This is a genomic window from Cupriavidus sp. GW823-FHT07A04 (assembly GCF_058794615.1).
Window position 1 is genome coordinate 165,343 of sequence record NZ_JBXAHA010000009.1, and the last position, 177,025, is coordinate 342,367.

Annotated in this window: 165 protein-coding genes and 8 tRNA genes; 46 read left to right on the forward strand and 127 right to left on the reverse strand. The window is 65.3% G+C overall.

Features of this window, described 5'->3' with window-relative positions; translation table 11 throughout:
• Positions 1-151: 151 nt before the first annotated feature.
• Both ftsH and AC1Q7Q_RS17315 read right to left on the reverse strand, forming a co-directional pair.
• Complete coding sequence (ftsH, locus tag AC1Q7Q_RS17310) at positions 152-2,035, reverse strand: ATP-dependent zinc metalloprotease FtsH (protein ID WP_492373894.1); 1,884 nt, start codon at positions 2,033-2,035, stop codon at positions 152-154.
• 104 nt (positions 2,036-2,139) lie between these two features.
• Entirely contained in the window at positions 2,140-2,805 is a 666-nt protein-coding gene (locus tag AC1Q7Q_RS17315; RefSeq protein WP_043347605.1) for an RlmE family RNA methyltransferase, read from the reverse strand.
• Between the two features lie 195 nt (positions 2,806-3,000).
• Between AC1Q7Q_RS17315 and AC1Q7Q_RS17320 the strand changes: the two genes are divergently transcribed.
• On the forward strand, positions 3,001-3,498 hold the full coding sequence (locus AC1Q7Q_RS17320; protein ID WP_043347609.1) for a YhbY family RNA-binding protein: 498 nt from the start codon (positions 3,001-3,003) through the stop codon (positions 3,496-3,498).
• Positions 3,499-3,575: 77 nt separating this feature from the next.
• On the opposite strand, the gene AC1Q7Q_RS17325 is transcribed toward AC1Q7Q_RS17320, so the two are convergent.
• The 15 genes from AC1Q7Q_RS17325 to gloB form a co-directional block, all read right to left on the reverse strand.
• Complete coding sequence (locus AC1Q7Q_RS17325) at positions 3,576-4,079, reverse strand: DUF4149 domain-containing protein (RefSeq protein WP_492373895.1); 504 nt, start codon at positions 4,077-4,079, stop codon at positions 3,576-3,578.
• Positions 4,080-4,089: 10 nt separating this feature from the next.
• Positions 4,090-4,563, reverse strand: coding sequence for a transcription elongation factor GreA (gene greA, locus AC1Q7Q_RS17330; RefSeq protein ID WP_043352072.1), 474 nt, complete (start codon positions 4,561-4,563; stop codon positions 4,090-4,092).
• A gap of 224 nt (positions 4,564-4,787) precedes the next feature.
• Positions 4,788-8,036, reverse strand: coding sequence for a carbamoyl-phosphate synthase large subunit (gene carB, locus AC1Q7Q_RS17335; RefSeq protein ID WP_492373896.1), 3,249 nt, complete (start codon positions 8,034-8,036; stop codon positions 4,788-4,790).
• A 65-nt stretch (positions 8,037-8,101) separates the two neighbouring features.
• Positions 8,102-8,782, reverse strand: coding sequence for a leucine efflux protein LeuE (gene leuE / locus AC1Q7Q_RS17340; protein ID WP_492373897.1), 681 nt, complete (start codon positions 8,780-8,782; stop codon positions 8,102-8,104).
• 56 nt (positions 8,783-8,838) lie between these two features.
• Complete coding sequence (gene carA, locus AC1Q7Q_RS17345) at positions 8,839-9,975, reverse strand: glutamine-hydrolyzing carbamoyl-phosphate synthase small subunit (protein ID WP_043347616.1); 1,137 nt, start codon at positions 9,973-9,975, stop codon at positions 8,839-8,841.
• A 357-nt stretch (positions 9,976-10,332) separates the two neighbouring features.
• Positions 10,333-10,743, reverse strand: a complete 411-nt coding sequence (locus AC1Q7Q_RS17350) for a RidA family protein (RefSeq protein WP_459371339.1) — start codon at positions 10,741-10,743, stop codon at positions 10,333-10,335.
• A 76-nt stretch (positions 10,744-10,819) separates the two neighbouring features.
• Complete coding sequence (locus tag AC1Q7Q_RS17355; protein WP_492373898.1) at positions 10,820-11,278, reverse strand: acyl-CoA thioesterase; 459 nt, start codon at positions 11,276-11,278, stop codon at positions 10,820-10,822.
• Complete coding sequence (locus AC1Q7Q_RS17360) at positions 11,275-12,948, reverse strand: AMP-binding protein (RefSeq protein ID WP_492373899.1); 1,674 nt, start codon at positions 12,946-12,948, stop codon at positions 11,275-11,277. Before AC1Q7Q_RS17360 ends, AC1Q7Q_RS17355 begins: the two co-directional genes overlap by 4 nt.
• Before the next feature lie 54 nt (positions 12,949-13,002).
• Entirely contained in the window at positions 13,003-14,166 is a 1,164-nt protein-coding gene (locus AC1Q7Q_RS17365) for an acyl-CoA dehydrogenase family protein (RefSeq protein WP_492373900.1), read from the reverse strand.
• 15 nt (positions 14,167-14,181) lie between these two features.
• Entirely contained in the window at positions 14,182-15,033 is an 852-nt protein-coding gene (locus tag AC1Q7Q_RS17370) for an enoyl-CoA hydratase family protein (protein WP_492373901.1), read from the reverse strand.
• 52 nt (positions 15,034-15,085) lie between these two features.
• Positions 15,086-15,886 carry an SDR family NAD(P)-dependent oxidoreductase gene (locus AC1Q7Q_RS17375; protein ID WP_174423353.1) on the reverse strand — a complete coding sequence of 267 codons (801 nt, stop codon included), beginning with the start codon at positions 15,884-15,886 and terminating at the stop codon, positions 15,086-15,088.
• Positions 15,887-15,888: 2 nt separating this feature from the next.
• Positions 15,889-18,288 (reverse strand): bifunctional salicylyl-CoA 5-hydroxylase/oxidoreductase, encoded by a 2,400-nt coding sequence (locus AC1Q7Q_RS17380; RefSeq protein WP_492373902.1) that lies wholly within the window; start codon positions 18,286-18,288, stop codon positions 15,889-15,891.
• A 199-nt stretch (positions 18,289-18,487) separates the two neighbouring features.
• Positions 18,488-20,380 carry a propionate--CoA ligase gene (locus tag AC1Q7Q_RS17385; protein ID WP_492373903.1) on the reverse strand — a complete coding sequence of 631 codons (1,893 nt, stop codon included), beginning with the start codon at positions 20,378-20,380 and terminating at the stop codon, positions 18,488-18,490.
• 250 nt (positions 20,381-20,630) lie between these two features.
• Entirely contained in the window at positions 20,631-22,316 is a 1,686-nt protein-coding gene (locus AC1Q7Q_RS17390; RefSeq protein ID WP_492387190.1) for a transglycosylase SLT domain-containing protein, read from the reverse strand.
• A gap of 202 nt (positions 22,317-22,518) precedes the next feature.
• On the reverse strand, positions 22,519-23,322 hold the full coding sequence (gene gloB / locus AC1Q7Q_RS17395; protein ID WP_492373905.1) for a hydroxyacylglutathione hydrolase: 804 nt from the start codon (positions 23,320-23,322) through the stop codon (positions 22,519-22,521).
• A 10-nt stretch (positions 23,323-23,332) separates the two neighbouring features.
• Here gloB and AC1Q7Q_RS17400 point away from each other — a divergent pair, with 10 nt between their 5' ends.
• The 4 genes from AC1Q7Q_RS17400 to AC1Q7Q_RS17415 all read left to right on the forward strand — a co-directional run bounded on the left by AC1Q7Q_RS17400 (position 23,333) and on the right by AC1Q7Q_RS17415 (position 25,673).
• On the forward strand, positions 23,333-24,124 hold the full coding sequence (locus AC1Q7Q_RS17400; RefSeq protein WP_459371350.1) for a class I SAM-dependent methyltransferase: 792 nt from the start codon (positions 23,333-23,335) through the stop codon (positions 24,122-24,124).
• Between the two features lie 107 nt (positions 24,125-24,231).
• Entirely contained in the window at positions 24,232-24,669 is a 438-nt protein-coding gene (rnhA, locus tag AC1Q7Q_RS17405) for a ribonuclease HI (RefSeq protein ID WP_150983353.1), read from the forward strand.
• A 74-nt stretch (positions 24,670-24,743) separates the two neighbouring features.
• The gene (dnaQ, locus tag AC1Q7Q_RS17410; RefSeq protein WP_492375980.1) at positions 24,744-25,466 is read left to right on the forward strand and encodes a DNA polymerase III subunit epsilon; all 723 of its coding nucleotides are present in this window, start codon (positions 24,744-24,746) and stop codon (positions 25,464-25,466) included.
• 132 nt (positions 25,467-25,598) lie between these two features.
• A tRNA-Val gene (locus AC1Q7Q_RS17415) sits at positions 25,599-25,673 on the forward strand.
• A gap of 168 nt (positions 25,674-25,841) precedes the next feature.
• Here the strand turns inward: AC1Q7Q_RS17415 and AC1Q7Q_RS17420 are convergent.
• The 8 genes from AC1Q7Q_RS17420 to AC1Q7Q_RS17455 all read right to left on the reverse strand — a co-directional run bounded on the left by AC1Q7Q_RS17420 (position 25,842) and on the right by AC1Q7Q_RS17455 (position 33,689).
• On the reverse strand, positions 25,842-26,435 hold the full coding sequence (locus AC1Q7Q_RS17420; RefSeq protein WP_492375979.1) for a ParB-like protein: 594 nt from the start codon (positions 26,433-26,435) through the stop codon (positions 25,842-25,844).
• A gap of 304 nt (positions 26,436-26,739) precedes the next feature.
• Positions 26,740-27,069: a hypothetical protein gene (locus tag AC1Q7Q_RS17425; protein ID WP_492375978.1), complete on the reverse strand. Its 330-nt coding sequence runs from the start codon at positions 27,067-27,069 to the stop codon at positions 26,740-26,742.
• Between the two features lie 146 nt (positions 27,070-27,215).
• On the reverse strand, positions 27,216-28,037 hold the full coding sequence (locus AC1Q7Q_RS17430; RefSeq protein WP_459371356.1) for an IclR family transcriptional regulator: 822 nt from the start codon (positions 28,035-28,037) through the stop codon (positions 27,216-27,218).
• A gap of 184 nt (positions 28,038-28,221) precedes the next feature.
• Positions 28,222-29,007, reverse strand: a complete 786-nt coding sequence (locus tag AC1Q7Q_RS17435; RefSeq protein WP_492375977.1) for an SRPBCC family protein — start codon at positions 29,005-29,007, stop codon at positions 28,222-28,224.
• Positions 28,997-29,473 (reverse strand): (2Fe-2S)-binding protein, encoded by a 477-nt coding sequence (locus AC1Q7Q_RS17440; protein WP_150983239.1) that lies wholly within the window; start codon positions 29,471-29,473, stop codon positions 28,997-28,999. The genes AC1Q7Q_RS17435 and AC1Q7Q_RS17440 overlap by 11 nt, the downstream gene beginning before the upstream one ends.
• A gap of 9 nt (positions 29,474-29,482) precedes the next feature.
• The gene (locus AC1Q7Q_RS17445) at positions 29,483-30,349 is read right to left on the reverse strand and encodes an FAD binding domain-containing protein (protein WP_492375976.1); all 867 of its coding nucleotides are present in this window, start codon (positions 30,347-30,349) and stop codon (positions 29,483-29,485) included.
• Positions 30,342-32,636, reverse strand: coding sequence for a xanthine dehydrogenase family protein molybdopterin-binding subunit (locus tag AC1Q7Q_RS17450; protein ID WP_492375975.1), 2,295 nt, complete (start codon positions 32,634-32,636; stop codon positions 30,342-30,344). Before AC1Q7Q_RS17450 ends, AC1Q7Q_RS17445 begins: the two co-directional genes overlap by 8 nt.
• A 72-nt stretch (positions 32,637-32,708) precedes the next feature.
• Positions 32,709-33,689 (reverse strand): Bug family tripartite tricarboxylate transporter substrate binding protein, encoded by a 981-nt coding sequence (locus AC1Q7Q_RS17455; RefSeq protein ID WP_492375974.1) that lies wholly within the window; start codon positions 33,687-33,689, stop codon positions 32,709-32,711.
• Between the two features lie 373 nt (positions 33,690-34,062).
• On the opposite strand from AC1Q7Q_RS17455, the gene AC1Q7Q_RS17460 reads away from it, so the two are divergent.
• Positions 34,063-34,581, forward strand: coding sequence for a MarR family winged helix-turn-helix transcriptional regulator (locus AC1Q7Q_RS17460; RefSeq protein ID WP_492375973.1), 519 nt, complete (start codon positions 34,063-34,065; stop codon positions 34,579-34,581).
• Positions 34,582-34,650: 69 nt separating this feature from the next.
• On the opposite strand, the gene AC1Q7Q_RS17465 is transcribed toward AC1Q7Q_RS17460, so the two are convergent.
• From AC1Q7Q_RS17465 to AC1Q7Q_RS17525, 13 genes are all read right to left on the reverse strand, one after another.
• A complete protein-coding gene (locus AC1Q7Q_RS17465; protein ID WP_492375981.1) occupies positions 34,651-35,946 on the reverse strand; it encodes an MFS transporter in 1,296 nt (431 codons plus the stop codon).
• A 288-nt stretch (positions 35,947-36,234) separates the two neighbouring features.
• Positions 36,235-37,191 (reverse strand): PDR/VanB family oxidoreductase, encoded by a 957-nt coding sequence (locus AC1Q7Q_RS17470; protein ID WP_492375972.1) that lies wholly within the window; start codon positions 37,189-37,191, stop codon positions 36,235-36,237.
• A 92-nt stretch (positions 37,192-37,283) separates the two neighbouring features.
• A complete protein-coding gene (locus AC1Q7Q_RS17475) occupies positions 37,284-38,273 on the reverse strand; it encodes a VOC family protein (RefSeq protein WP_174423386.1) in 990 nt (329 codons plus the stop codon).
• A gap of 51 nt (positions 38,274-38,324) precedes the next feature.
• On the reverse strand, positions 38,325-39,797 hold the full coding sequence (locus tag AC1Q7Q_RS17480; protein ID WP_416049127.1) for an aldehyde dehydrogenase: 1,473 nt from the start codon (positions 39,795-39,797) through the stop codon (positions 38,325-38,327).
• A 22-nt stretch (positions 39,798-39,819) separates the two neighbouring features.
• Positions 39,820-40,626, reverse strand: a complete 807-nt coding sequence (locus AC1Q7Q_RS17485; RefSeq protein WP_492375971.1) for an aspartate dehydrogenase — start codon at positions 40,624-40,626, stop codon at positions 39,820-39,822.
• A gap of 12 nt (positions 40,627-40,638) precedes the next feature.
• Positions 40,639-42,360: a thiamine pyrophosphate-binding protein gene (locus tag AC1Q7Q_RS17490; RefSeq protein WP_492375970.1), complete on the reverse strand. Its 1,722-nt coding sequence runs from the start codon at positions 42,358-42,360 to the stop codon at positions 40,639-40,641.
• Complete coding sequence (locus AC1Q7Q_RS17495) at positions 42,353-43,156, reverse strand: SDR family oxidoreductase (protein ID WP_492375969.1); 804 nt, start codon at positions 43,154-43,156, stop codon at positions 42,353-42,355. The genes AC1Q7Q_RS17490 and AC1Q7Q_RS17495 overlap by 8 nt, the downstream gene beginning before the upstream one ends.
• A 5-nt stretch (positions 43,157-43,161) precedes the next feature.
• On the reverse strand, positions 43,162-43,992 hold the full coding sequence (locus tag AC1Q7Q_RS17500) for an IclR family transcriptional regulator (protein ID WP_174423390.1): 831 nt from the start codon (positions 43,990-43,992) through the stop codon (positions 43,162-43,164).
• A gap of 68 nt (positions 43,993-44,060) precedes the next feature.
• Positions 44,061-44,597: a cupin domain-containing protein gene (locus tag AC1Q7Q_RS17505; protein WP_006157660.1), complete on the reverse strand. Its 537-nt coding sequence runs from the start codon at positions 44,595-44,597 to the stop codon at positions 44,061-44,063.
• A gap of 16 nt (positions 44,598-44,613) precedes the next feature.
• The gene (locus tag AC1Q7Q_RS17510; RefSeq protein ID WP_492375968.1) at positions 44,614-45,384 is read right to left on the reverse strand and encodes an SDR family oxidoreductase; all 771 of its coding nucleotides are present in this window, start codon (positions 45,382-45,384) and stop codon (positions 44,614-44,616) included.
• Positions 45,377-46,432, reverse strand: coding sequence for a Rieske 2Fe-2S domain-containing protein (locus tag AC1Q7Q_RS17515; protein ID WP_492375967.1), 1,056 nt, complete (start codon positions 46,430-46,432; stop codon positions 45,377-45,379). Before AC1Q7Q_RS17515 ends, AC1Q7Q_RS17510 begins: the two co-directional genes overlap by 8 nt.
• Before the next feature lie 111 nt (positions 46,433-46,543).
• Positions 46,544-46,849, reverse strand: a complete 306-nt coding sequence (locus AC1Q7Q_RS17520; protein WP_174423394.1) for a recombinase-like helix-turn-helix domain-containing protein — start codon at positions 46,847-46,849, stop codon at positions 46,544-46,546.
• Positions 46,850-47,083: 234 nt separating this feature from the next.
• The gene (locus AC1Q7Q_RS17525) at positions 47,084-47,971 is read right to left on the reverse strand and encodes an alpha/beta fold hydrolase (protein ID WP_492375966.1); all 888 of its coding nucleotides are present in this window, start codon (positions 47,969-47,971) and stop codon (positions 47,084-47,086) included.
• A gap of 488 nt (positions 47,972-48,459) precedes the next feature.
• Between AC1Q7Q_RS17525 and AC1Q7Q_RS17530 the strand changes: the two genes are divergently transcribed.
• Both AC1Q7Q_RS17530 and AC1Q7Q_RS17535 read left to right on the forward strand, forming a co-directional pair.
• Positions 48,460-49,557, forward strand: a complete 1,098-nt coding sequence (locus tag AC1Q7Q_RS17530; RefSeq protein WP_492375965.1) for a porin — start codon at positions 48,460-48,462, stop codon at positions 49,555-49,557.
• A gap of 89 nt (positions 49,558-49,646) precedes the next feature.
• Positions 49,647-50,627 (forward strand): Bug family tripartite tricarboxylate transporter substrate binding protein, encoded by a 981-nt coding sequence (locus AC1Q7Q_RS17535; protein WP_492375964.1) that lies wholly within the window; start codon positions 49,647-49,649, stop codon positions 50,625-50,627.
• Positions 50,628-50,711: 84 nt separating this feature from the next.
• On the opposite strand, the gene AC1Q7Q_RS17540 is transcribed toward AC1Q7Q_RS17535, so the two are convergent.
• The 5 genes from AC1Q7Q_RS17540 to AC1Q7Q_RS17560 all read right to left on the reverse strand — a co-directional run bounded on the left by AC1Q7Q_RS17540 (position 50,712) and on the right by AC1Q7Q_RS17560 (position 55,938).
• Positions 50,712-51,833, reverse strand: coding sequence for an NADH:flavin oxidoreductase/NADH oxidase (locus tag AC1Q7Q_RS17540; RefSeq protein ID WP_492387191.1), 1,122 nt, complete (start codon positions 51,831-51,833; stop codon positions 50,712-50,714).
• Between the two features lie 92 nt (positions 51,834-51,925).
• Entirely contained in the window at positions 51,926-53,161 is a 1,236-nt protein-coding gene (locus AC1Q7Q_RS17545; protein ID WP_492376113.1) for a YbfB/YjiJ family MFS transporter, read from the reverse strand.
• A 49-nt stretch (positions 53,162-53,210) separates the two neighbouring features.
• Positions 53,211-53,825: a TetR/AcrR family transcriptional regulator gene (locus AC1Q7Q_RS17550; protein ID WP_492376112.1), complete on the reverse strand. Its 615-nt coding sequence runs from the start codon at positions 53,823-53,825 to the stop codon at positions 53,211-53,213.
• Positions 53,826-54,077: 252 nt separating this feature from the next.
• A complete protein-coding gene (waaC, locus tag AC1Q7Q_RS17555; RefSeq protein ID WP_492376111.1) occupies positions 54,078-55,076 on the reverse strand; it encodes a lipopolysaccharide heptosyltransferase I in 999 nt (332 codons plus the stop codon).
• 256 nt (positions 55,077-55,332) lie between these two features.
• Complete coding sequence (locus AC1Q7Q_RS17560) at positions 55,333-55,938, reverse strand: cysteine hydrolase family protein (protein WP_492376116.1); 606 nt, start codon at positions 55,936-55,938, stop codon at positions 55,333-55,335.
• 139 nt (positions 55,939-56,077) lie between these two features.
• Between AC1Q7Q_RS17560 and AC1Q7Q_RS17565 the strand changes: the two genes are divergently transcribed.
• On the forward strand, positions 56,078-56,950 hold the full coding sequence (locus AC1Q7Q_RS17565; RefSeq protein ID WP_492376110.1) for a LysR family transcriptional regulator: 873 nt from the start codon (positions 56,078-56,080) through the stop codon (positions 56,948-56,950).
• Positions 56,951-57,078: 128 nt separating this feature from the next.
• Positions 57,079-58,473, forward strand: coding sequence for an APC family permease (locus AC1Q7Q_RS17570; RefSeq protein ID WP_492376109.1), 1,395 nt, complete (start codon positions 57,079-57,081; stop codon positions 58,471-58,473).
• A 16-nt stretch (positions 58,474-58,489) separates the two neighbouring features.
• Here the strand turns inward: AC1Q7Q_RS17570 and AC1Q7Q_RS17575 are convergent, their stop codons facing one another.
• The 8 genes from AC1Q7Q_RS17575 to AC1Q7Q_RS17610 form a co-directional block, all read right to left on the reverse strand.
• The gene (locus tag AC1Q7Q_RS17575; protein ID WP_492376108.1) at positions 58,490-59,056 is read right to left on the reverse strand and encodes a TetR/AcrR family transcriptional regulator; all 567 of its coding nucleotides are present in this window, start codon (positions 59,054-59,056) and stop codon (positions 58,490-58,492) included.
• Between the two features lie 136 nt (positions 59,057-59,192).
• The gene (locus tag AC1Q7Q_RS17580; protein ID WP_492376107.1) at positions 59,193-59,669 is read right to left on the reverse strand and encodes a copper resistance protein CopQ; all 477 of its coding nucleotides are present in this window, start codon (positions 59,667-59,669) and stop codon (positions 59,193-59,195) included.
• 336 nt (positions 59,670-60,005) lie between these two features.
• Positions 60,006-61,736, reverse strand: coding sequence for an ABC transporter substrate-binding protein (locus tag AC1Q7Q_RS17585; RefSeq protein ID WP_492376115.1), 1,731 nt, complete (start codon positions 61,734-61,736; stop codon positions 60,006-60,008).
• Positions 61,737-61,883: 147 nt separating this feature from the next.
• Positions 61,884-62,192 carry a DUF2160 domain-containing protein gene (locus AC1Q7Q_RS17590; RefSeq protein WP_459371386.1) on the reverse strand — a complete coding sequence of 103 codons (309 nt, stop codon included), beginning with the start codon at positions 62,190-62,192 and terminating at the stop codon, positions 61,884-61,886.
• A gap of 12 nt (positions 62,193-62,204) precedes the next feature.
• Entirely contained in the window at positions 62,205-63,038 is an 834-nt protein-coding gene (locus tag AC1Q7Q_RS17595) for a carbohydrate ABC transporter permease (protein ID WP_492376106.1), read from the reverse strand.
• Entirely contained in the window at positions 63,031-63,924 is an 894-nt protein-coding gene (locus tag AC1Q7Q_RS17600) for a carbohydrate ABC transporter permease (protein WP_492376105.1), read from the reverse strand. The genes AC1Q7Q_RS17595 and AC1Q7Q_RS17600 overlap by 8 nt, the downstream gene beginning before the upstream one ends.
• The gene (locus AC1Q7Q_RS17605; protein ID WP_492376104.1) at positions 63,921-65,027 is read right to left on the reverse strand and encodes an ABC transporter ATP-binding protein; all 1,107 of its coding nucleotides are present in this window, start codon (positions 65,025-65,027) and stop codon (positions 63,921-63,923) included. Before AC1Q7Q_RS17605 ends, AC1Q7Q_RS17600 begins: the two co-directional genes overlap by 4 nt.
• Position 65,028: 1 nt before the next feature.
• Positions 65,029-66,129 (reverse strand): ABC transporter ATP-binding protein, encoded by a 1,101-nt coding sequence (locus tag AC1Q7Q_RS17610; protein WP_492376103.1) that lies wholly within the window; start codon positions 66,127-66,129, stop codon positions 65,029-65,031.
• A 156-nt stretch (positions 66,130-66,285) separates the two neighbouring features.
• Between AC1Q7Q_RS17610 and AC1Q7Q_RS17615 the strand changes: the two genes are divergently transcribed.
• On the forward strand, positions 66,286-67,053 hold the full coding sequence (locus AC1Q7Q_RS17615) for a DeoR/GlpR family DNA-binding transcription regulator (RefSeq protein WP_150983211.1): 768 nt from the start codon (positions 66,286-66,288) through the stop codon (positions 67,051-67,053).
• A 127-nt stretch (positions 67,054-67,180) separates the two neighbouring features.
• Here AC1Q7Q_RS17615 and purU read toward each other — a convergent pair whose 3' ends face one another.
• Positions 67,181-68,047: a formyltetrahydrofolate deformylase gene (gene purU / locus AC1Q7Q_RS17620; RefSeq protein WP_043347737.1), complete on the reverse strand. Its 867-nt coding sequence runs from the start codon at positions 68,045-68,047 to the stop codon at positions 67,181-67,183.
• Between the two features lie 29 nt (positions 68,048-68,076).
• Positions 68,077-68,943 carry an NUDIX hydrolase gene (locus AC1Q7Q_RS17625; protein ID WP_492376102.1) on the reverse strand — a complete coding sequence of 289 codons (867 nt, stop codon included), beginning with the start codon at positions 68,941-68,943 and terminating at the stop codon, positions 68,077-68,079.
• A gap of 102 nt (positions 68,944-69,045) precedes the next feature.
• Here AC1Q7Q_RS17625 and glpK point away from each other — a divergent pair, with 102 nt between their 5' ends.
• From glpK to AC1Q7Q_RS17645, 4 genes are all read left to right on the forward strand, one after another.
• Positions 69,046-70,608 carry a glycerol kinase GlpK gene (glpK, locus tag AC1Q7Q_RS17630; protein ID WP_492376101.1) on the forward strand — a complete coding sequence of 521 codons (1,563 nt, stop codon included), beginning with the start codon at positions 69,046-69,048 and terminating at the stop codon, positions 70,606-70,608.
• Between the two features lie 111 nt (positions 70,609-70,719).
• The gene (locus AC1Q7Q_RS17635) at positions 70,720-72,324 is read left to right on the forward strand and encodes a glycerol-3-phosphate dehydrogenase/oxidase (protein ID WP_492376100.1); all 1,605 of its coding nucleotides are present in this window, start codon (positions 70,720-70,722) and stop codon (positions 72,322-72,324) included.
• 123 nt (positions 72,325-72,447) lie between these two features.
• On the forward strand, positions 72,448-72,822 hold the full coding sequence (locus AC1Q7Q_RS17640) for an MliC family protein (protein ID WP_492376099.1): 375 nt from the start codon (positions 72,448-72,450) through the stop codon (positions 72,820-72,822).
• Positions 72,823-72,920: 98 nt separating this feature from the next.
• The gene (locus AC1Q7Q_RS17645) at positions 72,921-73,307 is read left to right on the forward strand and encodes a hypothetical protein (protein WP_043347745.1); all 387 of its coding nucleotides are present in this window, start codon (positions 72,921-72,923) and stop codon (positions 73,305-73,307) included.
• A gap of 518 nt (positions 73,308-73,825) precedes the next feature.
• On the opposite strand, the gene AC1Q7Q_RS17650 is transcribed toward AC1Q7Q_RS17645, so the two are convergent.
• Both AC1Q7Q_RS17650 and AC1Q7Q_RS17655 read right to left on the reverse strand, forming a co-directional pair.
• Entirely contained in the window at positions 73,826-74,110 is a 285-nt protein-coding gene (locus AC1Q7Q_RS17650) for a hypothetical protein (protein ID WP_043347749.1), read from the reverse strand.
• Between the two features lie 128 nt (positions 74,111-74,238).
• Positions 74,239-74,466 (reverse strand): hypothetical protein, encoded by a 228-nt coding sequence (locus AC1Q7Q_RS17655; RefSeq protein ID WP_150983206.1) that lies wholly within the window; start codon positions 74,464-74,466, stop codon positions 74,239-74,241.
• A gap of 202 nt (positions 74,467-74,668) precedes the next feature.
• Between AC1Q7Q_RS17655 and AC1Q7Q_RS17660 the strand changes: the two genes are divergently transcribed.
• On the forward strand, positions 74,669-75,940 hold the full coding sequence (locus AC1Q7Q_RS17660) for a serine hydrolase domain-containing protein (protein WP_492387192.1): 1,272 nt from the start codon (positions 74,669-74,671) through the stop codon (positions 75,938-75,940).
• A 108-nt stretch (positions 75,941-76,048) separates the two neighbouring features.
• Here AC1Q7Q_RS17660 and AC1Q7Q_RS17665 read toward each other — a convergent pair whose 3' ends face one another.
• The 6 genes from AC1Q7Q_RS17665 to AC1Q7Q_RS17690 form a co-directional block, all read right to left on the reverse strand.
• Positions 76,049-76,333: a hypothetical protein gene (locus AC1Q7Q_RS17665; RefSeq protein WP_043347757.1), complete on the reverse strand. Its 285-nt coding sequence runs from the start codon at positions 76,331-76,333 to the stop codon at positions 76,049-76,051.
• Positions 76,334-76,450: 117 nt separating this feature from the next.
• Positions 76,451-76,672 (reverse strand): hypothetical protein, encoded by a 222-nt coding sequence (locus AC1Q7Q_RS17670; protein WP_253927639.1) that lies wholly within the window; start codon positions 76,670-76,672, stop codon positions 76,451-76,453.
• An 89-nt stretch (positions 76,673-76,761) separates the two neighbouring features.
• Positions 76,762-76,965, reverse strand: coding sequence for a hypothetical protein (locus AC1Q7Q_RS17675; protein WP_043347764.1), 204 nt, complete (start codon positions 76,963-76,965; stop codon positions 76,762-76,764).
• 82 nt (positions 76,966-77,047) lie between these two features.
• Entirely contained in the window at positions 77,048-78,289 is a 1,242-nt protein-coding gene (locus AC1Q7Q_RS17680; RefSeq protein ID WP_492376231.1) for a CaiB/BaiF CoA transferase family protein, read from the reverse strand.
• 54 nt (positions 78,290-78,343) lie between these two features.
• The gene (locus AC1Q7Q_RS17685; RefSeq protein ID WP_492376232.1) at positions 78,344-79,321 is read right to left on the reverse strand and encodes a Bug family tripartite tricarboxylate transporter substrate binding protein; all 978 of its coding nucleotides are present in this window, start codon (positions 79,319-79,321) and stop codon (positions 78,344-78,346) included.
• A gap of 65 nt (positions 79,322-79,386) precedes the next feature.
• Positions 79,387-80,544 carry an acyl-CoA dehydrogenase family protein gene (locus AC1Q7Q_RS17690; protein ID WP_416049155.1) on the reverse strand — a complete coding sequence of 386 codons (1,158 nt, stop codon included), beginning with the start codon at positions 80,542-80,544 and terminating at the stop codon, positions 79,387-79,389.
• A gap of 227 nt (positions 80,545-80,771) precedes the next feature.
• Between AC1Q7Q_RS17690 and AC1Q7Q_RS17695 the strand changes: the two genes are divergently transcribed.
• The gene (locus AC1Q7Q_RS17695) at positions 80,772-81,554 is read left to right on the forward strand and encodes an IclR family transcriptional regulator (protein WP_492376233.1); all 783 of its coding nucleotides are present in this window, start codon (positions 80,772-80,774) and stop codon (positions 81,552-81,554) included.
• Positions 81,554-82,378, forward strand: coding sequence for an IclR family transcriptional regulator (locus AC1Q7Q_RS17700; protein ID WP_492376234.1), 825 nt, complete (start codon positions 81,554-81,556; stop codon positions 82,376-82,378). The genes AC1Q7Q_RS17695 and AC1Q7Q_RS17700 overlap by 1 nt, the downstream gene beginning before the upstream one ends.
• Before the next feature lie 21 nt (positions 82,379-82,399).
• Here AC1Q7Q_RS17700 and AC1Q7Q_RS17705 read toward each other — a convergent pair whose 3' ends face one another.
• The 4 genes from AC1Q7Q_RS17705 to acs form a co-directional block, all read right to left on the reverse strand.
• Positions 82,400-82,780, reverse strand: a complete 381-nt coding sequence (locus AC1Q7Q_RS17705; RefSeq protein ID WP_492376235.1) for a DUF5594 family protein — start codon at positions 82,778-82,780, stop codon at positions 82,400-82,402.
• 501 nt (positions 82,781-83,281) lie between these two features.
• A tRNA-Ser gene (locus AC1Q7Q_RS17710) sits at positions 83,282-83,371 on the reverse strand.
• Between the two features lie 62 nt (positions 83,372-83,433).
• Positions 83,434-85,485 carry a VC_2705 family sodium/solute symporter gene (locus AC1Q7Q_RS17715; RefSeq protein ID WP_492376236.1) on the reverse strand — a complete coding sequence of 684 codons (2,052 nt, stop codon included), beginning with the start codon at positions 85,483-85,485 and terminating at the stop codon, positions 83,434-83,436.
• 101 nt (positions 85,486-85,586) lie between these two features.
• Positions 85,587-87,569, reverse strand: a complete 1,983-nt coding sequence (gene acs / locus AC1Q7Q_RS17720) for an acetate--CoA ligase (protein ID WP_492376237.1) — start codon at positions 87,567-87,569, stop codon at positions 85,587-85,589.
• A 356-nt stretch (positions 87,570-87,925) separates the two neighbouring features.
• Here acs and AC1Q7Q_RS17725 point away from each other — a divergent pair, with 356 nt between their 5' ends.
• Positions 87,926-88,861 carry a DMT family transporter gene (locus AC1Q7Q_RS17725; protein ID WP_492376238.1) on the forward strand — a complete coding sequence of 312 codons (936 nt, stop codon included), beginning with the start codon at positions 87,926-87,928 and terminating at the stop codon, positions 88,859-88,861.
• Between the two features lie 81 nt (positions 88,862-88,942).
• On the opposite strand, the gene AC1Q7Q_RS17730 is transcribed toward AC1Q7Q_RS17725, so the two are convergent.
• The 3 genes from AC1Q7Q_RS17730 to AC1Q7Q_RS17740 all read right to left on the reverse strand — a co-directional run bounded on the left by AC1Q7Q_RS17730 (position 88,943) and on the right by AC1Q7Q_RS17740 (position 91,834).
• Entirely contained in the window at positions 88,943-90,208 is a 1,266-nt protein-coding gene (locus AC1Q7Q_RS17730) for a sensor histidine kinase (RefSeq protein WP_492376239.1), read from the reverse strand.
• Positions 90,205-90,939: a response regulator gene (locus AC1Q7Q_RS17735; RefSeq protein WP_492376240.1), complete on the reverse strand. Its 735-nt coding sequence runs from the start codon at positions 90,937-90,939 to the stop codon at positions 90,205-90,207. The genes AC1Q7Q_RS17730 and AC1Q7Q_RS17735 overlap by 4 nt, the downstream gene beginning before the upstream one ends.
• Before the next feature lie 82 nt (positions 90,940-91,021).
• Entirely contained in the window at positions 91,022-91,834 is an 813-nt protein-coding gene (locus tag AC1Q7Q_RS17740; protein WP_492376241.1) for a hypothetical protein, read from the reverse strand.
• A 285-nt stretch (positions 91,835-92,119) separates the two neighbouring features.
• On the opposite strand from AC1Q7Q_RS17740, the gene AC1Q7Q_RS17745 reads away from it, so the two are divergent.
• Together AC1Q7Q_RS17745 and murI are read left to right on the forward strand one after the other, a co-directional pair.
• Complete coding sequence (locus tag AC1Q7Q_RS17745) at positions 92,120-93,643, forward strand: fumarate hydratase (RefSeq protein WP_492376242.1); 1,524 nt, start codon at positions 92,120-92,122, stop codon at positions 93,641-93,643.
• A gap of 96 nt (positions 93,644-93,739) precedes the next feature.
• A complete protein-coding gene (murI, locus tag AC1Q7Q_RS17750; RefSeq protein ID WP_492376243.1) occupies positions 93,740-94,552 on the forward strand; it encodes a glutamate racemase in 813 nt (270 codons plus the stop codon).
• Positions 94,553-94,573: 21 nt separating this feature from the next.
• On the opposite strand, the gene AC1Q7Q_RS17755 is transcribed toward murI, so the two are convergent.
• Positions 94,574-96,874, reverse strand: a complete 2,301-nt coding sequence (locus AC1Q7Q_RS17755; RefSeq protein ID WP_492376244.1) for an AAA family ATPase — start codon at positions 96,872-96,874, stop codon at positions 94,574-94,576.
• 448 nt (positions 96,875-97,322) lie between these two features.
• Between AC1Q7Q_RS17755 and AC1Q7Q_RS17760 the strand changes: the two genes are divergently transcribed.
• The 4 genes from AC1Q7Q_RS17760 (at position 97,323) to AC1Q7Q_RS17775 (ending at position 99,739) form a co-directional block, all read left to right on the forward strand.
• Complete coding sequence (locus AC1Q7Q_RS17760) at positions 97,323-97,979, forward strand: energy transducer TonB (protein ID WP_150983191.1); 657 nt, start codon at positions 97,323-97,325, stop codon at positions 97,977-97,979.
• Positions 97,980-98,008: 29 nt separating this feature from the next.
• Entirely contained in the window at positions 98,009-98,746 is a 738-nt protein-coding gene (locus tag AC1Q7Q_RS17765) for a MotA/TolQ/ExbB proton channel family protein (RefSeq protein ID WP_150983190.1), read from the forward strand.
• A 29-nt stretch (positions 98,747-98,775) separates the two neighbouring features.
• The gene (locus AC1Q7Q_RS17770; RefSeq protein ID WP_174425105.1) at positions 98,776-99,189 is read left to right on the forward strand and encodes an ExbD/TolR family protein; all 414 of its coding nucleotides are present in this window, start codon (positions 98,776-98,778) and stop codon (positions 99,187-99,189) included.
• Between the two features lie 217 nt (positions 99,190-99,406).
• Positions 99,407-99,739: a hemin uptake protein HemP gene (locus tag AC1Q7Q_RS17775; protein ID WP_492376822.1), complete on the forward strand. Its 333-nt coding sequence runs from the start codon at positions 99,407-99,409 to the stop codon at positions 99,737-99,739.
• A 248-nt stretch (positions 99,740-99,987) separates the two neighbouring features.
• Here AC1Q7Q_RS17775 and AC1Q7Q_RS17780 read toward each other — a convergent pair whose 3' ends face one another.
• The 3 genes from AC1Q7Q_RS17780 to AC1Q7Q_RS17790 all read right to left on the reverse strand — a co-directional run bounded on the left by AC1Q7Q_RS17780 (position 99,988) and on the right by AC1Q7Q_RS17790 (position 101,458).
• Positions 99,988-100,395, reverse strand: coding sequence for a heme-binding protein (locus AC1Q7Q_RS17780; RefSeq protein ID WP_006158644.1), 408 nt, complete (start codon positions 100,393-100,395; stop codon positions 99,988-99,990).
• A gap of 196 nt (positions 100,396-100,591) precedes the next feature.
• The gene (locus AC1Q7Q_RS17785; RefSeq protein ID WP_492376823.1) at positions 100,592-100,849 is read right to left on the reverse strand and encodes a hypothetical protein; all 258 of its coding nucleotides are present in this window, start codon (positions 100,847-100,849) and stop codon (positions 100,592-100,594) included.
• Between the two features lie 282 nt (positions 100,850-101,131).
• Positions 101,132-101,458, reverse strand: a complete 327-nt coding sequence (locus AC1Q7Q_RS17790; protein ID WP_492376824.1) for a hypothetical protein — start codon at positions 101,456-101,458, stop codon at positions 101,132-101,134.
• Between the two features lie 208 nt (positions 101,459-101,666).
• Between AC1Q7Q_RS17790 and AC1Q7Q_RS17795 the strand changes: the two genes are divergently transcribed.
• A tRNA-Leu gene (locus tag AC1Q7Q_RS17795) sits at positions 101,667-101,753 on the forward strand.
• Positions 101,754-101,803: 50 nt separating this feature from the next.
• On the opposite strand, the gene AC1Q7Q_RS17800 is transcribed toward AC1Q7Q_RS17795, so the two are convergent.
• The gene (locus AC1Q7Q_RS17800) at positions 101,804-102,907 is read right to left on the reverse strand and encodes a YeiH family protein (RefSeq protein WP_492374581.1); all 1,104 of its coding nucleotides are present in this window, start codon (positions 102,905-102,907) and stop codon (positions 101,804-101,806) included.
• Positions 102,908-103,031: 124 nt separating this feature from the next.
• Between AC1Q7Q_RS17800 and AC1Q7Q_RS17805 the strand changes: the two genes are divergently transcribed.
• Positions 103,032-103,937, forward strand: coding sequence for a LysR family transcriptional regulator (locus tag AC1Q7Q_RS17805; RefSeq protein ID WP_492374582.1), 906 nt, complete (start codon positions 103,032-103,034; stop codon positions 103,935-103,937).
• A 27-nt stretch (positions 103,938-103,964) separates the two neighbouring features.
• Here the strand turns inward: AC1Q7Q_RS17805 and AC1Q7Q_RS17810 are convergent, their stop codons facing one another.
• The 7 genes from AC1Q7Q_RS17810 to uvrC all read right to left on the reverse strand — a co-directional run bounded on the left by AC1Q7Q_RS17810 (position 103,965) and on the right by uvrC (position 110,983).
• The gene (locus AC1Q7Q_RS17810) at positions 103,965-105,203 is read right to left on the reverse strand and encodes a cation:proton antiporter domain-containing protein (RefSeq protein ID WP_492374583.1); all 1,239 of its coding nucleotides are present in this window, start codon (positions 105,201-105,203) and stop codon (positions 103,965-103,967) included.
• Positions 105,204-105,589: 386 nt separating this feature from the next.
• On the reverse strand, positions 105,590-107,134 hold the full coding sequence (locus AC1Q7Q_RS17815; RefSeq protein ID WP_492374584.1) for a methyl-accepting chemotaxis protein: 1,545 nt from the start codon (positions 107,132-107,134) through the stop codon (positions 105,590-105,592).
• Positions 107,135-107,571: 437 nt separating this feature from the next.
• Positions 107,572-107,645, reverse strand: a tRNA-Cys gene (locus tag AC1Q7Q_RS17820).
• A gap of 104 nt (positions 107,646-107,749) precedes the next feature.
• Positions 107,750-107,825: transfer RNA gene (locus tag AC1Q7Q_RS17825), tRNA-Gly, on the reverse strand.
• Between the two features lie 79 nt (positions 107,826-107,904).
• Positions 107,905-107,980 (reverse strand) — tRNA-Gly (locus tag AC1Q7Q_RS17830).
• A 167-nt stretch (positions 107,981-108,147) separates the two neighbouring features.
• A complete protein-coding gene (pgsA, locus tag AC1Q7Q_RS17835; RefSeq protein WP_043347835.1) occupies positions 108,148-108,750 on the reverse strand; it encodes a CDP-diacylglycerol--glycerol-3-phosphate 3-phosphatidyltransferase in 603 nt (200 codons plus the stop codon).
• Positions 108,751-108,853: 103 nt separating this feature from the next.
• The gene (gene uvrC / locus AC1Q7Q_RS17840) at positions 108,854-110,983 is read right to left on the reverse strand and encodes an excinuclease ABC subunit UvrC (protein ID WP_492374585.1); all 2,130 of its coding nucleotides are present in this window, start codon (positions 110,981-110,983) and stop codon (positions 108,854-108,856) included.
• A gap of 112 nt (positions 110,984-111,095) precedes the next feature.
• Here uvrC and earP point away from each other — a divergent pair, with 112 nt between their 5' ends.
• Both earP and efp read left to right on the forward strand, forming a co-directional pair.
• A complete protein-coding gene (gene earP / locus AC1Q7Q_RS17845) occupies positions 111,096-112,298 on the forward strand; it encodes an elongation factor P maturation arginine rhamnosyltransferase EarP (RefSeq protein ID WP_492374586.1) in 1,203 nt (400 codons plus the stop codon).
• Positions 112,299-112,424: 126 nt separating this feature from the next.
• Entirely contained in the window at positions 112,425-112,985 is a 561-nt protein-coding gene (efp, locus tag AC1Q7Q_RS17850) for an elongation factor P (RefSeq protein WP_043347839.1), read from the forward strand.
• A 110-nt stretch (positions 112,986-113,095) separates the two neighbouring features.
• Here efp and nagZ read toward each other — a convergent pair whose 3' ends face one another.
• From nagZ to AC1Q7Q_RS17965, 23 genes are all read right to left on the reverse strand, one after another.
• The gene (gene nagZ, locus AC1Q7Q_RS17855; protein WP_492374587.1) at positions 113,096-114,145 is read right to left on the reverse strand and encodes a beta-N-acetylhexosaminidase; all 1,050 of its coding nucleotides are present in this window, start codon (positions 114,143-114,145) and stop codon (positions 113,096-113,098) included.
• Positions 114,142-114,585, reverse strand: a complete 444-nt coding sequence (acpS, locus tag AC1Q7Q_RS17860) for a holo-ACP synthase (RefSeq protein WP_492374588.1) — start codon at positions 114,583-114,585, stop codon at positions 114,142-114,144. The genes nagZ and acpS overlap by 4 nt, the downstream gene beginning before the upstream one ends.
• Entirely contained in the window at positions 114,582-115,364 is a 783-nt protein-coding gene (pdxJ, locus tag AC1Q7Q_RS17865) for a pyridoxine 5'-phosphate synthase (protein ID WP_492374589.1), read from the reverse strand. The genes acpS and pdxJ overlap by 4 nt, the downstream gene beginning before the upstream one ends.
• A 30-nt stretch (positions 115,365-115,394) precedes the next feature.
• Positions 115,395-116,273 (reverse strand): DNA repair protein RecO, encoded by an 879-nt coding sequence (gene recO, locus AC1Q7Q_RS17870; protein WP_416049174.1) that lies wholly within the window; start codon positions 116,271-116,273, stop codon positions 115,395-115,397.
• The gene (gene era / locus AC1Q7Q_RS17875; protein WP_174425095.1) at positions 116,266-117,201 is read right to left on the reverse strand and encodes a GTPase Era; all 936 of its coding nucleotides are present in this window, start codon (positions 117,199-117,201) and stop codon (positions 116,266-116,268) included. Before era ends, recO begins: the two co-directional genes overlap by 8 nt.
• The gene (gene rnc, locus AC1Q7Q_RS17880) at positions 117,198-117,968 is read right to left on the reverse strand and encodes a ribonuclease III (protein ID WP_020205117.1); all 771 of its coding nucleotides are present in this window, start codon (positions 117,966-117,968) and stop codon (positions 117,198-117,200) included. The genes era and rnc overlap by 4 nt, the downstream gene beginning before the upstream one ends.
• Position 117,969: 1 nt before the next feature.
• Entirely contained in the window at positions 117,970-118,437 is a 468-nt protein-coding gene (locus AC1Q7Q_RS17885; protein WP_492374590.1) for a DUF4845 domain-containing protein, read from the reverse strand.
• 51 nt (positions 118,438-118,488) lie between these two features.
• Complete coding sequence (gene lepB, locus AC1Q7Q_RS17890; protein ID WP_174425133.1) at positions 118,489-119,388, reverse strand: signal peptidase I; 900 nt, start codon at positions 119,386-119,388, stop codon at positions 118,489-118,491.
• Between the two features lie 87 nt (positions 119,389-119,475).
• Positions 119,476-121,269 (reverse strand): translation elongation factor 4, encoded by a 1,794-nt coding sequence (gene lepA, locus AC1Q7Q_RS17895; RefSeq protein ID WP_150983163.1) that lies wholly within the window; start codon positions 121,267-121,269, stop codon positions 119,476-119,478.
• A gap of 240 nt (positions 121,270-121,509) precedes the next feature.
• Complete coding sequence (locus tag AC1Q7Q_RS17900) at positions 121,510-121,815, reverse strand: glutaredoxin family protein (RefSeq protein ID WP_492374591.1); 306 nt, start codon at positions 121,813-121,815, stop codon at positions 121,510-121,512.
• A 14-nt stretch (positions 121,816-121,829) separates the two neighbouring features.
• Positions 121,830-123,320: a DegQ family serine endoprotease gene (locus AC1Q7Q_RS17905; protein ID WP_492374611.1), complete on the reverse strand. Its 1,491-nt coding sequence runs from the start codon at positions 123,318-123,320 to the stop codon at positions 121,830-121,832.
• Between the two features lie 112 nt (positions 123,321-123,432).
• Positions 123,433-124,506, reverse strand: coding sequence for a MucB/RseB C-terminal domain-containing protein (locus AC1Q7Q_RS17910; RefSeq protein ID WP_492374592.1), 1,074 nt, complete (start codon positions 124,504-124,506; stop codon positions 123,433-123,435).
• Between the two features lie 8 nt (positions 124,507-124,514).
• Positions 124,515-125,144, reverse strand: a complete 630-nt coding sequence (locus AC1Q7Q_RS17915) for a sigma-E factor negative regulatory protein (protein ID WP_150983159.1) — start codon at positions 125,142-125,144, stop codon at positions 124,515-124,517.
• A gap of 134 nt (positions 125,145-125,278) precedes the next feature.
• The gene (rpoE, locus tag AC1Q7Q_RS17920; protein WP_006158605.1) at positions 125,279-125,878 is read right to left on the reverse strand and encodes an RNA polymerase sigma factor RpoE; all 600 of its coding nucleotides are present in this window, start codon (positions 125,876-125,878) and stop codon (positions 125,279-125,281) included.
• A 129-nt stretch (positions 125,879-126,007) separates the two neighbouring features.
• On the reverse strand, positions 126,008-126,475 hold the full coding sequence (locus tag AC1Q7Q_RS17925) for a hypothetical protein (RefSeq protein ID WP_492374593.1): 468 nt from the start codon (positions 126,473-126,475) through the stop codon (positions 126,008-126,010).
• A 49-nt stretch (positions 126,476-126,524) separates the two neighbouring features.
• Positions 126,525-127,757 (reverse strand): beta-ketoacyl-ACP synthase II, encoded by a 1,233-nt coding sequence (gene fabF, locus AC1Q7Q_RS17930; RefSeq protein WP_492374594.1) that lies wholly within the window; start codon positions 127,755-127,757, stop codon positions 126,525-126,527.
• Between the two features lie 199 nt (positions 127,758-127,956).
• Complete coding sequence (acpP, locus tag AC1Q7Q_RS17935) at positions 127,957-128,196, reverse strand: acyl carrier protein (protein ID WP_009522116.1); 240 nt, start codon at positions 128,194-128,196, stop codon at positions 127,957-127,959.
• 170 nt (positions 128,197-128,366) lie between these two features.
• A complete protein-coding gene (fabG, locus tag AC1Q7Q_RS17940) occupies positions 128,367-129,116 on the reverse strand; it encodes a 3-oxoacyl-ACP reductase FabG (protein ID WP_043347885.1) in 750 nt (249 codons plus the stop codon).
• Positions 129,117-129,131: 15 nt separating this feature from the next.
• Positions 129,132-130,067, reverse strand: a complete 936-nt coding sequence (gene fabD / locus AC1Q7Q_RS17945; protein ID WP_492374595.1) for an ACP S-malonyltransferase — start codon at positions 130,065-130,067, stop codon at positions 129,132-129,134.
• A gap of 72 nt (positions 130,068-130,139) precedes the next feature.
• Positions 130,140-131,120 (reverse strand): beta-ketoacyl-ACP synthase III, encoded by a 981-nt coding sequence (locus AC1Q7Q_RS17950; RefSeq protein WP_150983156.1) that lies wholly within the window; start codon positions 131,118-131,120, stop codon positions 130,140-130,142.
• A gap of 59 nt (positions 131,121-131,179) precedes the next feature.
• Entirely contained in the window at positions 131,180-132,256 is a 1,077-nt protein-coding gene (plsX, locus tag AC1Q7Q_RS17955; protein WP_492374596.1) for a phosphate acyltransferase PlsX, read from the reverse strand.
• A gap of 323 nt (positions 132,257-132,579) precedes the next feature.
• A complete protein-coding gene (gene rpmF, locus AC1Q7Q_RS17960) occupies positions 132,580-132,759 on the reverse strand; it encodes a 50S ribosomal protein L32 (protein WP_006158597.1) in 180 nt (59 codons plus the stop codon).
• Between the two features lie 119 nt (positions 132,760-132,878).
• A complete protein-coding gene (locus AC1Q7Q_RS17965) occupies positions 132,879-133,475 on the reverse strand; it encodes a DUF177 domain-containing protein (RefSeq protein WP_492374597.1) in 597 nt (198 codons plus the stop codon).
• Between the two features lie 249 nt (positions 133,476-133,724).
• On the opposite strand from AC1Q7Q_RS17965, the gene AC1Q7Q_RS17970 reads away from it, so the two are divergent.
• Positions 133,725-134,324, forward strand: a complete 600-nt coding sequence (locus AC1Q7Q_RS17970; protein ID WP_492374598.1) for a Maf-like protein — start codon at positions 133,725-133,727, stop codon at positions 134,322-134,324.
• 51 nt (positions 134,325-134,375) lie between these two features.
• The gene (locus AC1Q7Q_RS17975) at positions 134,376-135,107 is read left to right on the forward strand and encodes an SAM-dependent methyltransferase (protein WP_492374599.1); all 732 of its coding nucleotides are present in this window, start codon (positions 134,376-134,378) and stop codon (positions 135,105-135,107) included.
• A gap of 81 nt (positions 135,108-135,188) precedes the next feature.
• Here AC1Q7Q_RS17975 and AC1Q7Q_RS17980 read toward each other — a convergent pair whose 3' ends face one another.
• The 4 genes from AC1Q7Q_RS17980 to AC1Q7Q_RS17995 form a co-directional block, all read right to left on the reverse strand.
• A complete protein-coding gene (locus AC1Q7Q_RS17980) occupies positions 135,189-136,358 on the reverse strand; it encodes a S49 family peptidase (RefSeq protein WP_492374600.1) in 1,170 nt (389 codons plus the stop codon).
• Positions 136,359-136,420: 62 nt separating this feature from the next.
• Positions 136,421-136,813 (reverse strand): Rieske (2Fe-2S) protein, encoded by a 393-nt coding sequence (locus AC1Q7Q_RS17985; RefSeq protein ID WP_492374601.1) that lies wholly within the window; start codon positions 136,811-136,813, stop codon positions 136,421-136,423.
• Positions 136,806-137,465, reverse strand: a complete 660-nt coding sequence (locus AC1Q7Q_RS17990; RefSeq protein WP_492374602.1) for an HAD-IA family hydrolase — start codon at positions 137,463-137,465, stop codon at positions 136,806-136,808. Before AC1Q7Q_RS17990 ends, AC1Q7Q_RS17985 begins: the two co-directional genes overlap by 8 nt.
• Positions 137,466-137,484: 19 nt before the next feature.
• The gene (locus AC1Q7Q_RS17995; RefSeq protein WP_150983149.1) at positions 137,485-138,486 is read right to left on the reverse strand and encodes an RluA family pseudouridine synthase; all 1,002 of its coding nucleotides are present in this window, start codon (positions 138,484-138,486) and stop codon (positions 137,485-137,487) included.
• Between the two features lie 768 nt (positions 138,487-139,254).
• Between AC1Q7Q_RS17995 and AC1Q7Q_RS18000 the strand changes: the two genes are divergently transcribed.
• From AC1Q7Q_RS18000 to AC1Q7Q_RS18020, 5 genes are all read left to right on the forward strand, one after another.
• Positions 139,255-142,392, forward strand: coding sequence for an Rne/Rng family ribonuclease (locus tag AC1Q7Q_RS18000; protein ID WP_492374603.1), 3,138 nt, complete (start codon positions 139,255-139,257; stop codon positions 142,390-142,392).
• Positions 142,393-142,619: 227 nt separating this feature from the next.
• Complete coding sequence (gene moaA, locus AC1Q7Q_RS18005) at positions 142,620-143,744, forward strand: GTP 3',8-cyclase MoaA (RefSeq protein ID WP_492374604.1); 1,125 nt, start codon at positions 142,620-142,622, stop codon at positions 143,742-143,744.
• Positions 143,745-143,790: 46 nt separating this feature from the next.
• Entirely contained in the window at positions 143,791-144,390 is a 600-nt protein-coding gene (gene mobA / locus AC1Q7Q_RS18010; RefSeq protein WP_183034275.1) for a molybdenum cofactor guanylyltransferase MobA, read from the forward strand.
• 35 nt (positions 144,391-144,425) lie between these two features.
• On the forward strand, positions 144,426-145,703 hold the full coding sequence (gene moeA / locus AC1Q7Q_RS18015; protein ID WP_492374605.1) for a molybdopterin molybdotransferase MoeA: 1,278 nt from the start codon (positions 144,426-144,428) through the stop codon (positions 145,701-145,703).
• 183 nt (positions 145,704-145,886) lie between these two features.
• On the forward strand, positions 145,887-146,153 hold the full coding sequence (locus tag AC1Q7Q_RS18020; protein WP_006158586.1) for a hypothetical protein: 267 nt from the start codon (positions 145,887-145,889) through the stop codon (positions 146,151-146,153).
• A gap of 72 nt (positions 146,154-146,225) precedes the next feature.
• Here AC1Q7Q_RS18020 and AC1Q7Q_RS18025 read toward each other — a convergent pair whose 3' ends face one another.
• The 6 genes from AC1Q7Q_RS18025 to AC1Q7Q_RS18050 form a co-directional block, all read right to left on the reverse strand.
• Positions 146,226-147,695: a DNA recombination protein RmuC gene (locus tag AC1Q7Q_RS18025; protein ID WP_492374606.1), complete on the reverse strand. Its 1,470-nt coding sequence runs from the start codon at positions 147,693-147,695 to the stop codon at positions 146,226-146,228.
• 32 nt (positions 147,696-147,727) lie between these two features.
• On the reverse strand, positions 147,728-148,726 hold the full coding sequence (locus AC1Q7Q_RS18030; RefSeq protein ID WP_492374607.1) for a 2-hydroxyacid dehydrogenase: 999 nt from the start codon (positions 148,724-148,726) through the stop codon (positions 147,728-147,730).
• Positions 148,727-148,734: 8 nt separating this feature from the next.
• A complete protein-coding gene (locus AC1Q7Q_RS18035; protein ID WP_492374608.1) occupies positions 148,735-150,177 on the reverse strand; it encodes a sodium:proton antiporter in 1,443 nt (480 codons plus the stop codon).
• 177 nt (positions 150,178-150,354) lie between these two features.
• Complete coding sequence (locus AC1Q7Q_RS18040) at positions 150,355-151,041, reverse strand: LutC/YkgG family protein (RefSeq protein WP_492374609.1); 687 nt, start codon at positions 151,039-151,041, stop codon at positions 150,355-150,357.
• A 91-nt stretch (positions 151,042-151,132) separates the two neighbouring features.
• On the reverse strand, positions 151,133-152,311 hold the full coding sequence (gene pncB / locus AC1Q7Q_RS18045) for a nicotinate phosphoribosyltransferase (RefSeq protein ID WP_150983141.1): 1,179 nt from the start codon (positions 152,309-152,311) through the stop codon (positions 151,133-151,135).
• 89 nt (positions 152,312-152,400) lie between these two features.
• A complete protein-coding gene (locus AC1Q7Q_RS18050) occupies positions 152,401-152,934 on the reverse strand; it encodes a hypothetical protein (protein WP_492374610.1) in 534 nt (177 codons plus the stop codon).
• 353 nt (positions 152,935-153,287) lie between these two features.
• Between AC1Q7Q_RS18050 and fdxA the strand changes: the two genes are divergently transcribed.
• The 3 genes from fdxA (at position 153,288) to AC1Q7Q_RS18065 (ending at position 155,103) form a co-directional block, all read left to right on the forward strand.
• Positions 153,288-153,611 (forward strand): ferredoxin FdxA, encoded by a 324-nt coding sequence (gene fdxA / locus AC1Q7Q_RS18055; RefSeq protein WP_043347955.1) that lies wholly within the window; start codon positions 153,288-153,290, stop codon positions 153,609-153,611.
• 98 nt (positions 153,612-153,709) lie between these two features.
• Positions 153,710-154,819, forward strand: a complete 1,110-nt coding sequence (locus AC1Q7Q_RS18060; protein ID WP_150983139.1) for an NAD(P)/FAD-dependent oxidoreductase — start codon at positions 153,710-153,712, stop codon at positions 154,817-154,819.
• A 208-nt stretch (positions 154,820-155,027) separates the two neighbouring features.
• Positions 155,028-155,103, forward strand: a tRNA-Asn gene (locus AC1Q7Q_RS18065).
• 154 nt (positions 155,104-155,257) lie between these two features.
• Here the strand turns inward: AC1Q7Q_RS18065 and AC1Q7Q_RS18070 are convergent.
• The 6 genes from AC1Q7Q_RS18070 to AC1Q7Q_RS18095 all read right to left on the reverse strand — a co-directional run bounded on the left by AC1Q7Q_RS18070 (position 155,258) and on the right by AC1Q7Q_RS18095 (position 163,426).
• Complete coding sequence (locus AC1Q7Q_RS18070; protein ID WP_492387193.1) at positions 155,258-156,184, reverse strand: tripartite tricarboxylate transporter substrate binding protein; 927 nt, start codon at positions 156,182-156,184, stop codon at positions 155,258-155,260.
• A 216-nt stretch (positions 156,185-156,400) separates the two neighbouring features.
• Positions 156,401-156,682, reverse strand: coding sequence for a hypothetical protein (locus tag AC1Q7Q_RS18075; RefSeq protein WP_492376256.1), 282 nt, complete (start codon positions 156,680-156,682; stop codon positions 156,401-156,403).
• A gap of 75 nt (positions 156,683-156,757) precedes the next feature.
• A complete protein-coding gene (gene fusA / locus AC1Q7Q_RS18080) occupies positions 156,758-158,866 on the reverse strand; it encodes an elongation factor G (protein ID WP_416049202.1) in 2,109 nt (702 codons plus the stop codon).
• Between the two features lie 201 nt (positions 158,867-159,067).
• Positions 159,068-161,485: a penicillin acylase family protein gene (locus AC1Q7Q_RS18085; RefSeq protein WP_492376257.1), complete on the reverse strand. Its 2,418-nt coding sequence runs from the start codon at positions 161,483-161,485 to the stop codon at positions 159,068-159,070.
• Positions 161,467-162,663, reverse strand: a complete 1,197-nt coding sequence (locus AC1Q7Q_RS18090) for an SDR family oxidoreductase (RefSeq protein ID WP_492376258.1) — start codon at positions 162,661-162,663, stop codon at positions 161,467-161,469. Before AC1Q7Q_RS18090 ends, AC1Q7Q_RS18085 begins: the two co-directional genes overlap by 19 nt.
• A gap of 10 nt (positions 162,664-162,673) precedes the next feature.
• Entirely contained in the window at positions 162,674-163,426 is a 753-nt protein-coding gene (locus AC1Q7Q_RS18095) for a MipA/OmpV family protein (protein ID WP_492376259.1), read from the reverse strand.
• Between the two features lie 237 nt (positions 163,427-163,663).
• Here AC1Q7Q_RS18095 and AC1Q7Q_RS18100 point away from each other — a divergent pair, with 237 nt between their 5' ends.
• A complete protein-coding gene (locus tag AC1Q7Q_RS18100; RefSeq protein ID WP_150983133.1) occupies positions 163,664-164,398 on the forward strand; it encodes a response regulator in 735 nt (244 codons plus the stop codon).
• Entirely contained in the window at positions 164,399-165,727 is a 1,329-nt protein-coding gene (locus tag AC1Q7Q_RS18105) for an ATP-binding protein (RefSeq protein WP_492376260.1), read from the forward strand.
• Positions 165,728-165,927: 200 nt separating this feature from the next.
• On the opposite strand, the gene AC1Q7Q_RS18110 is transcribed toward AC1Q7Q_RS18105, so the two are convergent.
• Positions 165,928-166,003 (reverse strand) — tRNA-Met (locus AC1Q7Q_RS18110).
• A 129-nt stretch (positions 166,004-166,132) separates the two neighbouring features.
• Here AC1Q7Q_RS18110 and AC1Q7Q_RS18115 point away from each other — a divergent pair.
• Both AC1Q7Q_RS18115 and rpsU read left to right on the forward strand, forming a co-directional pair.
• Positions 166,133-166,330 (forward strand): cold-shock protein, encoded by a 198-nt coding sequence (locus AC1Q7Q_RS18115; protein ID WP_006158572.1) that lies wholly within the window; start codon positions 166,133-166,135, stop codon positions 166,328-166,330.
• 34 nt (positions 166,331-166,364) lie between these two features.
• Positions 166,365-166,577, forward strand: coding sequence for a 30S ribosomal protein S21 (gene rpsU / locus AC1Q7Q_RS18120; protein WP_006158571.1), 213 nt, complete (start codon positions 166,365-166,367; stop codon positions 166,575-166,577).
• A 391-nt stretch (positions 166,578-166,968) separates the two neighbouring features.
• Here rpsU and AC1Q7Q_RS18125 read toward each other — a convergent pair whose 3' ends face one another.
• Both AC1Q7Q_RS18125 and AC1Q7Q_RS18130 read right to left on the reverse strand, forming a co-directional pair.
• Positions 166,969-167,586 (reverse strand): LysE family translocator, encoded by a 618-nt coding sequence (locus AC1Q7Q_RS18125; RefSeq protein WP_174425066.1) that lies wholly within the window; start codon positions 167,584-167,586, stop codon positions 166,969-166,971.
• A gap of 97 nt (positions 167,587-167,683) precedes the next feature.
• Positions 167,684-168,217, reverse strand: a complete 534-nt coding sequence (locus tag AC1Q7Q_RS18130; RefSeq protein WP_174425065.1) for a PaaI family thioesterase — start codon at positions 168,215-168,217, stop codon at positions 167,684-167,686.
• A 202-nt stretch (positions 168,218-168,419) separates the two neighbouring features.
• On the opposite strand from AC1Q7Q_RS18130, the gene nodI reads away from it, so the two are divergent.
• The 3 genes from nodI to AC1Q7Q_RS18145 all read left to right on the forward strand — a co-directional run bounded on the left by nodI (position 168,420) and on the right by AC1Q7Q_RS18145 (position 170,761).
• Positions 168,420-169,331: a nodulation factor ABC transporter ATP-binding protein NodI gene (nodI, locus tag AC1Q7Q_RS18135; RefSeq protein WP_492376261.1), complete on the forward strand. Its 912-nt coding sequence runs from the start codon at positions 168,420-168,422 to the stop codon at positions 169,329-169,331.
• Positions 169,332-169,355: 24 nt separating this feature from the next.
• Entirely contained in the window at positions 169,356-170,216 is an 861-nt protein-coding gene (locus tag AC1Q7Q_RS18140) for an ABC transporter permease (RefSeq protein WP_492376262.1), read from the forward strand.
• Positions 170,217-170,530: 314 nt separating this feature from the next.
• A complete protein-coding gene (locus tag AC1Q7Q_RS18145) occupies positions 170,531-170,761 on the forward strand; it encodes a hypothetical protein (RefSeq protein ID WP_174425061.1) in 231 nt (76 codons plus the stop codon).
• Positions 170,762-170,790: 29 nt separating this feature from the next.
• Here AC1Q7Q_RS18145 and AC1Q7Q_RS18150 read toward each other — a convergent pair whose 3' ends face one another.
• From AC1Q7Q_RS18150 to folC, 5 genes are all read right to left on the reverse strand, one after another.
• Positions 170,791-171,999 (reverse strand): O-succinylhomoserine sulfhydrylase, encoded by a 1,209-nt coding sequence (locus tag AC1Q7Q_RS18150; protein WP_492376263.1) that lies wholly within the window; start codon positions 171,997-171,999, stop codon positions 170,791-170,793.
• A gap of 424 nt (positions 172,000-172,423) precedes the next feature.
• Positions 172,424-173,959, reverse strand: a complete 1,536-nt coding sequence (gene purF, locus AC1Q7Q_RS18155; protein WP_492376264.1) for an amidophosphoribosyltransferase — start codon at positions 173,957-173,959, stop codon at positions 172,424-172,426.
• A gap of 98 nt (positions 173,960-174,057) precedes the next feature.
• The gene (locus AC1Q7Q_RS18160; RefSeq protein ID WP_183034345.1) at positions 174,058-174,555 is read right to left on the reverse strand and encodes a CvpA family protein; all 498 of its coding nucleotides are present in this window, start codon (positions 174,553-174,555) and stop codon (positions 174,058-174,060) included.
• Between the two features lie 78 nt (positions 174,556-174,633).
• Entirely contained in the window at positions 174,634-175,377 is a 744-nt protein-coding gene (locus AC1Q7Q_RS18165) for an SPOR domain-containing protein (protein WP_150983122.1), read from the reverse strand.
• Between the two features lie 110 nt (positions 175,378-175,487).
• Positions 175,488-176,798, reverse strand: a complete 1,311-nt coding sequence (folC, locus tag AC1Q7Q_RS18170; protein WP_492376265.1) for a bifunctional tetrahydrofolate synthase/dihydrofolate synthase — start codon at positions 176,796-176,798, stop codon at positions 175,488-175,490.
• Positions 176,799-177,025 lie beyond the last annotated feature (227 nt).

A 177,025-nucleotide genomic window follows, 5' to 3' on the forward strand; every position in this document is an offset into this window, starting at 1 on the left:
ACCGCAGCGCGACGTACGCGCCTGCAATGAAAAAGCCGGCGCACAAGGCGCCGGCTTCAGGCTTGGTGAACGACCGCTACAACCACGACAACCGCGCCGGCGCGATCCGGATTACCGGAACGCCGACGACACTATCGTGCCGGCCATCCGCTCAGGCCGTGGCCGGAGCGTTGGTCTGGGCCACCGGCGAGCCGCCCGACGGCGTGTTGCCACCACCGTTCTGGCTGGACGCGCCACGCGGCGGCCGCGGCGGCTTGCCCGCCATGATGTCGTTGACCTGGTCCGCATCGATGGTTTCCCATTCCATGAGGGCCGCAGTCATGGCTTCGACCTTGTCGCGGTTTTCTTCGAGCAGGCGCTTGGCCAGGCCATATTGCTCGTCGACGATGCGGCGGATTTCCGCATCGACCTTGACCTGGGTAGCTTCCGACACCGTCTTGGACGACATCTTGCCGAACATGCCATCTTGCTCGGTATCCACGTACACCATGGTGCCCAGGGTGTCGCTCATGCCGAAGCGGGTGACCATGTCGCGAGCCGTCTTGGTGGCGCGCTCGAAGTCATTGGAAGCACCGGTGCTCATGGCGTTGAGGAAGACCTCTTCCGCCGCGCGGCCGCCAAACAGGATGGCGATCTCGTCAAGCATGTTGTCCTTGTACTTCGAGTACTTGTCGTGCTCCGGCAGCTGCCAGGTCACGCCCAGTGCCCAGCCGCGCGGCATGATGGTGACCTTGTGCACCGGATCCGCCTTGGGCAGCAGCTTGGCCACCACCGCATGGCCGGACTCGTGGTACGCGGTAGCGCGGCGTTCTTCTTCGCGCATGACCGTGGACTTGCGTTCCGGGCCCATGTAGATCTTGTCCTTGGCGTCCTCGAAGTCCTGCATGTCGACCACGCGCTTGCTGCGGCGGGCGGCGAACAGTGCGGCTTCGTTGACCAGGTTGGCCAGGTCAGCGCCGGAGAAGCCCGGGGTACCACGTGCAATCACCGAGGCGTCGACGTCGTTGCCGATCGGCACCTTGCGCATGTGGACCTTGAGGATCTGCTCGCGGCCGCGGATGTCGGGCAGGCCGACATACACCTGGCGGTCGAAACGGCCCGGGCGCAGCAGCGCCTTGTCCAGGACGTCCGAACGGTTGGTCGCGGCGATCACGATCACGCCCGAGTTGGCCTCGAAACCGTCCATCTCGACCAGCATCTGGTTGAGGGTCTGCTCGCGCTCGTCGTTGCCGCCGCCCATGCCGGCGCCACGGTGACGGCCAACCGCATCGATTTCATCGATGAAGACGATGCAGGGAGCCTGCTTCTTGGCATTCTCGAACATGTCGCGGACACGGGCCGCGCCCACACCGACGAACATTTCAACGAAGTCCGAGCCGGAGATGCTGAAGAACGGCACCTTGGCTTCGCCGGCGATGGCACGCGCCAGCAGCGTCTTGCCGGTGCCCGGAGGGCCGACCAGCAGCACGCCGCGCGGGATACGGCCGCCCAGCTTCTGGAATTTCTGCGGATCCTTGAGGAAGTCCACCAGTTCGATCACTTCTTCCTTGGATTCATCGCAACCGGCGACGTCCTGGAAAGTGACTGCATTCTGGTTTTCATCGATCAGGCGCGCGCGCGACTTGCCAAAGGAGAAGGCACCGCCTTTCCCGCCGCCCTGCATCTGCCGCATCATGTAGAACCAGAACACGATGATCAGCAGGGTGGGCCCGAGGTAATACAGGGCCTGCACCAGCATGTTGGGCTCGTCGTCTGCCTTGCCGGTGACCTGGACGCCGAACTTCATCAGGTCGCCAACCATCCAGATGTCGCCCGGCGAAATGATGGTGTACTTTTGCCCTTCCTTGGGCGTCACCACCAGATTGCGGCCTTGCACGTCAACCCGGCCCACCTTGCCGGCCTTGGCATCATCCATGAACTGCGAATAGGTGACGCCTTCCTGCGTGCGGGGCTTGTCGAACTGCTTGAAGACGGTAAACAACACCAGCGCGATCACGAGCCAGATTGCCGCCTTTTGAAACAGGTTGTTATTCAAGGCCAAACTCCTTTACGAACGCCTTGCCAACGGGATAGCTGCATTGTAATGCAGCGCCCGGCGTCGGGGTAAAAAGCAAATTCATCGAAGCGATAGGCACCGCTTCACCCCGCCGACTTGAGGAAACGCCCAAGAATGAAGGTCTCGGAAGACTTATCGCGTGACGCCTTGGGCTTGCGTTTCGCGACCACCTTGAACTGGCGCTTGAACTTCTCCACGATCTGGCTGTAACCGCTGCCATGGAAACACTTTACCAGCAATGAGCCCTCCGGCTTCAGATGGGCCTGGGCAAATTCCAGCGCCAGGTCACATAAGTAATCGATACGGGCCGCATCGGCAAAGGCTACACCGGACAAATTGGGGGCCATGTCCGACAAAACAAGATCAATCTTCGCGCCGCCGGACGCTTGCAGCACGATTTCCTCCAATTGGCGAAATACGTCCTCCTCGCGGAAGTCACCCTGGATAAATGTGACGTCGGCGACAGCCTCCATCGGCAACAGGTCGATGGCAATTACCGCGCCGTCGATGCCGCCGTCCTTGGCGCGCGAAGACGCCGCCAGCTTGTTGCGGGCGTACTGGCTCCAGCTGCCGGGGGCCGCGCCGAGGTCGACAATGACCTGGCCGGGGCGGATCAGCTTGTCCTGCTCGTCGATCTCCTTCAGCTTATACGCTGCGCGGGCCCGATAGCCCTCGCGCTGCGCCAATTTGACGTAGGGATCGTTGATATGGTCGTGCAACCACGCCTGATTGAATTTGTTCTTGGCCATTCCGGATACATCTGTATGGAGAAAAACGCCGCCGGCCCGCGGCCGCCCGTGCGTTTTTCACTCGTTTTGCTGTTTTTGCAGCCTGACCGCGCCAGTTTGACGGATAATACGCGCCGATTCGCTTTTTCGGCACTTCGGTGCCTTGGTTTGCGCACCACTTGCGCGCCCATTTGCGCCCTCGCCTGCGCTTTACTTATGCCCGCTCTTCAACTTATTCCCGCCCAGCGTTCAGAACTCCGCTCCCGTGCCCATGGCCTCAATCCGGTCGTGATGATCGGCGGCGAGGGTCTGACGCGTCCAGTCCTGGCCGAAATCGACCGTAGCCTGGCCTCTCACGACCTGATCAAGATCCGCGTATTCGGCGACGACCGCGAAAGCCGCATCGCCATGTACGAAACCATCTGCGAAGATCTGGACGCCGCTCCGATCCAGCATATCGGCAAGCTGCTGGTGGTATGGCGCCCGGGCCCGGCCGTCCTGAAGGAAAATCGTCCGCAGGAACTGGGCCGCCTGGCCCCGCGGGGCGGCGCCGCCCCGCGCACTGTCACGGTCAAGAAGCCTAGCGCCGCGCCCAATCGGCGCCCCAAGCGCTCGCAAGTGACGGTGCTGGGCAATGAACGCGTCACCGCCGGCGGCAACGTCAAGCGCGCGCGCGTCCGCCCGACCAGCCAGAAGAAGAAAGCGCTCGACTAATGTCGAAGCCATGCCAGCGCGCCCGCCTGGGCCGCTGGCATGGCAAGGGACGGCCACCTGGGCTCGCCCCTTCGGTCTCACTCGCCAGCCGAGCGCGGCGCCGCTGCGCGCCACACGGTGACCAGCGCTAGCAAGCTGTGCACCAGGTAGAACACGCTGGACACCCCATGCAGCATGCCGAATTGCCCCTTATAGGGCGAGTCGGACACGCCCACGCCAAGCGCCGTCGCCTTCTCCTTCAGGTTTTCCATGAAGGGCTGGATACCGAAATACCCCGCCAGCACGCACAGCAGCATGCCCAGCACAAGCCAGCGCAGGCCGCGATAGCGTCCCGCGCCACGGCGGATCATCAGGTTGCACAGCGCCAGCTGCAGCACACCGACCACCACACCGAGGATGGCCTCGGTCCGGAACAGCTGCCCGGCGATCAAGCCTGCCGTCTCGCGGCTGGGCAGCACGGAAAACAACGTCGGGGCCACCATGTAGCCCACTGTCCACAGACTGCCGGCCCAGACCACGGTCAGCAGGAGGAAGATCCGATGCGGCAGCGGCGGCAGGCTCGAATAAGAGGAAGAGAACACGCAGCCTCGTTCAGACGTAGCGAACCGTGATGACTTCGTATTCGCGCTCGCCGCCAGGGGCCAGCACGATCGCCACATCGCCCTCGAACTTGCCGATCAGCGCACGCGCGATCGGCGAGCTGACGGAAATCTTGCCGCTATCCAGGTCGGCCTCGTCGTCGCCGACGATCTGGTAGCTCACGGGCTTGCCCGATTCCAGGTCTTCGAGGTCGACGGTAGCGCCAAACACGATCCGGCCGTCGGTATCGAGCTGGGTCGGGTCGATGACCTGCGCCGCCGACAGCTTGGACTCCACCTCGATGATCCGGCCTTCGATAAAGGCCTGCTTTTCCTTGGCGGCGTCGTACTCGGCGTTCTCGGAGAGGTCGCCTTGCGCACGCGCTTCGGAAATGGCGTTGATCACGGCGGGACGTTCGACGGCCTTCAGGCGCTGCAGTTCCTCTTTCAGCAGCTCGGCACCGCGCTTGGTAATCGGAATGCTCATGTCTTCGTTCAACAAAAAAATGAGCCGCAGCGGAGCAGGAACCATGCGCCGGCATCACTGCCCGGGGCACTTCCGCTCAACCGCGGCTTTGAGGTTGTCAGGTTGTATCGACGGTTAGATCGACGAAATTGCTGTTAGTTTAGGCCAAGACGGCCGCCCGCAGCAACTGCGGGCGGCCCGGAGGCCTTCAGCCGTCCACTCTACCGTCTATCGGTCTTCGCGCTTCAGGCCAGCGAGGCGTGCAGGCTTTGCAGGTCATAGACCTCCAGGCTCTGCATGTGCTTGAGGCCCTCCACCGCGGCGCGCGCGCCGGCGATGGTGGTGTAGTAAGGCACCCGGCTGGCCAGCGCCGAGATACGAATCGAGCGCGAGTCGGCGATGGCGGTACGGGTTTCGTCCACGGTGGTGAACACCAGTGCCAGCTCGCCGTTCTTGAGCATGTCGACGATGTGCGGACGGCCGTCCTTCACCTTGTTGACCACGCGCACCGGGATGCCGGCGGCTTCGATGGCCGACGCGGTGCCGCGGGTGGCGACAATCGGGTAACCCATGTCGTGCAGCATGCGCGCCACGCCAACCGCGTGCGGCTTGTCGCTGTCCTTGACGGTCAGCAACACGGTGCCCTTCTCCGGCAGGCGCGAGCCCGCGGCCAGCTGGCTCTTGAAGAGGGCTTCGCCGAAGGTCTTGCCCACGCCCATCACCTCGCCGGTGGAGCGCATCTCTGGTCCGAGCACCGGGTCGACGCCGGGGAACTTGTTGAAGGGGAACACCGCTTCCTTGACGCTGAAGTACGGGGGCACCACTTCATCGAACACGCCTTGCGAGTCGAGCGTCTGGCCCGCCATGCAGCGCGCGGCGATCTTGGCCAGCGACAGGCCGGTGGCCTTGGACACATAAGGCACGGTACGCGAGGCGCGCGGGTTCACTTCCAGCACGTAGACGATATCCTCGCCATTGACTTGCTGGATGGCGAACTGCACGTTCATCAGGCCGATCACATTGAGGGCCTTGGCCATCGCCGCGGTCTGGCGCTTGAGCTCGTCCACGGTGGCTTGCGCCAGCGAGTACGGGGGCAGCGAGCAGGCGGAGTCGCCCGAGTGCACGCCGGCTTGCTCGATATGCTCCATCACGCCGCCGATAAACACGCGCTGGCCGTCGCACAGGGCATCGACGTCGCACTCGATGGCGTCGTTCAGGAAGCGGTCCAGCAGCACCGGGGAGTCATGCGAGACCTTGACGGCCTCGCGCATGTAGCGCTCCAGGTCGCGCGGCTCATGCACGATTTCCATCGCGCGGCCGCCCAGCACGTACGACGGGCGCACCACCAGCGGATAGCCGATCTCGGTGGCCAGGCGCAGCGCTTCGTCCTCGGCACGGGCGGTGCGGTTGGGCGGCTGGCGCAGGCCCAGTTCATGCAGCAGCTTCTGGAAACGCTCGCGGTCTTCGGCGGCATCGATCATGTCGGGGCTGGTGCCGATGATGGGCACGCCGTTGGCTTCCAGGTCCAGCGCCAGCTTCAGCGGGGTCTGGCCGCCATATTGCACGATCACGCCGACGGGCTTTTCGCGGTCGACGATTTCCAGCACGTCTTCGAGCGTCAGCGGCTCGAAGTAGAGGCGGTCCGAGGTGTCGTAGTCGGTCGACACGGTTTCCGGGTTGCAGTTGACCATGATGGTCTCGTACCCGTCTTCGCGCAGCGCCAGCGCGGCGTGCACGCAGCAGTAGTCGAACTCGATGCCCTGGCCGATCCGGTTCGGGCCGCCGCCCAGCACCATGATCTTTCGATTGGTGGTGGGGTCGGCTTCGCACTCGCCGTGTTCGGCTTCATACGTGCCGTACATGTAGGCGGTGTTGGTGGCGAACTCGGCGGCGCAGGTGTCCACGCGCTTGTACACCGGGCGCACGCCGGCGGCATGGCGCGCAGCGCGCACGGCTGCAGGCTCGGCGCCCATCAGCTTGGCCAGGCGGCGGTCCGAGAACCCCTTCTGCTTCAGGTGACGCAGCTCGGCGGCCGACAGGCTGTCCAGCTTGCGTGCCTTGACCAGGGTCTCGGTCTTGACGATGTCTTCGATCTGGGCAAGGAACCACGGGTCGATGTCGGTCTCGGCGTGCACTTCTTCCAGCGACATGCCGATACGGAAGGCGTCGCCCACGTACCAGATGCGGTCCGGGCCGGCTTCGCCGATTTCTTCGACGATCTCGTCGCGGTCGGTGGACTTGTCATCCAGGCCGTCCACGCCCACTTCCAGGCCGCGCAGGGCCTTCTGGAAAGATTCCTGGAAGGTACGGCCCATGGCCATCACTTCACCCACGGACTTCATCTGCGTGGTCAGGTGGCTGTCGGCCTGCGGGAATTTCTCGAACGCGAAACGCGGCACCTTGGTGACCACGTAGTCGATCGACGGCTCGAACGAGGCCGGGGTCGCGCCGCCGGTGATCTCGTTCTTCAGCTCGTCCAGCGTGTAGCCCACCGCCAGCTTGGCGGCAACCTTGGCGATCGGGAAGCCGGTGGCCTTGGAGGCCAGCGCCGACGAACGCGATACGCGCGGGTTCATCTCAATCACGATCATGCGGCCATCGGCCGGGTTGATCGAGAACTGCACGTTGGAGCCGCCGGTATCGACGCCGATCTCGCGCAGCACCGCCAGCGAGGCGTTACGCAGGATCTGGTATTCCTTGTCGGTCAGGGTCTGGGCGGGCGCCACCGTGATGGAGTCGCCGGTGTGGATGCCCATCGGGTCCAGGTTCTCGATCGAGCAGATGATGATGCAGTTGTCCTTTTTGTCGCGGACCACTTCCATCTCATACTCTTTCCAGCCCAGCAGCGACTCTTCGATCAGCAGTTCGCGGGTCGGCGAGAGATCCAGGCCGCGCTTGCAGATTTCCTCGAATTCTTCGCGGTTGTAGGCAATGCCGCCGCCGGAGCCGCCCAGCGTGAAGGACGGTCGGATCACGATCGGGTAGCCGCCGGTCGCGGTTTCCTTGGCGATCTGCGTCTGCACGGCCAGCGCTTCTTCCATCGAGTGGGCGATGCCGGACTTGGCCGAGCCCAGGCCGATCTTGGTCATCGCTTCCTTGAACTTCTGGCGGTCCTCGGCCTTGTCGATGGCTTCCGGCGACGCGCCGATCAACTCGACGTTGTACTTTGCCAGCACGCCATGGCGATGCAGGTCCAGCGCGCAGTTCAGCGCGGTCTGGCCGCCCATGGTCGGCAGGATGGCGTCGGGACGCTCTTTTTCAATGATGCGCTCGACCACTTCCCAGGTAATCGGCTCAATGTAGGTCACATCGGCCGTGTTGGGATCGGTCATGATCGTGGCCGGGTTCGAATTCACCAGCACGACCTTGAAACCTTCCTCGCGCAGCGCCTTGCAGGCCTGGGCGCCGGAATAGTCGAACTCGCACGCCTGCCCGATGATGATGGGGCCGGCGCCGATGATCAGGATGCTCTTTATGTCTGTGCGCTTTGGCATTGCACGCTCTCATTATTGGCCGGCCCGCACCATCGCGCGGGCCGCACCGGATATCAGGATTCGATTCAGTTCAGGGTGGCCGTCGCCAGCTTGGCGCCGAAGCCGATGAACATGGCGCCTACCCCGCTCGCCATGCCCGCCGACAGGCGTCGTCGGCGGCGAAATGCTTCGGCCAGCCTGGCGCCCACGAAGATGATCGCGGTCAGGTAGGCGAAGCTGCACAACTGGCACACCAGCCCCAGCGCGACAAACGACAGCGCCGGGTAGCCGAACTGCGGATCGACGAACTGGATGAAGAAGGAGATGAAGAACAGGATGGCCTTGGGGTTGAGCAGGCTCACCACCAGTGCCTTGCGGAACGGGCTGACCGCGCGGTCCACAGGCGTTTGAACCTGCGCCGCCGTCCCGCCATCGCTGCCACGGCTCAACCATGCGCGCACGGCACCGCGCAGCATCTGGAAACCGATCCAGCCCAGATAAGCGGCACCGATGGTCTTCACCACGTAGAACAAGGCGGGGCTGGCCTTGAGCAGCGAGGCCACGCCCGCCGCCGACAGCACCATCAGGATGGCGTCCCCCAGGAACACCCCGCAGGCACCCTTGTAGCCTTCGCGCACGCCGCGTTGCGCCGCAACGGATAGCACATACATCGAGTTCGGCCCCGGCAGCAGCACGATAAAGATCGTGCCGAGCACAAAGGTCCAGAAATCGGTAATGCCCAGCGCGGTATGCATGAAGGCGTTCATCGGGTCGTCCTGCGGTCTGCTTGTCTACGTAACGTCTCGTCTTGGCTTGAACGTGCTTACTGGCGTGCGTCCGCCATCATCTTGGTGAAGCGGTCGAACAGGTAAGCCACGTCGTGCGGGCCCGGCGAGGCTTCCGGGTGGCCCTGGAAGCAGAATGCCGGCTTGTCGGTCAGCGCGAAGCCCTGCAGCGAGCCGTCGAACAGCGACACGTGGGTGGCGCGCACGTTGGCGGGCAGGGTGTCGGCGTCCACCGCAAAACCGTGGTTCTGCGAGGTGATCACCACGCGGCCGTCGTCGAGGTCCTTCACCGGATGGTTCGCGCCATGGTGGCCGAACTTCATCTTCAGCGTCTTGGCGCCGGCGGCCAGGGCCATGATCTGGTGGCCCAGGCAGATGCCGAACGTCGGGATGCCGCGGGCGATGAACTCACGGGTGGCACGGATCGCGTAGTCGCAGGGCTCGGGATCACCTGGGCCGTTCGACAGGAACACGCCATCCGGGTTGAGCGCCAGGGCATCTTCCGCGCTGGCTTGCGCCGGCAGCACGGTCACCTTGCAGCCGCGTGCGGCCAGCATGCGCAGGATGTTGAACTTCACACCGTAGTCAAAGGCCACCACGTGGAAACGCGGCGACTCCAGCTTGCCGTAGCCCTGGCCCAGCACCCATTCGGTCTGGTTCCACTCGTACGGTTCCTTGACCGACACCACCTTGGCCAGGTCCATGCCGGCCAGGCCGGGGAAGGAACGCGCCAGGTCGATGGCCTTTTGCACATTGTCCTCGCCAGCGAGGATGCAGCCGTTCTGCGCACCCTTCTCGCGCAGGATACGGGTCAGCTTGCGGGTATCGATGCCGGCAATCGCCACCACCTTTTCCTGCTTCAGGTAATGGCCGAGGGAATGTTCCTTGCGGAAGTTGGAGGCCAGGAGCGGCAGATCCTTGATGATCAGGCCGGCGGCATGGACTTTCGTGGCTTCGACATCCTCAGTATTGACCCCGACATTGCCGATATGCGGATACGTCAACGTGACGATCTGCCGGGAATAGCTGGGGTCGGTGAGGATTTCCTGGTAACCGGTCAGCGCGGTGTTGAACACCACTTCGCCGATGGTATGGCCGGAAGCGCCAATGGAATAGCCACGAAAGACCGTGCCGTCTGCAAGCGCGAGAATGGCGGACGGAAAAGACGGTAACACGGGTAGGCTCCTGCTGGATTCACCCCGTGACCGACCTGCTCAACGCCTCTTGCCCCGTTTGTCCGGCGGGGCGACAGGCAGCGCGCGGATTGTCGATTTCGTCGACTGGGCGCGATGCTTGTCGCCGGGGCCGTTCGCTCGGTGCTCGATACGCCACATAAAACAATGCGGCGGAGCCAGGGCGAAATGGGGGCGGCGGAAGGTGGAATTCGGTAGGCGCTAGGGTGAGGGGTTCTGAAAGCGAAACTTTTGGATTATACCCCGCGCCACCCATTTTCTCAAGTTATCAAGGACTTGCGGACGCCTCCACCCTCCTCAACGGGCCCGGCAGCCCGGCGGCATGCCGGGCCGATGGCGTCATTCGCCGGCCGGCACCACCGCTGTCACCTCGATCTCCACCTTGGCGCGCGCCTCCACCAGATCGGCCACTTCCACCGCCGTCATGGCCGGAAAATGACGCCCGATGGTGGCGCGGTAGTGCTCGCCGATGGCGCGGTAGGCCGCCACATATTCCACCTTGTCCTTCACATACCAGGTCATGCGCACGATGTGCTCCGGACGCGCGCCGCCCGCCGCCAGCACCGCCACGATATTGCGCAGCGCCTGGCCAACCTGCTCGGCGAAGTCATCGGTCTCGAACTCGCACAGGCCGTTCCAGCCGATCTGTCCGCCGACGAAGAGCAGGCGGCTGCCCACCTGCATTTCGGTCATGGTGCCGTTCGAGTAGCCGCGTGGCGCGGCCCAGTCTGGTGGCTGGAGAATCTTCATGGTCGGTTTTCCGTAAGGTAAGAAGTGATCAGGATCTAGGATTGGGATCTTGTTTTTTTGTTTGGCCGGCTTCGCCCTACGCCCCGGACGGGTACATCGGTGCGGCCGCCGGGGCATCGGGCGCCAGGAAGCGCTCCATGGCCGAGCGGACTTCCGGCGGCAGCGCGCGCGACGTCATCTGCGCGGTATCCACGCATACCAGCCGCTGCGCGATCTCCACCCGCACGTCCCCTGCCGGCCCGACAAAGCGCACCCGCAACGAAAAGCTGCTGCGACCCAGCTGCGTCACGCGCAGCTCCCGCGTCAACAATTCGCCCAGGCGACTGGGCGCGACAAAGCGGGTGGACAATTCCGCCGTCGGCACGCCGGCCCGCCCTGCGCCATGCATTTCGGCGAAGGACCAGCCGAGCGCGTCGCGGAACCAGTCCTCGACCAAGTCGTTGAGCATCTCGAAGTAGCGCGGGAAGAACACGATGCCGGCAGCATCGCAATCCTTGAAGCGCACCCGCGCGCTGTTGCTGAAGAACGCGTTCACGGCTGCCTCGCACCCTCCGGTGCCCCGCCCTGCTCGGCCATCTGCCGCAGGCGGAAACGCTGCAGCTTGCCGGTCTCGGTGCGCGGCAGCGCATCGACAAAAATCACCTTGCGCGGATACTTGTACGGTGCGATCTCGGCCTTGACGTAGGACTGCAGTGCCGCGCAAGTCTCGTCGCTTGCCGCCACGCCCGGGCGCAGCACCACATAGGCAGCAACAATCTGGCCGCGCTCGGGGTCGGGCATGCCGACCACGCCACACTCGGCCACCGCCTCGTGGCGCATCAGCGCGCTCTCCACTTCAGGCCCGGCGATGTTGTAGCCAGCCGAGACGATCATGTCGTCGGAGCGTGCCTGGTAGTAGTAATAGCCGTCAGCATCCGCCTTGAAGGTATCGCCCGGCAGGTTCCAGCCGTCCTTTACATAGTTGGCCTGGCGCGGGTCGTCCAGGTAGCGGCATCCGGTGGGGCCGCGCACCGCCAGCTTGCCAACCGTGCCATGCGGCACGGGTTGCATCTGCTCGTCGACGATCTGCGCGATATAGCCGGGCACCACCTTGCCGATGGCACCGGGCCGCACGTCCGCGCCCGCGCTGGAAATAAAGATATGCATCATCTCGGTGCCGCCGATGCCGTCGGTCATCTCGATGCCCGTGGCCGCCTTCCAGCTCTGGCGCGTGGCGTCCGGCAGCGCCTCGCCTGCCGACACGCTCTTCTGCAGGCTGGACAGATCGTAGCCCGGTGCCAGCGCTGCCATCTGCCGATAGAAGGTCGGCGCGGTGAACACGATGGTGGCGCGCCAGGCCTGGATCAGCGCCAGCAGGCTTTCGGGCGTGAGCCGTTCGGCCAGCACGGTGGAAGCCCCGACCCGCAGCGGGAAGCACAGGATGCCGCCAAGGCCAAACGTAAAGGCCAGCGGCGGCGTGCCGCAGAAGATATCGTCCGGGCCGGGCTTGAGGACGTGACGCGGAAACAGGTCGCACATCGCGATCACGTCACGATGGAAATGCACCGTGCCCTTGGGCTGCCCCGTAGTGCCGCTGGTGAAGGCAATCAGGCAGATATCATCGGCCGCGGTATCGCAGGCTTCGAAGCGCTCGGGCTTGTTCGCCATCGCGGCTTCTACCGAACCGGCGCCGCTGCCGTTGAAGTACAGCGCCTGGGTCAGGCTCGGGCAATGGTGCTCGCCGCCTGGCTTGAGATTGGCCTCCAGCTCCTCGCGCAGGCGTTCGTCGCACAGCGCGGCGCTGACTGCCGCACGGTCGATCACCTGCTTGAGCTCCTTCGCGCGCAGCAGCGGCATGGTCGGCACTGCGATCAGGCCCGCCTTGACCACGGCCAGCCAGCACGCCGCCATCATCAGGTTGTTTGGGCCGCGCAGCAGTACCCGATTGCCCGGCACCAGCTTCATGTCGCCGGTCAGCACATGGGCAATGCGATTCGATAGCGCAGCCAGTTCGGCATAGCTGACGGTACGGTGCGCACCGTCTTGCTCGTAGCGGATTGCCACGCGCTCGCCGCGCCCCTCGCGCACGTGGCGCTCGACCAGTTCGAGCGCGCAGTTCATGCGCTCCGGATACCGGGTATCGGCGTTGAACAGGAACGCCGGCCACTGCTGCGGGGGCGGCAAGCGGTCCAGTGCATAGGTATCGAGGTGGGCTGTGCTCGCCATGGTTGTCTCCGCTTCCTTCATTCTGGTGATGCTGGTAAGGGTGGTGCGTTCTCGCTAAGCGCGGTGCTGCGCCAGCGTTTCGCGCGCGATGATCAGCTTCTGCACTTCGGTGGCGCCCTCGTAGATCCGCAAGGAACGGATCTCCCGATACAGGCTTTCCACGCGCGTGCCGACCTTGACGCCAAGGCCACCGAACATCTGCACCGCGCGATCAATCACCTGTTGCGCGTTCTCGGTGGCGACCATCTTGGCCATGGCAGCTTCGCGCGTGGTGCGCACGCCGGCCACATCGCGCAGCCACGCGGCGCGGTAGGTCAGCAGCGCCGCCGAATCGATGGCGGTGGCCATGTCGCCGATGGCGGCCTGCGTCAGTTGCAGGTCCGCCAGCATGCCGCCGAACATCGGCCGCGCGGTGGCACGGGCCAGCGCTTCGTCGAGCGCGGCGCGGCCAAAACCCAGCGAGGCGGCAGCCACCGACGCGCGGAAGATGTCCAGCGTCATCATGGCCACCTTGAAGCCCTGCCCTGCCTCGCCAAGCCTTGCGGTGACGGGCACCCGGCAGTTCTCGAAACGCAGCGTGGCAAGCGGGTGCGGCGCCATCACGTCGATGCGCTCGGCGATGGTCAGGCCGGGGGTGTGCGCATCCACGACAAAGGCGGAGATGCCGCGCGCACCCGGCGCCTCGCCGGTGCGGGCAAAGACGCAATAGAAGTCGGCGATGCCGCCGTTGGAGATCCAGGTCTTGACGCCATCGAGCACGTAGTGATCGCCATCCAGCACAGCACGGCATTGCATCGCGGCGACATCGGAACCGGCATCGGGTTCGGACAACGCGAACGCGGCAATCGCCTCGCCGCGCGCCACGCGCGGCAGGTAGCGTTCGCGCATGGCGTCGCTGCCGGCCAGCGTGATCGCGCCGCTGCCCAGGCCTTGCATGGCGAAGGCGAAGTCGGCCAGGCCATCATGGCGGGCCAGCGTTTCGCGCAGCAGGCACAGCGAGCGCGAGTCGAGCGTGTCGAGCGCGCCGCCGTAGGCGGCTGGCACGCAGTAGCGCAGCCAGCCGGCCGCGCCGAGCTGGCGCACCAGCGCTCGGCAGGCGGCATCGGTGTCGCTGTGGTCGACCTTGAGCGAGGCCGTGGCCCACGCATCGAGCCGTTGCTCTAGTTCACGGTGCGCGTCGTCGAAGAACGGCAGGCAGAGATAACCTTTGTCGGACATGGCTTGCTATTCCTTTCAGTCGCCTTCGAACACCGGGCGCGTCTTGGCCACGAACGCGTCGTAGGCGCGGCGGAAATCCCGGGTCTGCATGCAGATGGCCTGCGCCTCGGCCTCGGCCTCGATGGCTTCGTCCAGGCCCATATTCCATTCCTGGTGCAGCAGCTTCTTGGTCACGCCGTGGGCGAACGTCGGGCCAGCCGCAATCTGCGCGGCCAGTGCCTGCGCCTCGGCGAGCACAGCGTCCGGCGCATGCAGCGCATTGAAGAAGCCCCACTGCAGCCCTTCCGCCGCGGTCATCGCGCGACCGGTGTAAAGCAGCTCGCTCGCACGGCCCTGCCCGATCACGCGCGGCAGCAGCGAGCAGGCGCCCATATCGGCGCCGGCCAGCCCGACCCGCACGAACAGGAAAGCGGTCTTGGCCTGCGCCGTGCCCAGACGCATGTCCGAGGCCAGCGCCATCATCGCGCCGGCGCCAGCGCAGATGCCGTCGACGGCGCTGACGATGGGCTGCGGGCAAGCCCGCATGGCCTTGATCAGGTCGCCGGTCATGCGCGTGAATTCCAGCAGCTCCGGCATGGTCATGCGCGTGAGCGGGCCAATGATCTCGTGCACGTCGCCGCCGGAGCAGAAGTTGCCGCCGGCGCCGGTGATGACCACCGCCTTGATATCGGTGGCGTAGCACAGGCCGCGGAACAGGTCGCGCAGCTCGGCGTAGGAATCGAACGTGAGCGGGTTCTTGCGCTCGGGGCGGTTCAGCGTCACAGTGCCGACCTTGCCGTCGGCCGAGACCGACCACAGGAAGTGCCGCGGCTGGTAGCCGGCGAAGCTGCGCTTGTGGTGGCGCATGTCCAGTGCTATCTCACTCATCTCGTTTCTCGCTTGTTCGTTCTGATTCTGGTTGGCTTGCATGCGTTGGCGATCAACCCGCCATGACTTCGCCGCCGGCCACGGCGATCGACTGCCCGGTAATCGCGCTGGCCGATGGCTGGCACAGCCACGCCACGGCGTCCGCGACTTCGTCGGGCTGCACCAGCCGCCCCTGCGGATTGCCCTTGGCCAGTTCGGCGCGGGCCTGCGCCTCGGTACGGCCGGTCTTGCGCACGATGTTGGCGACCGCGTCGCGCACGATGTCGGTTTCCGTATAGCCGGGGCAGACCGCATTGACGGTGACACCACTGCTCGCCGTTTCCAGCGCCAGCGCGCGGGTCAGGCCAATCACGCCGTGCTTGGCCGCGCAATAGGCGCTCACATAACCATAGCCAACCAGCCCGGCCGTGCTGGCCACATTGATGATGCGGCCCCAGCCGTTGGCGAGCATGTGCGGCAGCGCGGCCTGCGTGCAGAGAAAGGTGCCGGTGAGGTTGACCTCGAGCATGGATTGCCATAGCGCAAGATCGGTCTTGCCGAACGGCGCGCTGCGCGCCTGGCCGGCATTGTTGATCAGCAGGTCGATGGGCCCGGCCTTGCCGGCGGCGTCGGCAAAGGCCGCTGCCACGCTGTCGGCCTGCGAAATATCCGCCGCCACAGTGCAAAGCATGGCGGGCGACACGACCGCCTCGGCCAGCGTATCGGCGGTGGCCGCCAGCGTAGCCGCGTCGCGGCCCAGCAGGGTTACGCTAGCGCCGTGCGAGAGCAGGCGGCGCGCGATGGCAGCGCCGATGCCGCGCCCGCCGCCCGTGACCAGCGCGTGCCGGCCCTGCAGGGAAAGATGCGCATTCATGCTCAGTGATCCTCCGGCTGGCGGGCTTGCTGGGCTTGACGGGCTAGTTGTGCCGCTCGCTCCAGATTGGTCTCGAGCTGGCGCTTGCCGGCCTGGTATTGCTTGGGCCAGGCCAGGTCGCGATGCCCCAGCCGCGCCGCCTCGTGAATGGTCCACGCGGGATCGGCCAGGTGCGGACGGGCAATCGCGCACAGGTCCGCGCGGCCGGCGGCGATGATGCTGTCGACGTGATCCGCCTCGAAGATCGCGCCAACAGCGATGGTGGCGATGCCGGCTTCGTTGCGGATGCGGTCGGCAAACGGCGTCTGGTACATGCGGCCGTACACCGGTGCCTGGTCCGGGCTCACCTGCCCGGACGAGCAGTCGATCATGTCGGCGCCCGCGGCCTTGAAGGCGCGCGCAATCTCGATCGCGTCGTCGGGCGTGATCCCGCCTTCGACCCAGTCGTGGGCCGAGATCCGCACGGACATCGGGCGCTCCTGCGGCCATACGGCACGCACGGCGGCAAAGACTTCCAGCGGGTAGCGCAGCCGCGCTTGCAGCGAGCCGCCGTATTCGTCGCTGCGCTGATTGGTCAGCGGCGAGATGAAGCTGGAGAGCAGGTAGCCGTGGGCGCAGTGCAGTTCCAGCCAGTCGAACCCGGCTTGGGCAGCGCGCCGCGCGCTGGCCACGAAATCGTCGCGCACGGCGTCCATATCGGCGCGGCTCATCTCGCGCGGCACTTGCGAGATGCCCGGCATATACGGCAGCGGCGAAGCCGACAGCACCGGCCAGTTGCCTTCGGCGAGCGGATAGTCCATCTGCTCCCAGCCGAGTTGCGTGGAGCCCTTGCGCCCGGCGTGGCCGATCTGCATGGCGATACGTGCGTCGCTGTTGGCATGCACGAAATCGACAATGCGGCGCCAGGCATCGCGCTGCTCATCGTTCCACAAGCCCGGGCAGCCCGGGGTGATGCGCGCATCCGGCGAGGTGCAGGTCATTTCCGCCACCACCATGCCCGCGCCGCCGAGCGCGCGCGCGCCCAGGTGCGTCAGGTGGAAGTCGCCCGGCACGCCGTCCTCGCAGGAGTACATGGCCATCGGCGACACCACCACGCGGTTCTTCAAGGTGACATTGCGCACGCGGTACGGCGTGAACATCGGCGGCACGGCGCGAGCCTCGGCCGCCTGCCCGGTGCTGGTGGCCTTGGCGACGTTGGCAGCCGCCTGCCCCGCCAGCCAGCGCTCGAAACCCTCGACGTAGCCGGGGTCTCGCACACGCAGGTTCTCGTGCGAGATGCGCTGCGAGCGCGTCAGCAGCGAATAGGCGAACTGCTCCGGCGCCAAGCCCGCGTAGCGCTCGACATTTTCGAACCACTCGGTGGAGTTGCGCGCGGCATTCTGGATCTTGAGCACTTCTACGCTGCGGGTGGCCTGGTAGCGCTCCAGCGCCTGCGGCAGCACGTCGGCGCCGCCCGCGCCGGCGTCGCGGATATTGTTGGCCAGGTCGATGGCGTCTTCCAGCGCCAGCTTGGTGCCGGAGCCGATCGAGAAATGCGCGGTATGCGCGGCGTCGCCCATCAGCACCACCGGCACGCGGCGGCCATCGGCCAGCGTGTTCCAGCGCACCCAGGTGCCGCAGATCACGCGGGGGAAACGAATCCAGTTGGCGGAGCCGCGCAGGTGCGTGGCGTTGCTGATCAGCGCATTGCCATCGAGGTAGCGGGCGAACAGCCGTTCGCAATAGGCCACCCCCTCCTCCTGGCTCATCTGCTCGATGCCGGCGGCACGCCACACATCTTCGGGCGCTTCGACAATAAACGTCGACGTGTTGTCGTCGAAGCGGTAGGCATGGGCCTGGAACCAGCCGTGCTCGGTTTTTTCAAAGGCGAAGGTGAAGGCGTCAAACAGCTTGCGCGTGCCGAGCCAGACAAAGCGGCACAGCCGGGTATCGATATCGGGCTGAAAGGTCTCTGCATAGCGCCCGCGCACGCGGCTGTTGATGCCATCGGCGGCAATCACGAGGTCGGCCTGGTATTGCCGCGCCAGTTCCTGGTCGTCCGTCACGTCGGTCTCGAACACCAGGTGCACGCCGAGCGCCTCGCAACGCGCCTGCAGGATGTTGAGCAAGCGCTTGCGGCCGATGCCGATAAAGCCATGCCCGCCGGAGCGCAGGGTGCGCCCGCCGATATGGATATCGATATCGTCCCAGTGGTTGAACGCCGCGTTGATCTGCTCCGCGCTGACCGGATCGGCCTGCTTGAGGTTGTCCATGGTGGCATCGGAGAACACCACGCCCCAGCCAAAGGTGTCATAGGGCCGGTTGCGCTCCACCACGTAGACCTCGTTGGAAGGGTCCCGCAGCTTCATCAGCAAGCCGAAGTACAGGCCCGAGGGGCCACCGCCGATACAGAGCACTCGCATTTTTTCGTCTCCTGCGTGCCGGCGTGGCCCCTGGGATTCTGAGTTCCAGGAGAGCCGTGCGGCACATGCGATGCGCGGGGAGCGCATCTAGATCATGCTTAAATATTTGATACTTAAAATATTAGTCGGCATGCGGCCCCCTGGCAAGGACAATCTTTTGCGCAGTGCAGCGCCCGTCGGAAGGCGGGCGCCCCTGCCTTCAGCCTTGCATCGCCGTGTGCAACTGCGCGAGTGCGGTGGGATCCTCAATCGTGGTCAGGTCGCCCGGGTCACGCCCTTCCGCCACCGCTTGCATGGCGCGGCGCAGCAGCTTGCCGGAACGCGTCTTGGGCAGCGCATTGACGAAGAACACGCGTGCCGGGCGCGCCACTGCCCCCAGTTGCTGGTCCACCGTCTTCATCACATCGGCCTCCAGCGCCAGCCGGTCTGGCTGGGTGGCGGTACGGCCCGCATCGCGCACGATCACAAAGGCCATCGCCACCTGGCCCTTGAGCGCATCGTGCACACCCACCACCGCCACCTCGGCCACTGCCGGGTGCGACGAAATGCTCTCCTCGATCTCGCGCGTGCCAAGACGGTGGCCCGCCACGTTGATCACATCGTCGGTACGCCCGAGGATAAAGATATAACCATCCTCGTCCTGCACACCCCAGTCGAACGTGGAATAGCAGCGCCGTCCCGGCACGCCGGACCAATACGTCTTGACGAAGCGTTCGTCGTCGCCCCATACCGTGGTCATGCAGCCCGGCGGCAGCGGCCCGTCGATGGCGACCACGCCCTTTTGCCCCGGCGGGCATTCGGCCCCGGTGGCCTCGTCGACGATCTTCAGGTCGTAGCCGTACACCGGCACGCCCGGAGAGCCGAGCTTGGCCGGCAGCGGGTCAAGGCCGCGCTGGATCGCGATGATCGGCCAGCCCGTCTCGGTCTGCCAGTAGTTGTCCACCACCGGCTTGCCGATGCCCTGCTGGATCCAGCTCGCGGTGGGCTCATCCAACGGCTCGCCGGCCAGGAACAGCAGGCGCAGGCTGGACAGGTCGTAGCGCGTGAGCCAGGCCGGGTCCTGCTTCTTCAGCACGCGAATGGCGGTGGGCGCGCTGAACATGATGTTCACGCGGTACTGCTCCACCAGTTGCCACAGGATGCCGCCGTCCGGGCGGATCGGCGTGCCTTCGTACATGATCGTGGCCATGCCCGCCAGCAGCGGCCCGTAGACGATGTAGCTGTGCCCCACCACCCAGCCGATATCGGAACTGGAGAACATGGTGTCGCCAGCCTTGCCACAGAAGATGTACTCCATCGAGGCCGCCAGCGCGACCGCGTAGCCGCCCGTATCGCGCTGCACGCCCTTGGGCTTGCCGGTGGTGCCGGACGTGTAAAGCACGTAGGACGGCTCGCTCGATTCGAGCCATACGCACGGCACGCGCGCCGTGCCAACGCGCTCGCGCCAGGCGCCATAGTCTTCATCGCGGCCAGGCGTGAGCGCCATCGGGGAAAGCTGGCGATCCACCAGCAGCACGCGCTCCGGCTTGTGCGTGGCCAGTTTCACCGCCTCGTCCAGCAACGGCTTGTAGGGCACTACCTTGCCGGCGCGCGAGCCGGCATCCGCACTGACGATCACGCGCGGCTGCGCATCGTCGATGCGCGCGGCCAGGCTCACCGAGGCAAAGCCGCCGAACACGACGGAATGAATGGCGCCAATGCGCGCGCAGGCCAGCATGGCAAACGCGGCCTCGGGAATCATCGGCATGTAGATCAGCACGCGGTCGCCCTTTACCACACCCAGCTGCTGCAGGATTGCGGCCATGCGGTTGACCTCGTCGTGCAATTCGGCATAGCTGTAGGTGCGGTGCAGGCCGGTTTCAGTCGATACGTAGATCAGCGCGGCCTGGTCCGCGCGCTCGGCCAGATGACGATCGACGGCGTTATGGCAAAGATTGGTGCGGCCACCGACGAACCACCGGGTGAATGGCGGGCAGCTGTCGTCCAGCACGGTGTCGAACGGGGTTTCCCAGTCGATGCGGCGAGCCTGTTCAGCCCAGAAGCCTTCGGGGTCGCTCAGCGAGCGGGCGTGCAAGGCACGGGTAGCCGTCATGGCTTGTCTCCTCCGCTTGGATGCGGGTTATTGGTTTGTTTGTGGGGTTGTTTGTTGGTTTATTGATTTGCTGTCGCTAGTTTGCCACCACCGGGGCGGCATGGCGCCTGGCATGCCGTGGCCGAACCGAGCCACTGGTTCCCGCAGTCTGCGCATGCCGCCTTACGCAAGGCTTACCCACAATGCGCCGCACCAGGCAAAAGGGCGTGCCATTGGCACGCCCTTGATCTGGCTCAAACCCACTACCGCTTTAGCGCGCGTGCGCCTTGGTCTTCGCCGGCCCCGCCGCTGATTTGCTGGCCGCCTTGGCACTGGCCGGCTTGGCGCTGGCCTTGGCTGCCGAAACGGTCGGCGCAGGCTTGGCCGATGACCTTGCCGTGGCCGCGGCGCCCTTGCGCGGCGCGGCCTCGACCGTCACGCGCTGGCGCGGCGCGGCGCGCCCCTTGGCCGTTCCCCGCGCCGGCTCGGCCCGCACCGGGACCAGCGCGGTAGCGGTGGGAGCCGGCTCGGGCGCGCTGACGAAGCGGGAGCGCGCCGGCACCATCAGCACCAGGCTCTGCCCCGCCACCAGCTTGGTGCCGGAGAGCTTGTTCCAGGACTGCACCTGGCCAGCCGACACGCCATAGCGATGCGCAAGCGTTGCCACCGTATCGCGCCGCCCGGCCCGCACCACCACGCGGCGTGCGTCCGGCACGTCTGGCTCCATGGCCATCGTGGCGCTTTCAGCCAGCGTGGCGCTGATGTCCTGGTTGTGATCCTCGGAGCGCGGCACCACCACCGTGGAGCCGGCCTTCAGCCGCATGCCTTTGGGAATGCGGTTGATCTCGCGAATCGTGTCCGCATCGATATTCAGCCGTGCCGCCAGTGCCTCGATGCGCTCGCGGTTATCCACCGTCACGGCCGTCCAGCTCGACAGGCCGCCACGGTAGGTGTTCAGGTTGTACTGGAAGCGCTCGGCGTTATCGAAGGGCAGCAGGATCTGCGGATTTGCCGCGCCCAGGATTACCGGCCGGTTGAAGGACGGATTGAGCGCCTTGAACTCGTCGAGCGGCAGGTTGGCGAGCTTGGCCGCCAGCTTGACGTCGATGTCGCGTGAGGTGGTCACCGTGACAAAGTACGGGTGGTCCGGAATATCCGGCAGCTTCACCCCATACATCTGGGGATTGGCAATGATGTTCTTGACCGCCTGCAACTTCGGCACGTAATAGCGCGTCTCGTTGGGCATGTTCAAGCTGGCGTAGTCGGTCGGCAGCCCGCGCGCCTGGTTGCGCGCGATGGCGCGCGACACCGCGCCCTCGCCCCAGTTATATGCCGCCAGCGCCAGTTGCCAGTCGCCGAACATGTCGTACAGCCGCTGCAGGTAGTCCAGCGCCGCGTCGGTCGAGGCCAGCACATCCCGCCGCTCGTCGCGGAACATGTTCTGCTTCAGGTTATAGCTCTTGCCGGTGCTGGGAATGAACTGCCACATGCCGGCCGCCTTGGCGGTGGACTCGGCCTGCGGGTTGAACGCGCTCTCCACGAACGGCAGCAGCGCCAGCTCCGTGGGCATTTTGCGGCGCTCCAACTCCTCGACAATGTGATAGAGGTAGCGGCTTGAGCGCCCCACCATCCGTTCCATGTATTCCGGGCGCTGCGCGTACCACTGCGTGCGATCGTCAACCAGCGTGCCTTCCAGGTCCGGCATGCCGAAGCCGCGGCGGATGCGGTCCCAGATGTCGCTCGACGGCCCGCGCAACCAGTCCAGGCTGTCGCGGTCCACGTTGATGACACCTGCGCTGTTGATCGAGTTGAGCGGATCAGGCTTGGAAATCGCGGGCCTGGAAGCGGAGGCGGTCGCTGTGGCGCCATCGGCGCCCTCGGGCGGAGTGGGCGTGCTGGCACACGCTGCAAGCAGCGCGGCACACGCAACTACCGCCAGTAATCGACCAATTTTCATTAAGTTCTCAAATCGTGACGCTAAAAATTTGCCTGATGCTAAGAAAAAGCGGCTTTCGCGTCAATGAAATTCTCCCTGCCGCGGCACTGGGCCGAGGCCGGCTGGGACGTATCGGGTACGTGAAAAACGCCGCCCCGGCCAAGCGCGCCCAAGGCTTGCGGGCGCACGGAAGGACGTAACGGCAAGCGGGGATCAGCGCAAATCAGCGGAAATTATCTTTCCAGCCACGCAGCGCGCCAAAGGCCGCTGCGTCATTGCCGGCCACCCCGCCGGCGTGGGCCGCCACCGCCTCGCGCACCGCGGGCACACGCGAGCGCAGGAAGGGATTGACCTCGCGCTCCTGCCCGATTGTGGTCGGCACGGTCGGTGTGCCGACCGCGCGCAACGCATCCACCCGTGCCTCCCAGGCTGCCAGCTCGGCATTATGCGGCTCCACCGCGCGGGCGAACCGCACATTGCTGCGGGTGTACTCGTGGGCGCAGTACACCCGGGTGGCGCCGGGCAGCGCCGCCAGCTTGTCCAGCGACGACAACATCTGCGCCGGCGAGCCCTCGAACAAGCGGCCGCAGCCGCTGGCAAACAGCGTATCGCCACAGAAGACCGAAGGCCCTGCGCCCGGCAGGTCCGCCACGTACGCGACATGGCCGGCGGTATGGCCCGGCACGTCGAGCACCTTGAGTTGCAGCGACGGGTGCACCACGTTCACGGTATCGCCCTCGCGCACCGCCACGGTACGTGCGCCGATGCGCTCGCCGGCCGGGCCAATGACCGGCAACGGGGCGCCATCCGGCGCGGTGGGATGCGCCGCCAGCAACCCGGCCACCCCGCCCTGGTGATCGCCATGGTGGTGGGTGATTACAATAGCGCCCAGCGTCAGCCCCTCGCGTGCCAGGAAGGCTTCGACCGGCGCGGCTTCGCCCGGGTCGACCACGGCGGCGCAGTGACCGTCGTGGATTGCCCAGATATAGTTATCCTGGAATGCGGGAATCGGCTCCACCTTCAACATGCGTGCTCCTATGTCCAAGCGTCCGATTATAAATTGGGAAGACTGGCTTGCCTCGCCTCCCGGGCAATACATGCTCGAGTGGGAGCAGGCGCAGTACGACCGGATCGTGGTGGATATCTTCGGCTACCACGCGGTGCAGCTCGGCCTGCCGCACATCGACACCCTGCGCGAGAACCGCATGCCGTTCTCCGCACTGGCCCTTGCCCCCGGCAACGGACCCCACGGCCCACGGGCACAGGCCGATTCGCGTCAGTTGCTGTGCCGCTTCGACGAACTGCCGTTCGAGACGCAAAGTATCGATCTGATCACCCTGCCCCACATCCTGGAGTTTTCGGAAGACCCGCACGAGGTGCTGCGCGAGGTGTCCCGCGTGCTGATGCCGGAAGGCCGGGTGGTGGTGACCTGCTTCAACCCCATGAGCCTGTGGGGCGCCCGCCAAGGCCTCAAACGGCTCGGCGCCGACCCCTTCCTGCCCAACGACAGCCAGTCCATCGGCTTCGTGCGCATCAAGGACTGGCTCAAACTCCTGGGTTTCGATATTATCCGCGGCCGGTTCGGCTGCTATTGCCCACCGTACCGCACCGAGCGCTGGCTGCAGCGCGCCGCCTTCATGGAGAAGGCCGGCGACCGCTGGTGGCCGATCTTCGGTTCAGTCTATATGATCTCGGCGGTCAAGCGCGTGCGCAATATCCGCCTGGTCGGCCCCGCCTGGAAGAGTCCCAAGGCTGCGCTGTCGCCAGTCGCCGCGCCGGTGGCAACCCCCACGGGCACCCACGGCAAGTCCCCCGGCGACGAGCATTAAGCGCCATCCAAGCGCTGCCGCCCCCCCAATCACCCCGGTTGGCCCCGCCTCATCGCGGTGCCACCCTTAGCTTAGCCAATACCCAATACCCAATGGAACCCAGCGAAATCGAAGACGTCATCATCTATTCGGACGGCGCCTGCAAAGGCAACCCCGGGCGCGGCGGCTGGGGCGCCGTGCTGGTGTCCGGCACCAACGAGAAAGAGCTGTTCGGCGGCGAAGCCCTCACCACCAACAACCGCATGGAAATGACGGCCGTGATCGAGGCCCTGCGCGCGCTCAAGCGCCGCTGCCGGATCAAGGTCTACACCGACTCCCAATACGTGCAGAAAGGCATCGGCGAATGGCTGCCGGGCTGGAAGGCCCGCGGCTGGAAGACCGCCGACAAGAAGCCGGTAAAGAATGCCGACCTCTGGCAGGAAATGGACAAGCTCGCGCAGCAGCACGACATCACCTGGCACTGGGTCCGCGGCCACAACGGCCACCCCGGCAACGAACGCGCCGATGCCCTTGCCAACCGTGGCGTCGACTCGCTCAAGGGATAAAGCCGGCCCCATACCGCCTCATAGCGCCCCACACCGGCCCGACTTCCCCCGCCCCACCGGTTAGAATGCCCGCCATGCGACAGATCGTTCTCGACACAGAAACCACCGGCCTGAGCGCCGCCACCGGCGACCGCCTGATTGAAATCGGCTGCGTGGAGCTGCTCAACCGCCGCCTCACGGGCAGGCATCTGCACTTCTACGTCAACCCGGAACGCGATATCGACGAAGGCGCGATCGCGGTGCACGGCATCACCGTAGACTTCCTGGCCGACAAGCCCAAGTTCGCGGAAGTGGTCAACGAGATCCGGGACTTCGTCCAGGACGCCGAGCTGATCATCCACAACGCGCCCTTCGACCTTGGCTTCCTCGACATGGAGTTCAAGCTTGTCGGGCTGCCGCCGTTTCGCGAGCACGCTGGCAATGTGATCGACACCCTGCGCGAAGCCCGCCAGATGTTCCCCGGCAAGCGCAACTCGCTGGACGCCCTGTGCGACCGCCTGGGCGTCAGCAACGCCCACCGTACCCTGCACGGCGCATTGCTCGATGCCGAGCTGCTGGCCGAGGTCTACCTCGCCATGACGCGCGGGCAGAACTCACTGGTGATCGACATGCTCGACGGCGGCGGCGCCGAGAGCGACGCAGTGGCCGCCACCGACCTCTCCCGCCTCGACCTGCCCGTGCTGATGGCCAGCGAAGATGAAGCCACCGCCCACCTGGCGGTGCTCAAACAGCTGGAAAAGGCGAGCGGTGGCAAAGTCGTATGGAAGGAAGCACCGCCGGCGAGCGAAGCCGCATAGACGGGGCAAGATTGCCGGCCGAAAGTAGCCAACGGATTTTTTGCAGAAATTTCCAGGAAGGGCTTTACAAGATACAACGGCGCTGACATAATCTTGTTTCTCTGCAGCACAGCAGTAACAGCGCAGCAGCAGGGGTGGTTAGCTCAGCGGTAGAGCACTGCCTTCACACGGCAGGGGTCACAGGTTCAATCCCTGTACCACCCACCAAATTAGTGGCTAGCAACTGCCTACGTTGCCGAAAAACCCAGACAGCGAAAGCTCTCTGGGTTTTTTGTTGCCCGGTATCGGCCAACGCGCCAGGCCGGGAGAGTCAGCTCGGCCAATCATTTGCCGAGCCCCTGCTGCTGACTCTGGTGCCGCTTACCCTGGTGCTGATTACGCTGCGTATCCGGGCAGGCCGACAGCCAGCTTGCCTTTTGCCAGCGTGATGCCTCGCCGGACCGCTGCGTGAAAGTCGGCGCTAAGGTCCTCGACGGCGATGGCGCGGCGAAAGAAGTCCGCCCACACGAACTCCGCAAAGGCGGTAGGCGTCTTGGTGTAGCCACCAGCGTCCCGGACATACCCGGCCAGCGACCGATATGGATCGTCGACCAGTTTCTCCAGGTGATGGGGAACCGCAGCGTAGCAGTGCCGCACGCCGTGTTCGTCCAGGGGATGAACCCATAGGCTCTTATCCATCTGCACCCAGAAATCGTCCTGCGCGCAAGCCGACAGATCGGCTTCCACGGTGAAAAATCCACTGGTGACGCCGGCCTCCAGGGCAGCCCGCCCGAGATGATGGTGATCGGTGATGTAAAGCTTGCCGCCCGGCCCGTTTACCGCCGGGATCGGATGGGCCTGCAGGAACTCGCGCTGCTCCGCAGGCTTTAGCGAGGCCAGGTGTTTCTTCTTGTCCTGCACTTCGATCATGCCCACCGTCAGTTGCGTCGGGTGGAGTTCGTGAATCAGGGATTCGCGGACCGCTGCCATGTTGCCCTCCTCTTCATTCTTCCGCACAGGTTCTGCACAAGGCAAGATTAGCAGGCATATCGCCAACGATCAGAACGAATAAGGGCTTGGGTGCGCGGGAGGCAGCCAAGCCGGATGCGGGTTTCGCTCGCCGTCAGGTGCGCCGGTAGTGCCGCCGGCAATGCCGGACAGGTCTTCCCCGCACCTTGGGTTCGCGATGAAAGATGGCCCGGATCGCGAACGCGTACACCCCGACGATCAGCAGGGCAGCGACAAGGAGGGGGAGAACCGGCATGACGGACTCCGATCGGGCCTGCTCCAACGCTCACCGGCCATGGCCGCCACCGTTATGACCACCGCCGCCATGACCACCGCCATGACCCTCCCCATGCCCCTCGCCGTGGCCGCCATGACCATGGTGACCATCACCGCCGTGGCCACCACCATGGAAGAACACGGCACCACCCCCATAAAACCCGGGCCACCAGCCGTAGTCATAGTAGGGGCCATAGGGGTAAGCGGGATAGTAAGCGCCGTAAGGATAAGTGCCTTCGGGCGGATAGCCGTAGCCATAGCCGTCATATGCAGGCACTGCCGCGCACCCGGCCAGCGTCATGGCCGCAACGATTGTGAGGATTTTGATACATGTGCCCATCGCCAATTCCTGACGCGTTCGTGTAGTTAGACACGAATTTCCAGTGCACATTCCAGGTCCCCGCCTGGCCCAATGCCGGATATGCGCGGCCAGGGGAAGTCGCGGTGCTTGCCCGTCACTACTAGCCGACAAGGCTGGCCGGCGCCCTACAAATTAACTACGGCTCCACCTTCCGACGGCCGATAGTCCAGCAACCGGGATAGCTCCCCCGCCGCACTCCTCACCTGTTCCACCATGCCATCGAGCCGCTCCGGATCGATCCGCGAAGCCGGGATGGTGGCGCCAAGCGCCGCCACTACCTTGCCGCTGCGGTCCCGCACCGGCGCGGCGATGGTCGAGATGCTGGTTTCGAAGAAGCCTTCCTGCAGCACGTAGCCGCGCTGGCGGTCGCGCTGGACCATGTCGAACAGGGCTTCGACGGTCTTGGGCGTGCTCTCCGAGAAAACTTCCAGCTGCGGCTCGGGATAGAGTTCACGCAGTTCCGCCAGCGTCAGGTCTTCAAGCAGCACGCGGCCAAGCACGGTGGCGTGCGCCGGCAGCCGGGTGCCGACGTTGACCGAGCTGGCGAACGGCGTAGGCGCCACGGACTTGGCCACGTAGACGATGGAGCGGCCGTCACGCACCACCAGGTTGCATGGGAAGTTGATCTCGTCGCGCAGGCGGTCCAGCAGTGGCCGGCCGAGTTCGGTCAGCTCCAGCGAGGCGAGGTAGTCAAAGCCAAGACGCAGTACCGCCATGCCGAGCCGGAATTCACGGCCGCCATCGGTGCGCTCGACAAAGCCCATCATCTCCAGCGTGGTCAGCAGGCGGAACACCGTGGAGCGCGGGACCTGCAGCCGGCGCGCCAGCTCGGCGGCAGACAGGGTCCGCTCGTTGCGGCTGAACTCGCCCAGCAGGCGCAGGCCGCGTTCCAGCCCCGGCACGATGTACTTGTCCTGGAGATCGGTAGGCTCGAGGGCATCTGTCATGGTGATATCTCTGCGAATGAGTACTTTGGCGTGCTATATGGTAACGGCTTTGGCTTCGGCCCTGCCCTGCGGCCCGGCCGGTGCGGATGACGCACCTTGCATCCCGATGCGCCGCCCGCGACTGTCCGATATAACACGCCCTGCATCTATCCTCCAGCACTTCCATCACCGAAGCCGCGCACGCTCACTTCAGATAGTCCCGCAGCCAGGCGCCGCACTCGCCCGCGTGCTGTGCCGGCCAGCGCACGGTAATGGTCGCATTGGGCTGGCGCACTTCGATGCAGATATCCGTGAGCGGGCCCCTGTCCACGGCGGGCGCGGGCGAGAACAAGCGCGACCACCAGCCTGTGCTGCGATTGGGGCTGGCTTGCACGGTGTGAGCCGGGATGACGGCCGGGCGAGCGGGAATCCCCTCGATGGCGGAGGCGGGCGAGGCGGGCGAAGGGGCCTGCTCCTTCGCAACCGTTTGCGCCGCAGCCGGTGCTGCGGGCGCTGCGGACGCCGCAGCCGGCGCCGCCTCGGCAGGCGCCGCCAACCGCGCCGACAAATTCGTGCCGAACTCCTCCCACATCCGGTCCGCCTTCGTCTTCATCACGCTCAGGCCAAACGTGCCAAGGCGGCCCAGCACGTCCACGTTGATCTTCATGCGCAGTTCGGTCTTGCCGTCGGGCTGCCCGGTCAGGAAGATCTCGCTGGACTGCTTGAGCGAGCTGGCCACGGAGGCGTCCTCGCCTGTGCCTTCGCTACGCAGGTAGTTGGGCGCGCGCATCTCCACGATGGTGGTCTTGATCTTGAAACGCGCGCTGACAAAGGCGATCTTGACCTGGATGTGCGAGATGTACTCCACATCGCTGACCACCTCGATCGACTGCATGCCCGGCACGCAGCCGCCCATCACATTGGGATCGAGCAGCAGTGCCCACACTTGCGCCGGCGCTGCGCCGACGATCAGCCTTTTTTCAATTTCCACGCATCTTCTCCGCGGCGGACAGAATGGATTCGACGATGCCGACGTAACCGGTGCAGCGGCACAGGTTGCCGTTCAGGCCGGCACGGACTTCCTCTTCTGTCGGATTGGGGTTATGCGCCAACATGGCGCAGGAGGTCATCAGGAAGCCAGGGGTGCAGTAGCCGCACTGCAAGCCGCCGCACTCCATGAAACTTTGCTGCAGCGGGTGCAGTTCGCCGCCGGCGCCGAGGCCTTCGACGGTGGTCACGTCGCGCCCGCGTGCCTGCACGGCAAGCATCAGGCAGGACTTCATGACTTCGCCGTCCACCAGCACGGAGCAGGCGCCGCAGATGCCGGTCTCGCAGCCGCGCTTGGTGCCGGTCAGGTTGAGGTCGTCGCGCAGCAGGTCCGACAGCAGGCGCCGCGCGGGCACTTCCACGCTGTGGTCTTCGCCGTTGACAGTGAGTTCGATATGGATCTTTTGCATGGGGAATCCTTAGTCCGCCGCCAGCCCGAATAGCGCGGCGATGCTTCGCCGCGCCACGGTCCGTACCATCTCGCGGCGATAGTCCGCGTTGCCGCGCATATCGGAAACGGGGTCGATGCCCGCGGCGACGATATCCGCCGCTTCGGCGGCCACTTCGGGCGTGACGGCCTTGCCGGCCAGGAACGCCTCGGCATGCCGCATCCGCGCCGGAATCGGCGTCGATGCGCCGACAGCAAGGCGCGCCTCGATACATGTGGCGCCAGTCCGGCGAGCCAGCAGCGCGACGCTGGCCAGCGGCCGGTGCTCGGCGGCCGTGCGCAGGAAACGCGCGTAGTGGCCGAGCGCATCCGGCGCCGGCGCGGGAATGCGGATCTCGGTCACGATCTCGTCGGGCTCGAGCGCCGTGGTGTAGTAGTCGACCAGGAACGCCTCCATCTCCAGCACGCGCTCGTCGCTCCTGCCTGCGAGCACCACCTGCGCCCCCAGCGCCATCAGGCAACCCGGCGGATCGGTGGCGGGATCGGCATAGCAAAGGTTGCCGCCGATCGTGCCCTGGTTGCGCACCTGCGGATTGGCCACGCGCCCTGCCATGCTGGCCAGCATGGGGTAATGCGCCTGCACCAGCTTTGAGCGCGCCACCTGCGCATGCAAGGCCAGCGCGCCGATGCGCAAGCCGGTGCGCGGATCGAACTCTATCTTGCGCAGTGCATCGAGTTGGCCGAGCGATACCAGGTGCGTGGGCGTGAGCATGCGCTGGCGCATGCCGAGCATCAGCGCGGTGCCGCCGGCGATTACCCGACACTCGTCGCCCAGGTCGGCCAGCATGCGGCTGGCTTCCTGCACCGAGCCGGGCTCCAGAAATTCGAAATTACGCATGGCGCGCCTCCGTTTCCTTGCGCTTGCGCAGCGCGGCCAGCACCTTCTCCGGCGTGATGGGCAGCGAAGCGATACGCACGCCGATGGCGTCATAGACCGCATTGGCAATGGCCGCCGCGCCCGGCAGGATCGCGGTTTCGCTGGCGCCCTTGGCGCCATAGGGCCCATTGGGCTCAACGGACTCGACCACATCCGTGCGCAGCGCGGGCACCGCGTCAGCGGTCGGCATCGTGTAGTCGGCGAAGTTGCCGTTCAGGATGCGGCCATCCTCGACCTGCACATGCTCGTACAGCGTCCAGCCGATCGCCTGCACGGTGGCGCCGTGCGTCTGGCCGTGCACGGCCAGCGGGTTGATGGCCTTGCCGCAGTCGTCCGACACGAAGCTGTCGATCAACGTGACCTGCCCGGTGGCCATGTCCACTTCCACTTCGACGGCCTGCGCCGCAAACGAGTAGGCTGGCGCGATGTTGCCGTAGTAGTTGGCGTCGTGCATCACGGTGGGCGCATCGTAGGTGGCGCGCACCATCAGCCCTTCACCGCCGTGGCGGAAGATATGCAAGCGCGCGATCTCGGCGAGCGTGGCGCGCTTGCTGTCGTCATTGCGGGCGCGGATCACGCCGTCGAGCAGGTCCAGTTCGTCCTCTGGCACGCCGAGCTTCTCAGCGGCCACGGCCAGCAGTTTCTGCTTCGCCTCGCGCGCGGCCCGCATCACTGCGTTGCCGGAAATGATCGTGACGCGCGATGCCAGCGAGCCGAGGCAGAACGGCGCCACATCGGTATCCGGCGTGCTCACGGTGACATGCGACAGCGCAATGCCCAGCTCCTGGGCGCAGATCTGGCTGAGCATGGTGTTGGCGCCCTGCCCCATGTCGCACTCGCTGGTGAGCAGCATGACGCGCCCGTCCTCGTTGACCTTGAGCACGATGGTGGAGCCGTCCCAGTTGCCCAGCGTGCGGTTGCCGCTGACGTGCATGGCGGCCGCGATGCCGAGCCCGCGCCGGCGCGTGCCGGTTCGCCGCGAGGCATCGGCGCGGCGCGCATCCCACTGGATCGCTTCGCGCGCTTGCTCGAGGCATTCCACCAGGCCGCTGCTGCCGATCTTCCAGCCATGCACGCTGGTGTCCCCGGAGCGGATGGCATTGCGCTTGTGGATTTCGATGGGGTCCATGCCGAGCATTTCGGCCAGCATGGTGAGGTGGCTGTTCAGCGGGAACTGCATCTGCTGGCCGCCAAAGCCGCGGAACGCGCCGCGCGGCGGATTGTTGGTATAGGCGAGCACGGCGTTGGAGCGCACGTTCTCCAAGCGATGCATGTTGTCGCTGCGCATCGCGCTCACGTGCATCACGTCGCCAGCCAGGCCCGCATAAGCGCCGCACTCGGCCACGATATTGACGTCCTTGGCGACGATCATCCCTTGCGCGTCCAGGCCCATCTTCAGCCAGACCCGCGCCGGCACGCTGGAGCGCGCGCCGAGGAAATCCTCGAGCCGGTTGTTGACGAGGCGCACCGGGCGGTCGAGCCGCGTTGCCAGCAAGGCCGCGATCAGGCTGTTGCTCTCCTCCACGATCTTGGCGCCAAAGCCGCCACCGGTGACCGCCTGGATCACGCGGATAGTGGACACCGGCCGGTCCAGCGCTTCGGCCAGCCGCGCGCGCGCCAGGAACACGGACTGCGTCGAGGCCCAGACCGTGAGCCGGCCATTGCCATCCTGGGCGGCCACGGTAGCCATCGGCTCCAGGTAGCCGGGATACTGCGAGTGCATGTCGTACGTGGCCTCGTAGACCACCGCGGCCCGGGCGAAGCCGGCTTCGACGTCGCCACGCTCGATATGCATCTCATGGGCGATATTGCGCGTGCCCGGGTGCAGCTCCGCCGCGCCATCGACAAGCGCTGCATCGGCGCTGAAGATGGCGGGCAGTTCTTCGTACTCCACGCGGATCAGGTCCAGTGCATCGCGCGCGGTTTCCTCATCCACCGCGACCACCGCGGCGACCTCCTCACCCACGTGGCGGACCACGCCAGCGGCAAGAATGCGCTGCTCCTTGCGATGCGTGCCCCACAGCCGTGACGGCGTGTCCTCGCCGGTCAGGACGAGCTTGACGCCCCGCAGCGCGCGCGCCGCCGCGGTGTCGATGCGAACAATGCGGGCATGCGGATACGGGCTGCGCAGCACCTTGGCGTGCAGCATGCCGGCCTGCTTGATGTCGCCGGCATACACGGCCCTGCCCATCACCTTCTCCCGCGCCGTCACTTGCGGCGTGGCGCTTCCCACTGTCGACGTGCTCATGCCGACCTCCTGCTAGTCAGAAAACCACTGAAAACCATGAAGACGCCGGCGAGCGTTGCCGCCGGCGTCGCGTCACTCGGCGGTAATGCCGAAATCCTTGATGACCTTGCCCAGCCGCTCGTAGTCGGAAGCATTGATCTTTTCCAGCACGGCGGGCGCGCCGCCCACCGGCACCGCGCCAAAGGTGGCCATCTTCTCGGCGATGTCCGGCATCTTGACGATCTCGTTGAGCTGCTCATTGAGCAGCTTCACCACCTCGGCCGGCGTGCCCTTGGGCGCCATGACGCCGTGCCATGCGCCGACGATGACGTCCTTGTAGCCAAGCTCGGACAGCGTCGGCACATTGGGCAGCAGCGCAGAGCGCTTCGGATCGGTCACGGCCAGCGCGAGCAGCTTGCCCGTGTTGATGTACTGGGCCACCGGCCCCAGCGTCACGTAGGCGAAGTTGACGTGGCCCGCGACGACATCATTGACGGCGGGCGCAACGCCCCGGTACGGCACATGCTGGATCTTCACGCCAGCGGCGCGGTTCAGCCACTCGCCGGCGATATGCATGGGCGAACCCGCGCCGGGGGTGGCATACGTCAGCGGCTTGCCTGCCTTCGCCGCGGCCACCATTTCCTGCACGGTCTTGATGCCACCGCCCGGATACGCCACCAGCAGCACGGTCTGCGTGCCGGTCTGGATGACCGGGGTGAAGCCATGCAGCGCGTCGTAGCTGGCGCTGGCGGGGAGCTTGAGCACCATCGGCGCCGTCGTGAACGGGTTGGGCGTGAACAAGAGCGTGTAGCCGTCGGCCGGCGCGCGTCCAACCATGGCGTTGCCGACCACGCCGCCGGCGCCCGGCTTGTTCTCCACGATCACCGGCTGCTTGAGGCGCATCGACAGCTTCTCCGCGTACATGCGCGCCATGGAGTCCGTGTCGCCGCCCGGCGGATAGGCGACCACGATCGTGACCGGTTTGGCGGGATAGCCGAGTGCAAAGGCGCTGCCGCCTCCCAGGGCAATCGCGGCGAGCGCTGTGGCAAGGACGTGTCGGCGGGCAAGGTTCATCTACGGCTCCTGTGGGGGCGCTCCACTTCAGCGGGGAATGGCATGGTGGGGGCGGGGTTAGGCACGGCTAAGGGACGGGAACGCATTCGATGTGCGTTTTATTAGCGAAACATTAGTTCAGGAGAGGAACGTGTCATTCATACTAGAATGCTAATGTTGACCACTCAACTTACGTTAATCCCCAATTGACATATCTATTTTTTATAAACTCAGAAAGAGAGAATCATGACGAGAAGAAGGCGGCACATCGATTCCCTATGAGACAATCGGCTCCGCCCTCCCCTGATCAGCCGCCGTCCGGCGGCATCTCCTGAAAGACATGGATCTGATGAAGCGCGCAGCCGGAACGACAACCGACACCGGTGACAAGGCAATGCCCCCGAAAACCGACTGCCCCTGGGCGCAACTGGACGAGCAAGGCAGCGGGCTCGATGTCGACGACTTCCTGACGACGATGCTTAGCCAGTTGGTCAACGCGCTGCGGCGCACCGTGACGCTGCCCTACGCCGAGCAGTTCGCGCTCACGGTGCCCGAATGGCGCCTGCTGGCCCTGCTGGCACACGCACGGCAGTTGCCTTTCGCAGAATTGGTGCTGCAATCCACATCGGACAAGGCGCTGGTGAGCCGCACGCTGCGGCTGCTCGAAGGCCGCGGGCTGGTGAAGCTGGATGCCGAGGGCAACACCCCGCGCAAGAAGCTGATCTGCAGCATCACGCCGGAAGGCCTGGCGCTGCATAAGCAAGTGATGCCGCTGGCCAGGAAAGGCCAGGCGGAGGTGATCCGGCTGCTTGAGCCGGAGGAGCGCCGCGCGATGTACCAGGCGCTGAGGAAGCTGCACGGCCTGTGCGTGACGCCCGGGCGCGGCGACGCCGGCGGGGGCGGGGGCGAGTAAGCGCGCACGAAAACGAACAAAGCCCGTGGCAGCTGGCGCTGCCACGGGCTTCATGTCGTGCGTCGCGGATCAGGCCTCGAGTTGCTCGAGCACCTTGCCCTTGGTCTCGATGCCAAGAAAGTGGATGGTGAGCGCCGCCACGAACGGCACCGTCGCCAGCGCGTAGAAAGCAGTGCTGAGATTGCCCGAGCCGATCGTGCTGGCCACCAGCGTCGGCGCGAAGATCGCCGCCAGCTTCAGCCACGCGCCCCCAAAGCCGCAGCCCATGGCGCGGATGCTGGTGGGATACAGCTCTGGCGTGTACACGTAGGCCGTGATAAAGCCACTGGCCAGGAAACCGAGCGAGAGCGCGCAGAGCCCGGCCACGACGTACACCGACTCCGCGTGGAACACGCCGGCCAGCGCCAGCGATATCGCGCACAGGATGAACGAGACGTTGATCACCGGCTTGCGGCCCACCTTATCGACGATCATCGCGCACACCAGCGAGCCGATCACCCCGAGCACCGATGCGCCCGCGGCCAGGTTCAGCGCCAGCTGCAGCGGTGCGTGATACACCGTCTTGTAGATCGTCGGCAACCAGGTCGACAGCCCGTACTGGATAAAGCCGCAGGTCGCCCACAACATCCACACCGCCAGCGTGCGGCCAATATAGGCCTTGCTCAGCAGATCCCGGACACGCCGGCGCGGGTGCTTGCCGGTCATCGCGTCGTATGCGGATACATCGCCCAGCGGCGCCAGCGGCCCCTTGGCGCGGGACTCGAACGCCGCGAGCGCGCGGTCGGCCTCAGCCAGGCGGCCCTTCTCCGCCAGCCAGCGCGGCGACTCGGGAATGGCCCGACGCAGGATGAAGAACAGGATGACCGGGGCGCCGCCGATGAAGTACATCACGGTCCAGCCGAACCGCGGCACCAGCCACGCGCCGACCGCATTGGAGATCAGCAGGCCGATCGGGAACACCACCTCGTACAGCAGTACGAAGCGCCCGCGCCCGTGGGCACGCGTCACTTCGTTGATATAAGTGGCGGCCACCGGCAGCTCACCGCCCAGGCCCAGGCCCTGCACGATGCGCAGCAAGGCAAAGATCTCGAACGAGGGCGCAAAGCCGCAGGCGATGCTCATCAGCCCGATGATGCCCGCGCTCCAGCCAATCGAGTTAAGGCGGCCAAAGCGCTCGGCCAGCGCGGGAAACAGCAGCGCGCCGATCAGTTGCCCGACCGACGGCGCCGCGATCAGGAAGCCGATCTGCCCCGGCGTGAGCGACCACATGGAGATCAGCAGCGGCAGCGTGGCGGCGATGGCGATGACGTCGAAGCCATCGAAGAACGTGGCCAGGCCGATCAGCAGCCGCGCCCTGACATGCATGCCATTGCTGGGCAGGCGCTCGATGCGGGCGATGATCTCGCCCCGGGTGGTTGCCACGGCGCCGTCAATGGCGCGCGCGCCACCGCCTGCCGTGCTGGTGCTGGATGGGGTCGCCACACCCTCGGCGCTCGCGTTGGCGAGCGGGGCCTCTTGTCTCTGGATCAACACGGTGTTTCTCTTCTAAAGTATCCGAGGCAGGCAGCCGCCCCGCGCTGGCGCATTGCCGGACTTGCCCGGCAATGGCCACCACCGTTGGCGCCGCGATGAACGCGGCGCGCGGTGGCGCGCTTAGAGGTCCAGGACCAGGCGCTTGCCTTTGCAGCCTGACACGCAAACCATCATGGTCTGGTTCGACTCGCGCTCGCTCTTGCTGAGCACGCCGTCGCGGTGTTCGGGAATGCCTTCGAGCACGCGCGTCTCGCACGAGCCGCATACACCTTCCTTGCAGCTGTGCTCTACCGCAATGCCCGCTTCGAGCAAGGCATCCAGCAGGGACTTGCCTGCGGGCACTTTCAGCTCGCTGCCCGTGCTTGCCAGCGCCACGGTGTACTCGCCGTCCTGCACCGCCGCCACCGACGGGTCGGCGGCGAAGCGTTCGATATGGACTTCGGGATAGCCATGGCCGGCGCAGGCGGCTTCGAAGGCGTTCAGCATCGGGCCCGGGCCGCAGCAATAGAAGTGCGTGCTGGCAGCTTGCCCGGCCAGCAGCGTGGACAGGTCCGGCGGGCTGCCCGCCTCGTCGTCGAAGTGCATGCGCACCGCGTCGCCGTAGGCGGCCAGCTCGTCCGCGAAGGCGGCTTCCGCACGCGAGCGTGCGCAGTAAAGCAACGTAAAGGAACGCCCGAGCTCATGCAGCCGACGCGCCATGCACACGATCGGCGTCACGCCGATGCCGCCGGCCACCAGCACCGTGTGTGCCGCCCCCTCGTCCAGCGCGAAGTGGTTGCGCGGCGCAGCCACGGTGAGCGTGCTGCCCACCCGCAGTTGCTCATGCACATAGCGTGAGCCGCCACGGCTGCCGCGGTCGAGCAGCACGCCCACCACGTAGCGGTCGCGCACTTCCGGCGCGCCGCACAGCGAGTAGCTGCGCACCAGGCCATTGCCCAGATGCAGGTCGATATGCGCGCCTGGCGCGTACTCGGGCAACGCATGCCCGTGCGGATCGCGCAGTTCCACGCTGACGATGCCGCGCGCTTCGAAACGCATGGCCTGCACGCGCAGGCTCAGGGATTGGCTGGTACTCATGGCACTTCCTTCGGTTGCTTCGTGTTGCTTGTCTTGCTTGTCTTGCCTGCGTTGCTTGTGTTGCCCGCGTTGCCTGTGTTGCTACGCCGTGCTCAGCGCTTCTCCGTCAGGAACTTGCCCTGCGGGCCGCCTGCGTTCTTCTGCCTGCGCGTATTGCCATCCAGCCCGCCTTCCACTGCCCATTCGGCGAACATGGTCGGACCCGGCTCGAAATCGCGCGGCTCCCAGTCGGCATCCAACTGGTCTTCATCGGCGTAGTACTCGATGAGGCCGCCGGCCGGATTCTTGAAGTACCAGAAATACGCGGACGAAATCGGATGCCGGCCCGGGCCAAGCTGCGTATCCCAGCCGCTGCGCGACACATGCAGGCCGCCGCCGAACACCTCGTGGATGTCGCGCACGGTGAAGGCCACGTGGTTCAGCCCGCTCTTGGCCTGCGGCAGCTGCAGCAGGAACAGGTCGTGGTGGCCGCCGTCCGGCGCGCAGCGCAGGAAGGCGCCACGGCCCGGATAGTGGTCCGACGGCACGAAGCCCAGCCTCTCGGTGTAGAAACGCTCGGTGGCGGCCACGTCCTTGACGAAGAAGACCACGTGCCCTACCTCGATCGGCGTGGCACGTTCGTAGATCGGGCTGCGCTGGTTCATGCGCGGCTTGTCGTTCCACGTGTTCATCGCGGCGCATTCCACCTCGACCTCGCGCTTGCGGGTCAGCTGGAAGCGCACGGCCAGGCCGTTCGGATCCGTGCAGCCAACGCGTTCGCCTTGCTCGCCCTGCACGCCGTGCTCGCCCGTGCTGACGAAACCCGGCTCGGCGCGGATGGCATCCGCGATCCGGTCCAGCGCGGCTTGCGTGTCCACGCCCCACACCACCTCGCGCAGCGTCGGGCCGTCTTCCATTGCCGCCGGCAGTGCCGGGTCGTCGGTGCGGCGCACCAGCACGCGGCAGCCGTTCAGCGTCTCGAAATCCAGCCCGGCCGCATCCTCGCGCACCAGCGTGAGGCCCCAGTCGGCGAAGAAGCGCCGGCAGGCGTCCAGGTCGTCGGCACCGTAGACGATTTCGTCGATGCCCAGAATCGTGTTCATTACCCTCTCCTGCTGTGTCGCTTTTGCAGCGTCCAATGTCGTCGCGCTCACTTAGTTAGCCCACGGCAGCGGTTGTTCATGCATGCCCCAATACACGCTCTTTTGTTCCATGTACTGCAGGATCCCCAGCCGCCCCTTCTCGCGCCCCAGCCCACTGTCGCGCCAGCCGCCGAACGGCGTCGAGATCGAGAACTGCTTGTACGTATTGATCCACACATTGCCGGCCTGCACCGCACGCGCAAAGCGCCACGCGCGCTTGTAGTCGCGCGTCCATACGCCCGCCGCCAGCGCGTACACGCTGTCGTTGGCTTGTGCGATCAGATCGTCCTCGTCGTCGAAGGCCATCGCCACCAGCACCGGCCCGAAGATTTCCTCCTGGCATACGCGGGCGCTGTTATCCAGCCCCTCGATGATGGTCGGCGTGTAGAAGTAGCCGTTCTCGCAGCCCGCCACCGTGGGGCGGATGCCTCCCGTACGCAGCTGGCCGCCTTCGGATACGCCAAGCGCCACATACGATTCGATCGAGTCACGATGGCGGTCGCTGATCAGCGGCCCCATCTGGGTGCGCTCGTCGGCCGGATCGCCCACTCGCAGGCGCGCCGCGCCCTCGGCCAGGCGGTCCATGAAAGGCTCATACAAGGAACGTGCCACGAACAGGCGCGAACCCGCGATGCACGATTCGCCCGAGGAACTGAAGATGCCGTACAGCACGCCGTTGACCGCGTGGTCCAGGTCCGCGTCCTCAAACACCATGGTGGGCGACTTGCCGCCCAGCTCCAGCGACACCGGCATCATCTTGTCGGCGGCAATGTGGGCGATATGGCGTCCCGTGGTGGTGCCACCGGTAAAGGACACGCGGCGCACCAGCGGGTGCTTGGTAATGGCATCACCGATCACCGAGCCCTTGCCCGGCAGCACGCTGATGAGGCCCTTGGGCACGCCGGCTTCCTCGCAGATGGCGGCGAGTTCCAGCGCCATCAGCGGCGTGATCTCAGCGGGCTTGATCACCACCGCGTTACCGGCGGCCAGCGCGGGCGCCAGCTTCTGCGCCTCGCTGGCGATGGGCGAATTCCACGGCGTGATCGCGGCCACCACGCCCATGGCTTCATGCACGCTCATGGTGAGGAAATCACCACGCGCGGGCGTGAGCGTCTCCTCCAGGGTTTCGCAGGCCGCCGCGAAGAACTGGAACGTGCCGGCGGCGCTGGCCACCAGCGCGCGCGTCTCGCTGATGGGCTTGCCGTTGTCCAGGCGCTGGCGCTGAGCCAGCGGCTCGGCGCGCGCGCGGATCAGGTCGGCCACGCGATGCAGCACGGCTGCGCGCTCGTGCGGCTTGCGCTGGGCCCAGCCGCTGGTGAGGAACGCGCGATGCGCGCCCTGCACGGCCTCTTCCACGTCGTCCAGGCTTGCCGCATTCAGTTCCGCGACGACTTCGCCGGTGGCCGGGTAGCGCGTGGCGTAGCGCTCGCCGCCGCCCACGCGCCACTCGCCTGCGATACAGATGGGGAGAATGTCTTGCTTCATGATGATTGCCTTGCTGCGCTGCTTAAATCGACATGGCGTGGGCACGGTTGCCCAGCGCACGCACCACGCTGAACACTGTCAGCGCCGAAGTCTTGGGGTTCGCCGCCAGCGGCTTGCCGCGCATGGTCAGCTCGAAACCGCCGAAGGCACCGCGCGCTTCCACGTGGTGCACGTTTTCATCCACGCCCGGATCCGCCAGCAGCTTGACCTGCGTGTGGTCCAGCCCGAGGCCGGCCATCGACAGCGTAGCCGCCACATTGGCGTTCTTCGGATAGAGCCGCGCGGCTTCGCGGGCGTTGCCCTCGAAGATCACCGTGGCTTCGGTCAACGCGTCGAGGTCGAACAGCGCCTCGGCCGGCGTGTCCTTCCACGCGCCGGGCGGCTTGCGCCCGGTGTAGACCACCGAGTCCAGCCCGCCCACGCGCGCTGCCGCCAGTGCGTCGATCGCACCGATGGCGCCGGAGAGTAGCTGCACCTGCGTGCCGCCGCGCCGTGCCGCGGCTTCCAGCCGCTCGGCCAGGCCCGGCTCGGAGAGCGCGCCCACCGACACCACCATGCAGGCGATGCCGCGCTCCAGCGCCGGCACGATGTGCTCCTCCAGCGCATGGTGGCCAGCGCACTCCACCAGCAGGTCAGGCCGTCCGTCGGCCTGGCTCAGGCAGGTGGCAACCCGTGCATGCGGCGCCAGCGCGGAGACGTCATGGCGGGCCTGGTCCATCTGCGCCTCGGGCACCACCACCACGTCGAACACCACGTCCGGATCGCTCTTGAGCAGCTCGAGCACACCGCGCCCGATCGCTCCGCATCCCACCATCGACACGTGCAGCATGTTGCGTCTCCCTCAGGCGGTCACAGTGCTGCGTTCGGCCGCGCGTGCGGTCTTCTCGGCGTCGGCATCCGCTTCCTTGTTGACCGGCGGGCCTGCGAACGCGGTCTTGAACGTACCGATGGACAGCATGTCGATTTCCAGCAGGAACGGGCCGGATTCGATGGTGGCTTCTTCCAGCGCGGCACCCACGTCGGCCAGGTTGCTGACGCGGCGATGGCGCAGGGCCAGCGATTGCGACAGTTGCGCATAGTCCGGTGTATGCAGGTCCACGTAGTGGCGCCGTCCGCCGTATTGCGCGTCCTGGATGTTCTTGATCACGCCATAGCCCTTGTCATTCATCAGCACGAAGACCACGTCGGCGCGCTCCTGCACGGCGGTAGCCAGTTCACCCAGGTTCAGGATGAAGCCGCCGTCGCCGGCCAGGCAGAATGTCTTCTTGCCGGAAGCCGTCACTGCCGCGCCCACGGCGGCGCCGATGCCCATCGCCAGGCCCTGGCCGATGCCGCCGCCCAGCGCATGCACGCCGGCACGGGAGTCAAAAATGCGCAGCTGGCGATTGCCCCAGGTGCTGTTGGAGACGGTCACGTCGCGCACCCAGTTGAAATTGCGGCCCACCGCGCCTTGCAGCGCTTCCACCAGCGCCGAGTACGGGCCCAGGCCGTCGATCAGGCCACTCATGGCGAACTCGTGCGCGCTGCGCAGGTCAGCGGCAAAGTTCGGGTCCACCTTGAGCTTGCCTTCCAGGCGATCGGCCAGGCCATCGAGTGCCAGCGCTGCATCGCCGCTGGCGAAGTAGTCGCTCTGGTAGCAGCGGCCTTCGGCGGATGCATCGGCATCCACACGGAACAGCGGGCGCGGCAGCTTCAGTTCGTACTTCAGCGTTTCATTGCCGCGCAGGCGCGAGCCCACCACCAGCATGGCGTCGCAGGTTTGATAGAACTGCTCCACCGGCTTGTGCAGGTTGAACGCGCCCAGCGAGCGGGGATCGTCCTCGGCCACGATGCCGCGGCCTTGCGTGCTGGTGACCACGCCAAAGCCCAGCGCCATCAGGCGCTTGACCTGCGCGCCAGCGTGGCGTGCGCCGCCACCCAGCCACAGCAGCGGGCGCTTTGCCTTGGACAGGCGCTCGGCCAGTTCGTCCAGCGCGTGGGCGGACGGCACATGGGTGGGCACCGCCAGCGGGCGCAGGTCGGTCGGCATCGGGATCAGCGCGGCCTGGATATCGATGGGGATTTCCACGCTGACGGGGCCGGTCGGCGCGGTCAGCGCGGTTTGCACGGCGAGCTTGATGGTGCTCAGCGCGGTATCGGCGCTGCGGATGCGGAACGCGGCCTTGGAGATGGCCTTCAGCATGGTCAGCTGGTCCGGCGCCTCGTGAATGTAGGCCAGGCTCTGGTCCAGGTACGGCGTTTCGATCTGTCCGGTCAGGTGCAGCAGCGGCGTGCCGGCGGTCAGTGCTTCGACCATGGCGCCGGCGGCGTTGCCCGCAGCGGTGCCGGTGCTGGTCAGGCACACGCCCAGTCCACCGGTGGTGCGGGCGCAGGCGTCGGCCATATTGGTGCCGCCGGCTTCGCCGCGCGCGGGCACGAAGCGGATCTTGCCGCGCTCGCCCATCGCATCGAGGATGGGCATGTTGTGGATCGAGATCACGCCGAACGCTGCCTTGACGCCGCATTGTTCGAGGAAGGCGGCGATGGCGTAGCCCACCGTGACTTGTTGCTGTTCGTTACGCATGACGGGAAAGTCCTCCGGAAATATCGATGTGGCTGCCCGTGGTGTACGAAGACAACGGCGAGGCAAGGAACAGGATCGCGCGTGCGGCTTCCTGCGGCAGGCCAAGACGGCCAAGTTGAATATGCTTTTGCTGCGCCAGGCGCGCGGTCCACGCGGCCCAGTCGAGGTCGCGCTCGGCATCCGGGCGCGCTTCGAAACGCCGGCGCCACTGGCCCGACTCGACCAGGCCGAGCAGGATGCCGTTGACGCGGATGCCCTTGGGGGCGAATTCGGTTGCCAGCGAGCGCACCAGGTTATGCACGCCGGCGCGCGCCGCGGACGTCGCCACCATATGCGGCTCGGGTTGCACGGCCAGCAGGGAGTTCACGCAGACGATGGCACCGCTGTCCGAGCGCTCCAGTTGCGCAAGGAACGCACGCGTGGCATGGATCACCGAGAAGAACTTGAGCTGCAACTCTTCGAGCCAAGCCGCGTCCTCGGTGCTCGAGAACGTGGAGACGCGGCCCTGCCCGGCGTTATTGACCAGCATGTCGGCGGGGCCGAGCGCGGTCTCGCTGGCGGCGGCAAAGGCGGCTACCTGCGCGGGGTCCAGCACATCACAGGCAGCCGCGTACAGGCGGGCATCGGGGAAGCGTGCGCGCAGATGGCGTTCCGCTTCGCGCAGCCGCGCTTCGTTGCGCCCGCACAGCGCCACGGCGGCGCGCGCTTCCAGCAGTTGTTCGACGGTGGCCAGGCCGATGCCCGAGGATCCACCCGTGACGACGGCAACCTTGCCGTCGAGTTCAATCATGGACATCGTCCTCACTCCCGATACAGGTTGACCACCTTGCCGTGCTCGCGCGGGCGGTAGTCCAGCAGGCGAGACAGCTCGCCCGCGGTGTCTCTGACTTTCTCTTCCATCATGTCCAGTTGCTCCGGATCGATGCGCGAGGCCGGGATGGTCACGCCCAGCGCCGCCACCACCTTGCAGGTACGATCCCGCACCGGTGCCGCGATGGTCGAGATGCTGGCCTCAAAGAATGCTTCCTGCAGCACCACGCCGCGCTCGCGGTCGCGCTGCACCATCTCGAACAGTGCTTCGACCGTACGCGGCGTGCTGGGCGTGAACACTTCCAGTTGCGGCTCCGGATAGAGCTGGCGCAACTCGGCCAGCGTCAGGTCTTCAAGCAGCACGCGTCCGAGCACGGTGGCGTGCGCCGGCAGGCGGGTCCCCACGGTGACGGAACTGCTGAATGGCGTGGGCGCCACGGACTTGGCCACATAGACAATCGAGCGGCCGTCGCGCACTACCAGGTTGCACGGGTAACGAATGTCGTCGCGCAGGCGATCCAGCAGCGGGCGCCCCAGCTCGGTGAGTTCCAGCGAAGCCAGGTATTCGAAACCCAGGCGCAGCACCGCCATGCCGAGGCGGTAGTCGCGGCCGCCGTCGGTGCGTTCGACAAAGCCCATCATCTCGAGCGTGGCCAGCAGCCGGAACACCGTGGAGCGGGGCACCTTGAGCCGGCGCGCCAGGTCGGCCGCCGACAAGGTGCGGTCGCGGCGGCTGAACTCGGCCAGCAGGCGCAGGCCGCGTTCCAGTCCGGGCACGATGTACTTGTCCTGGGTGTCTTCCGACAGGCGTTCTTGAGTCATGAGAGGTTCGTGTTTCACTGGGTCCGGCGCACGGCCGCGGTTGCTTTGGCGCGCCGGCTTATCGCTTTTCAGCGCTTGACCTTGGTGAGCGGATGCTCGGGCGGGTACGTCGGCGTGATCGGCTTCTTGGCGCCGAGCATCACGCACATCAGCGCGTCTTCCTCGCCGATGTTGATTTCCTCGCGGTACACACCGGGGGGCACCGAGACCAGGTCGCGGTCGGTCAGGATGGTTTCGAAACGCTCGCCGTCCTTCTCCAGGATCAGCTTGATCTTGCCGCGCATGACGAAGAACACTTCTTCCACGTCCGTGTGCAGGTGCGACGGGCCTTCGTGGCCGGCCGGGATGATCATGGTCGAGAAGGTGAAATTCTCGGACGGCACGGTATTGGTATCGGTAGCCACGCCGGTGCCGCCGGTGCCGAGATAACGCATCTGCGCACGGCGGTACTTGGGATCGTAGTCAGCCTGGAACTTCAGCGCGTCCCAGTCGTAGCGGCGGGTGGAGAAGCGCGCGACGCGGCTCTCCATCCACTGGTCGAAGGAAGCGCCGGACGGCTGCTCCCAGGAACGCTTGATGTTGTCTTGTTGGGAAAGATCGCTCATTTGGATTCCTTCTAGCTCAGTGCATGACGAAGCCGCCGTTGACGGCCAGCGTCTGGCCCGTCACGAAGCGGGACAGGTCGGACAGGGCGAACAGCACGGCCCCGGAGACATCCTCGGGTAGCTGCTCGCGGGAAATCGCGCGTTGCTCGCGATAGAGGTCGCGCCGCTTCTGGGGCACGTATTCGGTTGCCTCCACCAGGGTCAGCCCCGGTGCGATGGCATTGACGGTGATCTGGTCGTCGCCCAGCTCGCGCGCCAGCGAGCGGGTCATGCCGATGATGGCGCTCTTGCTGGCCACGTAGGCCAGCAGGTTGGGCGCGCCCCACAACGGCGTGTCGGACGCCAGGTTGATGATGGCGCCGCGGCCCGAGGCGCGCAGCGCCGGCAGGCAGGCGGTGGTCATCAGCCAGGTGCCGCGCACGTTGATATTCATCACGCGGTCCCAGGTGGCGATGTCGATGGCGCTGGCGTCGCGGCCACCGGAATCGGTCACCGCGGCGTTGTTGACGAGGCCGTCCAGGCCGCCCAGCCCGGCCGCCGCCGCGCTGGCGCAGGCCGTCACCGATTCGGGGTTGCCCAGGTCGAGCACAAACGGCAGCGCCTTCAGCCCGCGGGCCTGCAGCGCAGCCGCTTCCTCGTGCAGGCGGTCCGCGAGGATGTCCGCCATGGCGACTGCGCCGCCAGCTTCGGCAATCGCGGTGGCAAACGCCAGGCCAAGCCCGCGCGCGGCGCCGGTCACCAGCACGCGCCGGCCAGCCAGCAGGTTGTGGCGATCGATCTCAGGCATGGCTTGCCACCCCGCCAACCGGCTTCAACATGGCAACGGGCTCGTCGGCGACTTCCTGGTCGGCACGGCGGCGCAGCAGGCGGCGCACGCGGGTGATGCCGACATCGTGCTGGTACAGCGTTTCATGCTCGCGCGCGTTCGGCGCCATCATTTCCAGCACCACGCGGTCTTGCTCCAGCACGTCCCAGTGCAGGCCCTCCAGGCGGTTGCGGTACAGGAAGCGCCAGACATCGCGCTCCCAACCCTGCACGTGACGGGTGCGCCAGAAGAACACCATGCAGTGCTCCTCATCCACCGGCGTAGCGATGCCAACGATGCCGAAGGGACCGCCAGGGCCCACCTTGGCGCGATACGGGATGGCCAGGCGCAACCACATCGTGCCGGTTTCGCCGAACTCCACCCAGTCGAAGTTCACGCCGCGCTGGCCGGTCTTCTCGAACACCAGGCCGGTGTCGGTCTCGCGCACGGCCATCACAGCCTGCTTTTCGCCGCTGGCCATCGAGTGCGACACAGCGTGCAGGTAAGCGCCATGCATCGGGTCCATGACGTTGTCGATGGCGTAGCGGTAGTTGCAGTCCCAGTGCGCCACGCACAGGAAATTGGTGTGCTCGTCGCTTTCCAGTTCTTCCGGCAGGCGCAGCGCATCGGCTTGCCCGGGAGCACGTTCACCGAACCACAGGAAGATGGCACCGGCTTTTTCCTGCACGGGGTAGCTGCGCACGCAGGTCTTGCCTTCGAGCGGGCAGCTGTCCACGGCCGGCACGCTCTTGACCTGGCCATCGCCACCCACTTCCACGCCGTGGTACCAGCAGGCCACGCGGTCACCAAGGTTCCAGCCCATCGACAGGCGCGCGCCGCGGTGCGGGCAGCGATCTTCCAGCGCGTGCACCTGGCCATCGCCATCGCGCCACAGCACGATGTTCTGGCCCAGGCGCGTAATGCCGATCGGTGCATGCGTGACCGCCCATGCGGCCGATACCGGATACCAATAGTTGTGCAGGCCGGTGTTCAGGCGCGCCTCAGCACGCGCTTGCTTGTTCGATTCCATTGTTTGCTCTCTTGCGGGTACCGGATCGGATCGCTCTTTCGAGGGGCGCCTGATTGCACTGCCCTTCGTGACGCAATCGCTTTGATGTTCTTGAACTGCGTGGCGCCTCGCTCAGGCGCCCAGGCGGTGCATTTCGGCGAGGAAACGCGCTTCGGTCCAGGCCTGGCCATCCGCGCCCAGCAATCCCGCCTGGTTGAACGAACGCACGATGTCTTCCGGGCTTTTCGCACCAGCTTCGAAGGCGGCCTCCAGCGCATCGCCCAGCGCGTCTTCGTAGGCGGTGGGCATGGCGGCGCGGGTCTGCCACACGATGTTGGCCACCTTGCCGGGCTGCTCGATGTGGCCCTTGCCAGCGACATTGTTCGGAGCCGGACGCTCCCAGGGCGCCAGATTCGGGTTGTATGCGAGGTTTTCCATTGCGCTACTCCTTTCCCTTATTGCCAACCGGCTAACCGAGCGTTTTGTTTCACCTATAAAACGCTGATTTAAATATTGAACACAGACACCACTATAGACAACGAAACTTCAAAAATTGACTGGGGTTTACCCTTTTGATTTACCAATGCCACGAGAACGTGGCATCGGCATCGGCGCGGCGGCCTGAGGCGGGTGGGTACGAAGAAACAGGACGAGGAACAGAAAGTGGGAAGGCTAAGCCGCGGCAAGCCCGTGGCGAATCCAGCGCGCGACCCGGCTGGCCTGCTCCACGTAGCAGGCATGCCCTGCCTCCGGGATCAGCTCGAATGGCAAGGCAAAGCGCTCCGCCAGCGCCGCGCACCCGGGCGGCGGCGTCACGACATCCAGCGCGCCGCAGCCGACCCGCACCTTAACGCCCTGCCCCCGGCGCCCGAGGTAGTCGTCAATGGCATCGCCGCACAGCATCGCCACCGCCTGCCGGTAACCGTCCGGATCCAGCCGACGCATATTCCAGCGCACCCAGGCTTGCACATCGGCGCTGGCCGCGGCGCTCAACAGGCGGCTGGGGCCCCGCTCGGCCAGGCCTTCCACGCCCACGGCCGCAAGCGCTTCGAGCCGCTGGCGCGCCACGTCCCTTGCCTTGTCCTCCTTGCCGGGGCCGCCGTATCCCTGCGCAGGGCTCAACAGCAGCAACTGCGCGGGCAGCAGCGCCGGGCTAGCCTCGGCCACATAGGCGGCCGCCATCAGCGCGCCGAGCGAGTGCCCCACGATCACATCAGGCCGTACGTCCAGGGCGCGCATCAGGTCCTGCAGGCGCAGCGCGTAGTCGGCAGCCTTGGGCGCTGCGATGGGCAGGGCCGGCGAATTGCCATAGCCGGGCGCGTCCCACGCAATCACGCGCGCGTGCGCCGCCAGCAGGCTTGCGCACGACAGCCAGGAGGCCGCGCCGGAACTGATGCCATGCAGCAGCACCACCACAGGCCCGTGGCTGCCGCCGCACCGGTAAGCGAGCGGCGCGCCGTCGCGGCCGGCGGCTATGCGCCGCTCGCTGAAGCCGCTATCGAGTGCGCGGAGCAACGCTTCAGCCGGCTGGGGTGCCTGCACCAGATTATTTTGTTCCATATATGAAACCATAGTTTTCTAATAAAACTTAAGAAATATAGACCGCCTGAATCTGGAAATTGATCCGGGTTAACCCCCTGCAAAAAAATTTCGTCAGGCCCGGCTCTCCGCCGACGTTGGAGCGCCCGCAAATCCCCTTTCTGGCGCAACGGCCTTGCATACCAATACGGGTGCGGCTCCCCGGCCTGGTGGCTGCGCGCCGCCCTCCTCGCTGTTGCGCAGCATGGTGCGCAACAGCGCCGTTCTGGTGCAGGCCACTCGTCGCTTCTCCGCATCACTAGGGATTACCCACCCATGTGTTTCCCGAAATGACCAGCTATATTTTGCTCGTTGTTTCTTATGTAATCCGATGTTTTACCTATAAAACAAAAGAAATGGGAAAGTGCTCCTGGCAGCAGGCACAAACCCAGCTCGAAGATGGCCTGACGAAGCGCTGCAACGCCAACCGATCGACACGGCGGAAAAGGAAAAGGAAGAGGAAACGAACGATGAAACTTGGACGGATTGCACTGGCTGCCCTTGCAGCCGCAGTACCCATGCTGGCCTCGGCCCAATCGACGGTGACGCTGTATGGCGTCGTCGATACCGGTATCGAGTATGTGAACAATGTTGGCGCGGCGAAGGACAACGTGGCCCGCGTGAACACGCTGACGGGCACGGTGCCATCGCGCTGGGGCATCCGCGGCACGGAGGATCTCGGCGGCGGGCTCAAGAGCCTGTTTGTGCTCGAATCCGGATTCGCCCCCGATTCCGGCACCTCCAACCAGGGCGCGCGCCTGTTCGGCCGGCAGGCATTGGTGGGACTTTCCGGCCCCTGGGGCCAGGTCGCCCTGGGCCGCCAGTACACCATGCTGTTCTGGGCCACGCTGGACCCGGACATCCTCGGCCCCAACGTGTACGGCTCGGGCTCGCTCGACAGCTATCTGCCGAACGCGCGCGCCGATAACGCCGTTTCCTACAAGGGCACGTTTGGCGGCTTCACGGTGGGTGCCACCTATAGCTTTGGCCGCGATACGGTGAACGCGGGCCCGAGCCCGGCCGGCACCAACTGCGCGGGCGAGAATGCGGCCGACAGCAAGCAATGCCGCGAATGGTCGGCCCTGCTCCAGTACGACAACAAGTGGTGGGGCGTGGCCGCGGCCTATGACTCGCTGCGTGGCGGGCCTGGCGCGTTTGGCGGCCTGACCAAGAGCAACCTGACGGACGACCGGCTCTCGCTCAACGGCTACGTGCTGCTGTCCAAGACCAAGATGGGCCTGGGCGTGATCCGCCGCGACAATGACGGCAGCCCCACGCCGCGCAGCGACCTCTGGTATGCGGGCCTGGCGTATGACATCACGCCGGCGTTCACGCTGGCCGGCCAGGTCTACTACCTCAAGTACCACAACAGCGACAACAAGGCGATGCTGTACGCGCTGCGTGGTACCTACGCCTTCTCCAAGCGCACCTCCGTGTACGCCACGGCTGGCTTCATCGACAACGGCGGCCAGCTCGCCCTGTCGGTCAGCGGTGCCCAGACGGGTTCCAACCCGAAGCCCGGCGGCAACCAGCTGGGCACGATGATCGGCATCAAGCACACGTTCTAAGCGCCGGCGCGTCGCTGCGCGGCACTGGCTGGCATGCGGCGCGCAACGCGCTGCATGCCAGCACGAAGTCAATCTAGAGGCGTTTCCCCATGAAGCTCGCAACTCGCATTCTGTTTGCTGCCATCGCGGCCACGACGGCCATGATGGCAGGCGGCGCCGGAGCGCAGGCCTACCCCACCAAACCCATCACGCTGGTCGTTGCCTACCCGGCCGGCGGCGACACCGACGTACTGGCCCGCCTGCTCGCAGAGAAACTCTCGGCGCGCCTGCGCCAGTCGGTGGTGGTCGAGAACCGCACCGGCGCGGCCGGCACCATCGGCAGTTCGTACGTCGCCAAATCCGCCGCCGATGGCTACACCTTGCTGGTCGCGCCCAACACCGTTGCCATCGCGCCGCTGGTGCTCAAGAACGGCACGGGCGCCAGCTACGACGTGCGCGGCGATTTCACGCCGGTGGCCCAGCTTGGCGTGCAGTCGCTATTCGTGGTGGTCAACAAAGGCACCGGCATCACCAAGCTGCCCGAGCTGGTCGCGCGCGCCAAGGCGGGTACGGTGCAGACCTACGCCACGCCTGGCAACGGATCGCCCATGCACATCCTTGGCGAGCTGTTCAACAAGGCCGCGGGCGTGAACATCTCACAGGTGCCGTATCGCGGCACCGCGCCGGCGGTGGTCGACGTGCTCGGCGGGCAAGTGCCGATGACGTACTCCACGCTGGGCGCGGTGGCGCAATACATAGGGACGGGCGCCATCGTGCCGCTGGCCGTCGCGGACATGAAACGCTCGCCGTTCGCGCCGAATGTGCCGACGCTCGCGGAGCTGGGCTACAAGGATGTGGAGGTGGGCGCGTGGCAAGCGCTGCTGGCACCCAAGGGACTGCCGCCGGAGTTGGTGAAAATGCTGAATGCGCACGTCAACGACATCCTGAAAATGCCTGACGTGGTGGCACGCATGGCAACCATCGCCATCACGCCCGTTGGCGGCGAGCCCGCAACGCTAAGCAAACTGATCGCGTCGGACTCGACACGCTACGCCAAGATCGTCAAGGAGTTCGGCATCCAGGCCGATTGATGGATCGACTGGCTGAGCCTGTGCAAGGCGACGGCGTCCGGCTTCCCCCGCGGAATCCGGACGCCGTTTGCTTTCCGGCGCAGCCTAGCGCTGCCCGAAACTGGCATCAATGAACAGGTCCTTGTACTCGCGCGGCTGCGAGCGCCAGTATTGCTTTGGCGCATGCACCTGCGCGCCAAGCTTGGCCGCCGCATGCCACGCCCAGCGCGGATCGTAGAGCATGGCGCGCGCCAGCGACACCGCATCGGCTTCGCCATTGGCAATGATGGCTTCCGCTTGCTCGGGCTCGGTGATGAGCCCCACCGCGATGGTCGGCAAGCCCACCTCCGCCTTGACCCGCTGCGCGTAAGGCACCTGGTAGCCCGGCCCCAGCTTGATCGCCTGCGCCGGCGAAACGCCGCCGGTAGTCACATGGATGGCCGCGCAGCCACGTGCCTTGAGCGCGTTCGACAGCGCGATCGTGCCTTCGATATCCCACCCGCCCGGCACCCAGTCGGTGGCCGAGATGCGAGCCCAGACTGGCTTGTCCGCGGGAAAAGCCGCGCGCACGGCGTCGAACACCTCGATCGGGAACCGCATGCGGTTCTCCAGGCTGCCGCCGTATTCGTCATCACGCTTGTTCGCCAGCGGCGACAGGAACTGATGCAGCAGGTAGCCATGCGCCATGTGGAGCTCGATGCCATCGAGCCCAAGGCGGGCCGCGCGCCTGGCCGCGGCAACGAAATCGTCCCGCACCTTGTCCATGCCCGCGCGGTCGAGCGCCAACGGCGCATCCTCGCCCTCGGCGTGCGGCACGGCGGATGGCGCCAGTGTCTTCCAGCCTGACGGCTGGTCCGGCCGGATCTGGCTACCGCCTTCCCAGGGTGCGTGGCTCGATGCCTTGCGCCCGGCATGCGCCAGCTGTATCGCCAGCGCGATCGGCGAATGCGCCCTGACGGCCTTGATCACCTTGCCGAGCGCCGCCTCGTTTGCATCCGAGTACAGGCCGAGATCCCCCGGCGTAATGCGCCCCTCCGGCGACACGGCCGAGGCCTCGATGATCAGCATCGCGGCGCCCGACAGCGCGAGCTGGCCAAGGTGGATCATGTGCCAGTCGGCGGCCGAGCCTTCCTCGGCCGAGTACTGGCACATGGGCGCGATCACGATGCGGTTTTCCAGCCGTAGATTGCCAATCGAAAAGGGTTGGAACAACTGACTTTCACTCATGGGAGAGACTCCTTGCTGTCTGTAGCGCCGGCTTGCGGCAGGCATGGCATCTCATTCTAGAACGCCTGGTTTTTTTGCGTCGTCGCGCCATTTCAGTGCGCAGCCACCGCAAGCGGCGCGCGCCGCGTGACGAGATCGGCGACCAGCGCCAGGCCCAATGCCGCGGTGCCGCACAGGAAGATCAGCGCGTAATTGTTGTGGGACAGCGTGAACAGGTACGAGTAGCCGTAGCCGCCAAGCGCCTGGAACAGCGCGAAAGCGGTGGTGGCACGGCTCCACGCGGCGCGCTGCTCGGCGTGGCCATGCGGCACCATCTCGTGGATGCGTCCAAGCACGAGCGGCACGATGCCGGGCGTGAACAGGCCCAGGACCACGGTGGCGACGCCGACCAGCACCGGGCTACCCGACAACGCGAGCGTACCCACGGCGATCGCCTGCAACAGCAACGCGAGCCGATAGGCAGGGCCAAAGCCGATGCGGTCGGCCACGTTGCCGCACACCAGGGGGCCGGCGATGGCAGCAACACCATACAAGACCCAGTAGCCTGCGCCAATCTCCGCGCCTCGGCCGAGCCCGCGCGCCACGTAGTCGACCAGCAGCACCATGGCCGGCACAAGGCCCAGCGCGTTCGCGGCGTACTGGCCGTACAGCACGCGCATGGCGGTGCTCGCACGCCGAGCCGGCCTTGCGTTCACGCTGGACGCCGCTACCACCGGTGCCGCCGGTGTGGCGCCCGGCCAACCGAACCAGCTCACGGCGGTGAGGATAGCCGCGAACACGCCCAGGCCGATCCACGTGTCCTTCAAACCCAGGCGCAGCAACTCCGGAATGATGGTGCCCGAGGCGGCGATGCCCAGCCCGAGCCCCAGGAAGATCATGCCGCTGGCAAAGCCGCGCCGCGCGGCCGGGATATGCGGCAGGATCGTGGTGGCGACCAGCACCATGATGGCGCCGCCGGACACGCCGGAAGCAAAGCGCCAGACAAAGAACCAGCTCACCGACAACGGATACGCGCAGGCAAAGAACGCGGCGGTGGCAATCACCATCAGCAGACGCAGCGCATTACGGTTCGACAGCGCCGTGGCAAGCGGACGGCCCAGCAGCGCGCCGGCCAGGTAGCCCGCGAAGTTCGCCGCGCCCAGCGTCACCGCCTGCGACGACGTGAACCACTGCGCCTGGATCAGCGGCGGAATCAGCGGCGTGTAGGCGAAGCGCGCCAGGCCGATGGCCACCAGGCTGGCGCACAACCCGGCCAGTGTGGCGAACAACGCGCGGGCATCGAGTGTCGATGCCATGGGACCGGGGATGGTGGCTGTGTGCTCGGACATGATGCATTCCTACGGATACGGTGTGTGCGTTTGTTGCGCTCATGCGAGCTCATGCCGTGCGCGGTCCGGCGGGCAGCGGCGGCAGGCCCAGCAGGCTAAGCGCTGGGGCAACAGCCCCCGTCAGCAATGCCCGTTCGGGCCTGACCCGGGCCAGCACGCGCACGCCGAGCAGCACCGCCAGCAGATGCGCAGCCGCATCCGCCGCCGGCATGGCCGCGGGAATCTCGCCGCTCGCCTGCCCCGCTACCATGCAGCGCTGAAAAAAATCCTGGATCTGGGCGAGTTCGTCGGCGATGCCTTTCCGGCAGGCTTCGTCGCCGGGCGTGGACTCCACCGCGGCATTGACCAGCATGCAGCCGCGGTGCTGCACGTCCGCGACCGAGCGCTCGACGATCTCGCCAAAGAACGCCGCAATGGCATGCGCTGGCGATTGCGAAGATTCCAGCCGGCCGATGCGCTCGCGCAGGGTACGGTCTAGGTAGTGCTCCAGCGCCCGCAGGAACAACCCGCGCTTGTCGCCGAAGGCGTTGTACAGGCTGGGCTGCGTCAAGCCCGTGCACTTCACGAGATCGCGTGTGGAGGTGGCCTCGAAGCCATTCGCCCAGAATGCGTCTCCCGCTGCCTCCAGCACCTGCTGCTCATCGAATTCGCGTGGTCGCGCCATGGTGGCTCCGGCTTGCCTGACTTGGGTCGGTCGGGGTGGATAGTTTCTGTATCACACGATATAGAACGCATTATATATCGGTCGATATAGAACACAAGGCAAAAATGCGGGCAAGCGTGGGCAACGCAGACGGCCGCCCGGATGGACGGCCTGCATTCCGTGATGAACAAGGGAAGCGGCGCGGGCGCCGGGCACTGCCGGTACCGCGCAAGTGGACAGGACGCCCCGCCGTTGCGGCGGGGCGGGCGGCGATCAGCCCTGGCTGGCGGCCACCAGTTGCGGCCTGGACTGGCCGGCCGTGACCTGGCCGATCGCGGCGAGCACGTCCGCAATCTCCGGCACCACGCCACGCGCGCCAACGGAGACGGACTGCCCGGGCGTGTTAATGCCGAAGTGCTGGCTGTCGGTTACCGTGAACAGCATCACCGACGGCTTGCCCAGCGCATCCGCCAGATGCACGAAACCGGTATCGGTGCCAACCACGAGCGCGGCGGCATCCACCCGTTGCGCGCATTCGGTAATGGTCATGCGCGGCAGGACCTCGGCACCGGGGATCTCCGCTGCCAGGGCTTCGGATTGCTCGCGCTCCGCGGGCGAGCCCCAGGGCAGCTGGATCCTGTAGCCGCGCTCGGTGAGCGTCCTGCCGACCGAGATCCAGCGCTGCGCAGGCCATTTCTTGGCCTCGACGGAAGTCGCGTGGAACAGCATCGCGCGCGGCACGCCATCGGCATTGAGCGGCGCCGCGGGCGCGGGCACGCGCAGCGCGTAATGCTCAACGGGATCCAGTGGATAGCCAAGCGCGTTGGCCACCACCATGCGCATCTTGTGGCGCGCGGTAGCGTCGCCATGCGGCCCGAAGATCTGCGTGTAGGCAAACACGGCGCGCGCCTCGCCAAGGTACTCGGCGGCGTAGCCCAGGCGCCGGCTGGAGCGCGCCAGCCAGGCCACGATGGCGCTCTTGTACACGCCGTGCACATCCACCACCACATCGTACTTCTCGCGGCGCAGGGCCCACAGCGCGCCGATGATGGCACGCAGGTCGGCCCAGCTGCGGGATTTCTTGAAGCCGCGCAGCGGCGGCGCGATCACGCGATCCACGCCCACGGCCCAGCGCGGAATATCGGCGCACGACGCATCGGCCACCCAGTCGATCTTGGCCTCGGGATAGGCGCGCCGCAGGTCGGACACCAACGGCAGCGTGTGCACCATATCGCCCAGAGAGGTGATCTTGATGAGGAGAATGCGTTTCATGGAAATGGAGAATCGGGTTGCGGACGGATCTCGCTGGCTGGCAGCGAGGCCGTAGTATGCACCAGCCCCATGGGCGGCGCACCAATTTGCAAGCCCTGCGACGGCCCCGCATGGGATTCGCGCGGCACCCGGCGCCAGCCAGCGGTACACCGCATTTTCCTTTGACTTTCCTTAACATGGGTACCAGCGTGGGACATACGGTCGGCAGAGGATCCACCACGCATCAGGTGGCCCTCTGCGCCCCGTTCCCGCCAACTCAGGCCCAGGCGCCGGGGCCAGCCACCACGGTGGCAAAGCGGTCATGCAGCGCCGCCAGCGAGTGACGGTGGATTTCCGCTGCCGAGAGCGGCGCCCCGCCCAGCGGGTCAGGCAGGTCGCGCGTGGCGCAGGCCGATGCCACCACGGTGCTGCGATAGCCATGATCGAGCGCTGAGCGCACCGTGGCGCTGATGCACATATGCGTCTGGAAGCCCGCCACGATCAGCTCCTTGCGCCCTAGCTTGTCCAGCATGGCGGCCAGCGTGGTGCCGGCAAAGCTGTTGGGCAGGCCCTTGACCACGGTGTGCTCGCCGCCAAGCGGCTCCAGCCCTTGGATAATGGCCGCATACGGGCCCTCGGGATCGAAGGCGCCGCCGCTGCCGGCCCGCCCGTGATGCACCACGTGCACCACCGGGCTGCCATGCTGGCGCGCCAGCGCCAGGAGCTCGCCGCAGGCCGCGATGGCAGCGGGCATGCCCACCAGCGGGAGCTTGCCGTCGACATACTCGCGCTGGTGGTCGATCAGCACCAGCGTGGCAGCTTCCCACGCCGAAGGAAGGCGGCTGGCGCCGGCGAGGTCGAGCAGGGTAAAGGGTGTGGTCATCATGGCTCCTAGTGCTTGTGCGTCAGGTGTTGGAAACGGCGTGGAAATACACGGGCAGGCGCCACCAGGGTGACTACCATGCAAGCGATGATAAGCCGCGCTATGCTGTTCGCCAATTCTCAACTGGCTCACATCCATTGTGCAAAAACGTTCACTCCACTGGGATGACCTGCTCACCCTGTCCACGCTGATCCGCACCGGCAACTACTCGGCCTGCGCCCGCGAGCTTGAAGTCACGCACGCGACAACGATCCGCCGCATCCGGCGGCTGGAGACGGCGCTCGGCAAGCCCGTGGCAACACGCACCGATGGCGCGTTCGCGCTCTCTGCGGCCGGCCGCTCGGCGCTGGCCGCGGCGCAGCAGATGGAGAGTTCGGCGCAGCGCTTGCTGCGCCAAGTGGAGGACGCCGGCAGCGGCGTCTCCGGCGTGGTCAGCATCGCCTGCACCGCCGCGCTCGGCAGCCACTTCCTGACACCACGCATGTTCGGGCTCTATCGCGCGCACCCGCAACTCGAGGTCAGGCTGGAAACGGACAATCGCATCGCCAGCCTGGCACGGCGCCGCGCCCACATCGCGGTAAGGCTGGCGCGGCCGCAGCAAAGCGATGCCATCGCGCAGCGCGCAGGCAGCATGGGCTTTGGCCTGTATGCGCCGCTACGGCCCGCCAACGCCGGCCCGTGGCGCGAGCAGGATCTCGACGGCGCGCCATTGTGCGGCTTGCTGGACGAAGGCCTGGCGTTGCCGGAATCCGAATGGACGCGCACGCTGGCGGCACGCACGGGGTTCCAGTCGAACAACCTGCTGGCAGTGCGCGAGGCCATTCGCAACGGCTTGGGCATCGGCCTGCTGCCGCACTATCTGGCGCGGGACGATGCCCGGCTCGCGCTGGTGCGCGAGGTGCCGGAGGTCGTACGGGAAATCTGGCTGGCATATCCGCAGGAGTTTCGCGGCGCTTCCCGGTTCCGGCCCGTGATCGACTGGCTGGCCGGGGAACTGCGGCAATGCCCGTGAGCCTCGGAAGCGGTTGAAAAGGCGGAGGCAGGCAGTATAGTTGCCTGAAGCATGCCCGCCCCCACGGGCTCGCGCACGGTGCTGTCGGCAGGCCACCACCGGCCACCGATGGCACGGGGAGCTTCGCCATGGATCGGAATTCACCGGCAACGCTGGACGCAGGCGCACTCGGGCTGGGCGAATCCGTCGTCATGGGCGTGGCGGGCACGGCGCCCGCCTTCAGCCTGGCGGCCACCACCGCCACCCTGGTCGCGACGGTGGGGAGCCTGGCGCCGGCCAGCCTGCTGTATTGCGGCCTGATCATGTTCGGCGTGACGCTGTCTTACCAGCAACTGAACCGGCTGCAGCCCAGCGCGGGCGCCTGCTACACCTGGGTCTGCGAGATCTTCCATCCGGTGCTCGGTTTTTTCGCGGGCTGGACGCTGTTGGTGGCGTCGGCGGTATTCATGGTATCCGGCACCATTCCGGCTGCCACCGCCACCCTGCTCCTGTTCGATCCGGCGCTGGCGGAGCGCCCGCCCGTGGTGACCCTGGTCGCCGCAGGCTGGCTGCTGGCGGTAAGCGTGGTCGTAGTCAAGGGAGTCAAGCTGACCAGCTACACCCAGGTGGCAATGACGCTGGTCGAGGTCGGGGTGCTGGCCGCGATCGTGCTCGCCGCCCTGCTGCGTGCGCCGCTGCCGCTTGCCCACCCGCCCTCGCTGGCCATGCTGTCACCATTTGGCTTTAACCCGCAGCTGTTTGCCAATGGGGCGCTGGTGGCGTTGTTCTTTTTCTGGGGCTGGGACGTGACGGCGAACCTGACCGAGGAAACGCGCGATCCGGCGCATGCGCCCGGGCGCGGCGCATTGATGGCGATGGTCATCGTGCTGGCACTGTTCATGGCCTTCGTCATCGCCAGCCAGGCCGTGCTGAGCGACCAGGAGATCCGCCGAGCCGGCACCAACGTGGTGTTTGCGCTCGCCGCGCGGCTGCTCCCGCGCCCGTGGGACTACCTGGCCGTGCTGGCCGTCATGCTCAGCACCGTGGGCACGCTGGAGACCTCGATCCTGCAGTTCACCCGCACGCTCTACGCCAAAGGCCGCGATGGCCTGCTGCACCCGCGCTATGCCGAGCTGCACCGCACCTGGCGCACGCCGTGGGTGGCCACCGCGGTGATTGCCTCGTTCGGCTTGCTGCTGCTGGCGCTGTCCGCCTGCTTCAACAGCGTGGGCCAGATCATCCAGGACTCGGTCAATGCCATCGGCTTCCAGGTGGCGTTCTATTACGGGCTAGCCGGCTTCGCCTGTGCCTGGCACTGCCGGCGCGGTGCCGCCCGCGCACCCGCCAGGCTGTTGCTGCTAGTGCTTTGGCCCGCTTGCAGCGCGGCGTTCCTGTGGTTCATCGGGCTGTACAGCATCCCCAGCTTCGACCTGGCCACGCGTTTGGTGGCCCTGGGCGGCATCGCGGTTGGCGCGGTGCCGCTCTGGCTCAACCGGCGCCGGCGGCTTGCCGCACGCGGAGCGCTCGGGGCCCCTGGCCCGTGACACGCCCCGGGGCCGCCTAGGCGGATACCGATGCTGTCAACAGGTCTGCCGCCGCCTCGATACGCTGTGGCGCGCCGAACAGCCGCGCAACCACCAGTCCGCTTTGCAGCGCGCCGAACACGGCTTGCGCCAGCGCCTGCGGCGGGATCGGCAAAGCCTTGTGCTGCACGGCCTGCGCGGTTTCCAGCAGGCGCGTGAGCCAGGTCTCGTGCAGGCGGTAGAAATCCTTGAGGATGCGATGCACCGCTTCCGGCAGGAACACGGCATCCGTGGACAGCATGCCCACCAGGCAGATGGCGTCGCCACCCGCGGTAGCCAGCCAGGGTGCGAGGTAAGCGCGAGCCTGCTCGTCCACCGGCAGGCTGGTGTCGATGTCGCGCACGCGCTGCGAATTGCGGGCGCTGTACTCCGTTACCGCCGCCTGCACCAGATCCTCTTTGGAGGGGAAGTGGTAATGGATGCTGGAGGTCTTGACCCCTACCCGCTCGGCAAGGTCCCGGTAACTGAATCCATTGAACCCCCGCTGCCGCACCAGCACCAGGGTGTGCTCCAGCAGTTGATCGCGTACGGACGGAGTCGTCATGGCATGCATCCACCTTTCGGCGGACCCTCGAGGCGCCGGCAATGGCAAAGAGCCGGTGTTACCGGCTCTTTGCATGTATCACCGCATTCATTGGATGACCGATGGATTCACAGCGTGCTCAGGCGTCGCGCGTAGCTCAAGCGTTGGCGCCTTCCGTGAACACATCGAACTTGCCGGTACGGGCACCGTCGGTATAGGCGTCCACGCTGCGAGCCGGGCTGGCCGACACGCCACTACGATCCAGGCCGGCGACGATACGTGCGCCATCGGTGTACGGGTCGAACTTGCCGGCACGCGCGCCGTCGGTGAACTGGTCAACGGCCCGCGACGGCGAAGCCGAGACGCCGGTGCGATCCAGGCCGGCCACGATGCGGGCACCGTCCGTGTACGGGTCAGCCTTGCCAACGCGTGCGCCTTCGGTGAACGGGTCGAACTTGCCGCTGCGCGCGCCGTCGGTGAAGGCGTCGGGCGTGGTGGTGCGGAACACGTAGCCGTACTTGTCACCCGAGAACGTGCTGTCCTTCGGGCCTGAAGCCTGGGCAGTGCCGGCAACGAAAGCAGCAGCAAGGGCGGCGGCGGTGATCAGGGTCTTGGCGAAGAGGTTCGAGGTCATGATGTTCTCCATTTGCATTTGAGGACCCGCGCTTGGGCGGAATCGAATCGGTACGCTTTGGAACCCTTCGCTTCCTTCGCCTGTTATCTACTAGTAGATAGATGAGCTGGCCAAAAAAAACGGGAATTCCCCGGGTGATGCGCTGGATCCTCTTTCCTGCTGCAGCTTTTCTTGCTGGGGCGGAGCAGCGGCTTCCATGTGCTGAATATTATCTACTGGTAGATAGATAGTCAAGGGGTTTTTCAGGAGATCGCTTTTGTCGATAACGCATCACAAACTCCGGAAGAAAAAACGGTGGCACAAGGCCACCGTCCGCTACGCCATCGGGGATGGCGCTTACCGCACCTTCCCTTCCTTCCATGCCTGCAACAACTTGTCATAGGCGATGGTCTCGCCCTTCGGCTTCTCGTTGGCCAGCTTCTTCCAGGGCGCGTGGTCGTCGGACAGCCACTTGGCGGGATCGCTCTTGGCGTTGAGCTTGGGCGCGCAGTTCGTCATGCCGGCGCGTTGCAGCCGCCCCATCACCTGGTCCATTTCCTCGGCCAGGTTGTCCATCGCGGCCTGCGGCGTCTTCTCGCCGGTCACAGCGGTCGCCACGTTCTTCCACCACAGCTGGGCCAGCTTGGGGTAGTCGGGCACGTTGGTGCCGGTGGGCGTCCACGCCACCCGCGCCGGGCTGCGATAGAACTCGATCAGGCCGCCATACTGCGCGGCATTCTTGGTGAGGTACTCGTGATGGATGTCGCTGTCGCGGATAAAGGTCAGGCCGGTGAGCGACTTCTTCAGCGATACCGTCTTGGACGTCACGAACTGCGCGTAGAGCCAGGCCGCCGCGAGGCGGTTGGGATCGGTGTTCTTGAAGAAGGTCCAGGAGCCCACGTCCTGGTAGCCGTTCTGCATGCCCTGCTTCCAGTACGGGCCATAGGGCGACGGCGCCATGCGCCATTTCGGCGTGCCGTCCGCATTGACCACCGGCAGCCCCTTCTTGGTCATGTCGGCGGTGAAGGCCGTGTACCAGAAGATCTGCTGCGCCACCTGCCCTTGCGCCGGCACCGGGCCGGCTTCGGAGAAGGTCATGCCCATGGCTTGCGGCGGCGCGTACTTCTTCATCCAGTCGATGTACTTGGTGAGCGCATAGACCGCGGCCGGGCTGTTGGTGGCACCGCCGCGCGAGACCGATGCACCTTCCGGCGTGCATTTGTCAGCGCCGACACGGATGCCCCATTCGTCCACCGGCATGCCGTTGGGCAGGCCCTTGTCAGCCGACCCGGCCATCGAGAGCCAGGCGTCGGTAAAGCGCCAGCCGAGCGACGGATCCTTCTTGCCGTAGTCCATATGGCCGTAAACCTTCTTGCCGTCGAGTTCCTTGACGTCGTTGGAGAAGAAGCTGGCGATGTCCTCGTAGGCCGACCAGTTGGTGGGCACGCCCAGGTCATAGCCGTACTTGGCCTTGAACTTGTCCTGCAGGTCCTTGCGCGCGAACCAGTCGGCGCGGAACCAGTACAGGTTGGCGAACTGCTGGTCGGGCAGCTGGTAGAGCTTGCCATCCGGCGCGGTCGTGAACTTGGTACCGATGAAATCCTTCACGTCCAGCCCGGGATTGGTCCACTCCTTGCCGGCGCCGGCCATGTAGTCGGTCAGCGGCAGGATGGCGCCGTAGCGATAGTGCGTGCCGATCAGGTCGGAGTCGGAAATCCAGCCGTCATAGATCGACTTGCCGGACTGCATCGAGGTCTGCAGCTTCTCCACCACATCGCCTTCCTGGATGATGTCGTGCTTGACCTGGATGCCGGTGATTTCCTCGAAGGCCTTGGCCAGCGTCTTGGATTCGTACTCGTGGGTCGTGATGGTCTCCGAGACCACGCTGATCTGCGTCACGCCTTTCGCCTTGAGCTTGGCGGCAGCGTCCATGAACCACTTCATTTCAGCGAGCTGCTTGTCCTTGGCGAGCGACGACGGCTGGAACTCGCTGTCGATCCACTTCTTGGCCTCGGCCTCGCCTGCCCAAGCGGCGTGGCCGCAAGCGAGCGCCGCTGCGCAGGCCAGCGCCGTCATGCCCAATTTCACGTGCACCTTCATTGACGTCTCCTCGAGAATCCCCCTCCCTGCTCTTTGTCTGGGTCGCGGTCCGGGGAAGGTGCAGGCCGCTATGCCCATTGACGAAAAATCCGTCGCTTTATTCTTGTCGGCTCAGGTACGCGATCCGCATGCGGCTCAGCCCTTGCGCATCACCAGGCCCAGCGCAAGCATGGACAGCACCAGGCTGATCCAGATCGAAGGCTCCTCCGCCAGCGAAAACCACGCCATCATCTTCTCGCCCAGGCCTACCCACGCGAGGTTGATCCAGGCCGCGCACATCAGGCCGATGAACAGGCGATCGCCGCGGGTGGTCGCGATCGGCAGGAAGCCCTTGCGCTCCATGGTAGGGGCGCGCGTCTCCCACATCGTCATGCCAACCAGCATCACCGCGATGCTGATGAAGAACACGGCCACCGGGGTGGTCCATACCATCCAGTTGAACATGGCATCCTCTCCTTACACGCGGCCCATCGCGAAGCCTTTCGCGATGTAGTGCCGCACAAACCAGATCACGATGCCGCCGGGCACGATGGTGAGCACCCCGGCCGCGGCCAGCACGCCCCAGTCCATGCCGGAGGCCGACACCGTGCGCGTCATGGTGGCAACGATCGGCTTGGCGTTGACCGAGGTCAGCGTGCGCGCCAGCAACAGCTCCACCCAGCTGAACATGAAGCAGAAGAATGCGGCCACGCCCACGCCGGCTTTGATCAGCGGCAGGAAGATGGTGATGAAGAAGCGCGGGAAGGAATAGCCATCCACATAGGCCGTCTCGTCGATCTCGCGCGGCACGCCCGACATGAAGCCCTCCAGGATCCACACCGCCAGCGGCACGTTGAACACCAGGTGCGCCAGCGCCACGCCCAGGTGCGTGTCCATCAGGCCGATGGTGGTGTAGAGCTGGAAGAACGGCAGCAGGAACACCGCCGGTGGCGTCATGCGGTTGGTCAGCAGCCAGAAGAAGACGTGCTTGTCGCCGATGAACCGGTAGCGCGAAAACGCATAGGCCGCGGGCAGCGCCACTGTGATCGAGATCACCGTGTTCATCGCCACGTAGATCATCGAGTTGATGTAGCCCGAGTACCAGGACGGATCGGTGAAGATGGTCTTGTAGTGCTCCAGCGTGAAATCGTTGGGCCACAGCGACAGCGTGGAAACGATCTCCTCGTTGGACTTGAACGACATGTTCAGCATCCAGTAGATCGGCAGGATGGCGAAGACCAGGTACACCACCAGGAAGACTGCACGCCAGTAAGTGGCGCTTTGCTTGGCTTCACGTTTGGCTTCACGCATTGGGCATGTCCTCGCTGCCGGCGGTGCCCGCGCGCTGCATCCAGTTGTAGAGAATAAAACACATGAGCAGGATGATCAGGAAGTAGACGATCGAGAATGCCGCGGCCGGGCCCAGGTCGAACTGGCCCACGGCTTTCTGCGTGAGGTATTGCGACAGGAACGTGGTCGCATTGCCAGGCCCGCCGCCGGTCAGCACGAAGGGTTCGGTGTAGATCATGAAGCTGTCCATGAAGCGCAGCAGCACCGCGATCATCAGCACGCCACGCAGCTTGGGCAGCTGGATATAGCGGAACACCGCCAGGCGCGAGGCGCCGTCGATCTGCGCGGCCTGGTAGTACGCGTCGGGAATCGCGCGCAAGCCGGCGTAGCACAGCAGCGCCACCAGCGGCGTCCAGTGCCACACGTCCATCACCAGCACCGTGAACCACGCGTCCACCGCGCTGCCGGTGTAGTTGTAGGCAAAGCCCATGCCGGCAAGCCCCGCACCCAGCAAGCCGATGTCGGTGCGCCCGAAGATCTGCCAGATCGTGCCCACAACGTTCCATGGAATCAGCAGTGACAGCGCGATCACCACCAGCACCGCCGACGCCTTCACCCCCTTGGCCGGCATCGACAGCGCCAGCAGGATGCCCAGCGGGATCTCCACCGCCAGCACCGCCAGCGAAAAGCCAAGCTGACGCAGCAGCGCGTCGTGCAGCTCGCCGTCGCGCAGCACGGTGCGGAACCATTCGGTGCCGACGAACACGCGCCGCTCGGGCGAGATGATGTCCTGCACGGAGTAATTGACGATGGTCATCAGCGGCAGGATGGCAGAGAACGCCACGCACAGGACCACCGGGATGACCAGCAGCCAGGCCTTCTGGTTGACGGGCTTCAGCGTGCTCATGCCACCAGCTCCTCGTTGACGTAGTAACAGGTATGACGGTTGAACACGGACAGCCACACGGTCTCGCCCGCCCGCAGCGCCGCGCCCTCATTGCCGAGCCGGCCGCGCACGGTGGCAGCGTGGCCGCTGGCATCCTGCACGGTGGCGGTGACCAGCCAGTAGGTGCCAATGTCCTGCGCGCGCTCCACGCGTGCGGGCACGGCCTGCGGATCGGTGCTCGCGGCCAGGCGCAGGTACTCGGGGCGCACGCCGACCTTGAAGCTGCCGGCCGCCTGCAAGGCCGTGGCGACGGTCGGCGCGAACTCTGGCATATAGCGCCGACCGGCAATTTCGATGGCGCCATCGCGCCATGCCCCTGCCAGGAAGTTCATGCCCGGCGAGCCAATGAAGTTGCCAACGAAGGTATGCGCCGGGCGCTCGAACAGCGCATCGGCCGGCCCCACCTGCACCGCCCTGCCGCGCGACATCACCACCACCTGGTCGGCAAAGGTGAGCGCCTCGGTCTGGTCATGCGTGACGTAGATCAGCGTCAGCCGGAACTCGTGGTGAATCTCCTTGAGCTTGCGGCGCAACTGCCATTTCAGGTGCGGATCGATCACGGTCAGCGGCTCGTCGAACAGGATGGCCGATACGTCCTGGCGCACCAGGCCCCGCCCGAGCGAGATCTTCTGCTTGGCGTCGGCCGCCAGGCCGCTGGCGCGCCGGTCCAGCGATGCGGACAGGTCCAGCATCTCGGCCACGCGGCCCACGCGCTCCTTCACCTGGGCCGCGGGCACGCCGCGGTTGCGCAGCGGGAAGGCCAGGTTTTCGCCCACCGTCATGGTGTCGTAGATCACCGGGAACTGGAACACCTGGGCGATGTTGCGCGCCTGCGGCGTGGCTGCTGTCACGTCGCGGCCATCGAAGGAAACGGTGCCATGCGATGGCCGCTGCAAGCCGGAAATGCAATTGAGCAAGGTGGTCTTGCCGCAGCCGGAGGGCCCGAGCAAGGCGTAGGCGCCGCCGTCATTGAACGTGAACTTCAGCGGCAGCAGCGCGTAGTCCTCATCCGCTTGCGGATCGGGACGGTATGAATGGGACAGCTCGAGGTCGATGCGTGTCATCTCAGGCTCCCAGCTCGGCAGTGGCGGGGGCGACCTTCAACGGCCGGCTTGGCGCATGAATGCGCATGCCGTCTGCGTCGAACAGGTAGAGCTGCGCGGGATCCAGGTGCAGCGTGAGCGGTGCGCCCAGTTCCAAGTCGACCACTCCCGGAAACTGCGCCACCAGGTTGCCAACCGGGGAATCCATGTGCACGAAGGTGTCCGACCCGGACAGCTCGGCCAGCGCCACCCGGCCCGCCACCGGCACCGAGCCGGGCACGGCGTCCAGGCGCAGCGCACCGGCCCGCACCCCGACCGTTACCGTGCCGCCTTGTTCCACGGCCCCGGGCAAGGGGACCACAACGCCGCCAGGCAACGTGACCGCGCCGGCCAGCAGGCTGCCGGCCATCAGGTTCATGGGGGGATCGCTGAAAGCACGCGCCACGCGCAGCGAGGCGGGATAGTGGAAGACCTCTGGCGTGGGCCCGTACTGCAACAGCTCGCCGGCATCCAGCACCGCGGTATAGCCGCCCAGCAACAGCGCTTCGGCCGGCTCCGTGGTGGCATAGATCACGGTGGCATTGCCATGCGCGAAAAGCTGGGTGAGTTCCTCGCGCAACTCTTCGCGCAGCTTGTAGTCCAGGTTGACCAGGGGCTCGTCGAGCAGCATCAGCGGCGCGCCCTTGGCCAGCGCGCGTGCCAGCGCCACGCGCTGCTGCTGCCCGCCGGAGAGCTCGGCGGGAAAGCGCTCGAGCAGGTGCTCGATATGCAGGCGGGTGGCCAGCGCCCTCACCTGTCCATCGACATCCTTGGAACGCCGCAGCTTGAGCGGCGAAGCAATATTGTCGAAGACGGTCATCGACGGGTAGTTGATGAACTGCTGGTAGACCATCGAGACGTTGCGCTCGCGCACCGGCATGCCGGTCACGTCGACGCCGTCCACCTCGACGCGGCCGGCACTGGGCCGGTCCAGCCCCGCCATGACCCGCATCAGCGAGGTCTTGCCGGCCTGGGTGGCTCCTAGCAGGATGGTCACCGCGCCCGGCACGGGCGTCAGCGACATGGGATATAGATACGCCTGCGAACCTGCTTGCTGGGCGATGCCTTCCAATCTGAGCTGCATCGAGTCTCCGATTCCGAATGCCACATACATCACATATACCGCAATGATGCAAACGCACAAATCCTTGCTTCCCGCTCGTTTTAGAGCAAAAACGAAAATAAAACAATCATGCACCGCATCATTTGTTTTCGTTTGTGTTTGAACTAGAATGCCGGCATGACGCTAAATCCACGCCAGACCGCCCTGCTGGAAGAGGTTCGCAGCCAGGGCTTCGCTTCCATCGACGAACTTGCCCGCAAGTTCGGGGTGACCCTGCAGACCGTGCGCCGGGACGTCAACCTGCTGGCTGAAGGCGGCATGCTGGCGCGCTTTCACGGCGGTGTGCGGGTGGAGGGCTCCACGGTGGAGAACATCGCCTATCGGCAGCGCCAGGGGCTCAATGCCGAGGGCAAGGCCCGCATTGCGCGCGCAGTGGCCAGCGCCGTGCCCGAGGGTTGCTCGCTGATCCTGAATATCGGCACCACGGTCGAGGAAATCGCGCGCGAGCTCATGCATCACCGCGGCCTGCGCGTGATCACCAACAACCTGAACGTGGCGAGCATCCTGGCCGACAACCCCGATTGCGAAGTGATCGTCGCCGGCGGCGTGCTGCGCTCGCGCGACCGCGGCATCGTGGGCGAGGCCACGGTGGAGTTCATCAGCCAGTTCAAGGTGGATATCGGCCTGATCGGCATCTCGGGCATCGAGGCCGACGGCACGCTGCGCGATTACGATTTTCGCGAAGTGAAGGTAGCGCGGACCATCATCGAGCATTCGCGCGAAGTCTGGCTGGCGGCGGACGCCAGCAAGTTCAACCGGCAGGCCATGGTGGAACTGGCGCACGTCTCGGAGATCGACCGGCTGTTCACCGATGAGCCGTTGAAGCCGCCATTCGAGAGCATGCTGGAAGAAAGCGGAGTGCGCTGTGTGGTCGCGCAGGCCTGAGAGCGGCCAGCCACGGCGCAGGCGCCCCTGCGGGCGAGGCGGTGCCGGCGCGACTGCCGCCGGGCACCTGGCGAAGGGCTTGCTGAGTGGCTTGCCTAAGGACTCGCTTAGGGACTTGCCGGAGGTCTTACTTGAAGACGACGGTCTTGTGGCCGTTGAGCAGGATGCGGTGCTCGGCATGCCATTTGACGGCACGCGCCAGCGCCACGCACTCCACGTCACGCCCCACCGCGGTGAGCTGCTCGGGATCCATGCTGTGGTCCACGCGCTCGATTTCCTGCTCGATGATCGGGCCTTCGTCCAGCGCCGCGGTCACGTAGTGGGCGGTCGCGCCGATCAGCTTCACGCCGCGGTCGTGCGCCTGATAGTAAGGCTTGGCGCCCTTGAAGCTGGGCAGGAACGAGTGATGGATATTGATGGCGCGGCCGGCCAGCTTGCGGCACAGGTCGTCGGACAGCACCTGCATGTAGCGCGCCAGCACCACCAGGTCGATGTTCTGCTCGCGCACGATCTCGAACACCTTGTTCTCTTGCGCGGCCTTCTGCTCAGCCGAGGCGTTCATCATCGGCAGGTGGAAAAACGGGATATCGTACGACGCGGCAAGCTGGTAGAAATCGCGGTGGTTCGACACGATGGCGGCGATCTCCACCGGCAGGCCGCTGGCCTTGGCGCGGAACAGCAGATCGTTCAGGCAATGGCCGATTTTCGACACCATGATCATCACGCGCGGCTTGACGCTGGCATCGAACAAGTCCCACTGCATGGCGAACTGATCGCCGATCGGCGCAAACGCGGTCTTCAGCGTGGCCAGGTCCGGGCCGCCGGCGGCCGGCGTGAAATGCACACGCATGAAGAAGCGGCCGGTGAACTCATCGCCGTACTGGTCGGAGTCGACGATATTGCAGCCGTGCTGGAACAGCAGGCCCGAGACGGCATGGACGATGCCAGGCTGATCCGGGCAGGAAATGGTGAGAATGAATCCGGTATTGCTCATCGTGTGTGGTTTTGTCTAGTGCGCGCCGATCAAGGGCGGGGGATGCCGGGGGCGCTCCAGCCGCGGCGATTGAGCGCATCCAGCGTCACCAGGGTCGCGTCGACCGTCATGGCGCCATCCGCCATGATAGCAAGCAATGCCTCCGGCTCGATACGGCGGTGCTCGGCCACCTCCCCGTCGCGGTTATGCGGCACGAAATCCGGCGGCAGCAACAGGTCGTACACGTACACGGCCTCCCACTGCACGCCCTCGGGGATTTCACGCAGCACTTCGATCACGCCATGCGCCTCGGCGCGTTGCGCCAGCACGGGCGCAATGCCTGACTCCTCGTCGCACTCGCGCACCAGCGTGGCAAGCGGATCACTGCCGTGCGGCATGCCGCCAGCCACCAGGTTGTCCCACATGCCGGGGTCGACCGCCTTGGCGGCGCTGCGCCGTGAAATCCACAGCGCGCGCGCGCCGGCAATGACGCCGTTCATGTGCGAGGCAAAGGTCAGCAGCCCGAGAAAGCGCGCGGCCGCGCGCTCGATCACCGCGAAGGCCGGCGCCGCGAGTTCCGGCGTGACGGCGAACAGCTCGTCGCGCCAGCCGCGCACATGGCCGGCATCCGCCAGCCAGTGCGCCAGCACCTTCAGCGCCGCGCTGCGAGTGCAAGCATCGCCGCAGTCCGGCAGCAGCGCCACGCTGCCACCCCGCGGCTCGCCCAGCACGCCCGGCACCGTATCCTGCGCGCGCAGGATCTGCGCATGCGCGCGCGGCAGCCAGCCCACCTGGCGGCCTGCCACGGTCAGCCGCAAATGCGCGCCGGCATCGAAACGGCTGCGCGCCGCCAGCGAGGCGGCAACGCGGGACACGACGGGGTTCTGGCTGGCGCTATCGGGCAAGGTATCGGACATGAAGGATCCCGGCGGCCGGCAAGGCACGCCTGCAATGGTTAATGTAGTGGTTAATGTAGTGGTTAATGTAGTGGTAAAAGCAGTCAATCCAGGACAAGACGCATGAAGCAAACCCAGCCTTCGGGCCTGCCGCAATTCGTGCTGGCGCTCGACCAGGGCACCAGCAGCTCGCGCGCGATCCTGTTCGATCACGCCGGCAACGTGGCGCGGGTCGCGCAGCGCGAATTCCGCCAATATTACCCGCACCCCGGCCACGTCGAGCACGATCCCTACGAGATCTGGCAGTCGCAGCTGGCGGTGGCCCACGAGGTGCTGAACGACGCCGGCGTCGCGGCCAGCCAGGTGAGCGCCATCGGCATCACCAACCAGCGCGAGACCACCGTGCTGTGGGACCGCCAGACCGGCGAGCCCATCGGCCGCGCGCTGGTCTGGCAGGACCGCCGCACCGCGCCGATGTGCGAGGCGCTGCAGGCCGACGGCCATGGCGAGCTGTTCCGCGACAAGACCGGCCTGATCATCGACGCCTACTTCTCCGGCACCAAGCTGCGCTGGATGCTCGACAACACCGAGGGCGCGCGCGAACGCGCGGCGCGTGGCGAGCTGGCGTTCGGCACGGTCGACAGCTGGCTGATCTGGCAGCTGACGGACGGCAAGCGCCATGTCACCGATGTCTCCAACGCGTCGCGCACGATGCTGTTCAACATCCACACCTTCCAGTGGGATGATGACTTGCTCGACCTGCTGGACATCCCGCGCAGCTTGTTGCCCGAGGTGGTGCCCTCCAGCGGCGAGGTGGCGCGCACGGCGCTGCGGCTGTTTGGCGCGGAGATCCCCATTGCCGGCATCGCCGGGGACCAGCAGGCCGCTACCTACGGCCAGGCCTGCCTGTCCCCGGGCATGGCCAAGAATACCTACGGCACGGGCTGCTTCCTGCTGATGAACACGGGATCGCAGCCGGTCACTTCGCACAATCGCCTGCTCACCACCATTGGCTGGCAACTGGGCGGCACCACGCCGCCCGCCAGCCGCACCCAATATTGCCTGGAAGGCGGCGTGTTCATGGGCGGCGCCACCATCCAGTGGCTGCGCGACGGGCTGCAGATCATCAACAGCGCGCCCGAGGTGGAGCCGCTGGCGCGCCAGTGCGACGACACCGAAGGCGTGGTGCTGGTGCCGGCCTTTGCCGGCCTGGGCGCGCCGCACTGGGATCCGTTCGCGCGCGGCACGCTGGTCGGCCTGACCCGCGGCACCGGACGAGCGCACATTGCCCGCGCCGCGCTGGAGTCGATCGCACTGCAGAGCGTGGACGTGCTGGACGCCATGCAGAAAGATGCCGGCATCTCGCTGGCCGAACTGCGTGTGGACGGCGGCGCATCGCGCAGCGACCTGCTGATGCAGATGCAGGCCGACCTGCTTGGCACGGCCGTGGTTCGCCCGCGCGTGACCGAGACCACGGCGCTTGGCGCGGCCTACCTGGCGGGACTGGCCACCGGCTACTGGAGCGGCGAGGACGAGATCGCCAGCCAGTGGCAGGTGGAGCATCGCTTCGAGCCCAACCTTAGCGCCGACGCGCGCGCGTACCGGCTCTGGCGCTGGCATCGCGCGGTAGAGCGCGCACGCGACTGGGCGCGGGAAGATGGCGCGCCACCGCACTCGACAAATTGAGCGCGAGCTGAGCGCAGCGCACAAGCCACACAAGGCACACAAGCCTACACGGCAAGTACAAAAGTACATACAAGCAACACCGCGACACGCATTCGCACCAAACAAGGAATCATGCAGACACTGCACACCCCCATCCTGCCGCCCGACCGCGCCACCCTGCTCGCCACCCTGGAGCGCGAGCCTAAGTGGGATGTCATCGTCATCGGCGGCGGCGCCACCGGCCTGGGCACGGCGGTGGACGCCGCCTCGCGCGGCTACCGCACGCTGCTGGTGGAGGCCGCCGACTTCGCCAAGGGCACCTCCAGCAAGGCAACCAAGCTGGTTCACGGCGGCGTGCGCTATCTCGCGCAGGGCAATATCAGCCTGGTGCGCGAGGCGCTGCATGAGCGTGGCCTGCTGGCCCGCAACGCGCCGCACCTGGTGTGGCCGCTCGGCTTCGTGGTGCCGGCCTACCAGTTGTTCGACCAGCCCTTCTACGGCATCGGCCTGAAGCTATACGACATGCTGGCCGGCGGCCTCAACCTGTCCGGCAGCCGCTGGCTCAACCACCGCGAAACCCTGGCAGCGGCGCCGACCCTGGCCGAGCACGTGGGTGGGCGGCCCCTGCGCGGCGGCAACCTGTATTTCGACGGGCAGTTCGACGACGCCCGCCTGGCCATCGCGCTGATGCGCACGCTGTTTGACGTGGGCGGCACGGCCATCAACTACCTGCGCGTGAGCGGGCTGTCGCAGCGCAACGGGGTGATCGACGGCGTCACCGTGAAGGACGTACTGGGCGACGCCAGCTTCGACCTGAAGGCGTCCTGCGTGATCAACGCCACGGGCGTGTGGGTGGATGCCGTGCGCCAGATGGAAGACGGCCAGGCCCGCAGCATGGTGGCCCCCAGCCAGGGCGTGCACCTGACCTTGCCGCGCAGCTTCCTGCCCGGCGACCGTGCCATCCTGATCCCCAAGACCGATGACGGCCGCGTGCTCTTCGTCGTGCCCTGGAACGGCCACACCATCATCGGCACCACCGATACGCCGCGCAAGGACCTGCCGCTGGAGCCGCGCGCCGGCGCCGACGACGTCGATTTCATCCTGGAGACCGCCACGCGCTACCTGTCGCGCGCGCCAACCCGCGCCGACGTGACCAGCGTCTGGGCCGGCCTGCGCCCGCTGGTCAAGGCCACCGGCGAAGCCTCCACCGCCTCGCTCTCGCGCGAGCACACCATCCTGGTGTCCAAGGCCGGCCTGATCACCGTCACCGGCGGCAAGTGGACCACCTACCGCAAGATGGCCGAGGACGTGGTGGGCACGGCCATCCAGCGCCAGATGCTGCCGGCCGCGCCCTGCGTGACAGCAGATCTGCCGCTGCACGGCGCGCAGGGCTTGCCCGCGAACCTGCCCGCGCCCGGCAGCGGCTCGCCGGACCGTTACTACGGCAACGAGGTCGGCATGCTGCACACGCTGCCCGGCAACGACGACATGCTCGTGCCCGGCGCCGGGCTGACCGCCGCCCATGTGCGCTTTGCCGCGCGTTTCGAACTGGCTCGGCGAGTCGAGGACGTGCTGGCGCGCCGCAATCGCGCCCTGTTCCTGGAAGCCAGCGCCGCGAGCGCGGCAGCGCCGCGGGTGGCCGAGATCCTGGCCGAGGAGCATGGGCACGACGCCGCCTGGCAAGCGGCCGAGGTAGCCAGCTTCCGGGAGCTGGCAAGCGGCTATATGTTGGCCTGAGCGACAACCCGCGGCAGGGACGCCACCCCGCCGCGCGTGCCGCGGGGAGTACGCCAGTCACGACCTGGGCCGCCTCATCAGCCATCGGCATCTTGCTACCGAGCTAGCCAACAAGGAAACCATATGCCTCTTCGTTCGCCCCTGCGTCGCTTCACTACCTGCGCCATCGCCGCCACCATCGGCCTGGCCGTTGCCCCCGCCATGGCCAAGCCCGGCATCGACGGCGTGCGCTTCGACCCGCCCCGTGCCGTGCGCTACCAGTGCGAAGACGGCAAGCAGGTCACGGCGCGCTATTTCAACAGCACCGACAACCAGATCGCCATCTTGCGGCTGGATGGCAAGCCGCTGCTCTTTGTCAGCGTGCTGACCGGCTCGGGCGCCCGCTATGCGCATGGCGCGTATCTGTGGATCACCAAGGGCGACGAAGGCATGCTGCAGGACCTGACCAAGGGCGAGAGCGCGCCACCGGCCTACGCCAACTGCCACGCAGCGAAATAGGGCTCCGGAGCAGCGCCCGAGCAGGTCATCGCCAGAACATTTTGGTGCTTGTGCCCTGGCCGAGCGATAATGCGGGTTATCGAATCAGGGAGAACACCATGGACGAGATTGATGATCTGTCCGATCTGCCGATGCCCCGCTTTATCTGGGGCTTCGCGATCTTTACGCCCAAGGGCGGCGAGGTCATGCATGACGAATTTGAATATCTGACCCACACCCGCGCGCCCCGCTTCACCTGCCGGGTAGTCGAACTGGAAGACATGCCGGTCGACAGCGAGGAAAGCGGCATCGACGGGCGCATCGTGCATTACGACGAGCCCGGCCGCCTGTTCTACATCTCCGACGCCGGCATCGCGCTGGTGAACTTTGAGCTGTTCGACAAAGTGCCGGAGAAGCAAAAGCTCAAGAAAATCTGCGATGAGGCCATCGAAAACTGGATGCTTCGCCGCGATTTCCTCGACTCGGAAGAAGGCGAAGAGGACTGAGCGCCCTTTGCTCCACCCCGAAGGGATGACGGCCATAAGGCTGTGATCCCCTGGAGCGGTCCCCGCGGCCGCTCCGTTCCCTCCGCCCTGGCGTGCCTCGCCGCGGGCAACCGCACTGCCCCGAGTCTTTCCCGCCCCCGTCAGCCCAGTCCTACACCGCAAGCGGAAACCGCCGGACACCCTGCCAGAACGGCCGTGCCTATAGTGGAACCGTGGAAAACAGATAGGAAAGGAAGGAAATCATGCCCTACATTCTCGCCTGGCTGCTCGGTGTCCCTGCCTTCGTATTGCTGCTGATCTGGCTGTTCGTGCATTGAGGTTTTGCCCTCGCTCACACAGGAACGGCATCCGGGAGACCCCCCTTCCCTCAAAGCAAAACAGCAAAAGCAAAACGCCCGCTGAAACCCAGCGGGCGTTTTGCTTGCTTCTGTTTGCTACGGCCCTGCGCACCACACCGTTTGCGTGGACAAGAAGGCACAAACCAGTGCTTCTTGCCCACCCGGCCCAGCGCGCTGCAATCAGGCTGCCGCGTCTTCCTGCGGCAGGCCGCGTTCCAGCGCTTCTTTCAGCAGGCCGCTCATGCCACCGGCGTGTGCCGGCGCCAGTGCCTGCAGGCGCTTCACCAGTTCGGCATCCAGCTTGCATGCAAACGGCACCAGGCCTTGTTCCTGGTCGAGCCGGCGCTGTTCGCGGCGATCGACCTTGGCCGGGCCGGTATCACGGCCGGCACGGACTGCCGCGGACAGCTTCAGGCTGTTTGCGAGCTTCAACGCTTTGTTCTTTTCGAGGTCGGTCTTTTTCACGGCTTGTTCCGCTAGAGTCTGTCTGGGGCGGTATTGTACGCAGGTCGGCGGGAAGGCCCACCTTTCCGACGTGCACATGACGCGATGCACGCCTGGCCGGCACTGCATGGCGTCACCGCGCCAGCCCCCTACCGCGCCTGCCTCACCTCGATCAAATCCGCCGCCACCCGCTCGATCTCCGCATAGACGGGAAGCGCCTCGTCGGGGCCGGTGCACCCGACACCGGTCGCGCTGGCTTCGTCCGCGCCCAACGGATGAAAGACAAAGGCCATGCCTGGCTTCCACCTCGGGTCGTTCTTCAGGCTTTCATTGAGGATGGCCAGGTACTGGCTGCGAGTGAACACGTGTTTTGACATCTTCACCTCCGATGATTTGTCGGGATCGTAGCATGGCGCGCGGCCCGATTCGGGTGAGCCTCGATTCACGCGCGCCAACCCGCATGCGATGATCACCTTGCATTTGCAGCAATCGAGCCCTTCCCGATGCCACATCGGTGCCACACCGAGGCTGCATCGATAAGACATTGCCAAGACAACGATAAGACAAAGGATGAGACAAATGATACGCAGCACTTTGCCTGCGCTGGCGGTCGCACTGCTGGCTGCCTGCGCGGCCCCGGCCAACACGCAAAATACCGCACCGCTCACGACCGGCTTCTCCGCCACGCAACTGGACAGCATGAGCGCGCGCGTGCGTGCCGATGTCGCGCAAGGGCGCATTCCCGGCGCCGTCTACCTGGTGGCCCGCAATGGCAGCATCGTCAACACGCAGACCATTGGCTGGCAGGACGCGGCGGGCAAGGTGCCGATGCGCCCGGACTCGATATTCCGCATCTACTCGATGAGCAAGCCGATCGTCTCGGTGGCAGTCATGATGATGGTCGAGGACGGCCGCATCCAGCTGGCCGACCCGGTGTCGAAGTACCTGCCCGAGCTTAAGGACCTGCGCGTTGGCGTGGAGAAGATCGACGCTGCCGGCAAGCCCGTGCTGGAACTGGTGCCCGCCCAGCGCGAAATGACCGTGCAGGACCTGCTGCGCCACACGTCTGGCCTGACCTACGGCGTGTTCGGCAAGTCGCTTGTCAAGGAGGAATACAAGCGGCTGGACGTGGATGCCACCGAGCAAAGCAATACCGAGTTCATCGCGCGTCTGGCCAAGGTGCCGCTGCAGTTCCAGCCCGGCACCACGTGGGAATACAGCCGCTCCACCGATGTCCTGGGCGCCCTGCTCGAGCGCGTGTCGGGCCAGACGCTGGCCACGCATCTGCAGCAGCGGATCTTTGCGCCATTGCAGATGAAGGACACCGGTTTCTGGGTTCCGCCGGCACAACAAGGCCGCATTGCGGAGCCCTTTGCCGTCGATCCCGACAGCAAGGTGCCGGTCGGGCTGATCGACGTGCGCCGCGCCCCGAAGCTTGAATCGGGCGGCGGCGGCCTGGTGTCGACCGCGGCCGACTACTTCCGCTTTGCCCAGATGCTGCTCAATGGCGGCGAGATCGACGGGGTGCGCCTGCTATCGCCCAAGACGGTCGCCTACATGACGGCCGACCACCTTGGCATCGTGGGCGCCCGTTCCCTGGCGCGCGGCGCGGCCTACCTGCCGGGGCCGGGCTATGGCTTTGGCCTGGGGTTCGGCACGCGCACGGGCACCGGCGAATCGGCCACGCCGGGATCGGTCGGGGACTACTACTGGGGCGGGGTCGGGGGCACCTACTTCTGGGTCGACCCGAAGGAGAAGACCGTGGCGATCTGGATGATGCAGGCGCCGGGGCAGCGCGAGTATTACCGCGCGTGGTTCAGGAACACGGTGTACAGCGCCATGATCCCATGAGCCCATGACTTCATAGCGCCATAGCGCCGTGATGAAGCGCCGCGGTGGCCGCCCGCTGCCACCGCGGCTGCCGCGCTTGACCGCCCCCCAAGGCCTCCCTACAGCGCCCTACAGCGCAGCAACGGACTCGCCCGGGACCAGGCCGTTGATGATGTCCTCGCCGAACTTCACGGCGCCGCGGCGCGCGGTGCCGATATTGTCCCAGGGCGCGGCGCTGAGGCGAAACACGCGCGAGCGCTCGGTCCCCGGCTCATGCCCTTCGCGGCAGATCACCACCGACGCGTTGAAGCTGCGATCCGGCCGGCGCTCGGGCCAGGTACGTTCCGCCTGGTGACGATAGATTAGCGGGTAGAGATCGAAGCCTTTGTAGCGGGTGAAAGGTCCAGTGTCCAACTTGCGCTCCCCTGTCGATGATGGATGGGTGGATGCGGCCGGCGCCGCACCGCCACGGATTCGCCCCGCCCTGTTGCCAGGCGGTGGCGGGAATGCTTTCAGGCAAATCGGGCCGCGTCAGTCTGCCGGCTGTATCGACCAACCCGGCCCCTTGCCGTTCTTGTCGCTCTCATGGCGCCAGCGGCAGCCGCAATCGGCACAGGTGTAGGTGGCAAAGGTGATCGCGGGCTGGCCACGCGGCTTGATGCGCTGCGTATCCGTCAGAAGCAGCCGGGGATGCCCCGTGCCACCGGTCGAGCCGGGCCGTATCTGCGCACAGGCCTCGCACATGCTCATCATCGCTCCCGCGCCTTGCACATGCAGTCAGCGAGCGGGCCGCTGCGCGCCGACAGTGTCAATGCTGCGCTTTCCCATGGCGCGCGTAGCGGCTACTTATCCGCCGCCATCGCCTTGAGCTGCGCGTCGCCAGCCACGCGCGCCGCGTCCGAGGTGGTGAAGGTATCGTCCGAAACAATGGTGCGCTTGACCATCTGCGCAGCGAAGTCGACCAGCGTGATCACCCACACATAGCGCCCGGCCTGCGGCGCTGTCTGGACAATTGCCTGAAGATGCGGCGTGGAATCCTTAGCCATGATGCTCCTCCGGAGAATCGGATCAGGCCACTGTAGCACGAGTTGCGCACGAGGCTGCCGCAACGCCGGTGCACCGCGCTTGTCAGACCACCTGCAGTTCGCGCAGCGTTTCCAGATCGGCCGGCGTCAGGCCAAGCTCGGCGTAGAACGCCGCGTTGTGCTCGCCCACCGCGGGGCCGCTGCGGGGTGCCGGTGGCGCATGGCCGGAAAACCTCGGCACCACGCAGGGCGCGGGAATCGAGCCGAGATCGGGGTCGGGCAGGCGGACGACCGCGCCGCGTGACTGGAAATGCGGATCCTCCAGGATATCGACAATGGTGAAGATCTTGCTGAACGGGATCTCGTGCGCGCCCAGCGCCCGCGCCACGGCTTCGTCGTCATGCGCGGCAAACCAGGTCTTGACGATGGCGTCGAGCGTATCGAGATGACGCACGCGCGCCGGGTTGCTGGCATAGCGCGGATCGTCGGCCATGGCAGGTTTGCCGATGGCATGGCAAAGCCGGCGGAAGATCGGGTCCGATGACGCCACGAGCGAAACCCAGTGCCCGTCCGCGGTAGCGTACATATTCGATGGCGCGGTGTAGGTGGCGCGATTGCCGGCGCGCTGGCGCACCTGCCCCAGTTGCTCGTACTCCACTGCCAGTGGCTCCAGCAGGCGGAACAGTGCCTCGGTGGCGGACAGGTCGATCTCGCGGCCACGCGCCTCGTTGCCATGCGCGTGCGCGCGCCGGCTGTCGGCCACGGCGGCTGCGATCGAGAACGCGCCGAACAGCCCGGCCACCATGTCGCCCATCGGATAGTTCATGTGCATCGGCGAGCCCGACGGATCGCCCGCCAGGTTGGTGAACCCGCTCATCGCCTCGAACACGCGCGCAAAGCCGGCTCGCCCCGCATACGGCCCCGTCTGGCCAAAGCCGGTCAGGCGCAGGATCGTCAGGCGCGGATTGGCTGCGTGCAAGGTCTCGGCGTCGAGGCCCCAGCGATCCAGCGTGCCAGTGCGGAAATTCTCTACCAGCACATCGAACCGCGGCAGCATCTTGAGAAACAGCGCGCGTCCTTGCGGCTTGCGCACATCCAGCGTGATGCCGCGCTTGCCGCGATTGGTGACCTTCCAGTACAGCGGCAGCTTGCCCTTCACCGGCGCGAGCCCGCGCAGCGGATCGGTGCCATCGGGCAACTCGAGCTTGACGACTTCCGCGCCCATGTCCGCGCATAGCGTGCTGGCAAATGGCGCGGCGACTACCGTGGCCATGTCGAGGATGCGCACGCCGGCGAGCGGTCCGTTCTGCTGCGCGGCGGGCGCGTCTTGATCTATGTGGTTCATGCGGGTGCCGAGGCGATGTTCTGGTGTGTTGGAAATTGGCTCAGGGCAGCGTGCTTAGTCGAGCGTGGTTCCAGTCGACTTCACCAGCGCGGCCCACCACGCCGTATCACTGCGGATCAGCGCGGCGAACTGCTCGGGCGTGTTGCCTACCGGCTCCGCGCCGAGGTCCACCAGGCGCTTGCGAATCTGGGGCTTGGCCAGGATCTTCGCTGTCGCATCATGCAGCTTGGCAATGATCGGGCGCGGCGTGCCAGCCGGCGCCATCAGCCCCTTCCACGCGGTCACCACATAGCCCCTGAGCCCGGCCTCCTCGACCGTCGGCACATCGGGCAAGGCGCTGGCGCGCTTGTCGCTGGCCACCGCCAGGGCACGCAGGCGGCCCGATTGCACAAACGGCAGCAACGCCGGCATGTTGTCGATCATCAGCGTGATATGCCCGGCGATCAGGTCGGCCACCGCGGGGCCGCTGCCCTTGTACGGTACGTGCTGCAGCTTGATGCCGGCGGACTGGTTCAGCAGCTCGCCCGCGAGTTGCGCCGTGGTGCCGTTGCCCGGCGAGCCAAAGCTGAGCTGCCCGGGCTTGCTCTTGGCATAGGCGATGAACTCCTTGAGGTTGTGCGCAGGCACCGACGGGTTGACCGCCATCAGGTTGTGCTCGCGCGCCAGCATCGTGACCGGTGCGAGGTCTCGCAGGGGGTCATAGGACATGCGCGCGTAAAGGCTGGGGTTGATCACCGTGGGACCGGCCGCGGCCAGCAGCAGCGTGTAGCCATCGGGCGCAGCCTTGGCCACCGCATCGCCGCCGATATTGCCGCCAGCGCCTGCCTTGTTCTCAACGACCACGGTCTGGCCGAGTTCTTCCTTCAATTGCTCGGCCAGCAAGCGCGCCAGCGTGTCGGTGGACCCACCCGGCGGGAACGGCACGACCAGGCGGATCACTTTGGCCGGATAACTTGCCTCGGCCAGCGCCGGTTGCGCAAGCCCAGGCAGGGTCAGCAGGACGGAGCCCGCTGCAAGCAAGGTTTTCAACATGGTGTCTCCTTGACGGAATGACGCCGCCTGGCAAGTTGGCCGGCGGCTGTTCTGCGCTTTCGTGATCAGCTCGCCGCGGCCTGCGCCAGCGTGCGCTTGGCGATATTGAGCTGGTGGATCTGGCTGGTGCCTTCGTACAGGCGGAACAGGCGTACGTCGCGATAGAAGCGCTCGATGCCGAAGTCCGCGATATAGCCGTAGCCGCCAAACATCTGCACGCAGCGATCCGCCACGCGCCCGCACATCTCGGAGGCGAAGTACTTGCACATCGAGGCTTGCATGGTCACGTCTTCGCCGCGATCGCGCTGGCGCGCCGTTTCCATGATCAGCGCGCGCGCAGCAAAGATCTCGGTCTGGCAATCGGCGATCATTGCCTGCACCAGCTGGAACTCCGCCAACGGCTGGCCGAACTGCTGGCGCCCGGTGACGAAGCGGATCGCTTCGTCCAGCATGCGGATGGCCGGCCCCGTGCACAGCGCCGCCAGATGGATGCGCTGCTTGTTGAGCACCTTCATCGCCGTGCGAAATCCTTGCCCTTCCTCGCCTCCGATCAGGTTGGCGCCGGGCACGCGGCAATCGTTGAAGTGCACCTCCGAGACCGGCGATCCCTCCTGCCCCATCTTGCGATACGGCTGCCCGGTGGTCAGGCCCGGCGTGCCGCGCTCCACGATAAACGCCGAGATGCCGGCCGCCCCGCTACGCGCGGGATCGGTACGCGCCATCACGGTGAACAAGCCAGCAATGGGCGCATTGGTGATGAAGCACTTGGTGCCGTTGAGCACATAGTGGTCGCCGTCGCGCCGCGCGGAAGTCGTCAGCGCCGTGGCATCCGAACCGGCCTCCGGCTCGGTCAGCGCGAACGAGCCGGTCAGCTCGCCACTGGCGAGCAAAGGCAGGTAGCGGCGCTTTTGCTCGGGCGTGCCATCCGCCACCAGCGCTTCCGAGCCAATGCCGGTATTGGTGCCCACCCGCGCGCGGAAGGCCACCGAGCACTGTGACAACTCCAGCGCCGCCAGCACGAGTTCCTCGGTTGTCATGCCGGCGCCGCCGTACGCCTCGGGAATCGAAAAGCCGAACAAGCCCAGCTCGGCCATTTCCTTTACCAGCGCTTCGGGTATGGCATCGAGCGCGGCCACCTCGGCCTCGCGCGGCACCAGCCGCTCGCGCACGAAACGCCGCAATTCGGCCAGAAAGGCTTGAAAGGCGTCCGGTTCCCTGATCATCAGTCTTGCTCCATCCGGTAAGTGCGGCCGGGATCGGCTGCGTGGAAACCAGCGTAGCAACCCGTGCCAGAAAAGCGGATCGATGTTTCGCTATCTTGAACGCGAGACGTGCCCGGAATGCCCGGCGATGGCTATGATGGATGCGTACCACTGCCCTGCGATGCAGCCCATGCGCCGCCTTTGAACCGCCTTTGAACCGCCTTTGAACCGCTTTTCTCTCACGCCAGATGCCGCTCCGCCCCCATCACCCGGACCCTGCCTTCGCCACCACGCTGGCGCACGGGCTAGCGCTGCTGCAGTGCTTTCGCGTGGGAGAGACGGTCATGAGCAACAAGCAATTGGCGGAGCGCACCGGGCTGTCCAAGGCCACCATCAGCCGCCTGACGTACACGCTGGCGGCACGCGGCCTGTTGCTCTACGACACCGATCTGCGCCGCTACCGGCTGGGCTCCACTGCGCTCTCGCTTGGCTACCCGCTGCTGGCCAGCCTCAAGGTCAGGCAGCTTGCGCGCCCGTTGATGAAGCAGCTCGCCGACGAAGTGGGCGGCTCGGTCTCGCTCGGCCTGCGCGACCGGCTGCAAATGGTCTACGTGGAGACCAGCCGCGGGCACGACGCCATCGCCTTCCGGCCCGATATCGGCGCATCGCTGCCCATGCTCCCCACCGCCATCGGACGCGCCTGGCTGTGCCAGGCATCCCCCGACGAGCGCGAGCCGGTGCTGGCGGCGCTACGCGCCAGCGACGCCGCGCAATGGCAGGCGCACGCCACCGCGCTGGAAGCCGCGGCGCACGATTTCGCCACGCTTGGCTTCTGCCTGTCGCGCGGGGAATGGCAGCGCGACGTGCATGCCGTGGCCGTGCCGATGCGTGCCGAGATCGACGGCGAGGTGCTGGTCTTCAATTGCGGGGTGCCAGGCGGCAGGATGACACCACGAAAGCTCGAACGCGAAATGGGGCCGCGCCTGCTGCGGATGGTGCGGCGCGTGGAAGCGTCGTTGGGGATCGCGTGATGGCATCGGCGCCCTCACCCGGCCGATCGCGCGGCACGCCCGTAGGCGACGAGCGCGACACCGGCGATCGCCAGTTCGCCACCACGCTCGCGCACGGCATCGATATCCTGCTGGCCTACCGCCCTGGCGAATCCCTGCTCGGCAACAAGGAGTTTGCACAACGCACCGGCCAGTCGAGATCAGCCGTGGCAAGGCTCACGCACACGCTGACCGTGCTCGGCTACCTGCGGCGCGACGCCGCGCAAGCCAAGTACCGGCTCGGCGCGCCCGTGCTCTCGCTCGGCTATCCGCTGCTAGCCAGCATGCATATCCGCCAGATCGCCCGGCCGTTGATGAAAGAGCTCGCCGACCGCGTCGGCGGTGCGGTATCGCTAGGCATGCGCGACCGCACGCAGATGATCTATGTGGAGACCGCCCGCTCCACCGACAGCCTTGTCGCGGTGCCGGACATCGGCGCCGCGCTGCCCATGCTCACCACCGCGATCGGCAAGGCCTGGCTATGCAAGGCGCCCGCCGAAGAGCGTGAAAGCGTGCTCAATCGCCTGCGCCTCCAAGACCCCGATGCCTTCCTGCGCTTCCAGCCACAGATCGTGCGCCTGCGGCAGGATTTCGAGGCCAAGGGCTACTGCGTGAACCGTGGCGAATGGCGCAGCGATGTCCATGCCTTTGCCGTGCCGCTGTTCCGGCCGGTGGATTCGCAATGGCTGATCTTCAACTGCGGGGTATCGGCACAAGCCAAGCCATTCGCCGCGCGCGAGCGGGAAGTCGCGCCGGGGCTGATGGATCTGGTGCGAAACGTGGAAAGGCTGCAGGGGATGCGGTGAGTACGCCCGAACAGCTCAGCCTCAATGCTCGAAATCCAGCCCGCCAAGCAGCACGGTAGGGTCTGCCTGCGAGCGCGTCCCGAAATCGATCTGCCGGGGCGTTTGCCACGCGCGCATCTTGCCCGGCAGGGCCGCGAGATAGTGCTCGAATTTTTCCGCGCCACCGGCGGCGAACAGCGCTTCCACCTCGAGGCCGTCCCACGACAGGTATACGTTCAATGGCTGCGCGAACCGCCGCGGCTCATCGAACGGCTCGCCGGAAAGGCGGACGCGCGCAGCGCGGCCAGGCCTCTCGTCCGGCACCACCTCGACGTGAACGCGGCGCTTGAACAAATCCGCGATCGTCTGCGCAATCCGCGGGGCGAACTCCGTATTGAAACGCGCTGCAATGTCTTGGCTCACTGTGTGTCTCATCCCGATTTTTTATCGATCGTAGCACGGCGCGTTTGCCGCGACGGCATCGGGAACACGCGCGGTTCACCACCTGCAGCAGAACTCACAAGCACGATGAACCGCCGGCAAAAGCCGTCCATGAGAGCCACCAGCAACCCGCCATTAAACTCAGGTTGACCCCGATTCCTGCTGACCTATACTGGAGTCCTGCCGACTGAGACACGCAGTAGCAAAGCGAAGGTAAGTGGCAGATGATCCTCTGGCCAGCATGGCAGTGAGATCGAGCAAGCCGATTAGGCTTGCAAGTCCGAACCGGATCCCAATGAGTTTGCCGACCCGGTTCGGCCCCCTCCCCCTTCAACCGCGGGAAATAAAAAAGCACCTGCTACAGGTGCTTTTTTTATGCATGGGGAGTTCGCGCATGCCGGCGCGCAAGACGCGCGCGCTGCCCCTGAATCTGCCCCGAAAATAGAAAAAGCCCTTGAATATCAAGGGCTTTTTCCGTTGTTCTGGCGGAGAGACGGGGATTCGAACCCCGGATAGGTATTAACCTATACACGCTTTCCAGGCGTGCGACTTAAACCACTCATCCATCTCTCCAGCAAGTCCGCGAGTATATCAGAGTGTTGTTTCGCAAATCTAGTGTTTCGTGATCGAAGGCCCTATCCGCGTCGCAAGTACGTCACGAGACGGTCAATCACCGGGGCGTTGCGCGGCGTCAGCAGGCTGACCAGGATGGCTACGGCAAAGCCGGCGGGCACGCCGAATGCGCCGGAAGCGATCGGGTCCACGCCGAACCAGCGATTGCCGAAAATGCCGGTCATGCGGGTAAAGAACGGGTAGTTGACGAAGATATAGTAGACCGCCACGCCGAGTCCGGCCACCATGCCTGCCACCGCGCCCGCAGCCGTGGTGCGGCGCCAGAAGATCGCCAGCACCAGCACCGGGAAGAAACTGGACGCGGCCAGGGAGAAGGCCGCGCCAACGAGAAAGAGAATATTGCCGGGCCGCAGCGAGGTGACGTAAGAGGCAAACAGGGCCACGCCCAGCAGCACGATCTTGGCCGTGGTGACACGCCGCTGGTGACTCGCGGTGCGGTCGACCATGTGATAGAAAACGTCGTGCGACAGCGCGTTGGCAATGGTGAGCAGCAGGCCGTCGGCGGTGGATAGCGCGGCCGCCAGCGCGCCCGCGGCAACCAGCCCCGAGATCACGTAAGGCAAGCCCGCGATTTCCGGTGCGGCCAGCACGATCATGTCGGGCTGGATGAGGATCTCCGCCCACTGCACGATGCCGTCGCCGTTCACATCGCGAATGCCGAACACCGGCGGATCGACCTTGCGCCATTGCACCACCCACTGCGGCAGTTCCGCGTATGGCGTGCCAACCAGGTGCTGGAAGAACTCGTACTTGACCAGCGCCGCGAGTGCGGGCGCGGAGACGTAGAGCAGCGCGATGAAGAACACCGCCCACGCCACCGAGTTGCGCGACTCCTTCACCGAGGGTGTGGTGTAGAGCCGCGTCAGGATGTGCGGCAGGCTGGCGGTACCCAGCATCAGGCAGAACACCAGCAACACGAAGTTCAGCCGCTTGGTCTTGCGCTCCGCCTCCGAGGGCGACGGATAGGGCTCGGTCGACGGCGTGGAGGGCTGGCTGCGCGCCAGGGCTTCTTCGCGCTGCTGGTTCCATTGCTGCTGGGCCGCGGCAACGTCACGCGGAAACTCGACCCGCTCGCGCTCCACCGTCTTGATCTCGCGCAGCGGTGCGTTACGCAAGCGCAGCTCCTGCAAGCGCGCGGACAGCGCATTGCGCTCCTCATCGAACGATTGCGGCAGCCGCGAGATGCGGTCCTGCATCTGGACGGCCTGCTGGCGGTAGTACTCGCGCACGGCTTGCTCGGCCGGGTCGCGCTCGATGCTGCGCTCGCGCGTGTCGAGCTGCTGCAGCAGCGTGCCGTAGCTCAGTTGCGGCAGCGCCTGGTGATGGTGCTTCCACGCGATCATCGAGACCGTGACCAGGAAGGCCGCGATCAGCATGATGTATTGCGCAACCTGGGTCCACGTCACCGCGCGCATGCCGCCAAGGAAGGAACACACCAGGATGCCGGCCAGGCCGAAGAATACGCCGACGGCGAACTCCACGCCGATAAAGCGCGTGACAATCAGCCCTACCCCCTGGATCTGTGCCACCAGATAGACGAAGGAACATAGCGAAGCCGCCAACACGGCGATCGCGCGCACTGGCATGTTGCCGCCGGGCTTGCCATTGCCATAGCGCGCGGCGAGGAAGTCGGGGATGGTGTAGCCGCCGTACTTGCGCAGGTAGGGCGCGAGCAGGAACGCAACGAGGCAATAGCCGCCGGTCCAGCCCATCACGTAGGCCAGGCCTTCGTAGCCCGACGCAAACAAGATGCCGGCCAAGCCGATGAAGGACGCCGCGCTCATCCAGTCGGCTGCGATCGCCATGCCGTTAAACAACGCGGGTACGCGCCGGCCAGCTACATAGTATTCATTGAGGTCGGAGGTGCGGCAGATCAGCCCGATGCACGCATAGATGGCGATGGTGACGAACAGGAAGACGTAACCGAGCCAGAGGGCATCGCCGCTGGAATGCTCCAGCAGGCCCATCATGCCGATAAAGACAAACAGGCCTATCGTGAACAAGCCGTAGTACAGCAGCAGCCGTCGGCGAAAGCGCGACTGTTCATCAGGCATGGGAGCAGTGGTTGGGCAGCCGGGTTGGGCGAGCAAGCAACCTGCCGGCACGCGCAAGGCGTGCCGGCAGGGGCGGATGACCGCGTTGTCTCGTTATCGCGTTATTGTGCCTGCTTCAACTGCTCCAGGATGGCGGGGTTTTCCAGGGTGGACGTGTCCTGGGTGATCTCTTCGTTCTTGGCCAGCGAGCGCAACAGGCGCCGCATGATCTTGCCGGAACGCGTCTTGGGCAGGTTGTCGCCAAAGCGGATGTCGCGGGGCTTGGCGATCGGGCCGATCTCCTTGCCCACCCAGTTGCGCAGCTCCGCGGCGATCTGTTTGGCTTCTTCCTCGTTCGGGCGGGAGCGCTTGAGCACCACGAAGGCGCAGATGGCCTCGCCGGTCATGTCGTCCGGGCGGCCCACCACGGCGGCTTCCGCCACCATCGGGTTGGAGACCAGCGCGGACTCGATTTCCATCGTGCCCATGCGGTGGCCCGAGACGTTGAGCACGTCGTCGATACGGCCCATGATGGTGAAGTAGCCGGTCTCCTTGTCGCGGATCGAGCCGTCGCCGGCAAGGTACAGCTTGCCGCCGAGTTCTTCCGGGAAGTAGCTCTTCTTGAAGCGCTCCGGGTCGCCCCAGATGGTGCGGATCATCGAAGGCCACGGCCGCTTGACCACCAGGATGCCGCCGCTGCCATTCGGTACGTCCTGCCCTGTCTCGTCAACGATGGCCGCGATGATGCCCGGCAGCGGCAAGGTGCACGAGCCCGGCACCAGCGGCGTGGCGCCCGGCAGCGGCGTGATCATGTGGCCGCCGGTCTCGGTCTGCCAGAAGGTGTCGACCACCGGGCAGCGCTCGCCGCCGATATTCTGGTAGTACCACATCCACGCTTCGGGGTTGATGGGCTCGCCCACCGTGCCGAGCAGGCGCAGGCTGGACAGGTCGTATTGCTTGGGATGGATCTTCTCGTCGGCCTCGGCCGCCTTGATCAGCGAGCGGATCGCGGTCGGCGCGGTGTAGAAGATGCTGACCTTGTGGCGCGCGATCATGTCCCAGAAGCGGCCGGCGTTGGGATAAGTGGGCACCCCTTCGAACACCACCTGCGTGGCGCCGGCGGCCAGCGGGCCGTAGGCAATGTAGGTGTGCCCGGTGACCCAGCCGATATCGGCGGTACACCAGAACATGTCGTCGGGCTTGATGTCGAAGCTCCATTTCATCGTCATCAGCGCCCACAGCAGGTAGCCGCCGGTGCTGTGCTGCACGCCCTTGGGCTTGCCGGTTGAGCCCGAGGTGTAGAGCACGAACAGCGGATGCTCGGCGCTGACGGGCTCGGCCTCGCAGGTCTGCGGCTGGCCGGCGGCGACATCGTCCATCCAGCGGTCGCGGCCTTCGGCCCAGTTGACCTTGCCGCCCGTGCGGCGGTACACGATCACGCTCTTCACGGCTTCGCAGCCACCCAGCGCCAGCGCTTCATCGGCAATGGCCTTGAGTGGCAGCGCCTTGCCGCCGCGCATCTGCTCGTCGGCGGTGATCAGCGCCACCGCGCCCACGTCGACCAGCCGCTCTTGCAGCGACTTGGCGGAGAAGCCGCCGAACACCACCGAGTGCGTGGCGCCAAGGCGCGCGCAGGCTTGCATGGCTACGACGCCCTCGACGGACATGGGCATGTAGATGACGACGCGGTCGCCCTTCTTGATGCCCAGCGCCTTGAGGCCGTTGGCAAACTGGCACACTTTGGCATGCAACTGGCGATAGGTGACCTTGGTAACGGTGCCGTCGTCAGCCTCGAAGACAATGGCCACCTTCTCGGCATTGCCGTTGTCCAGGTTGCGATCCAGGCAGTTAAAGGAAGCATTGAGCTCGCCGTCCTCGAACCACTTGTAAAACGGCGCATTGCTCTCGTCCAGTACCTTGGTGAAGGGCTTGGTCCAGTGCAGTTGCTCGCGGGCGTGGCGCGCCCAGAAACCCTCGTAGTCGCGCTCAGCCTCGTCGCACAAAGCCTGATAAGCCTCCATGCTGGGGATCGCGGCTTGCTTGGCGAACGACGCCGGGGGATTGAAAATGCGATGCTCCTGCATCACGGACTCGATGGCGGACATTTGTTTGTCTCCTGATATAGCGTGGCTGCCTGGCTGCGAACTTACGCTCGACGGCTTACTTAAACCTGACGCTGCCAAACCCAACCCGCTCGCATGCCGCCACCCGTGCGCCGGCTGCTGCGGCGCACCATGGATAACGGCCGGACACGGGTAAGGATGTGCAGCCTTCTCCATTAGGCTAGCACAGCTATAATGCCGCGAGCCCTATCCCGAACGCGGCGCTGCGGCATTGCGGACCTTCGCTGGCAGACATGCTCAGCGCAACGCGCCTGCGCTAGCCACCGGCCAGTACCGTGCCAGAACCAGGCCAGAAGCCGGCCAGATCCCGATCAAACAGCGCCGCCACCCAGAACCCCGTGCCCATCCACGCCCTCTTCCTGATTGCCTCAATGGCCCTCGTCGGCAGCAATGTCGGGCTGGGCAAGGCCATCGTCGCTTACGTACCCATCCTGCTGTTCGCGCTGCTGCGCTTCGCCATCGCCATCGTGTGCCTGGCGCCCTGGTACCGCCCCGCGCGCATGCGCGCCGTCTCGCGCGGCGAATGGCTCAACCTCTTCCTGCAAGCCTTTTTCGGCACGTTCCTGTTCACGCTGCTGATGCTGGGCGGCGTGCGGCTGACCAGCGCCATGGCCGCAGGCGTGATCACCAGCACCATCCCGGCGACCGTGGCCCTGCTCTCATGGCTGATCCTGCGCGAGCGGCTATCGCGGCGCACCGTGTTCTCGGTCTTGCTAGCGGTGGCGGGCATTGCGGTGCTGAACGTGGCGCGGGGCACAGACCACGGCGGCGGCAGCGCTGCCGACGTCGGCAGCGAGCATGCGCTGCTCGGCAACCTGATGATCATGGGCGCGGTGGTCTGCGAATCGATCTACGTGATCCTCTCGCGGCGCCTGGCGCAAACCCTGGCGGCCATCGAGATCTGCGCCTACACGCACTTGATCGGCGGGCTGCTGATGCTGCCACTGGGCCTGATGCCGCTGCTGCATTTCGACATGGCATCGGTTCCGGCGAGCATATGGTGGATGGTGCTCTGGTATGCGCTGTCGGCCAGCATCTTCTCGTTCTGGCTGTGGATGAAAGGCGTGCGCCATGTGCCGGCACAGATGGCGGGCGTGTTCACTGCGGTGCTGCCGATCGCGGCCGCCACCTACGGCATCGTCTTCCTCGGGGAGACGCCGGGCTGGCCGCACGGCGTGGCGCTCGCCTGTGTGCTGGCCGGCATCGCACTGGCGAGCTGGCCCGGACCGCTGGCCCGCCGCGCCTGGCGCGCCAGCAGGACAGGCAAGGGCTAGCCCATTGAGGGGCTTCGGCCCAACGCCGGCATCACAGAACCGCAGCCAAGGCCGCGGATTTTTTCGCCGGCAGCCAGCGCTTCATGCCACCAGATGCTCTGGCGGTTGCGGCGCGGGCAGCACGAGGCAGACCTGGAAACCGCCCCCGGGCGCATTGCGAGCGAGGCATTTGCCCCCCATGCGTTCCACCAGGCGGCTGACGATCGCCAGCCCAAGGCCACAATGGCCGTCGCCGCCGCGCGAGGTGTCTAGCCGCACGAATGGACGCATCGCCACCTCGACCTGCGCATCCGGCATGCCCTCGCCATGGTCGCGTATCACGATATGCCAGTGCTCGCCGTCCAGCCGGGTCTCGATCTGGATCGGCGGCATGCCGTACTCCAGCGCGTTGTCCACCAGGTTGGTGACCATCCGGTCCACCAGCGTGCGTGGCAACAAGAACCGCGGCCCGGCGTCCACGCGCAACTGAAACAACGCGCCGGAAAACTGCTGGCGCAGAAAGGCATCGACTTCGATGGCCGCACCGGGATCGGGACTCTCGTTCGCGTACTCCAGGAACTGGTTGACGATATGCGTGATCGAGTCGATGTCCTGCACAAAGCCACCGCGCTCAGCGGTGTTCGCGAGCACGTCGGCACGCAGGCGCAGCCGGGTCAGCGGCGACTTCAGGTCGTGCGCCACGCCGGCGAGCATGACCGCCTGGTTCTCGCGGCTCTCCGCCTGCCTGCGCATCATGTCGTTGAAGGACTCGGCCAGATAGCGCAACTCGGACGGGCCCGTCACCGGAATCAGCGCCGCGCTCCCGCCATTGCCAAGCTCGCGCGCGGCACCGGCCACGCGGGCGATCGGGCGCTGCATCTGCCATGCCACGAACAGGGACAGCAGGATCGCCGCGACCAGCATGCCCGTGGTTTCAAAGACGAACGGCGGCAATGGCGGCGGCCGCATGTCCAGCGCCATGACCGCCCAGCGGGACTGCCCGGGAAGGCGCGCCCACAGGTGCGGCGGCCATGCCTGGTCCACACGCAGCTCCGACCCTGCTGGAAGCCCTTGCCGAAGGTCACGCAGCAGATGGCGCAAGGGTCCATGTTCTGGCAACGGGCCGGCGGCGGGCTCGGTGCCAAGGGCGGCAAGCCGGATGGCGGCGCCTGGCTTGCGCTGCGCGCCGGCACCCGGCCTCCCGTCGAGCGTGCCCAGCGCCAGCACGATGCCCCGTGCCATGCCGTCCGCCTGACCATGCGGGCGCAGGTGAAACATCAGCGCGGTCCAGCCCAGATGGACAATGACGAGCACGGAGACGGATAGCACCGCCATGCGCCCAAACAGCGTATTGAACGGATTCTTCATGCGTCCGGCGCTTCGTCGGCGCAGAACGCGTCGAGCCCGGGGACGAAGACGTAGCCGCGGCCCCGCACGGTCTGGATGTAACGAGGCACGGATGGATCCTCCTCGATCACGCGGCGCAAACGCCAGACCGGCACATCCAGGCTGCGGTCGCGGAAATGCATGTCGGAGCCATAGAGACGGTCGTGCAGCCGGGCGCGCGAAAGCACCTTCATCGGGTGGCCGGTGAAGACCTTGAGCATGGCGAATTCGGTATCGCGCAAAGGCAGGCGCTCGCCGTCGCGGGTCAAGATGCGGGCGGAAAAATCGACGTCGAACGGGCCAAAACTGTAAGAGTGACGCTGCTCCGGCGCGCTCCCCGGGGCCTGCGGGCGGCGGCGCAGCACCGCGTGGATCCGCGCCAGCAATTCGCGCGAGCAAAATGGCTTGGGCAGGTAATCGTCGGCGCCAAGCTCCAGGCCCGCGGCACGGTCGGCGGCCTCGCCACGCGCCGACAGGAAAATCATGGGCACATCGTCACCGGCAGCGCGCACTTCCTGCAACGCGCTCAGCCCATCCTTGCGCGGCATCATGATATCGAGCAGCACCACCGATGGCCTCTCTTGCGTGAGGCGACGCGACAAATCGTAGCCGTCATGCAGCACTGACACCGTCATGCCGCTGGATAGCAGGATGCGTGACAGCAGGTCACAGGCGACGGGGTCGTCGTCGACGAGAAGCACGTGAGGAGTCATGAATGTGATGGCGCGCGCACGCTGCCGGGGCAGCATGCGCAGGGCGTGCCGGGAACAGCAGCACCCCCTTGCGGGTGGTTCTTTATGCCTGCGTGGTAACGAAGTTGCCAACGGTGCTCATCGTACCGTTGCCGCTGCTCAGGTTGGCCGAGAGCGTCTGCAGGAACGACTGCAAGGATACCGTCGATCCCGAGCTACCGGATTGCTGAAGCGCGGAAAAATCCGTCTCGAGGGTCGCGAGCGTTGCTGAGGCCGGGTTGCTGGCGCTATCCGAACTGGCACCACTCGATGAAGTGCTGCTGGCGCCAGCTTCTTGCGCCAGGCTGGACAGGTCCGCGCTGACGCTCTGGTAGTGGTGATGATGGTGGTGATGGCCGGTTGCGGCAGCCGGCGATTGGGTCGTCTGCGCAGCATCGGTGCCGGTCGCGCTGGCTACGGTGCTGTCGGTCGTGCTGGCGGCGGTGGTAGCGGTGGTAGCAGCGCTCGTGCCCTGGCTCGCGGTGGTGCCGGCAGCCTGGGCGGCAAGTGCCTGGAACAGCGCGCCGACGAACGCCTGCACCGCGTTGCCGGACGCATCGGCGCTGTCCGTTGCGCTGGACGCGGTGGTGCTGCTGCTGGCGGCGGCGCCCGAAGCGGTGCTGGCAGAGGTGGCGGAAGTGGCAGACGAGGCGGACGCCGCGGTCGTCGAACTGTCAGTGCTGGACGACGAGGTCGTGATGCCCAACTGCGCCAGCGTTTGCTGAAGTGCCTGCATCAGCGCATCGGCCGGATTGCTGGCCGAGTTGCTGGTGTCGCTGCCACTGGACGCATCCTGGCTACCGCAGCTTTTGCCGGTGTACTGCGTCTGAAAGAGGCTGGACAGCGACGTGTTGCTGCCAATTGCGCTCAAGGTCATGGTCACATCTCCGTTATTGAGGAGATGCCAAGATAACCGCCGGCCCACCGTGAACATGCGCCAAGGAGAAAACGGAATCGGGGCCTTTTCACCCGCCCGTAAGGCCCTGTAAGGCAAGCGTCGCAGGCAGGCGAAGAACTTCGCGGCAGGAAGCGCGCATCGGCCGGCCGTGAGCAGCGAAGCGCACCTGCGGCCCTGTCGACAACCGCATGCAGTCAGGCACCTCCCCCTCGCTAGGTGTATGATTTCGGGCTGAATTTCCCCTCGACTGTCCTCCCCACAAAAATGACTGTCATCAAACAAGAAGACCTCATCCAGAGCGTCGCCGACTCCCTGCAATACATCAGCTATTACCACCCGATGGACTACATCGCCAGCCTGGGCCGTGCCTATGAGCTGGAGCAGAGTCCCGCGGCCAAGGATGCGATCGCGCAGATCCTGACCAACAGCCGCATGTGCGCTGAAGGCAAGCGCCCGATCTGCCAGGACACCGGCATCGTGACGATCTTCGTCAAGGTCGGCATGGATGTGCGCTGGGATGGCGCCACCATGGGCCTGTCGGACATGATCAACGAAGGCGTGCGCCGCGGCTACACCAACCCGGACAACGTGCTGCGCGCGTCCATCGTGAGCCCGCCCGAAGGCGGCCGCAAGAACACCAAGGACAACACCCCTGCCGTGATCCACTACGAAGTGGTGCCGGGCAATACCGTGGACATCCAGGTGGCGGCCAAGGGCGGCGGCTCGGAGAACAAGTCGAAGTTCGTCATGCTCAACCCGTCCGACTCCATCGTCGACTGGGTGCTCAAGACCGTGCCGACCATGGGCGCGGGCTGGTGCCCGCCGGGCATGCTGGGCATCGGCATCGGCGGCACCGCCGAGAAGGCCATGGTCATGGCCAAGGAATCGCTGATGGACCCGATCGACATCCAGGACGTGATCGCTCGCGGCCCGCAGGACTGGATCGAGGAAATGCGCGTCGAGCTGTACGAGAAGGTCAATGCGCTTGGCATCGGCGCGCAAGGCCTGGGCGGCCTGGCTACCGTGCTGGACGTCAAGATCATGGGCTACCCCACCCACGCTGCCTCCAAGCCGGTCGCGATGATCCCGAACTGCGCGGCCACCCGCCATGTGCACTTCACGCTGGACGGCAGCGGCCCGGCCAAGCTCGAAGCGCCTGACCTGTCGGCCTGGCCGAAGGTCGAGTGGGCACCGAACACCGAGACTTCCAAGCGCGTCGACCTGAACACGCTGACGCCGGCAGAAGTCGCCTCGTGGAAGCCGGGCCAGACCCTGCTGCTCAACGGCAAGATGCTGACCGGCCGCGACGCCGCGCACAAGCGCATCGCCGACATGCTGGCCAAGGGCGAGAAGCTGCCAGTGGACTTCACCAACCGCGTGATCTACTACGTGGGCCCGGTCGATCCGGTGCGCGACGAGGCCGTCGGCCCGGCAGGTCCCACCACCGCTACCCGCATGGACAAGTTCACCGAGATGATGCTGGCCGAAACCGGCCTGATCTCGATGATCGGCAAGGCCGAGCGCGGCCCGGTGGCGATCGAGGCCATCAAGAAGCACAAGTCTGCCTACCTGATGGCAGTCGGCGGCGCGGCCTACCTGGTGGCCAAGGCTATCCGGCACGCCAAGGTGGTCGGCTTCGAAGACCTGGGCATGGAAGCCATCTACGAGTTCGACGTCAAGGACATGCCCGTGACGGTGGCCGTGGACAGCGAAGGCACCTCGGTGCACAAGACCGGCCCCGCCGAATGGCAAGCCAAGATCGGCAAGATCCCGGTCGCTGCGCTGTAACGCGAGCCACGCCGTGACAGCGCAGCTGTCTGCAAAAGCCGGGTCTTCCGACCCGGCTTTTTGCTACCTAACCTCTTGATTGCCTCGAACCCTCCCGTGAACAACGCACCCATCGGCATCTTTGATTCCGGCCTCGGCGGCCTGTCCGTGTTGCGCGAAATCCGTGCCCTGCTCCCGCAGGAATCGCTGATCTACGTAGCCGACTCGAAGTACGCGCCCTATGGCGAGAAGCCCGAGCATTTTGTCGAGGCGCGCACGCTGCAGGTTTGCGAATGGCTGGTGGCGCAGGGCTGCAAGGCCCTGGTGATCGCCTGCAACACGGCGACCATGCATGCGGTGCAAACGCTGCGCGAAAAGCTGGCGCTGCCGATCATCGGCGTCGAGCCCGGCCTGAAACCCGCCGCCGCCGCCAGCCGCAGCAAAGTAGTTGGCGTGCTGGCCACGGGTAACACATTGAAGAGCGCAAAGTTCGGCCGGCTGCTTGCCTCCCTGGAAGGCGAGAGCCGCTTCCTCTGCGAGGCTGGCGTCGGGCTGGTGCCGCTGATCGAGCAAGGCGATGTGGATGGCCCGGCCGTGCGCGAGAAACTCACCACCTACCTGTCGCCCATGCTCGAGGCCGGCGCCGATACGCTGGTACTTGGCTGCACCCATTACCCCTTCCTGTCGGACACCGTGCGTGAACTGGTGGGCGACCGTTTGACGCTGGTCGATACCGGTGACGCGATCGCGCGGCAACTTCGGCGCAAGCTGGCCGAGCACGACATGGCTGCAAACGCCGACGCGGTGCCCAACGACCGCTACACGTCGACCAAGGATGCCGCCCACCTGCGCGCCATGACCGCAGCGCTGCTGCATGTGGACGCGCCCGCGGAAACCCTGGTAATCGAGCCGGCGCCCGCATTCGACTGAGGCACCGGCTCCCGCTTCAGGTCATTGCAGGAACCCCAGCGGGCGACGCTGCCGCACATCCGGCTTGACCGCATGTTCCTGGCGCAACTGTGCCAGGAACTCGTCTGGCGTCAGCGTCTCGCCGAGCAGCACGCACTGACGCTTGACCGTGGCGAAGTCGCCCGGCGTCAGGCAATCCATCTTCGCCAGCTCCTCGCGCATGGTTGCGTCCATGCGCTGCGGATCGGCATCCAGCGCTTCCTCGACAAACATCGCCGTGCGTTGCTCGGGCTTGAGCGGCAGGAAACGGATCTTGAACGAGAAGCGGCGCAGCGCCGCCTCGTCGATCCGCTCGAACAGGTTGGTGGTGCAAACGAAGATGCCGTTGAAGCGCTCCATGCCCTGAAGCATCTCGTTGACCTCGGACACCTCGTAATTGCGCACGGCGTTCTGCCGGCTTTGCATGAAGCTGTCGGCTTCGTCGAGCAGCAGGATGGCACCGTCTTCCTCCGCGCGCGCGAACATCGCCGCGATCTGCTGCTCGGTTTCCCCCACGTACTTGCTCATCAGGTCGGAGGCGCGCCGGATCATCAGCGGCTGCTCTAGCGCGGCCGCGATGTGCTCGGCCAGCGCGGTCTTGCCGGTGCCCGGGGGACCATAGAAACACAAGGTGCCGCGCTGCCGTGCCTTGAGCGCCTGCACGATCTTGCCGACCTCGTAGCGCGTCTCCAGGTTCAGGTAATCCAGGCGGTAGTGCGTCACCACCGGGCGCCCTTCCACTTCCGGGCGCAAGCCCATGGCGCGGTCGGCATGGTCAAGCTGCCGCAAGATCAGCGCCTCCACCGGCTCGGCCACGCCCGAGCCCGCCAGTTGCACGAAGCGCGCGGCCGATTGCACCTGCGCCGGTGTCAAGGTCTTGCGCGCGGCCAGCGACGCGATAAAGGCGTCGCTCACGTCCAGCGTGCCCAGGTGCTTGCGAATGATGTTCTCGCGCACCAGCGGGGGCGGGATCTTCAGCTCCAGGTGGAACTGGAAACGGCGCAGATAGGCCGGGTCGATCTGGCGAATCGAGTTGGAGATCCAGATCACCGGGACCGGGTTCTGCTCCAATGTCTGGTTGACCCAGGCCTTGCCGTTCACCGAGCCGCGCGGGTCCTCCTGGCCAAACAGGCTGGTGAGCTCGCGCGCGCTGCCCGGGAACACATCCTCGACTTCGTCGAACAGCAGAGCCGTGCGCGGGCGGCCACGCAGGAACGCCTGCGACACCTGCAGCGAGCGATAGCGATCCTTGCCTGACAAGCTGTTGCCGTCGCGGTCCAGGCAGTCCACTTCGTACAACTCGCAGCCAGCCTCGCGCGCCAGCAGCCGCGCGAACTCGGTCTTGCCGGTGCCGGGTGGGCCGTAAATCAACACGTTGACGCCGCAGGCATGCTGCTGCGTGGCGTTGGCCAGCAGCGCCGACAGGTAGCGCGCATCGGTCTCGACGTGCGGATAGTCGCCGGTGCCAAGCGTGGGTGCTGCCGCCGGGCGCGTGAACACCGCCATCATCTCGGCTTCGTTCGCGTAGTTGCCAAGCAGGACATGCAGCAGCCGGTCCGACAGGCGCATCAGGTCGCCCAGATCGGTCACGCTGTTCTCGGGCAGGGGCTGCTCGATCAGGTTGAGCGTCTCCAGACGCGATCCGGGCCGCAGCGACACCGCCACCGCGGCCGGACTTGCGCCGGTCAAGCCGGCGAGGATCTGGAAGGCTTCCTGGCTGTGCGCCACCTTGCAGTCCACCATCACCGCGCGCAGGTCGCGCTTGTATTTTGCGAGCGCCGCATACAGCAACAGCTTGCGCTCATGCTCGGGCAAATCCAGCACATGGCTGAGCATGTCGATGTTACGCACCAGCAGCACGCGCTCGCCATCCAGCCGCGCTGCCAGCGCCGCCGCCGACGCATCGAACACGGCGAACATATCCTTGGCGTGATGCTTGACGTACTCATCCAGGTAGTAGAACAGCGCGCTCTCGTCGAACGCGCTGTTCCATTGCCCGTGCCGCTCCAGGAATTCTTCAGGCGTGAGGCGCGCTGCACCTTTCCAGGCCGGCATATCGGCGCAGCGCGCGGCAAGGAAGCGCTGGACGCGCAACACCACGCCGTACGGCCACACCATCTCCTGTGCGCTGACCGTCAGGATGTCGTTGATATTGCTGCGCAGGTTGAATCTGGGCCCCAGCGAGCACACGACCCGCAGGGCGAACTGGGCGCACATCCAGTCGAGCGCGGAGGTGCATGGCGAGCCGGTCGCAGCACGCAGGAGGGTCGAGCGGTCGTCTTCGGCGAAACGGGTGAAATCCATGGCCTGGTCCTCTCGCACGGGGGGCGCCGCGGCCAGCGCGGCGAAATGCTCGAATGGATCGAATGGCTCGTCTTTTTCCTATGCTAGCGCGCTTTGTGGCAGATCGGGCATTGCCGGCAACCCTGTGCCGTGCGAGAGCGCGCATTTTGTCGCAGCCGCGGGAAGGTATCGCCAAATCGGCGTATAAAGACGGCTGCGCGGCAGCGAATCAACGCATTGCACAAAATGCCACCAAATAAGAATCATTATCGTTTATACTGACGACCTGACACGCTGCCTCAAGAGCGGCGCTCCCACCGGCATCACTGTTGAAGGAGCGTTTATCATGGAATTGCTGCTTAGCTTGCTGGTCGGTTGTGGCATCTCGCTGATCCTGTTCTATCGCAAATAGGCCCTATCGCTAATAAAGCCGGCGCCGCGCCAATTCGCCGACATCTGCTGTTTTCTCATGTTCGATCAACGTTTTTTCAAGATCACGCTTGCCGTCCTGCTGTTCCACGTCGGCCTGCTTTACCTGATCCAGAGCGGGCTGGGACGCAAGATCACGGAGGCCGTGATCTCGCCAGAAGTCGTCGCCCGCATCATCCCGCTCGAGCCACCCCAAAAGCCCGCCGTCGAGACGCCAAAGCCCAAACCGGAAACCCCGCCCAAGCAGGTGAAGGTCACTACACCCAAGCCTGCACCGCCGCAACCGCGCCCCACGCCGACGCCGGTGGCATCGCTGCCACCCACGCCCAATGCCGTGGAAGCACCGCCCGCGCCACCTGCCCCGCCGGCACCGCCCGCCCCCGCCCCCGAGCCGGCCGCTCCGGTGTCGGCAGCGCCACGCGCGGTCGGCATTGGCGAGATCCAGTGCAGCCCGCCGCAACCCACCTATCCGTCGCAATCGCGCCGCATGGGTGAAACCGGCAAGGCCGTGGTGCGTCTGACTACAGACGATACCGGCAAGGTGGTCAAGACCGCAGTCGTGACCTCGAGCGGATCCTCGAGGCTGGACCAGGCCGCCGAGGAGGCGGTGCGACGCATGCGCTGCAAGCCCTATCTGGACAACGGTCGTGCCGTGGCGGTTACCGCCCAGCAGCCGATCGGGTTCGAACTCAACTGATTTCAATACCGACCTCACCAGGAACCAACATGCAGGACCTCGGACTTTCTCACCTCTGGACGCAAGGCGATTTCGTCATGCGTGCCACCGCCATCATTCTGCTCATCATGTCGCTGGCTTCGTGGATCGTGATTCTCACGAAGGCGTGGGATCTCTTCCGGCTGAAGAAGATGGCGCATGGCGCTGAAAAGCAGTTCTGGCACTCCGACGATTTCGACCACGCTCTCGAAACCCTCGGCAGCAGCGAAGCCAACCCGTTTCGCACGCTGGCCATGACCGGCAAGGAAGCCGCGCAGCACCATCGCGCCAGCCAGCCGCAGCTGCACGACGTGATGGACATCTCGGACTGGATCACCCGCTCGCTCAAGAGCGCCATCGACGAGGCCGTTGCACGCATGCAATCGGGCCTGGCCGTGCTGGCGTCCGTCGGTTCCACAGCGCCGTTCGTTGGCCTGTTCGGCACCGTGTGGGGCATCTATCACGCGCTGATCAACATCGGCGCCTCCGGCGTGCCGACCATCGACAAGGTGGCAGGCCCGGTGGGCGAGGCACTGATCATGACCGCCTTCGGCCTGGCCGTTGCGATCCCCGCGGTGCTGGGCTACAACGCGCTGACCCGCGGCAACAAGGGCGTGATCTCGAAACTCAACCGCTTCGCCCACGACCTGCACGCCTACTTCGTCACCGGCGCCCGTGTGCGCCCGACCAGCGCCAGCGCGCGTGCCACCGATGACAACGGTGTGCGCCTCGCAGTCAAGAATCAGTAAGGCCGCAGCAAGGCAACAAGGAAGTCATCATGGCATTCGGCACCCTCGACTCGGACGATGACGAAGTAATGAGCGAAATCAACATGACGCCGCTGGTCGACGTCATGCTGGTGCTGCTGATCATCTTCATCATCACCATTCCCGTGATCAACCACACGGTCAAGATCGACCTTCCGCGTGCAACCAACACGCCCAACGATCCCAAGCCACAGAACATCAACCTGTCGATCGACGCCAGCGGCAAGGTCTTCTGGAACCAGGCTGAGGTGGACGAGCCCACGCTCGAAGCCAACATAGCCCAGGCTGCGCAGCAGCAGCCGCAGCCTGAGCTGCATCTGCGGGCCGATCGCGACGTGCGCTATGAGCGTGTGGCAGAAGTCATGGCAGCCGCGCAGCACGGCGGATTGGGCAAGATCGGGTTCATCACGGAACCCAAGCACTAGTGTTGTTCGTGCCGTGCTCTTTGGGCCGGCAACGTAGCATCGACAAAAAGGGCGCTCAAAGGAGTGCCCTTTTTGCTTGCGCTGACCCGTCCTGCACGATTAAAAATCTCTATTGTAATGATAACAATTCTCATTTAAGATTGAGCCAACTTGAACCCGGTCGTGACCGCTCGCAGTCTCGCGCAGCCGCCACAGACCACCGGACCGGAGCCCGCCCATGAGCACCCTGACCCTGCCGCTGTCGCAACCGCATGAAGTCACCCGTCGCCGCCTTTCCCTGCGCCGGGTCGAAGTCAATTCCAACAAGGCTGCGCAGGCGCGGCGCGAAAGCCCCGCCAGCGCGGCGATCGAATCGATGAAATCTGCTGTAGCTGCCCTGCCCGCACGGCTCGAAGCGCTGGTGCGCGACAGCCTCCCAGCTGCGCCCGCAGGGGATGCAGTGCCCCTGGATTCGTTGATGCGTGGCGCCAACCTGCTGCCGATCCTGCATAACGGCGAGGTCTACACGCTGCGCATCACGCGCTATGGCAAGCTGATCCTGACGAAGTGACCGTGCCCAGGCGCGCGCACGCGCCAGCACAAGCCATGCCGTGGGAAACCATTGTGGCAACCATGTAACGCTGTACGGGATTTCGATGCAAGAAGGGCTACCGGAACCGGCAGCCCGATGCCAAAGCCCGTCGACAGGCTTCAGCATCCGGGAGCACAAGCGATTTGCTCCGCAGTCGGCAGGAGGTGCGTGGGCAGTGAGCCACGCTCACTGCCGGCACCACGGCCGCCTCTGTTTGCAGGCGAGTATCAGACGCCCAGGGCGGCAATGCCCGCGCGCGCGATCTGTGCGTCTTCGGTCGATTTCACGCCCGACACGCCAACTGCACCCACTACCTGGTCATTGACCACGATAGGCACACCACCTTCCAGCATGCCTTGCAACACCGGCGCGGTCATGAAAGAGTGACGGCCGTTGTTGATCATGTCTTCGTAAACCTTGGACTCGCGACGGCCCAGCGACGACGTGCGTGCCTTTTCGGTCGCGATGTAGCTCGAGATCGGTGCGGCGCCGTCCAGGCGTTGCAATGCCAGCAGGTGACCACCGTCGTCCACGATGGCAATCGAAACCGCCCATTGGTGATTCTTGGCTTCCAGCTCGGCTGCGGCCAGTACCTTCTTCACATCATCTGCCGTCAGCACGGTTTTTTGCTGCATACCACTCTCCTCGAAGATCATTTCAGTGAGCCGGAAGTATAGCGCCACGGCCCTTGGCATGACCATGCCGCCACTGTCCCGGCACCTGCCCGCAAAAAGCAAAAGACCCGCTCAAGGCGGGTCTTTCGATGATTCACGGCGTTGCTGGATGCGGACGGCCGAGGCCCTCAGGGCCACAGGCTTGTGTCCGGCAAACTCAGGCTCCGTCGCTGAACTGGTCGCGGCGATCGCCAACCTTGGCGCCGTCGGTGTAGGGATCCACCTTGCGTGCGCCGTCGGTGTACGGGTCAACCTTGCCAAGCTTGGCACCATCGGTGTAGGGATCAACCTTGCCGATCTTGGCGCCATCGGTGTAAGGGTCTGCCTTGGCAATACCGGCTGCGAAGGCGGAGGCGGAGAGGGCGGAGAGGGCGGTCAGGGCTGCGATCGCCACCAGGCTGTTTTTGATCTTCATGGGCGGATCCTCTTGGGAATTAGGTCGTGCTGGAGGGGCGCTGGATGATGAAGCATTGCGGAATCTTGTCATCACGGCGTCACAGCAGCAGTATAGGTGGAAACCCTAATAAGGATATGAGAGCCGGTTTGACCTGTCTCTTCAAATTTTTTGACCCTACCAATAACAATGGAACCTTGTCCGGATTGCCGCCTACAGTTTGCCTCCCAGGGCTGTGCGTGAAAAACGAAAGGGCCCCGCAGGGCCCCTTTTACCAGCCTGCACGAGGCAGGTCGTTCATGCTTATCGCCAGTGGCGTCCATGTCCCGGGCCATAGTAGCCCCGCCCATAGTAGCCGCGGCCGTAGTAACGCGGGCCGTAATAGGCCGGCCCCGGACCGTAGTAGACCGGCGCCGGCCGCACGATGACCGGCGGCGGACCATAGTAGACAGGGGCAGGCGCCATGACCACGGGCGGCGCGGCAATGTAGGCTGGCGGCGGATAGTATGCCGGGCCGCCGACCACAACGCCAGGCACCCCAATCGCCACGCCAACGCTCACATGGGCCATTGCCGCACCGGATGCCAGCGCCCCAAGCAAAGCGAGTCCTGCGAGCCACCAACGTTTCATGATCCTTGCCTCTTGCAATGCGTTATTCGATAAGAGGTATTGTAGGTTCCTGGAAATTTGCAGGTGAAACCGAGAACGTTACATTGTTACCAAGCGTAACAACCGACGCATAAACACGTTGCTGCCACCCGCCTGGCTGCCCACGGTACAAATCCCGCGCGAAGCTTGCATCACCGCGCCCAACCGACCACAATACCGGGCTTGCCGTGCGGCCGTGGAGAAATTGGTAGACTCAGCAGACTTAAAATCTGCCGCCTTTACGGGCTTACGGGTTCGACCCCCGTCGGCCGCACCAGCATCCACCCTCCCCAGCTTCCGCCCTCCCCCTGTCCCGGCTTTGCGCGCTCAGGCCACCGCCGCGCACAACAGCGCGCCACCGCACACCAGGAACACAAACAGCAGGCCGGCCAGCACCAGGGGCTTGCGCCCGGCGCGCAGCAAGGTGCCGATGCGGGTGTGCAAGCCAATTGCCAGCATCGCGCAGGCAAGCAGCCAGTTATCGAAGGCCAGCAGGGCAGGCTTCCAGCCCTGGGGCACAAGGCCCGCCGAATGCACGGCCATCACCGCCACGAAACCCACCGCAAACCACGGGATCGCCTTCAGGATGGCACCCCACGGACGCCCGCCTGCCGCCTTCTCGCCTTTGCCGTCTTCCTCCAGCCCGATGCCGGCCTTCGGCCACAACGCCAGCACCAGCAACAGCGGACCCAGCGCCAACACGCGCACCATCTTGGTCACCACGGCGGCATCCGCGGTGGCATCGCTGACCATCTTGCCCGAGGCGATAACCTGTGCCACCTCGTGCAGCGTGGCGCCAGTGTAGATGCCAAACGTGCGCTCGCTGATGGCAAGGTGCCAGTGCTGGGTGGCCAGCTCAAACAGATAGGGATACAGCAGCATGCCAGCCGTGCCGAACAGCACCACCGTGGCCACGGCCACGGCCGTCTGGCGGTCGTCGGTGCGCACCACCGAAGCCACCGCGATGGCCGCCGCGGCGCCACATACGGCGCTGCCCGCGCTAACGAGGATGGCTTCACGGCGGCTTAGTCCCAGCAGCGAAGAACCGATCCAGATCCCCAGCAACATGGTCGAGACCAGCATGGCCAGCGGCACCAGCACGCCTGCCAAGCCCAGGTCGGCGATAGCGCCGAAGGTGAGGCGCAGGCCATACAACGCCACGCCGAGGCGCAGCAGTTGCTGGCGTGCCAGCTGCATGCCCGGCGCAAGCGGGGTGAGCCAGCGTTGCGGCAGCGTATTGCCCGCCACCATGCCGGCGAACATGGCCAGCGTCAGCGCGCTCATGCCGAGGTGAGAGACCGCCGGGTTGGCCGAGAACACCATGGCCAGCCAGGCGATGAAACCCAGCGGCACCAGCGTCAAGACCCGGGTCGGCCACGAAGGCGGTTCGGTGCCGAGATTGGCAACTGCGGACGATTGAATGGAAGACATGGCGGGGGTCCTGCCCGTAACGCCGGAGGGCTTCGGGGCGCATATTGAATATGTCCGAAGCGTACTTAGCAGGCAGAAATCTGTAAAACAGGTAATATCGCTATACATTACCTGCTTTACAGATATGACCCATCGCCCGCTACGCCTGACCCTGCGCCAACTCTCCGTGTTCGTCGCGGTGGCCCAGCACGGCAGCACCGTGGCTGCGGCCGATGCGCTGGCCATGTCGCAATCCGCGGTCAGCGCCGCGCTGGCGGATCTGGAGGCCACGCTGGGCGGCGCCCTCTTTGACCGGGTCGCGCGCCGCCTGAGCATCAATGAGACCGGCCGGCTGTTTTTCCCGCGCGCACTGTCGCTGCTGGACCAGGCACAGGAACTCGAGCGCTTCACCGTGCAACCCGGGGTGCAACTGCGCATTGCCGCCAGCAACACCATCGGCAGCTATATCCTGCCGGGTCTGCTCGCGGGTTTTCGACATGCACAGAGCGGGCCCTGCGCGCTCGACATGCGCATTGGCAACACGCGCGAGGTCCTGCAGGCGTTGCTGCATTTCGAGGCGGACATCGGGCTGATCGAGGGCACATGCCACGAGCGCGACCTGCGCAGCGCCCACTGGCGGGACGATGTGATGGTGGTAGTGGTCAGCCCGTCACACCCGCTCGCAAGCTACCCTGGCAATCTGGCTGCCTTGCGCGACGCCGACTGGGTCGTGCGCGAACCCGGCTCGGGCACGCGCGAGATCATCGAACAGCGGCTGGCACCACTGCTGGGCGAGTTGCGCTTTGCGCTGGAGCTGGGCAACTCCGAAGCGATCAAGCGTGCCGTGATGAGCGGCTATGGAGTGAGTTGCCTGTCGCTGCAGGTGGTGGAAGACGAATTGCAACGCGGCACACTGGTGGCGCTGCGCAATGGCCTGCCCGACGTGGTGAGGCCGCTGCACCTCGTGGTTCACCAGGACAAGTACCCTACGCAGGGCCTGCTGGCCTTTACGGAGTATCTTCGCCGCGATGCCGCGGCGACCAGCCAGTGAGCTGCGCAAGCCGCTGCATGCCCGCGCTCACGCGGGGTGGGGATCCGCTTCGCCTGCATGCTTGGCGGTATAGCGATCGAGCAGGTGGAACAGCAGCGGGTTCAGCACGATGGACAGCAGCGCGCCTGCCAGGATCAGGGCGTGGCCCCGCTCAGGCAGGATCTTCAGATAGACACCGAGGCCCGCGAGGATAAAGGAGAACTCGCCGATCTGGGCCAGGCTGACCGCGATGGTCATGCCGGTACGGGTGGAATGCCCGAACACCCGAACGATGCAAAGCGCAGCGAGCGATTTGCCCACCACGATGATGAACAGCGTGGCCAGCACGCCCCAGGGGTCGTTGATCAGCACCATGGGGTTGAACAGCATGCCGACCGAAACAAAGAACAGCACTGCAAACGCATCGCGCAGGGGCAGCGACTCCTCTGCCGCGCGGTGACTGAATTCCGACTCCGCCAGCACCATGCCTGCAAAGAATGCACCGAGCGCAAACGACACGCCAAACAGCGAGTACGCGCCAAAGGCCACGCCGAGCGCCGTTGCCAACACCGCCAGACGGAAGAGTTCACGGCTCCCGGTCCAGACGATGCGCTCCAGCATCCAGGGAATAAAGCGACGGCCGATCACCAGCATCACCGCGACGAAGGCAGCCACCTTGCCCAGGGTAGCGAACACGGCGAACACGATGTCGCCGGAGTCCGGTGCGGCCGCGCCTGACGCCGTGGCATCTGCGGACGGCGTGAGCAGGCCCGCCAGCGCCGGCAGCAGCACCAGCGTCAGCACCATGGCCAGGTCTTCCACGATCAGCCAGCCCACCGCGATCCGGCCCTGCGGCGACTCCACCAGCTCGCGCTCCTGCAAAGCTTTGAGCAATACCACGGTGCTAGCCACCGAAAGCGCCAGCCCGAAGACCAGGCCTGGCCCCCATTCCCAGCCAAAGCCCCAGGCCGCGCCCATCCCGAGCAAGGTGGCGATGCCGATCTGTACCACCGCCCCGGGAATGGCGATCGTTTTCACCGCCATCAGGTCTTTGAGCGAGAAATGCAAGCCAACCCCGAACATCAGCAGAATCACGCCAAGTTCCGCCAGTTCCGGCGCCAGCGCCTGGTCCGCGGTGTAGCCCGGCGTATACGGGCCAACCACGATGCCCGCGCACAAGTATCCGATCAGCGGCGGGAGCTTTAGCCGGTTGGCCAGCGCGCCCAATATAAACGCCAGGACGAGACCGCCGACGATGGTGCTGATGAGCGGGGTAGCGTGATGCATGCGTTCTGGGTTCCTCGTGCTTGGCCATGGCGGCGGTGACTGGACAACCCGCCCGCCCCCAGCGGCCGTATGGCGGGGACCACAAAGCGACCTCTGGGCCGCGCTGCGGCGTTGAACGCCGGGCACAGGCCGAGAGGTACCGCACTGATTGAGGGAAAACGGGAACGGGAGTTTTACGGCAGCCTGGAGGCAAAAAGCGCGGCATGAGTCCAAGCGGACGACGATGGCACGCTGTTCAGGTCGGATATCCCCTGAACGCCCCGTGAAGACTACAACATGGAATGTAACACGATCACCACAATGGCAAAGCGCGGAATCGGGGCAGGATGTGCCCCCATCCCCGCGCAAGTGCGCCGCCCCACCTGCCATCCCGCCGCCCTGAAGTCCTACCGCCCGGCCAACTGGAACGTCGCCACGGTATCGCGCAGCTTGTCGGCCTGCTCTTCCAGCGATTGCGCAGCCGCTGCCGCCTGCTCCACCAAAGCTGCGTTCTGCTGCGTGACCTGGTCCATCTGCCCGACGGCCTGGTTGATCTGCTCGATCCCGGTGCTCTGCTCGCTCGACGCCGCGGCAATCTCCCCGATGATGTCGGAGACGCGCCGCACGGCCTGGCGAATCTCGCTCATGGTCTTGCCCGCACCCTCGGCCTGCGTCGAGCCCTGGCGAACCGTGTCCACCGAGGTGTCGATCAAATCCTTGATTTCCTTCGCCGCGCTGGACGAACGCTGGGCCAGGCTGCGTACCTCGCCAGCCACAACCGCAAAGCCGCGGCCCTGCTCGCCGGCGCGCGCCGCCTCGACCGCCGCATTGAGCGCGAGGATATTGGTCTGGAAGGCGATGCCCTCGATCAGCGTGGTGATTTCAGCAATGCGGGTGGAACTGGTGCTGATTGCACCCATGGTTTCCACCATCTGCTGCACGGCCGTGCTGCCTTGCTCCGCCACCTCGGCGGCATTGTCCGCCAGGCTGCTGGCCTGGCGCGCATTGTCGGCATTCTGGCGCACGGTCGTGGTCAACTCTTCCATGCTGGCGGCAGACTGCTCCAGCGATGCCGCCTGCTGCTCGGTACGCGTGGACAGATCCGCGTTGCCCGCCGCAATCTGGTGGGCGGCCGTACTGACCGAGTCGGTCGACGAGCGGACTTCATGCAGTGCCGACGCCACGCGCTCTATCAACTGGTTGAAAGCAATCGCCGTGCGCCCGATCTCATCCTCATGGCGCACCGAAGCGCGGCGATTGAGGTCGAGCGACTCGCTCACATAGCGCAGGGTCTGCTCAATCTCGGCAAGGCTGTTGTGGATGTGGCGGTAGAGCGAATAGCCAAGCGTACCGGTAACCAGAAAGCCGCAGGCAATGATCGCCGAGAAGACCGTCAAGGCCAGTCCGTATGCCTTGCCGTTGCTCACCACCACCTGCTCGCCCAGACCCGCGTTATACGCCACGTGCTTGTTGATGGCGGTGCGCAGCGCCGAGGCCGCGACAAAGAGCGAGCCCCCCATCAGCATGCCACGCGCACCTTCATCGTCGTTGGCGGCGAAGCGCTCCAGGAAGCGCTCCCGCTCCGCGCGATATTGCCTCGCCGCGGCGCGGTCCGCCTCCAGCATCTGGCGGTCTGTCTCGTCGGAAATATCGCTGCGCTCGTAGGTCGCGACCGTGCTGTCGAAAACCGCATCCGCCTCCGCCAACGCCTTCGTGGCTTCGGCGCGGCTGCTCGCCTCCGGCGACAAGGCATAGCGGTAGAGCGACACGCGCATGGTGCTGACGGTATCCCGCAGGTCGCTCAGCGTGCGAACGCTGATGAGCGTGTTGTCATTGAAGTAGGTAAAACGCTCCTGCGACTCGCGAAGCTGCCAGAGGCCGCCGACTCCGACGGCAAGCAGGGCCAGCAAGGCCAGCGACAAGGTAGCTAAGAGGCGTTGGGTGATGTTCATGACGCAATGTCGGCGCGCGCGAGAGGGCGGCACCGATTCTCCAAGAAAGGTGGACGATGAAATGACGCCCGTGAGCAACGGGAACGGGGTCAAGCAGTCTGTTTTGGAAGCGCGCTTGCAACAATCTCGGAATCCGGTGAGCCGTCTTTTGGACGACCCTCACATCCGCCTTTACGGCAGCCACTGGAATAGCTGAAGCAGAATTGGGAAATACAACAAAAATAAGCGACGATATTAGGACTTGTCCTAAAAATCGGAGAGGATAAACGACAAAAAAGAGCCGAGACGCGCAATCTAGCGGAAATTTGAGGGGAAAAAAGAGGGGGAAGAAGGAGGGGAAAGGAAGAGGGAATTGCCGGTGCGGATGGCGCCAGCGATCGGATCGCCAGAAAGCAAAAAGCGCCACCGGTTAGGGTAGCGCTAAGTGCTTGAAGTACTGGAGGCGGGGGTCGGAATCGAACCGGCGTACACGGCTTTGCAGGCCGCTGCATGACCACTCTGCCACCCCGCCGGGTGACGGCTGCTGGATTGTAGCCGCATTCGCCAGACCCTGCCGGGCTGCGCTTGCGCACTACCATCACAAACAAAAAGGGAAGCGGTGCTTCCCTTTGGGATTGGAGCGGGAGACGAGGCTCGAACTCGCGACCTCAACCTTGGCAAGGTTGCGCTCTACCAACTGAGCTACTCCCGCATTTACTACTTTGACTACTCTGCGTGCCAACCTGGAACCACAAAACACACATTGTGGACTTCCAGACTTAACCGAAACCTGGAGCGGGAGACGAGGCTCGAACTCGCGACCTCAACCTTGGCAAGGTTGCGCTCTACCAACTGAGCTACTCCCGCAGGATCCTGCTAACTTCTTACTTAAAACACAGCTTCTGTGCCGATACCGCTCACATCTCGCTACATTCTTGCTGCTTTTCGCTTCGTTCGGTTTGTTTCGTCAGAAGCGAGAACAGGATTATTGCAAATCAGCGGCGTGGTCGTCAAGCATATTTTTCATCGAACCATCACTTTTGTGCGGTGGCCTCGCCACTCAAGCCACTGCGCTCGCGAATCTGCGGCCACGCCAGCTTCATGTAATAGAACATCGACCACAGGGTCAGCACCGCCGCCACATAGATCAGCCATGCGCCCAGCACGGAAGCATCGACGATGCCGAACAGGCTATCGTTGAAGAGCAGCAAAGGGATCGCGATCATCTGGAAGGTGGTCTTGAGCTTGCCGAGGAAATTCACCGCGACGCTCTTCGACGCCCCGATCTGCGCCATCCACTCGCGCAGCGCGGAGATGGTGATCTCCCGGCCAATGATCACCAGCGCGATCAGGTCGGCCACCCGGCCCAGCGCCAGCAGCGACAGCAGCGCGGCCGCCACCATCAGCTTGTCGGCGACCGGATCGAGAAAGGCGCCAAAGGAAGACGTCTGGTTCCAGCGCCTGGCCAGGAAACCGTCCAGCCAGTCTGTGACCGCGGCCACGATGAAAAAACCGGCTGCCGTCATGTTCTTGGCATGCATGGGCAGCCATGCTTCAGGCAGGTAGTACACGCCCACCACGAGGGGAATCATGGCAACACGGAGCCAGGTCAGCAGGATCGGTATATTCAGCGGCATGGGGGCTCGGAACGAGACGACGGCAATGGGCAACGCCGAGATTGTCGCCTATTTCAACGATGGCCGAGCATTTCCTGCCACATTGGCATCGGATTTGGCCGGATCAATGTAGCTGCCGATAGATTTCCTCGGCCAGCGCGTGCGAGATGCCATCGACGCTGGCCAATTCGTCGATGCTGGCCGCGACCACCCCGCGCAGGCCGCCAAAGCGCGTGAGCAGCTTCTGCCGGCGGCGGGCGCCGACGCCCTCGATCTCCTCCAGCCGCGAGGTGTTGCGCACCTTGGCGCGGCGCGCGCGCATGCCGGTAATGGCAAAACGGTGCGCCTCGTCGCGAATCTGCGCCACCAGCATCAGTGCCGCACTGCCCTGCCCCAGCTCCAGCGAAGGGCGGCCATCGGCGAAGATCAGCGTCTCCAGCCCGACCTTGCGGCCCTCGCCCTTGGCCACGCCGACCAACAACCCGATATCGAGGCCAAGCTCCTCGAACACCTGGCGCGCAACCTCCACCTGGCCCTTGCCGCCATCGATCAGCACCACGTTCGGCACCAGCGCCAGCGCACCGGACGCCCCCGCCTCGCCGCCTTGCTCGCCCCCCTCGGGGACGGGCTCCTGCGCCGGCGCCTGCTCCAGCATCTCCACCAGCTTCTGGTAGCGGCGGGTCAGCACCTGACGCATGGCGGCGTAGTCGTCGCCAGGCGTGATGTCCTGGATGTTGTAGCGGCGGTACTCGGCGTTCTGCATTTCATGATGGTGGAAGACCACGCAAGACGCTTGCGTGGCCTCGCCAGCGGTGTGGCTGATGTCGAAGCATTCGACCCGCAGCAAAGCGAGGTCTTCCATGTCGATGCCGATTGTCTCGGCCAGCGCGCGCGTACGGGCCTGCTGGCTGCCTTGCTCAGCCAGGCGGCGCGACAGCGCCAGCTCGGCGCCTTTCTGCGCCATCTCGAGCCAGGACCGGCGCTGCCCCTGCGGCTGGCGCACCAGCGTGACCTTGCGCCCCGCCTGCATCGACAATGCCTCCAACAGGGCCTTGTCCGGCGGCAGGTGGCTCACCACCAGGATCGGCGGCACGGCCTGGTCCAGATAGTGCTGCGCCATGAAGGCGGACAGCACCTCGGCGGCGATGCGCTCGACCGGTATGCCGGCCGGGCCGCCGAGCGCTGCCGCGCCTTCGCCAGCTGCAACGCCAGGCTCGATTGGCGCGCTGGCACCGGCATCCTCGTCCTGGTGCCCGACAATCATCGCGCCCTCCTCGACGTGCGCCGGGAAATACGCCTTGTCGCCAAGATGGCGGCCGCCGCGCACCATCGCCAGGTTGACGCACGCACGGCCACCCTCCACCGCTACCGCAAGCACGTCGATATCGCTGGACTGCCCGACCTCCTCCACGGCCTGCCGCTTGAGCACGGTGGACAGCGCGCCGATCTGGTCGCGCACCGCCGCCGCCTGCTCGAACTCCAGCCGCCCGGCGTGCTCTTCCATCTTCGCCTGCAAGCCTTCGAGCACCTCGTTCTGACGGCCTTGCAAGAAGCGCGCCGCGTTGCTGACATCGCGCGTGTAATCCGCCTCGCTGATGGCGCCCACGCAAGGCCCGGTGCAACGGTGGATCTGATGCAGCAGGCATGGCCGCGTGCGATTGGTAAAGACGGTGTCCTCGCAGGTACGCAACTGGAACACGCGCTGCAGGATCTGCATGCTCTCCCGCACAGCGCCCGCGCTGGGGAACGGCCCGAAATACTGATGCTTGCGGTCGGTGGCGCCGCGGTAGTAGGCCATGCGCGGGAAGCGATGGCTGGTCAGCTTGACGAACGGATACGACTTGTCGTCGCGGAACAGGATGTTGTAGCGCGGCGCCAGCGCCTTGATCAGGTTGTTCTCCAGCAGCAGCGCCTCGGCCTCGGTGCGCACCACCGTGGTATCGATGCGCACGATCTTGGCCACCATCATGGCAATGCGCGGCGACAGCAGCGTCTTGTTGAAGTAGCTGGAGACGCGTTTTTTCAGGTCGCGCGCCTTGCCCACGTAAAGGACATTGCCTTGGGCATCGAAGTAGCGGTAGACCCCGGGCAGGCCGGGCAATTGCGCAATCACGGCCTTGGCGTCGAATGGAGCGTCCGACACAGGTTCGGCAGGGGCCGCCAAGGACGCCTTGGCCGGCTGCTCGGGCAACCCATCCGGCTGGGTGGAGGCGGACGCGCCCTGATCGTGGGTTTCAGGTTCCTGCTGGGACATCGGTAGCGAATTGACCGTGGATTGGCCGGTGGCGCGCATACCCGGCAGGGCCAAGGCGCAACAAGCTCTAAAATCGCAAGTTTAGAGCAAATCCTTGCGGAGTCCCGCCACCATGCCCACTCAGCCCGATCGCGCCATCCGCTCCTGGGACATCTTCTGCACCGTCATCGACAACTATGGCGATATCGGCGTCTGCTGGCGGCTGGCACGCCAGCTGGCCCAGGAACACGGCCACGCCGTGCGCCTGTGGGTGGATGACCTGGCCAGCTTCGCGCGCCTTGCGCCAGGCCTCGACGTCGCCGCCCCAGAGCAAGTGCTTGCCGGCGTGACGATTCGCCCGTGGCGGCGCGCGGACGAGGAAAGCGCCGAGGAGAGCGCCGCGCGCTTCGCGGGGGTCACGCCGCACGATGCGGTGATCGAGTCCTTCGCCTGCGACCTGCCGGCCACATTCCTGGCCGCCATGGCTGTATGCGAGCCCAAACCGGCCTGGATCAATCTCGAATACATGAGCGCCGAGCCCTGGGTCAGGGAACACCACGGCATGGCCTCGCCCCACCCGCGCCTGCCACTGGTCAAGTATTTCTTCTTCCCCGGCTTCGAGCCCGGCACGGGCGGCCTGCTGCGCGAAGCCATGCTCGGCATGCAGCGCGAGCACCTGCGCACCAGCCCCGCGGCCCAAGCCGCGCTCTGGCATCGCCTTGGCTTCCAGCCCATCGACGGCGCGCTGAAAGTCAGCCTGTTCGCGTATGCCAACGCGGCTTTGCCAGCGCTGCTCGCGCAATGGCGGGATGGCCCAGACCCGGTCCAGTGCCTGGTTCCGGCCGGCCTGGCGGCGCAACAGGCAAGCGAATGGTTCGGGGCGGCCGGTTGCATGCCCGGCAGCGCCTTCGAGCGCGGCAACCTGACCGTACAGGTGGTGCCCTTTGTGCGCCAGGAGCACTACGATGAACTGCTCTGGCTATGCGACCTGAACTTCGTGCGTGGCGAGGATTCGTTCGTGCGCGCGCAGTGGGCTGGCCGACCCTTTGTCTGGCATATCTACCCGCAATCCGACGCGGCGCACATGGTCAAGCTCGATGCCTTCCTGGCTCTGTTCCGGCATCGGCTGGAACAAAGCGGCCAGATTGAGGTTGTCAATGCACTTTCCACCTTCTGGCACAGCTGGAATAAGGATGGTGAATCACCTGACTGGTCGCGCCTGCGCCCCCATCTGCCCGTGCTGGGTGCCGCCACCGAGCGGTGGCAGCGCAGCCTGCAGCACCTCGGCGACCTGGCCGCAAATCTCGTGGCCTTCTGCGAAAATCGGGTAAAATAGTGGGTTATTTTGATGGTGACCAGGCCGGAAGACGGAAACGCCCCGCGCAAGCTTGCGCGCAGTGTGTCGGCAGAGCGCCTTCGCCATACCGAATTCCGAGACATTCTTTTTCAGGAAATAGTTCAGATGAAAACCGCACAAGAACTCCGCGTCGGCAACGTATTCATGATCGGTACCGACCCGATGGTCGTGCAGAAGGCTGAGTACAACAAGTCGGGCCGCAACTCCGCCGTGGTCAAGATGAAGTACAAGAACCTGCTGACGGAAGCCCCGGGTGAATCCGTCTTCAAGGCTGACGACAAGTTTGAAGTCGTGATGCTGGAACGCCGCGAATGCACCTACTCGTACTTCGCCGACCCGATGTACGTGTTCATGGATACCGACTTCAACCAGTACGAAGTCGAGCAGGACAGCATGGGTGACTCGCTGAACTACCTCGAAGACGGCATGACCGTCGAAGTGGTGTTCTACAACGACAAGGCCATCTCGGTGGATATGCCGACCACGCTGGTCCGCGAGATCACCTACACCGAGCCGGCCGTCAAGGGCGACACCTCGTCGGGCAAGGTGCTCAAGGGCGCCAAGATCAACACCGGCTTCGAGCTGCAAGTGCCGCTGTTCTGCAGCATCGGCGACAAGATCGAAATCGACACCCGTACCGGCGAATACCGCAGCCGCGCAAACTAAGCGCAGCTGATTCGCCGCCATCCGCAGCGCGGGTGGCGCAACGGAAAAAGGGCAGCTTCGGCTGCCCTTTTCTTTTCCCTGCTGCTTAGCGGTCTTCGGCGAATGCGGCGTCAGGCTATCAGGCCGTGGCGCTTGAGCACGCCCATCGCGGCGGCGTACTCCGCCTCTTGCATCAACTTGTTCCAGTCCAGCGGCTTGCGGCGCCCGAACAGGCGGCGGATACGGCGTTGCGAGGTCTTGCCGATACGCACATCGAGCTCATCCAGCAACTGGTCGGCCCGCTCCGGATGGTTGCAGATCAGCACCATGTCGCATCCGGCGCCCAAGGCAGCACGCGCAGCCTCGGTCACCGTGCCTGCCACGCTGGCCCCTTCCATGCTCAGGTCATCGCTGAAGATCACGCCTTCGAAGCCCAACTGGGTACGCAGCACGTCCTGCAGCCAGTAGCGAGAGAAGCCGGCCGGGTGCGGGTCGACCTTGGGGTAGATCACGTGCGCCGGCATCACCGATGACAGCGTCATCCCCATCCACTCGTAAGGGCGCGCATCCTGCGAGAGGATCTCGTCAAGGCCGCGCTCGTCCACCGGCACGGCCACATGCGAATCCGCGGCCACAAAGCCGTGCCCCGGGAAGTGCTTGCCGCAATTGGCCATGCCGGCAAGCAGCAGGCCGTGGGTCAGGTGGTTGGCGAGCATGGTCACCACACGCGGGTCAGCGTGGAAGGCACGGTCGCCGATCACGGCGCTGAGCCCGTAGTCCAGGTCGAGCACGGGGGTGAAGCTCAGGTCGATATCGCACGCGCGCAACTCGGCCGCCAGCACGTAGCCGCAGGCCACGGCCGCCTTGGTTGCCGCCAGCACGTCCTGGTCCCACAACGCGCCAAGCCGGGCCATGGCCGGCAGGTGCGTGAAGCCATCGGTCTTGGCGCGCTGCACCCGGCCACCCTCGTGATCGATGCAGATCAGCACATCGTCGCGCACGGCGCGGATCTCATGCGTCAGTGCCTGCAGTTGCGCGCGCGACTCGAAGTTGCGCGCGAACAGGATCACGCCGCCGGTCAGCGGGTGAGAGATGCGGCGGACATCGTCCGTATCGAGTTGCTTGCCTTTGACATCGAGTACAACCGGACCCGGCCGTTTACCGGAAATCTTCTTGATCATTTGGATTCTTCACTAGGCTGGGAGGCGAGCGGCAGGCTGACGCCAGCGCCGCCCGGCTCGGCAATCGCAAAAGCGACCGCATAATCGTGTTCGTCGCTGACACTGACCCGCACCACGAGGCCGCGCTCCCGCAGCCAGGCGTCGAGCTCGCCGTGGCAATGCGGATACGGCTCGCCGGAGGGCAGGTTCAGCAGCTCCATCGCGCGCCAGGTCATCGGCCAGCGCATGCCCAGGCCGATCGCCTTGGAGAAGGCCTCCTTGGCAGCGAAACGCGTGGCCAGGAAAGCGAGCCCGCGTTTTTCCGAGCGCGCCTTGCGGGCGTGGTACTTCTGGAGTTCCTGCGGACCGAGCACCTTCTCGGCAAACCGGCCGCGCGTGCGCTCCATCACGCCCTGCACGCGCTCGATCTGGATGATGTCGGTGCCGATGCCGTAGATCACGCTGCGGCGTCCGGGCGCGGATAGGTAGTGCCCAGCCGCGCGGCAACCATGATGGCCTTCATCTCGCGCACGGCATTCTGCCAGCCGACAAAGACCGCATGCGCGACGATGGCGTGGCCGATATTCAGTTCCTTGATGCCATGCAGCGCGGCCACCGGCTGCACATTGGTGTAGTGCAGGCCGTGGCCGGCGTTGACCACCAGGCCAAGCCGCACGCCGGCATCGACGCCTTCGGCGACGCGGCGCAACTCGGCGGCCTGCTCCTCGGCCGAATGCGCATCGGCGTAACGCCCGGTGTGCAGTTCCACCACAGGCGCGCCGCAAGCGGCAGCGGCTTCGATCTGCTCTACCTGCGCATCGATGAACAGCGAGACGCGAATGCCCGCATCGGCCAGTTGGCGGCAGGCGGCCTTGACCTGCTCGAAGCGCCCGGCTACGTCCAGGCCGCCTTCGGTGGTGACTTCCTCGCGCCGCTCGGGCACCAGGCAGACATCCTGCGGACGGATCCCGCAGGCGATGTCGAGCATTTCCTGGGTGATCGCGCACTCCAGGTTCATGCGCGTGGCCAGCAGCGGGCGCAGCGCGTGCACGTCAGCATCGCGGATATGGCGGCGGTCTTCGCGCAGGTGCAGCGTGATCAGGTCGGCGCCGGCCTGCTCGGCCTGCAGCGCTGCCTGGATCGGATCGGGATAGACCGTGCCGCGCGCATTGCGCAGCGTGGCCACGTGGTCGATATTGACGCCAAGGTCGATGACGCCGGGATGCGCGTGGAAGATCATGCGGGTGGGCTCTAAAGGCTCGGAAACAAATCAGAGATAGTGCAGGTCGATCAAAATCTGGCGCGTCTTCAGCGGCGCGCCTTGCAAATAATAATGCAGCAGGAAGCGCATCAGGGCACGACTTTGCGTGACAGTTTGTGTACGGCTATAGTCGTCCTGCGACATGTCGAGCAGCGTCTGGCCGGAAACCACCGGCCAGGATGATGGATCGCTGGCCTGCGCGCGACGCACGCCCCGCTCGGGCTGGTAGACATAGTCCAGCTCCGGCTCGACCGTCTCGCCGGAATTGGCGCACTCGTCGAAAGCGACCGCAAAGCCGGTTTCCTGCAGCAGCACACGCTCGAAGCCGCGCAGCACCAGTCCGGCAGGCTCGCCGTGCGAGAGCTGGGTCAGCGTGGCCATGTACTGGCGAAACAGGGTAACGTGGGCGTCTTCGCGGGCGCAAAAGCGCAGCAGCAATTCGTTGAGATAAAAACCCGAGAGCAAGGCGTCGCTTGCCAGCGGCAGCATGCCGCCAACCCACTCCGCGCGCGTCAGTGTCTTGACCTCGCCGCGGCCGCTCCATGACAGGGAGATCGGCTGGAAATGCTGGAGTACCGGGCGCAGCGCCGAATGCGGCCGCTTGGCGCCCTTGGCCACCATGGCGACGCGCCCGTGGTCACGCGTGAACACGTCGAGGATCAGGCTGGTTTCGCGGTAAGGCCAGGCATGCAGCACGAAGCCGGGCTGGTTGGCGACGCGCAGCTCGGTGCGCGCCGGCACAATGCGCAACGCGCGATCCATCATCGCGCGCTGCTCCGCCACTGCCATGCCAGGCACGGCATGGCTGCCCAGCAGTTCGGCGGCTTCTTCCACCACCGGGTCAATGCGGCGGGCCTTCAGGGCAGGCCCGCCCGCTCTATCACTCATAGCCGTAGGCGCGCAATCCAGCTTCGTTGTCGGCCCAGCCGCTCTTGACCTTGATGAACATCTCCAGGTAGACCTTGCCGTCGAACAGCTTCTCCATGTCGATGCGGGCCTCCGTGGAAATGGTCTTGAGCTTGGCGCCCTTGTTGCCGATGATCATGGCCTTGTGCCCATCGCGCTCGACCAGGATGGTGGCAAAGATGCGCCGCAGCCGGCCTTCGGTCTCGAATTTCTCGATGATGACCGTGCTGGTGTAGGGCAGCTCGTCGCCGGTCCAGCGGAACACCTTCTCGCGGATGATCTCCGAGGCCATGAAGCGCTCGCTGCGATCGGTCATGGAGTCGGCGTCGTACATCGGCTCACCTTCCGGCAAGTAAGGCCGGATGATGGCGAGCAAGCGCTCGATGTGATCGTGGGTCTTGGCCGACATCGGCACCACTTCCGCGAACTGGAACTGGTGCCCCATCTTTTCCAGGAAGGGCATCATCACCTCGGCCCGGTCCGCGCCAAGGCGATCCAGCTTGTTGGTGACCAGCAGCACCGGCACTTTCTTGGGCAGCAGCGACAGCACCTTCTCGTCGTCGGCGCCGTAGTAGCCGGCCTCAACCACGAACAGCACCAGGTCCACCGACGACAGGGTCGAGGTGACGGCACGGTTCAGCGAGCGGTTCAGCGCGCTGGCATGGCGGGTCTGGAAACCCGGCGTATCGACGAAGACGAACTGGGCGTCCTCGGTAGTCTGGATGCCAACGATGCGGTGGCGCGTGGTCTGCGCCTTGCGGGAGGTGATGCTGACCTTCTGGCCAACCAGCGCGTTCATCAGCGTGGACTTGCCGACGTTGGGACGCCCGACAATCGCCACGGTGCCGCAACGAAAGGCTGCGCTTGGGGTACCCGCGGCATCTTGCTGCGGATTGGTAGATTCGGTCATTCCTTCAACCTGAGAGACAACTGGGGATCGGGCGGCACCGGCTGCTTGCGCGTCTTGCCGGTGCGCTCGGCCCGGCTGCGCTTGAGCAACTGGGGCACGAGTTTTTGCACCTCGTCGAGCGCCAGCTTGGCGGCGGCTTGTTCGGCGGCACGGCGCGACGCGCCGGTACCGAACACCCGCACTTCCAGTTTAGGCACGGTGCACTCGACTTCAAACTGCTGATTATGCGCGGCGCCATGGGTGGCGATCACGTTATATTGCGGCAGGGCTATCTTGTGGCCTTGCAGGTACTCCTGCAACAGCGTCTTGGCATCCTTGCCCAGTGTGCGCGGATCCACCTGCTCGAGGATGGGGATGTAGAGCTTGCGGATCAGTGTGCGCGCACCTTCGAAGCCGGCATCGAGGAATACGGCGCCGACGATGGCTTCCAGCGCATCGGCAAGAATCGAAGGGCGGCGGAAACCGCCGCTCTTCAGTTCGCCCTCGCCCAGGCGCAGCGCTTCGGACAACTGCAGCATCTGGGCAATTTCATACAGCGCCTGCTGCTTGACCAGGTTGGCGCGCACGCGGGAGAGATCGCCTTCGTCGAGCTTGCTGAACATGCCGTACAGCATATCGGCCACGGCGCAGTTCAGCACCGAATCGCCCAGGAATTCCAGGCGCTCGTTGTGCAAGGCACTGTGGCTGCGGTGCGTCAGCGCCTGCTGCAGCAATTCTGGCTTGCTGAAGCGGTAGCCGAGGCGTTGCTGCAAGGCATCGAGGTTCATGTCAGTACTGCGTTCCCGAATAGGTAATCATAAGGCTCAGAGGGCCGTATAACGGCACCTCGTTACGGTAGGAAAAACCCACCGAGCGGATCGTGCCATTGTCGTCCTCGTGAATGTCCAGATCGTCGCTGCGCACAGCGGTGATTCGGTCAATCTGTGCCTGCTTGGCGAAATAATCGGCCACTTCGCGCTTGTTGGATGCCTGTTGCTTGGCATAGCTGATGGCGCGCTTGACCGAAAAGTACTCCAGCAAGCTTGGAATCGCCCTGACCGCCGGGATCACGATGCCTCCGACGATCAAGATGACGATCAGCAAGCTGCCAAGGGAGAATCCGCGCACCTTGTACCGCCCCGCCAGACGCGCCCTCCCCCTCCTTGAACCAACCTCCCGACGCGATTGATCCGTTTGTTCTGCCAGTGCCGTTTGACCAGCCTGACCCTTCTGACCACTCTGACCCTGTTGACCCATGTTGCGCTTTCCCTCGCTTGACTGGAGTGATTTATTCGCGCCGCGGAAGGCTTACTTGAACGCCCCCACGCGTCCGATATTGCCGAGGTTCATCCAGATCAGGAATGCCCGGCCGACAATATTCTGATCGGGCACGAAGCCCCAATAACGTGAATCCAGGCTGTTGTCGCGGTTGTCGCCCATCACAAAATAGTGACCTTGCGGCACCTTGCAGGTCAGCCCCTGCTGATTGTAAGTGCAGTTTTCGCGGAACGGAAAATCGGGGTCCGCGCCGGAGACAAACGGCGGCCGGTCGGCGTCGTTGAGGATACCGTGCTCCGGGCCGTCGGGCAGCTTCTCGCGGAAGTGCTTCGAATACGAAAGCCGTTCTTCATCCAGGTAATCGGGCAGCGGGCTGTAATCGGCGGCCTTGCCGTTGATGGTCAGTCGCTTGTTCTGGTAGCTCACCACATCGCCCGGCACGCCGATCACACGCTTGATGTAGTCGAGGGACTGATCCTTCGGGTAGCGGAACACCATCACGTCGCCGCGCTTCGGGTCGCCGACCGAGAGGATCTTCTTGTTCACCACCGGCAGCCTGATGCCGTAGTCGTACTTGTTGACCAGGATGAAGTCGCCGATCAGCAGCGTCGGGATCATCGAGCCGGACGGGATCTTGAACGGCTCGACCACGAAGGAGCGCAGCACGAACACGGCCAGGATTACCGGGAAGAAGCTTGCGGAATACTCCAGCCACCAAGGCTGGCGCAGCTTTTCCTCGGCGAGGCGGCTACGCGACGTGTCGATCTCGCCGACGCCGTAGCGTCCCTGGAGATCGGCTTTGCGCGCATCGAACTCGGCCAGCGCGGACTGGGCGGAAAGCCGCCGCTGTTTCTCGAACACCAGTTTGTCGGCCACCCAGGCAATGCCCGTAATAACCACAAGCACAAAAAGGATCAGTGCAAAATTCATGTCGGCTAGATCGTCGTGTTGTTTTGATAGAGTCCGCGTCAACCACTGCCAGAAGCCTGCCGGCAGTGCCGGCGCGGCCCAGCCGGCTTACTTGTCGCCCACCTGCAGGATCGCGAGGAAGGCCTCCTGGGGAATCTCGACCGAACCCACTTGCTTCATGCGCTTCTTGCCTGCCTTTTGCTTCTCCAGCAGCTTCTTCTTACGCGAGATATCCCCGCCGTAGCACTTGGCAAGCACGTTCTTGCGCAGCGCCTTAACGTTCTCGCGCGCGATGATGTTGACGCCGATGGTGGCCTGGATGGCGACGTCGTACATCTGGCGCGGGATGATCTCGCGCATCTTGGACACGACTTCGCGGCCACGGTACTGCGAGTTGGAGCGGTGCACGATCACGGACAAGGCATCGACCTTGTCGCCGTTGATCAGGATGTCCACCTTGACCACGTCGGCGGCGCGATACTCCTTGAACTCGTAGTCCATCGAGGCGTAGCCGCGCGACACGGACTTCAGCCGGTCGAAGAAGTCCATGACGATTTCCGCCATCGGAATCTCATACGTAAGCTGCACCTGCTTGCCGTGATAGCTCATGTTGATCTGCGTGCCGCGCTTCTGCGTGCACAGCGTGATCACCGAGCCGACGTAAGCCTGCGGCATGTACAGGTTGACCGTGACGATGGGCTCGAGGATGTTCTCGATGCGGCTCGGGTCCGGCATCTTGGCCGGGTTCTCCACGATCAGCTTGGTCTTGTCGCGCATGTCGACCTCGTACACCACCGTCGGTGCGGTGGTGATGAGGTCCATGTCGAATTCGCGTTCCAGGCGCTCCTGCACGATCTCCATGTGCAGCAGACCCAGGAAGCCGCAGCGGAAGCCGAAGCCAAGCGCCTGCGACACCTCGGGCTCGTACTGCAGCGATGCGTCGTTGAGCTTGAGTTTTTCCAGCGATTCGCGCAGCGCTTCGTACTGGTTGGCTTCCACCGGGTACAGGCCGGCGAACACCTGCGGCTTGACTTCCTTGAAACCAGGCAGCGGCTCGGCCGCCTTGCGCGCCATGGTGGTGATGGTGTCACCCACCTTGGCGGCCTTCAATTCCTTGATGCCGGCGATCACGAAGCCCACCTGCCCTGCCTGCAGCGACTCGCGCGGCAGCGACTTGGGCGAGAACACGCCGACCTGCTCGACCAGGTGCTGCGAGCCCGTGGCCATCAGCAGGACCTTGTCCTTGGGCTTGAGGGTGCCGTTGACCACGCGCACCAGCATCACCACGCCCACGTAGTTGTCGAACCACGAGTCGATGATCAGGGCCTGCAGCGGAGCGGCGGGATCGCCCTTGGGCGGCGGCACGCGGGCGATCATCGCCTCAATGACGTCCTGCACGCCGAGGCCGGTCTTGGCCGAGCAAGGCGTGGCGTCATGCGCGTCGATGCCGATCACTTCCTCGATCTCGCGGATCGCGTTTTCGGGATCGGCTGACGGCAGGTCGATCTTGTTCAATACCGGCACCACTTCCACGCCGAGCTCGATCGCGGTGTAGCAGTTCGCGACGGTCTGCGCTTCCACGCCCTGCGAGGCATCGACCACCAGCAACGCGCCTTCGCAGGCGGACAACGAGCGGCTCACTTCATAGCTGAAGTCGACGTGTCCCGGGGTGTCGATGAGGTTGAGGTTGTAGATCTTGCCGTCACGCGCCTTGTAGCTCAGCGCGGCGGTCTGCGCCTTGATGGTGATGCCGCGCTCCTTCTCGATGTCCATCGAGTCAAGCACCTGCGCTTCCATCTCGCGATCGGACAGGCCTCCGCAGAGTTGGATGATGCGGTCGGCCAGGGTCGATTTACCGTGGTCGATGTGGGCGATGATCGAGAAATTGCGGATATGGTCCATCTGATACTCAGGGGTGCGCCGTTTCAGGCCACGAAGTGCCCGCGTGGGCACGCCGGGCGGCGCAGCAATTATGAACGGCCTGGAACTGGCGCCCTGCTGGGCGCACGCCGATCCCGGCCGCAGGTTGGTGACGCAGACTTTGCGCCAAAGTGCGATTTTACCGTATTTTCAAGGACTTCCGTATTGCGAAATGGACCACGGCGCTAGCCCTGCAGCCAGACCAGGCTTTGCCGGGCGCACTTATGTGCCATCGAACGCCCCATTACCCACCTGTTCGCCCGCCCGCGGCCCCGCATGTGCGGCCAACCACGCTCGCACCCGCTTTTCGTCAAGAAAGTAATGGCACAGCTCCACGTCCGGGCCGGCCGGGGAACCGGCCATCAGCACGGGCACCAGCTCGTCGAAACGGGCTATGGCCGCCAGATCGGCATCCACGTCCACCTCGTGCAAGACAAAGGAAAAATCGCGCCGGAGCGGCTCCAGCGCGATTTTCATGTCCTCGCACAGATGGCAGTAGCTCCTGCCATACAGTGTGAGATCGGCCATGATGGCGGCGCCGGTCAGCGCGAGGACATCGTGCCCGGCCTCAGGGTCAGCACCTGGGTGGCATCCCCGCGGCGCACGAACACCGCTGCGATCTTGGCTTTGTCGAGTCCCTTGACCAGTTCGTTGAACTGCTTAGGGCTGGTCACGTCGCTGTCACCCAACCGCAGGATGATGTCGCCCTGTCGAATGCCGGCACGCATCGCCGGACCATCCGCCTGCTCGACCTCGACCCCCGACTTGATCTTGAGCTCCTTGAGCTTTGCGTCGGGAATCTCATTGACGATCAATCCAAGCGCATTGGGCTTGGCCGCCGGCGGGGTGTTATCGTCGCGCGGTCCATTGCCGCGGGTTTTCACCTTCGCATCCGCATCCAGCTCGGCCACGGTGATGGACATCTCGCGCGTCGCGCCCTTGCGCCAGAGCTGCAGCGGAACGCGCGTGCCCGGCTTGATGTCGCCAACCATGCGCGGCAGATCCGACGCCTTCTCGATGTCGCGGCCGTTAAACTTGAGAATGATGTCACCAGCCTCGATCCCCGCCTTCTCGGCAGGGCCGCCGGGCTCGACGCTGCCGACCAGCGCGCCCCGGGCGCGGCCCAGGCCGAGCGAATCGGCAACTTCCTTGGTCACATCACCGATTGCCACCGCGATGCGTCCGCGCGTGACCTTGCCGGTCGCCTTGAGCTGCTCGGTGACCCGCATGGCTTCGTCAATCGGGATGGCGAAGGAGATACCCATATAGCCGCCGCTGCGGCTGTAGATCTGTGAGTTGATGCCGATCACCTCGCCACGCAGGTTGATCAGCGGACCGCCAGAATTGCCGGGGTTGACCGCCACATCGGTCTGGATGAACGGCAGGTAGTCACCCGTATCGCGCCCCTTGGCGGAGACGATGCCTGCAGTCACGGTGTTATCGAGGCCAAAGGGAGAACCAATGGCCAGCACCCATTCGCCAGCGCGAACCTTGTCCGAATCGCCGAGCGTCAGCTTGGGCAGGCCGGTCGCCTCGACCTTGAGCAAGGCGACATCGGTGCGCTTGTCCGAGCCGATCAGCTTGGCCTTGAATTCACGCTTGTCGGGCAGCGTGACGTAGATGGTTTCCGCATCAGCAACAACGTGGGCATTGGTCATCACATAGCCATCCTGGCTAATGACAAAACCCGATCCCACGCCACGACTCTGCTCCTCGCCTTGCGGCGGCTGGCCACGGCGCGGGGCACCCGGCGGCGTGGGTGCACCTGGCATGGGCACGCCAAAGAAACGGCGGAAGAACTCTGCCATTTCGTCATCTTCCGTCCCCCCCGGCGTGCCGCGCGCGCGCACGCGCTCGGTAGTACGGATGTTCACGACAGCCGGTCCGGCCTTTTCCACCAGATCGGTGAAGTCGGGCAGGTTATAGGATGGCGCGGCGGCCTGCGCGTGACTCAACTCCGCGACAAAGGGCGCAAAGGCGAGAATGGCAGCCATGAGCACGGTCCGAGCCAAGGCTGGAGATCTTGGTGACATCGTCGACTCCCGGGAAATCAGCGAAAAGAGGAAGAAAGCACAGGCGGCAGGGTTGCCGATCGGTGGCGGCCCACAGGCGGTGTTCACGCCTGCGGCAACGCCGCGATCCGGCCTAGTGGGCTTTCGGTGGTTTGTATTCTACCGCCGAGGCAAACTGCCTCACTGTGGCCGGCGGGACTTCACCCACCACGGTGATCCAGAAATCGGCTACGCGGCGTACCACGACCTGCGTGGCACCCAGCGAGGCGACGCCTTCGCGGCGCACGCGCTGCTCGGAAACCGGCTCGATAAACACCGACAGGCCGGTCAAGCCATCGCTGTAGACGACCTGGAGCACTTCGAAGACATTGCCGCGCGGGTTGGCCTGCGGTGCGCGCAGTTCTCCCAGCGGGCGGCGAACCTCGCGGATCTTCAGGAACCCCTTGACCGGAACCGCGATGCTCCAGCCTTCATCGGCAATATTGGCCGGATGGTTGGTCACCTCATAGTGAGTCCAGGAGCCGGAGTTCTTGATGGCCGTGAGAATGCGCTGCTTTTCCGATGGCACGCCGATATCGACTTGCGAAAAAGCAACCTGTTCCAGCACTTTGCCGCCCTCGCCCAGGGTCTGTGCACGCATCAGCAAGCCGGAATTCTTCTCCGCCCAAAGCCGCACGGCGTAGCGCGCCGCGTCATGCGGCTCGAGCGAAAAGACCTCGCACTCGACGCCAGCCACGCGCTCGCCCGGAAGCTTGCGCATATCGTAGATATCGAGCACATCGTTCTTGTTGGTGGCCAGCAGCGCCGGGAAACGATCCTTGGCCTCCTGCTTCTCCACCACCACCAGCTTGGCCTCGGGAATCAGGCTGTGGACGATGTCGTTCTGGCGCAGCACCTCGCGCGGCTTGCCGTCAAGGGTTTCAAGCCGTTCATACTCGTTGTTGACGAGATCGCTGTAGTGCTGGATACGCGATGCATGCATCACGCTGCCACGCTGATAAATCAGCGTGCCGACATAATTCTCGCGCTGGGCCGCGCGATGGATCTTGTTGAGCCAGGCCGTTGCGTCGCGACGGGCCAGCGTATTGTCCGGCGGCTGCGCAGTTGCCGCAGCCGCAGTCAGACACAAGGCCAGAAAAAAGGACCTGCGAAGGGCCCTAATTCTGTGTGCGCCCGCTACGTTGGCGGGCGACCATCCTTTATGCATGTCCGGCATTATTCCTGCGAATTGTCCTGAGAGAAGTTTGCGCTGTTAGCCACTTGGCGCATGGTCGGCACTACCGCATCGGTGGCAACCGAGACGCGGTGAGCGCGAAGATATTCATCCAGACGGGGATCGCGGATCATCTGCGCGTTATCGGCGGAGACAGTCACGATGCCGCCAGCCTTGGGCGCTGCAGGTTGCTCGACACGCGCCACTACCGCATCCGGTGTGCCGAGGTCGGCGGCGCCGCGCATCTGCGGCACGGCTACCCAGCTGACGGCGGCCACTGCAGCGGCAATCGCGGTGCTCGGCATGACGCGCCGCACCCACGACGGCTTGAACAGCAGGCGATGAGCCGACGACGCCTTGGCGACGGCGGGCACCAGCACATGCGGCTCACTGTCCAGACGAGCGGAAAACCGGGAAAGAAAGTCATCGGTCGAGCCGGCATGCGTCAGTTCTTCCGAACGCAGGGCATCGCCAATCAATTGATAAGAGGCCCAACTCGCCATGCCTGCCTCGCTTTTCGCGAGATCCAACACGGCGTTTACTTCGTGCGGCGCCAGCTCGCCATCCATCAGCACGGAGATTTGCTCCGCTGCTTCCACTTCATGAACCGACTGCTTATGAGCCTGACCCATTTCCCACCCCTAGAAAAACCATTGAACAACCGACAATCCCGTCTACTGCTTTGTCGTTTTTCGATGCAGGAATAGGCTGCAACGCTGGCCGCACGACATTTTATTTACTGCTTACCACTAGGTATCACTACCTACTACCACCGCTTGCCCTCTGCTGTTCCGAGCAGCGGGCGCAATTTATCGGCAATCGCCTCGCGCGCCCGGAAGATGCGTGACCGGACCGTGCCGATCGGGCAACCCATGGCTTCCGCGATCTCCTCATAACTGAGGCCCTCGATCTCGCGAAGGGTGATGGCGGTGCGCAATTCCTCGGGCAGTGCTTCCATCGCGCGGTTGACCGTCTCGGCCACCTGGCGGGTATGGAGCATCGACTCCGGCGTATTGATATCTCTTAGTTGCTCACCGTCCGCAAAAGTTTCAGCCTCTTCGGCATCGATATCACTGGAGGCTTCCGGCCGGCGCCCCTGGGTCGCCAGGTAGTTCTTCGCCGTGTTCACCGCAATCCGGTACAACCAGGTGTAGAACGCCGACTCACCGCGAAATTGCGGCAACGCACGATACGCCTTGATGAAGGCGTCTTGTGCCACATCCTCCACTTCCGCGGAATCCCGCACCAAACGCGAAATGAGCCTGATGATCTTGCGGTGGTATTTCACCACCAACAATTCAAAGGCCCGCTTATCGCCCTGCTGGACGCGTTCAACGAGGAGCTGATCGGCTTCGCGTTCGCTCACGAATATTTCACCTGCAGTGTATCTCTTGGTATCGTCTTCACGACAAACGTTGTATTTTACCTACGTTGCGGACCGCACGGTCAGTGCGTTGCAACGCATATTGTGAAGAATGGTTGAAATAGCCGCACATCAGCCGGCCTCGCCGGCCGCCGGGCCTTCACGGCGCGCAACCCGAATAGTGCGCCTCAGGGCGCGCAAAGCGCTGGCACCGGCAAATGCGCGATTGACCACCAGCACACGTGGTGGCCGTCCGGCCACCGGCTCCAGGGCCAGCACGAGCGCCAGCTCGCCCAGTTCCCAGCTGGATTCCACCCTCGCTATCGCGCGGCTGCCGTCCGGCATATCGACCAGGATGCCAGGCCGGCCGGTACGGTCCCGCCCTGGCGCAAGGCCGCCGTAGGCACAGGCGGCACCGTGCCAGAGCTTGGGCCAATGCCAGGCCAGCCAGCCGCACAACCCGGCCAGGCCGGCTACCAACAGCCACTGCGTGAAATCCCAGCCTTGCGCCGAGCGCCCCAGTTCCTGCACGCCTTGCCAGGCCAGCAACGCGAACGTTGCCAGCTCGCAGGCCAGGAACAGCACCAAGGCCCACCGCAAGGGATGGATCCTGGAACGCAAAGGGGAAGCCACCCGGCGGCCGCCGGGTTCAGGCGCGACGGAAGACAAGCGTGCCGTTGGTGCCGCCGAAGCCGAAGTTGTTTTTCACCGCTACATCGATCTTCAGTTCACGTGCCGTATTGGCCACGTAATCCAGGTCGCACTCGGGATCCTGGTTGAAAATGTTGATGGTCGGCGGCGACACCTGGTGGTGCAGCGCCAGCACGGTGAAGACCGACTCAAGCCCGCCCGCGCCACCCAGCAAGTGGCCAGTCATCGACTTGGTCGAGTTGACAGCCAGCTTGTAGGCATGATCGCCAAAGGCCAGCTTGATCGCTTCGGTCTCGTTCTTGTCACCAAGCGGAGTCGAGGTGCCGTGCGCATTCAGGTAGCCGACTTCATCCGCATTGATGCCAGCATCCCTGAGGGCGTTGGCCATGCAGCGGCGGGGGCCGTCCATATTGGGCGCGGTCATGTGGTAAGCGTCGCCGCTCATGCCGAAGCCGATCAGCTCCGCATAGATCCTGGCGCCACGCGCCTTGGCCGACTCGTACTCCTCGAGCATGACCACACCGGCGCCCTCGCCCAGCACGAAGCCATCGCGATCCTTGTCCCAGGGGCGGGAGGCGGCTGCGGGGTCATCGTTACGGGTCGACAGCGCACGCGCTGCGGCAAAACCGCCAATGCCCAGCGGGGAGACGGTGGATTCAGCGCCACCGGCCAGCATCACGTCGGCGTCCCCCGCCTGGATCAGGCGGGCCGCCAGGCCAATGCTGTGCAGGCCGGTGGTGCAAGCCGTGACCGCGGCCAGGTTGGGACCCTTGAGTCCATGGATGATGGACAGGTGGCCCGAGATCATGTTGATGATCGAGCCAGGCACGAAGAACGGGGAGATCCGGCGCGGACCGCGATTGGTCAGCTCCGCGTGGGTATCCTCGATCATCGGCAGGCCGCCGATGCCCGATCCGACCAGCACGCCAATGCGGTCGGCATTGGCTTCGGTCACTTCGTAGCCGCTATCCTTCAGCGCCTGCGAACCCGCTGCGATGCCATAGTGGATAAAGGTATCCATATGGCGGGCTTCCTTGGCCGGGATGTAGTCCTCGGCGTTGAACCCCTTGACCTCGCCAGCGAAGTGCACGGCAAGCGCGGAATGATCGAATTTGGTGACGGTGGCAATGCCAGACTTGCCGGCAACCAGGTTGGCCCAGCCTTCGGCAACCGTGTTTCCGACCGGAGACACAAGGCCAAGCCCAGTGACGACGACGCGACGACGGCTCACTATGATTTCCTACGGGTACGTGAAGCAAAACCGGATTGGGAATCGATGCCAGCCAACGGCCAGCAACTGGCCGCACCGACACCGGCGCAACGCATCCAATTGTGCTTCTTCGAACAGACGAAAGCCACAGAAAACAACGCAGCGGACCCATGGGCCCACGCGCCTGCCTTCTGTGGCTCGGAATTCAGATACGACAGGCTTAAGCCTTGACGTGTGCAGTGGCGTAATCGATTGCCTGTTGCACGGTCGTGATCTTCTCGGCTTCCTCATCAGGAATTTCCATGCCGAATTCATCTTCCAACGCCATCACCAGTTCAACCGTGTCGAGCGAGTCAGCGCCCAGGTCGTTCACAAACGACGATTCGGTCTTGATGTCTGCCTCGGCCACGCCGAGTTGCTCTGCCACGATTTTCTTGACGCGTTGTTCGATATTGTCCATGTAACCCTCCAGGGAAGTTCGACAAAAAGTGGGCGCATTTTAGCAGGTTTGGGCCATAAAAATGCCCCCCGCCATCTATTGCAAGAACTGCGCCCGATCAGTTTTAAAAATAACCACTTCGCACAGCTTCTGCCGGCTTCTCCCTCGAAACCGGCCACTGCACAAGGTGATCAATTCATGTACATGCCACCATTCACATGGAGCGTTGTACCAGTGATGTAGGCCGCCTGCGGACCTGCCAGGAAGGCCACCGCATGCGCGATGTCTTCCGGCTGGCCGAGCCGGCCCAACGGGATCTGCGTCTTCAGTGCAGCATGCTGCTCTTCCGACAGGACCTTGGTCATGTCGGTATCGATAAAGCCCGGCGCCACGCAATTGACGGTGACGTTGCGGCTGCCGATCTCGCGTGCGAGCGCGCGGCTCATGCCTTCCACGCCGGCCTTGGCCGCCGCGTAGTTCATCTGGCCCGGGTTGCCGGTCGAGCCGACCACCGAGGTGATGTTGATGATACGGCCACCGCGGGCCTTCATCATTGGGCGCAGCACGGCGCGCGACAGGCGGAACACCGCCGTCATGTTGGTCTCGATCACCGCGCTCCAGTCCTCGTCCTTCATGCGCATGGCGAGCTGGTCCTGGGTAATGCCGGCGTTGTTCACCAGCACGCCCAGGCTGCCATGCGCCTTGACCAGTTCGTCGATCAGCGCTTCTGACGCCGCCGCATCATTGACGTTAAGCACGGCGCCGCGGCCCTTGCCGCCAGCTGCCGCCAGGTATTCGCTGATGGCTGCTGCACCCGCCTCGCTGGTGGCGGTACCCACCACCGTGGCACCCTGGGCGGCCAGTTCCAGTGCGATGGCGCGGCCAATGCCGCGCGATGCGCCGGTTACCAGCGCGACCTGGTTTTCCAGAAATTTTGTCATTGCGTTGGTCCTTGTTTACTTCAGCAGCGCCAGCGTGTCCTGCAGCGAGGCCGGGTCGAAGATCGCTCCGCCCACCAGGCTGCCATCGATGCGCTTGGTCATGCCGGCCAGCACCTTGCCGGGGCCGCACTCAATCACATGGGTCACGCCTTCGGCAGCGATCTTCTGCACGCACTCGACCCAGCGCACCGGGGCTGCGGCCTGGCGGACCAGCGCGTCCTTGATGGCTTGCGGGTCATTGACGATGGCCACATCGACGTTGTTCACCAGCGGAATCGACGGTGCGGAAAACACCATGCCGGCCATGCGCTCGCGCAGGCGGTCCGATGCGGGCTTGAGCAGCGACGAGTGGAACGGTGCCGACACCGGCAGCGGCAGCGCGCGCTTGGCGCCACGTGCCTTGGCCAATTCGCAGGCCTTCTCCACGGCACCCTTGTTGCCAGCGATCACCACCTGCAACGGAGCGTTGAAGTTCACGGCCTCCACCACGCCGGCGCCGGTCGCCGACGCTTCGGCGCAAGCGGCGCGCACGTCATCGTCGGACAGCCCCAGGATGGCCGCCATGCCACCCTCGCCAACCGGCACGGCTTCCTGCATGGCTTGTGCGCGGAAGCGCACCAGCGGCACCGCATCAGCAAAGGGGATCACTCCGGCTGCCACCAGCGCGGAATATTCACCCAGGCTGTGCCCCGCCACCACGGCCGGAGCCGGACCGCCGGCGTCGAGCCAGGCGCGGTAGATGGCCACCGCGGCGGTCAGCATCACCGGTTGCGTGTTGGTGGTGAGGTTCAGGTCCTCGGCCGGGCCTTCGGCGATCAGTTGGCCCAGGTCCTGCCCAAGCGCGGCGGATGCCTCATCCAGCGTGGCACGAACTACCGCATTGCCGGCAAAGGCGTTGAGCATGCCAACTGCCTGCGAGCCTTGCCCTGGGAATACAAAGGAGAATTTCATCGCAATCGAATCGTAAAGATGAATAGCGCCAGGTCGGCGCAGCGGCATGACACCGCCACGCCGGCCCGAATATTACATGCGCAGCAGTACCGCGCCCCAGGTGAAGCCGCCACCCACGCCTTCCATCAGCACGTGATGCCCTGCGCCGATGCGGCCATCGCGCACCGCCACGTCGAGCGCCAGCGGGATCGAGGCAGCCGAGGTGTTGCCGTGCTCATGCACCGTAGCCACCATGCGCTCGGCGGGCAGGCCAAGCTTCCTGGCCGTGCTTTGCATGATGCGGATATTGGCCTGGTGCGGGATCAGCCAGTCGACCTTTTCCGCCGGGAACTGCGCGCCCGCGAGTGCTTCGCGCGCTACCTTGTCGAGCACGGTGACCGCCAGCTTGAACACCGCCTGGCCATCCATGTGCAAGAAGGGGTTGCCGGTGATATTGCCGCCCGAGACGTTGCCCGGCACGCACAGGATATCCACGTGGCTGCCGTCGGAGTGCATCGCCGACGACAGGATGCCGGGCTCCTCGGAGGCCGACAGCACGACTGCGCCGGCACCGTCGCCGAACAGCACGCAGGTGGTGCGGTCGTTGAAATCCAGGATGCGGGAAAACACTTCCGAGCCAATCACCAGCGCATTGCGGTGTGAACCGCTGCGGATGAATTTCTCGGCGGTGGCCAGCGCATAGACAAAGCCGGAGCACACCGCTTGCAGGTCGAACGCCGCGCAGTTGTTGGTGATACCAAGCTTCTGCTGCACCAGGCAGGCGGTGCTGGGGAAGACGAAATCGGGCGTGGAAGTGGCAACGATGATCAGGTCGATGCTCTGGCGATCGATGCCGGCAGCCTCCAGCGCGCGCTCCGCCGCCTTGACGGCGAGGTCACTGCTGGTGACATCCGGCTCGGCCCAATGGCGGGCCGAGATGCCACTGCGCGAAAAGATCCATTCGTCGCTGGTCTCGATGCCCTTCTCAGCCAGTTGCGCCGCGATATCTTGGTTAGTGACGCGCCGCGGAGGCAAATAGCTCCCGGTCCCGATGATTTTTGCGTAGCTTGTCATGTAATGTCGGATCGATCGTCTGGCCACGGGTCGTCGCCCGCGGCATCTACATCAAGACCTCAGGCGGCGTGCGGGCTTGGACTGGAATCCTCGGCGCCTGACTGCGGGCCGGTAGCCGGAGTGCTGTTACCTGACTTGTTGGCGAAGGCCTGAATGGTGCGTTCGATCACACCATTCCTGGCCGCATCATACCCGCGTTTGATAGCCCACTCAAAAGCGTGCGCGTCGGCGGAACCATGACTTTTGACAACCAGCCCGCGCAAGCCGAGCAGGGACGCGCCGTTGTAGCGCGCCGGGTCCAGGCGCCGGGACAATCGCTTGAGTACCGGCAAAGCCAGGACCGCCAGCAGCTTGGTAAACCACGAACGCGTGAATTCTTCCTTGATCATGTTGGCGATCATCTTGGCCAGCCCTTCGCTGCTCTTTAGCGCGACGTTGCCGACAAAGCCATCGCACACCACGATATCGGTGGTGCCCTTGAAGATGTCGTTGCCTTCCACGTTGCCGTAGAAGTTGAGTTCCGAAGCGCGCAGCAGCTCACCCGCGCGCTTGACCACATCGTTGCCCTTGATCACTTCCTCGCCGATGTTAAGCAGGCCGACGCTCGGGCGTTCCTTATGATCCACCACGGCAACCATGGCCTCCGCCATGCGCGCGAACTGCAGCAGGTGCTCGGGCTCGCAGTCGGCATTGGCACCGAGGTCTAGCACCGTGGTACCCCAGCCCTGCTCGTTGGGAATGGTGGTAGCGATAGCCGGCCGCTCGATGCCTTCGAGCGTTTTCAGCACATAGCGCGACACCGCCATCAGGGCGCCGGTATTGCCCGCCGAGATGCACGCGCCAGCCAGTCCCTCCTTCACCTGGGTCACCGCCACGCGCATCGAGGAATCCTTCTTCCTGCGCAGCGCTACTTCAACGGGGTCATCCATGGTGATGACTTCGGACGCGGTCACAATGCGCACGCGCGGATGGTCGAGCGCATGCAGCTTCTTGAGCTGCGGCTCGATGCTGTCCCGCAAGCCGACCAGCACCACTTCGGCGTCGCTATGGCTTGAGAGAAAACTGATCGCCGCTGGTACGGTCACGCAGACACCGTGATCGCCACCCATGCAGTCGATAGCTAGTTTGATCGTCATTGTTTCCTGGTGCAGAAGCGCTGGTCGGCGTGACTTGAAATCCTGGCTCCCGAGCCGGGCAGGCATGACCCTGACCAGCCGGTGGCAACCCGACGGCACTCCCGGAGCGCTCCACGGCGAGATCTGGCGCCGCCCTCGCCGCCGCGCATGGCATCTAGCCATGCACTCAGCTTGAGCCGGCGGCGCAAATCGGCCCGATGGAAGCCTGCGCTACGGTTTGCGCTGCGAGCGCGCAACAAAAAAGCGGCAACGATTTTGCCGCTTTTTTGTTTTTGACCTAACAACGTGCGCGTACGAGACGCAAAGTCACGCCGAACGATCTGTCAGTCGTTCTTGGTCTTGATGACCTTGCGGCCACGATAGTAGCCGTTCGGGCTCACGTGGTGACGCAGGTGGGTTTCGCCCGTGGTCGGCTCCACTGCCAGCGCTGCCGTGGTCAGGTGGTCGTGCGAGCGATGCATGCCGCGCTTGGAGGGCGACTTCTTGTTCTGTTGAACTGCCATGATGACTCCTTCGAGAATTTTTCAATGGTAACACACGCATCCCGCACGAGGCGTAGCCGGGCCCGGCCGGATGCTGATCCTGGTGCCTTCGAACGTTGCCAGATGCCGGCGAACCGGCTTCAGTGCTTCGTTTTCAGGCCGGCCAGCGCCGCAAAGGGCGAAGGCCGTTTTTCTTCTTCCGGCAGAACCTCTGGTTCAGGTTCCGCCTGTCCGTCCACCCCGGTCACGAGACTTTCGTGCACCGTGGGGCAAACGTCATGCTTGGGCGCCACCGGCAAAGCCAACAGCACTTCATCTTCAATCAGCGTCAGCAGGTCAAAGCGCTTGGAGCCAACAATCACATCGAGCTCGTCATCGTCCATGGGCGCCGCATCGGCATCCGCCTCGCTGGCGACCACCTCGAAACACATGTCCGTGGCGATCGGCTGCTCGTAGACCCGCAGGCAGCGCTGGCAATCCAGCCAGACCCGGCCATTCACGGCCAGGTCGACGAACAGGCGCTCCACCGCGGGCTTGCCGGGCTCGCTCGCCTCTTCCTCGACAAAGCCGGAAAGCGCGTAGCTGAACACCTCGTCCGTCGCCGACGCTGGCGCTTGCGCCGCAGTCTCGGCTATGATGCGCGGCAAATCGCGTGCGGCAACTTCGCCGGTGGCGTCGTCGCCACCGCGGCAGAACGCAAAGAGATCGAGCGCGCGCAGGTCAATCGGCTGGGTCATGTCTTATCGTGCCGTCATGCCGGGAGGCATCCCGGAGGATCGCGGCTTCGACGCATTTTTTACGTATACCTGGCATATACCTGTATACGCACCGTCGAAACGTGACTCGGAAGCTACACAACACCGGAAAAAACACGGTATTGCGCCGGACTTGCTTGGCTAAACGCGAGATTATACGTCGATTCTGCTGCCGCGGTCAAAATTTTGGAAGACGGCCATTCGCCGCTTTCCCTTTTCGCTCAATTACTTATGTCGCAAACTTCCCGCCCCACCCTGATCCTGGGTTCCAGCTCACGTTATCGCCGCGAATTGCTGGAGCGCCTGCGCATTCCTTTCGAGGTGGCGATTCCCGACATCGACGAAACGCCACAGCCTGGCGAAAGCCCCGAGGCCACCGCGCTGCGGCTCTCCCACGCCAAGGCACAGGCCATTGCCGAGCGGCATCCGGGCACCCTGGTCATCGGCTCCGACCAGGTCGCCACGCTGGACGGCAGGCAGATCGGCAAACCCGGCTCCCACGAGAAGGCCCTGGCGCAATTGCAGTGGATGCGCGGCCGTACCGTCACTTTTCACTCGGCGTTGTGCCTGCTTGACAGTCGTAACGGCGAGGCTCAACTGGCGGATATCCAGACGCGCGCGACTTTCCGCGATCTTTCCGACCAGGAGCTGGACGCCTACCTGCGCATCGAGCGCCCTTATGATGTCGCGGGCAGTGCCAAATCCGAAGGACTGGGCATCGCCCTACTCTCGCATATGGAGTCCGACGATCCCACCGCGCTGGTAGGCCTGCCCCTGATCGCGCTGACCAATATGCTGCGCCAGGCCGGCTACCCTTTCTTCCAGGACTAAGGGCTTCGCCCACCCCACGCCAAGCCACAGAAGACAAATGAGAACCCAAGCATGAGCGGCACCCTGTACCTGATCCCCAACACCTTGGGCAAACGCGACGAGCTCGACCCGCTCGCGGATGTCATTCCGGCTGGCGTGCAGCAAATCACGGCCAGCCTGGACTACCTGGTGGCGGAAAATGCCAAGACGGCACGCGCCTTCCTGAAGAAACTCAGCGAAACCTGCCCGCTGGGCAAGCCAATCCAGCAGATCGAGATCCGCGAACTCAACGTCAATACGCGCGAAGGCGAACTGGCCGCACTGCTGGCACCGATCCGCGAAGGGCGCGACGGCGGCCTGCTGTCGGAAGCCGGCGTGCCGGCGGTGGCCGATCCCGGCGCCAACCTGGTGCGCCTGGCTCACACCAAGGGCGTGCGCGTGCGCCCGCTGGTGGGCCCGAGCTCGATTCTGCTGGCCGTCATGGCGTCCGGCCTCAATGGCCAGAGCTTTGCTTTCAACGGCTACCTGCCGGTGGATGCCGGCGAGCGCGCCAAGCGCCTGCGCGAGCTGGAGCAGCTATCGCGCAAGGCACGCCAGACCCAGGTCTGGATCGAGACGCCGTACCGCAATGGCCCCTTGCTGGAAGCGATGCGCCAGCATTGCGCAGGCACCAGCCTGCTGTCGATCGCGGTAGACCTGACCTTGCCAAGCGAGACGATCGTCACGCTGCCCATCTCCGATTGGCGCCCGGAGCGGCTGGCACTGAACAAGCGCCCGGCCATTTTCTCCTTGCTGGCAGCCTGAGCGACGGTCGGCCAACGAAGAAGCAAACGAAAAATGGGGCGTTTTCGCCCCATTTTTTACTCCGTGCCCAGCTCGGCTGGCTTAATGCATGGCCTGCACGCGCGTGCCGAACAGCATGGTCTTCATCGCCGCCGTGCCCATCGCCGCGCCGAAACGCTTGGCTACCCGCTCCGCAATATTCTCCTTGACGGTGTAGTCGACGATGTCCTCTGCCTTGAAGAGATCCCGCGCCACGTAGTCCGCGTTACCCAGGCCGTCGGCCAAGCCCAGCTCAACGCTGCGCTCGCCGGACCAGAACAAGCCGGAGAACAGGTCCGGATCGTCCTTCAGGCGATCGCCTCGGCCTTCCTTGACCACGTCGATGAACTGCTGGTGGATCTGCTTGAGCATGGTTTCGGCATATTGCTTCTGCCTAGGCACCTGCGGCGAGAATGGGTCGAGCATGCCCTTGTTGGCGCCAGAGGTATAAAGCCGGCGCTCGACGCCCAGCTTGTCCATGAGCCCGGTGAAGCCAAAGCCGTCCATCAACACGCCGATCGAGCCGACGATGCTAGCCTTGTCGACATAGATCTTGTCGGCCGCCGCCGCCACGTAATAGCCGCCCGAGGCGCAGATCTCCTCCACCACCACGTAGAACGGCTTGGCGGGATAAAGCGTCCGCAGGCGCCGGATCTCGTCGTTGATCATGCCGGCCTGTACCGGCGAGCCACCCGGCGAGTTGATCTTGAGGATGATCCCGGCGGCATTGGTATCGGCAAATGCGGCTTGCAGGGCTGCGTTGATCGATTCGGCGCTGGCCGGCGTCCCCGCAGCGATCTCGCCGTCGAGCGACACCATCGCCGTATGGCGACCGCTCGTGGCAATGGTGCCGTCGCCCTTGAAGTCGAAAACGGCAAAGAAAATCAGCACTAGCAGAGCGAGCCCGGCGAAGCGGAAGAAAATGCGCCAGCGGCGTGCCGCGCGCTGCTCGCGCAGCGTCGCCATCAGCACCCTTTCCAGCACATCCCGCTCCCAGCCTGCCCCCGTGGGGACGGGGCCGACGTCACGACCGGCCATGCGCGCCTGGCGCTGGCCGGCTTCTCTCTGCGAAGCAGCATCTCCGGCGCGCAGCTCTTGCTCCAGCGGGTAATCGGCCTGCGAGGCGGTTTCCAGCCGGTCATCCCCCGCCCCGGGCGCCCCGGCGCTGGCCGAAGCCACCGGTTCCTGCGCCTTGCCGGGTTCGTCCTGCGGCGGTTTTTGCTGTTCAGTCATGCAGTTGGCTCTTGATTATGAATAGATAGGCGGGCCGGGGCGCCGGGCCTGCCGGCTGCCCGCTAGCCCGCGGGTGCTTCGTATGGACTTTCAGGCAGCCAGTACACATTGCCGTCGCGCTCTTCGACGCGCAGCTTGGACAATGAAGCGCCCCGGCAGGGGCCGCCCACGCACAAGCCGCTGTCCGGCGCATAAACCGCGCCATGTGTCGCGCACATCAAGTATAGGCCCGAGGACTCGAAAAACTGTCCCTCCTGCCAATCGAGCTCCATCGGCACATGCGCGCACTGGTTCAGGTAGCCGTGGACAGCCCCCTCGAAGCGCACGACAAACGCGCTCACGGCGCGCCCACCCACTTCGACCACAAAACGCACCCCGGCGCCGCCGTCAGCCAGGTCCTCGGCCGCACACAGGTGACGCGCGCCCCTCATCCCCTGGCCCGTTGCGTCAAGCATGCGCCAGCAGCCAGTCTTTCAGGTCGGCGATGGACGTCGCGCAATGCAGAGGCGCCATCGCGCGCAGGGCGTCCGCGGGATGCGCGCCGTAGCCTACGCCGATGCCCGCCGCGCCGGCATTGGCCGCCATCTGCAGGTCATGGGTGGTATCGCCGATCATCACCGTGCGCTCCATGTCCTGCCCCAGTTCGCGGGTCAGCTCTTGCAGCATGGCCGGGTGGGGCTTGGAAAAGGTCTCGTCGGCGCAACGCGTGCCGTCGAACAGGCGCACGAGGTCGGTTGCTTCCAGGGCGCGCTGCAGGCCGACGCGGGTCTTGCCCGTCGCCACGCCGAGGAAATAGTGCTCGGCGCGCAGGGCTTCCAGCATCTCGCGCACCCCGTCGAACAGCACCAGTTCGGCGTCGCGGGTCAGGAAGTGGAAACGGTAGCGCTCGGCCAGCCGGGGATAGTCGGCGGGATCGAGCGTGGGCACGGCGTACGACAGCGCGTCCTTGAGTCCCAGCCCGATCACGTGACTGGCGGCGCTGTCGTCGGGCACCGGCAAGCCGAGGTCGCGGCTGGCCAGCTGGATGCATTTGGCGATGGTCGGGGTGGAATCCATCAGGGTTCCATCCCAGTCGAACACGATCAGGTCGAAGCGTTGCCTGGCCATGAATATCCTTGTTAGCGCCTTAGTCGGCGGCGCGCAGGTTACGGGCTTGCTGCAGGAACGCTTCGCACTCCGGCGGCATGGGTGCAACTACAGTGGTGATTTCTCCACTTATCGGATGCGTAAATGTCAGGCTGTGCGCGTGCAGGAACATGCGCTTGAGCCCAGGATTGGCGCCGCTGCGGGCCAGCGCCTTGTTGAGGGCGTAATCGCCGTATTTTTCGTCGCCCAGGATCGGGAAGCCCGAATGCGCCAGATGGACCCGGATCTGGTGGGTCCGCCCTGTCTTCAACTCGGCCTCGAGCAAGGTGTAGCCGGGCATGACCTCGAGCCGGTTGAACACGGTATGCGAGGCAATGCCATCTTCCTGCACCCGCACGCGGCGCTCGCCTTCCGGGGTGGTGTACTTATATAGGGGGAATTTCACGTGCTGCCGGGCATTCTCGAAATGCCCCGCCACACAGGCGAAGTAGCGCTTGTCCAGCGCACTGCCGCGCATCTGCTCATGCAGGTTCACCAGCGCCGTACGCTTCTTCGCAAGCACCAGCAGGCCGGAGGTCTCGCGGTCGAGACGGTGCACAAGCTCCAGGAACCTGGCCTGCGGGCGGGCGCGCCGCAATTGCTCGATCACGCCGAATGCCACGCCAGAGCCGCCATGCACGGCCACGCCGGCAGGCTTGTTGATCACCAGCAGGTATTCATCCTCGAAGACCACCGGAAAGCTGGCCGGCGGCACGAATTTGCCGGCATCGGGTGCCGAAGCCGCCACACGCATAGGCGGAATCCGTACCACATCGCCCAACTGCAGGCGATAGGTGGCGTCGACCCGCCCCTTGTTCACACGCACTTCACCCGACCTCAGAATGCGGTAGACATGGCTCTTGGGCACCCCTTTCGAGAGCTTCAGGAGGAAGTTGTCGATACGCTGGCCATCGGCTTCGTCGCCAATCGTTACGTACGCCACCTGGGGCCCGGCCGCGGCGGGCCGCACCTCTTTTTCAATTTGATGGCGTAACTCATTCATTTTCAATATAATTTCCTCGCTGTTCCGGCCAAAGACCGGCAGCGCAAGTCAGGTGTAGGCGATTCGTCGTATTTTACACTTCGGGTTGCCGCCAACCCTGCCAGCCTCCCGCTTCTTTGCGTACCACGCGAGCCCGGGGCTGGTAAATGGCAGCAAAAACGCAGCACGCACGGTATCGCCCGCGCAGGAAGTCGCCCAAAGGCAACTTCGGCGCTGACGGCGGTCACGTGGGAGTAGTGTTCAGGTAGAACAGAATTTGATAGTGGATGCCCACCCGGCATCCACTCTGGTGAGAGAAGTCCCGCCCGCACCGGGAAACGGTGCCGCCGGCATGCTTCCAACGCCGCCTGACTGGTTATACCGGCGCCCGGTCGCAGAACTCCAAGAAGCAGTAGGTGCGCCCGCCAGGAGATGTCAGGAAGCGAAGCAGCATTGCCGTGACGACAAACTTGCTCTTTGACGCGTCTAGCCCTTCCGCGGCCGGCCGCGGTGCGATGGCGCCTCTTTGCGCCCGCACCGCCGCCATGCCAGCCGGAAACCCGCTGGGTCGCTGCGCAAAGCAGCACACCGGCGTTCTCTCCGACCATGCGGACGGCGCTTTCGACGTCGTTACCTCTCTTTCACCCGTGCCCAGCCGGCCGCGCTCATTTGCGCGACGGCGCTTTCGGCAATTCTCGCGCCCTCACTCGCTCCCTCGCGTGCTCCACGGAACGAACGCCGCGGGCACCGCATGCCGGTGCAATCCGCGGCATTGAGTGAGGTAATGCGATGAAACGCATGCTTTTCAACGCGACGCAGCAAGAGGAACTGCGCGTCGCCATCGTCGATGGTCAGAAGCTGATCGACATCGACATCGAAGCCGCCGGGCGCGAACAGCGCAAGGGCAACATCTACAAGGGTGTCATCACCCGGATCGAGCCCTCGCTGGAAGCCTGCTTCGTCAACTACGGCGAAGAACGCCACGGTTTCCTGCCCTTCAAGGAAGTCGCACGCGCCTTTTTCAAGGAAGGCGTGGACGTGCGCAACGCGCGCATCCAGGACGCGTTGCATGAAGGCCAGGAACTGATCGTCCAGGTAGAAAAGGAAGAGCGCGGCAACAAGGGCGCGGCGCTGACCACCTTTATCTCGCTGGCCGGCCGTTACCTGGTGCTGATGCCCAACAACCCGCGCGGCGGCGGCGTATCGCGCCGCATCGAGGGCGAGGATCGCCAGGAACTGCGCGAGACCATGGGCCAGCTGGCCGTGCCCGAGGGCATGAGCATCATCGCCCGCACCGCGGGCATCGGCCGCTCGGCCGAAGAGCTCCAGTGGGACCTGAACTACCTGCTGCAGCTGTGGAAGGCCATCGACGGCGCCGCCGGCGACAACAAGGCCCCGCTACTGATCTATCTCGAGTCCAGCCTGGTGATTCGCGCCATCCGCGATTATTTCCAGCCGGATATCGGCGAGATCCTGATCGACACCGACGAAATCTACGAGCAGGCCCGCGCCTTCATGAGCGTGGTCATGCCCGACAACATGAACCGCGTGAAGAAGTACCGGGACGACGTCCCCCTCTTCTCGCGCTTCCAGATCGAGCACCAGATCGAGTCGGCGTACTCGCGCATGGTGATGTTGCCCTCGGGCGGCGCCATCGTGATCGACCACACCGAAGCCCTGGTCTCGGTGGACGTGAACTCGGCCCGCGCCACCAAGGGCGCCGACATCGAGGAAACCGCGCTGCGCACCAACCTCGAAGCCGCCGACGAAATCGCCCGCCAGCTGCGCCTGCGCGACCTGGGCGGCCTGATCGTGATCGACTTCATCGACATGGAAGCCAGCAAGGCCCAGAAGGACGTGGAAACGCGCCTGAAGGATGCACTGCGCCATGACCGTGCCCGTGTGCAGATGGGCAAGATCAGCCGTTTCGGCCTGATGGAGCTGTCGCGCCAGCGCCTGCGCCCGTCGCTGTCGGAAGGCTCGCACATCACTTGCCCGCGCTGCAACGGCACCGGCCATATCCGGGATACCGAATCCTCCGCCCTGCAGGTCCTGCGCATCATCCAGGAAGAAGGGATGAAGGAAAACACCGCCGCCATCCACTGCCAGGTGCCGGTGGAAGTGGCCGCGTTCCTGCTCAACGAGAAGCGCCAGGACATCAACCTGATCGAGATGCGCTTCAAGGTCAACGTGCTGCTGATCCCCAACAAGCACCTGGAGACCCCGCACTACAAGCTGGAGCGCCTGCGTCACGACGACCCGCGCCTGGAAGACAGCATGGCCAGCTACAAGATGGCCGAGGCTGCCGCCAAGGAACTGGAAGCCGACACCAGCTACAGCAGCCGCAAGAAGGAAGATGCCAAGCCGCGCCAGGAAGCTGCCGTCAAGGGCATCACCCCGGAACAGCCGGCGCCCGTCTCCGTGCCGCGCGCAGAGCGCGCCCCGCGCCCGGAAGCCGCGGCGGCAGCCGCACGTCCGGTGCCGGCTACCCAGCCGGTGGTCGGCGGTGGTTTTATCGGCTGGCTGAAGAACCTGTTCGGCGCCAAGCCCGCAGCGCCCGCCGTCGAGCCGGCCAAGCCGGTTGACGCGGAGCAACGCAGCGCTGAGAACCGTCGCGAACGCGGCCAACGTGGCGAACGCGGTGAAGGCCGTGGCCAGCGCGGCGAACGCGGTGGCGAGCGTGGTGAGCGGGGAGGCGAACGTGGTGACCGCCAGGGCCGTGGCCAGCGCGGCGAGCGCGCACCCCAGGAACGTGGCGAGCGCACCGAACGCGCGGACCGCGGCGAACAGCGCGCGGAGCGTGGCGAGCGCGTCGAAGCGCGCGGCGAACGTGGCGAACAACGCGGCGAGCGCAACAGCCGGGCCCCGCGCCAGGCCGCACTGGAAGTCCAGCCGGCCCGCCAGCCCGAAGGCGCACCGGCCGAGCGTACGGAAGGCCGTGGCGAAGGCCGCCGCGACCGCAACCAGGAACGCCGCGAGCGCCAGCGCGACCGCCAGCGTGAACGAGGCGACGCGCCGCGCGAAGGCGAAGCCACCGAAGGCCTGGCTGCCGAAGCCGTAGCCGCGACCGCCGCAGCTGTCGTGGCAGCGCCGGCCGTAGCCGCAGCGGTTGCCTCGCACGATGACGCCGACAACGCACGCACCGACCTGCCGGAAGGCACGGAAGGCACCGAGAACGGTGAAGGCGAAGAACGCCGCCGCCGCAATCGCCGTGGCCGCAACCGCTATCGCCGCGAACGCGACGACGGCGCCCAGGCAACCGAAGGCGCGGAAAGCGCTGAAGGCGAGTACACGGCGGAAGTGCGCGAAAGCACCCAGGCCGCCGCCCCGGCTGTGGTCGCCCAAGCGCCTGCGATCGAAGCCGCCGTGCCGGTTGCCGAAGCCGCGCCGAGCGCTCCGGCTTACCAGCCCGCCGAAGCTGCCGTAGTGACGCAACAGCCCGTGGCACTGCCGGCGGAGCCGGTGTTCGTGCAGGCCGCGCCGATCTCGGCGCCGGTCGCTGCGCCAGTCGCTGCGCCGATCATCGAAACAGTTGCCGAGCCGGTGGCTGAAACGGTGGTTGAGACGATCGCAGCAAGCCCGGCCGCCTACCAGCCGGCACCGGCTCCGGTTGTGGCTGAAGCAGTCGTGCAAGCCCCTGCTGTTGTTGTGGCGCCTGCCGTTGAAGTGCCGGTCGCTGCCCCGGTGGCAACGGTAGCCCGGGTAGCCCCGGTGGCGGTCGAAAGCCTGCAGCCGATGCTGGCCTCGGCTGGCCTCGAGTGGGTCAACACCGACACCAGCAAGCTGCGCGCTGCGCAGGAAGCGGCTGCCAGCATCCCGCCGGCACCGCGCGTCGTGCGGGAGCGCAAGCCCCTGCCGCCGCTGCCTGAAGGTCCGATGATCCTGGTCGAAACCGGTGGCGATACCGCTGGGACGCCGCAGAAGTAAGCGGCACCCTCGCGGGTAGCAAGAAAAGGGACGGCAATGCCGTCCCTTTTTCATGCCTGCGGGCTTTGTTTGCGGGCAATGTCCCGGGTGATGCCGGCGGTACCATGCCCGGCTCGGCTAGAATGACAAATAGATGGCACCCGAAAGATGGTGCCCGGAACGGGCGATGCTGCCCCATGCAATCGCGCCAGAACCGCCCGTCACCCGCACTGCCACGCCCCCAGGCCATGACCGAATCCGTCATTCCCATTTTCGACCTGCGCGATCATCGCTACCGCTCGATGACGCCAAGCATTCCGGCCGTGCTCACCGCACCGTCCGGGCTGGTTGCCGACACGCGCGGCCGGCCGCTCCATGATCTGCGTATCTCGGTCACGGATCGCTGCAATTTCCGCTGCGTCTACTGCATGCCCAAGGAAGTGTTCGACAAGGACTACACCTTCCTGCCCCATTCCGAGTTGCTGAGCTTCGAGGAAATCGAGCGCGCGGCTCGCCTCTTCGTTGCGCACGGCGTCGAGAAGATCCGCCTGACCGGCGGCGAGCCGCTGCTGCGCAAGAACATCGAGAAGCTGGTGGAAATGCTGGCGCGTATCGATACGGTGTCCGGCAAACCACTGGACCTCACCCTCACCACCAACGCCTCGCTGCTGGCCCGCAAGGCGCGCACGCTACGCGATGCAGGCCTGACGCGGGTGAGCGTGAGCCTGGACGCCATCGACGACGCCACCTTCCGCCGCATGAACGATGTCGACTTCGCGGTGCGCGACGTGCTGGACGGCATCGAGACCGCCCAGGCGGCCGGCCTGGCGCCGATCAAGGTCAACATGGTGGTCAAGCGCGGCACCAACGATGGGGAAATCGTGCCGATGGCCGCACATTTCCGCGGCAGCGGCATCATCATGCGCTTTATCGAGTTCATGGACGTGGGCGCAAGCAACCACTGGCAGATGGACGAGGTGCTGCCCTCGGCCGAAGTAGTGCGCCGCATCCACGAGGCCTTCCCGTTGGAAGCCATCCCAGCCAACTACAGCGGCGAGACCGCCGAGCGCTGGCGCTACCGCGACGGCGCCGGCGAGATCGGCGTGATCTCCAGCGTGACCCACGCCTTCTGCGGCGACTGCAGCCGCATCCGCCTGTCAACCGAAGGCCGGCTCTACCTGTGCCTGTTCGCCACCGAAGGCTACGACCTGCGCGCGCTGTTGCGCGGCGAGCACAGCGACCTGGAAATCTCGAACGCCATTGCCGGGGTCTGGCAAGGGCGCACCGATCACTACTCCGAACAGCGCAGCGACCCCGCGGTGCGGCAGGCGCGTGCCGAGAACAAGATCGAGATGTCCTATATTGGCGGCTGACGACAGCCACCCCGCCCAACCCATCACCCTATCCTCCCATCCCCCGATGATTTCTCGCGAAGACATTACCGGCCTGATCCTGGCCGGCGGCAGGGGCAGCCGCATGGGCGGCACCGACAAGGGCCTGCAGCCGTTTCGTGGCGCGCCCATGGCAATGCATACGCTGATGCGCCTGTCCGCGCAGACCGGCGGCATGCTGATCAACGCCAACCGCAACCTGGCCGCGTATGAGTCCTTCGGCGTGCCGGTGGTCACCGATTCGGTGCCGGACTTCGCCGGGCCCCTGGCTGGCATGCTGGCCGGGCTGGAACAGTGCCAGACGGGCTGGATGCTGAGCGCGCCCTGCGACTCGCCTTTCCTGCCATCCGACCTGGCCGCGCGCCTGGCGAGCGCGATCGACGCGCAAGGCGCCGAGATGGCCATTCCCGTCACCATCGACGCGGATGGCCGCCGGCAGGTCCAGCCGGTGTTTTGCCTGATGCCGGTCACGGCGCTCGACGGCCTGGTGGCTTTCCTCAACGGCGGCGGCCGCAAGATCGAAACCTGGGCCGCCTCGCACCGCCTGGCCGAAGTGCTGTTCGAAGACGCCGGCGCCTTCGCCAATATCAATACCCTGGATGAGTTGCGCACGCTCGAGGCGCGCTGACAACCCAAGCCAGGCCGCTGCCCCGGGAACGGTCCATGCCATCACTACAATCCGTCATTTCCTGCCTGTCCGACTACGATCCCGGTGCGTTGCCGGTGGCGCAGGCCAACCAGATCATCGGCGAGGTGGTCGAGCCCGTGAGGGGCACCGAGCAGGTCGCCCTGCGCACCGCGCTCGACCGCGTGCTGGCCGAAGACGTCATCTCCATGCTGGACGTGCCTGCGCACGACAACTCCGCCATGGACGGCTATGCGTTCGCCAGCAGCGAGTTGGCCGCGGGCGGCAACGTGACCCTGGCTGTGGTCGGCAGCGCCTTCGCCGGCGCTGCCTGCGAGCAAGCGGTTGCGCGCGGGCAGGCAGCGCGCATCATGACGGGCGCCATCATGCCGGCCGGCTGCGACACCGTGATTCCACAGGAATTCGTCGACGTCGAGGGCGAGCTGATTCGCTTTGATGCCAAGGCGGTACGGGCCGGCGACAACCGCCGCCTGCGGGGCGAAGACCTCGCCATCGGCCAGCCGGCACTGGCCGCCGGGCGCATCCTGCAGCCGGCCGACCTCGGGCTGCTGGCGTCGCTGGGCGTGGCCGAAGTCAAGGTGCGGCGCCGCCTGCGCGTGGCGTTCTTCTCCACCGGGGACGAACTGCGCTCCATTGGCGAGCCGCTCGATGCGGGCTGCGTCTACGACTCAAACCGCTACACGCTGCACGGCATGCTGCGGCGGCTGAACGTGGACCTGATTGACATGGGCGTGGTGCACGATGATCCCGCCGCGCTCGAAGCGGCGTTGCGCAGCGCGTGCGAAAACGCCGACGCGGTCATCACCTCGGGCGGTGTCTCGGTGGGAGAAGCCGACTACACCAAGCAGATCATGGCCCAGCTTGGCGATGTGACCTTCTGGAAGATCGCCATGCGCCCCGGCCGGCCCATGGCCTTCGGGCGCATCGCTTCTCACGGCCGCGAAGCGCTGCTGTTCGGCCTGCCGGGCAACCCCGTGGCGGTGATGGTGACGTTCTATCATTTCGTGCGGGCCGCCCTGCACCGCCAGATGGGCGCCAAGGTGGCGCCCCTGCCTCTGATGCGCGTGCGCAGCGCCCAGGCGATCCGCAAGAAACCTGGCCGCACCGAGTACCAGCGCGGCATCCTGGCGCCTGCCCCGGAGGGCGGCTGGCAGGTTAGCATCACCGGGCAGCAGGGCTCGGGCGTGCTGCGCTCGATGAGCGAGGCCAATTGCTTCATCGTGCTCGGGCACGAACAGGGCATGGTCGCCGCCGGCGACGAGGTTGAAGTCATGCTGTTCGACGGGCTGATGTAAGCGCTGGCAGAAAGCCCGCCACGGTACGCCGGCTGCACCTTTGTGTCGTTTTTGCGCAGCAGTTTTGCCGGGGTTTAGCAAGCAGATCGGCGGTTTTCCGTACCCCGCGAGTGCCGGACTATGCGCCGCCTCCCCCATTGGATACACTTGCGCAACATTACTTTGCTTACTGCCCAAGCTGTCATGAATCAGGAGATTGCGTACCTCCACCCGGTCAAAACCGCCCGCGCGCTCGTGCTCGTGTACCTGTGCTTTTCGGTACCCATCGTCTCGCTGGGGCTGTTCGTGGCCTTTATCCGCTATGGCGACCTGCCCGGGATCACCGTCTTCACGGCACTGATTCTCAATGCGCTGATCGGTTTCGGCCTGCTGTGGCTGGCCTGCAAGGCCTACAACTGGGTGGCAGCGCGTTTTGGCGGCATCGAGGTGACAATCCGCGACTTGTCCTGAAACGGCCAGCCGCCGGAATGTAAAAAGCGCATCGAATCGATGCGCTTTTTTTTGCCCAGCGTTCTTTGCCCCTCAACCGCCTGCGGTCTCGTCATCCACCACAGCGGCCAGGCCAAGCAGTTCCTGCGCGTTCTCGCCCGGCAGCGCTTCCACGGTGCGCAGCTTGCGCTCCATCTGGCGCGTACGCACCTCGGCCTGCTCGATGTTGCGGGCAGCGCGTTCCAGCGTATCGCGGGTCTTGGCCAGCACATCGCCGAACTTGCCGAACTCGGTCTTGACCGCGCCCAGCACCTCCCAGACTTCGCTTGAGCGGCGCTCCAGCGCCAGGGTGCGAAACCCCATCTGCAAACTGTTAAGCAACGCGGCCAGCGTGGTCGGCCCGGCTACCGTGACGCGGAAATTGCGTTGCAGCAGGTCGGCCAGCCCCGGGCGCCGCAAGACTTCGGCATACAACCCCTCGGTGGGGAGAAAGAGGATGGCGAAGTCCGTCGTCGCCGGCGGCGACACATATTTCTCGGAGATCGTCTGAGCCTCGCGCTTGATCGCGGCTTCCAGTTCGCGCCCGGCCAGCGCCACGCCATCGACATCGCCGCGCTCCTGCGCGTCGAGCAGGCGCTCGTACTGTTCCTTCGGGAACTTGGCATCAATGGGCAGCCACACCTGCCCGCCGGCAGCGTCCTTGCCCGGCAGGCGAATCGCAAACTCCACGCGCGCACCGGTATTGCGCACCGTCTCCACGTTCTTGGCGTACTGCTCGGCGGTTAGCACCTGCTCTAGCAGCATCTCCAGCTGCACTTCGCCCCATGTCCCGCGCGACTTGACGTTGGTCAGCACCCGCTTGAGGTCGCCCACGCCCTGAGCCAGCGCCTGCATTTCGCCAAGGCCCCGGTGCACCTGCTCGAGCCGGTCCGAGACCAGCTTGAAGGACTCGCCCAGCCGCTGCTCCAGCGTGGCGTGCAGCTTCTCGTCGACGGTGCGGCGCATCTCCTCGAGCTTGGCCGCGTTGTTGACCTCGATCTCCTTGAGCCGTTGCTCAAGCGTGGCGCGCACTTCGCCCAGGCGGCGCTCGTTGCCCTCGGACATCTGCGCCAGTTGCTGCTGCAGCCCGTCGCCAAATCGGCGCAACGCGCTGCCTTGCTCGTCGCGCGCCTGCTGGCCTTGTTGCAGCAGGTTCTGCCGGACCTGCTCGAGCTGCTGGGCGTTGGACTCGGTCAGCTTGGCAAGCTGCTGCGCGAACATGTCGATCTGGTTGTTCTGCAGCGTGGCGATGCTGGTGAGCTGCGAGGACAGAGCCTGCTGGAAACGCATCATCTGCTGGCCGGCTTCGCCACGGCCAACGCGCGCGCTCTCAGTGACCTCGGTGCGCAGCTCACGCTCCAGGCGCTCATTGCCGCGCGCGCCTTCGGCGCGCAGATCGGCGAGCTGGCGCAGCAGCTCCGGGCCGGCGCCGTCCTGTGCAACGCGCGGCCGCAGCAGCAACACCACCAGCAGCAGTACGGCTGCCAGTGCAAGGACCAGGGTCAACAGGGAAATCAAAGTCATGAATAGGTTGGCAGGTATTGGCAGCGAGAGGATCAGCGGCGGCGCGCCATCACTTCGGGATTGATCACGGAAGGCGGTTGCCCTGCCTGCGGTCCCACGCCGAGCGCGGCGATCAGGTTGTCAGCGGCCAGATCCGCCATGGCGCGGCGGGTCTTCTCCGAGGCACTGGCGATATGCGGGGTCAGCACCACGTTGGGCACCGTCAGCAGGTCGGGATGGACCTGTGGCTCTGCCTCGAATACGTCGAGCCCGGCAGCAAAGATGCGCCGTTCGCGCAGCGCCCGGGCCAGCGCAGCGTCGTCGACCACACCGCCGCGCGCCAGGTTGACCAGCGTGGCCGACGGCTTCATCTGCGCCAGCTCGGCGGCGCCGATACTGTGATGGCTCTGCGCGCTATACGGCAGCACCAGCAGCACATGATCGGACTGTGCCAGCAGCTCGGCCTTGCTGACATAGCGCGCGTTTAGCGCGCGCTCGGTGTCCTCGGGCAAACGGCTGCGGTTGTGATAGAGCACCGACATGCCAAACCCCGCAGCGCGGCGTGCCAGGGCCTGGCCGATGCGGCCCATGCCAAGGATGCCAAGCGTGCTGCGGTACAGGTCCATGCCGAGGAACATGTCGTAGCTCCACCGCTCCCACTTGCCAGCGCGCAGCCAATGCTCGGACTCGGTCACACGGCGCGCGGTCGCCATCAGCAAGGCCCAGCCGAAATCGGCCGTGGTCTCGGTCAGCACATCGGGCGTATTGGTGGCCACGATCCCGGCGGCGGTCAACGCCGGCACATCGAGGTTGTTGTACCCCACCGCCATGTTGCAGACCGCGCGCAAGGCCGGCAACCCGGCCACCAGGCCGGCATCGATGCGGTCCGCGGCATTGGCCAGGACACCGGCCTTGCCGGCGAGGCGCGCCTTGAGCGCGGCGCCATCCAGCGCCACGTCCGGCTGGTTGTCGTCGACGTCGAAGTACTGCGCGAGCCGTTCGATCACTTCGGGAAAGACGGCGCGGGTCACGAGAACGGAAGGCTTGGTCATGCTCACACTCACACGCGGAAGAAGATAAAGGTCATCACCAGGAACAGCGGCACCAGCACGCAGATCGACCACAGCATGTAGCCGAAGAAGCTGGGCATGCGCACGCCGCGGCTTTCGGCAATTGCCTTGACCATCAGGTTGGGCGCGTTGCCGATATAGGTATTGGCGCCCATGAACACGGCGCCGGCCGAGATGGCCGCGAGCGTTGAGGCATCGCGCGTCATCAGCGTGGCGGGATCGCCGCCCGCGGTGTTGAAGAACACCAGGTAGGTCGGCGCATTGTCCAGGAAAGACGAAAGAATGCCCGTGGCCCAGAAGTACATGCTGTCGATGGGCTGGCCGCCGCTATCGCTGACCATGCGGATCACGCTGGCGAAGGCGCCGTCGGTACCGGCCTTGAGCATGGCGATCACGGGAATGATGGTGAGGAATATGCCGGCGAACAGCTTGCCGACTTCCAGGATCGGTTCCCAGTTGAACTCGTTGCCCGTGCGCGCCGTGCTCGGCGTGATTGCCAGGGACACGAGCGCCACCACCACCAGCAACACATCGCGCACCGCCGCCGGCAGGCCGACCATGGTGCCCATCACGTTGAACTCGATACCGGGCTTCCACAGCCCGCTCATCAGCACCAGGCCCACCACCGCCAGCAGCAGCACGAAATTACGCTTGCCTTCAATGCGGATGCCCGCGGAATCGGGCGTGGGGTCCGCTGCCTGCGGCAACTCTTCTTCCTTGTTCAGGTAGTAGTAGCGATCGACGAAATAGAAAATCACCAGCAGCGCGATGCAGATGAACAGCGTCTCGGGCAGGATGTTGCGCAGGGTCCAGAAAAAATCCACGCCTTTCAGGAAACCCAGGAACAGCGGCGGATCGCCCAGCGGCGTCAGCGCGCCACCCGCATTGGCCGCCAGGAAAATAAAGAACACCACCACGTGCGCCACATGCCTGCGGTTGTCGTTGGCGCGCAGCAGCGGCCGGATCAGCAGCATGGCGGCGCCGGTGGTGCCCATCAGGCTGGCCAGCACCGTGCCGAGTGCAAGCAGGCCGGTATTCAGGCGCGGCGTGCCATGCAGGTTGCCACGCACGCAGATGCCGCCGGCCACGATATAGAGTGCGGCGATCAGCGCGATAAAGGGGATGTACTCCGACAGCAGCGCGTGCACGGCATTGGCGGCGGCGGCATGCATGCCGAAGGCCTGCGCGAACGGTACCAGGAACAGCACTGCCCAGGCTGCGATGATCTTGCCGTAGTGGTGATGCCAGAAGCGCGGCGCGATCAACGGGAACAGCGCGATCGACAGCAAGGTGCCGGCGAAGGGCAACGCCCACATTGGCGACAGCGTGGCGCCATCGAGATCGGCGGCATGAGCCAGGCTCGGCGCCAGCGTGAACAGCAGGGTGAACAACAGCGGGGCCAGCAGGGACAGCAGTGCGGGGGCACGTCGCATCGGGCGGGATCTCCTTGTATCGGATTGCGTCACCCGGGCCTGATGGCGGCCGCGAGCGGAGAAAGCGCACGAGCCCGAATGGCCCGGCAAGCGGGCCGCAGGCGCGCGGCGAGACCCTCAAGTGTAAAGCAATCGCCGCGCGGCACCGCCGATTCCGGACGCCCTGGACTACCGCGCTCAGTCCTGCTCGACGAGGATCACGTGCACGCGGTAAGGGCCGTGCGCGCCGAGCACGATGGTCTGCTCGATGTCGCCGGTGCGCGAGGGCCCGCTGATGGTATTGGTAGCACGGGGCAGCTCCCCGCGCTCGCTGCGCACCAGCGCGAAGGCGTCCTCCAGGCCATCGACGATGCGCGAGACCGGCACCACCGCGATATGCGTCTCCGGCAGCAGCGCCGCCGAAGCGAAGGTCTGCGGGCCGGACAGCAGCATCAGCGAGCCGGTCTCGGCGATCGCGCAAAAGCAGCCCGTGATGCCGACCATGTCGCCATGGTCGTGATCGGCCTGCGCGTCGCGGATGGGCGGGCGGCACTCCACGATCAAGCCCTGCCCTTGCCAGTCCAGTGCCGCCAGGGTATCCCAGGCCACGGCGCGGCGCGCCAGGCCAAGGCTGTCCAGGTAGCGCGCGGCCGCGGCTGGCACATCGGCCATCGTGGCCACCCGCTCCACCGTAGAAGCCATTTTCTGCGCCTGTTCGTGGAAGGCCTGGATCCGGTCCACCGGCGCCGGCGGACGGGGCCCGGCGGGATGGCGCGCGAGATAGTCGGCCACCGCCGCGCGCTCGCCGTTGCTCACCCCGGGCGCGCGGCCCTGGGCGGCGCGGATGCGGGCAAAGATGCGATCGCGGGCGGAGGTGGTATCCATGAGTCGGTTTCCGGAGGTTGGAGGCTTCGTGACTTAGTGGCTTAGGGATCTGTGGGCTGCAGCAACGGCGCGCCTGCATCGAACTCGAGCGCTACGCCGGCGCCTTGATGCCGAACACCTGCCGCAGGTACGCCAGGTAGGCGGGATCGTCGCACATGGTCTTCTCGGGCGTGTCCGACAGCTTGGCCACTGGCTGGCCATTGCAGCGGGTCATCTTGATGACAATCTGCAGCGGCGTGTAGCCCAGATCGTTGGTCAGGTTGGTGCCCACGCCAAAGGCAAGCCGGCAGCGCCCGCCAAAGCGCTCGTACAGCTCGATCACGCGCGGGATGTCGAGGCTGTCGCTGAAGATCAGCGTCTTGCCCAACGGGTCGACGCGGCTGGCGGCGTAGTGTGCCAGCATGCGTTCGCCCCAGGCGATGGGGTCGCCGGAATCGTGCCGCACGCCGTCGAACAGCTTGCAGAAGTACAGGTCGAAATCGCGCAGGAAGGCGTCGAAGCCATAGGTGTCGGACAAGGCAATGCCGAGATCGCCTCGGTATTCCTTGGCCCAGACTTCCAGCGCGAACACCTGCGAGTCGCGCAGCCGCGGCCCCAGGGCCTGGCAGGCCTGCAGGTATTCATGCGCCATGGTGCCGAGCGGAACCAGGTTATGCGTGCGCGCGAAATGCACATTGCTGGTGCCGGCCAGTTGCGGGCCGAGTACCCGGCGCATGGTCCGCAACACCTCCTCCTGCCAGTCGCGCGAAAAGCGGCGACGCGAGCCGTAGTCGGCGATCACGCAGTCCGCGTGGGCAGGCATCTTCAGCAAGGCCAGTTTGTCTTCCAGGCGCTTGCGCCCCTCGCTCCAGTCAGGTTGCGGCTGGGTGCGGCGGAAATAGACCTCGTTGACGATGGCCAGCAACGGCACCTCGAACAGGATGGTATGCAGCCACGGCCCGCGGATGGTGATCTCGATCTCGCCGCTGCCGGGAGCGGCCGGCGCGATCGTCACGTATTTCTCGTTGAGGTGGAACAGGCCGAGGAAGTCGACGAAATCGCTCTTGATAAAGCGTAGCTCGCGCAGGTATTGCAGCTCGTCCGGCGTAAAGCGGACCTGGCAGAGCTGCGCCACTTCTTCGCGGATCTCGTCCACGTAGGGCGTCAGGTCGACCCCCGCGTTACGGCATTTGAAGCGGTATTCGACCTGCGCCGCCGGGAAGTGATGCAGCACCACCTGCATCATGGTGAACTTGTACAGGTCGGTGTCGAGCAATGAGGTAATGATCATGTCGGGCCAAACGGCAGTGCCGGGTCAGAGCGCCATGCTACCCGAAAGCGCGGCGCTCAAGCTATGGAGCCGCATCGGCCACGCCGGCCTCATGCGCCATCGAGGAAAGGATCAGGCTGGCGGCCCCGCGCGCTGCCGCGCAGGCACCACAGGACCTGCCCGCGATAGCCAGGGCAGCCAACCAGCGTGGCCTGCGCCCGGGGCACTTCGGCGGGCAGCGGTTCGGCGAAGGTTGCCGAACGGGCCGTGATGCGCTCCTGGTAGACCCGCTGCGTGCCGCGACGGAACACCAGCACCTGCACCGGCGCGCCGCGTTCGGGCTGCAGGCTGGCGTCGCATGGCAGGAAGCCGGCCTGGCCGCAGTTGGCCATGCCCTCCCCCGCCGCCTCGACCACCACGCCGAAATCATCCCAGTCGAAGAGTGCCAGCGCACTCAGCGATACCGGCCTGTCGCTCATCATGCGCCAGGCCATCAGGCGGGCCACCACGCTGTCCGGCGGTCCGGCCTTGGCCAGGGTCTGCGCATGCGCGGCAGGCATGGCCAGCGCCGCCAGGCATAGCAACGCGCTCACCGCCTGGCTGAAACGGCAGTTGCGCGGCGACTCCCGGACTGGTCTTGGCATGGAGCACTCCTCACTCGGTTAGGCACGCGGCAATACCGCGCAGGCAAGCTCAGGCAGCATACAACGGCAACGCCGCACCGGCCAGAAAAGCACATCGGCAGGCGTGACGCCAACTGTCTCGGATCAAATGCACATAAAGAAATAAGAAAACTATCTGATCTGGCTATATAGAGCGACTACCCTAGCGTTATGGCTCAGCTACAATATCGGTCTTTGATAGGCCACGGCCTTCGCTCGCGCCGCGTATGGTGAACCCGGTGAACTCTGGGTTGGGTCCGCACCGGCGTGATGAGCAAGGCACAACAGGCCAAATCCATTCCCATCGAAGCCGATCCCGTTTTTCTGGAACCGAAATGACTCACGTTGTCACCGAATCCTGCATCCGTTGCCGCTATACCGACTGCGTTGACGTGTGTCCGGTCGATTGTTTCCGCGAAGGCCCCAACTTCCTCGCCATCGACCCGGATGAGTGTATCGATTGCGCGGTGTGCGTGGCGGAATGCCCGGTCAACGCGATCTACGCCGAGGAAGACGTGCCGGGCGACCAGCAACAGTTCATCGACCTGAACGCCGAGCTGGCACGCAACTGGCCCTCCATCACCAAGACCAAGGCCCCGCTGGCCGAAGCCGAGGAATGGAAGGACACGGCCGAGAAGCTGCAGTACCTGCAACGCTGATACCTGCAACGCCAAAAGACAGGTCAGAAAGCCGTCCCCACCCACGCGCTTTCCCGTAATGCCGGGCACGCCTGTGCCCACAACGTATCAGGACGAATATGGACTTGAGCATCCCTAACCCCGTTGCCGACGCCACCAACCACGTTGCCGCCGGCAACGCTGGCGGCGGTCACCCGCTGGAAATCGACGCGCTGATCGTCGGTGCCGGTCCGGTCGGACTCTTCCAGGTCTTCGAACTGGGCCTGCTCGAAATCAAGGCGCACGTGATCGACTCCCTCAAGGTGGTTGGCGGCCAGTGCGTGGAGCTCTATCCGGACAAGCCCATCTACGACATCCCGGCCGTGCCCATCTGCACCGGCCAGGAACTGACGGACAACCTGCTCAAGCAGATCGAGCCGTTCGAGCCGACCTTCCACCTGGGCCAGGAAGTGGCCGTGGTGGAGCGCCGCGAAGATGGCCGCTTCTTCGTCGAAACCTCGCTCGGCACCCGCTTCATCACCAAGACCATCTTCATCGCCGCCGGCGTGGGTTCATTCCAGCCACGCACGGTCAAGGTGGACGGCATCGACAAGTTCGACGGCAAGCAGCTGTTCTACCGCGTCAAGGATCCGAGCCGCTTCCACGGCCGCAACCTGGTCGTGGTCGGTGGTGGCGACTCCGCGCTCGACTGGACGCTGGACCTGGTCGGCAAGGCCGAATCGGTGGTGATGATCCATCGCCGCGACGGCTTCCGCGCCGCGCCGGCATCGGTCGCCAAGATGAAGGACTTGTGCGAGCAGATGGAGATGCAGTTCCTGGTGGGCCAAATCAGCGGCTATGAGGAAAAGGACGGCCTGCTCACGGAGATCAAGGTGACGGGCGCCGACGGCGTGACCCGCCGCCTGCCGCTCGACGACCTGCTGGTGTTCTTCGGCCTGTCGCCCAAGCTGGGCCCGATCGCCGAATGGGGCCTGGACCTGGAGCGCAAGCAGATCAAGGTGGACACGGAGAAGTTCGAGACCAACATCCCGGGCATCTTCGCGGTGGGTGACATCAACACCTACCCCGGCAAGAAGAAGCTGATCCTCTCGGGCTTCCATGAAGCCGCGCTGGCTGCCTTCGGCGCCGCGCCCTACATCTTCCCCGAGAAGAAGATCCACATGCAGTACACGACCACCTCGCCAAAGCTGCACAAGATCCTCGGTGTCGATTCGCCGGTGTTCGACTGAACCTGGCGCGCCTGACTCAGCGCGTGGAAAAAAAATCGCCCTTCGGGGCGGTTTTTTTATGGCAAAGACCTGAAAGACCTTCTATAATGCGGCCCTGCCTCGGAACATCGGGGCGGAACCAGAAGTTCCGCAGTACCGGCAGTAAGAAATTACAGCGCAGGTGTTGACGGATAAACGAGAAACTGGTTACAATCCTTTTCTCAGCTGTTCCCTGATAGCTCAGTTGGTAGAGCGACGGACTGTTAATCCGCAGGTCGCTGGTTCGAGCCCAGCTCGGGGAGCCAAAGAATGTGAAGGGCCCGCAAGAAATTGCGGGCCTTTTCCATTTGTACGTCTACCTTCTTCGATGCATCGTGCTTCGGCATCGTAACGCCGCGCCCGGCCGCGGAACCGCTGCGGGTCCAAGCCCCGCAGCCACATCCCGCCCGCCCAGCCCCCCTACTCGATCGCAATGCCGTTCTGCTTGACCAGCCGCGCCCAGCGCGTCAGCTCGGTTTGCAGGAATTGCCCGAAGGCCTGTGGACCGCTGCCGACCGGCACCACACCAAGATCCAGCAACCGGGCATGAACCTTGGGATCGCTGACCGCGGCCTGCACGGCCGACGCCAGCCGCTCCACCACCTGCGGCGGCGTGCCCTTGGGCACGAAGAAACCATTCCACTCCAGCACGTCGAAGCCCGCCAGCCCGCTTTCCACCAACGTCGGCACGTCGGGCAACGCCGGCATGCGCTTGGCGCAAGTCACGGCCAGCGCCCGCAGCTTGCCGGCCTTCACATAGGGCAAGCCCGACGCCGCGTTGGCGAAGTAGGCATCGACCTGTCCGCCCATCACGTCGGTCAGCGCCGGCGCGCCGCCTTTGTACGGCACATGCAGCAGGTCGACCTTGGCCTGGCTCTTGAGCAGTTCTCCAACCATGTGAGCGGGGCTGCCGGGACCGTACGACGCGTAGGTTGTCTTGCCGGGATGCTGACGTGCGTAGCCGAGGAACTCGCCAACCGTCTTGTAGGGGGCGTTGGGCGGCACCACCAGGATATTGGGCGCCGTGACCGCCAGCGAGACCGGCAGGAAATCCTTGGCCGCATCGAACGGCAGCTTGCGCAGCGCCGGATTGACAACGAAAGTGGACGCGTCGTACAGCACCACATAGCCATCGGCCGGCGCCTGCGCGACCGCCGCGGCGCCGATGGTGCCGCTGGCGCCCGGCTTGTTGTCGATCACCACCTGCTGCTTGAGCAGCACGCTCATCTGAGCGGTGATGACGCGCGCCGCGTTGTCCGCGCCGCCGCCCGCCGAATAAGGCACCACGACGCGAATCGGCTTGGAGGGATAGCTATCCACGGCCTGTGCCGCGACCAACGCCGGCAGGCCAAGGAGCGCGGTGGCGAGCCATGCGGCAAGTTGCCTGCGCCTGCCGGCATGCACGGCCGGGGACGATGAGGCAAAACCCGACGGGCAGGCAGACGAAAAAGATGGCCAGAAAGAACGCACAAGCGCTGACACGCCAGCCGGCAAACCCTGCTGCATAGATTATCTCCAAATTATTTTCGTGGCGCGGCAGGACGCCGCGCCGATGCGTGGACACTAGGCTGGCGCCTGCCTTGAAGGTTGCCCGAACAGGCCGCACTCGAGATCGCTCTCGAACTCCTCGATCCAGCCGGCCCCTTCGCTCGCATCATAGGCGCTCTGCGCGTCCATTGCGGGGCGCCGCACGCTGACCTGGCGTTGCGCCGGGTCGCCGTCATCGGGCTGGAAGCCTTCGTCGGAGATCTCGAAGTCCCCCGGCACAAAGCCGAGCCGCGTGCACAGGGCCACGACTTCTCGTTGTTCGTCCTCGGGGAATTGGGAAAACGGATGCTTGGCCATTGCACTCTCCCGTCAAGTCGAAGCGGCGCCGCGTGGCGCGCGGCGCCATTTCCCTGCCCTGCCATTCCATGCGCGCTAGCGCGTGTGCCGGCTGTTGATGACTGCCTCGGCCACGCTCGCCGGGGCTTCCGTGTAGTGCTTGAACTCCATGGTGTAGGTGGCGCGGCCCTGGGTCAGGGACCGCAGCGAGGTCGAGTAGCCGAACATGGTGGCCAGCGGCACTTCTGCGCGCACCGACTTGCCGCCTCCGCCCGCGATGTCCTCCATGCCGTGCACGATGCCCCGGCGCGATGACAGGTCGCCCATCACGTTGCCAGTGAATTCCTCGGGCGTTTCGACCTCCACTGCCATCATCGGCTCGAGCAGGATCGGCTTGGCGCGGCGCATGCCCTCCTTGAACGCCATCGAGCCGGCCATGCGGAAGGCATTCTCGTTGGAGTCGACATCGTGATAGGAGCCGAACACCAGCGTGGCCTTGACGTCCACCACCGGGTAGCCGGCCAGCACGCCCGACGCCAGCGTTTCGCGGATGCCCTTGTCCACGGCGGGAATGAACTCGCGCGGCACCACGCCGCCCTTGATGGCATCGACGAACTCATAGCCCTTGCCCGGCGCCTGCGGCGCCAGATCGAGCACCACGTGGCCGTACTGGCCGCGCCCACCGGACTGCTTGACGAACTTGCCTTCGATGTCCTTCACCCCCTGCTTGATGGTCTCGCGGTAAGCCACCTGCGGCTTGCCGACCGAGGCCTCCACACCAAACTCGCGGCGCATGCGATCGACCAGGATTTCCAGGTGAAGCTCGCCCATGCCAGAGATAATGGTCTGGCCCGACTCCTCGTCGGTATGCACGCGGAACGAAGGGTCTTCCTGCGCCAGGCGATTCAGCGCCAGGCCCATCTTCTCCTGGTCGGCCTTGGTCTTGGGCTCGACCGCCTGCGAGATCACCGGGTCCGGGAAGCTCATGCGTTCGAGGATGATCACATGATCGGGATCGCATAGCGTGTCACCGGTGGTGGCCTCTTTCAGCCCTACCGCCGCAGCAATGTCGCCAGCGCGCACTTCCTTGATTTCGCTGCGCACATTGGCGTGCATCTGCAGGATCCGCCCCAGCCGCTCCTTCTTTTCCTTGACCGGGTTGTAGACCGTGTCGCCGGAGTTCACCACGCCCGAGTAGACGCGGAAGAAGATCAACTGCCCGACGAAGGGATCGGTCATGATCTTGAAGGCCAGCGCGGAGAACGGCTCGTCGTCATTGGGATGGCGCTCAGCCTCCTTGTCGTCCTCGGTATGGCCGAGAATCGCGGGCACGTCCGCCGGCGACGGCAGGTAGTCGATCACCGCATCGAGCAGCGTCTGCACGCCCTTGTTCTTGAACGCGCTGCCGCACAGCATCGGTACGATCTCGTTGGCAACGGTGCGCTTGCGCAGCGCGGCCCTGATCTCGTCCTCCGTCAGCAGCTCGCCGCCGAGGTACTTGTGCAGCAGCTCATCGCTGGCTTCCGCCGCGGCCTCGACCATCTTCTCGCGCCATTCCTTGGCCAGTTCCAGCAGTTCGGGCGGCACCTCGCGATATTCGAAGTGCAGCCCCTGGCTGGTGTCGTCCCAGACGGTCGCCTTCATCTTGACCAGGTCGATCACCCCCTGGAAGCCTTCCTCGGCGCCGATCGGTATCTGGACCGGCACCGGCGTGCCCTTGAGCCGCTCGGCAATCTGCGAGCGCACCCGGAAGAAGTCCGCGCCGACGCGGTCCATCTTGTTGACAAAGGCGATGCGCGGCACCTTGTATTTGTTGGCCTGGCGCCAGACCGTTTCCGACTGCGGCTGCACGCCGCCCACCGCGTCATAGACCATGCAGGCACCATCGAGCACGCGCATCGAGCGCTCCACCTCGATCGTGAAATCCACGTGCCCGGGGGTGTCGATGATATTGATGCGATGTTCAGGATAATTGCCGGCCATCCCCTTCCAGAACGCCGTGGTGGCGGCCGAGGTGATGGTGATGCCGCGCTCCTGCTCCTGCTCCATCCAATCCATGGTGGCTGCGCCGTCGTGGACTTCGCCGATCTTGTGGTTGACCCCGGTGTAGAAGAGGATGCGTTCGGTGGTGGTGGTCTTGCCAGCGTCGATGTGCGCGCTGATACCGATGTTCCGATAGCGCTCGATGGGGGTTTTGCGGCTCACGGTGATCTCCTGGTAGGCATCACTCAAAAGAGTAACACTTCTACAGGCGCCGCATCGTAAGGTACGCCACGCGCGGCTCGCCGGGCCGGCACGGCCAGTGCCGGCCTATCTCGCCCTAGCTCATGCGCCGGCGGCAAGTACCGCCAGCATCACGTTCGCGCCAGTGCCAGGCCGGCAAGCGTGCCACGGCCAGGGGCCCCTTCATTGCGCGATCTGCCTCTCGCTGAAACCAGGGTCGGCGTTAATCTGCGCGTCGGTAAATGGCAAGGCAATCCAGCGCTTGTCGGAAAAGCGCTCGGTCTGGTCGGCTGCATGCGGCGACGTCGGATCCGACGACTGCGAATAGGCAAGGAACGCTTCGGCATGCGGCCCCGCAACGCTGAACGACACCACTTGCAGGTAACTGGTGCCATGCACGACCTCGCGCTTGCCATCGGGCAGGTCCCGGGTTTCCATCATGTTGTAGACACCCAGCGCATCGGCGCCACCATGGATGGGAACCCTGCGCGTGCCGCGCTGTGCGCCCTGCACCTCGCCCCAGGTGATACCGGGCCGCATGCCAGTGCTATCCACCGCATGCACCGCGTCGGCCAGCGCCCGCCGCAGCTGCCCCGCGACGCCGGCATCGCCCAGCTTCAGGCCGCGCGGCGTGCGGGCCGGATCGCGCGCATCGAACGGCACGCCCCAGACCGAGGGGTGCGTGCTGATGGCGGCGAAGAATTTCTCGAAGTAGAGATAGCCGATGTTGCTGCTCAGCTCGGCCTTTCGGTCCCATTGCGCCAGGCGTTCGCAGGCGGCCCCCAGCCTGACCGGCACGCCATCGCGCGTCAGCGCTACCGGCGTGGCGCGACACAACGTGAGCACGTCATCCATCACCTGCTCCGCGAAGTACACGCGATTGCTGAGCGCCATGGCCTTGAACTGCGCCAGCGACATGTGGCGCCCCGGCAGGCCATCGCTGCCAGCGAGCCGGGCTTCCAGCTGCGCGATGCCAATGCGCGTACGCCCGCCTTGCGGATAGCCGGACTGGCTCACCAGTGGCGAGTACCCGGTGATCGGCGCGGCCGGCTGGGTCAGCCAGGCGCTGTCGTTCGCGTTCTGCACGTAGTCGTGGCGCTCGATGGCCGGCAGATGCGCGGCGTCAACGATGCCGCGTTGCGGGGTGTCTGGATAATCGCCCCAATGGCACAACTGCGTGCCGCGCAGCACAAACCTGCCTGCCGCCGTGCCTCGCCCGCATTGGGCAAGCTGAGCCTCGCTGACATTCGGCACCGGCGTTGCCGCCATGAACAATGCCGTGCCGCCGCTGTCCACCGCGATGGTGTTGTTCCACGGATTGCCCAGGACACGCTCGACCGACTCCCTGAGCTGTCGCAGCGAACGCGCACTGTTCATCGCATGCCACTGGGCCAGCATCCGGTGATTCTCGGTATTGGCATCGCGCAAGGCGTAGGCCTTGGCCGTGGTCCAGCCGTAACCTGGCACGATGTCCGGCAGCGCCAGCACCATGCCGAAATCGCTTAAGTAGAACGTGTGCGACTCTTGCGCGATGGTACCGTCGGCGCGGCGCACGTCGATCGTCACCAGCTGGCGCCGCATCGGCCGGTAGGCGCCGCCCACGCGGTAGCGCGTGGGATCGGCCGGATCGAGCTCCAGCTCGAACAAGGTTTCATGCGCGGAGGACGTCGTGGTGTGGGTCCAGGCAAACTCGCGCGTGAAGCCGATGCCAACCAGCGGGATGCCCGGCAGCGTGGCGCCCATCACATCCATGCGGCCCGGCAGCGTGAGATGCAGCTGCACCATGCGCGTAATGCCTTGCCAGGGAAAGTGGGGATTGCCCAGCAGCATGCCCTGGCCATTCTCGGTAGCATCGCGGCCCAGGGCCACGCCGTTGCTGCCGGTCCGATAGGCGCTCGCGCGCCCTGCCACCGCCGCTTGCGCGAGCGCCACCCGCGCACGGCGCGCCGGCTCGGGCGCTGCATCGGCGCGCGGCGGCTCGGCAGCCACCAACCCTGGGGCGAAAGCCACCGCGCCGTCCAGCGAGGTGTAGAAGCGCATCAGGCGCAACAGGTCGCGCTCGGTGATATCCCGCACCCACGGCGCGTTGCGGCAGGCCTGAGGCAACGCCAGCCGGCCGGCTTCCTTCAGGAAGCGGTTGTAGCCCGCCGCATAGCCCTTGAGCAGTTGGCGCACTTCGGGCGGCTGCGCGCGCCACGCGTCGTCAAGCGCGCTGGCCTGGTTGAGCTGCGCGTAGAAAAAATCGGAGCCGCGGTTGTCGAAGAGCCGGTCCGGGTCAGCCATTGCGCTGCCGCCCAGGTAGCGCGCGCGCTCGCCCGCCACTGTCAGGAACTGGTCGGCCAGCACGCACACGCTATCCTCCGCCTGCGCATAGCCCACGCCGAAGCCCAGGCCCGCTTCATCGTTGGCCATCACATGCGGCACACCGTAGCTCGTGCGGCGAATCTGCGCGCGGTAGCGCTCGCCCTGTGCCTGCCCGCCCTCGTCCCCGCCGCAGGCGGCCAGCACGGCACAGAGCCCGCCGGCCAGCACCATGCCTCGGCCGATGTCGACGCAAGCGGCCACGGCGGAGCGCATGCCCGTCATGACTTGAAATCCCAACTCATCTGCTCGAGGATGCCAACGCCGCGCGACGTGCGCATGCATTCGCTGACATAGTCCGTGATCGACAAGGGCTCGAAATCGATCTCCTCCCGGATGCGCCCGTTATCGAAGACATAGCCAAGCTCGGCAAAGCCCGAGTACAGCCGCAGTGCGCGCTCGATCAGGCGCCGGTTGCTGTTGCGCTCCTTGCGTGCCACGTCACTCGCCAGCGCAGGCAGCTCGCTGGCAGGGCACCTGCGATAAGCTGGCTCGCCATCGCTCGAGACCGCCTCGTCCATGGCGGCAATCACCTGCGCGATGGTGGGCGCGCGCGCGCCGGCCGAGAGATGGTAGGCATCGAAGGCTAGTTCGGGCTTCACCGCGAGCCGCAGCAGCGCCCGCGCGCAGTCGTCCACCGCGATCACGTCGATGCGGGTAAGCGGGCCCGCGGTATAGCGGCGCGACTGATGGATGATACGGAAGAGCCAGAAGATGCTGGCCGAGGGCTGCGTGCCCAGCACGGTATGCCCCACCACGATGGAGGGACGCGCCACCACGAGCGGCAGGTCGGGGAAGCTGTGGCGCAGCAGCACCTCCACCTCCTGCTTGCTGCGCGTGTAAGGCACCAGGTGGCCGAGATCACTGGTGCCGCCATGGCCGGCATCCCGCTCGGCAATCCTCGGCCCGCGCTGCGTGCCGCAAGCCATCGCGGTGCCGACATGAATGAAGCGCTGCAAGGCTGCGCTGCCCGCGAAGTGCGAGGCAAAGCGCAACGTATCTTGCACGTTGATGCGCGTGACCTGCGCATCGGCGGAGAACGAGGCCATCGCGGCGCAGTTGATCACATGGGTGACGCCAGCTAGGCGCGCCTGCGCAGCAGGCGAAAAATCGCTGTCCAGCGCGCCAAGCAATACGTTGTCCTCGGTGAGCCAGTCCACCCGGCTGCGCAACAGGCCGCACTGGATGGCGTTCTCGCGCAGGCGAGCCAGTGCATCTGCGGCATCCACGCCGCGCACCAGGCAGAGCAAGCGCCGGGCCAGGCCGGCGTTGATGGCGGCCACCATCACATTGCCGCCGATAAAGCCGGTGGCGCCGGTCAGCAGCAGGGAGTCGACGCCGGGCAGGCGTGTGTCGCAGGCACGCGCACGGGCGGCGAGATCCTGCGCGGGCAGGCTGGCGTGCCAATCCCACATCATGGCGTTCTCCTCAGAACGTATAGTTGATCGAGCTCATGCCGAAGTACGACTGCTTGCTCTGCACGATCGGGCTTTTCGCTGCATCCCCCAGCAGGCGTGTCGCAGCAACCAGGGTGCGCACCGACCATTCCTTGGAGAGGGTGTAGTTCCACGCGAGCGACAGCGTCGCGGCATCGAATCCGGCCTTTGGGGCGTACGCGCTGAAGGCACTGTTGGCGGCCTGCGCATCGGTCACGCCGAACAGGGTCTGCATGTAGCGGCCCGAGCCGTAATGCACGCTCGGACCGAGCGTCACCATGTGCGCGCCCGACTGGATCACCGGCACGACCAGGTCAATGTGCCCGCTCAGCCCGCGTTCGCGATGCGTCAGCGGCGCGTCCAGCGTCACGCTCAATGTGGTGTCGCCGTACACGCGCGCGCCAAGCTGAAACGCGCCCATCAGCGAGCCGCGAATATCGCCCATGCCCTTCAGGTGATCGGAGCCAGGCAGGTCCGCGCGGTTCTTGTCGGTACGGCCCAGCGCGTAGCCGAGCGAGGCGGTGGCAAACATGCCGTTGCCGAACTTGTAGGTATAGCCAGCGCCTTGCAGCATATCGATGAAGGCACCGTTGCCGAAGTCGGCGCGCAGTATTGGTGCGCCGACAGCCCGGTAGTCGCGGCTTCCCGCATAGCGCGGTGCGGCGCCGGCGGCCAGGCCAACGGAATAGGTTCTTTCCGCATGCGCTGCCGGGCACAGGCTCGCCAGCGCGGCCACGAGAAGCACGCCTTTGCACGCTGCCGGCAACCTTGCCACACCCCCCTGATTTCTTGTTTGCTCTTGCACAGATGCTCCGCCTTGATGTCGAAGCACGCAGATTAGGGATGGCGCGCCGGGCTGTCTGTCCTGAAATCGCGCGAAATCTTGTTCAATTGTGCAAATTTGTCTTGAAGCGTCTCCGGCACCCAAACCAAGTCGTTCGCCGGATAGAATCGGCACTTTTCTGCCCCGGGGAGCCCTGTCATGAGCGATACCATGGCCAAGTACAAGGTATTACTGGTCGAGGACGATGATCGCCTCGCGCAGCTTGTCAGCGAATATCTGGGCAACTACGAATTCGTGGTGGAGGTGGTGCGGCGCGGCGATATCGCGGTGGCCGCCGTCCAGGCCCTGCGGCCGGCACTGGTCATCCTCGACCTGATGCTGCCGCATATGGATGGCATGGAGGTGTGCCGCGGCATTCGCGCTTTCTCGCGTGTGCCCGTGCTGATCCTGACCGCGCGCGTCGATACGTATGACCAGGTGGCGGGGCTGGAGATCGGCGCCGACGACTATGTGGTCAAGCCCATCGAGCCGAGGCTGCTGGTGGCGCGCGCCCGCGCCCTGCTACGGCGAGCCGCCGCAGAGCGGGTTGCCGAGACCGCCACGCCGGCGCAACGGGACCATGAACTGGTATTCGGCGCGCTGGTGATCTCGCCGCCGAACCGGCAGGTGACATGGCGCGGACAGGAGGTGGACCTGAAAACCACCGAGTTCAACCTGCTGCTGATCCTGGCGCGCGCCGCCGGCACCGTGCTGAGCCGCGACGACATCCTCAAGGCATTGCGCGGCATCGAGTTCGATGGCATCGACCGCACCGTCGACTCCGGCATCTCGCGGCTGCGCCGCCGCTTCGAGGATGCCTCGCCCGAGCCGCACAAGATCAAGACCATCTGGGGCCGCGGCTACCTGTTCAGCCCGTCGGCATGGGAGGAATGAATGGTCCGCTCGCTACTCAAGCTCTATCTGCTGGTGATCCTGGCCGCGGCCGGGGCAGTGACCGTCATCAACAACACGTTTATCCCGCTGTTCCATGAGCATTTCACCGAGACCGAACGGGAAAGCCGCAAGGGTTATGCCTTTACGCTCTCCCAATTCCTCGGGCCGCAACGGGGCCCCGAGCGCGAAGCCGCGCTTGCCATCCTGCAAAAGCACTCGCGCGAGATGTTTGACCTGGTCGACGCCGCCAGCCTGACGCATCTCGATGCGCAGCAGCGCAGCGACCTAGCCGCCGGCAAGCTGGTGCTGAGCCAGGACGCCCAGAACTACTACCTGCCGCTGCGCGATGGCCAGATCCTGCACGCGTACAGCGTGGAAGATGACCACACCAACATCTCGGTGCTGGCCTACGGCTTGATCGCCCTCGCCACCTTGCTGTCGATCATCGCCTGGGTGTGGTACCACTGGCGCGACCTGGACAAGCTGCAGCAGGCGGCAAGGGATTTCGGCAACGGCAAGCTGTCGACCCGGGCCAACCTGCCCCGGCGCTCCAACATCTCCGCACTCGCCAGGCAATTCAATGAGATGGCCGAACAGATCGAAGCCTCGATCGTGCACCAGCGCGAAATGATGCACGGCATCTCGCACGAGCTGAAGACGCCCATCGCGCGGCTGGAGTTCGGCATCGCGCTGCTGCAGTCGGCCGGCACCGGCGAAGCGGAGCAGGCACGCCAGGTGCTGCGGCTGGAAGACCTGCGCCGCGACGTGCGCGAGCTCGACGAGCTGGTCACCGAGCTGCTGACGCTAGGCCAGCTCGAGCAAGGCGCGGCGCCGATGATGCTGATGCGCGTATCAGTGAGTGAGCTGATCGACAGTGTCGCGGCCAGCGTGGCCGACGAGGTGGCGGATAACAAGCTCACGCTGTCGGCCTACGCCAGCGGCCCGGCGCCCCATCACGTCTGCGATCCGCGGCTGGTGGCGCGGGCGCTGCTCAACCTCTGCCGCAACGCCACCCGCTACGCGCGCAGCGCCATCCACTTGCACGCCGAGACCGACGCGGCAGGCGCCTTGACCCTGACGGTGGAGGACGATGGCCCCGGCATTGCGCCGGAGGAGCGCGCCCGCATTTTCGAGCCCTTCCACAGGCCCGATTCCAGCCGCAACCGTCATACCGGGGGGTTCGGCCTGGGGCTGGCCATTGTGCGGCGCATCGCGCTGCTGCATGGCGGCCAGGTCAGGCTGGACAGCAGCAGCGCGGGCGGCGCGCGCTTTGTGATCAGCTTGCCAGCCATGGACGAGCCCGCCACGCCCGGCAAGCCGGCGAGTTGAGGAGCCGCCCCCCATGAAATGGTCGACGATTGTTACCGTACTGCTCGCGTGGATGGGCGCCTGCGCCGCCGCCGGCTGGCTGGCGATGGCGTTTTCCGGCCTGACGGCGCAGTCGTAACGCGGTAGTGACGGAATCTGCCCGCGCAACAAAACAAAAAGCCTGCCGGGACTCCGGGCAGGCTTTTTAGTAGAATACGGTCTGGTTGCGGGGGCAGGACTTGAACCTGCGACCTTCGGGTTATGAGCCCGACGAGCTGCCAACTGCTCCACCCCGCGTCAGAGGGGCGTACTATACGCCACCCTGACGGATTTGCATAGCTTTTCCGGCACGCTTTCTTGACAGCGTTTACGTAAACGTGTAAAAGCAAGTGGGCGCATTCTTTGCGCTCAAAAAAGGATTTTTCCATGGAAACTGGTACCGTCAAGTTCTTCAACGCCCAGAAGGGTTTTGGCTTCATCACCCCGGACGCTGGTGGCAAGGACTTGTTCGTCCACATCTCTCAGGTTCGCGGGGGTGCTCCGCTGCAAGATAACCAGCGAGTGCAATACCAGTCGCAACAGGGCAAGAAGGGTCCTGAAGCGGCCAATGTTTCCCCCGTTTGAACCCGCCGCTTTGCGGCAAAGCTAAAGGACAGAATTGACTAAGATCGTCTTGAAACCAGGTGAGCCCGTTGAAGTTGCAATGCGGCGTTTCCGTCGGGCCATCCTCCAGACCGGCCTGATCGTTGAACTCAAGAGCCGTACCGCTTACGAGAAGCCCACGACCGAGCGCAAGCGCAAGAAGAAAGCCGCGGAATCGCGCCTTCGCAAACGCCTGCGCATGCAGATGTTGCCGAAGAAGATGTACTGATTCGGCACAGCAAGCGGCGAGCGCGCTTCGACGCGTTTCTGCCGCAGGCCGCATAAATCCGCCAGTCATTGCCTGGCGGATTTTTCTTGTTTTAGCGGCGCCGTCGGATGTCCGGCCCTTCGTGGCCTGACAACCGCCGACCGGCCCTGATACCGCCCTGCCCATCGCTCCAATCGGATCGAGCGCGGCCGGCGCTATGCTTGCGTTCGCCCTTTGCGTGCGACACGGCCAGCACTTTTACTCCCCTCTTCGCTTTTTAATGGTTCCAGACGCACGTATGTGCTACTGCCGCGTTGCCTCGCGTTAATGCTACGGCACTTGCCGCTGCGACTGGCAACAAACAGGCCGCACTATGCATGGCGGCCCGCTTGGTCGGCAACGCCCCCCCGCGTCAGCTGCGCGCCGCAATCAGCGCGCCCGCACCAATCAACGTGATGCCGCCCGCGCGCTGTACATTGGCCTGGGCGCGCTGGGTAGTGAGGCGCTTGGCCAGCGCACGCGCCAGCAGCGCGTAGACAGCCGCGTTGGCGGTCGCCATCACCACGAAGGTGGGAATCAGCACCACGGCCTGCGGCCAGAAGGCCAGGCGCGCGTCAAGGAACTGCGGCACGAAGGCCACGAAGAACACGATGCTCTTGGGATTCAGCGCGGTGACCAGCCATGCCTTGGCAAAGCGCTGGCGGCTGCTCCCGGACTGTGCCGTGACCGCCATGGCGCCGGCACGCGAGGCGCCGCGCAAGGCCTGGATGCCCAGGTAGACAAGATAAGCCGCACCGGCCCACTTCAATGCCGTGAACAAGGCCGCCGAGGTGGCCAGCACTGCGCCGAGGCCGGCCATCGACAGCGTGAACGCGGTCAGGTCGCCCGCAGCAACGCCAGCCACGGTGGCATAGGCGGAGCGGCCACGATGGGCAAGCGCATCGCCAATCACCAGCAGGATGGTCGGGCCGGGAATGATCAGTACGACGATGCTTGTCAACACAAAGGCCAGCCAGTGCTCGAAGGACATTGCAACTCCAGGTTTCGTTGATTGGGCACCCTGCGGGTGACGCATCAGTATAAGCAACGTGGCTTGCCGGTGACAGTGGCGCCGGCCCTGCCACGTCTCAGCCAGCCGGCATCGGAAAAACCAGGCAGGTGGTAGTGGCGTAAGCGTAGAGCTTGCCCTGCGTGTCGACGATGCGGCCCTCGGCAATCCCGATCTGCGTGGTCAGGCTGATGACCTTGCCCTCCGCGCGAATCGGACCGGTCTTGGCGGTCAGCGGGCGCACGTAGTTCACCTTCAGCTCCAGGGTGGTGTAGCCCTTGCCGGCCGGCAGCATGGTATGGACAGCGCAACCCACGCAGGAATCGAGCAAGGTCGCGGCATAGCCACCGTGCACGCTGCCGATCGGGTTGTAATGCTGGGGGCCAGGTGTGCCCTGGAAGACGAAGCGTCCCGCTTCGAACTCCACCGGGAAGAAGTCCATCAGTTGCGCAATCGGCGCACCCGGCAGCTTGCCGGCCAGCATGTCCTCGAAGAACTGCAGCCCGGCACGTTCGCTCAACTGCGCGAGCGTTGCCACACCCGGTCCTCCCAGCCTGGCGCGCGCCAGTCGTTCCGCCTCCTGCCACTGTGCCAGGGTGTCTTGCGCACTCATCTGCTTTGTCTCCATGATCCGCTCTGATCTGTTTTTGTGTCCCGTGCACGCAGCCACTTTTTCCGGCAGGCGCGCCCCGGCGCGAACCAGCAAGATAACCGCATCCACGAATTCTTGCTGCAGCGCGCCACAGAGCATCCGCGCAGCTGCCTGCATAATGATGGATATTGCGCCCGCGGCGCGCCCAACTCCCGCTCCTGCCTTGACTGCCATTCTTGAACTACGCAATGTAAGCAAGCAATACGGCGACACCGTCGTGGTCGACGATCTCAGCCTGAGCGTGCAGCGCGGCCAGTGCTTCGGCCTGCTGGGCCCGAACGGCGCCGGCAAGACCACCACGCTGCGCTTGCTGCTGGGACTGACCACGCCGGCGTCCGGCACGCTCACGCTGTGCGGCGAGCCGATTCCACAACGTGCGCCGCAGGCCCGCATGCGGGTGGGCGTGGTGCCGCAGTTCGATAACCTCGATCCCGATTTCACCGTGGTGGAGAACCTGCGCATCTTTGGCCGTTACTTCGGCCTGGAGCGCGCCGTGATCGAGGCGCGCGTGCCGGCGCTGCTGGAATTCGCGCGACTGGAGAGCCGTGCCAAGGCGCAGGTAAGAGACCTGTCGGGCGGCATGCGCCGGCGGCTGACGGTGGCGCGCGCCTTGATCAACGACCCCGACCTGCTGGTGATGGACGAGCCCACCACGGGGCTGGACCCGCAGGCGCGCCACCTGATCTGGGAGCGCCTGAAGTCGCTGTTGGCCAACGGCAAGACCATCCTGCTGACCACGCACTTCATGGAAGAAGCCGAGCGCCTGTGCAACTACCTGTGCGTGATCGACAGCGGCCGCAAGATTGCCGAAGGCAAGCCGCATGAACTGATCGACAGCCAGATCGGCTGCGACGTGGTGGAAGTGTATGGCGACAACCTGGCGCCCCTGCGCGGCGAGCTGCACCCGCTTGCGACGCGCACAGAGATGAGCGGTGAGACGCTGTTTTGCTACGTCAAGGAGCCCGCGCCATTGCTGGCGGCGCTGCACGGCCGCAGTGGCGTGCGTTACCTGCACCGCCCCGCCAACCTGGAAGACGTCTTCCTCAAGCTGACCGGCCGCGAGATGCGGGACTGAGGCCAGACTGACAACGGAATGAACATGAGCGAACAAGACCCCCGCCCCGCCGTCGCGCCGGCCGCCGCCACCGCGGCGCGCCCTGGCGCCGCGCCGCGGCAGCATTACCCGCAGCCGCTGCTGCCGATGAACATGCGCAACTGGACCATGGTCTGGTACCGCAACTTCATGGTGTGGAAAAAGCTGGCGATTCCCTCGATGATCGGCAACCTGGCCGATCCGATGATTTACCTGTTCGGGCTTGGCCTCGGGCTCGGCCTGCTGGTGGGACAGGTCAACGGCGTGTCCTACATCGCCTTTCTCGCGGCTGGCACCACGGCGTCCAGCGTGATGATGTCGGCGAGCTTCGAGTCGATGTATTCCGCCTTCTCGCGCATGCATGTACAGCGCACCTGGGAAGCCATCATGCATGCGCCGCTGACGCTCGGCGACGTGGTGCTGGGCGAGATCATGTGGGCCGCGAGCAAGGCGGTGCTGTCGGGCATGGCCATCATGCTGGTGGCCGGCGTGCTGGGTTATGCGCAGTTGCCGGGCGCGCTGCTGGCGCTGCCCGTGATCGTGCTGGCGGGCATCGCGTTTGCCAGCCTGGCCATGATCGTCACGGCGCTGGCGCCCAGCTACGACTTCTTCATGTTCTACCAGACGCTGGTGATGACGCCGATGCTGCTGCTCTCCGGCGTGTTCTTCCCGCTGGAGCAATTGCCCGCAGGCGCGCAGGCCGCCACGCAGGTGCTGCCGCTGGCGCATGCCGTGGCGTTGATCCGCCCCATCATGCTGGGGCGCCCGGTCGACAACCTGGCGCTGCACCTGATCGTGCTCGGTGCCTACGCAGCCGTGGCGCTGGTCGTGGCGCTGATGCTGCTGCGCCGGCGCTTGCTGCGCTGAGGTTGCGGTAGAGGGAAGGGACTGCCGCGAGCGCCCGCGCCGGACATTGCCCCTGGCGCGGGACGTCTCCTTGGCGCTCAACGTGGGCGGCGGGGCTGGATCCGGTGGTGGCGCTGGCGGGCGAATAGCGGTAGCGAGCGGCCCGGGGGAGAGTATGATGCCGGGCACGGCGCAAGGTGTCCGGTGTCCCTGGAAACCTGAGGCCGGCCGCCCACATCACCTCCACCGTCCCGCAAGCGCGAGCAGTGTCCATGCCATTTCCAATGTACGTCCGCGTCGCGCCAGCGAAGAAAGAGCCGCAGGAGAGCCGCGTCATGCGCGCTGCTGCAACGTTGGCCGCTTTGAGCCTGTGCGGCGCAATGGCCGCTTGCAGCGTGGTTGGCGCCACTGTGGCAGTGGGCAGTGCTGCGGTCTCTACCGTGGCCACGGTTGGCTCCGCGGCAGTGAGCGTGGGATCGACCGTGGTCGAGACGACCTACGACGTGACCAAGGCCGGGGTCAAGGCCGTGGCCGGCAGCGGCGACGACGCCGTGCCGGCGCACTGAGCGCTCGGGCGCCTTGGCGCCCTGACGCTTCAGCCCTGCAGGCCGCGCAGCAAGTCCGCCTTCAGGTCTGCTACCGATTCGAGGCCGACAGCCAGGCGGATCAGCCCTTCGCCGATGCCCGCGGCCGCCTTGGCTTGCGGGCTGACGCGTCCATGCGTGGTCGTGTAGGGATGGGTCACGGTGGTGCGCGTATCGCCCAGGTTGCCGGTGATCGAGCACACGCGCGTGTTGTCGATCACGCGCCAGGCATTGGCGCGCTGCTGCTCCGGGGTATCCCCCTTGAGTTCGAACGACACGATGGCGCCGCCGCCGCCGCTTTGCTGGCGCTGGGCCACCTCGTACTGCGGGTGGGACTTCAGCGCCGGGTGATATACGCGCGCGACCGCCGGATGCGACTCCAGGAACTCGGCCAGTGCCAGCGCGCTCTGGCTGTGGCGCTCCATGCGGATCGCCAGCGTTTCCATGCCCTTGAGCAGCACCCAGGCGTTGAATGCCGACAGCGTCGGCCCGGCCGTGCGCACGAAGGGGAACACCTTGCCCATGATGAAATCGTGCGAGCCCAGCACCGCGCCGCCCAGCACGCGGCCCTGCCCGTCGATATGCTTGGTGGCCGAGTGGACCACGATATCGGCGCCGAATTTCATCGGCTGCTGCAACGCCGGCGAACAGAAGCAGTTATCCACCACCAGCAGCGCGCCAGCGTTGTGGGCAATGTCCGCCACCGCGGCGATGTCGGCCACTTCGGTGAGGGGGTTGGACGGCGTTTCCAGGAAGAACAGCTTGGTGTTCGGCTTGACCGCCGCGCGCCAGGCCGCCAGGTCGGTGCCATCGACAAAGGTGGTTTCCACGCCGAATTTGGCGAAGATGTTGGAGAACAGCGTCATGGTGGAGCCGAAGATGGCGCGCGAGCTGACCAGGTGATCGCCCGCTTGCATCGCAGACATCACGATCGACATGATCGCGCTCATCCCGGATGCGGTTGCCATGCACGCCTCGGCGCCTTCCAGCGCCGCCAGGCGGCTCTGGAACATCGCTACCGTGGGGTTGGTGAAGCGCGAGTAGGTGAAGCCCGACTCCGAATTGGCGAAGCGCTCCGCGGCCTCGGCAGCGCTGTTGAAGCAGAAGCTGGAGGTCAGGTACATCGCCTCCGAGTGCTCCATGAACTCGCTGCGCATGGTGCCGGCACGCACGCCAAGCGTATCGATGCCAAGGGAGTCGAGGGGAAGCGGTTCGTTCATGATGGGGAGGCGGTGGTACCCGCGCGGTTATCCGTGTAAGTGGTGGTAGCCTGGCTGCCCCGGCTGCGCGCCGGCGGCAGCAATAAAAAAGCCCGTGCGATCTTTGGCCGGGGGCCGAATCGACGGGCTGCTTGTGTTCGTTGGGATAGGCCCCGCGCTGCGGCGGGAATCCAGCTTGCCAATGTGCCTGTGGTGGGCACAACCGGGAAGCCGGCGTTCCGCTTTAGCTGTTTCGGGCATTTCCCTGTGACGGGCAATTTCCTGTTCCGCGAGCAATGATCAACACCAACGATCAACCTATCGCTCCGGCAGTACCCGCGTCCGCAAGCTGACAATCAAATCGACGCCCGGCAATGTTACGGCCGGGCCTCGCTTCTCGTCAACTCCACGCCGGTCATCACGGCGATTGCGGGCGTGCGCCGTCTTACTCGTTGCCGCCGGAGCGTTGCAAGTGCAGTTGCGAGCGCTCGCTATCGCCAAGGCCACCGGTGCCATCGCGATCGGCCTGGCTGCGCGCGGTTTCCAGGCGCTCCAGGTAGGCTTCGTCGATATCACCTGTGACGTAACGGCCATCGAAACACGAGGCATCGAAGTCGTTCAGCTTGGGGTTGATGTCACGCACGGCCTGCTTCATGGCTTCGACGTCCTGGTAAACCAGCTTGTCGGCGCCGATGATGCGGGCGATTTCTTCATCCGTGCGGCCATAGGCAACCAGCTCGCTGCGGGTGGGCATATCAATGCCGTACACGTTGGGGAACTTCACCGGCGGCGCAGCCGAGGCAAAGATCACCTTGTTGGCGCCGGCTTCGCGCGCCATCTGCACGATCTCGAAAGACGTGGTGCCGCGCACGATGGAATCGTCCACGATCAGCACGTTCTTGCCCTTGAACTCCACGCCCATGGCGTTGAGCTTCTGGCGCACCGACTTCTTGCGCACCGCCTGGCCGGGCATGATGAAGGTGCGGCCGATATAACGGTTCTTGAAGAAGCCCTCGCGGTAGTTCACGCCCAGCTTGTTGGCCACCTGCATCGCGGCCGGACGGCTGGAGTCGGGAATCGGCATCACCACGTCGATGTCACCCGCGGAGACTTCGCGGCGGATCTTCTCGGCCAGGTAGTCGCCCATGCGCAGGCGCGCGTCGTAGACGGGCACGCCATCGATGCACGAATCCGGGCGGGCCAGGTAGACGTACTCGAAGATGCACGGCGTAAGCACGGGATTATCCGCGCACTGCTGGGTGTAGAGCTTGCCGTCGAGGTCGATGAAGATAGCCTCGCCAGGCTCCACATCGCGCTCGAGCTTGTAGCCGATGCCTTCGAGCGCCACCGACTCCGACGCCACCATCCACTCCTTGCCGGTCGGCGTTTCCACGCTGCCCAGGCACAACGGACGGATGCCAAACGGATCGCGCACGGCCAGCATGCCGTAGCCAGCGATCTGCGCGGCGATGGCGTACGAGCCACGCACGCGGCGGTGCATGCCGGCCACGGCCTTGAAGATCGTGGGCGGATCCAGCGCCAGGCCGCTGCTGGCACGCTGCAGCTCGTCGGCCAGCACGTTGAGCAGCACTTCGGTGTCGGAGTGCGTGTTGATGTGGCGGCGGTCGCGGCTGAACAGCTCCTCGTGCAACTGTTTCCAGTTGGTCAGGTTGCCGTTGTGGGCCAGGATCACGCCGTAGGGCGCATTGACGTAGAACGGTTGGGCTTCTTCCTCGCTCGAGGCCGAACCGGCGGTGGGGTAACGCACCTGGCCGATGCCGGCGGCACCCGGCAGGCCGCGCATATTGCGCGTGCGAAACACGTCGCGCACCAGGCCGTTGGCCTTGTGCATGTGGAAGGTGCTGCCGTTTGCGGTAGCGATGCCGGCTGCATCCTGTCCGCGGTGTTGCAACAGCAGCAGGCTGTCGTAAATCAATTGGTTAACGGGCGTGGATGAAACCACACCGACGATACCGCACATGCCAAGCTCCCAGGAAAGGCGTTTGAATCAGGGGGCGGCCCCGCCCTTCAGGGAGGAGCCCGCGTACTACCAGCCGGGCGGGTCTGCCCGGCCTCATGTCATGTCTTGACGTATTTGGCGACTTCGGGAGGCAGCCAGGGCCGCAGCGACTCCATCGCCTGCATCACGTAGGGCCGGGACAGCGCATCGCGCCAGAATGCTTCCTCAGGCAGCTTGGTGAACCCGGCCACGGTCACCACGAACATCACCACCAGCGCGCCGCGCAGCAGCCCGAACACCAGCCCGAGGCCACGGTCGGCGGGCTTGAGCCCGGTGCTCTCCAGCAACTGGCCCAGCACCGTGCCGGCCAGTGCCGCGGCGATCACGGTACCGATGAAGACCACCGCGAAGCCCAGCGCGCTGCGCGCCAGCTGCCCACCGGGCACCGATTCGGGGATCCAGCCTGCCGCGGTGCCGGCGAAGTGGTAGGCCACCAGGAACGCCACCACCCAGCCGATCAGCGATAGCACTTCCCGCACCAGCCCGCGCAGCACGCCGATCAGGCCCGAGGCGATAAGGATGAAAACAACGCTGTAATCGAAAAAAGTCGGCTGCATGCGTAATACGGTGTCCCGGTGCGGCGGCTGGGTAATGAGGATAGTGGGGCTCATGGGGCAACCAGCCCGCGCCGGGCTTTACTGTTCGATCACCTTGGCGGTCAGGCCCGCGGCGCGCACCCGCTTCTCGGCGGCGTCAGCCGCGTCGCGATCCGAAAAAGGACCGGCACGCAGCAGCACACGCTCGCCGTCGGCCAACACCTTCTTCTCGATATAGGCGGGCACCTTGCCCGCCTTGAGCTTGCTCAGCCAGAGCTTGGCCTTCTCCTCCGAGGAGAACGCGCCGATCAGCACCAGGAACTTGCCGCTGCCCGGCTTGGCTGCGGGGGTGGCCGGCTTGTCGGCGATTTTCTCGGCAGGCGCTGCCGCGGTCGCTGCGACGGTAGCCGCAGCGGCCGGCTTGGCCGCTGCCGAATCGGCAACCAGTTCCTCGCCGGCATCGAGCGCCTGGCTATCGAGCTTGGATTGCGGCGCGGGCGGCAACGGATCCGCCTTGCGGGCATCAGGCTTCACCTTGCCCGCGGCGCCCCCCGGGCCACCATCGATCTTGACCGCGATATTGTCGACGACCGGCCTTGGCTGGGTCTCGAAGACGATCGGCAGCACGATGACGGCAGCCGCCATCAGCACCACCGCGCCGATCAGGCGCCGGCGCGCCCGCTGCTTTTGCGGAAACTCGGGGTCGAGCGTGTCGTCCGCGTACTCCTCGGCCAGGCGCCGCGACGACGCGATGCCTGCCCCCGGGTCCGAACGCGAGCGGCGCCCACGCTCCGGTGCCGGGGCGTTGCCCTTGCGGGAAGAAAACAGCGAAAGCAGGCCCATAGATTGGTTCGGTGCGACGGCCGTAAAACCGGCCGTTGAAATTGTCGCTCAGATTGCGCGGCGATTTGCCCCGGTGTTAGCCCCGGAAAACTGCCCGGCGGCCGCGCGACTCAATTTGCCCGGGTGGCGCGATATGCCATCACGCCCGCCACGGTGTAGAACGATCCGAAGACCAGAATTCTATCATCCTCGGTCGCTCTGCCGAGGGCATCCCGGTAAGCCGCCTCCGGGCTGGCAAAGCAGGCTGCCGTGGCATCTGGCCCCGGATGGAAACCGCCCTCTTCCAGCTTCTCCAGCAGGTCCGCCGCGCTGGCCGCGCGCGCCGTCGGCAGATCAGCCAGGCACCAGTGGTCGACCCTGTCGGCCAGATGCCGCAGCACGCCGGCGATGTCCTTGTCCTCCATCGCGCCGAACACCGCGTAGGTGTAGCGGAAGAAGCCCATGTTGTCGAGGTTCTGGCCAAGCGTGGCAGCCGCATGCGGGTTATGCGCCACATCCAGGATCACCGTCGGGCGCCCCGGCATGACCTGGAAGCGCCCCGGCAACTCCACGAAGGCCAAGCCGTTGCGCACTTCCTGTGCACTCACCGGCAGCCGCGGGCGCATCGCCTGCAGCGCCGCCAGCGCAGCCGAAGCGTTGAGCAACTGGTTGGCGCCGCGCAACGCGGGATAGCCCAGCCCGTTGAGCTTGCGCTCGCGGCTACTCCAGTCCCACTGCTGACGCTCCTGGCCCTTGGAGGCCTGCTGATGGAAGTCCCGGCCCACCAGCCAGAGATCCGCGCCGATCGCCACGGCATGGTCGATCACCGACTGCGGCGGCACCGGATCCGCCACGATGGCCGGCACGCCCGGACGGAAGATCCCCGCCTTCTCGTAGCCGATCTTCTCGCGCGTATCGCCCAGGTAATTTGTGTGGTCGATATCCACGCTGGTCACGATGGCGCAATCGGTATCGATCACGTTCACCGCATCCAGCCGGCCGCCCAGCCCCACCTCCAGGATCATGGCATCCAAACCCGCCGCGGCGAACGCATGGATGATGGCCAGCGTGGTGAACTCGAAATACGTCAGGCTCACCGGATCCGCAAAGCTCGTGCGCGCCCGCTCCACCGCCTCGAAATGCGGCAACAGCTGCGCGTCGGTGGCGAACTCGCCATTGATGCGCGCACGCTCGTTGAACGCCATCAGGTGCGGCGACGTATGGCAACCCACCTTGTAGCCCGCCTCAAGCAGGATGCGCTCCAGCATGGCGCAGGTGGACCCCTTGCCGTTGGTGCCGCCGACGGTGAACACCACCGCATCGATGCGCAGCCCCAGGGCCTCCTTGACGCGGGTGATGCGCGCCAGGCCCATGTCGATGCCGACCGGGTGGGCGGATTCGAGATGGGTTAGCCATTCGGGGAGGGAGGGGAAGATAGGCATGGTGGGGAGACGGCGTTAATCGGGGGAGTGGCTTATTGGAGCCGGTTTTGGGGTAAGTGGTTCTTTTGCGGGCGGATTGGCTGAGTTTGGATTTGCGTAGGGGTGATGTTGGGGCGTGTTGGGGTAAGTCAAAGGTCTAACGTCAAAGGCAACTTCAACTGCAGTTTCACCACCCCTGCGGGGCGGCGACCTACTTTCTTGTCTTGCCAAGAAAGTAGGCAAAGAAG

Bases quoted from the DNA above. Each gene is read 5' to 3' on its own strand.
- folC (WP_492376265.1), bottom strand. From the start codon at position 176,798: ATGCCTATCTTCCCCTCCCTCCCCGAATGGCTAACCCATCTCGAATCC.
- AC1Q7Q_RS17660 (WP_492387192.1), top strand. From the start codon at position 74,669: ATGATACGCAGCACTTTGCCTGCGCTGGCGGTCGCACTGCTGGCTGCC.
- AC1Q7Q_RS17780 (WP_006158644.1), bottom strand. From the start codon at position 100,395: ATGCAGCAAAAAACCGTGCTGACGGCAGATGATGTGAAGAAGGTACTG.
- AC1Q7Q_RS17970 (WP_492374598.1), top strand. From the start codon at position 133,725: ATGTCGCAAACTTCCCGCCCCACCCTGATCCTGGGTTCCAGCTCACGT.
- purU (WP_043347737.1), bottom strand. From the start codon at position 68,047: ATGAGCAATACCGGATTCATTCTCACCATTTCCTGCCCGGATCAGCCT.
- AC1Q7Q_RS17400 (WP_459371350.1), top strand. From the start codon at position 23,333: ATGTCCAAGCGTCCGATTATAAATTGGGAAGACTGGCTTGCCTCGCCT.
- AC1Q7Q_RS17965 (WP_492374597.1), bottom strand. From the start codon at position 133,475: ATGACCCAGCCGATTGACCTGCGCGCGCTCGATCTCTTTGCGTTCTGC.
- AC1Q7Q_RS18025 (WP_492374606.1), bottom strand. From the start codon at position 147,695: ATGACTTTGATTTCCCTGTTGACCCTGGTCCTTGCACTGGCAGCCGTA.
- waaC (WP_492376111.1), bottom strand. From the start codon at position 55,076: ATGAAACGCATTCTCCTCATCAAGATCACCTCTCTGGGCGATATGGTG.
- moeA (WP_492374605.1), top strand. From the start codon at position 144,426: ATGCCATCACTACAATCCGTCATTTCCTGCCTGTCCGACTACGATCCC.
- pgsA (WP_043347835.1), bottom strand. From the start codon at position 108,750: ATGCCGCTGAATATACCGATCCTGCTGACCTGGCTCCGTGTTGCCATG.
- AC1Q7Q_RS17570 (WP_492376109.1), top strand. From the start codon at position 57,079: ATGGATCGGAATTCACCGGCAACGCTGGACGCAGGCGCACTCGGGCTG.
- AC1Q7Q_RS18150 (WP_492376263.1), bottom strand. From the start codon at position 171,999: ATGAACGAACCGCTTCCCCTCGACTCCCTTGGCATCGATACGCTTGGC.
- AC1Q7Q_RS17680 (WP_492376231.1), bottom strand. From the start codon at position 78,289: ATGAACCACATAGATCAAGACGCGCCCGCCGCGCAGCAGAACGGACCG.
- AC1Q7Q_RS17640 (WP_492376099.1), top strand. From the start codon at position 72,448: ATGCCTCTTCGTTCGCCCCTGCGTCGCTTCACTACCTGCGCCATCGCC.
- AC1Q7Q_RS18060 (WP_150983139.1), top strand. From the start codon at position 153,710: ATGGACTTGAGCATCCCTAACCCCGTTGCCGACGCCACCAACCACGTT.
- AC1Q7Q_RS17455 (WP_492375974.1), bottom strand. From the start codon at position 33,689: ATGAACCTTGCCCGCCGACACGTCCTTGCCACAGCGCTCGCCGCGATT.
- recO (WP_416049174.1), bottom strand. From the start codon at position 116,273: ATGAGTGATAGAGCGGGCGGGCCTGCCCTGAAGGCCCGCCGCATTGAC.
- AC1Q7Q_RS17815 (WP_492374584.1), bottom strand. From the start codon at position 107,134: ATGAACATCACCCAACGCCTCTTAGCTACCTTGTCGCTGGCCTTGCTG.
- AC1Q7Q_RS17515 (WP_492375967.1), bottom strand. From the start codon at position 46,432: ATGGAATCGAACAAGCAAGCGCGTGCTGAGGCGCGCCTGAACACCGGC.
- AC1Q7Q_RS17530 (WP_492375965.1), top strand. From the start codon at position 48,460: ATGAAACTTGGACGGATTGCACTGGCTGCCCTTGCAGCCGCAGTACCC.
- AC1Q7Q_RS17905 (WP_492374611.1), bottom strand. From the start codon at position 123,320: ATGTCACCAAGATCTCCAGCCTTGGCTCGGACCGTGCTCATGGCTGCC.
- dnaQ (WP_492375980.1), top strand. From the start codon at position 24,744: ATGCGACAGATCGTTCTCGACACAGAAACCACCGGCCTGAGCGCCGCC.
- AC1Q7Q_RS17775 (WP_492376822.1), top strand. From the start codon at position 99,407: ATGAGCACCCTGACCCTGCCGCTGTCGCAACCGCATGAAGTCACCCGT.
- AC1Q7Q_RS17615 (WP_150983211.1), top strand. From the start codon at position 66,286: ATGACGCTAAATCCACGCCAGACCGCCCTGCTGGAAGAGGTTCGCAGC.
- earP (WP_492374586.1), top strand. From the start codon at position 111,096: ATGCCCACTCAGCCCGATCGCGCCATCCGCTCCTGGGACATCTTCTGC.
- acpP (WP_009522116.1), bottom strand. From the start codon at position 128,196: ATGGACAATATCGAACAACGCGTCAAGAAAATCGTGGCAGAGCAACTC.
- AC1Q7Q_RS17380 (WP_492373902.1), bottom strand. From the start codon at position 18,288: ATGCGAGTGCTCTGTATCGGCGGTGGCCCCTCGGGCCTGTACTTCGGC.
- uvrC (WP_492374585.1), bottom strand. From the start codon at position 110,983: ATGTCCCAGCAGGAACCTGAAACCCACGATCAGGGCGCGTCCGCCTCC.
- AC1Q7Q_RS17445 (WP_492375976.1), bottom strand. From the start codon at position 30,349: ATGCGTAATTTCGAATTTCTGGAGCCCGGCTCGGTGCAGGAAGCCAGC.
- AC1Q7Q_RS17755 (WP_492376244.1), bottom strand. From the start codon at position 96,874: ATGGATTTCACCCGTTTCGCCGAAGACGACCGCTCGACCCTCCTGCGT.
- gloB (WP_492373905.1), bottom strand. From the start codon at position 23,322: ATGTTGAAGGTGGAGCCGATTCCCGCATTCCAGGATAACTATATCTGG.
- AC1Q7Q_RS17595 (WP_492376106.1), bottom strand. From the start codon at position 63,038: ATGCGTGAAGCCAAACGTGAAGCCAAGCAAAGCGCCACTTACTGGCGT.
- pncB (WP_150983141.1), bottom strand. From the start codon at position 152,311: ATGATCATTACCTCATTGCTCGACACCGACCTGTACAAGTTCACCATG.
- AC1Q7Q_RS18100 (WP_150983133.1), top strand. From the start codon at position 163,664: ATGAGCGATACCATGGCCAAGTACAAGGTATTACTGGTCGAGGACGAT.
- greA (WP_043352072.1), bottom strand. From the start codon at position 4,563: ATGAGCATTCCGATTACCAAGCGCGGTGCCGAGCTGCTGAAAGAGGAA.
- AC1Q7Q_RS17800 (WP_492374581.1), bottom strand. From the start codon at position 102,907: ATGTCTTCCATTCAATCGTCCGCAGTTGCCAATCTCGGCACCGAACCG.
- AC1Q7Q_RS17510 (WP_492375968.1), bottom strand. From the start codon at position 45,384: ATGCCTGAGATCGATCGCCACAACCTGCTGGCTGGCCGGCGCGTGCTG.
- AC1Q7Q_RS17770 (WP_174425105.1), top strand. From the start codon at position 98,776: ATGGCATTCGGCACCCTCGACTCGGACGATGACGAAGTAATGAGCGAA.
- AC1Q7Q_RS17320 (WP_043347609.1), top strand. From the start codon at position 3,001: ATGCCCGCTCTTCAACTTATTCCCGCCCAGCGTTCAGAACTCCGCTCC.
- fabD (WP_492374595.1), bottom strand. From the start codon at position 130,067: ATGAAATTCTCCTTTGTATTCCCAGGGCAAGGCTCGCAGGCAGTTGGC.
- AC1Q7Q_RS17950 (WP_150983156.1), bottom strand. From the start codon at position 131,120: ATGACAAGCTACGCAAAAATCATCGGGACCGGGAGCTATTTGCCTCCG.
- AC1Q7Q_RS17375 (WP_174423353.1), bottom strand. From the start codon at position 15,886: ATGAATGCGCATCTTTCCCTGCAGGGCCGGCACGCGCTGGTCACGGGC.
- AC1Q7Q_RS17365 (WP_492373900.1), bottom strand. From the start codon at position 14,166: ATGTCCGACAAAGGTTATCTCTGCCTGCCGTTCTTCGACGACGCGCAC.
- AC1Q7Q_RS17385 (WP_492373903.1), bottom strand. From the start codon at position 20,380: ATGACGGCTACCCGTGCCTTGCACGCCCGCTCGCTGAGCGACCCCGAA.
- AC1Q7Q_RS17685 (WP_492376232.1), bottom strand. From the start codon at position 79,321: ATGTTGAAAACCTTGCTTGCAGCGGGCTCCGTCCTGCTGACCCTGCCT.
- lepB (WP_174425133.1), bottom strand. From the start codon at position 119,388: ATGAATTTTGCACTGATCCTTTTTGTGCTTGTGGTTATTACGGGCATT.
- AC1Q7Q_RS17900 (WP_492374591.1), bottom strand. From the start codon at position 121,815: ATGGCCGATCTCACACTGTATGGCAGGAGCTACTGCCATCTGTGCGAG.
- AC1Q7Q_RS18050 (WP_492374610.1), bottom strand. From the start codon at position 152,934: ATGCCAAGACCAGTCCGGGAGTCGCCGCGCAACTGCCGTTTCAGCCAG.
- leuE (WP_492373897.1), bottom strand. From the start codon at position 8,782: ATGAACGCCTTCATGCATACCGCGCTGGGCATTACCGATTTCTGGACC.
- nagZ (WP_492374587.1), bottom strand. From the start codon at position 114,145: ATGATCAAGAAGATTTCCGGTAAACGGCCGGGTCCGGTTGTACTCGAT.
- pdxJ (WP_492374589.1), bottom strand. From the start codon at position 115,364: ATGATCTTCCACGCGCATCCCGGCGTCATCGACCTTGGCGTCAATATC.
- AC1Q7Q_RS17505 (WP_006157660.1), bottom strand. From the start codon at position 44,597: ATGAGCGATCTTTCCCAACAAGACAACATCAAGCGTTCCTGGGAGCAG.
- AC1Q7Q_RS17760 (WP_150983191.1), top strand. From the start codon at position 97,323: ATGTTCGATCAACGTTTTTTCAAGATCACGCTTGCCGTCCTGCTGTTC.
- AC1Q7Q_RS17485 (WP_492375971.1), bottom strand. From the start codon at position 40,626: ATGCTGCACGTGTCGATGGTGGGATGCGGAGCGATCGGGCGCGGTGTG.
- AC1Q7Q_RS17545 (WP_492376113.1), bottom strand. From the start codon at position 53,161: ATGTCCGAGCACACAGCCACCATCCCCGGTCCCATGGCATCGACACTC.
- fabG (WP_043347885.1), bottom strand. From the start codon at position 129,116: ATGACAAAATTTCTGGAAAACCAGGTCGCGCTGGTAACCGGCGCATCG.
- AC1Q7Q_RS18000 (WP_492374603.1), top strand. From the start codon at position 139,255: ATGAAACGCATGCTTTTCAACGCGACGCAGCAAGAGGAACTGCGCGTC.
- AC1Q7Q_RS17915 (WP_150983159.1), bottom strand. From the start codon at position 125,144: ATGGGTCAGGCTCATAAGCAGTCGGTTCATGAAGTGGAAGCAGCGGAG.
- AC1Q7Q_RS17535 (WP_492375964.1), top strand. From the start codon at position 49,647: ATGAAGCTCGCAACTCGCATTCTGTTTGCTGCCATCGCGGCCACGACG.
- AC1Q7Q_RS17430 (WP_459371356.1), bottom strand. From the start codon at position 28,037: ATGACAGATGCCCTCGAGCCTACCGATCTCCAGGACAAGTACATCGTG.
- AC1Q7Q_RS18145 (WP_174425061.1), top strand. From the start codon at position 170,531: ATGCGCGCTGCTGCAACGTTGGCCGCTTTGAGCCTGTGCGGCGCAATG.
- AC1Q7Q_RS17460 (WP_492375973.1), top strand. From the start codon at position 34,063: ATGCCCCCGAAAACCGACTGCCCCTGGGCGCAACTGGACGAGCAAGGC.
- AC1Q7Q_RS17645 (WP_043347745.1), top strand. From the start codon at position 72,921: ATGGACGAGATTGATGATCTGTCCGATCTGCCGATGCCCCGCTTTATC.
- acs (WP_492376237.1), bottom strand. From the start codon at position 87,569: ATGTCCGCCATCGAGTCCGTGATGCAGGAGCATCGCATTTTCAATCCC.
- AC1Q7Q_RS17605 (WP_492376104.1), bottom strand. From the start codon at position 65,027: ATGACACGCATCGACCTCGAGCTGTCCCATTCATACCGTCCCGATCCG.
- AC1Q7Q_RS18030 (WP_492374607.1), bottom strand. From the start codon at position 148,726: ATGACCAAGCCTTCCGTTCTCGTGACCCGCGCCGTCTTTCCCGAAGTG.
- AC1Q7Q_RS18115 (WP_006158572.1), top strand. From the start codon at position 166,133: ATGGAAACTGGTACCGTCAAGTTCTTCAACGCCCAGAAGGGTTTTGGC.
- AC1Q7Q_RS17675 (WP_043347764.1), bottom strand. From the start codon at position 76,965: ATGGCTAAGGATTCCACGCCGCATCTTCAGGCAATTGTCCAGACAGCG.
- AC1Q7Q_RS17885 (WP_492374590.1), bottom strand. From the start codon at position 118,437: ATGGGTCAACAGGGTCAGAGTGGTCAGAAGGGTCAGGCTGGTCAAACG.
- AC1Q7Q_RS17500 (WP_174423390.1), bottom strand. From the start codon at position 43,992: ATGACTCAAGAACGCCTGTCGGAAGACACCCAGGACAAGTACATCGTG.
- AC1Q7Q_RS17520 (WP_174423394.1), bottom strand. From the start codon at position 46,849: ATGGAAAACCTCGCATACAACCCGAATCTGGCGCCCTGGGAGCGTCCG.
- AC1Q7Q_RS17600 (WP_492376105.1), bottom strand. From the start codon at position 63,924: ATGAGCACGCTGAAGCCCGTCAACCAGAAGGCCTGGCTGCTGGTCATC.
- fdxA (WP_043347955.1), top strand. From the start codon at position 153,288: ATGACTCACGTTGTCACCGAATCCTGCATCCGTTGCCGCTATACCGAC.
- AC1Q7Q_RS17360 (WP_492373899.1), bottom strand. From the start codon at position 12,948: ATGGCGAGCACAGCCCACCTCGATACCTATGCACTGGACCGCTTGCCG.
- AC1Q7Q_RS17610 (WP_492376103.1), bottom strand. From the start codon at position 66,129: ATGCAGCTCAGATTGGAAGGCATCGCCCAGCAAGCAGGTTCGCAGGCG.
- AC1Q7Q_RS17480 (WP_416049127.1), bottom strand. From the start codon at position 39,797: ATGAAGCAAGACATTCTCCCCATCTGTATCGCAGGCGAGTGGCGCGTG.
- glpK (WP_492376101.1), top strand. From the start codon at position 69,046: ATGAAGCAAACCCAGCCTTCGGGCCTGCCGCAATTCGTGCTGGCGCTC.
- AC1Q7Q_RS17465 (WP_492375981.1), bottom strand. From the start codon at position 35,946: ATGCATGTCAGGGCGCGGCTGCTGATCGGCCTGGCCACGTTCTTCGAT.
- AC1Q7Q_RS18165 (WP_150983122.1), bottom strand. From the start codon at position 175,377: ATGGGCCTGCTTTCGCTGTTTTCTTCCCGCAAGGGCAACGCCCCGGCA.
- AC1Q7Q_RS18020 (WP_006158586.1), top strand. From the start codon at position 145,887: ATGAATCAGGAGATTGCGTACCTCCACCCGGTCAAAACCGCCCGCGCG.
- AC1Q7Q_RS18130 (WP_174425065.1), bottom strand. From the start codon at position 168,217: ATGAGTGCGCAAGACACCCTGGCACAGTGGCAGGAGGCGGAACGACTG.
- AC1Q7Q_RS17590 (WP_459371386.1), bottom strand. From the start codon at position 62,192: ATGTTCAACTGGATGGTATGGACCACCCCGGTGGCCGTGTTCTTCATC.
- AC1Q7Q_RS17470 (WP_492375972.1), bottom strand. From the start codon at position 37,191: ATGAGTACCAGCCAATCCCTGAGCCTGCGCGTGCAGGCCATGCGTTTC.
- lepA (WP_150983163.1), bottom strand. From the start codon at position 121,269: ATGGACCATATCCGCAATTTCTCGATCATCGCCCACATCGACCACGGT.
- AC1Q7Q_RS17495 (WP_492375969.1), bottom strand. From the start codon at position 43,156: ATGTCCATGATTGAACTCGACGGCAAGGTTGCCGTCGTCACGGGTGGA.
- AC1Q7Q_RS17695 (WP_492376233.1), top strand. From the start codon at position 80,772: ATGCCGCTCCGCCCCCATCACCCGGACCCTGCCTTCGCCACCACGCTG.
- AC1Q7Q_RS17580 (WP_492376107.1), bottom strand. From the start codon at position 59,669: ATGACCTCGAACCTCTTCGCCAAGACCCTGATCACCGCCGCCGCCCTT.
- AC1Q7Q_RS18040 (WP_492374609.1), bottom strand. From the start codon at position 151,041: ATGGATACCACCTCCGCCCGCGATCGCATCTTTGCCCGCATCCGCGCC.
- AC1Q7Q_RS17730 (WP_492376239.1), bottom strand. From the start codon at position 90,208: ATGAAGAATCCGTTCAATACGCTGTTTGGGCGCATGGCGGTGCTATCC.
- rnc (WP_020205117.1), bottom strand. From the start codon at position 117,968: ATGAACCTCGATGCCTTGCAGCAACGCCTCGGCTACCGCTTCAGCAAG.
- mobA (WP_183034275.1), top strand. From the start codon at position 143,791: ATGATTTCTCGCGAAGACATTACCGGCCTGATCCTGGCCGGCGGCAGG.
- efp (WP_043347839.1), top strand. From the start codon at position 112,425: ATGAAAACCGCACAAGAACTCCGCGTCGGCAACGTATTCATGATCGGT.
- AC1Q7Q_RS17625 (WP_492376102.1), bottom strand. From the start codon at position 68,943: ATGTCCGATACCTTGCCCGATAGCGCCAGCCAGAACCCCGTCGTGTCC.
- AC1Q7Q_RS18090 (WP_492376258.1), bottom strand. From the start codon at position 162,663: ATGATGTGGGATTGGCACGCCAGCCTGCCCGCGCAGGATCTCGCCGCC.
- AC1Q7Q_RS17810 (WP_492374583.1), bottom strand. From the start codon at position 105,203: ATGCATCACGCTACCCCGCTCATCAGCACCATCGTCGGCGGTCTCGTC.
- moaA (WP_492374604.1), top strand. From the start codon at position 142,620: ATGACCGAATCCGTCATTCCCATTTTCGACCTGCGCGATCATCGCTAC.
- AC1Q7Q_RS17910 (WP_492374592.1), bottom strand. From the start codon at position 124,506: ATGCATAAAGGATGGTCGCCCGCCAACGTAGCGGGCGCACACAGAATT.
- AC1Q7Q_RS17990 (WP_492374602.1), bottom strand. From the start codon at position 137,465: ATGGCCAGGCAACGCTTCGACCTGATCGTGTTCGACTGGGATGGAACC.
- AC1Q7Q_RS17700 (WP_492376234.1), top strand. From the start codon at position 81,554: ATGGCATCGGCGCCCTCACCCGGCCGATCGCGCGGCACGCCCGTAGGC.
- carB (WP_492373896.1), bottom strand. From the start codon at position 8,036: ATGCCAAAGCGCACAGACATAAAGAGCATCCTGATCATCGGCGCCGGC.
- AC1Q7Q_RS18105 (WP_492376260.1), top strand. From the start codon at position 164,399: ATGGTCCGCTCGCTACTCAAGCTCTATCTGCTGGTGATCCTGGCCGCG.
- plsX (WP_492374596.1), bottom strand. From the start codon at position 132,256: ATGACGATCAAACTAGCTATCGACTGCATGGGTGGCGATCACGGTGTC.
- AC1Q7Q_RS17475 (WP_174423386.1), bottom strand. From the start codon at position 38,273: ATGAACACGATTCTGGGCATCGACGAAATCGTCTACGGTGCCGACGAC.
- AC1Q7Q_RS17450 (WP_492375975.1), bottom strand. From the start codon at position 32,636: ATGAGCACGTCGACAGTGGGAAGCGCCACGCCGCAAGTGACGGCGCGG.
- AC1Q7Q_RS17765 (WP_150983190.1), top strand. From the start codon at position 98,009: ATGCAGGACCTCGGACTTTCTCACCTCTGGACGCAAGGCGATTTCGTC.
- AC1Q7Q_RS17975 (WP_492374599.1), top strand. From the start codon at position 134,376: ATGAGCGGCACCCTGTACCTGATCCCCAACACCTTGGGCAAACGCGAC.
- AC1Q7Q_RS18075 (WP_492376256.1), bottom strand. From the start codon at position 156,682: ATGGCCAAGCATCCGTTTTCCCAATTCCCCGAGGACGAACAACGAGAA.
- AC1Q7Q_RS17540 (WP_492387191.1), bottom strand. From the start codon at position 51,833: ATGAGTGAAAGTCAGTTGTTCCAACCCTTTTCGATTGGCAATCTACGG.
- AC1Q7Q_RS17690 (WP_416049155.1), bottom strand. From the start codon at position 80,544: ATGATCAGGGAACCGGACGCCTTTCAAGCCTTTCTGGCCGAATTGCGG.
- AC1Q7Q_RS17670 (WP_253927639.1), bottom strand. From the start codon at position 76,672: ATGATGAGCATGTGCGAGGCCTGTGCGCAGATACGGCCCGGCTCGACC.
- purF (WP_492376264.1), bottom strand. From the start codon at position 173,959: ATGTGCGGTATCGTCGGTGTGGTTTCATCCACGCCCGTTAACCAATTG.
- AC1Q7Q_RS17805 (WP_492374582.1), top strand. From the start codon at position 103,032: ATGACCCATCGCCCGCTACGCCTGACCCTGCGCCAACTCTCCGTGTTC.
- era (WP_174425095.1), bottom strand. From the start codon at position 117,201: ATGACCGAATCTACCAATCCGCAGCAAGATGCCGCGGGTACCCCAAGC.
- AC1Q7Q_RS18140 (WP_492376262.1), top strand. From the start codon at position 169,356: ATGAGCGAACAAGACCCCCGCCCCGCCGTCGCGCCGGCCGCCGCCACC.
- AC1Q7Q_RS17745 (WP_492376242.1), top strand. From the start codon at position 92,120: ATGACTGTCATCAAACAAGAAGACCTCATCCAGAGCGTCGCCGACTCC.
- AC1Q7Q_RS17635 (WP_492376100.1), top strand. From the start codon at position 70,720: ATGCAGACACTGCACACCCCCATCCTGCCGCCCGACCGCGCCACCCTG.
- AC1Q7Q_RS17440 (WP_150983239.1), bottom strand. From the start codon at position 29,473: ATGCAAAAGATCCATATCGAACTCACTGTCAACGGCGAAGACCACAGC.
- AC1Q7Q_RS17735 (WP_492376240.1), bottom strand. From the start codon at position 90,939: ATGACTCCTCACGTGCTTCTCGTCGACGACGACCCCGTCGCCTGTGAC.
- AC1Q7Q_RS18160 (WP_183034345.1), bottom strand. From the start codon at position 174,555: ATGCAGCCGACTTTTTTCGATTACAGCGTTGTTTTCATCCTTATCGCC.
- AC1Q7Q_RS17575 (WP_492376108.1), bottom strand. From the start codon at position 59,056: ATGACGACTCCGTCCGTACGCGATCAACTGCTGGAGCACACCCTGGTG.
- AC1Q7Q_RS17715 (WP_492376236.1), bottom strand. From the start codon at position 85,485: ATGCCTGATGAACAGTCGCGCTTTCGCCGACGGCTGCTGCTGTACTAC.
- AC1Q7Q_RS17490 (WP_492375970.1), bottom strand. From the start codon at position 42,360: ATGCGTAACGAACAGCAACAAGTCACGGTGGGCTACGCCATCGCCGCC.
- AC1Q7Q_RS18035 (WP_492374608.1), bottom strand. From the start codon at position 150,177: ATGCGACGTGCCCCCGCACTGCTGTCCCTGCTGGCCCCGCTGTTGTTC.
- AC1Q7Q_RS18125 (WP_174425066.1), bottom strand. From the start codon at position 167,586: ATGTCCTTCGAGCACTGGCTGGCCTTTGTGTTGACAAGCATCGTCGTA.
- AC1Q7Q_RS17370 (WP_492373901.1), bottom strand. From the start codon at position 15,033: ATGAGTGAGATAGCACTGGACATGCGCCACCACAAGCGCAGCTTCGCC.
- AC1Q7Q_RS17525 (WP_492375966.1), bottom strand. From the start codon at position 47,971: ATGGAACAAAATAATCTGGTGCAGGCACCCCAGCCGGCTGAAGCGTTG.
- AC1Q7Q_RS17985 (WP_492374601.1), bottom strand. From the start codon at position 136,813: ATGCTTGACGCAACGGGCCAGGGGATGAGGGGCGCGCGTCACCTGTGT.
- AC1Q7Q_RS17390 (WP_492387190.1), bottom strand. From the start codon at position 22,316: ATGAAAATTGGTCGATTACTGGCGGTAGTTGCGTGTGCCGCGCTGCTT.
- AC1Q7Q_RS17995 (WP_150983149.1), bottom strand. From the start codon at position 138,486: ATGAATGAGTTACGCCATCAAATTGAAAAAGAGGTGCGGCCCGCCGCG.
- AC1Q7Q_RS17425 (WP_492375978.1), bottom strand. From the start codon at position 27,069: ATGGGCACATGTATCAAAATCCTCACAATCGTTGCGGCCATGACGCTG.
- AC1Q7Q_RS17560 (WP_492376116.1), bottom strand. From the start codon at position 55,938: ATGACCACACCCTTTACCCTGCTCGACCTCGCCGGCGCCAGCCGCCTT.
- AC1Q7Q_RS17740 (WP_492376241.1), bottom strand. From the start codon at position 91,834: ATGACCTTGAGCGCAATTGGCAGCAACACGTCGCTGTCCAGCCTCTTT.
- AC1Q7Q_RS17350 (WP_459371339.1), bottom strand. From the start codon at position 10,743: ATGAAGATTCTCCAGCCACCAGACTGGGCCGCGCCACGCGGCTACTCG.
- AC1Q7Q_RS17785 (WP_492376823.1), bottom strand. From the start codon at position 100,849: ATGAAGATCAAAAACAGCCTGGTGGCGATCGCAGCCCTGACCGCCCTC.
- AC1Q7Q_RS17980 (WP_492374600.1), bottom strand. From the start codon at position 136,358: ATGACTGAACAGCAAAAACCGCCGCAGGACGAACCCGGCAAGGCGCAG.
- AC1Q7Q_RS17420 (WP_492375979.1), bottom strand. From the start codon at position 26,435: ATGGCAGCGGTCCGCGAATCCCTGATTCACGAACTCCACCCGACGCAA.
- AC1Q7Q_RS17655 (WP_150983206.1), bottom strand. From the start codon at position 74,466: ATGTCAAAACACGTGTTCACTCGCAGCCAGTACCTGGCCATCCTCAAT.
- AC1Q7Q_RS17790 (WP_492376824.1), bottom strand. From the start codon at position 101,458: ATGAAACGTTGGTGGCTCGCAGGACTCGCTTTGCTTGGGGCGCTGGCA.
- rpmF (WP_006158597.1), bottom strand. From the start codon at position 132,759: ATGGCAGTTCAACAGAACAAGAAGTCGCCCTCCAAGCGCGGCATGCAT.
- AC1Q7Q_RS17315 (WP_043347605.1), bottom strand. From the start codon at position 2,805: ATGGCCAAGAACAAATTCAATCAGGCGTGGTTGCACGACCATATCAAC.
- AC1Q7Q_RS17550 (WP_492376112.1), bottom strand. From the start codon at position 53,825: ATGGCGCGACCACGCGAATTCGATGAGCAGCAGGTGCTGGAGGCAGCG.